General features: G+C 34.9%; 171 protein-coding genes, 2 tRNA genes, 1 rRNA gene, 1 pseudogene, 1 CRISPR repeat array and 1 riboswitch (1 of these 177 running past the window's edge). Of the genes and pseudogenes, 90 read left to right on the top strand and 85 right to left on the bottom strand.

What is annotated here, in order from left to right:
- From BUB25_RS02195 to BUB25_RS02240, 10 genes are all read right to left on the bottom strand, one after another.
- Positions 1–1,115: the 5' portion of a RagB/SusD family nutrient uptake outer membrane protein gene (locus BUB25_RS02195; RefSeq protein WP_072939139.1), read on the bottom strand. It extends 304 nt beyond the left edge of the window; 1,115 of the gene's 1,419 nt are visible here — the first part of the coding sequence; it begins with the start codon at positions 1,113–1,115; the stop codon falls past the left edge of the window.
- A gap of 11 nt (positions 1,116–1,126) precedes the next feature.
- Positions 1,127–4,627 carry a TonB-dependent receptor gene (locus tag BUB25_RS02200; RefSeq protein ID WP_072939142.1) on the bottom strand — a complete coding sequence of 1,167 codons (3,501 nt, stop codon included), beginning with the start codon at positions 4,625–4,627 and terminating at the stop codon, positions 1,127–1,129.
- Positions 4,628–4,725: 98 nt separating this feature from the next.
- Complete coding sequence (locus tag BUB25_RS02205) at positions 4,726–5,934, bottom strand: FecR family protein (RefSeq protein WP_072939145.1); 1,209 nt, start codon at positions 5,932–5,934, stop codon at positions 4,726–4,728.
- Positions 5,935–6,001: 67 nt separating this feature from the next.
- Entirely contained in the window at positions 6,002–6,556 is a 555-nt protein-coding gene (locus tag BUB25_RS02210) for a sigma-70 family RNA polymerase sigma factor (RefSeq protein WP_072939148.1), read from the bottom strand.
- Between the two features lie 338 nt (positions 6,557–6,894).
- Entirely contained in the window at positions 6,895–8,061 is a 1,167-nt protein-coding gene (locus tag BUB25_RS02215) for an MFS transporter (protein ID WP_072939151.1), read from the bottom strand.
- A gap of 158 nt (positions 8,062–8,219) precedes the next feature.
- The gene (locus BUB25_RS02220; RefSeq protein ID WP_072939154.1) at positions 8,220–8,789 is read right to left on the bottom strand and encodes a Crp/Fnr family transcriptional regulator; all 570 of its coding nucleotides are present in this window, start codon (positions 8,787–8,789) and stop codon (positions 8,220–8,222) included.
- 133 nt (positions 8,790–8,922) lie between these two features.
- Positions 8,923–9,456: a DUF4252 domain-containing protein gene (locus BUB25_RS02225; RefSeq protein WP_072939156.1), complete on the bottom strand. Its 534-nt coding sequence runs from the start codon at positions 9,454–9,456 to the stop codon at positions 8,923–8,925.
- Between the two features lie 2 nt (positions 9,457–9,458).
- On the bottom strand, positions 9,459–9,950 hold the full coding sequence (locus tag BUB25_RS02230; protein WP_394336296.1) for a DUF4252 domain-containing protein: 492 nt from the start codon (positions 9,948–9,950) through the stop codon (positions 9,459–9,461).
- Positions 9,951–10,038: 88 nt separating this feature from the next.
- Positions 10,039–10,482: a hypothetical protein gene (locus BUB25_RS02235; RefSeq protein ID WP_072939162.1), complete on the bottom strand. Its 444-nt coding sequence runs from the start codon at positions 10,480–10,482 to the stop codon at positions 10,039–10,041.
- Entirely contained in the window at positions 10,469–10,978 is a 510-nt protein-coding gene (locus BUB25_RS02240) for an RNA polymerase sigma factor (protein WP_072939787.1), read from the bottom strand. Before BUB25_RS02240 ends, BUB25_RS02235 begins: the two co-directional genes overlap by 14 nt.
- Before the next feature lie 125 nt (positions 10,979–11,103).
- Between BUB25_RS02240 and BUB25_RS02245 the strand changes: the two genes are divergently transcribed.
- Positions 11,104–12,546 (top strand): S41 family peptidase, encoded by a 1,443-nt coding sequence (locus tag BUB25_RS02245; protein ID WP_072939790.1) that lies wholly within the window; start codon positions 11,104–11,106, stop codon positions 12,544–12,546.
- A gap of 66 nt (positions 12,547–12,612) precedes the next feature.
- On the top strand, positions 12,613–13,230 hold the full coding sequence (locus BUB25_RS02250) for an N-acetylmuramoyl-L-alanine amidase (protein ID WP_072939165.1): 618 nt from the start codon (positions 12,613–12,615) through the stop codon (positions 13,228–13,230).
- A gap of 91 nt (positions 13,231–13,321) precedes the next feature.
- Here the strand turns inward: BUB25_RS02250 and BUB25_RS02255 are convergent, their stop codons facing one another.
- From BUB25_RS02255 to BUB25_RS02285, 7 genes are all read right to left on the bottom strand, one after another.
- Positions 13,322–14,353 (bottom strand): YncE family protein, encoded by a 1,032-nt coding sequence (locus tag BUB25_RS02255; RefSeq protein ID WP_072939168.1) that lies wholly within the window; start codon positions 14,351–14,353, stop codon positions 13,322–13,324.
- A 3-nt stretch (positions 14,354–14,356) separates the two neighbouring features.
- Positions 14,357–16,192: a TonB-dependent receptor plug domain-containing protein gene (locus BUB25_RS02260; protein WP_072939171.1), complete on the bottom strand. Its 1,836-nt coding sequence runs from the start codon at positions 16,190–16,192 to the stop codon at positions 14,357–14,359.
- A 31-nt stretch (positions 16,193–16,223) separates the two neighbouring features.
- Positions 16,224–16,421, bottom strand: a riboswitch (cobalamin riboswitch).
- Between the two features lie 104 nt (positions 16,422–16,525).
- A complete protein-coding gene (gene cobC / locus BUB25_RS02265; protein ID WP_072939173.1) occupies positions 16,526–17,050 on the bottom strand; it encodes an alpha-ribazole phosphatase in 525 nt (174 codons plus the stop codon).
- Positions 17,035–17,832 (bottom strand): adenosylcobinamide-GDP ribazoletransferase, encoded by a 798-nt coding sequence (locus BUB25_RS02270; RefSeq protein WP_072939176.1) that lies wholly within the window; start codon positions 17,830–17,832, stop codon positions 17,035–17,037. Before BUB25_RS02270 ends, cobC begins: the two co-directional genes overlap by 16 nt.
- Before the next feature lie 37 nt (positions 17,833–17,869).
- Positions 17,870–19,549 (bottom strand): nicotinate-nucleotide--dimethylbenzimidazole phosphoribosyltransferase, encoded by a 1,680-nt coding sequence (cobT, locus tag BUB25_RS02275; RefSeq protein ID WP_072939183.1) that lies wholly within the window; start codon positions 19,547–19,549, stop codon positions 17,870–17,872.
- Between the two features lie 48 nt (positions 19,550–19,597).
- The gene (gene cobU / locus BUB25_RS02280) at positions 19,598–20,110 is read right to left on the bottom strand and encodes a bifunctional adenosylcobinamide kinase/adenosylcobinamide-phosphate guanylyltransferase (protein ID WP_072939187.1); all 513 of its coding nucleotides are present in this window, start codon (positions 20,108–20,110) and stop codon (positions 19,598–19,600) included.
- A gap of 5 nt (positions 20,111–20,115) precedes the next feature.
- On the bottom strand, positions 20,116–20,490 hold the full coding sequence (locus BUB25_RS02285; protein ID WP_072939190.1) for a C1orf53 family protein: 375 nt from the start codon (positions 20,488–20,490) through the stop codon (positions 20,116–20,118).
- A gap of 97 nt (positions 20,491–20,587) precedes the next feature.
- Between BUB25_RS02285 and BUB25_RS02290 the strand changes: the two genes are divergently transcribed.
- From BUB25_RS02290 to BUB25_RS02305, 4 genes are all read left to right on the top strand, one after another.
- Entirely contained in the window at positions 20,588–21,730 is a 1,143-nt protein-coding gene (locus BUB25_RS02290; protein WP_072939193.1) for an ABC transporter substrate-binding protein, read from the top strand.
- 1 nt (position 21,731) lies between these two features.
- Positions 21,732–22,763 carry an iron ABC transporter permease gene (locus BUB25_RS02295; RefSeq protein ID WP_072939196.1) on the top strand — a complete coding sequence of 344 codons (1,032 nt, stop codon included), beginning with the start codon at positions 21,732–21,734 and terminating at the stop codon, positions 22,761–22,763.
- Positions 22,764–22,898: 135 nt separating this feature from the next.
- Entirely contained in the window at positions 22,899–23,678 is a 780-nt protein-coding gene (locus BUB25_RS02300) for an ABC transporter ATP-binding protein (protein WP_072939199.1), read from the top strand.
- 182 nt (positions 23,679–23,860) lie between these two features.
- Positions 23,861–24,712, top strand: coding sequence for a hypothetical protein (locus BUB25_RS02305; RefSeq protein WP_072939201.1), 852 nt, complete (start codon positions 23,861–23,863; stop codon positions 24,710–24,712).
- A 44-nt stretch (positions 24,713–24,756) separates the two neighbouring features.
- Here BUB25_RS02305 and BUB25_RS02310 read toward each other — a convergent pair whose 3' ends face one another.
- The 3 genes from BUB25_RS02310 to BUB25_RS02320 all read right to left on the bottom strand — a co-directional run bounded on the left by BUB25_RS02310 (position 24,757) and on the right by BUB25_RS02320 (position 27,562).
- Positions 24,757–26,364: a class I SAM-dependent methyltransferase gene (locus BUB25_RS02310; protein ID WP_072939204.1), complete on the bottom strand. Its 1,608-nt coding sequence runs from the start codon at positions 26,362–26,364 to the stop codon at positions 24,757–24,759.
- Positions 26,365–26,475: 111 nt separating this feature from the next.
- Entirely contained in the window at positions 26,476–26,928 is a 453-nt protein-coding gene (locus tag BUB25_RS02315) for a tRNA (cytidine(34)-2'-O)-methyltransferase (protein WP_072939207.1), read from the bottom strand.
- A 58-nt stretch (positions 26,929–26,986) separates the two neighbouring features.
- Positions 26,987–27,562 (bottom strand): pseudouridine synthase, encoded by a 576-nt coding sequence (locus BUB25_RS02320; protein WP_072939210.1) that lies wholly within the window; start codon positions 27,560–27,562, stop codon positions 26,987–26,989.
- 162 nt (positions 27,563–27,724) lie between these two features.
- Between BUB25_RS02320 and cas1 the strand changes: the two genes are divergently transcribed.
- Both cas1 and cas2 read left to right on the top strand, forming a co-directional pair.
- Positions 27,725–28,639: a type II CRISPR-associated endonuclease Cas1 gene (cas1, locus tag BUB25_RS02325; protein ID WP_072939213.1), complete on the top strand. Its 915-nt coding sequence runs from the start codon at positions 27,725–27,727 to the stop codon at positions 28,637–28,639.
- Complete coding sequence (gene cas2, locus BUB25_RS02330; RefSeq protein WP_072939216.1) at positions 28,615–28,944, top strand: CRISPR-associated endonuclease Cas2; 330 nt, start codon at positions 28,615–28,617, stop codon at positions 28,942–28,944. Before cas1 ends, cas2 begins: the two co-directional genes overlap by 25 nt.
- Here cas2 and BUB25_RS02335 read toward each other — a convergent pair.
- The 3 genes from BUB25_RS02335 to BUB25_RS02345 form a co-directional block, all read right to left on the bottom strand.
- Positions 28,941–29,672, bottom strand: a complete 732-nt coding sequence (locus BUB25_RS02335; RefSeq protein ID WP_139256883.1) for a transposase — start codon at positions 29,670–29,672, stop codon at positions 28,941–28,943. The genes cas2 and BUB25_RS02335 overlap by 4 nt on opposite strands.
- Before the next feature lie 221 nt (positions 29,673–29,893).
- Positions 29,894–30,853: direct repeats of the CRISPR family, unit length 36 nt; unit sequence AATATCGTGTTTTCTAATCTTTAATCAAACCACAAC.
- Positions 30,854–30,954: 101 nt separating this feature from the next.
- A complete protein-coding gene (cas9, locus tag BUB25_RS02340) occupies positions 30,955–35,265 on the bottom strand; it encodes a type II CRISPR RNA-guided endonuclease Cas9 (protein ID WP_072939222.1) in 4,311 nt (1,436 codons plus the stop codon).
- Positions 35,266–35,566: 301 nt separating this feature from the next.
- On the bottom strand, positions 35,567–36,304 hold the full coding sequence (locus tag BUB25_RS02345; RefSeq protein WP_072939225.1) for a hypothetical protein: 738 nt from the start codon (positions 36,302–36,304) through the stop codon (positions 35,567–35,569).
- A 409-nt stretch (positions 36,305–36,713) separates the two neighbouring features.
- On the opposite strand from BUB25_RS02345, the gene rmuC reads away from it, so the two are divergent.
- The 3 genes from rmuC to BUB25_RS02360 all read left to right on the top strand — a co-directional run bounded on the left by rmuC (position 36,714) and on the right by BUB25_RS02360 (position 39,311).
- Positions 36,714–38,084 carry a DNA recombination protein RmuC gene (rmuC, locus tag BUB25_RS02350; RefSeq protein WP_072939794.1) on the top strand — a complete coding sequence of 457 codons (1,371 nt, stop codon included), beginning with the start codon at positions 36,714–36,716 and terminating at the stop codon, positions 38,082–38,084.
- A 5-nt stretch (positions 38,085–38,089) separates the two neighbouring features.
- Positions 38,090–38,638 (top strand): acyl-CoA thioesterase, encoded by a 549-nt coding sequence (locus tag BUB25_RS02355; RefSeq protein ID WP_072939228.1) that lies wholly within the window; start codon positions 38,090–38,092, stop codon positions 38,636–38,638.
- A 133-nt stretch (positions 38,639–38,771) separates the two neighbouring features.
- Positions 38,772–39,311: a YceI family protein gene (locus tag BUB25_RS02360; RefSeq protein ID WP_072939230.1), complete on the top strand. Its 540-nt coding sequence runs from the start codon at positions 38,772–38,774 to the stop codon at positions 39,309–39,311.
- Positions 39,312–39,314: 3 nt separating this feature from the next.
- Here BUB25_RS02360 and BUB25_RS02365 read toward each other — a convergent pair whose 3' ends face one another.
- Positions 39,315–40,229 (bottom strand): TIGR01777 family oxidoreductase, encoded by a 915-nt coding sequence (locus BUB25_RS02365; protein WP_072939233.1) that lies wholly within the window; start codon positions 40,227–40,229, stop codon positions 39,315–39,317.
- A gap of 119 nt (positions 40,230–40,348) precedes the next feature.
- Between BUB25_RS02365 and BUB25_RS02370 the strand changes: the two genes are divergently transcribed.
- From BUB25_RS02370 to BUB25_RS02395, 6 genes are read left to right on the top strand one after another with little or no spacing between them, the layout of a single operon-like run.
- Positions 40,349–41,008 carry a TetR family transcriptional regulator C-terminal domain-containing protein gene (locus BUB25_RS02370; protein ID WP_072939236.1) on the top strand — a complete coding sequence of 220 codons (660 nt, stop codon included), beginning with the start codon at positions 40,349–40,351 and terminating at the stop codon, positions 41,006–41,008.
- On the top strand, positions 41,008–42,306 hold the full coding sequence (locus tag BUB25_RS02375; RefSeq protein WP_072939239.1) for an ABC1 kinase family protein: 1,299 nt from the start codon (positions 41,008–41,010) through the stop codon (positions 42,304–42,306). Before BUB25_RS02370 ends, BUB25_RS02375 begins: the two co-directional genes overlap by 1 nt.
- Before the next feature lie 2 nt (positions 42,307–42,308).
- On the top strand, positions 42,309–42,593 hold the full coding sequence (locus BUB25_RS02380) for a TIGR03643 family protein (RefSeq protein ID WP_072939241.1): 285 nt from the start codon (positions 42,309–42,311) through the stop codon (positions 42,591–42,593).
- Positions 42,594–42,602: 9 nt separating this feature from the next.
- The gene (locus tag BUB25_RS02385) at positions 42,603–43,286 is read left to right on the top strand and encodes an SDR family NAD(P)-dependent oxidoreductase (protein ID WP_072939245.1); all 684 of its coding nucleotides are present in this window, start codon (positions 42,603–42,605) and stop codon (positions 43,284–43,286) included.
- 20 nt (positions 43,287–43,306) lie between these two features.
- On the top strand, positions 43,307–43,921 hold the full coding sequence (gene folE, locus BUB25_RS02390) for a GTP cyclohydrolase I FolE (protein WP_072939248.1): 615 nt from the start codon (positions 43,307–43,309) through the stop codon (positions 43,919–43,921).
- 16 nt (positions 43,922–43,937) lie between these two features.
- The gene (locus tag BUB25_RS02395; protein ID WP_072939250.1) at positions 43,938–45,356 is read left to right on the top strand and encodes an SDR family oxidoreductase; all 1,419 of its coding nucleotides are present in this window, start codon (positions 43,938–43,940) and stop codon (positions 45,354–45,356) included.
- 56 nt (positions 45,357–45,412) lie between these two features.
- Here BUB25_RS02395 and BUB25_RS02400 read toward each other — a convergent pair whose 3' ends face one another.
- The 6 genes from BUB25_RS02400 to BUB25_RS02430 form a co-directional block, all read right to left on the bottom strand.
- Positions 45,413–46,708 carry a cryptochrome/photolyase family protein gene (locus BUB25_RS02400; RefSeq protein WP_072939253.1) on the bottom strand — a complete coding sequence of 432 codons (1,296 nt, stop codon included), beginning with the start codon at positions 46,706–46,708 and terminating at the stop codon, positions 45,413–45,415.
- A complete protein-coding gene (locus BUB25_RS02405) occupies positions 46,708–47,169 on the bottom strand; it encodes an SRPBCC family protein (protein WP_072939256.1) in 462 nt (153 codons plus the stop codon). Before BUB25_RS02405 ends, BUB25_RS02400 begins: the two co-directional genes overlap by 1 nt.
- A 161-nt stretch (positions 47,170–47,330) precedes the next feature.
- A complete protein-coding gene (locus BUB25_RS02415) occupies positions 47,331–47,771 on the bottom strand; it encodes a sterol desaturase family protein (protein ID WP_072939262.1) in 441 nt (146 codons plus the stop codon).
- Between the two features lie 28 nt (positions 47,772–47,799).
- Positions 47,800–48,639, bottom strand: coding sequence for a phytoene/squalene synthase family protein (locus tag BUB25_RS02420; protein ID WP_072939266.1), 840 nt, complete (start codon positions 48,637–48,639; stop codon positions 47,800–47,802).
- Positions 48,640–48,651: 12 nt separating this feature from the next.
- Positions 48,652–50,112, bottom strand: a complete 1,461-nt coding sequence (locus BUB25_RS02425) for a phytoene desaturase family protein (protein ID WP_072939270.1) — start codon at positions 50,110–50,112, stop codon at positions 48,652–48,654.
- 34 nt (positions 50,113–50,146) lie between these two features.
- Positions 50,147–51,046, bottom strand: coding sequence for a MerR family transcriptional regulator (locus BUB25_RS02430; RefSeq protein ID WP_072939273.1), 900 nt, complete (start codon positions 51,044–51,046; stop codon positions 50,147–50,149).
- Positions 51,047–51,344: 298 nt separating this feature from the next.
- On the opposite strand from BUB25_RS02430, the gene BUB25_RS02435 reads away from it, so the two are divergent.
- The gene (locus BUB25_RS02435; protein WP_084089385.1) at positions 51,345–51,980 is read left to right on the top strand and encodes a phosphoribosyltransferase; all 636 of its coding nucleotides are present in this window, start codon (positions 51,345–51,347) and stop codon (positions 51,978–51,980) included.
- Between the two features lie 42 nt (positions 51,981–52,022).
- Positions 52,023–52,661 (top strand): dienelactone hydrolase family protein, encoded by a 639-nt coding sequence (locus BUB25_RS02440; RefSeq protein ID WP_072939276.1) that lies wholly within the window; start codon positions 52,023–52,025, stop codon positions 52,659–52,661.
- Between the two features lie 432 nt (positions 52,662–53,093).
- On the opposite strand, the gene carB is transcribed toward BUB25_RS02440, so the two are convergent.
- Both carB and rpmH read right to left on the bottom strand, forming a co-directional pair.
- Positions 53,094–55,949 (bottom strand): carbamoyl-phosphate synthase large subunit, encoded by a 2,856-nt coding sequence (gene carB, locus BUB25_RS02445; protein WP_072939280.1) that lies wholly within the window; start codon positions 55,947–55,949, stop codon positions 53,094–53,096.
- 166 nt (positions 55,950–56,115) lie between these two features.
- Positions 56,116–56,277, bottom strand: coding sequence for a 50S ribosomal protein L34 (gene rpmH / locus BUB25_RS02450; protein WP_007136275.1), 162 nt, complete (start codon positions 56,275–56,277; stop codon positions 56,116–56,118).
- 166 nt (positions 56,278–56,443) lie between these two features.
- Here rpmH and BUB25_RS02455 point away from each other — a divergent pair, with 166 nt between their 5' ends.
- On the top strand, positions 56,444–56,959 hold the full coding sequence (locus BUB25_RS02455; RefSeq protein ID WP_072939283.1) for a hypothetical protein: 516 nt from the start codon (positions 56,444–56,446) through the stop codon (positions 56,957–56,959).
- Between the two features lie 53 nt (positions 56,960–57,012).
- Here the strand turns inward: BUB25_RS02455 and BUB25_RS02460 are convergent, their stop codons facing one another.
- Positions 57,013–57,690, bottom strand: coding sequence for an alpha/beta hydrolase (locus BUB25_RS02460; protein WP_072939287.1), 678 nt, complete (start codon positions 57,688–57,690; stop codon positions 57,013–57,015).
- A gap of 566 nt (positions 57,691–58,256) precedes the next feature.
- Between BUB25_RS02460 and BUB25_RS02470 the strand changes: the two genes are divergently transcribed.
- Positions 58,257–58,541, top strand: coding sequence for a GNAT family N-acetyltransferase (locus tag BUB25_RS02470; RefSeq protein WP_072939800.1), 285 nt, complete (start codon positions 58,257–58,259; stop codon positions 58,539–58,541).
- A gap of 89 nt (positions 58,542–58,630) precedes the next feature.
- Here BUB25_RS02470 and BUB25_RS16330 read toward each other — a convergent pair whose 3' ends face one another.
- From BUB25_RS16330 to BUB25_RS02495, 5 genes are all read right to left on the bottom strand, one after another.
- The gene (locus BUB25_RS16330) at positions 58,631–59,863 is read right to left on the bottom strand and encodes a hypothetical protein (protein ID WP_139256884.1); all 1,233 of its coding nucleotides are present in this window, start codon (positions 59,861–59,863) and stop codon (positions 58,631–58,633) included.
- A 193-nt stretch (positions 59,864–60,056) separates the two neighbouring features.
- On the bottom strand, positions 60,057–61,691 hold the full coding sequence (locus tag BUB25_RS02480; RefSeq protein ID WP_072939293.1) for an ABC-F family ATP-binding cassette domain-containing protein: 1,635 nt from the start codon (positions 61,689–61,691) through the stop codon (positions 60,057–60,059).
- A 167-nt stretch (positions 61,692–61,858) separates the two neighbouring features.
- Positions 61,859–63,322 carry an alanine/glycine:cation symporter family protein gene (locus tag BUB25_RS02485; protein WP_072939296.1) on the bottom strand — a complete coding sequence of 488 codons (1,464 nt, stop codon included), beginning with the start codon at positions 63,320–63,322 and terminating at the stop codon, positions 61,859–61,861.
- A gap of 309 nt (positions 63,323–63,631) precedes the next feature.
- Complete coding sequence (locus tag BUB25_RS02490; protein ID WP_072939299.1) at positions 63,632–64,807, bottom strand: GlmU family protein; 1,176 nt, start codon at positions 64,805–64,807, stop codon at positions 63,632–63,634.
- A 143-nt stretch (positions 64,808–64,950) separates the two neighbouring features.
- Positions 64,951–65,202, bottom strand: a complete 252-nt coding sequence (locus BUB25_RS02495) for a type B 50S ribosomal protein L31 (protein WP_072939303.1) — start codon at positions 65,200–65,202, stop codon at positions 64,951–64,953.
- A 233-nt stretch (positions 65,203–65,435) separates the two neighbouring features.
- Between BUB25_RS02495 and BUB25_RS02500 the strand changes: the two genes are divergently transcribed.
- From BUB25_RS02500 to BUB25_RS02520, 5 genes are all read left to right on the top strand, one after another.
- Entirely contained in the window at positions 65,436–65,966 is a 531-nt protein-coding gene (locus BUB25_RS02500) for a DUF4199 domain-containing protein (protein WP_072939308.1), read from the top strand.
- Between the two features lie 7 nt (positions 65,967–65,973).
- The gene (locus BUB25_RS02505; RefSeq protein ID WP_072939311.1) at positions 65,974–66,930 is read left to right on the top strand and encodes a glycosyltransferase family 2 protein; all 957 of its coding nucleotides are present in this window, start codon (positions 65,974–65,976) and stop codon (positions 66,928–66,930) included.
- 126 nt (positions 66,931–67,056) lie between these two features.
- Positions 67,057–68,784, top strand: a complete 1,728-nt coding sequence (locus BUB25_RS02510; protein ID WP_072939314.1) for a phospho-sugar mutase — start codon at positions 67,057–67,059, stop codon at positions 68,782–68,784.
- Positions 68,784–70,616 carry an ABC transporter ATP-binding protein gene (locus BUB25_RS02515; protein ID WP_072939317.1) on the top strand — a complete coding sequence of 611 codons (1,833 nt, stop codon included), beginning with the start codon at positions 68,784–68,786 and terminating at the stop codon, positions 70,614–70,616. Before BUB25_RS02510 ends, BUB25_RS02515 begins: the two co-directional genes overlap by 1 nt.
- A gap of 84 nt (positions 70,617–70,700) precedes the next feature.
- Entirely contained in the window at positions 70,701–71,402 is a 702-nt protein-coding gene (locus tag BUB25_RS02520) for a hypothetical protein (RefSeq protein ID WP_072939320.1), read from the top strand.
- A 16-nt stretch (positions 71,403–71,418) separates the two neighbouring features.
- On the opposite strand, the gene BUB25_RS02525 is transcribed toward BUB25_RS02520, so the two are convergent.
- From BUB25_RS02525 to BUB25_RS02535, 3 genes are all read right to left on the bottom strand, one after another.
- The gene (locus tag BUB25_RS02525) at positions 71,419–72,141 is read right to left on the bottom strand and encodes a hypothetical protein (RefSeq protein ID WP_072939322.1); all 723 of its coding nucleotides are present in this window, start codon (positions 72,139–72,141) and stop codon (positions 71,419–71,421) included.
- A gap of 120 nt (positions 72,142–72,261) precedes the next feature.
- The gene (locus tag BUB25_RS02530) at positions 72,262–74,730 is read right to left on the bottom strand and encodes a TonB-dependent receptor (RefSeq protein WP_072939325.1); all 2,469 of its coding nucleotides are present in this window, start codon (positions 74,728–74,730) and stop codon (positions 72,262–72,264) included.
- 15 nt (positions 74,731–74,745) lie between these two features.
- The gene (locus tag BUB25_RS02535; protein WP_084089389.1) at positions 74,746–76,446 is read right to left on the bottom strand and encodes a M23 family metallopeptidase; all 1,701 of its coding nucleotides are present in this window, start codon (positions 76,444–76,446) and stop codon (positions 74,746–74,748) included.
- Positions 76,447–76,619: 173 nt separating this feature from the next.
- Here BUB25_RS02535 and BUB25_RS02540 point away from each other — a divergent pair, with 173 nt between their 5' ends.
- From BUB25_RS02540 to rny, 3 genes are all read left to right on the top strand, one after another.
- Positions 76,620–76,910: a hypothetical protein gene (locus BUB25_RS02540; protein ID WP_072939331.1), complete on the top strand. Its 291-nt coding sequence runs from the start codon at positions 76,620–76,622 to the stop codon at positions 76,908–76,910.
- A gap of 7 nt (positions 76,911–76,917) precedes the next feature.
- Positions 76,918–77,211 carry a cell division protein ZapA gene (locus tag BUB25_RS02545; RefSeq protein WP_072939334.1) on the top strand — a complete coding sequence of 98 codons (294 nt, stop codon included), beginning with the start codon at positions 76,918–76,920 and terminating at the stop codon, positions 77,209–77,211.
- 209 nt (positions 77,212–77,420) lie between these two features.
- A complete protein-coding gene (gene rny, locus BUB25_RS02550) occupies positions 77,421–78,983 on the top strand; it encodes a ribonuclease Y (RefSeq protein WP_072939338.1) in 1,563 nt (520 codons plus the stop codon).
- Positions 78,984–79,110: 127 nt separating this feature from the next.
- Here rny and xerD read toward each other — a convergent pair whose 3' ends face one another.
- Both xerD and BUB25_RS02560 read right to left on the bottom strand, forming a co-directional pair.
- Positions 79,111–80,016 carry a site-specific tyrosine recombinase XerD gene (gene xerD / locus BUB25_RS02555; RefSeq protein WP_072939341.1) on the bottom strand — a complete coding sequence of 302 codons (906 nt, stop codon included), beginning with the start codon at positions 80,014–80,016 and terminating at the stop codon, positions 79,111–79,113.
- Between the two features lie 73 nt (positions 80,017–80,089).
- Positions 80,090–80,614 (bottom strand): hypothetical protein, encoded by a 525-nt coding sequence (locus tag BUB25_RS02560; protein WP_072939344.1) that lies wholly within the window; start codon positions 80,612–80,614, stop codon positions 80,090–80,092.
- Positions 80,615–80,954: 340 nt separating this feature from the next.
- Between BUB25_RS02560 and BUB25_RS02565 the strand changes: the two genes are divergently transcribed.
- The 3 genes from BUB25_RS02565 to BUB25_RS02575 all read left to right on the top strand — a co-directional run bounded on the left by BUB25_RS02565 (position 80,955) and on the right by BUB25_RS02575 (position 84,587).
- Positions 80,955–81,518 carry a porin family protein gene (locus BUB25_RS02565; RefSeq protein WP_072939347.1) on the top strand — a complete coding sequence of 188 codons (564 nt, stop codon included), beginning with the start codon at positions 80,955–80,957 and terminating at the stop codon, positions 81,516–81,518.
- 74 nt (positions 81,519–81,592) lie between these two features.
- A complete protein-coding gene (aroQ, locus tag BUB25_RS02570) occupies positions 81,593–82,006 on the top strand; it encodes a type II 3-dehydroquinate dehydratase (protein WP_072939350.1) in 414 nt (137 codons plus the stop codon).
- Between the two features lie 97 nt (positions 82,007–82,103).
- Positions 82,104–84,587, top strand: a complete 2,484-nt coding sequence (locus tag BUB25_RS02575; protein ID WP_072939367.1) for a DUF5686 and carboxypeptidase regulatory-like domain-containing protein — start codon at positions 82,104–82,106, stop codon at positions 84,585–84,587.
- A gap of 73 nt (positions 84,588–84,660) precedes the next feature.
- Here BUB25_RS02575 and BUB25_RS02580 read toward each other — a convergent pair whose 3' ends face one another.
- The 4 genes from BUB25_RS02580 to BUB25_RS02595 all read right to left on the bottom strand — a co-directional run bounded on the left by BUB25_RS02580 (position 84,661) and on the right by BUB25_RS02595 (position 88,064).
- Positions 84,661–85,536: a cation diffusion facilitator family transporter gene (locus tag BUB25_RS02580; protein WP_072939370.1), complete on the bottom strand. Its 876-nt coding sequence runs from the start codon at positions 85,534–85,536 to the stop codon at positions 84,661–84,663.
- A gap of 15 nt (positions 85,537–85,551) precedes the next feature.
- A complete protein-coding gene (murA, locus tag BUB25_RS02585; RefSeq protein ID WP_072939374.1) occupies positions 85,552–86,865 on the bottom strand; it encodes a UDP-N-acetylglucosamine 1-carboxyvinyltransferase in 1,314 nt (437 codons plus the stop codon).
- Between the two features lie 100 nt (positions 86,866–86,965).
- Positions 86,966–87,688 carry a DUF4290 domain-containing protein gene (locus tag BUB25_RS02590; protein ID WP_072939377.1) on the bottom strand — a complete coding sequence of 241 codons (723 nt, stop codon included), beginning with the start codon at positions 87,686–87,688 and terminating at the stop codon, positions 86,966–86,968.
- 91 nt (positions 87,689–87,779) lie between these two features.
- Positions 87,780–88,064, bottom strand: a complete 285-nt coding sequence (locus BUB25_RS02595; RefSeq protein WP_106357397.1) for a DUF493 family protein — start codon at positions 88,062–88,064, stop codon at positions 87,780–87,782.
- A gap of 151 nt (positions 88,065–88,215) precedes the next feature.
- Here BUB25_RS02595 and BUB25_RS02600 point away from each other — a divergent pair, with 151 nt between their 5' ends.
- From BUB25_RS02600 to BUB25_RS02620, 5 genes are all read left to right on the top strand, one after another.
- On the top strand, positions 88,216–88,755 hold the full coding sequence (locus tag BUB25_RS02600) for an AAA family ATPase (RefSeq protein ID WP_072939383.1): 540 nt from the start codon (positions 88,216–88,218) through the stop codon (positions 88,753–88,755).
- Between the two features lie 73 nt (positions 88,756–88,828).
- Entirely contained in the window at positions 88,829–90,724 is a 1,896-nt protein-coding gene (locus BUB25_RS02605; protein ID WP_072939386.1) for a RecQ family ATP-dependent DNA helicase, read from the top strand.
- Complete coding sequence (gene fmt, locus BUB25_RS02610; RefSeq protein ID WP_072939390.1) at positions 90,724–91,671, top strand: methionyl-tRNA formyltransferase; 948 nt, start codon at positions 90,724–90,726, stop codon at positions 91,669–91,671. Before BUB25_RS02605 ends, fmt begins: the two co-directional genes overlap by 1 nt.
- Before the next feature lie 178 nt (positions 91,672–91,849).
- A complete protein-coding gene (locus BUB25_RS02615) occupies positions 91,850–92,122 on the top strand; it encodes an HU family DNA-binding protein (RefSeq protein WP_072939393.1) in 273 nt (90 codons plus the stop codon).
- Positions 92,123–92,258: 136 nt separating this feature from the next.
- Complete coding sequence (locus tag BUB25_RS02620) at positions 92,259–92,819, top strand: YqgE/AlgH family protein (protein WP_072939397.1); 561 nt, start codon at positions 92,259–92,261, stop codon at positions 92,817–92,819.
- A 3-nt stretch (positions 92,820–92,822) separates the two neighbouring features.
- Here BUB25_RS02620 and BUB25_RS02625 read toward each other — a convergent pair whose 3' ends face one another.
- Both BUB25_RS02625 and BUB25_RS02630 read right to left on the bottom strand, forming a co-directional pair.
- Positions 92,823–93,656 carry an aminotransferase class IV gene (locus tag BUB25_RS02625; RefSeq protein WP_072939400.1) on the bottom strand — a complete coding sequence of 278 codons (834 nt, stop codon included), beginning with the start codon at positions 93,654–93,656 and terminating at the stop codon, positions 92,823–92,825.
- 54 nt (positions 93,657–93,710) lie between these two features.
- Positions 93,711–94,103, bottom strand: a complete 393-nt coding sequence (locus tag BUB25_RS02630; RefSeq protein ID WP_072939403.1) for an START-like domain-containing protein — start codon at positions 94,101–94,103, stop codon at positions 93,711–93,713.
- A 153-nt stretch (positions 94,104–94,256) separates the two neighbouring features.
- On the opposite strand from BUB25_RS02630, the gene BUB25_RS02635 reads away from it, so the two are divergent.
- A tRNA-Met gene (locus BUB25_RS02635) sits at positions 94,257–94,330 on the top strand.
- 653 nt (positions 94,331–94,983) lie between these two features.
- Here BUB25_RS02635 and BUB25_RS02640 read toward each other — a convergent pair.
- The 6 genes from BUB25_RS02640 to BUB25_RS02665 form a co-directional block, all read right to left on the bottom strand.
- A complete protein-coding gene (locus BUB25_RS02640; protein ID WP_072939407.1) occupies positions 94,984–96,072 on the bottom strand; it encodes an alkaline phosphatase family protein in 1,089 nt (362 codons plus the stop codon).
- Positions 96,073–96,400: 328 nt separating this feature from the next.
- On the bottom strand, positions 96,401–97,906 hold the full coding sequence (locus BUB25_RS02645) for a calcineurin-like phosphoesterase C-terminal domain-containing protein (protein ID WP_072939410.1): 1,506 nt from the start codon (positions 97,904–97,906) through the stop codon (positions 96,401–96,403).
- A 4-nt stretch (positions 97,907–97,910) separates the two neighbouring features.
- A complete protein-coding gene (locus BUB25_RS02650) occupies positions 97,911–99,722 on the bottom strand; it encodes an alkaline phosphatase (protein WP_072939414.1) in 1,812 nt (603 codons plus the stop codon).
- Positions 99,723–99,812: 90 nt separating this feature from the next.
- Positions 99,813–101,399: a RagB/SusD family nutrient uptake outer membrane protein gene (locus BUB25_RS02655; RefSeq protein ID WP_072939417.1), complete on the bottom strand. Its 1,587-nt coding sequence runs from the start codon at positions 101,397–101,399 to the stop codon at positions 99,813–99,815.
- A gap of 19 nt (positions 101,400–101,418) precedes the next feature.
- Positions 101,419–104,484 (bottom strand): SusC/RagA family TonB-linked outer membrane protein, encoded by a 3,066-nt coding sequence (locus BUB25_RS02660; RefSeq protein ID WP_072939420.1) that lies wholly within the window; start codon positions 104,482–104,484, stop codon positions 101,419–101,421.
- A gap of 590 nt (positions 104,485–105,074) precedes the next feature.
- Positions 105,075–108,716, bottom strand: a complete 3,642-nt coding sequence (locus tag BUB25_RS02665) for a two-component regulator propeller domain-containing protein (RefSeq protein ID WP_170066876.1) — start codon at positions 108,714–108,716, stop codon at positions 105,075–105,077.
- A 312-nt stretch (positions 108,717–109,028) separates the two neighbouring features.
- Here BUB25_RS02665 and BUB25_RS16865 point away from each other — a divergent pair.
- Together BUB25_RS16865 and BUB25_RS02675 are read left to right on the top strand one after the other, a co-directional pair.
- A pseudogene (locus tag BUB25_RS16865) lies at positions 109,029–109,160 on the top strand (helix-turn-helix domain-containing protein); the annotation flags it as partial.
- 51 nt (positions 109,161–109,211) lie between these two features.
- On the top strand, positions 109,212–109,475 hold the full coding sequence (locus BUB25_RS02675; RefSeq protein WP_072939806.1) for a hypothetical protein: 264 nt from the start codon (positions 109,212–109,214) through the stop codon (positions 109,473–109,475).
- A gap of 344 nt (positions 109,476–109,819) precedes the next feature.
- Here the strand turns inward: BUB25_RS02675 and BUB25_RS16555 are convergent, their stop codons facing one another.
- The 8 genes from BUB25_RS16555 to BUB25_RS02710 all read right to left on the bottom strand — a co-directional run bounded on the left by BUB25_RS16555 (position 109,820) and on the right by BUB25_RS02710 (position 123,913).
- Positions 109,820–109,990, bottom strand: a complete 171-nt coding sequence (locus BUB25_RS16555; RefSeq protein ID WP_170066877.1) for a hypothetical protein — start codon at positions 109,988–109,990, stop codon at positions 109,820–109,822.
- Positions 109,991–110,475: 485 nt separating this feature from the next.
- Positions 110,476–113,475, bottom strand: coding sequence for a glycoside hydrolase domain-containing protein (locus BUB25_RS02680; protein ID WP_211297009.1), 3,000 nt, complete (start codon positions 113,473–113,475; stop codon positions 110,476–110,478).
- 37 nt (positions 113,476–113,512) lie between these two features.
- Positions 113,513–115,339: a right-handed parallel beta-helix repeat-containing protein gene (locus tag BUB25_RS02685; protein ID WP_170066878.1), complete on the bottom strand. Its 1,827-nt coding sequence runs from the start codon at positions 115,337–115,339 to the stop codon at positions 113,513–113,515.
- Positions 115,340–115,796: 457 nt separating this feature from the next.
- Positions 115,797–116,600, bottom strand: coding sequence for a DUF5018-related domain-containing protein (locus BUB25_RS02690; RefSeq protein WP_072939426.1), 804 nt, complete (start codon positions 116,598–116,600; stop codon positions 115,797–115,799).
- 27 nt (positions 116,601–116,627) lie between these two features.
- A complete protein-coding gene (locus tag BUB25_RS02695) occupies positions 116,628–118,277 on the bottom strand; it encodes a RagB/SusD family nutrient uptake outer membrane protein (protein WP_084089395.1) in 1,650 nt (549 codons plus the stop codon).
- Positions 118,278–118,296: 19 nt separating this feature from the next.
- Positions 118,297–121,602: a TonB-dependent receptor gene (locus tag BUB25_RS02700; protein WP_170066879.1), complete on the bottom strand. Its 3,306-nt coding sequence runs from the start codon at positions 121,600–121,602 to the stop codon at positions 118,297–118,299.
- Positions 121,603–121,821: 219 nt separating this feature from the next.
- A complete protein-coding gene (locus BUB25_RS02705; RefSeq protein ID WP_072939436.1) occupies positions 121,822–123,042 on the bottom strand; it encodes a FecR family protein in 1,221 nt (406 codons plus the stop codon).
- Positions 123,043–123,280: 238 nt separating this feature from the next.
- The gene (locus tag BUB25_RS02710) at positions 123,281–123,913 is read right to left on the bottom strand and encodes an RNA polymerase sigma factor (protein WP_072939439.1); all 633 of its coding nucleotides are present in this window, start codon (positions 123,911–123,913) and stop codon (positions 123,281–123,283) included.
- 853 nt (positions 123,914–124,766) lie between these two features.
- Between BUB25_RS02710 and BUB25_RS02715 the strand changes: the two genes are divergently transcribed.
- The 4 genes from BUB25_RS02715 (at position 124,767) to BUB25_RS02730 (ending at position 135,586) form a co-directional block, all read left to right on the top strand.
- Positions 124,767–125,168 carry a helix-turn-helix domain-containing protein gene (locus BUB25_RS02715; protein ID WP_072939441.1) on the top strand — a complete coding sequence of 134 codons (402 nt, stop codon included), beginning with the start codon at positions 124,767–124,769 and terminating at the stop codon, positions 125,166–125,168.
- 136 nt (positions 125,169–125,304) lie between these two features.
- Positions 125,305–125,523 (top strand): hypothetical protein, encoded by a 219-nt coding sequence (locus BUB25_RS02720; RefSeq protein WP_244533801.1) that lies wholly within the window; start codon positions 125,305–125,307, stop codon positions 125,521–125,523.
- A gap of 1,441 nt (positions 125,524–126,964) precedes the next feature.
- Positions 126,965–135,211, top strand: a complete 8,247-nt coding sequence (locus BUB25_RS02725) for a LamG-like jellyroll fold domain-containing protein (RefSeq protein WP_072939444.1) — start codon at positions 126,965–126,967, stop codon at positions 135,209–135,211.
- Positions 135,212–135,367: 156 nt separating this feature from the next.
- Complete coding sequence (locus tag BUB25_RS02730; RefSeq protein WP_072939448.1) at positions 135,368–135,586, top strand: hypothetical protein; 219 nt, start codon at positions 135,368–135,370, stop codon at positions 135,584–135,586.
- Between the two features lie 146 nt (positions 135,587–135,732).
- Here the strand turns inward: BUB25_RS02730 and BUB25_RS02735 are convergent, their stop codons facing one another.
- On the bottom strand, positions 135,733–136,185 hold the full coding sequence (locus BUB25_RS02735; RefSeq protein ID WP_072939451.1) for a DUF4442 domain-containing protein: 453 nt from the start codon (positions 136,183–136,185) through the stop codon (positions 135,733–135,735).
- A 197-nt stretch (positions 136,186–136,382) separates the two neighbouring features.
- On the opposite strand from BUB25_RS02735, the gene BUB25_RS02740 reads away from it, so the two are divergent.
- The 5 genes from BUB25_RS02740 (at position 136,383) to BUB25_RS02760 (ending at position 140,817) form a co-directional block, all read left to right on the top strand.
- Entirely contained in the window at positions 136,383–136,838 is a 456-nt protein-coding gene (locus BUB25_RS02740; RefSeq protein ID WP_072939454.1) for a DUF4870 domain-containing protein, read from the top strand.
- 123 nt (positions 136,839–136,961) lie between these two features.
- On the top strand, positions 136,962–137,291 hold the full coding sequence (locus BUB25_RS02745; RefSeq protein ID WP_072939470.1) for a PadR family transcriptional regulator: 330 nt from the start codon (positions 136,962–136,964) through the stop codon (positions 137,289–137,291).
- A gap of 5 nt (positions 137,292–137,296) precedes the next feature.
- A complete protein-coding gene (locus tag BUB25_RS02750; protein ID WP_072939474.1) occupies positions 137,297–139,027 on the top strand; it encodes a PspC domain-containing protein in 1,731 nt (576 codons plus the stop codon).
- A gap of 2 nt (positions 139,028–139,029) precedes the next feature.
- Complete coding sequence (locus BUB25_RS02755) at positions 139,030–139,770, top strand: head GIN domain-containing protein (protein ID WP_072939477.1); 741 nt, start codon at positions 139,030–139,032, stop codon at positions 139,768–139,770.
- Positions 139,771–139,983: 213 nt separating this feature from the next.
- The gene (locus tag BUB25_RS02760) at positions 139,984–140,817 is read left to right on the top strand and encodes a GIN domain-containing protein (protein WP_072939480.1); all 834 of its coding nucleotides are present in this window, start codon (positions 139,984–139,986) and stop codon (positions 140,815–140,817) included.
- A 68-nt stretch (positions 140,818–140,885) separates the two neighbouring features.
- Here BUB25_RS02760 and trxB read toward each other — a convergent pair whose 3' ends face one another.
- Positions 140,886–141,833 carry a thioredoxin-disulfide reductase gene (gene trxB, locus BUB25_RS02765; protein WP_072939483.1) on the bottom strand — a complete coding sequence of 316 codons (948 nt, stop codon included), beginning with the start codon at positions 141,831–141,833 and terminating at the stop codon, positions 140,886–140,888.
- A 156-nt stretch (positions 141,834–141,989) separates the two neighbouring features.
- Here trxB and BUB25_RS02770 point away from each other — a divergent pair.
- Positions 141,990–142,064 (top strand) — tRNA-Pro (locus tag BUB25_RS02770).
- A 286-nt stretch (positions 142,065–142,350) separates the two neighbouring features.
- Here the strand turns inward: BUB25_RS02770 and BUB25_RS02775 are convergent.
- Entirely contained in the window at positions 142,351–143,727 is a 1,377-nt protein-coding gene (locus BUB25_RS02775; protein ID WP_072939486.1) for a sensor histidine kinase, read from the bottom strand.
- A gap of 600 nt (positions 143,728–144,327) precedes the next feature.
- Between BUB25_RS02775 and BUB25_RS02780 the strand changes: the two genes are divergently transcribed.
- The 6 genes from BUB25_RS02780 to BUB25_RS02805 all read left to right on the top strand — a co-directional run bounded on the left by BUB25_RS02780 (position 144,328) and on the right by BUB25_RS02805 (position 149,667).
- Complete coding sequence (locus tag BUB25_RS02780) at positions 144,328–145,095, top strand: ParA family protein (RefSeq protein ID WP_072939814.1); 768 nt, start codon at positions 144,328–144,330, stop codon at positions 145,093–145,095.
- Positions 145,096–145,099: 4 nt separating this feature from the next.
- Complete coding sequence (locus BUB25_RS02785; RefSeq protein WP_072939490.1) at positions 145,100–145,999, top strand: ParB/RepB/Spo0J family partition protein; 900 nt, start codon at positions 145,100–145,102, stop codon at positions 145,997–145,999.
- The gene (locus BUB25_RS02790; protein ID WP_072939493.1) at positions 145,999–146,559 is read left to right on the top strand and encodes a DUF5683 domain-containing protein; all 561 of its coding nucleotides are present in this window, start codon (positions 145,999–146,001) and stop codon (positions 146,557–146,559) included. Before BUB25_RS02785 ends, BUB25_RS02790 begins: the two co-directional genes overlap by 1 nt.
- A 51-nt stretch (positions 146,560–146,610) precedes the next feature.
- Positions 146,611–147,312, top strand: a complete 702-nt coding sequence (gene dapB, locus BUB25_RS02795; RefSeq protein ID WP_072939496.1) for a 4-hydroxy-tetrahydrodipicolinate reductase — start codon at positions 146,611–146,613, stop codon at positions 147,310–147,312.
- A gap of 67 nt (positions 147,313–147,379) precedes the next feature.
- Positions 147,380–148,951 carry a signal peptidase I gene (gene lepB / locus BUB25_RS02800; RefSeq protein WP_072939499.1) on the top strand — a complete coding sequence of 524 codons (1,572 nt, stop codon included), beginning with the start codon at positions 147,380–147,382 and terminating at the stop codon, positions 148,949–148,951.
- 89 nt (positions 148,952–149,040) lie between these two features.
- The gene (locus BUB25_RS02805; RefSeq protein WP_072939503.1) at positions 149,041–149,667 is read left to right on the top strand and encodes a WbqC family protein; all 627 of its coding nucleotides are present in this window, start codon (positions 149,041–149,043) and stop codon (positions 149,665–149,667) included.
- Between the two features lie 12 nt (positions 149,668–149,679).
- Here the strand turns inward: BUB25_RS02805 and BUB25_RS02810 are convergent, their stop codons facing one another.
- The 6 genes from BUB25_RS02810 to BUB25_RS02835 form a co-directional block, all read right to left on the bottom strand.
- A complete protein-coding gene (locus BUB25_RS02810) occupies positions 149,680–150,723 on the bottom strand; it encodes an endonuclease/exonuclease/phosphatase family protein (protein WP_072939506.1) in 1,044 nt (347 codons plus the stop codon).
- Positions 150,724–150,802: 79 nt separating this feature from the next.
- Positions 150,803–151,669: a rhomboid family intramembrane serine protease gene (locus BUB25_RS02815; protein ID WP_072939509.1), complete on the bottom strand. Its 867-nt coding sequence runs from the start codon at positions 151,667–151,669 to the stop codon at positions 150,803–150,805.
- Between the two features lie 46 nt (positions 151,670–151,715).
- On the bottom strand, positions 151,716–152,468 hold the full coding sequence (locus BUB25_RS02820; protein WP_072939512.1) for a rhomboid family intramembrane serine protease: 753 nt from the start codon (positions 152,466–152,468) through the stop codon (positions 151,716–151,718).
- Complete coding sequence (gene mutL / locus BUB25_RS02825; RefSeq protein ID WP_072939514.1) at positions 152,465–154,315, bottom strand: DNA mismatch repair endonuclease MutL; 1,851 nt, start codon at positions 154,313–154,315, stop codon at positions 152,465–152,467. The genes BUB25_RS02820 and mutL overlap by 4 nt, the downstream gene beginning before the upstream one ends.
- Positions 154,316–154,479: 164 nt before the next feature.
- Positions 154,480–155,055 (bottom strand): 6,7-dimethyl-8-ribityllumazine synthase, encoded by a 576-nt coding sequence (ribH, locus tag BUB25_RS02830; RefSeq protein ID WP_072939517.1) that lies wholly within the window; start codon positions 155,053–155,055, stop codon positions 154,480–154,482.
- A gap of 107 nt (positions 155,056–155,162) precedes the next feature.
- A complete protein-coding gene (locus BUB25_RS02835) occupies positions 155,163–155,936 on the bottom strand; it encodes a tetratricopeptide repeat protein (RefSeq protein WP_072939520.1) in 774 nt (257 codons plus the stop codon).
- 235 nt (positions 155,937–156,171) lie between these two features.
- On the opposite strand from BUB25_RS02835, the gene recF reads away from it, so the two are divergent.
- The 12 genes from recF (at position 156,172) to BUB25_RS02895 (ending at position 168,715) form a co-directional block, all read left to right on the top strand.
- Positions 156,172–157,251, top strand: coding sequence for a DNA replication/repair protein RecF (recF, locus tag BUB25_RS02840; protein ID WP_072939523.1), 1,080 nt, complete (start codon positions 156,172–156,174; stop codon positions 157,249–157,251).
- A gap of 73 nt (positions 157,252–157,324) precedes the next feature.
- Complete coding sequence (locus BUB25_RS02845; protein ID WP_072939526.1) at positions 157,325–158,020, top strand: thioredoxin domain-containing protein; 696 nt, start codon at positions 157,325–157,327, stop codon at positions 158,018–158,020.
- A 10-nt stretch (positions 158,021–158,030) separates the two neighbouring features.
- Positions 158,031–158,708, top strand: coding sequence for a DUF2461 domain-containing protein (locus BUB25_RS02850; protein WP_072939529.1), 678 nt, complete (start codon positions 158,031–158,033; stop codon positions 158,706–158,708).
- Positions 158,709–158,718: 10 nt separating this feature from the next.
- The gene (locus BUB25_RS02855; RefSeq protein ID WP_072939533.1) at positions 158,719–159,786 is read left to right on the top strand and encodes a glycosyltransferase; all 1,068 of its coding nucleotides are present in this window, start codon (positions 158,719–158,721) and stop codon (positions 159,784–159,786) included.
- A gap of 103 nt (positions 159,787–159,889) precedes the next feature.
- A complete protein-coding gene (murB, locus tag BUB25_RS02860; RefSeq protein ID WP_262496835.1) occupies positions 159,890–160,942 on the top strand; it encodes a UDP-N-acetylmuramate dehydrogenase in 1,053 nt (350 codons plus the stop codon).
- A gap of 68 nt (positions 160,943–161,010) precedes the next feature.
- Entirely contained in the window at positions 161,011–161,625 is a 615-nt protein-coding gene (locus tag BUB25_RS02865) for an FMN-binding negative transcriptional regulator (protein WP_072939540.1), read from the top strand.
- An 87-nt stretch (positions 161,626–161,712) separates the two neighbouring features.
- Entirely contained in the window at positions 161,713–162,819 is a 1,107-nt protein-coding gene (locus tag BUB25_RS02870) for a glycosyltransferase (RefSeq protein ID WP_072939543.1), read from the top strand.
- Positions 162,810–163,361 (top strand): RNA polymerase sigma factor, encoded by a 552-nt coding sequence (locus tag BUB25_RS02875; protein ID WP_072939545.1) that lies wholly within the window; start codon positions 162,810–162,812, stop codon positions 163,359–163,361. Before BUB25_RS02870 ends, BUB25_RS02875 begins: the two co-directional genes overlap by 10 nt.
- A gap of 277 nt (positions 163,362–163,638) precedes the next feature.
- Positions 163,639–164,463, top strand: coding sequence for an energy transducer TonB (locus BUB25_RS02880; RefSeq protein WP_072939547.1), 825 nt, complete (start codon positions 163,639–163,641; stop codon positions 164,461–164,463).
- 136 nt (positions 164,464–164,599) lie between these two features.
- Positions 164,600–165,469 (top strand): lipoyl synthase, encoded by an 870-nt coding sequence (lipA, locus tag BUB25_RS02885; RefSeq protein ID WP_072939549.1) that lies wholly within the window; start codon positions 164,600–164,602, stop codon positions 165,467–165,469.
- 68 nt (positions 165,470–165,537) lie between these two features.
- A complete protein-coding gene (gene gap, locus BUB25_RS02890) occupies positions 165,538–166,551 on the top strand; it encodes a type I glyceraldehyde-3-phosphate dehydrogenase (protein ID WP_072939817.1) in 1,014 nt (337 codons plus the stop codon).
- A 1-nt stretch (position 166,552) separates the two neighbouring features.
- Positions 166,553–168,715: a tetratricopeptide repeat-containing hybrid sensor histidine kinase/response regulator gene (locus BUB25_RS02895; protein ID WP_072939551.1), complete on the top strand. Its 2,163-nt coding sequence runs from the start codon at positions 166,553–166,555 to the stop codon at positions 168,713–168,715.
- Between the two features lie 2 nt (positions 168,716–168,717).
- On the opposite strand, the gene BUB25_RS02900 is transcribed toward BUB25_RS02895, so the two are convergent.
- Positions 168,718–169,530 carry a purine-nucleoside phosphorylase gene (locus tag BUB25_RS02900; RefSeq protein WP_072939554.1) on the bottom strand — a complete coding sequence of 271 codons (813 nt, stop codon included), beginning with the start codon at positions 169,528–169,530 and terminating at the stop codon, positions 168,718–168,720.
- Positions 169,502–170,527, bottom strand: coding sequence for a tetraacyldisaccharide 4'-kinase (lpxK, locus tag BUB25_RS02905; protein ID WP_072939556.1), 1,026 nt, complete (start codon positions 170,525–170,527; stop codon positions 169,502–169,504). Before lpxK ends, BUB25_RS02900 begins: the two co-directional genes overlap by 29 nt.
- 127 nt (positions 170,528–170,654) lie before the next feature.
- Here lpxK and BUB25_RS02910 point away from each other — a divergent pair, with 127 nt between their 5' ends.
- The 4 genes from BUB25_RS02910 to rluF all read left to right on the top strand — a co-directional run bounded on the left by BUB25_RS02910 (position 170,655) and on the right by rluF (position 174,504).
- Positions 170,655–171,752, top strand: coding sequence for a Nif3-like dinuclear metal center hexameric protein (locus tag BUB25_RS02910; RefSeq protein WP_072939558.1), 1,098 nt, complete (start codon positions 170,655–170,657; stop codon positions 171,750–171,752).
- A 3-nt stretch (positions 171,753–171,755) separates the two neighbouring features.
- Complete coding sequence (locus BUB25_RS02915) at positions 171,756–172,535, top strand: zinc ribbon domain-containing protein (protein ID WP_072939560.1); 780 nt, start codon at positions 171,756–171,758, stop codon at positions 172,533–172,535.
- A 129-nt stretch (positions 172,536–172,664) separates the two neighbouring features.
- The gene (locus BUB25_RS02920) at positions 172,665–173,513 is read left to right on the top strand and encodes an alpha/beta fold hydrolase (RefSeq protein ID WP_072939562.1); all 849 of its coding nucleotides are present in this window, start codon (positions 172,665–172,667) and stop codon (positions 173,511–173,513) included.
- 178 nt (positions 173,514–173,691) lie between these two features.
- Positions 173,692–174,504 carry a 23S rRNA pseudouridine(2604) synthase RluF gene (gene rluF, locus BUB25_RS02925; protein WP_072939564.1) on the top strand — a complete coding sequence of 271 codons (813 nt, stop codon included), beginning with the start codon at positions 173,692–173,694 and terminating at the stop codon, positions 174,502–174,504.
- Between the two features lie 43 nt (positions 174,505–174,547).
- Here rluF and BUB25_RS02930 read toward each other — a convergent pair whose 3' ends face one another.
- The 5 genes from BUB25_RS02930 to argS all read right to left on the bottom strand — a co-directional run bounded on the left by BUB25_RS02930 (position 174,548) and on the right by argS (position 180,445).
- Positions 174,548–175,474 (bottom strand): magnesium transporter CorA family protein, encoded by a 927-nt coding sequence (locus tag BUB25_RS02930; RefSeq protein WP_072939566.1) that lies wholly within the window; start codon positions 175,472–175,474, stop codon positions 174,548–174,550.
- Between the two features lie 228 nt (positions 175,475–175,702).
- Positions 175,703–176,110 (bottom strand): DUF1801 domain-containing protein, encoded by a 408-nt coding sequence (locus tag BUB25_RS02935; RefSeq protein ID WP_072939568.1) that lies wholly within the window; start codon positions 176,108–176,110, stop codon positions 175,703–175,705.
- Positions 176,111–176,154: 44 nt separating this feature from the next.
- Complete coding sequence (locus BUB25_RS02940) at positions 176,155–177,045, bottom strand: bifunctional 5,10-methylenetetrahydrofolate dehydrogenase/5,10-methenyltetrahydrofolate cyclohydrolase (RefSeq protein WP_072939570.1); 891 nt, start codon at positions 177,043–177,045, stop codon at positions 176,155–176,157.
- 121 nt (positions 177,046–177,166) lie between these two features.
- Positions 177,167–178,516 (bottom strand): signal recognition particle protein, encoded by a 1,350-nt coding sequence (gene ffh, locus BUB25_RS02945; protein WP_072939572.1) that lies wholly within the window; start codon positions 178,514–178,516, stop codon positions 177,167–177,169.
- 150 nt (positions 178,517–178,666) lie between these two features.
- Positions 178,667–180,445 (bottom strand): arginine--tRNA ligase, encoded by a 1,779-nt coding sequence (argS, locus tag BUB25_RS02950; protein ID WP_072939575.1) that lies wholly within the window; start codon positions 180,443–180,445, stop codon positions 178,667–178,669.
- A 288-nt stretch (positions 180,446–180,733) separates the two neighbouring features.
- On the opposite strand from argS, the gene BUB25_RS02955 reads away from it, so the two are divergent.
- The gene (locus BUB25_RS02955; protein WP_072939578.1) at positions 180,734–183,145 is read left to right on the top strand and encodes a TonB-dependent receptor; all 2,412 of its coding nucleotides are present in this window, start codon (positions 180,734–180,736) and stop codon (positions 183,143–183,145) included.
- Between the two features lie 121 nt (positions 183,146–183,266).
- Here the strand turns inward: BUB25_RS02955 and BUB25_RS02960 are convergent, their stop codons facing one another.
- Complete coding sequence (locus BUB25_RS02960) at positions 183,267–184,274, bottom strand: 3-oxoacyl-ACP synthase III family protein (protein WP_072939581.1); 1,008 nt, start codon at positions 184,272–184,274, stop codon at positions 183,267–183,269.
- Positions 184,275–184,534: 260 nt separating this feature from the next.
- Here BUB25_RS02960 and BUB25_RS02965 point away from each other — a divergent pair, with 260 nt between their 5' ends.
- Positions 184,535–186,946 (top strand): S9 family peptidase, encoded by a 2,412-nt coding sequence (locus BUB25_RS02965; RefSeq protein WP_072939584.1) that lies wholly within the window; start codon positions 184,535–184,537, stop codon positions 186,944–186,946.
- Positions 186,947–187,005: 59 nt separating this feature from the next.
- On the opposite strand, the gene BUB25_RS02970 is transcribed toward BUB25_RS02965, so the two are convergent.
- The 3 genes from BUB25_RS02970 to BUB25_RS02980 form a co-directional block, all read right to left on the bottom strand.
- The gene (locus BUB25_RS02970) at positions 187,006–187,950 is read right to left on the bottom strand and encodes an ABC transporter ATP-binding protein (RefSeq protein ID WP_072939587.1); all 945 of its coding nucleotides are present in this window, start codon (positions 187,948–187,950) and stop codon (positions 187,006–187,008) included.
- A gap of 137 nt (positions 187,951–188,087) precedes the next feature.
- Entirely contained in the window at positions 188,088–188,783 is a 696-nt protein-coding gene (locus BUB25_RS02975; RefSeq protein WP_072939591.1) for a YiaD family glycine zipper/OmpA-like lipoprotein, read from the bottom strand.
- Between the two features lie 21 nt (positions 188,784–188,804).
- A complete protein-coding gene (locus BUB25_RS02980; RefSeq protein ID WP_072939821.1) occupies positions 188,805–189,281 on the bottom strand; it encodes a lipocalin family protein in 477 nt (158 codons plus the stop codon).
- A 180-nt stretch (positions 189,282–189,461) separates the two neighbouring features.
- Between BUB25_RS02980 and htpG the strand changes: the two genes are divergently transcribed.
- The 16 genes from htpG (at position 189,462) to BUB25_RS03060 (ending at position 207,612) form a co-directional block, all read left to right on the top strand.
- Positions 189,462–191,348 carry a molecular chaperone HtpG gene (gene htpG / locus BUB25_RS02985; protein WP_072939594.1) on the top strand — a complete coding sequence of 629 codons (1,887 nt, stop codon included), beginning with the start codon at positions 189,462–189,464 and terminating at the stop codon, positions 191,346–191,348.
- A 440-nt stretch (positions 191,349–191,788) separates the two neighbouring features.
- A complete protein-coding gene (locus tag BUB25_RS02990) occupies positions 191,789–192,022 on the top strand; it encodes a hypothetical protein (RefSeq protein WP_244533802.1) in 234 nt (77 codons plus the stop codon).
- A 220-nt stretch (positions 192,023–192,242) separates the two neighbouring features.
- Complete coding sequence (locus tag BUB25_RS02995; protein ID WP_072939597.1) at positions 192,243–192,506, top strand: GIY-YIG nuclease family protein; 264 nt, start codon at positions 192,243–192,245, stop codon at positions 192,504–192,506.
- Between the two features lie 387 nt (positions 192,507–192,893).
- A complete protein-coding gene (locus tag BUB25_RS03000) occupies positions 192,894–193,598 on the top strand; it encodes a VIT1/CCC1 transporter family protein (protein ID WP_072939598.1) in 705 nt (234 codons plus the stop codon).
- A 214-nt stretch (positions 193,599–193,812) separates the two neighbouring features.
- Positions 193,813–194,712 (top strand): EamA family transporter, encoded by a 900-nt coding sequence (locus BUB25_RS03005; protein ID WP_072939600.1) that lies wholly within the window; start codon positions 193,813–193,815, stop codon positions 194,710–194,712.
- 59 nt (positions 194,713–194,771) lie between these two features.
- Positions 194,772–195,134: a DoxX family protein gene (locus BUB25_RS03010; RefSeq protein WP_072939603.1), complete on the top strand. Its 363-nt coding sequence runs from the start codon at positions 194,772–194,774 to the stop codon at positions 195,132–195,134.
- A 131-nt stretch (positions 195,135–195,265) separates the two neighbouring features.
- The gene (locus BUB25_RS03015; protein WP_072939606.1) at positions 195,266–195,868 is read left to right on the top strand and encodes an alpha-ketoglutarate-dependent dioxygenase AlkB family protein; all 603 of its coding nucleotides are present in this window, start codon (positions 195,266–195,268) and stop codon (positions 195,866–195,868) included.
- Positions 195,869–195,913: 45 nt separating this feature from the next.
- A complete protein-coding gene (locus BUB25_RS03020; RefSeq protein ID WP_072939609.1) occupies positions 195,914–196,747 on the top strand; it encodes a sterol desaturase family protein in 834 nt (277 codons plus the stop codon).
- A gap of 110 nt (positions 196,748–196,857) precedes the next feature.
- Positions 196,858–197,136, top strand: coding sequence for a DUF2805 domain-containing protein (locus tag BUB25_RS03025; protein WP_072939612.1), 279 nt, complete (start codon positions 196,858–196,860; stop codon positions 197,134–197,136).
- A gap of 87 nt (positions 197,137–197,223) precedes the next feature.
- Positions 197,224–198,171, top strand: coding sequence for an alpha/beta hydrolase (locus BUB25_RS03030; protein WP_072939615.1), 948 nt, complete (start codon positions 197,224–197,226; stop codon positions 198,169–198,171).
- Between the two features lie 51 nt (positions 198,172–198,222).
- Positions 198,223–200,085 (top strand): M61 family metallopeptidase, encoded by a 1,863-nt coding sequence (locus tag BUB25_RS03035; protein ID WP_072939618.1) that lies wholly within the window; start codon positions 198,223–198,225, stop codon positions 200,083–200,085.
- 123 nt (positions 200,086–200,208) lie between these two features.
- Positions 200,209–200,919: a DUF4369 domain-containing protein gene (locus BUB25_RS03040; RefSeq protein WP_072939622.1), complete on the top strand. Its 711-nt coding sequence runs from the start codon at positions 200,209–200,211 to the stop codon at positions 200,917–200,919.
- Positions 200,920–201,104: 185 nt separating this feature from the next.
- Positions 201,105–205,163, top strand: coding sequence for a response regulator (locus BUB25_RS03045; protein ID WP_072939625.1), 4,059 nt, complete (start codon positions 201,105–201,107; stop codon positions 205,161–205,163).
- Entirely contained in the window at positions 205,160–205,972 is an 813-nt protein-coding gene (locus tag BUB25_RS03050) for a CheR family methyltransferase (RefSeq protein WP_072939628.1), read from the top strand. The genes BUB25_RS03045 and BUB25_RS03050 overlap by 4 nt, the downstream gene beginning before the upstream one ends.
- Before the next feature lies 1 nt (position 205,973).
- A complete protein-coding gene (locus tag BUB25_RS03055) occupies positions 205,974–206,531 on the top strand; it encodes a chemotaxis protein CheB (protein WP_072939649.1) in 558 nt (185 codons plus the stop codon).
- On the top strand, positions 206,518–207,612 hold the full coding sequence (locus tag BUB25_RS03060; protein ID WP_072939652.1) for a hybrid sensor histidine kinase/response regulator: 1,095 nt from the start codon (positions 206,518–206,520) through the stop codon (positions 207,610–207,612). The genes BUB25_RS03055 and BUB25_RS03060 overlap by 14 nt, the downstream gene beginning before the upstream one ends.
- Positions 207,613–207,682: 70 nt before the next feature.
- On the opposite strand, the gene pafA is transcribed toward BUB25_RS03060, so the two are convergent.
- On the bottom strand, positions 207,683–209,296 hold the full coding sequence (gene pafA / locus BUB25_RS03065; protein ID WP_072939654.1) for an alkaline phosphatase PafA: 1,614 nt from the start codon (positions 209,294–209,296) through the stop codon (positions 207,683–207,685).
- Positions 209,297–209,514: 218 nt separating this feature from the next.
- Positions 209,515–209,606 (bottom strand): 5S ribosomal RNA (rrf, locus tag BUB25_RS03070); the annotation flags it as partial.

The raw sequence follows: 209,606 nt of genomic DNA on the forward strand, positions 1-209,606 counted from the left end.
TTACGCACTTCAGCCTCTGCTTTGATCAGATAGATTTCTCCAAGACGCAAATGATACAAGGTATTTCCTTGGGAAGCTATTTGATCTAGAAATGGATATTTTCCATTTCCATTGGTTTTTTTGGTTGCATCGGCATAAGCATGCAAGAAACGTGGGTCATAACCTGAGCCAGCACCTGATAGAGTACCATCAGTCGAGGTTCCCACTTGAGCATCTGCTAAAGTCTTTAATGCTTGACTATAGGTTGTTCTGCTCACCTGATTCATAGCCGTCTTACCTTCATTATCAGGACCTGTTTTTGGAGCAAAAATAACTTCTGAGGAATTGAAACTATTTTTAAAAATATCAGAATACTGTGATTCTAAAACGTAACCTTCATCATTATTGATCACTTCGTCAGCTAGAGCAGCTGCTTCGGTAAATTTCCCGGTGTATAAATACACTTTAGACAACAAAGCTTTGGCAGCCAGACTTCCTGAATAAAAATGATCAATATAGACAGGACCATTAGCCGATGCGTATACTAAATCATCCTCAATTTGTTGGTACACCTCTGAAACTGAATTTCTTGGCTTTGCTTCAAGCTTAGTTGCAAATGCCGTTCTTACCACTATTCCATAAGTAGAATTTAGATCATAAAATTCTCCAAAATAACGCAACAAATTAAAATGCGCAAAGGCTCTTTGAAACTTTGCCTCAGAAATCATCTCTGCCTTTTTAACATCCGAAATACCTACAGCCTTCGCTGCCTCCAATTCCTGAATTAAAAAATTGCAACCATTAATAATTTTATAGTGACCGCTATACAAGTTAGTCAGGAAAATATTATCAACCGGAACTTCATTTGTATTAAAACCTTTGCTGCCGCTCATAAAGCCTGTAATCAAACCTTCATTACCATAGGCCGCTAAGTGCAGTGGAAAGAAGCTCACATCAAACTCTTTACCTAAATCATAAACGCCATTAAGTACCAGTTGAGCCGAAGCTTCATCTCTTACTGTATTCTCTGTCGTTAATTTATTATAAGGCTTTATATCGTCAATATCACAGCTAACAACCGTTGCTGCCATCGCAAAAAGTAAGACCGTATGGATCTTTTTTATATATAATTTCATTTGTTTTAAATTTAAAATTGAACTTGAATTCCTAAAGAGAATGATTTAGCTAACGGATACGGATCTTCGTTACTGATTTGATCAGTAATCGTTCCTCTTTCAGAGAAAGTTTCAGGATCCATTCCAGGCCATTTTGTCCAAGTCAATAAATTTGTCGCTGTTAATGTAAATGTCGCTCTGTCTAATCCTATTTTATCCAATACTTTTGTATCCAAATTATAACTCAATTGAACGTTCTTTAAACGCAAATAAGAAGTGTCATAAATGTATCTGTCCGAAATTCTTCCATTAGAAGAAGGATCTGTATAGACCGCTTTTGCATAACGGGCATTTGGATTTTCAGGTGTCCAGGTATTTAGCGCATATTCGCTGTATTTATTTTCTCCTAATGGATTAAATGTACTCATAGGAATGGCATTCCAAATTGATTTAGTCCCTACCGAGTATTGAAACAAAGCGCTAAGACTAAAATTTTTGTAAGCAAATGTATTTGAAATCCCACCGAAAAAGTCCGGCTGAATACTTCCTATTACGGTTCTGTCATCAGCAGTGACTTGACCATCCCCATTAACATCTTCCATCATAAAATCACCCACAGTAGTTGACATTTTATCATAAACCCCTGAAGGCGAAGCTGCATTTAGAGCATCTACTTCGTCTTGAGATTGAAAAATTTTAGCCACTTTATAGCCCATAATAGTACCTACAGGCTGTCCTTCGATATAATAATCCAATTGATACGGATTGATATTAGCTCCTTTTAATTTTACCAATTTGTTTCTGTTTAAAGACCAGTTGACATTGGTTGACCAAACAAAATCTTCTCCTCTGATGATATCACCACCCAAACTGATTTCAATTCCTTTATTAGAAACATCCATGAAATTTGAGTAATAAGTGCTAGGCCCTAATTCATAAGGGATAGGTCTTCCTACTAAAGCTCCCGTTGTTTTTCTATCATATACATCAATCCCTCCTTTTAGACGGTTGTTGAAAAAACCAAAATCTAAACCTAAGTTCACCTCATTAGTAGTTTCCCATCCGATATTTGGATTTGGAAAATTATTATCTAAAACAATTCCAGAATTACCATTGTAAACATTAGATGAGCTTGTTTGTAAAAACTGTAAGAAAGCAAAATCGGAAACATTTGTAGAACCAACTCTTCCCACACTCGCTCTAAGCTTTAAAATATTGATCTTTTCACTATCAGCTAAAAACTTTTCATTCGAAATATTCCAGCTTGCAGACAAAGAAGGGAAATAAGCTCTCTTATTATCTGGACCAAACTTTGAAGATGTATCCGTTCTAAAATTCAAAGTCGCATTATACAGATTTTTGTATCCGTAGTTCAAACGAGAAAATAAAGAATACAATGCTGTTTCTGATCTGTTACTGGAATAACCAATCACAGTTCGCGCAGAAGTAGCGTTAATTAAAATTTCGTCATCAGGAAAACCAGAGTAAAAATGGTTGGAGCTATTAAAAGCTGTTTTATCCCAAGCAGCACCTGCCAGTAAGCCAATTTTATGGTTTGAGATTGCAAAATCATAATTAGCCGTCAAATTTGTTGTGATGTTAGAAACCAAACCATCGGCTTCATTCAAATAAGAATCATTTGGAAAAAACACAAAATCAGTTTCTACAATTTTTGGAATAAATGATCTGTTTTTATTGTAAAAAACAGAAGCATTAACATCCGTTTTTATTTTTAAATCTTTTAATGGCTCTACCTCAACATAAGCACTCCCAATAAAATTATAGGCTTTGTTGTTGGTTTTATTGCTCAAACGCATCAATGGATTTGGTTCCAAAGTCATAAACCCATATTGATAATCCGGCTGTCCCAATAATTTACCGTTTTCATCTCTCACAGGCAAATCCGGACGGGCTCTCGCAATAGAAGTATTTATCGTATACTGATTTAACACATCATTTTCTCCTGAATTAGCTTCAGTATGACCAATATTTACAGAACTTCCCATTTTGATATAATCAGTCAAATCTGTGTCTAAGGAAATACCTAAATTGTATTGCTTCATTTTATCATTAACCGTCAAACCTTCTTGGTCTATAAATGAAGAACTGAAATTATAATTGGTTTTATCACTACCTCCGCTCAAGCTTAAATTAGCTTGTTTTGTGACTGCCATACTTCTATAAACTTCCTTATTCCAATCCGTATTAGCAGTTCCAAAATAGTCCTCTCTCATACCGTCATAATTTACCATGAAAGTATCCCAATCTAAGTCTACCTTAGCAATATTGGCTAAATCAAAAGAAAGAAAAGGATCTAACTGACCATTGTTCATCGCATCAACACTATTAGACATCAACAGATTATAGTAATTTTTATATTGAGTCGAATTTAACACTCCTAATTTGTTTATAGGTTGAGCTAAAGTGGTTGCATAGGAAAAATTCACTCTTGGCGATTGACCTTTTTTACCTCTCTTTGTCTTTATAATAATCACCCCGTTAGCTCCACGAGAACCGTAAATAGCAGTAGCTCCAGCATCTTTCAATACGTCAAAACTCTCTATATCATTGGGATTCAAAGTTGATAACGGATTAGCCCCTTGTAAGGCATCAAGATTAAACGGCACCCCATCAATCACAAATAAAGGTTGATTCAATCCTCCTCCTGCTGACGACAACGGAGAAGTTATTCCTCTAATATTGATACGAACCGGAGCTCCGGGACGGCCTGTGTTTTGCGACACCTGTACTCCTTTTACCAATCCTCCAAGCGCTCTGTCAAAACCGATACTTCCCGTTGCGGCTTGCACAATATCTTTGGCATCTATAGAAGAAACTGCTCCTGAAAACTCAGTACGTTTTTGTTTACCATAACCTACAAGTACCACTTCCTGAAGCTCATTAAATTCTTCTTCAAGCACTACTTTCAACAAAGAGGAACCTCCCAAAGGAACACGTTTTGATTGATACCCTAAATGCGAAAACACCAAAAAACTCCCTGAAGCATTGGCACTTAATTTGAAGCGACCATCAAAATCTGTTGATGTAGCCGTCCTAGTCCCTTCGATTAAAACAGTAACTCCAACCAATGGAATTCCTACCGCATCAGTAACCACTCCTTCTATTTGTTTTTGGTCCATAACCGAAGAAATACTCTCTCCTTTTTGCTTCTCTACTTTTTTAAGCACGATTTGATTTCCCAAAATTTGATAGGAAATATTGGTATTATTAAATAGCTTACCTAATACCTCTACTACTTGTTTTTTCTGAACGTTCAAATCAATTTTTTGATTAACATTCAATTCATTGCGATTGTAAAAAAAATGAAAATCAGTTTGGTCTTCAATAATTTTAAAAACATTTGTCAAAGCCAGCCCATTTACATCCATGGTAACTTTGTTATTCTGGCCGTAACTGCTCGTGGCATAGACCTGCAAAAGACTGGTAAATAAAAATAAAAGCGTGAATTTCATCTTTAGGTTAGAGCTATTCAAAATGCGCCTAAACGCACCTGTAATTGGTTGTTTTTTCATAAGTTTACATCGGTTTAATTTTGTTAGTTTAAGATTAAATCATTTTTCAAAATGATTAGGAAGGTGTTGGCGCACCTTCCTTTTTTTTTTTGGTTTAATTAATTTTGCTGCATTTTTTTGGGTTTAGTTATGGTTATTACTCTATTATTAATGGTAAAATCAAAGGCTTTATAAGTTTGAAAGGTCTTCAAAACCTGATAAATGTTTTCCTCTTTAAAAGTCGCTGTAATGACGATGTCATTCAAATCGTCATAATTATTCACAATATCAACATTGTATTTTCGCTCTAACTTATTTGCTATTACTCCGAACGAATCATCAATAAACATCAGCTCTCCAGAAACCCAAGCCACATATTTATCAATATCTACAGCCTCCGTCTTTAATTGTTTATTTTCAAAATAAGCCCGATTCCCTGGTTTTAAAAGAACGTGCTCATTCTCTATAAGCTTGCTATATGCAGCCACACTTCCTTCTACTAAAACAGCGTATGTTTTTTCGTCTTTGTGATAGGAGGTCACATTAAACCTAGTCCCCAAAACTTTAACATCCATATCATTAGAACGCACAACGAAAGGATGTTTAGAATCCTTAGTAACATCAAAATAGGCTTCCCCATCTAAAAAGACCTGACGACTCTCTCCTTTAATGAATCGAACGGGATATTTTAAAGAGGTTCCTGAATTGAGATGAACACTGGTACCATCAGATAATTGGAGTTCAAAGCGTTTCCCATAAGGGACATTTATGGTGTTATATACCAAACTGTCTTTTACCACAGTATTCGAATAGACCAATTGATTCCCTTTTTGAGAACCAACAACATTGCCGTTAGCATCAATAATCTGACTCGATCCATCGTCTTTGATGATTTGAATAGCTCCATTCTCGAGTTGCAGCGTTATTGCTTCGGCAGGTACTTTGAAAGCGGATTTATCCAGAAAATCTTTCTGAAAATAAAAATAACCCATCGTCAAAAAGAAAATGACCACAGCCGCATACTTCATTACAGCAGATGCTTGTTTTATAATTCGGCGTCTATATTTTGGTTTTTCTCGAACATTCGCAGATTCCAAGGGTCTCTCCAGTTGAGACAGAATATTTTGCCAGGCTTTATCTTTATCTGCTGTTTCGGCAAAAGCTATTCTTCTGGATTTTTTATAAAAAAGTAAATATTCCGAAAAAAGTGCTTCATTTTCCGAGCTTTCATCTATCCATTGTTTTAGTACAACAAATTCAACCTCACCTATTTCTTTAGACGTATAGGTGGAAATGATAGCTAAAATATTTGGTGGAATCGTATTCATTTATTGATCTCTTATAGTATACAGATAATGAAAGATCAATAATGGGTGAAAAGAAATTAAACTTTTTTTAAACTAAAAGTAACATTATGATGGTATCAAGCGAATTACGCAATTGCTTTAATGCCCTTGAGTAATGTGTTTTGACCGTATTTACTGATACTCCCAGCTCTAATGCGACTTCCTTATATTTTAAGTTTTCTAATACTATGGCTTTAAAAACTTCTTTACTTTTTAAAGGTAAAGCTTCGATTTCTTGATATAACTTCTTTTTTTCTAATTCAAGAAAATCCATATCAAGGTTATCCTCATCCATTAATACATTTATTTGATCTTCTATTTCTTCAAAAATGTATTTGTTTTGCTTTCTGTCCGCCAGCAAAGTATTATTTTTAACTGACTTAAAAAGATACGGACTGATCGCACCATCTAATTTCATGTATAATTTTTCATCCCAAAATTTTATAAATAAATCTTGAACAATATCTTCGGCTAATTCGAAAGAATCACAATACTTTAAAGAATAAATACACAATGGCATATAATATAAGTCAAATAACTCCTTATAAGCAGATGAATCTCCCAACCTGAGCTTTTCAAGGATTATTATATCTTTTGACTTCATAAAGGAAGAGTGCTAATAGATCAGAAAGTAGTTTAAAAATTGGATGGCAATAGTGTACTATAAAATTTCATTCGCTAAAACAAACAAATAGAAACGAAAATGAAACGCTATTAAATATGGGCCGAATATAGTATATTTTGTTATACTATCAAATTGCAAAATCTTAAAAACTACGACTTCTACGACTAATCATTCTTCTTTTTCAATAAAAAAATAAGTATAAAAACTTACAGATATAAAAAATAATCCGCTGAAAAACAACTAATTAAATTATATCACTAAAAACATAAAATTACTACTTCAATTCATCTTTTTTAATTCTATTCTTAGCGTTCTCCTCACATTTCAGCTTTTCTAAATACCAAATGCACAATCAAAATCAGAGAAGACAACACGATCCCAAGTACCGATACTCCCATCCATCCATAAAGTTCCCAAGCAGCAGCTCCCACCGCAGTTCCAAAAGCGCCACCAATAAAAAAGCCAACCATATAAATGGTATTGACCCGGTTTCTTGCTTCGGGATTTTTAGAAAAAATAATCTTTTGGTTCGTAATATGTAAGGACTGCAATCCCAAATCAACTAATAAAACCCCAAAAACCAATCCTACAATAGAATGCCCGGAAATAAAAAAAATACCCCAAGAAACGATTAACAGCATTGTTGCGGCTAAAATAACAGAACTATTACTAACAGAACTACTTATCTTTCCCACAAAAGCAGCTGCCAAAGCTCCCACAATTCCCAGAATTCCAAAACCTCCACTAACGGCACTTCCATAACCAAAGGAATCTTGCATCAAAAAAACCAAAGTAGTCCAGAAAGCACTTAATCCTGCGAAAGCTAAAGCTCCTCTTAAAGTAGCCAAACGCAAAGAAGAATCCGATTTAAAATAATACAAAAGAGATTTCATTAAACTGGCATAGCTCCCGCTGAATTGCGGATTAATCTTGGGCAATTTATATTTAAGGATTACGTATAAAACAACCATCATTACTGCAGCAGCATAAAACATGAAGCGCCATCCAAATTGCTCACCCACAAAACCGCTGATTACCCGACCTCCTAAAATACCAATCAATAAGCCACTCATAACAATCCCTATCGCTCGCCCCCGATTTGAATCATCTGAAAGTTGAGCTGCCATAGGAACAAACAACTGCGGTATTGCCGAGGTAAAGCCAACAAAAAAACTACTAATAATAAGAATCAAAAGTGAATTTGCAAAACCCGCCGCCACTAAAGCGATAACCATAATTAAAAAGTCAATTCGCAATATTTTTTTATTGGAAACCTTGTCACCTAAAGGAATAATAAACAACAAGCCCAAAGCATAACCCAGCTGTGTGAACAGCGCAACATGGCTCACCTCAGACTCAGAAACCCCAAAACTCACCGCAATTTGATGCAACAAGGGTTGATTGTAATATAAATTAGCGACAACAAGACCTGCTGATATACTCAATAAATACAATACTTGATTAGTAAGCTTAACTTGCTTCATTTTTTTATTGTTTGGAAATGGAATGTAAAAGAAGATTCTTAATAGTGATTACCGTTTCAATTAAACGCAATACACGACTCACCGAAAGCAACTTTCAATTTTTTATCAAAATTAAAAATTAACCTATTGGTGAGCATTGCTCTAAGGCAACGTTTTTATTATAATTTGGATTTTATTCTGCTTAAAGTAGAAGGCGAAATCCCCAAATAGGAAGCTGCCATTTTATTAGATACTCTTAGCAGAAAATGAGGTTGGTGTTTTATGATCCATCTTACTTTTTCAAGCGCATCAAAGCCTTGAAAACCATAAATTCGTTTTTGTGCAGTGATAAAACCCAATTCTAAAATTCTCTTATAAATTTCACCAAATTGAGGCAGTTTTTCAACAAGACTGTAAAAATCTGCTCTGGAAATAACCAATAATTCTGATTTCTCTATAGTCTGTAAATACTCACATGCCGGTTTTTGATCGATAAAACTGGGCAAAGCCGTACAAAGCATGCCTTCAAAAGCAAAATATCGGGAGCTTTCAACTCCTTCTGTGTTGATGGTAAAAAGTCTGATACAGCCTTTGTTTATAAAATAATAACTGTCACATATATCATTAAAATCTACCACAATTTCATTTCTGCTGGTCAGCTTGGGCTTAAAACAGGAACAGATGAACTGTAAATCCTCTTCGTTAATTTCTGTTTGACTTTTAATATAGCTTTTTAAGAGTGAATACATATTCTGATTTTAAATGTTTTCAAAATTACAATTAAATAGCCTTAAAGCCTTTTATTTTCTCTAAATTCAAAAAACAAAAAAGCATCTCTACAATTGCAGAAATGCTTTTCAGTACTAATTCTATTTTTAAAATCTATTGTATTAATTGCTGTAGCGGCTTCAATTGCTCCATGTCTATATTCGACTTTTGAATCAGCTGCAGCATAGTCATAATAGTAGCAGGATTCATATCTTTTCCCAAAACTCGAATTACGGCAAAACCATTTTCTTTTCTATTGGCATACAAAACAAACTCATCAATATGCGCATCAGAGCCCACATAACTTACTGAAGCGCCTTCTTTTCCGGAGCTAAATTTCATCAATTGTTGGTACTTGACATCTTTTAAAATCGCATCTACTTTGGCGCGTTCTATTTCAAACTGCGCTTTATTAGAATCATTCAATTTAAAAGCCAAAACATTCATTTTGTCAAAAGACTCCAAAGCAGCACTCTGATCTGCAGACAACTTTGCTTTATCCACATTAAGAATAGTTGGCGAGATGTCTAAGGCTATAAAATCCTTGTTGTCTGAGTTTTCTACAAAATACTTCTGCAATGTTTGCTCAGAATTACAACTTACCAAGAGCAAGCTTAAAAACAGAATAATACTATTGATTGCTTTCATACTTACTTATTTTTAGCGGCTTTTTTTAGCTCATTGCCACCAGGAATCCTCATCTTATCAGTAAGTACTGAAATTTCATTCAAATCAAAATTACCCGTCAAAGACATTAAAACAGTTTCATTGGCTTTACCACTGCCTTCAATGAACATCAAAAGTTCTTTAATCTGGCTATCACCGGCGCCGGACTTCACCATAATTTTAATATTCTTACCGCTGTCATTGATACGCATTAACTCTTCTAGCCCAGCCGTTTTTATGTATTTATCGGCGGTAGATTTCATCTCATTTGTTACCCTTGTACTGCTGGTGGTAAACACTTTCAAATTGTCCAGTTTCTTGATCAAATTAAAATATTGTTGCGCTTCCTTATCCGAAACATCAACTTTCACCTTACTCATCAGGTCAAACATTTTTCTGTTGACAATAATCGAGGTGACATCATCCTGACCATCGAATTTATCAAAACTACTTTGTGCAAAAATAGGCGCAGCCATTAATATTATAATAAAGGAGATTAGAACCTTTTTGCCCAAACTTAAATTACGCTTTTTTTGAATTGTTGATTTCATTTTACTTTTTTTATTATTGTTTAAAAACTAACTCTTTTGAATTCTGATATTCTTGTACATACTGTACACTTTCTATGCCGGTATTTACATGATTTGACAATAAAGCCAAGGCTTTCTGTGTTTGTCTAAAAGCAACTTGAGGATCGTCATAAGTCCCTAACTCCTGCTTAGCCGCTGTCACATCATGGTATACATAGGTTCCTATACCCAGCAAAACAACCGCCGAAGCCGCAATCGACAACCAACCCCAATATTTTTTTCTAGATTGAGATGGAAATTCTGCTGCAAACTTTTGCTCTTTTGCTTGGGAAAAATAAGCAAATAAAGGCTGATATTCTAGTAGATGCTGCGCAACATCTGCTGAAGAAAAGTAACTTTTAAGCTCTTTTTCTTCGGCAATACTACTTTCTCCCTGAAAATATTTTTCTACTAATATTTCTATTCTACTGGATTCCATAACTATGTGTTTTTGACATCAATTCTCTTATCGTTTTTCTCCCTCTCGAAAGCGCCACCCGAATGGCGGTTTCATTCATATTCAAAATCTTTGCCATTTCTTCAAATTCATATTGTTCAATGTCGCGCATTTGAATAATTATACGCTGCTGGACCGGCAATTGATCAATAATTTTCCCAACCCAATTCAAGCTGTCACGATCTTCAATTTTTTGTTGCAATCCGGCTTCTCTATCTGTAAAATTAGTATGGACAATTTTTAAATTTCCGGCTCTTTTTGATTTCAGCTGATCCAAACAATAATTTTTAGTCATTGTCATTGCAAAAGCCTCCAAATTATTATAATCACTTAAACCTCCGTTTTTATTCCACAATTTCACTAGAACTTCCTGAGTAGCATCCTCTGCCTCCTCGGTACTCACCAACAAACGCTTGGCTAACCGAAAAACTTTGTCCTTAAAAGGATGAATTAACTGGACAAACTCATTTTGGTTCATTGCATTGGTTTTAATCAGTCGGTTATACAATCAAGACGAATCACATTATTATTTGTTACAAAGAAATAGGAAATAAAACTAAAGTTACTATTTTTACGTTAATTATCTATATGAAAACTATACCTATGAAGACCACCTACAAATTGATCTTATTTCTATTCTTGGCTGCTTTTACATTTCAAAGTTGTCAGGACAATGATGATATTGCAAGCCCTATAAATCTGGAAATCCAGGATTTTATCTGGAAAGGAATGAACCAATACTATCTGTGGCAGGAAGATGTTCCTAATTTATCCGACGATCGATTTGCTACCCAAACTGAACTAAACAATTTCTTGAAAGGCTATCCCGTACCTGAGAATTTATTTGACGCTTTGAGAGTGGACAAGTCTATTGACCGATTCAGTTGGATCGTAAAAGACTATTTAGTTTTAGAACAAGCCTTGGGAGGAATTTCAAAAAATAGTGGTGTCGATTTTGGCTTGGTTTACAAAAATGGCAGTAATACTGAAATATTTGGTTATGTACGCTATATCATCCCTGGATCCGATGCAGCTTCAAAAAACATCCATAGAGGAGATATATTTTATGCTGTAAATGGAACTCAACTTACAGTAAATAATTACCAATCTTTACTAGCAAACGATAACTATACTCTGAATCTTGCAGACTACAACGGTGGAGCCATTACAGCTAACGGAAAATCGGTTGCTTTGACAAGCACTGTTTTGGCAGAAAATCCAATTTTATTGAATAAAGTAATTACTTCAGGAAATCACAAAATAGGCTACTTAATGTACAATGGTTTTTACGCCGAATATGATACCCAACTAAATGATGCTTTTGCGTCGCTAAAATCAGCAGGAATTACAGACTTAGTTCTTGATTTGCGTTACAATGGCGGAGGATCTGTACAAACCGCAACCCGTTTAGCCAGTATGATTACCGGCCAATATACCGGTAAGGTATTTGCCAAGCAACAATGGAATTCAAAAATAAATGGTTATTTCGAATCCAATAACCCAGAACAGTTAAAAAATAATTTTACTGATAAAATTGGAAGCACACCAATAAACAGTTTGAATTTAACTAAAATTTACATTCTGACCACAAAAAGTACTGCTTCGGCGAGTGAATTGGTAATAAATGGATTAGCGCCTTACATGGAAGTAGTTCAAATAGGTGACATCACTACAGGTAAGAATGTCGGATCTGTTACTTTATATGATTCCCCTACTTTTGGAAAAGAAAAAAGAAACCCTAATCACCGCTATGCGATGCAACCTATCGTTTTAAAAATTGTTAATTCTGTTGGTTTTGGTGATTATTTCAGTGGACTGAACCCTAAATACTTATTGAAAGAAAGCATAGGCAACTTAGGAGTTCTTGGAGAACCATCAGAACCACTTTTAAGCACAGCAATAGGGAAAATAACGGGTACGGCTAAAATGCTTAAACAAAGTCCTGAAAAAGACTTCAAGAGCTTCAAAGACACAAAAACCATCAATGGTCAAAGCCAAATGTATCTTGAAAACGCTCCCGAAGGTCTTTTGAAATCTTTAAAATAATTGGAATACAACAAAAGGCAAAATACAACGTTATAAACTAGCTATCAACAAACTAACATCTTAAAAATGAAAAATACAAGTTTTTTACTTTTAGTGTTCGCAACGCTAGTTTCTTTTGCCTTTGTGATGCCAAAAGCGACCGTTATAAAACAAATCAACGTGGTCATTGATGCTGGTCACGGCGGAAGTGATACCGGAGTATCCATTGACGGAACTACTGAAAAAAAAATTACAGAACAGCTCATTACAAAAATTCAGGCTTTCAATAAAAACAAAAACATTGTCATTCATTTCACCAGATCGACAGATAAATTTATCCCGCTGGATGACCGAACTACATTTATAAATACAATCAAACCCGATTTAGTTTTATCATTGCATGTTAACTCAAGCTCCAATACAAACAAATCAGGGATTGAATTTTATGTTTCTAAGGAATCAAAGTCTTATGAAAAATCCAATCTGATAGCTGAAAGTTTCCAGTCTAAGTTTGCAAATTCAAATTATAAAGTAGCCGAGATCAAAAATGCTAATTTTTATATTTTAAAAAAATCAGAAGTGCCGGCCATCATAATGGAGCTCGGTTATTTAACCAATAAAGATGATAAAAAAAATCTTGAAAATTCTATGGAGCAAAATCAAATAGCAAAAAAAATTATAGAATGTTTTGAGGAACTGAACTAACAAATGATCTTTAAAAAGAATATTTTTTTATGCGAAAAACAAAAAGCCCGGATTTTCCGGGCTTTTTTGTAATTCAAAACGAAACAATTCACTAATTATTGGAATAGAATCCATTTGGTCCCATACCAACTGCTAATGTTTTCAATTCGGTTCCGGTTGCGCTCAATACCTTAACAATACCCGCTCCTGTAAATCCATTTGCATCAGCCGAATATATTTTACCATCAATCACACCAAATCCATAAAAAGTAGACCAGCTGTTGTCTTTAACTGAGAATAAAGGTGTTTCGCTAAAAGTTGTTGCATTCAAAGCCATAGCATAAACACCGGTACCTTGAGTATAATAAATTTTATCCCCATCAATATCCATGTTTAAAGCTTTCTTTAATGTAGTAGACTCTATTGAAGTTGCTGTATCTGTTTTAGTATCAATCTTAAACAGTTTGCTTTTTGTGGAATTACCGCATAAAACATATACATAACCATTTTTCTCTTCAATTGAATTGACTCCACTCTCCACAGTAATTACACTCATGGCGTTATTGCTTTGCGGATTAACTACCGTTACCGTATTTCCACTTCCATAGGCTCCGTTCATAATGTACAACTTACCGTTAGCAGTCACAATTCGCTCAGCGGTCTTATTAATTGCAATAGTTCCCAAATAAGCATATGTTTTGGCATCATAGATAGTAACTGCCTTAGAAATTGAATTGGTAACATACAATTTACCATCTAGGACGACACTATAACGAGGATTCTTTAGATTTTCAGTGATCGTTGCCAGACTTTTAAAAGTATATCTGTCTACCACTTGTACAACATTTGAAGCATTCAAAACAATAAATGCCTTGTCTTCATAAAAACTCAAAGATTGACCTACATCGCCTAATTCTTTTGCATTATTCTCTGTTCCAAAAACGTCCTCCATGAAAACAGTTAAATCATTAGAGATATATGATACCGAAGCATTTGGCGTACCAAAATTCCCTTCATTCAAAATAAGGACACCATTATCATAAGCGCCTAAGGGAACGTCTTTTTCTACTGCGTCGTCATTACTACAAGAAGCAAGTAATAAGGCACTTGCAAAAATTCCTAAAAAAACATGTTTTAATTTCATTGTTTAATAATTAAGGTTTAAATAAAGAGTTAAATTCCGTCCAGGCATTATACGACTGGGTAAAGCTTCATATTTTTCATTCCACAGATTGGCTATTTTAAAACCGATCTTACAAACGTTCTTTTGGCTAAAATTATAATCCATTCCAAAATTTGAAACAGTATAATCACTCAGAATATATTTTGGATTATTATCCGAAGTCGTAAAAACTTCACCGGTAAACATAAACTGATAATAGGCATTCCATTTCTTGTAAGAATAAGAACTGGAGGCTGTTATTTTATGATAAGGAACATAGAAAAGCTGTTTGTCATTTTTATCGTCCAAAGAAACGGTATAAGCATAAGTCCCATTAAAATCAACAAAATGAGCGGCCCATTTCTTGTTCCATCCCAATAAAGCCTCAGCGCCATAAATAGAGACCTTGTCTGTATTGACAGGAGACCAATTGCCGAAATTATTTGGTAACCAGCGAATCATGTCATCAATTTTAGTGGCATACACGGTAGCATTTAATCTAAAATCGCGGTATCTAAACTGATTCCCTACTTCTGCCTGATACGAATTTTCGGGTTTCAAATCAGGGTTTCCGCTGCCTTGCCAGTACAAATCATTAAAGGTGGGAATTCTATAATTTCTTGAAAAATTAAATTTCAACCTATAAATTTCTGAAAAATCATAAGTAGAACCTGCCGAAAAAACAACGGGACTTTTATAGACATCCGAAACTTCTTTTCGGGCACTAATTTCATAATTCCAATCCTGACTAAGGCTTTGTTGGAATAACATACTTAAACCACCTATTTCTCTGGTATTTTCTCCAATCCCCGAACCAAGTCCTTTGTTTTTAGTATAATCCAAAATCGCATTCAAGTTCATCTTAGGGGACAATTGATAAGCAAAATCATATTTGGCAATAAGACTTTTAACTCCACCGGAACTAAATCCTTTACTTTCTATATCTTCAAAATATTTATAGTGTTCCGTTATGAATGCCAGTTTAACGTTAGAGACCGATTTACCAATAAAACTGGTCCAGGTCAATAAATTGCGGCTGTTGTAATCTTCATATTTTGTCTTGGTAGCATAAAGAGAGGTCAAAGAAAAATGACGTTCGCCATCATAAATCTGACTGTAAAACTTAATACTGTTCTTGGCGTTCAATTTGTATCCAAGCGCCGTATTCAAACTGTTATTATAATACTGACCATTGGTATTCCTACCTTCTTTTCCTATAAATTTAAAATCATTATCCGAACTATTTCTGGTAAAACTGGCATTGGCACTCCACTTATTTGTTGCCGCAGTGAGCCCGTAAATTGCACTTAGGCTGTTAAAATCACCATAATACACTTGCAGACTGTTTTTAAAAGTATCTGCAAACTTTAATTCATTGTTCAAATGAATCGTTCCCCCAATAGCGCCACTGCCATAAACGACACTTCCGCCTCCTGCCTTGACATCAATAGAATTAAACTCTCTGGTAGAAACCGTATTAAAATCCGTTTGACCCAATAACTGAGAATTGATATTAATTCCATTCCAAACCACTACTGTTTGCTGCGAAGTTGTCCCTCTAAACGATGGAGAGGAAACCATTCCCAAACCATTTTCTTTAAAATAAATAGCAGTAGTATAATTTAAAAGAGAAGTTAATGAAGATTGATTTTTACTGATTATGGAATCATTCAATTTTTGAACCGATTGGGAGCTCGAAAAATTTTTAAGTTGATTATCTGATACAACTACCTCGTTCAAAGGAATTGCAACTTTGTTTTGAGCCAAAATAAATTGGCACGATAGCACGATCGAAAGTAAAAGTAGTTTTTTAGCTGTCATAATTTCTGAACTTTTTCTCCCGAAAGTTCGATATTAGTTAAGAAAAAAGGCAGGTCTCCTGGCTTGCGTCCTGTTGTTTACCTTCCCATTCGCCGCGGCGAACAGTGGTTTTGTAGATAACAACAAGCTTGATAGCTTACAGTTGCGGGAACAGCTTAGGTCTTGAACCTAATTCCCTTTTAATGTGATTTGCAAAAAACAAAACACAACCTCAATTCGGCTGCAAAGATAGAGTTAAAATTAGCAGAAAAACAAAACTAAACTGATTTTGAAGTGAAAAATTAAATAAAACAGCTATTATCAGCCATTTAAACCTATTAATAATAAATAAAACTACAGTTCTATTTTTATCACAGCCCCAAAATTGACTTGGTTCTGAAAAGCGTCTTTCAATGGCAAATTCGATATTTTACAGAGAATGCTTCTAATTACGCCAGCATGAGCCACAATTACAACTGGTTTTGAAATAGTATTTTGCAATTCATTTTCTAAAAAATCATCAACCCGATGGTACAAATCAACAAACGATTCGCCATTAGGAACAGCTACGTTGACAAAATCATTCATCCAAGGAGCAAAATCATCCGGAGCAATAGCGTCCCAGCTCTTCATTTCCCAATCGCCAAAATTCATTTCCATCAAACGAGAATCGGTACGTATTGATGAAGAGGAAACATAATGAGCCAGCTCCGTACAGCGAAATAACGGGCTGGAATAAACAACCGCATCGGTCGGAACTTGATTTTTAATGGTTTCAAACAGTTCCAAATACGGTTCTAAAAGCTGAACATCCGATTGTCCGTAACAAATTCCTTTTTCACAAACCGTTTCGGTATGGCGTACTAAATAAACTTCCATAAGGCAATTACTGATAGATAAAATACTACTTCACAAACTTGTTGGGTGGCACCCAGACAATCGCCTGTATAACCGTCAATCCATTTTTGAAAATAACGGGCCAGGAAAAATCGCGTCAGGAAAACGGGCACTAAAACCAATAAAAACAACCATTGAAAATAAGCCAACGCCAGAAGTGGCAATAACCCAAAAAAGAAAGCACCAAGCACTTCTCGCCAACTATAATTTTGTGCAATAGGTTTGCTTTTACTGCTTCTATCCTCTCGAGAATATTCATGCGTAAAAACAATAGAAATCGCCGCCAATCGACTCAGCGAATGTGCAGAAACAAAGAGTAGAAAGATCAGAATTTGCGACTCGAGACTTAGCATTCCCGAAGGAGAAACTAAATAAGACAAGGCTTGAAATTTAAGCAAAAACAATAAAACCACTCCAATTGCCCCATAAGCGCCAATGGCACTGTCTTTCATGATTAAAAGGATCTTCTCTTTGGTCCAGCCACCACCAAAACCATCACAAACATCGGCAAAACCGTCTTCATGAAAAGCACCGGTAACCAAAACAGATGCAATCATGGAAAAAATAACTGCTATTTCTGGAGCCATCAAATAACTAAACAAATAGAACACACCAAAAGCAATACTACCAACAATCCAACCAATCAATGGAAAATAGCGGGAAGCTTTGTTTAGATAATCGGGATTGTGATTAATATTTTTCGGACATGGAATTCGGGTATAAAACATTAAAGCCGTAAAAAATATATCGATTTCTTTTTTCATTTTTTTTTAAAATACCTAATAAATTAGGGGTTATTTGTTAAGCGTTTGAACTGACACCTGCAGATTCAAAACTCGCCATTTCATTTAAAAAAGCCACAGCCGACTGGATAATTGGAAATGCAATAGCACAACCTGTCCCTTCGCCTAAGCGCAAGCCCAATTGCAAAACAGCCTGAACTCCCAGATAATCCAACAATTTCACATGTGCCTGTTCAGCCGAGCAATGACAAAAAATAGCATTCTCAATGATTTTTGGATTTTTTTGATGAGCAATCAAAAATGCCACACTACAAATAAATCCATCAACAAGAATCAGCATGTTATTTTGATAAGCAGCTAACATCCCGGAAGCCATTTGCATGATTTCGAATCCACCAAAATAAGCTAACTGACTATCCAAATCCGTCGAACCCTGATAATTGTCAATGGCTTTTTTTAGAATCATTTGCTTCTGAATTAGTTTGGCATCACTTACCCCCGTTCCCAATCCCACACAATCTTCAAGGGGAATTTTTGTAATGATGCTCATCAAAACCGAAGCTGTCGAAGTATTCCCAATACCCATTTCGCCAAAACCAATACAATTACTGCCTGTTTTCGCAATCGCATCCACAACGGCTGCTCCTTTAGAAAAACACATTTTCAACTCCGTGGCACTCATGGCAGCTTTATCTAAAAAGGATTGGGTTCCTTTGGCAATTTTCGCCGAAATGAGATTGGCATTCGGAGAAAAATCATAATTCACGCCCGCATCCACAATAGATAACTTAATATTATTTTGTTTGCAGAAAACATTAATTGCCGCTCCACCTTCAAGAAAATTCGTCACCATTTGCCGGGTTACATCCTGTGGATAAGCGCTAACTCCATGCTGTGCAATTCCATGATCTGCGGCAAAAACAACCATATTGGGCTGATTTATTTTAGGTTCCAGAGTTTGAAACAGCTCGCCTATTTGTTGGGCTAATTTTTCAAGAATCCCTAACGAACCCGTAGGTTTTGCTTTATTGTCAATTTTAAATTTTAAGTCTTCGGAAATTCCATCTTTAGGATCTCTTTTTTCTTTCAATACAATTGGAGAAAAATCATTCTTGGTAGGCATCCTATTTATTTCTTCTACAAAAGGACTTTCTGATTTTTGTTTCCAATTCAACTGCTGCAACATGGGTTGGTTATCATAATTCGTTGCAGGCTTGCCTACACAAAAGTATCCCAGTGGCTCTATATGCTCCGGTAATCCTAATAATTGCTTGAACTGATAGTAATTCAAAATAGAAATCCATCCCATAGAATACCCCTGCGCTGTCAAAGACAACCAGATGTTTTGGGCGGCACAAACCGAACTAAATTTAATCGCTTCATTACTTCCTACGGTTCCGATGGTGAAATTATTCAAAACCGAACGATCATAACAAATTACTAAACCAAGCGGAGCTTCTTCAATGGCTTCCAACTTTAAAGCTTTATAATCCGCTTTTTGTTGCTTATTATCCGTTTGATTTGCCGCTTTACTATCATAGTCCAAAAATAATTCCTTAACGGCTTTCTTTATTTCGTCCGAGGTAATCAGATAATATTTAGTGGCATCCGTCAAGCCAACCGAAGGTGCCCAATGCCCTGCTTGCAAGGCTTTCTGGATAACGGCATCAGGAACAGCATCACTGGTAAAGTGGCGGGTGTCGCGACGGGATTTTAAAATTTCATCTAATGTTTGCATTGGTTTAATTTTTTTCGGAAATATTCAGAATCTAGACATTAAAACTCATTACTGTCCTTTTATGGTAACAGGAATTCCTGAAACCATTAGTACCACTTTCTCTGCTCTTTGTGCTATATATTGATTCATCCAACCTTGTAACTCGGTAAATTTCCGTCCAATGTGCGTTTCAGCATGAACGCCCATGCCTATTTCATTGGTAACAATAATAATGCTGGTGTTTTCCTGACTTGCCATTTTATCAAACTCCGCTTTGGCTTGTTCTAAACACAAGGCCACATCATTTTTGGTGTCTACAAAAAAGTTAGTCAACCAAAGCGTAACGCAATCCACGATGGCTACCTTGCCGGAAAAATCTATTTCACTCAGGTATTTTTCTTTTTCAATGTTGATCCAGCGCTCATCACGGTCTTTTTGATGACGATCGATTCTTTGTTGAAAATCACCATCCCATTTTCTGGCTGTTGCAACATACATGGGCTTAGCCGATAATTCTTTTGCCAAATTTTCGGCGTAGCTGCTTTTACCCGAGCGTTCCCCGCCCGTAATTAGATATATCATTATAATTATTTTTTAAAATCAAAAGGGCAATGTCTACAGTCATTTTTACAACAATTCCCTCTTTTCAAATGAAAAAATGCTTTAAATACATAATTACCATTCTCTAAATAGTAATCGATTCCTTCGATTAAATGAGTCGATTTGGGCAACAAAGTCGCTTTATTATGAAGCGCAGTTTCCGGAGTCAATGTAGTTACATATTCGTCAATTTTCTGCGAACAGGATTTTTTAAAACAAACAGGACAAAGACAGTCAATAGCTGTCGTGGGAACAAATAACGGCGGAAAATCATTGCACCAACAGCTACTCACTCCAGACGTGTCGCCACAACCAAAATCAATCCCACAGCTTGAACACTGTTTTACTTTTATACGATTCATGTCGTAAAGATAGTATTTGTTGAATTTTTTAGGTTCAAAAATAAACAAGATTTTTTTGTAATTTCTTTTACCTTTGCCTCAAACATAACCTAAACCCATGAAAATTCCTTCCTATAAAATTCTGTTATTCCTTGTACTGGTCACTTTTATCGGCTGTAAGAAAACCGAAAAATCAGAAAGCAAATCAATTTCAAATACAAAAAACGAGATCGAATATGCAAGCAGTCTGGCTCTATACAAATACGACGGTTATACGATGGTAAAGGTAATTTCTCCTTGGCCCAATGCTGAAAAAGATTTTACTTACATTCTAAAAGAAAAAAATAGTATTGTCCCTGATAGCCTGCAAAAATACAGTTCAATTCAAGTTCCCTTACAATCTATTGTGGTTACCTCAACTACAATCATTCCTTATTTGGAAATGCTTGGCGTTGAAAACCGATTGACTGGTTTTCCGCATACTGACTATATTTCTTCCGAAAAAACCAGAAAACGAATCGACAATGGTTCGGTCAAAAATGTAGGTCAAAATGAAAAATTAAACATGGAGCAACTGATCGAAATGACTCCTGAACTTATAGTCACTTTTGGCATCGACAATAATAATCCAATGATGGATAACCTTGAAAAAAGCGGTTTAAAAGTATTGATTCAAGCCGATTGGATGGAGCAGTCGCCCCTTGGAAAAGCAGAATGGATAAAACTCTACGGTGCTCTTTTTGGAAAAGAAAAAGAGGCCAAAACCCTTTTTGACGGCATTGTAAAAAATTACAAAGAAGCCTTGGATTTAGTGGCCACCAAAAAACCAGAAGCAACGGCTTTATATGGTGCCATGTACCAAGATCAATGGTATGTCGCTAAAGCCAATAGTTGGGTTGCCCAATTCCTGACAGATGCCAAAGCCCATTACCTTTGGTCAGATACGGAAGGGACAGGCAGCTTAGGATTGTCATTCGAAAAAGTATTGGAAAAAGCCAAAACGGCCAACTATTGGATTGCCACTGGCCCTTATAAAACGGTAGCCGAGTTGGCAAAGACAAATCCGCATTACAGTCAATTTGATGCTTTTAAAACCAAACAAGTATATACCTTTGAAGGAAAAATAGGAGCAACCGGCGGAACGATTTATTATGAATTGGCTCCCAGCCGACCGGATTTAGTTTTAAAAGATTACATCAAAATCTTCCATCCTGAACTGCTTCCCAATTATACTTTTACCTTTGCACAAAAACTAAACTAAATTGGCCAACAAACAACGCAATATTCTTTTATTTTCCTTACTCGGCTTAGGTCTGCTCGTCTTGTTTTTTGTAAACATCAGTTTTGGCTCGATAACCATCCCTTTCAAGGAAGTTTACAACAGCTTAACCGGCGGACAGGCGAGTAAATCTACATGGGAATACATCATCATCAATTACCGCCTGCCCAAAGCCATTACAGCCGTTTTGGTTGGCATGGGACTTTCTATCAGTGGATTGCTGATGCAAACCTTATTCAGGAATCCGCTTGCGGGACCTTATGTCCTTGGACTGAGTTCTGGAGCAAGCTTGGGTGTGGCTTTTGTCATTTTAGGAGCTGCTTTTATGCCCGCCTTCATAAGCAGCATTTTATTGTCTCCCTACGGAATCGTCCTTGCCTCCACCATGGGAAGTTCTATTGTTTTACTGGCTGTATTACTGGTTTCGCATCGTTTGAGAGATACTATGGCAATCCTAATTGTGGGATTGATGTTTGGTAGTTTTACCAGTGCGGTTGTGGGAACCCTAACCTATTTTAGCACAGCCGAGCAATTGCAAAAATTCACCTTTTGGTCCATGGGAACCTTAGGGAATTTATCCTGGACGTCAATTTCGGTTTTAACAAGCTGTGTTCTAATAGGCCTTCTTTTGAGTCTTTTTAGCATCAAACCTTTGAATGCCTTGCTTCTGGGAGAAAACTATGCCCGAAGTTTGGGAATCAATTTCAAAAAAACGCGACTTATCATTATTCTGGCTACCAGCATTTTGGCGGGAAGCATTACGGCTTATGCGGGCCCAATTGCTTTTATTGGCTTGGCTGTTCCTCATATTGCCAAACTATTGTTTCAAACCAGTAATCACTCCATATTGTTTTGGAGCACTCTTTTGCTGGGCGCCGCAATCATGCTCGTTTGTGATGTAGTTTCTCAAATGCCGGGATTGGATATCACCTTACCTATTAATGCTATAACTTCGTTGCTTGGTGCGCCAATAGTAATTTGGTTATTGGTTCGAAAACGAAAAATGATGGGATAATCTTTTAATTAAAAAAGAAATGATAACACAAACGTTTTTAAACGAATTAATCTATATGAAAAGTAAAACATCTATCTAATTCTTTTAGTATAAAAAAACTATGAATCTATATGGTTAAAAAAAACTCAAAAATAGATGAATAAAAACATCCTGTCCACCTCAAATTTAAGCATTGGTTACAAAACCAAAAATGCTGTGACACCTATTGCCAAAAACCTCAACCTGAATTTACAGCAAGGAAAACTCATTGCTTTAATTGGAGCTAACGGAATAGGAAAATCAACTTTATTACGAACGATTACCGGAATTCAAAAACCCTTAGAAGGCAACGTTTTTTTGAATGATAAAAAAATAGCATCCTATACTGCTTTAGAATTGGCTCAAAACCTGAGTATTGTTTTAACCGAAAAACTACCGCCCAGTAATTTGACCGTTTTCGAATTGGTCGCTTTGGGACGCCAGCCGTATACCAATTGGATTGGAACATTATCAGATGTTGATTCAGCCAAAATCAAGGAAGCGCTGGAACTGACCCAAATCAGTCATTTGGCGACCAAAAAACATTATGAAATCAGTGATGGGCAACTGCAAAAAGTATTGGTGGCACGCGCTTTGGCACAAGACACCGCTTTAATTATTCTTGACGAACCCACCACCCATTTGGATTTATTGCACAAAGTGGCGCTATTCAAACTGCTGAAAAAATTGACAAAGGAAACCAATAAATGCATTTTATTTTCGACACATGATATTGATATGGCAATTCAATTGAGTGACGATATGATCCTGATGACAACAGAAACTGTTATTCAGGACGAACCCTGTAATTTGATTTCTAAAGGGAGTTTCAACACTATTTTCAAAGACGAACACATCTCGTTTGATTCCGAAAAAGGGAAATTTATTATTGTATAATCAATATTTCACAACAAAATTGACAATTCTATTACGAACAGGATAATTATCATAAAACACACCCAAAAAAACCTGTTTATCAGTCAAATACATTTTTGTTTTGTAATTTAGTATTCCTCATTCTGATTTCCCCAAACTCGACTTATCTACATTATTAAAACTAATCTTTAAAAATTTTAATTATGGAAAATTCGTGTACTTTACTTAAAAAAATTATTCTATTGGGGGGCTTATTTTTTCTCTATTCCTGCAGTCAAGATGAAATGATTACAACTGAATTACAAACAAACACATCCAAATCTTTAACTTTAAAAAAGAGTGCTACCCAACTCAATGTATTCAAAGGGCCTCAAGTAGCACTCGGAAACGGAAAAGTACGTTCATGGATTAGTGTTGATGCCAATGGCAATCCAAAGGAAATTGGGATTGAGATGACAAGAGAAGCGCTATTAAATCCCGAAAGAGACAAGAACAACGCCCCCTTGGCAGGCACTACAATTGTTATTCCGTTGCACCTTAAAGCCAGCCAGCTAACCCCCTTTGATCATATTGGAATTAATTGGAATCCCAATGGTCATGAACCAGAACATGTATTTGATGTACCGCATTTTGACATTCACTTTTACATGATATCGGTTGAAGAACAAATGGCTATACCGGAATGGTCCCCGGAAACAAATGATTTATTTAATAATTATCCTCCTCCAGGCTATATGCCGGCAGATTATTTCACCCCTCCTGATGCCGCTACTGCTGAAGCCCAAATGGGAAAACACTGGCTGCCAGTGAACTTAGGCGATTATTTACCTTTTAGCAAAATAATGGTATACGGATCTTACAATGGCAATTTGATATTTATTGAGCCGATGATCACTTTAGATTACTTACTTTCAAATGCCATGTCCAGTATCGATTATTCCCAACCGGAACATTTTGCAAAACCGGGGAATTACCCAACTAAATACAACATTTATCATGATGATGTAACGGGAAACACTTACGTAACATTAAGTGAATTTGTCTCACGAGATTAAATAAAAATGAGGAAGCTGGTACTTCCTCATTTTTATATTATTTATTATTTCCCTTTCAGTAAATTAATACTAACAGTAGCAATAGGAGAATCGGGGAATTTTCTAAAAACAGCAGCCTCAGAAAATAAACCCGCTTCAGCAGCTATTTTATGCATTACCTCAATTTCCACTATGTATTGATCCGAAAACCCATGGGTGGCATCATAGGCAGTTGCAGCAGTTTTTCCCAAATTAGCGGCAGTTAAAGAAGGGGCAATAGTGTGTAATTCAATCATAAGTAATCCAAATTTATGAACATAAGGCGACCATTTGTTGAAATGCTCCAGCAAATTATCTTCCACCAGATTATTACTTATTCGCTTGCCTCTGTGTGCAAAAGCTCCGGTCGATTGGCTGATTCTATCCTTGTTAATCTGTTTCGGTTCTTCCCAAATGCGGTTATGATCCAGAAACGTCCGCACATTCAACAATTCCTTCAAATCGATATTATAATTCTCTTTTAAATCGTCCGATAATAAATCAGGTCGGCCAATATCGCCCCAAATTACTTTGGCCCAAATATCTGCTTTTATCAAGTTGGCACGCGTTACTTTCAACGCTGCCTGATTATAATCGACACCCACAAGAAACAACGGATAATCATCTAGCATTGTACCACGCAACGTTTGTCGGTCAATGACGTCAAAAATATGCTGCAAGAAAGCGCCATTGCCACAACCCATATCCAAAATCCCTTTGGGCTGCTCTGCTATCGGTAAATTGAATAATTTGATGATTATCTCATCTACCACTTTAAAATAAGTATCGTGTGCGCCGCCACTTCCCCACACATTCATCTCGCGGTCTACATGAATTTCGTCTTCCCCTTCTTCCACATTTTTCAATACATTCGGATTGCCAAATAGCAATTCGTCCATTTTACTGAAAGTAGGCAAATAAGAAACCGTTACCCCATAAGCAGAGGCTCTTTTGGCAAAAAACAAACCCGTTTCGGTAAATTGATAATTTCCTTTTTTCTCCCTAAACCAGTTCAGATGAACCAAGAAGTCAAGGATTTTCTTGAAATTGTCTGGGGATTTGTGAAATTCCTCCGGGCGAAAGGAAATTTCCATGAAATATTTATGAAACATTCCGCTCATACCAAGACGTACCAGCGTAGGACCAACCAAAGAACCTTCAATATGTTTTAAAACTTGATGCTGTATTTCATTGACCAAAGGATCCTCCGAAAATACAATACCATAATTCTTTTTATATTTTTCGAAAATGACACTCAGTTTTTCAAAAGGCGCCTCTTCAAATAATCGAGGATCAAATTGCATCGAAAATTGCAATAAGTCTACCACATCTTGATACAGATGAAATAGTGAAAAAGCCATTTCGCTTTTTTCGGTCAAGCCAAATTTAATTTCCTCGGTTTCATTATTGATTTGATAAGTCAGAAACCCTTGGGAACACAACGCACGCAAAGCCACATTTAAATAGCCTTCATTGGCTTTAAACTGCTTGCTAAGTTCGTTAAGCGTCGTCTCTTTTTTATCCAGTATAAAAGCCAGAATCCCTTTTTTATGCAAGGCATAGGCTACAGGCGCAGTGACCAAACCATCCAAATGTCTGAAAATAGTACTTCGGTGAAGAGCTTTATCAATCATAAAAAAGAAATTTTAAAATGAGTTGCAGTCAACCGCAATGGCAAACAGCCTACTCAAATATATAAAATTTCAAACTAACGGAAATCTTTTATAATTCTAAATTTCAGCTTTTTACTTCAACATGATTTGCCTTTTGGCTTCACCAATTACAAAAGCTACGGAATTGGCAATATTAAAACTACGAATCAAATTAGACATCGGAATTTTTAGATGATTCGCAAATTGAGCCAAAACTTCTTCACCCAATCCTTTGCTTTCTTTTCCAAAAACCAACCAGTCTCCATCCTGAAATTCGGTGTCCAAATAGGATTTTTCCGCATGGGAACTCATCAGAAAAACCCTGGACTTATCAGGAATTTGAGCGGTCCATTCCGCTAGGTTTTGATATTCGGTCACATCCAGATGCACCCAATAATCCAATCCGGAACGTTTCAGATTTTTGTCATTGATGACAAATCCAAAAGGATGAACTAAATGCAGCCTGCTTTCGGTTCCCACACACAATCTGCCTATATTCCCTGTATTATTTGGGATTTCGGGCTCTACTAAAACGATGTTTAACATGCTATACTTTATTAAAAGATTGGAAAATTAAAAGATTGAGAAAATCACCTCAATACCTTTAAATTTCTATTTGAAAATCAGACACTTCTTTAACTTCTCCAGCTTGTAAATCATTCAGATGTACATTACCAATTCGCACCCGAACCAATCTTAAGGTAGGAAAACCAACAGCGGCAGTCATTTTTCGCACTTGACGAAACTTGCCTTCATTGACCGTAATCGAAGCCCAGGAAGTGGGACCATGACGTTCATCGCGTATTTTTTTGCCTCTGGCGCCAAAGTCAGGAACCTCAGTAATCAAAGCCGCCTCACAGCGTTTAGTGAGGTATTTAGTCCCATTGAAACCTATTTCGACACCCGCTTTCATTTGGTCTATTGCTTCCTGAGTAATAATACCGTCCACTTGCACATAATATTCTTTGTCCACTTTTTTAGAACGAATGATTTCGCTCATTTTTCCATCGGTGGTCAATAGCAGCAATCCTTCGGAATCTTCGTCCAAGCGGCCTATCGCCATCGTGCCTTTGGGAAAATCATACAACTCCCCCAACAGCTTCTTTTTTCTTTTCAATTCATAAATAAACTGACTCAAATAACCATAGGGTTTGTGAAGGATGAAATGATGGTGAAGCATTTTTTAAAATTTGAAGCAAAAATACAAATATAGAATTCTTCAACTGCAAAAAACTTTTGCAATCATTTGGAGAAAATTTTTACAAAAAAAGTCAAAACACGTGATTTTAATCAGTAAATTACTAGCAATCATTTTATTAAAAACCCCAAAACGAAATAAACCATGATAAAAAGAACTCTTTTGGTCGAAAATAAATCTTCGATAACCACCAAAAATCTCCAGTTAGTCATAAAATCAGAAATACGGGAAAGCGCAATTCCTATTGAAGATATTGGTTTTTTGGTGCTTGATAATCCCGAAATATACCTGAGTCTTCCAGCGATGAATTTGATTATTGAGAACAATACCGCTATTATTATTTGCGGTAACAACCATTTACCAAATGGTATGTTTCTCAATCTGAACAGCCATCATATTCAACAGGAAATTTTCAAAAATCAGATTGAAGCTTCCATGCCGTTAAAAAAACAATTATGGCAACAAACTATTGTTGAAAAAATTAAAAATCAAGGAATCTTACTGGAACGAATAACCGAAACGAAGAATACCTTTGAATTCCTGGCCAGTAAAGTTTTGAGTGGTGACACTTCCAATATGGAAGGGGTAGCAGCCCAATTTTATTGGAAACATTTTCCATTTCCTAATCAGGAAAATGAAGGATTAAAAAGAGAGCGTTTTGGAAATTACCCTAACAATTTTTTAAACTATGGCTATGCCATTTTGAGAGCGGCAACGGCTCGGGCACTTTCGGGCAGTGGATTGCTAAATACTCTGGGCATCCATCATAAAAGTAAATACAATGCTTTTGCCCTTGCCGATGATATTATGGAGCCTTTTCGTCCCATTGTAGATGAAAAAGTGTATCAAATCATGCAAAAATATGAGGAACAAGAACTCAATTCGACGCTGAAAGCAGAAATGCTTCAGATCCTAACACGAACCGTTTATTTTAAAGAGGAAAAGAGCCCATTGATGGTAGGCCTGCAAAAAACAGCCAGCTCGCTGCAGCAATGCTTTACAGGAAACCGAAAAAAAATCAAATATCCCAATTTATGGAACTTAACGGATACCGAATAATGTGGCTGTTTGTCTTCTTCGATTTACCTACCGAAACCAAAAAAGATCGAAGAAATGCTTCCCAATTTCGAGGCAGTCTTTTAAAAGACGGTTTCAGCATGATGCAATTTTCTGTTTATATCAGGCATTGTGCAAGCAGCGAAAGTGCCGATGTGCATGAAAAACGCCTGAACCGGCTTGTCCCGCCCTTAGGGAAAGTCAGTGTTTTGCGGATAACCGACAAACAATTTGGGATGATTATTAATTATCTCGGGAAAGCGAAACTGGAAAATGTGGATGCGCCCACACAACTGGAACTGTTTTAAACTGTTTTTTTATAGAATTTATCTTTGTTCCAACAATTTGGATTATTCGCTATATAATTCACGATATTTTGATATGCCTTTTCATCTCTGATAATATGATCGTGAAAAGAACGATGCCATGCAAATGCACCATAATCTGCCTGATGAATTAATTTGGAACTTGTTGTTTTATAAGCACCCATAATTTCGGAAAGGGATTTTATTTTTATGTCCTCTGAATTCAATTGATCTGTATCGTTCTTGCGAATTGAGTTTAGCTTTAGCGAATCGATTTCAATTATAGCATGGATATGATTCGGCATGACTATATAAGAGTGGAGTTCAATATAAGGATATTGAATTTCCAACCATTGCAATTGATTATTTGCAATAATTCCATATTCATTCAAAATCATTTCTGATTCATTTTTATCGAAATTATTTTCATCTGGATTATTTTCATCTGGATTATTTTCATCTGGATTATTTTCATCTGGATTATTTTCATCTGGATTATTTTCATCTGGATTATTTTCATCTGGATTATTTTCATCTGGATTATTTTCATCTGGATTATTTTCATCTGGATTATTTTCATCTGGATTATGTACGGACAGGTCGCGACCTGTCCCTACCGCAACCACATCACCAAAACAACATTCCATATTTTTGACACATGATGTCACGAAATACAAATTATTCCGCGAATAATCATATCCAACCATTCGATTTCGCTTTCTACTTTTCATAAACAATTGATTTTTTTTTATTGATCATAAACCGTACAGACAGGTCGCGACCTGTCTCTTTAATCAAAATTAAATAATTTAAACATCCCTAAAAATCAATACTTTCAAACATTAGAAACAAAAAAATGCGCCAATATTGGGTTATCAAGCCAAAAAAGGAGCATTTTATCTTACGATACCTACACTTAATCAATTGATATACAGAACACAACAGACCAACTAATATCGTGTTTTCTAATCTTTAATCAAACCACAACCCTATCTCTCTAAGACGCTTGTCAGCCGTTAATATCGTGTTTTCTAATCTTTAATCAAACCACAACCTGAGAACAAATGGGGTAAAAAGTCGATACAATATCGTGTTTTCTAATCTTTAATCAAACCACAACTACTTCAAAACTACACCAGCTGACTTATTTAATATCGTGTTTTCTAATCTTTAATCAAACCACAACTATCATCTCTACCATCTTTCCAAGTGAAATAATATCGTGTTTTCTAATCTTTAATCAAACCACAACTTGTTTGGTAGTTTTCCTTTTTCTGTCAGTAATATCGTGTTTTCTAATCTTTAATCAAACCACAACCTAAGATTGAATATTACGCTGCTGGAGAAAAATATCGTGTTTTCTAATCTTTAATCAAACCACAACCCTTCAAGCTTATTTAGATTTGTTTGCATGAATATCGTGTTTTCTAATCTTTAATCAAACCACAACCCATTGTTTACTAATATAATTTCTAAATATAATATCGTGTTTTCTAATCTTTAATCAAACCACAACTTACAAATTTGATAAGCTGATTTTTTCATTAATATCGTGTTTTCTAATCTTTAATCAAACCACAACTGTTTTTTGTTTTGGATTTTGCCAATCATCAATATCGTGTTTTCTAATCTTTAATCAAACCACAACTCGTATAATGTGATTTTATTTAATGAATTCAATATCGTGTTTTCTAATCTTTAATCAAACCACAACTGGGAAGGCGAAACTGACACCGTAGATCCGAATATCGTGTTTTCTAATCTTTAATCAAACCACAACTTGCAACGCTCCTACCAGGAAATAAATGCAAATATCGTGTTTTCTAATCTTTAATCAAACCACAACCCTAGATAAGTAATTCTAACCTCCGAGAAGAATATCGTGTTTTCTAATCTTTAATCAAACCACAACTGTAAGCTACTGCATCCCTGCTGGGCGGATGCCATACCTTTCAGTTGTGGTTTGAGATGTTTAAGACAATGAAAACTTATGTCAAAGAACTTTTAACTTTTTTAAATAAAAGTTATCTTGCCCGAAGAAGACAATTTAAACTCATATCCTTCAACTAACATATTTAATTTACTTACCTGCAATCTAATTTGTTCAAATGGGGTTTCAAAATCTACATCATAAATTTCTTTTAAATCACTAGCCTGTCTAGCTTCAAAATGAGTTCTAAAAGTTAACCTACCTTGTGCGTCAAATTTAGCTAATTTGTATAATCGATTATGCAAATCGTCAGTAGGTAATTCTAAAATCTCTTGATGATTTTCTTTAAAAAATAAAACCAACAATCCTTTTCTTAGAATATACTTTAATGGTAAGCCTGTCTTATCGTGAGGATTAGTTACGATGTCATAGTTGATTTTATTTTCTGCATTACTCAACTTATAATATGAACCTGCATCAATATTATTAATCATTTCATACGACCTTTTTATTTTTCCTTTTTTATCAAAATCTTCATAGATAGCCATTGCAAAATTCTCATCGTTCTGGGCATATACTTTTTGCTTATGCTCGTGTCGAGATTTTGACAAATCACTATGCATTTTAATTTCAAGAGGATTCTTTACTGAATTGGCATATAATCTGACTTTGTTTATTGGAATTCCTTTTTCTTCGTTCATCCAAACTATTCCATCTAATTTATTTTTTTGCTGTGCATTTGATGAAATTAATAAAACTTTGTTTGTAATAGCTTCTTTGACTTTTGCTTTTACCATTTCATCAACAATATTCTCAACATCAGACGCTTTGATACTTTCTAAATCTTTACGAATTACATAGCGGATTTCTTCTGTATTTAACGGATTTTTAATGGCTCCATAAATACTGTCTTGGTGTAATGAACCTCGAATGGTATCACCCTGTTGCAATCTTGGAATTCGCTTTCCTTCCTTATTAAGCCTGAAAATTATTTTATCATCAACATCTTTTTGGACTATTGCTTTCCCATTTACATCCTTAACAGTTTCTGCAACATATTGCTTCTTCCCTCTAACTCTAACAATCTTTTTAGATTGCTTTTTAACATTATCGGGCGTGTAATGTGAAACTAAAATTTCTTCCTCTATCTTTTTTAAATCCTCTTTAAAAGTTTTCCAAGGTTTAGAATCAGCCAATAATTTTCGTGCTTCACCAAGTTGTCCTTTGTCTTCGTGTGTCCAAGCGTTGGCTAAAGCATCATATTTCTCTTTGGTCATACAAGCAATTGTAATCGCATCGATGGTATGATGTGTGTGTTTGCTTCTGTCTTTTTCGTGAAAATATTTTTTGTCGTTTTCTTGAAAACTCTCTTGAATTCCCCATATTTTTCTGAACTCGGCAACCATTCCGCCTTTTACGGATTCTACTCTTTTGAAATACGATTTTAAATAGGCTTGGGAATACTTTGTAATGATTCCTGTGTCTGGAATTTGACTGTTTTTGAAACCAACTTTGGGCTCTTCCCAAATAAATCGGTCGTATTTTCCTTTTAGATAGTCTCTTTTTAAAGTCAAATAATGTCTTCTCCTTATTTTCTTGTCTTTAAGCTCTTTGGTAGCTGCTGCTTTTATGGAACGAGAAATTATTTCGATTTCTCTGGTCAAATTATCTGATTCTTCTTTCCAATGTGCAATTCTTGGTAATATTTCGAGATAATTATTTAACTCAATAGGCATTTTATTTCCTTTTATCTCTCTATTGAACTTTTGACTGCAAAGTGTCTTGTTCATTTGAGAATTATCTTGTGAACGACTTCTTGGAACAGTGTGCTCAAAATCATATTTGGGATCTTTTCCAATTATATCACAAATACTTATATTTCTTCCCTCTTCATAAATTTCTTGCTTATTTTGCTCTAACCAAAGTTGATACCGTAATAAATCATCTTCTGTTGGTTCAATCTCTTTTTTGCATTCCTCGAAATATAACTTCCTTATATCTTTGGCATATTCTTCTCGATTCTTTTTATTTTCATTTTGATAATCTTGAATTCCTTTTCGTTTATTGGCATCGTTCAATTCACGAGCCATTTCAATATGGATTATCGTTTTTTCGTCAACTTGTCCTTCAAAAATTAATGTATTCAATACTTTACGCAATTGATGCAAAGCTCGCATTGCCATTGGATTTTTAATTGATGAAGTTAATGGACTTCCTAAAACCACCTTCTCATTTCCGAATTCATCTTTAATGATTTTCTTTTTAAAAACTTCTATATCTGATGGATGATACAACTTATTGATTCGCTTTTCATTTGTACAGAATATTTCGCCATCATCATTTTTACCTTTTATAAAGTCTAAAACTTTTTCGTCTAAACGATTGATTTTAATATATTCATACTTTTTCAATTGTTCAATTAGAACAGGAAATAGTTCGTTTAAAATTGCTTCTTTGTCCGATTCAATTTTATGGAATTTAACAAAAGGAATTAATTTTTTATCCAAATCTGATTTGTAGATACTTTCAGCTTCTTTAGAATAAAAAGCACCTACCGTTTTACACTCTTTAATCAAACTATTAATTGCTTCTAATTTTCCGTTTTCAAAAGTGTGGTTTTCAATTATTTCAGCAATTTTATCCTGAATAAATTTTCTTTGATTGCTGTCGTTCCATATCGATTCATCGACAATACCTTCAATATTCGCCATAAAAACGGCGTGAGAATACAACAATCCTTCTCTAACATAAGACAAAATCTTGGTAATTGCATTCAAACTCAAACTTGCAAAATCTTTTTTCAATCGAATTTTACTAAATGCTTTTGCATTTTTATCATCCAATCCTAATTTCTCTTTGCCATATTGAAACAAATAAATATCAGATGTTGAAACGGAAAGTAAATGCCATAAATCTTTATAATCTACACTTCTATTTACTTCAATTCCTTTTGAGTTTTTGGTTTTATATGAAATGGTTTTGGTTTTCCAATCTTCGCCAAAAATATTTTTTAAAGATGCCGAAACTGGACTTGCAGTTACAGTATCATAAGGTTTGTAATTAAACAAATAATTAACCTCGTTAGCTTTGGATGATTTATAAAACCCAAAGGTTGCCCCTTTTGGAATAAGTTCTTTGGCTAAATCTTCAAAATTAAAATTGTCTTTCTTTCTTAAAAATTTCGAAATCAAACCTAGCTTTTCGTCTTGTGATAAAAAACGTAAAGTTTTATCAGATTGAGTTCCCATTTTTATGGTATTCAAATAAGACCACATTCTATATTCTTCAAAATCAGGATGCGAAATGGCGCAACGAGTTTTACTTTTTTCAAACGAACATTTTCCAATTAATCCTTTCTGTGATTTTAATGGTCTTTGGAAAAAAATCGCTTTGTATAAATCTTTAGCTAATCCGCTAAATTTCTTTTCAGCTAATTTTTCATTTTCATCTATATTATCAATTTCTTGAATTTTACATATTTCGATGAACTCATATAGATAATGTTCCTCTCTTGAAGTGTATTGGTTTCTAATTTTGTTTTTATTGTATAAACTAAAAAAATATTGACCTAATGTTTTGAAATTCCCATCAATCATAGCCTGAGAAATATCTTTGATTTTACCTTTTACCTTTCCTAAATCTTCTTTTCGGTTTAATCTTGCAATGATTTCTTCTTTAGCCTCAATAAACTTGTTTTCATTTCGTTTAACTATACTCAAAAGAGCATTATATAGCGTTTTTAATTTGGCTTCGCCTTCATCTAACTCTTTTTTGAAACCTCCTTTATTAGTTTCATCAAGGATTCCAACATTAAAAAAATAATCTTTTAATTCAATTAGAATTTCAGTATTAGAATTACAATCTTCAATCAATGAATTAATTTGGGGACAATGTTCCTCTAATATTCCTTCAGCAGATTGATCCAATCGATTACTCAAAAAACCCCTTCTTTGTGCAATATGATACAAAGCTCTACCCAATTCAAACAAAGAAACTTTTTGTTTACTGGCTCTATCTCTAAAAACATAAGGATTAATATTTTGGTCTTCATCAGTCCGCAACCATTTTAAGAATTCCGGATTTAATGGATATTTTTTGAAACCCGATTTTTTCCATTCTTCTACTTCTTCAAAAGATAAAGGGCACATTCCATTTTCAGAAAGCACTTTTAAGGTTTCATATTTTCTCAACTTTCTTCGGTATTTCAATTTTCGGGCACTTCTAAATGCTGTTCTTTCCGCTGCACGTGAACTTTCAATTCCTTTTTCTGATTTCACACCCTCGGAAAATATCCGAACACCTTTATCAACCAAAGAAAAATCATTATTCTCTTTCTCCACTATAGCCCATCCAATCGAGTTCGTTCCTAGATCTAATCCTAATATTTTTGCCATAATAAATCCTTTTATTTCAATTTTATAAATATAGTAAGAAAAATTCTATAATAATACCCTTTGTTTATAATTTAGTTTTCCCTATATTTGTTTCTGATTAAAATTTCTAATCTTTAATCTTATCACAATAAGGCTATATGTCGTAGATGAAAATCTAGAATCCCGCGTACTCCGTGGGATTCACTTTTTAAAATAATTTCTAATCTTTAATCGTATCACAATAATCCGCCGCGGCGGAGTAGATGAAAATCTTTAGTCTTGCTTCGGTGAGACTTTTTTTTCTTACAACCCAAAAAAACACTTACACCTGCAAATCCACCACACTCAAGACACATCCCTCCAAAGCATAGCGTTCCCCATTGATTTCTTGATAAAAAGACGCAAACACCAAACCCAATAAAGAACCATTTCCTCCAACAGCAGGAGCAACCAACTCACACGAAGCTTCGCTATCCGCTTTCGCAAAATAACAAACCTCGCTCGTTTGCAATTGATAGTCTAGAAGATCAAAATCAAAACGAAGCAACAAAAACTGCAGTCCAATATGCGTAGCGCCCACAGGAAAAGAAAGCGATCCCATTTTAAAAACTGGAACAACAAACTTCCCTTCTGCCAACGAAACAGTGTAAGCAACGGGAAATACTTTTTTAAAAGACAACTCCTTGTTAAAATCAAACCCATTCAACAAAGACCGTCCCTCATCGCTGGCCAAACCTAATGTCAAAGTTTTGCACCCTCGAAGGGATAAAGTGTCAAAATTTACAATTTGTATCAACAACGAAACCACATAATTGTGCATATATGGCTCGCGTATTTTTCGAACAAAAGGAAATAATGCCATACGCAATGCCTTTCCCGCCCTGCTACAATACCCAAATTGAGAGGCATTCTCTCGTGTCCGTACATAATTAGCTTGCGTTTTTATGGCATCCCCTTTAAACCCGCCAGTCTTCCGAACAACAATTTTCCCCCTAAGCTTATAAAACGACAAGCCGTCAAAACTCCCCGTAAAACGAACAATCCCCTCTAATTTTCCCATAGGTAAATAATATTTAGCTATACAATCACTAATTTAATCCCAACTTATGCAAAATGTTTTAAAATGATTTAAAGCATAGATATAGTACTCTTATAGCACTATAATAGTACTAATATACTATAATTAATACTACTAAAACACTAAACCTAAACAACTTATACACAACCCCTAAACAATCTCCCTGTGCATTATTGAGAAGATGCAGCTATCGCATAAGTTTCTTCTGCCTTATCCAATTATAAACAACTACCTTAAATAACCATAGGCTTTGCGAAGGATGAAATAATTATAAGCCATGGCTAAAAGTAAATTTTGTGTAAAAGCACATTTTAAATTGTCTGTTATCAATTTTAACGAACTCTCCTATCTTTTTCATACTTTTACTTTTTATAAAAAAAACAGCCCTTTTATGTCAACTATGCTCCCGTTTTTATTGGTTTTTATCATTGCTCTTGCCCTTGGTATTTTTATTGGAAAGCTCTTATTCTCTGCCCGTTTTCAATCGGAAAAGATTAGTCTCGAAGAGAAATTGATTGCTTTAAATTCCCAATTCAATCAATTAAAAGAACAATTTTCGAATGATAAAATGGCTTTCGAAAAACAATTGGAAACCATAAATTCTGAGAAAGAAATCATCCGAAGCGAAAAAGACAGCCTGGCTATTCAACTTTCAAAAAAAGAAGTCGATTTTGAAAATCTTTGGGAACGCAACAAAGAGCAAAAAGACGAGGTCGAGAAACTACAGGAGAAATTCACCAAAGAATTCGAAAACTTGGCCAATAAAATATTAGACGAAAAATCGAATAAATTCACCGAGCAGAACAAGGAAAACATGAAAAACATCCTGTCCCCTTTGCAGGATAAAATTCAGTTATTCGAAAAAAAGGTCGAAGATACTCACAAAGAAAGCATCGATTATCATGCGGCTTTACGCCAACAGATTTTAGGCTTACGCGAAATGAATATCCAAATGAGCAAAGAAACCATCAACCTGACCAAAGCCTTAAAAGGCGACAGCAAGATGCAGGGAAACTGGGGCGAACTGGTACTAGAGCGCGTGTTAGAAAAATCGGGACTGGAAAAAGACCGTGAATATTATGTACAGCAATCCCACACCAATAGCGAGGGACAGCGCGTGTTCCCGGATGTTGTAATTAACCTGCCTGACGGCAAAAAGATGGTAGTCGATTCAAAAGTATCATTGACCGCTTATGAAAAATACATCAATGAGGAAGACGACAGTTTGAAAAACGGCTACCTGAAAGAACATGTTAACTCGATCAAACGCCATGTGGAACAACTGGGAGACAAAAATTATCAGGATTTGTACCAAATAGAAAGTCCGGATTTTGTATTGCTATTTATCCCAATGGAACCCGCATTTGCGATGGCACTAAACGAAGACACAACCTTATACAACAAAGCCTTCGAGAAAAACATCGTCATTGTGACGCCTTCTACTCTATTGGCTACTTTGCGAACCATAGACAGCATGTGGACCAACCAAAAGCAGCAGGAAAATGCTTTTGAAATTGCGAGACAAGCCGGTGCTTTGTATGATAAATTTGAAGGTTTCGTTGCTGATTTAATCAAAATTGGCAAGAAAATAGACGAAAGTAAAGCCGAATATAGCGGTGCGATGAACAAGCTGGTTGAAGGAAAAGGAAACCTGATTACCAGCGTGGAAAAATTGAAAAAAATGGGCGCCAAGGCTAAGAAATCGCTTCCCGAAAGTATCATCAACCGAGCTGAAAAAGACGAAAACCAATTATTAAACTAAACGCTATGAAATCGACCTATAAAAAAGTAGCTTCGTCTAATATCAGCATTTCGGAATTAATGTTGCCTTCACACGCAAATTTTAGCGGTAAAATTCATGGCGGATACATTCTTTCCTTACTCGATCAGATTGCTTTTGCCTGCGCCTCTAAATTTTCGGGGAATTATTGCGTGACTGCCTCCGTGGATACAGTCGATTTCCTGAATCCTATTGAAGTGGGCGAATTAGTAACAATGAAAGCCAGCGTAAATTATGTAGGCAAAAGTTCAATGATTGTTGGTATCCGCGTCGAATCAGAAAATATCCAAACCGGACTAGTCAAACATTGCAATTCTTCTTATTTTACGATGGTTTCAAAAGACAAAGATGGCGCAAATGCCATGGTTCCGGGTCTTATCCTCTCTACTCTTGAAGAAGTAAGACGTTTTGAAAATTGCCTGAACCAAATTGCCTTAAAAAAGGAAAAAAAACGCGAGAAAGAGATGTATAATTTCTGTTCTGAGGAAACCATCAATCGTTTAGAGAAACACAATGTTCTAATCCAATTAGACTAAAAAACTAACAATCCTTATAAAAGAGCCTGAAAATCCATTTTTATGGCTCTTTTTTTTGTGTTTTATACGCTGCTTTCAAAACCATTTTGGATTATTTTTCGTAACTTTAAGAAACAGCATACAAGCAATCAAAATGAAAACAATTTTACTTCTATTCCTTTTACTTGTTGCCAATTCAATTGATGCACAAGAGAAATTGATCGCCAAAAACAGCAGTATTGTTTTTGAAGCGTCTGTGCCTTTTTTTGAAGCTGTGGAAGCTAAAAACGAAATGGTCAATTCTGTTTTGAATACAAAAAAAAATACTATCGTTTTTGTGGCAATGATAAACCAGTTCCGTTTTGAAAGAAGCCTGATGGAAGAACATTTCAATAAAAATTATATGGATAGCAAGAAATACCCAAAGGCCATATTTAAAGGAATTATTGAAAAATTTGACATTAAAAACTTAAACGAAAAAAAAGAGGAATACCTGATCAAAGGGGAAATAATTATCCGTGGGAAATCCAAAAAAATAAATGTTATTGCCCAAATCCAAAAAATTGCCGAAGGCATGGAACTCATTTCTAATTTCACTTTAAACACCGACGATTTCAATATTGAAGTTCCTTCTATCGTGAGGAGTAAAATAGCTAAAAACGTCAATGTTAGTGTCAAAACTGTTTTTCATTAAGACTTATTTATCCAAACAAACTCGGACTGTCTCCTCTAAATTTTCATGTCGAAAGTGAAATCCTAATTGTTTAATTTTATCTGAAGAAACCCGACGCCCAGTTAAGACTAATAAAGCCATCTCACCCAAAACCATTTTGATCAAAAAAGCGGGCACATGAGGCAACCAAATCTTATAGCCATACACTTTTGCCAATGTTTTAGAAAAACTGGCATTGGTCGTATTATCATCGATGGCTGCATTATAAGCGCCTTGCATTTGGGGATTTTTAATGGCTGCAAGATAGATTCCACACAAATCATTCACATAAATCCAGGGCATGTATTGCTTCCCCGAACCCAGTGCTGAGCCCAATTTCAACTTAAAAATGGGCGTTAATTTATTAAGGAATCCATCATTTTTCCCCAAGACCAAACCGGTACGGACTTTTACCGTGCGTATGCCCAACTCACCGATACGATCAGCAGAAGCTTCCCATTTTTGACAAGTGAGCCCTAAAAAATCATTGGCTGGTTTCATCTCCTCCGTACAGATCTCCTCGCCGTTGATCGCTCCATAAATCCCGATTGCCGAAGCAGAAATAAAAGCGTCTAATTTTTTATCGTATTTTTTTAAAACACTATAAATTAATTGAGCCGAAAGTTCCCTGCTGGATAGTATTTCCTCTTTGCGCGCCTTGGTCCATTTTTTTTCTCCAATATTGGCTCCAGCCAAATGAATGACATAATCAGCTTGGAGTACGGCTTCTTTTTCAATGGTTTGTTTTTGAACATCCCAAGTATAATAAAATACATCTTCGGTATTTGTTCTTTTACTTCTGCTCAAAATAGAGACTGAAAAACCTTGCTCAATCAACAATTGAGTCAAATATTTCCCTACAAATCCAGTACCTCCTGTCAACAAAACATTTTTTTTCATCCGTATTCCAATTTATCATTCTTAAAGTCTATCAAAGATACGAATATATTTTTGTTTAACTTTAACATCATTTTGTTAAACATTTATTATCTTTATACGGTTTTAAAAAACAAAAAAAAATGGCAACTAAAAAATCTAAAATAACAAAGGACTCTATTGTATCCATGTTTATGAATTATACCTTAGAGCAAGGCGAGAAGCCTAAATCAGTATATCAATTTTCAAAATTAAATGAATTCACCGAAGCGGAATTCTACAGTTTCTTTGGAAATCTGGAAAGCATCGAAAAGGAGATCTACAATCTGTTTTTTGAAAAAACCGTTGAATTACTGAATAAAGATACTAATTATGACTCTTATGACATGAAAAGTAAGCTACTGAGCTTCTATTTTACCTTTTTCGAATTACTCGTAGCCAATCGCAGCTATGTTAGTATGAGCCTCAAAGAAGATAAAAATCAGTTAAAAAATTTACTGCAACTTTCGGGTTTAAGAAATCATTTCAAAAAATTCATTGGCGAAATCACGACTGATGAAGTACGCATTCAACAAGAAAAAATTCAAGATTTTCAAGAAAAAGCGATTCAAGAAAGCGCTTGGGTTCAATTTCTATTTACATTAAAATTTTGGTTGGAGGACGGCTCTGCCAATTTTGAAAAAACAGATATTTATATTGAAAAATCCGTAAAACTTAGTTTCGAATTGATGAACGTGGGACCAATTAATAGTTTAATCGATTTTGGGAAGTTTATTTTTAAAGAAAAAATACAAAATAAATAATGAAAACAATAGACTATATTCCAACTTCAAAAATTGAAAGAGCTACAAAACTGGTTCAGACGGGCGCTAAAGTAGGCGTAAACTATCTTAAATATTACGGGGAAAAAATGGTCAATTCAGACTTGACCCGAGATAAATTGAACGAAAATAATGCCGAAGATATTTATGATGGTTTGAAAAGTTTGAAAGGCAGCGCTTTGAAAGTAGCTCAAATGCTAAGTATGGACAAAAATTTTCTGCCACAGGCCTATGTAGAAAAATTTTCCCTGTCCCAATTCTCTGTTCCGCCACTTTCGGCTCCATTGGTGCTAAAAACCTTCAAATCTAATTTTGGCAAAACACCCTATGAGATTTTTGATGAATTTAATGCCAATTCGGTTAATGCCGCGAGTATTGGTCAGGTTCATTTGGCCACCAAAAACGGTAAAAAACTGGCTGTAAAAATCCAATATCCTGGTGTTGCCAACAGTATTTCGTCTGATCTGGCTTTGGTTAAACCCATAGCCATCAGAATGTTTAATCTACAGGGAAAAGATTCCGATAAATATTTTAAGGAAGTAGAAGACAAATTGATTGAAGAAACCAATTATTTATTGGAACTGAAACAAAGCCAAGAAGTGGTTGATGCTTGCAGAAAAATTGACAACCTCGTTTTTCCGGAATATTATCCTGAATATTCTTCCGAAAAAATAATCACCATGGACTGGATGACCGGAGTTCATCTGTCTGAATTTAAAAATTCAAATCCAGAAATTGCCAATACACTCGGTCAAGCTTTATGGGATTTTTATATGTATCAAATTCATATTCTGAAAAAAGTACATGCTGATCCACATCCGGGGAATTTCTTAATCAACAACAAAAATCAATTGGTTGCCTTAGATTTTGGATGTATGAAAACCATTCCTAATGATTTCTACATTCCTTATTTCGAATTAATTAACAAAGAAATCATAGACAATGAAAAACTATTCCAAGAGAAATTATTCGATTTAGAAATCCTTCGAACAGATGATTCAAAAGAAGAAATCGCTTATTTCACTCAAATGTTTTACGATCTATTGTCATTATTCACCAAGCCATTCCAAGGAGAAACTTTTGATTTTTCGGATGAAGTCTTTTTTGAAAGTATTGCACAACTAGGAGAACGCTTTGCTAATGACACTAATCTCAAAAAAATGAATGGCAATCGAGGTTCGAAACATTTTATTTACATGAACAGGACTTTCTTTGGTTTATACAATTTAATGTTTGATTTGAAAGCAACCATCAAGGTCAATGACTATTTAAAATATTAAGAATGGTAGCACAAACTTTATCTGATTTAGAAAAAGATCGAGTGATTGAAATGGCTTGGGAAGACCGTACCACATTTGAAGCAATCCAAATGCAATTTGGTTTAAAAGAACAAGAAGTGATTGACTTAATGCGTACCGAAATGAAACCGTCAAGCTTTAGAATGTGGCGCGAACGGGTGCAGGGTCGAAAAACAAAACATGAAAAATTACGCGAATTCGAAAAAGGACGTTTTAAATGCAACAGACAAAGAAACATTAGTAATAATAAAATTTCTAAAAGACAATAATTACATTTTATGAAAAACATAGTCATCATAGGCGGAAGCAAAGGAATTGGAAATGCGATTTTATTGCAACAATTAGAAAACAATTACATCTATAATATCAGCAGAAATGCTCCTGAAATTTCACATTCCAATCTGAAACATTATACCTTGGATGTAATGAAAAACTCGCTACCAGAAATAGAAAACATTGACACTTTAATTTACTGTCCCGGTTCGATTAATTTGAAACCAATTGGAAGTTTAAGTATTGATGATTTCAGAAATGATTTTGAGATTAATGTGATTGGTGCCGTAAAGGCCATTCAGCAGTATTTGCCTGTTTTAAAAAAAGGAACAAATCCATCGATATTGCTTTTTAGCACCGTTGCCGCAAAACTGGGTATGCCTTTTCATGCCAGCATTGCCACGGCAAAAGCGGGTATCGAAGGGCTGGTAAAATCACTTGGGGCTGAATTAGCATCAACGATACGAATTAATGCTATTGCCCCTACCATTACTGAAACATCACTTTCGGCAGGTATATTACGCAACGATCGAATGAAAGAAAACATGAAAGAACGTCATCCGATGAAAGGCTATTTAGCTCCAAATGAAGTGGCTAATATGGCAGACTTTTTAATTTCTGAAAAAGCAAAATCAATCTCAGGCCAAATATTCGAAATGGATTATGGCATAGTTACCTTTAAAATCTAATCTTCATAAAAAAACAAAAAATGATATTAAATAAAACTAAAAATTACGAAAAAACAGAGCAATACGACAGCGAAACAACGGACATACTAGCCGCTAATTACAGAAATATAATCGAAAACTTAGGCGAAGATGTCAACAGGGAAGGACTGGAAAAAACACCTGAACGAGTTGCCAAAGCCATGCAATTCTTAACTCATGGATATGATTTAGATCCTTTAGAAATTTTAAAATCAGCCTTGTTTACCGAAAACCACAGCCAAATGATTGTGGTAAAAGACATTGAAATTTACTCTATGTGTGAGCATCATATGTTGCCTTTTTTTGGTAAAGCACACGTCGCTTATATTCCTAACGGAAAAATTGTTGGATTGAGTAAAATTCCTAGAATTGTAGATGCATACGCCCGCAGAATGCAGGTTCAAGAGCGATTGACTGACCAAATTAAAAATTGCATCCAAGAAGCATTAGAACCGCTAGGCGTCGCAGTGGTTATAGAGGCCCAACATATGTGCATGCAAATGCGTGGCATTCAAAAACAAAATTCGTTTACCACTACTTCCTCTTTTACGGGTGCATTTGAAAAAAACAAAACCCGAAAAGAATTTATTAGTCTGATTTCGAATAAATTGAGCTAAATTTAAATAAAAAACCATGAAAATTCTCTTAACAGGCGCAACAGGTTATATCGGGAAGCGACTTTTACCCATTTTAGTCCATCAGGGACACGATATAATTTGTTGCGTAAGAGATAAAAACAGGTTTTATATTCCGACTGAATTCAAAGAAAAAATTGAAGTTATTGAAGTTGATTTCCTAAAAAAAGAAACGCTTCATACTATCCCGGAAGATATTGATGCGGCCTATTACCTCATTCATTCTATGTCGAGTTCATCTGATAATTACGATGAATTGGAACAAATCTCAGCGGAGAATTTTGTTTCAAAAATTAATAACACCGAAGCTAAACAAGTGATTTACTTGAGCGGAATTGTGAATGACAAATCACTTTCAAAACACCTATCCTCCCGAAAAAATGTAGAAAACATTCTCAGCTCGGGAGCTTTTGCGCTAACCACTTTGCGAGCGGGAATTATCGTGGGTTCTGGTAGTGCTTCTTTTGAAATTATTCGGGATTTGGTCAACAAACTTCCTGTAATGATCACCCCAAAATGGCTCAATACTAAATGCCAACCTATTGCCATCACTGACGTACTCGATTTTTTATCTAAATCACTTTTAAATCCTATCACTTACAATCAAAGTTTTGATATTGGCGGCCCCGATATTTTAACATACAAAGAAATGCTTTTGGGATTTGCCAAAGCAAAAAAACTAAAACGCTGGATTTTTACAGTTCCTGTAATGACGCCTAAACTCTCCTCCTATTGGCTGTATTTCGTCACCTCAACATCTTATAAGTTGGCCACTGCCTTAGTGAGCAGCATGAAGGTTGAAGTGGTGTGTAGAGATACTAAAATCAACGAACTATTACAGCTACATCCCATGTCTTATGAACAGGCACTTTCGAAAGCATTAATAAAAGTAGATGAAGACAAAGTAGCATCGAGTTGGAAAGATTCCCTGATCAGTGGTCGTTTTACAAGTAATATTTCCGAATATTTACAGGTACCAAAAAAAGACTGTTTCATTGACCGACGCAAAATGGAAATCATAAACCGAGAATATACCATTCACCAAATCTGGTCTATTGGTGGAGAAACAGGCTGGTATTACGGAGACTGGTTGTGGGGTTTGCGTGGTTTTATAGATAAATTGTATGGTGGTGTGGGCTCCAGAAGAGGACGTACCAACAAACACGATATTCATGCCGGTGATGCACTGGATTTTTGGAGGGTTTTGTATGCCAATAAAGAAGAAGGAAAATTGATTCTCTTTGCCGAAATGAAACTACCAGGCGAAGCTTGGCTAGAGTTTAAAATCATTGGAAATACCCTCTATCAATCGGCTACGTTTAGGCCTCGAGGTATTTGGGGAAAACTATACTGGTATGCTGTTTTACCTTTTCATGGTTTTATTTTTAAGGGGATGCTAACTAAGTTGATCAAATAGATTTACATATTTTCGTCATTCCTCCTTCGTCGGAATGAAAAAATTAGGATCAAAAATCACTTCAATATTCCGGCTTTGTAAGTGGCAATCGCTCTATCCCTCGCCATAGCATGATCGACCAATGGTTGCCCATAACCCAAATCAAATTCAGGGATCCATTTGCGAATATAAATCCCTTTTTCATCAAATTTTTTCAATTGGATTTCAGGATTGAAAACCCTGAAATAAGGTGCAGCATCACAACCCGTTCCCGCAGCCCATTGCCAGTTTCCTACATTGGCAGCTAGTTCATAATCCAATAACTTTTCGGCAAAATAGGCTTCGCCCCACTGCCACTGAATCAATAAATGCTTGCATAAAAAACTCGCTACAACCATACGCACGCGGTTGTGCATATAGCCCGTTTCATTGAGTTGACGCATGCCTGCATCAACCATAGGATAACCTGTTGTTCCGGTACACCAGCGCTTAAAATCGTCTTCATTATTGCGCCATTGAATTCCATCATAAGCCGATTTGAAATTATGATCGATCACTTTTGGAAAACTATAAAGAATTTGGATAAAAAATTCTCGCCAAATGAGTTCACTCAGGAAAACATCATTTTTTCGAGCTGCCCAATTGACTAATTTCCGAATGCTGACTGTTCCAAAACGCAAATGTGGTGATAAATAGGAAGTAGTATCCAAAGCCGGAAAATCACGGGTTTCCTGATAATTGCTTATTTGAGTGAGATTATGAGGTTTTACTTTTATGGGATTTGCTGTAAAACCTATTTGTTCCAAAGTAGGAAAATCAAAAATGCTTTTATAAAAATTAGAAAAGTAAACAGAACAATCAAATTCCGTTACTGGAGCGTTGAGCCTGTATTTTTCTAACCATTTGTTTTTATAAGGCGTATAGACGGTATATGGCAAACCATCGTCTTTTGTGATTTCTTTTTCTTCAAAAATCACTTGGTCTTTATCGCAATTTGTAACCACGTTATTTGCCTGCAATAAATCACAAATTACAAGATCTCGCTTTATGGCATAAGGTTCATAGTCTTTATTGAAAAAAACTTCTTTGATATTATATTCTTGAATTAATGATTGCCAAACAGCGGCTGTTGTTCCCTTTTTTATCAAAAGCGAACTTCCTAATTCATCGAGTTGCGCATTAATTTTTGACAATGATTCGTGAATAAAACCAACTCGCGCATCATTTTTTGGCAAACTATCCAGAATGGCATCATCAAAGATGAACAATGGAATTACAGGATAAGGAGATTGTAATGCATGAAACAAACCCACATTATCTTCTAAACGCAAATCCCGACGAAACCAAAAAACAGTTACCGCTTGCTTGTCCATTATTTTGAATTGAAAAGTTGGTTAACCATTTTCTCTCTGTGTTCAAAAATGGCTTTTAGTTTGTTTTTTACAACCAAAGTATTCATAATTCGCCCTAAAAACCCCAATGGTAAAGCATAATGAACCAGATCGGTCATTTTTACTCCGTTTTCTGTAGGTTCAAAGAAATGTTTATGGTGCCATAGAGCATAAGGTCCAAAACGTTGCTCGTCTATAAAATAGCTATTCTCTTCGACAAAAGTAATTTCGGTAACCCATGGCAATTTGATTCCTAAAAGTGGAGATACTTTGTATTGAATGATTTGGCCGGCATACATGTTCTTGCCATCAAAATCAGTGATTTGAAAACCCATGGTTTCGGGCGTAATTTTTTGAAGGTTTCTTGGGCTGGAGAAAAAAGCCCAACATTCCTCTATACTCGCATTGACATATTGGACGGATTCTTTTTTATAGAGTTTCATGGCAGTAATGTTTTATATGCTATTCTTGAAGTATAAATGGGATTGCGTGAGATTTGAAATTAAAAGGAGGACAGCCAGTGGCTGTCAGGTATATTTGAAAAAAGTTTTTAACTTATTATTATATGAGTTTAATCAAAAAAATGTGTCTCGCCCAAATGATATTACATTTTATAATATTTAAAAGGGACAAACAGCATTCCGAAGCATTCTCCGTCCTCTTTTCCCAGGTGTTTATGATGTACTTTGTGGGCTTTACGCAAACCAATGAGGTACTTATTCTTAGTATTTTTGAACCACTTGAAACGTTGATGAATTAAAACATCATGAATCATAAAATAGCAAAAACCATAAGTGGTGATCCCAAGTCCGATGAAGAACAAATAATTGATTCCGCCTTCGACGCCGTAATAAAAAAGCACGATGCTTGGGATGGCAAAAATGACAAAGAAAATATCGTTGCGTTCAAAAGGATGGGCGTATTTTGGCTGGTGATGGTCTTCATGAAAATACCACATCAAGCCATGCATAATGTACTTATGAGTGAGCCAAGTGACACATTCCATGAAGAGAAAAACGCTTATAAAAATTAAAAAAGAGATCATTGTTTTTTTTGTTTAAAAGTACTAATTGCTAGACTAATTTCAATTTATAAGTTACAAATGATTGCGCTAGAAGTCCTGCTTTGGTATAATTAGACACTCGGATTCTGGCATTACCAATTTCGTAATACGGTGTGTTTTCCAGTTTTTTGAGTAGTTTTTTATAATACACAAAGGCCGTGTAGACTCCAAATTTAGCTTCAATTGGCAATTTTACAATGCCTTGGTAGGCGATTTTAAAATCTTCTTCGATTTCTTTGATAATAGCCGTTTTGGCTTTTTCATCAAAAGATTTTAGATCTACCCCAGGAAAATAATTGCGGTTTAAAACCAAATTATCATCTTTTAAATCGCGAAGGAAATTTACTTTTTGAAAAGCAGAACCCAATCGCATGGCTTCGGCTTTTAACTGTTCGTAACGCTTGGCATTTCCTTTGACAAAAACTTTGAGACACATCAAACCCACCACATCGGCTGAACCGTAAATATAGTCTTCGTATTCCCCCTGTGTTTCATAATCTGATTTAATTAAATCTAATTTCATGCTTTTCAGGAAAGCCTGAATCAAATCATCAGTAATATTATATTCTTTTACGGTATGCTGAAAGGAATTCAAAATAGGATTCAAACTGATTCCCGCTTGATAGGCTTTATAATACTCTTTTTCAAAATCATTAATCAAGTTTTCCTTATCAAAACCATGAAAAGAATCTACAATTTCATCAGCAAAACGCACAAAACCATAAATACTGTAAATAGCATCTCTGATACTTGGTGACAGCATATATACCGCCAATGAAAATGAAGTACTATAGTTTTTGGTAACCAGTTTACTGCATTTGAAAGAGACATCATCAAATAGTTGTTTCATAATTATGGTTCTTTAAATTGCTTTATCTATCAATTCTGACACTAATTTTCCAGAAATTAATGCGGGTGGAACTCCAGGTCCTGGAACAGTTAACTGTCCTGTAAAATAGAGATTTTTCACTTTCTTACTTTTCAACTTTGGCCTTAAAAAAGCGGTTTGCAGTAAGGTATTTGCCATTCCATATGCGTTTCCTTTATACGAATTGTATTGAGAAACAAAATCATTTTTACAAAAGGATTCTTTAAATATAATATTTTTCCTAATACTTTGTTGTGTTAAACTCTCAAAACGATCGATAATTTTATCAAAATATTCCTCTCTTAACTCTTGTGAATCCTCAATTCCAGGTGCTAACGGAATTAAGAAAAACCCCGATTCCATTCCCTCAGGCGCAGCCGTTTTATCTGTCACCGAAGGGAAATTAGCATAAAACAAAGGTTCTTTTGGCCATTGCGGCTTATCATAAATATCAGCAGCATGTTGATTGAAATCCACATCAAAAAATAAAGCATGATGTGAAATATTTTGAATCTTTTTATCAAAACCAACATAGAACAATAATGATGAAGGGGCAAAAACACGACTATCCCAATATTTTTCAGAATAGGCCCTATATTCTTTATCCAATAAGGTTTCGGTATGATGATAATCAGCTCCGCTTAAAATTATATCCGAATCAATTCGTTGCCCATTAACCACTATTGCCTTGGCTATTTTATTTTCGACAATAATCTTTTCGATATTCATTTTGGTATGAAAATGAACACCCAGCTCAACCGCTAAACTAACCATTGCCTTAACAACATCAAACATCCCCGTTTTAGGATGCCAAGTCCCAAGACCAAAGTCGGCATAATTCATAAAGCTGTAGAACGAAGGCGTATCTGATGGTTTTGCACCAAGAAATAAAACGGGAAACTCTAAAATTTGTATTAGTTTTTCGTTCTTGAACTTCTTACGGACATCGCGACTTATGTTGCTAAAAAATTGCCCTATTTTTTGGGCAGTTTCTACCGTCACAAGTTCTAAAGGAGAAACTCCCGGACGATAGACTAACTCTTTGATGGCAATATTATAATTGCTTTGTGCTTCCATCATAAAGTCATGTAAAATCTGCCCACTCCCCTTTTCAATATTTTCGAAAGTAGCTTCAATTTCGGCAAGATTATCTGCAATAGCAACAAAATCATCGATTCCAAAATATACCCGGTAGGCTGGAGATAGTTTTATGAGTTCGTAAAAGTCAGTTGTTTTTTTCCCAAAGTCGGCAAAAAAACGATCAAAAACATCGGGCATCCAATACCAGCTTGGCCCCATATCAAAGGTAAAACCTTGTTTTTTTAATTGTCTTGCTCTTCCACCAATGGTTTCATTTTTTTCAAAAACCGCTACTTCATGTCCGCTTTTTGCCAAATAGCAAGCTGCAGATAAAGCGGAAAAACCAGAACCTATTATTGTAATTTTCTTTTTCATTTGTTTAGCAAATATACAAAATGTTTGAACAAAACTAAATGTTTTCTACTAATTCTGAAATAGAATTAAAAACCCTAACATTTTCGGTATGGTATCTCACATCAATCGAAGCTGCCATATGCCCCAGATACCAGAGCTGAGTAGTATCATCAATCAATACTTCTTTCATCTCACTAACATAAGCATCAACAGCATCCCGCACTGGCTGTACAGTACAATAGCTAATATACACTATTGGACTGAAATAATTCTTAAGTTCTTTTAAACTCTCTGTAGGCATGCTTTCGCCAAGATAAACTACCTTATAACCCTTAAGCAAAATTTCATAATGAAGAAACATCAATCCTAATTCGTGAATTTCATTAAGAGGCAATGAAAGTACAAAAACCCTATCGGTTTTAACACACTTTAAAACTTGCAATTTTTCGATGTTGACCAATAATTTTTGCTTAATCAAATAACTGATAAAATGCTCATGAGCAGGACTTATAGTTCCTGTTTGCCACAACAATCCCATCTCTTGCATCAGTGGAATAAAGACCTCATAAAAAACTTCTTTGAAAGATTTATGCGCAACCAACCAATTATAAGTGGCAAAAAATAAATCTTGATCAAAATTCATCATAGCCAATTTAAAATCGCTAATGGCATGATTTTTAGCATTTTTAGACGAAATTATTTCCCTAACCAAAGCAGGAATCTTATCATCTGAATAAGTAGCTATTTTTGAAATTTTATAGCCATACTCATGCAATAAAGTGATATTCAGCAATTTTTGTAAACTGGCCAAATCATACAACCGAATATTAGTATCGGTGCGCATAGGCTGCAAAACATTATATCTTTTTTCCCAAATACGAATCGTATGGGCTTTAATACCGGAAAGATTTTCGAGATCTTTTATACTAAAAACGTTTTTGATATTGTTTATCATTATTTAATATTTGATAAACAAATTTAGCTTTTTTTATAATAAAAATCTAAAATATCTCGTAAAGTTTACAATAGATTAAAATACAAGTCTGCTGAAAAAGACTTCTCACATTCATTTATAAAAAACCTTATTGTTACAACCTATGTAAGTCTAAAAAAAACAGCAAAGTAATATTATTCTTTAAGAATGGATTATATCCCAAGAAAAGAAGCAAAATCAAGCTTAGCATAACGCAAAACAACTGAAAATCAGTACCTTTATGTTAAATATTTTTACTTTTCACATAATATAAGTTACTATGTATAATGAGATGTTAAAAGACAGAACAGAAGCTGCTTTGTTGCTTTCGGAAAAATTGAAAAAGTACCAAAACAGCAACTCTGTAGTACTTGCCGTTCCTAGAGGAGGAGTTCCCATAGGTGCTATAATTGCCCAAAAATTAGGGCTCCCGCTAGACATCATCCTATCCAAAAAAATTGGTCATCCCGACAACAAAGAGTTCGCCATTGGAGCTGTATCAATGGATTCGATGCTTATTGACGAACATCCCGAGGTGCCTAGAGAATATATTGAAAGAGAAATTGTCCGACTGCGAAAACTGCTGCAGGAAAAATACAAGCTTTATATGCATCAGCGCAAACCCATTGATATAAAAGATAAAAACATAATTATTATCGACGATGGGATAGCCACAGGAAACACTCTTTTAGTAAGCATTGCCATGTTAAGAAGAAAAGAGCCCGCAAAAATCATCGTCGCAGTTCCCGTTTTGCCTTATGATACCGTAAAAACATTCGAAGAAAACACAGATGAATTCATCTATCTGATTGCCTCTAAGTATTTTAGAGGTGTTGGTGGATTCTATGAGGAATTCGATCAAGTAGAAGATCATGAAGTAATCCAATTATTGCTTGACACGAACCCAAATCAATAATAGAGCGAAACCTACTAATTATTCATTTTAAATTTTTATAACATGAAGAAATTAGAAATAGACATCCCTTTAACTTATGCAATACTAAAGGGAGATTTGGTGATTCCTGAAAATTCAATAGGAATAGTTATTTTCTCGCACGGAAGCGGCAGCAGCAGATTAAGCTCACGAAACCGAATGGTTGCCGAATTATTACAAAAACAAAATATAGCCACCTTATTGTTTGACTTACTTACTATAGAGGAAGATCAGATTTATGAAAATCGATTTAACATTGATTTATTGACCGCAAGGTTGATTGAGACTACAGAATGGCTTATGACACAAGACAATATAAACAGCCTACCTATAGGCTATTTTGGTGCCAGCACGGGAGCTGCATCAGCATTGAGAGCTGCAGCTTATTTTGACAAAACAATAGAAGCCGTAGTCTCCCGTGGCGGCAGACCCGATATGGCTATAAACGCTCTGCATCAGGTTACCGCTCCTACTTTATTGATTGTTGGCGGTATGGATGTGCCTGTGATCCGGATGAACAAAATGGCTTTTGATGAATTAAAATGTATAAAAGAAATGAAGATCGTTTCAGGTGCAACCCATCTTTTTGAAGAACCAGGAAAATTGAAGGAAGTGGCCGAATTAGCCATTATATGGTACAAAAGATATTTCACTAAAATATAAGCTGGACTTTTATAGCTTTCACTATCCTTCTTAAACTGATGTCTACATTTTCACTATTGAAATCAAAAACGCAAAATAAAACAGAAAAAATATGAATATAAAACTTCGCAAAAAATGCAAAACCAGAACAGCTTAAAAACCAATTGCAGTACTATTTATTACAATTATATTTGACCATAAAAAACCACTACAAACTATAATATATTTACTTGCTTTTTCTAAATCAAAGAGGATTATAGAAACAACTTGCCACGCCAGAGATAATGCCATTCTTTTATAGATCAGCTTAAAATGCGAAATTTACGATGAGCTCTTTGTTAAAGTAGGCATTCAGCTTTTCCACATGAAAATAACCACATAAACAAACCTATTTTCAAATTACAAACAAAAAAAGCCCCAATAAAGGGGCTTTTTTTACTTATAATTTAAAGCTTATTTGCTCAAATACATTTTTCTTCTAGAGTACAATTCGTAGAATTGGTCGTCTTTCAAGTCATCAATAAACAAGATGCTTTCTCCCGTTGATTTCATTTCAGGTCCTAATGCTTTGTTTACATTTTGGAATTTACTGAAAGAGAAAACCGGTTGCTTGATCGCATATCCTTTTAATTGCGGATTGAATTTGAAATCGGTTACTTTATTGTGACCTAACATCACTTTAGTAGCATAATTCACATAAGGCTCTCCGTATGCTTTTGCGATAAACGGCACCGTACGAGAAGCTCTAGGATTGGCCTCGATAATGTAAACCGTATCATCTTTTATAGCAAACTGAATATTGATTAAACCAACTGTTTTCAATGCTCTGGCAATTTTCTCAGTGTGATCTTTTATTTGTTGCATTACAAATTCTCCTAAGTTAAAAGGAGGCAAAGTAGCATTACTATCTCCAGAGTGCACTCCGCAAGGTTCGATATGCTCCATAATTCCAATGATGTACACATTTCCATCAGCATCACAAATTGCATCCGCTTCGGCTTCAATCGCTCCAGCCAAATAATGATCTAAAAGCAATTTATTACCCGGAATTGTTTTCAATAAATTGATTACATGCTCCTCTAATTCTTTTTTGTTGATTACAATTTTCATTCCCTGACCTCCTAATACATAAGAAGGACGAATCAATAATGGAAAATCTAAAGTATCTGCTAAGGCAGAAGCTTCATCTGCTGTTTCAGCTATTCCAAATCTTGGGAAAGGAATATTAAGTTCTGTCAGCAATTCAGAGAAGCGTCCTCTGTCTTCAGCTAAGTCAAGTGCATCAAAACTAGTTCCGATGATTTTTACTCCGTATTTAGACAATTTTTCAGCCAATTTCAAGGCAGTTTGCCCACCCAACTGTACGATAACTCCTTCTGGTTTTTCGTGTTGGATAATATCATAAATATGCTCCCAGAATACCGGCTCGAAATACAATTTATCCGCTGTATCAAAATCAGTCGAAACCGTTTCAGGATTACAGTTGATCATGATCGTTTCATAACCGCATTCTTTCGCTGCCAAAACTCCGTGAACACAAGAATAATCAAATTCGATACCTTGTCCAATACGGTTTGGACCTGATCCAAGAACGATTATTTTCTTTTTATCCGTTACAATACTTTCGTTATCTACATAACGTTCACCATTTGCTTTTTCAATTTCAGCTTCGAAAGTGGAGTAGTAATATGGCGTTTTTGCTTTAAACTCAGCAGCACAAGTATCCACCAATTTAAACACACGGTTGATGTTCTTATCCATACGCAAAGCATGTACTTCACTTTCCAGACAGTTCATCATGTGTGCGATTTGTCTGTCAGCAAAACCTTTTTGTTTCGCTTCAAGCAACAATTCTTTTGGAAGATTCGAAACTTTATAATTCGAAATTTCTTTCTCTAAAGTATAAAGTTCTTCGTATTGTTTCAAGAACCACATATCGATTTTAGTGATTTCATGAATACGGCTTAACGGAATTCCCATCGCAATCGCATCATAAATTACGAAAACACGATCCCAACTTGCAAAAGTCAGTTTCTCAATAATTTGTTCGTAGTTCGTATATCCTTTTCCGTCAGCACCTAAACCATTTCTTTTGATTTCCAATGATTGAGTTGCTTTATGCAAAGCTTCTTGAAACGAACGTCCAATCCCCATTACCTCACCAACGGATTTCATTTGAAGTCCTAAAGTTCTATCAGCACCTTCGAATTTATCAAAGTTCCAACGTGGAATTTTCACGATCACATAATCCAAAGTCGGTTCAAATAAAGCCGAAGTCGATTTGGTGATTTGGTTTTGCAATTCATCTAAATTATATCCTAACGCCAGTTTAGAAGCGATCTTTGCAATAGGATAACCCGTTGCTTTTGATGCCAAAGCTGACGAACGAGACACACGTGGATTGATTTCAATCGCTACAATGTCTTCTTTATCGTCAGGCGAAACAGCAAACTGCACGTTACAACCTCCAGCAAAATTTCCGATGCTGCGCATCATCAGGATTGCCATATCACGCATTTTTTGGAAAGTTGTGTCAGACAAAGTCATCGCTGGCGCAACAGTAATCGAATCTCCGGTATGAATTCCCATTGGATCCATATTTTCGATTGAACAGATAATGACAACATTGTCGTTTTTATCCCTCAACAATTCCAATTCATATTCTTTCCAACCCAACAAAGCTTTATCAATTAAAACCTCGTGAATGGGTGACATTTCTAAACCATAGGTTAGTTTTTCGTCAAATTCTTCTTTGGTATGTACAAAAGCAGCTCCAGTTCCTCCAAGAGTAAATGAAGGACGGATTACTAACGGGAAACCAAATTCCTGTGCAATTTCTTTTCCTTCTAAGAAAGAAGTAGCCGTTTTTGCTGGCGCTGCAGGAATTCCTATTTTTTCTAAAAGTTGTTTGAACTGCTCTCTGTCTTCCGTGATATTGATGGCATTCACATCGACTCCAATCAATTTTACACCGAAATCCTGCCAAATTCCTTTTTCATCTGCTTCCAGACACAAGTTCAAAGCGGTTTGTCCACCCATGGTAGGCAAAACGGCATCAATTTGAGGATGCGCTTTAAGGATTTCAATTATCGACTTGGTCGTTAGCGGTTTCAAATAAACATGATCGGCCATAGATGGATCGGTCATAATCGTAGCCGGATTTGAATTTATCAAGATAACTTCAATTCCTTCTTCGCGAATGGAACGTGCTGATTGTGAACCTGCATAATCAAATTCGCAAGCTTGACCAATAACAATAGGGCCTGAACCTATTATTAAAACTGATTTTATGGATGTGTCTTTTGGCATTGTATTGTAATTATTGTGATGTGTAGTTGCTTTTTTATCTGTGCTTTGAGTTCAAAGTTACTCCACTTTAGACCTTTAGCCCCTAATGTTATTTTTATTTTAACGATTAGGTATAAAAAAAGGCGATACTAAAAAAAGTAACGCCTTTATTATGTTTATAGAAACATTATTTTTTGTGTCTTGGTTCACAAGAAACAGTCAATTTATGTCTTCCTTTAGCTCTTCTACGCGCAAGAACTTTTCTTCCATTTGCAGAAGCCATTCTGTCCATAAATCCGTGCTTATTTCTTCTTTTTCTTTTCGATGGTTGAAACGTTCTTTTGCTCATTGCTTTGTATCTTTAAAATCTTATTTATATGTCTACTTATTTTAGAACAACTGTTGTTCCAAAACCGAGTGCAAATATACAAAGACTTTTTTTTCTAGCAAGTAGTTTTATAAAAATATTTTTAATTCCTTTTACTATCTTTGCAATCTTAAAATATACACATACCATGTTAAACAAGAATATCAAACTTATTATCGCTGGACTTATCGTAATTACAAGTATTTGGCAATTTACGGAAAACAATATTGGTAATGGAATCTTCCTTATATTATTGACTGCAATCCCTATTTTTCTATACTTTAAAAATGAATTTATCTTACTTGCCTTCTTAAAATTAAGAAAACAGGATTTTGAAGGGGCTAAAAAATGGCTTTCCTTCATCAAAAAACCAGAATCTGCTTTAGTAAAAAAACAACAGGGATATTTTAATTATCTGCATGGAATCATGCTTTCGCAAACTAATATCAACCAAGCAGAAAAATATTTCAAAAAAGCCATTGAACTGGGATTGTCTATGGATATGGATTTAGCTGTTGCCAAATTAAACCTTGCCGGTGTTGCCATGTCAAGAAGGCGTAAACTGGAAGCTACCACTCTTTTGAACGAAGCCAAAAGACTCGACAAACAAGGCATGCTGAAAGAACAAATCACGATGATGAAAGATCAGATGAAAAAAATATAATTCAAAAAAACATCCGCAATTGCGGATGTTTTTTTTTGAACCAAATAATAATACTATTTGTCCACTTGAGCCTTTTCCCCTAAAATAATGCTTGGCAAATGAGCATTAAACCACCTGTATTTATTGAGAATCATCACATGGGTTCCGCCTTCGACCACGATACAATCCTTGATGTATTTTATCGGAAAAACATCGTCTAGGCTACCATGGATATGAATTACATCTGGATCAACCTCTGTCCTATCCCACATAATCACTTTTTCTACCGCCCATTCCAGGTAACCAATATCACGAACTGAGAGAAATTTTTCATACAATTTAATTCTGTAATTCATTTTTTCGCCAAAAGAAAATTTAGCCAAATTCTCTAAATTCAAAATTAAATTCATCGGAATCAATTTATAAGCCTTAGTCGCTTTGGCCACTTTCATTCTTCGCGGAAATTCTAAATTACTTTTCACACTTGAAATGATAATCACTTTTCTTGCATTGAGATGCTTTGCCATTTCCTGAACTAAAATCCCACCAAATGACACCCCAATCAAAACGGGATTTTCATGTTTAATTTTTCCGGACATTCTTTTAGCATATTCATCCAAAGACTCTTTGTTCAGGGGAATTTCCCATTCCAATAACTGAATCTCAAAAACGTCTTCAGGAAGCTTAATTCTTTCAAATATCAAAGCACTTGCTGCCAATCCTGGCATAAAATAAACAGGGATTTTACTCATATTCCTTATTAACTTTTATCAACGTTTTTCTGATCAAACAGCATTAATGGATTATAAAATTAATTTTTTTTATCGAAACCCACTTCGATTCCATCATTATATTGACGTTAAATTTGAACCAGCTAATTTCACAAACAAAAACACACTAAAACAACTTCATCATAATGCCATTAAAACTACCAAAAAACAGAAAAATTATAAAACAACAGCTACTTTAAAAAACAGCTTTATGACTACTCCCTGCAAAAACAATAGCAAACCATAAAAACGTTTGATATTGAAAATCAATTCAGTACCTTTGTGAAAAATATTTTTAGCAACACAAAAATGATGAAAATGCTTTTTTGATCTATGAGTATTCAAAAACAAAATGAATTGTTTTTCAGAATTAAACCTAAAAAAAAGCTTGTATTCATTGATACAAAAAATAAGAAACAAACTGCCATAGCAGTCAATTTCAAGTTATTTAAAACTACCTGTATCACTTAAAAACAATTAAATCCTTGGATAATAATTATCCAAATCTTAACTTTTATAAATAAACTATAATGGAGCAGTCTATCGACATGGAAATAAAAGACAATACTTTTGCAAGACAATTCGAAGCAACAACTGAAGAGGGATTAGTTTCAGTTGAATATTCATTTCAGGAAAGAAAAATATTTTTAACAAAAATCAACACTCCAGACCATTTTGACAATGAAGAATTCATTGCCCGATTACTTACCGAAATCTTGGCTATTGCTATCGAAAAAAAACTAAAAGTAGTTCCAATACTTCCTAAAATTGTCTCTTTCTTCAAGAAAAACCCAGAATACAAAGAGCTATTACCTCCAGGAATCCGCCTATAACAAAAGGTCGAATCAAGTATTTATTCGACCTTTTAATAACTTTAAAATTCAACTTAAACAGCAATAGAAAACCAAATACATTTTTTTTTTCATATTCCAGGTGGGTTTGATTTCCTAGCCTCATTTTTCGTTTGTGGCTTATTTTCAGGTCTTATTGTTGGAGGCGCTTGACGTTTAGGCTCCGGTCTATTTTCAGGTCTTCTCATTGGAGCCGTTGGGCGTTTAGACTCCGGTTTATTCTCAGGTCTTGTCACTGGAACCGTTTGGCGTTTAGATTCATGTTTATTTTCAGGTCTTGTCACTGGAGCCATTGGGCGTTTAGACTCCGGTTTATTTGTAGGTCTTGTCGCTGGAGCCGTTGGGCGTTTAGACTCCGGTTTATTTGTAGGTCTAGTCACTGGAACCGTTGGGCGTTTAGGCTCCGGTCTATTTTCAGGTCTTGTCGCTGGAGCCGTTGGGCGTTTAGACTCCGGTTTATTTGTAGGTCTTGTCACTGGAACAATCGGACGGTTAAAAGCACGCCCTTCATAAGTACGATCATATGTACCGCTTTTTCTATAATCCCTCACTAATGGCGAAACATTTCTTATTCGTGTATAATTACGATAATAAACCGGATATCTTATAACTGCTGTTCTACGATAAAGATTGTTTTGATAATAACGGCGATGAAAAGTCCAATAATTGTAATAATAAACCGGACGCCAGGGATTCCAGTAAACAGGATAATGCCCCCAATACCACGGAGAGACATAAACCCTGAACGAAGGCGAGAACAAATTAACAATAATAGGCCAATCATTAATATAAAAACTGATATTCCCGCTTATGGCTCCAATGGAATAGCCATCCGGATATACATAACCCGGATTTGGTGTTCTTGTAGTATAAATAGCTCCAGCCGGTTCAATTATATAATCTTCACCATACAAATCGGCATCTCCAATAATCTGAATAAAAACAGTCCCTCTGCTTGTCTTAGTAACTTCAATTACTGCAACATCCTGAAAACCTCTATCATTTACCAAATCCCGAAGTACTATTAAAGTCGTGTTTCCCTCCTGATGACTAACCACTCCAATATAATCAATAAAATTATCATTATTCAGATCCAGATTATTGATATTGTTCCCCCTGTCATTTATGGCTCTTTCAAATTCTTCCAATGTTTCTGATTTCTGAAAAACATCCAAAACAGCATAAAGATTAAAATTATCCCCAGGAAAACCTAAAGCAACTGGTTCCATTTCTGTTTGGGAAAACAAAGGAAAAATCAAGACACTAGCCATTAACGCCACAAGGGTCAAAATTAACTTTTTCATGATTTCAAATTTTAGTTGTTCATACAAAACTCCATACAAGTTACAAAAAACAAAAAATCAAATTATTGATTAACAAGTATTTAACTTTGTCTTTAATTTAAAATCGCTCGAATTTAACACAATAAAAAAAGCAAAAAAGACATAAACCAATTACGCCTTTTTTGCTTTAAAAATATAGATTCGAAAACTATTTCTATTTTTCTATCTCTCTCATGCTTTCCATTTTTTTATGAGCCAAGAAACCACTAATATCTTCAAAATGTTCTACCACTCTTTTGTTTCCGAATTCAAAAACTTTGGTTGCCAATCCGTCCAAGAAATCACGGTCGTGAGAAACTAAAATTAAGGTTCCGTCAAAATCGCGAAGCGCATCTTTGATAATATCTTTGGTTTTCATGTCTAAGTGATTTGAAGGCTCATCGAGAATTAACAAATTCACCGGCTCCAAAAGTAATTTAATCATTGCCAAACGAGTTTTTTCACCTCCCGAAAGCACTTTTACTTTTTTAGTCACATCATCACCGTGAAACATGAAGGCCCCTAGAATATCTTTGATTTTAGTTCTTACATCGCCCACCGCGATATCATCAATGGTTTCAAAAATAGTGGCGTTTTCATCTAACAAAGCCGCTTGATTTTGGGCAAAATAACCAATTTGCGCATTATGACCAATTTCGACACTGCCGCCATCAATTTCCAATTGCTTCATGATGGCTTTAATCATAGTTGATTTTCCTTCCCCATTTTTACCTACAAAGGCTACCTTTTGTCCTCTTTCGATCACAATATTAGCATCTTTAAAAACAACGTGATCACCATAAGATTTTGATAAATCTTTTACAATTACGGGATATTGACCTGAACGGGCAGCAGGAGGGAATTTTAATTTCAATGCCGATGTATCAACCTCGTCAACTTGCACTATAACCAGTTTTTCTAACATCTTAACACGAGACTGCACTGCATCCGTTTTAGAAAAAGTCCCTTTAAATCGATCAATAAAAGTCCTATTATCCGCAATCATACGTTGTTGCTCATCGTATGCTTTTTGCTGATGCATACGGCGGTCTTTTCTCAGCTCTAAATAATGAGAATACTTAGCTTTATAATCATAAATACGTCCCATCGTCACTTCAATGGTACGATTCGTAATATTATCCACAAACGCTCTATCGTGAGAAATCACCACTACGGCTTTGGCCTGATTGATTAAGAAATCTTCCAGCCATTGAATACTTTCAATATCCATATGATTGGTAGGCTCATCTAATAAAATTAAATCCGGTTTTTGCAAAAGAATTTTAGCCAGCTCAATTCGCATTCTCCATCCTCCTGAAAATTCTGAAGTTTGTCTGGTAAAATCCTCGCGAACAAATCCCAATCCAACTAAAATTTTCTCCACTTCAGCTTCATAATTGATCTCTTCAATAGCATAAAATTTCTCACTTAAATCAGAAACTCTTTCTATCAATTTCATGTAAGCATCACTTTCATAATCGGTACGAACAGTCAATTGCTCATTGATTTCGTCTATTTCGGCTTTCATACTAAAAATTTCACCAAAGGCTTTCGAAGTTTCCTCCATTACCGTAGCGCCATCTGTAGTCAATAAATGTTGCGGCAAATAAGCGACAACAGCGTCTTTTGGCGCAGAAATATTTCCAGTCGAAGGCTTGCTTTGGCCTGCAATTATTTTAAGAAGCGTTGATTTTCCTGCTCCATTTTTCCCCATAAGGGCAATTTTATCATTTTCATTTATAGCAAAAGAAACATCACTAAAAAGCGTAGTACCACCAAACTGTACTGAAATATCGTTAACTGTAATCATTATAAGAAGTTAAAAGTTATGCGCTAGAAGTTATGTGTTATCTTAACTTCTGTTTTTTAAAAGTGCAAAGATAGATTAAATAACTAATTGGTTTATTATAAAATAAAAGCTTCTGAAAACCGAATAAAATTCAGATCACAGAAGCTTTCAAAATAAACTACAACACATTAACCCACTTTGTTTTTATTTATAGTGTTCCAAATATGTGCATTTGTAACTCCGATATCTTCTGGATCAAACACAGGATCTTTTCCTTCTTTTTTTTGTTTTTCATAATCTTTCAATGCCGCCAATGCTGGTCTTTGCAAGAAGATTATAGCCGCAATATTAAACCAAGCCATCAAGCCCACTCCAATATCTCCAATATCCCAAGCTAATTTTGCCTGATTGATAGAGCCATACATAATTACCAGCATCATAACTATTTTTAGTATATAATTAAAAACAGGAGATTCAAATTTACGGGTCAAATAAGAAATATTTGTTTCAGCAATATAGTAATAAGCTAATATTGTAGTAAATGCAAAGAAAAACAAGGCTACAGCCACAAAATAAGAACCAAATCCCGGAAAAACACTATCCATAGCACTTTGAGTATACCCCGGACCAGCTGAGACATTCTGCACACCATTGTACAAAAATTCAGTAGCTGCGCCAGACCCGAAACCTGGATTATGCACATTATACATTCCCGTTACCAATAGCATAAATCCTGTTGCCGAACACACTAACAAAGTATCAATATAAACAGAAAAAGACTGTACTAATCCTTGTTTTACAGGATGCGAAGCATTTGCAGCCGCAGCGATATGCGGAGCCGTACCTTGACCTGCTTCGTTAGAATAAATTCCTCTTTTCACTCCCCATTGAACCGCTAAACCAAAAACAGCTCCAAAACCAGCTTCCATATTAAAAGCACTTTTAAAGATCAGAGAAATAACTCCCGGTAGCTTATCAATATACACTGCAATAATTATCAACGCAATAAAAATATAACCAATTGCCATAAAAGGAACTATGTATTCCGTGAATTTAGCTATCCTTTTAACACCTCCAAAAACAATAGCTGCAAAAATCAAAACAACACCCGCTCCCGTAATCCAAGTATCGAGATTAAAAGCGTTCTTAATCCCTTCGGCAACAGAATTTGCTTGAACTCCAGGCAATAGTAATCCCGCCGAAATAACCGAAACTATTGCAAACAAAACACCAAACCACTTCATCCCCAATCCGCGTTCAATATAAAATGCAGGTCCTCCACGAAACTGTCCTAAATGTTTTTCTTTATAAATTTGAGCCAAAGTAGCTTCGACAAATGCAGTACTCGCTCCTAAGAAAGCCACTAACCACATCCAAAACATAGCTCCCGGACCTCCAAAAGCAATTGCGGTAGCTACTCCAGCAATATTCCCTGTACCTACTCTGCCTGCCAAAGACATCGACAAAGCCTGAAATGAAGAAACCCCGGATTCTGAACTTTCGCCGTCAAATAACAAACGAAACATTTCTTTGATATGACGCAGTTGCAAAAAACGCGTTCTCAAAGAAAAATAAAGCCCTGTTCCTAAACACAAAACAATCAAAGCATTACTCCAAACAATGTCGTTTATCATTCCAACTATTTCTTCCATATATTTACTGTATTTATAATTATCATAAAATTAATAAAATCACATTTTTAGTAATAATACTGGATAAAACTAAAACATACAAACAAAAAAAACTAGACATCATTCATATAAAAAACAAAAAACACATCAATCAACTAAAAATCAAGCTTTAATAAATTCATCTTTTTTTACAATAAAACTATATTATTAACATTTTAACCCAACAACATCAAATTTTACAACAAAAATTAAACACACAAAAAAAAAAAAAAAAAAAACTGCCCCATTAGAACAAATGAGGCAGTTTTTTATTTTAAAATTAGAGTATCTTTACTCTTTTCTCCATTTTTTAGTCTCTTCAAAAACATGTTCTAATATAGCCGCTTCTACTTCATCAAATTCAATACCTCTACGACTCATCACTATTCTAGCAGTTTCAAAAGCTTTCTTAGTCATATAAGTGGTAAAACCAGCAGCTCCTCCCCAAGAAAAACTAGGCACAAAATTGCGAGGAAATCCACTTCCAAAAATATTAGCACTCACCCCTACTACTGTCCCGGTGTTAAACATTGTATTAATTCCGCATTTACTGTGATCTCCCATCATCAATCCACAAAACTGAAGTCCGGTTTTGGCAAAACCTTCGGTTTCATAACTCCACAATCGCACCTCTTCATAGTTGTTTTTTAGATTCGAATTATTAGTATCGGCTCCAATATTACACCATTCACCCAAAACAGAATCACCCAAAAAACCATCATGACCTTTGTTTGAATGCGCAAAAAGAACTGAGTTTTTCACTTCACCTCCAATTCTGGAATAAGGACCTACGGTTGTTGCTCCATAAACTTTGGCAGCTAATTTCACCTGAGCCTCTTCACATAAAGCAAAAGGACCTCTAATAACTGAACCCTCCATAATCTCAGCATTCTTACCTATATATATAGGACCCGCCGATGCATTCAGTGTAACAAACTCTAATTTAGCTCCTTCTTCTATAAAAATATTTTCCGGTGCAATTGCATTGACACTTTTAGGAATTGATTTCGACTTCCTATCTTCGGTCAAAAATGCAAAATCCTCCTTGATTGCTGCCCCGTTCTTAGAAAAAATATCCCAAGTATTCTCAACAGTCAAACAATCGCCTTTATATTCAATTATATCATAGGTTTCAAAATTAACTTCTTCCTGTTCTTCATTAGTATAAAAAGCAATTACTTCGTCTCCTTTAAAAATAGCCTGATTTGATTGTAAATTACTGACCATTTCCACCAAAACAGCATTGGGCAAAAAAGAAGCATTAATCATAACATTCTCTTCCAGCTCCACCATAGGAAACTTATCGGATAAATATTCCTCAGTCAATGTTGTAATCGTGGATCCCAAATACTTTTCCCATTTTTGACGAATGGTCATTATCCCAATAAGAATATCAGCAACCGGGCGGGTAAATGTAAAAGGAAGTAAAGCATTTCGAGCAGGACCGTCAAAAAGTATATAATTCATAAATGTTGTTTTAATTAGAACCAAGTTGCTCCTTGGCTGTACCTTTTTTTGAAATAGGATTCAAAGTTACAAAGTTTTAAAATAGTTGAAACATAAAAGCCCTCCGAAATGGAAGGCTTTGGTATGTAGAAAACAAGTTAAAATTATTTAACGTGTTTAGCGTATTTAGTTTTAAATTTATCGATACGTCCTGCAGTATCAATAAGTTTACTTTTACCTGTGTAAAAAGGATGAGAAGTTCTAGAAATCTCCATTTTCACAACTGGGTATTCAACACCTTCGTGAATAATTGTTTCTTTAGTATCTGCAGTAGATTTAGTGATAAAAACGTCTTCATTTGACATGTCTTTAAATGCAACTAATCTGTAATTTTCTGGGTGCGTACCTTTTTTCATCTTTTTTTATTTGTTTGGTTACAACTCATTTTGAAGCTTTTCTTGCAACAGAAAAGGTGTAAACTTGTTATAACTTTTTGTTTTTACACTATTATTTTGAGTCTGCAAATTTACAATTATTTTTCAATAAACAAACCTTTGCTTCATTTTTTTTTATAATTGTAAAATGCGTTTTTTATTCTTGAATATATCGGGAATTGCTATATTTGTGGATTAATTATAAACCAACTATAATGATAAACGAAATTATTAAAAAGAACGGAATAACCTTTGGTGTGACAATTGGAATAATTTCTGCCTTAATTACTTCAACGATATACGCTATTGACTTAAATTTATTCACTTCTTGGTGGATTGGATCTTTAAGCATTTTAACCTACCTTATATTAGGAGTTGTTTTACTTTCAAAAACTAAAAAAGAAATAAAGACATTTTTTTCTTTCAAAGACGCCTTTACAACCTATTTTATCGCTGCAGTTATCGGTATACTAATATCAACTTTTTTTAATATTCTTTTATTCAATTTTATTGACCCATCAGCCAAGGATACTTTAAATGAATTAATGATTAAATTTAATGTTGAAATGCTGCAAAAATTCGGAACACCGGCATCAGCGATCAACGAAGCTATAGCAAAACTAAAAGAAAACAACCCTTATTCTACAATTGAGCTATTGAAAGGATCTGTTTTCAGTATTGTTTTCAGTTCGATTTTCGGATTAATTTTAGCCGCTTTCTTTAAAAGCAAACCTTCACAAGAATAAACAATAAATGAATTTATCCATACTCATCCCACTTCTCAACGAAGAAGAATCACTAAAAGAATTGTACACTTGGATTATTAAGGTGATGCAATCAAATAATTACTCTTATGAAATTATCTTTTTGGATGATGGTAGTACGGATAATTCCTGGTCGATTATAGAGCAATTTGCTTCCGAAAACCCATCCGTAAAGGGAATTCGTTTCATGAAAAACTTTGGTAAATCCCAAGCTTTACATGCCGGATTTGCTAAAGCTCAAGGCGATGTTATTATCACCATGGATGCTGATTTACAAGACAGTCCCGAAGAAATTCCTGGCTTGTATGAGATGATTACCAAAGAAAAATTTGATTTGGTTTCCGGTTGGAAAAAGAAACGCTATGATTCTGTCGTTGCCAAAAACTTACCTTCCAAATTATTCAATTGGGCGGCCCGAAAAACATCGGGAGTAGCATTGAATGATTTCAATTGTGGTTTGAAGGCCTACAAAAACGTGGTGGTAAAAAACATAGAAGTTTCGGGTGAAATGCACCGTTACATTCCTGTTTTGGCCAAAAATGCCGGTTTTGGTAAAATTGGCGAAAAAGTAGTACAGCATCAAGCCAGAAAATACGGAGAAACTAAATTTGGCATGGAACGTTTTATCAATGGTTTTCTTGATTTAATTACCATCTGGTTTCTTTCCCGATTTGGAAAAAGACCAATGCACTTATTTGGCGCCATAGGATCTCTGATGTTTATTATTGGTTTTTTATTGGCAGGATACATTGGAGTCTCTAAATTATACCATATGTATAATGACATGCGCTACAATTTAGTAACCTCTAATCCTTGGTTTTACATTGCATTGACCACTATGATATTAGGAACACAATTGTTTTTGGCAGGATTTCTTGGAGAAATCATCTTACGTACAAAGAATAATGAGGAACGTTATAAAATTTCCAGCGAAATTAATCTATAACTCAACCACAACAAACTGAACAGCTAATTTTTCTTAACCCGTATTACAAATAGGAAAACTATAACAATACTAATTTAGGAAAAAGAAGCTTGCTTAAATATGCCTATTTTTAAATAAAAACATAAAATGAATATCGCACAAAACATTTTAGACGCAGCAAACGGTTGGCTTACGCCAACATTCGATACTAAAACACAAGAAGAAATCAAAGCGATGATCGCTTCTTCACCTAAAGAACTAGAGGAAAGTTTTTACAAAAATCTTGAATTTGGAACCGGTGGTATGCGTGGTATAATGGGCGTTGGAAACAATCGCATCAATAAATATACGCTAGGAAAAAGCACCCAAGGTCTTTCGGATTATTTGCATACCGTATTCCCAAACCAAACCATAAAAGCAGCTATTGCTTATGATTGCCGCCACAACAGCGACACTCTGGCAAAAACTGTTGCCGATGTTTTCTCCGCCAATGGTATTGAGGTTTATTTGTTTTCAGAGCTAAGACCTACACCGGAACTTTCATTTGCCGTTAGATACTTAGACTGTCATTGCGGAATTGTGTTGACGGCCTCCCATAATCCACCGGAATACAACGGATACAAGGTATACTGGCAAGACGGCGGACAAATTGTACCACCTGAAGATGCTGCCATTATTGACATTATCGAAAATTTGAGCTACGACCAAATTAAGTTTGACGCCAATGAGAATTTAATTCATTATATCGACAAAGACATAGACCAAGCTTTTATAAAATCCTCGGTTGAAAACGCCAGTTTCAATACGCCAATTGAAGCCAAAGAGAATCTAAAGGTTGTTTTTACATCATTACACGGAACATCTATCACTTTAGTACCCGATACTTTATCGCAGGCTGGCTATACTAATGTACACATCGTTGAAGAACAAGCAGTACCTAACGGCGATTTCCCAACGGTAAAATCCCCTAATCCTGAAGAACCGGAAGCCTTGACCATGGCATTAGCTTTGGCAGATAAAACAAATGCAGATATCGTTATTGGTACTGATCCAGATTGTGATCGTCTGGGAATTGCCGTTCGAAACAACGAAGGAAAAATGACCTTGCTGAACGGAAACCAATCGATGATTCTAATGACTGCTTTTTTATTGGAACAATGGAAAAAAGCAGGAAAAATTAACGGAAAACAATTCGTGGGCTCCACTATCGTTTCTACACCCATGGTGATGGAGTTAGCAACGAATTACGGTGTGGAATGCAAAATAGGCCTAACAGGCTTCAAATGGATTGCCAAAATGATCAAAGATTTTCCTAAATTAGAGTTCATTGGCGGAGGCGAAGAAAGCTTTGGTTTTATGGTTGGAGACGCTGTACGTGACAAGGATGCCGTTGCCGCCACTTTATTAATCTGTGAAGTTGCCGCACAAGCAAAAGCCAAAGGAAGTTCTGTTTACAAAGAATTATTACAATTATATGTAGACCACGGCTTTTACAAAGAACACCTTGTTTCCATTACCAAAAAAGGAATGGAAGGATTGCAAGAAATCAACCAAATGATGATTGATTTACGTGAGAATCCATTAAAAGAAATCAACGGACAAAGAGTCATCATGATGGAGGACTATCAATCCTCGACAGCCAAAAACCTGCTTAGCGGAGAAGAAGAAACAATGGCTATTCCTAAATCAAATGTACTGATTTACTATACCGAAGATGGTTCGAAAATTTGCGCCAGACCTAGCGGAACTGAGCCAAAAATAAAATTCTACATCAGCGTAAATGCTGAACTCTATGATGTAGCTGATTTTGAAGAAGCAGATAGCATTCTGAACGAAAAAATAAAAAATATAATCTCTGATTTAGGAATAAAATAATGGATGAAAATATAAAAAAGATTATCCCTTTTGCAAAAAAGTATAAAATTCATGTAATATGGAATATCATTCATAACATATTATATGCGCTTTTTGGCACACTAGGAATGGTAATGATTTTCCCTGTATTAAAAGTTCTTTTTGGTAATGAAGAAAAGGTGACCAAGTTACCTGAATACCACGGAATTTCTAGCATAGACAGTTATTTAAATGACACTCTTTTTTATTATGTGAATTATTTCTCCGAATCACACGGGGCTAATTACGCCTTATTATTAACCGTTTCATTAGTTGTACTCACCTTTTTATTCAAAAATTTATTTGGCTACCTGGGATTGCAACATTTAACCAAAATTAAAACAGGAGTTCTTCGAGATTTGCGTCAAAAAATGTTCAAAAAAATCATCGAACTTCCTATTCCCTATTATTCTGAGAAACGAAAAGGCGATGTAATGGCGCGCATGCTTGGTGATGTTAACGAAGTTCAGAACTCCTTTTTCATGATTTTAGAGCTTATTATTAAAGAGCCATTGACCATCATTTTCTCTTTGATTGCAATGATTAATATTAGCTGGAAGCTAACTTTATTCGTGTTCATTTTTATTCCCATTTCCGGATTTATAATTTCCAAAATAGGAAAATCTTTAAAAGGAAAATCGATAAGAGCACAACAAGAAAACGGACATCTCATTTCTATTGTAGAAGAAACATTGAGTGGTTTGAAAGTGATAAAAGGATATAATGCCGAAAACTTTTTCTCCAAAACCTTTAACAGTTCAATCAATCAATTGTACGTACTTACAAACAGCATTGGAAAGAAAAACAATTTAGCTTCTCCAATGTCAGAGTTTCTAGGTATTGTTGTTATTTCCATTCTTCTTTTCTACGGAGGTAATTTAGTATTGGTCGAAAAATCTCTAGATGGCTCACTATTCATTGCCTATATTGGACTGGCTTACAATATTTTGACACCTGCTAAAGGGATTGCAAAAGCTTCCTATCAAGTAAAAAATGGTTTAGCCGCAGCTGAAAGGGTTTTTGAAGTTTTGGAAGTTGAAAACACAATCAAAGACAAAGAAGATGCAGTCGAGTTGAAGGATTTCAAAAATGAAATTCACCTAAAAAACATCACTTTTTCTTATGAAGAAGAGCCGGTATTAAGAGACTTTTCATTAACGATTCCTAAAGGAAAAACTATAGCCTTAGTTGGACAATCTGGAAGCGGAAAAAGTACGATTGCCAATTTACTGACTCGTTTTTATGATGTAAACATTGGAGAAATTTCGATAGACAATCACAATATAAAAGACATCACGATGGAATCTTTGCGTGATTTAACCGGTTTAGTCACCCAGGACAGTATCATGTTCAACGGAACGATCAAAGACAATATTAGATTGGGTAATTTGGATGCCAGCGATGATGAAATTATCGAAGCCTTAAAAATTGCCAATGCTTATGAATTTGTAAAAGATTTACCAAAAGGAATTCACACTAACATTGGCGACAGCGGAAACAAACTTTCCGGTGGTCAAAAACAACGCTTGAGCATTGCCCGTGCCGTATTAAAAAACCCTCCAATTATGATTTTGGACGAAGCCACTTCGGCATTAGATACTGAGAGCGAGAAATTTGTACAAGTGGCCTTAGAAAACATGATGCAAAACAGGACTTCAATTGTTATTGCACACCGTCTTTCGACCATTCAAAAAGCAGATACTATTGTAGTAATGCAAAAAGGACGAATTGTAGAACAAGGAACCCACGAAGAATTAATTACACTGAACGGAACCTATAATAAATTAGTGACAATGCAATCATTCGAATCATAGCATTGCCACTAATTTTAGATTTTGGATTTCAAAACGAATGAAAGTAGCCAATAATTTATTTTTTAAAATTTAAAATCTAAAAAAATGTACCTCAACAATCCCAACATAAAGCTGCCTGAAAATCCTGACACCATCGTTTGGAAGTACTTAGATTTGTCTAAATTTTTGGATTTATTAATGTCCAAAAAACTATTCATGTCCCGATCTGATAAATTTGAAGATCAATACGAAGGTACTTTTAGCGAACCTACTTATGAGGAAATCAAGAAACTGTCTATAGACAATCCTGATTTTTTGCACTATTACAAAACACACCGGGAAAAAGTAGCCATCAGTAGCTGGCACATCAATGAATACGAATCCTTTGCCATGTGGCAAATTTTCACCCAAAACAGCGAAGGCCTGGCCATTCAATCCACTATCGGAAGATTGCAAAACGCCCTTATTCCTGAGAATTGCTATAAACAATATATAGGAGAAGTAAATTACATTGATTACAAAAAGGAATACATTCCTTTTGACGATATGTTTTTCCCGTTTTTATTCAAACGAAAAAGTTTTCAATACGAGCGAGAAGTTCGCATCATTACTGATGTGGCCGAAAAAAAAATCTCCTTGAATGATGGTTTAAAGATTAATGTAGATATCTGCCAATTGATTGAGAAAATCTATATTCATCCAAAATCAGAAAATTGGTATAAAAATTTAGTTATTGAACTCGTAAAGCAACTTGGCTTTGATTTTACTATTGAAAAATCAGACTTAGAAAGCGATATTTTGATTTAATACTCAGCCTTTATTTCTATATAGGCTCATAACTAATTACTTCCCAGTCTTTGTTTGACAAATCGATGTAATTGTAATGCACTACATCATTTTTATCAAATTGCCCGTTTTTGTTGGTATCCTCAACTGTTCTAAAATACAAACGATTCTTAGATTCAATCAAGCTCCAATCTATTAACTCCTGAAAATTTTTAGAAATTTTGGTAAAACGCTTTCCACTTATTTCACTCAAATAAAGTGCTTTAATATCACTTGCATCAAGTTTGCCGTCTCTATTGCTATCCATATCAAACATGGTGTACACCATTACTTGCTTATTAGCTCGTTGAGCCACTGATTTCAGATAAGTTGCTGTTTGAATTAAAGCGGGTTTATCTGTTAATGCTCTTATCGAATCAGAATCTGTTTTTTGAAATTTGAGATTTTGCAAATAACCCGTAATTTCATTTTCTCCGTAATTGGAAATCGTAAAACTCAAATCAATCACACTCGAAGATCCGTATCTGGCTTTGGTTCCTCTTTCATAAACCCTTAAATCCCCTACCGGATGAATTAAATAATCGGTTCCTTCCATCTGGATTGGCAAATCAGAAATGGATATTTGAGTAGAATCCATTTTAACGATTCCCTTGTCTTTATTTGTGGCATCATAAATTACTTTAGGCTTTTCTACCTCTTCTTTACAGCCCACTAAAAGTAAAACCGAAAAACCCAATAATGCTATATGTAATTTTTTCATAATGATGTAATATTAAAAAATAAATTCAAATGTAATCAATTTTAAAAACGGTTCTGATATTTAGAAGCTTTTTATGTACTAAAAATCAATCCGGAAATTTATCTGCTTAGCCCTATTTTGCTACAGCTTGGCGCTCAACTTCACATTAAACACTCTGGTGGTCATATAATTTGGAATCGCATATTCACTTTTTGAATACACATCGCGAACCCAAGTATTTGTAATTGCATTTTGATTATTAAACAGATTAAAAATCTCCAATCCCACGGAAAGTTCTTTGAAATTCCCTAACCAATTTGTTTTTGATTTTCCTATCGCATTATCAACTAAAACTTTGGAAAACCCAATATCAACCCTGCGATAATCATTCAATCTGTTTTGATATAAATAAGGATCAGAATACGATGGCGAACCACCAGGCAATCCGGTGTTGTAAACCAGATTCAAATACAATTTCATACTTGGAATAGTAGGCATATAATCCTGAAACAAAATTCCAAATTTCAAACGCTGATCTGTTGGTCTGGCGATGTATCCTTTACCTTCGCTATTTTCCTCTGTTTTGAGATAACCAAAGCTAAACCAAGATTCAGTTCCCGGGACAAATTCTCCATTCAAACGAAAATCCAATCCTTGCGCATAAGCCTTGGCAACATTAGAAGCCGCATAACGTATCCGGACATTGTCAATCGTATAGGTATTTACATCTGTTAGTGATTTATAATACAGCTCTGAAATAAGCTTAAAAGGGCGGCTACACATTTCAAAACTATAATCATTACTTGCAACAAAATGAACCGATTGTTGCGCTTTGACATTAGGCCGCACCACTCCATCAGCATTTCTGAGCTCTCTGTAAAACGGTGGCTGATGATACCATCCTCCCGAAATCCTAAAAACCATTTCTTTCTCCCAATTTGGTTTTAATGCCAACTGCGCTCTGGGACTAAAAACAAACTGAGATTTACCTTGCTCTAGCGCACCCAAAACTTCCCAACTGTGCATACGCATTCCGGCATTAATCCAAATTTCGTTATTACCAACATAGCTTTTTCTACTCCATTGCCCATAAGCCGAAAATCTATTGATGGTGTTAAAATTAATCGCGCGCACATTTTGGTAAGGAACTAATGGCCCTGTATAAGGAAAATAAGGCTGATCTTTTTTGGGCAAATCGATAATAGGCGGATTTATCGAAAAACCTGCCGAATCAATTACTTCCCATTCAATCACACGATCTCGAATGGATTCACGGGTATATTTGATTCCCCATTCCAATTGATTTCTTCTCCATTCATGCACTCCTTTTATCTCGGCATTAACAATAAAGGCATCCAAATCATTTCGGGCATGATGCAATTGAGAACCTATTCCTCTAGTAAAAGAAACATCTCCATAAGTATCTGAACCTATAGTAGCATCGACATCTCCCAAACGGTACTGGGCCAAAATATCGAAATATTCTTGTTCTAAAGTATGAAATGCAGAACCTATAAATTTCAATGTAAAATTATCCGAAACCTTATAAGTGGTTTTTATTGCTCCAAAATAAGTATCGTATTTGTCTTTTTCCTGTCCTTCATAATAAACAGAAAGCGCCATTGGTTTGTCAACCGTGCCAAATTTAGTCTGGCGCGTCAAAGGTTCATATTGGTAATTATTTTGAGATATATTCCCCAAAAAACTCCATTGCCATTTTGCCGATGCCTGATAGTTTACATTTGTTTGAACATCTACAAAGCTTGGCTTAAAATTAGTCTGGCTGTCCTGGCTTTTCACCAAAAGGCTATTGTTCCGGTAGCGAATCCCGCTAATAGCATTCCATTTCTTGTCTTTGGAAACGGCATCTACACTCAGGCTTGCGCCAAGTAAACTAGCCTCAAAGCTTGCGCCAAATTTCGTTGGTTTTCTATAAGTTATATCCAAAACTGACGAAAGTTTATCTCCGAATTTAGCCTGAAAACCACCAGCAGAAAAATCAACATTTTGAACCAAATCAGTATTGGTAAAACTCAAACCTTCTTGCTGACCGGAACGAATCAAAAAAGGACGATATACTTCTATTTCGTTGACATAAACCAAATTTTCATCGTAATTCCCTCCTCGCACTGCATATTGCGTACTTAGTTCATTATTAGAATTTACGCCCGGCAAAACTTTAAGAATATTTTCTATTCCGGCATTAGCACCGGGCATTTTTCGGATAACCTCAGGATTGATAACTGTAATTCCCTGAACTTCTCTTCTTTTATTAGCAGTAACTATAATTTCACCTATTTGCTCCTGTTGGTCATTCATAACCAAATTGAACTCATAGTCCTCACTGCTTTCCAAAGTGACAGAAATAGCGGCTTTTTTCAACGCCACATGCGTAAAAACAATGATTACCTTTTTGTCTGCGGGAATTTTTATTTGATAAAAACCATTTGTATCAGATTGGGCGCTACTACCGGAACAAGAGACATTAACATTGTCTATGGGCTGGTTATTATTGTCCAAAATAATTCCTTTAACCCTTGCTGATTGAGCAAAAGAAGAAAACCCCGTCCAGAATACAACAAAAACCAAGATTATTTTACTGATGCTCAAGTCTGTATCGGTTTATTATTTTTGACTTCTAAAGAAACGTGTCTCAAAGACAGTTGAATTCCCTACATTATCGGTTACCACTACTTTTAAATCATTGGCTCCTTCTGCAACAATACCATCACTGAAATTATGAGTTATTTTTCTGGTTTTGTTGTCATATTCGAATAAAATCCAATTCCCGTTCAAATAACCATTATATGTTTTTATACCTGATCTGCTGTCACTAATGGATAATTGAAGCTTCTTCTCTGCGCTCAACCATTTTCCTTCAATCGATTTTGCAATAGAAATAACTGGCGCGATAGTATCTATGGCCAAAGTATATTTACCCAATGTTCTCACTTTGGTCGAAAACACATTGTCTTTTCTATACGTTGAATTATAGCCAATTTTTCCGTTTTTATCAATATCAGCTATAAAAACCTTTTCTTTTTGTGCATCAGTATATTTATTACTTTCGATAGAAATTGTAAAATTAGAATGTGCCGGAACGGTATCATCATGAAGAAACAAGATATCGTTTCTTACGTCGAAATTGATATCAAAATTCTCATAAAAAGTACCTGCCGGAAAAAATACTGACATATTATTCTTAGCAAAACTGTTGTCTTTATTCACTTTTACAAAATAATTGGACACGGCCGCTTCCTTCTCAACAATGGGAGTAGACAAGTCATAACTAATCGGAATTGAAACAGTAGTCGTATTGCCATAAAAATCAGAAACCTCAATACGATACACCGAAGTCAAATTAGGAAGTATTGTTAGAACTCCATTTGTTTCATCGGTTTTTATGATGCTTAATTTAAACGGATTGACCATGAATAATTTCTGAACTCGTTGAGAGGTTTTCTTATACTTTGAATAATCTACCAAAGCGTTTATATAGCGCATTTCATCAAAAGCATAAGTGTCGAATTGGTAACCAAAATTAGTTTTGCCATTCCAATAACTCTGTACTTTATAAGCACCGTTTTTATTAAAAGAAACATTATCATAATCGACTGCTGTGATACCAAAACCAATTTTCCCATTGGCAACCACTTTATTAGCCAAATATGTACCGTCTTTTTGCAAAGAAACATTGAGCAATAAAGGACGCTTGGATTGATTAACCGATGTTTTGGCATCCAAAGGATAAACATAAACTGCCGATACAACCGGTTTTTTAGTATCCGTTATCAACTTATCGAATCCAAATAGCATCGGGTTGATGATTTTTTCGGTTTTGCTGTCTCGAAATTCAAAATGTAGATGGGGTCCTTCTGATGAACCTGTATTCCCAGAAAGAGCAATTACCTGACCTTTTTTCACGACCAAGTCATTCGGTTTTAAAAACAGCTCCATTTCGAATGATTTTTCCTTATAATGCGCTTTCTTGATATAATCCTCAATAGCATCTGTGGTTTGCTGCAAATGACAATAAACCGAGGTATATCCGTTTGGATGTGTGATATAAATAGCCTTTCCGTTGCCAAAAGTAGACACCTTTATTCTGGACACATATCCATCAGCAACAGCATGAACCGAAAGCCCTTCTTTTTGCAAGGTCTTAAAATCCAAACCGGCATGAAAATGATTGGGTCTCAACTCTCCAAAATTCCCCGACAACTGCATCGGTATATCAAGTGGCGATCTAAAATAGTCTTTTGGGTATTCTACCTGTCCAAAGGCAACACCGCAAAACAATAGAAAAATAAGGGTCAATTTCATCATATACATTTTTGCTAAGATAAAAAAGTAATCCGTAAAGCGCACTAAAAAAACACAATTTGTAACCAATTACATTGCAATTATTTGACTTTTTTTAAATAAAAAAACAAATAAAATATTGTAATAATAAAAACTAATACTAAATTTGTAATATTAAGTAATGAATAGGATATATAATGAGTGTAATTGCAGAAATAATTGATACTCTTGAAAATAAGGTTGAAAAACTCATTCTGAAAATACAAAATTTAGAGAAAAATAATCAAGAATTAAAAATCGAATTAGAAAAATCTGCACACATCATAGCAACGCAATCAAATGATTTTGAAGCATTAAAGTTGCAATATGAAACACTCAAGATTGCCAACTCATTACTGGGCAGTGACGATAATAAGAGAGATACAAAGCTTAAAATAAATTCATTAATTCGGGAAATTGATTACTGTATAGCCCAGCTATCAGATTAGTAAAAAAATGGACGAAAAGCTTAAAATTAAAATATCAATTGCAGACAGAGTCTACCCGCTAACGGTAGAACTCTCTCAAGAAGAAGGACTTAGAAGTGCTTCAAAGAAGATTGACGTGATGATAAAGCAGTTTGAAGAAAATTATGCTGTTCGTGACAAGCAAGATGTACTAGCCATGTGTGCTTTGCAATTTGCTTCACAAGTAGAGCAAAAACAAATTGACAATACTATTAATGGTGAAGAAACCATTGACAGAATTAAAAAAATCAATGCGCTTTTAGATCAATATCTCGACAATTAAACGTTCTTTACAAAGACTAAGATACTGCCTACATTAGTTCACATTTGGTAAACTCAACACTAACAAATTAGAATGAGCAAATCATCACTACTAGAGCATGCCACGCCCAGGCGAGGAAACTTGAACAGTGAGTTAGCTCAAAACTTGTCAACTCGAGTTTATTCAATACTCCTAATGTAGGCTTTTTTTATATATAAATTTTAACAAACATGGACATATTAACGATCGTCATTTCAGGTATTATAGGTGTTGCAGCAGGTTTTGGAATAGCCAAAATCATAGAGAAAAGCAACATTTCCAATTTAATCAAAAACGCTAAAAAAGAAGCCGTATCTATTTTAAAAGATGCCAACCTAGAAGCCGAAAACATCAAAAAAGATAAGATTCTTCAAGCAAAAGAGAAATTTATCGAATTGAAATCAGAACACGAACAAGTGATTCTAGCCAGAGATAAAAAAGTGGCAGAAGTGGAAAAAAGAATCAGAGATAAAGAATCACAAGTTTCTAACGAACTTTCTAAAGCCAAGAAAGTAAACGATGATTTTGAAGCAAAAACAGCCGAATACAACGCTAAAATCGAAATTTTAGACAAAAAACAACTTGAAGTTGATAAATTACACAAAAGTCAATTGCAACAACTTGAAGCAATATCTGGTTTATCTGCAGAAGAAGCTAAAAATCAATTAGTAGAAGGACTCAAAGCCGAGGCCAAAACCAAAGCAATGTCGCATATTCAAGACACCATTGAAGAGGCTAAATTAACCGCACAACAAGAAGCCAAAAAAATCATCATCAACACGATCCAGAGAGTAGGAACAGAAGAAGCTGTAGAAAATTGCGTATCTGTATTCAATATCGAATCGGATGATGTAAAAGGTAGAATCATTGGTCGTGAAGGTAGAAATATTCGCGCATTAGAAGCCGCTACAGGTGTTGAAATCATTGTTGATGACACTCCGGAAGCAATTATCCTTTCTTGTTTTGATCCGGTACGCAGAGAAATTGCTCGTTTAGCATTACATAAATTGGTAACTGATGGTCGTATTCACCCGGCGCGTATTGAAGAAGTGGTTGCCAAAACAGCCAAACAAATTGACGACGAAATAATAGAAGTTGGAAAACGCACCGTTATCGATTTAGGAATTCACGGTTTACACCCTGAATTGATAAAAGTAGTAGGTCGCATGAAATACCGTTCTTCTTACGGACAAAATTTATTGCAACACTCCCGTGAAGTTTCTAAACTTTGTGGAATCATGGCAGCCGAATTGGGTCTGAATGTAAAATTGGCCAAAAGAGCCGGTTTGTTACACGATATAGGTAAAGTACCAGATGCCGAAAGCGATTTACCACACGCACTTTTAGGAATGCAATGGGCTGAAAAATATGGTGAAAAAGAAGAAGTTTGTAACGCCATTGGTGCTCACCACGATGAAATTGAAATGAAATCCTTATTATCACCAATTATCCAAGTGTGTGATGCCATTTCAGGTGCAAGACCAGGAGCCAGAAGACAAGTATTGGATTCTTACATTCAACGTCTAAAAGATCTAGAAGAAGTAGCTTATGGATTTACTGGTGTAAAAAATGCTTACGCTATCCAAGCCGGAAGAGAACTTCGCGTTATTGTAGAAAGCGAAAAAGTTTCTGATGACAATGCAGCCTCATTATCATTTGAAATATCTCAAAAAATCCAAACCGAAATGACTTACCCAGGTCAGGTTAAAGTAACAGTTATTAGAGAAACCAGAGCAGTAAATATCGCTAAGTAATTCTTTACTAAGTATTTATACTAGAAACACAATAAATATAAAAAAGCCTTGTTGATCGAGAAATTCAACAAGGCTTTTTTTTTATTAAAAATCTATTTTATTATCAAAAACCACAAACTGAGACTAATCATTTCACACTCTTTCGTGGATGAAAACTATTAACGACTTCCTTCAAAAACTTCCGATCCAGATGCAAATAAATTTCGGTTGTCGTTATGGATTCGTGTCCAAGCATCAACTGAATCGAACGCAGATCAGCACCATTTTCAAGAAGATGTGTTGCGAAAGAATGCCGAAAAGTATGCGGACTTATTTTTTTATTCAAAGCCGTTTTTACTGCTAAATCTTTTATTATAGTAAAAATCATAGCCCTTGTTAGCTGACCTCCTCTTCTATTCAGGAACAAGGTGTCTCCAAATTCTTTCTTTACTTTCATGTGATTCCGTATCGTATCTCTATAGAGTTGAATATACTTTTGAGCCAATTTACCCACAGGAACAAACCGCTGCTTATTCCCTTTTCCTGTAATTTTAATAAAACCTTCTTCGAAAAACAAATCAGAAATTTTTAAAGAAACTAACTCTGAAACCCGAAGACCACAGCCATAAAGTGTTTCTAACATTGCACGATTGCGTTCCCCTTCATTAGAACTTAAATCAATAGCCTGAATCAAGGCATCTATCTCATCGACAGCTAAAGTGTCCGGTAATTTCCTGCCGGTTCTGGGTGCCTCTATAAGTTCCAATGGATTATCCAATCGATAATCTTCGAAAATAAGGTAGCCAAAAAAACTTTTTAGCCCAGATATTATTCTGGCTTGAGAACGCGCATTTACTTGGCTAGAAACAGCATACACAAACTGCTGAATTGTTTCTTCAGTAATTTGAAGTGGCGAAACGTCAATATTATTTTCGGCAAGAAAAACACACAAGCGTTCGATATCAAAAGAATAATTATCGATTGTATTCTTTGACAAACCCCTTTCTATTTTCAGATAAGATTGATAACTTTTTATATAGGAATCCCAATTCATACTTACAAAGTAAAGCCTTTTTTAATCATAAAAAAACCTCTCGAGTCGAGAGGTTCTTTATTAAGAGTATGAATCAAAAATGCAAGGCAAAACCAATTAATCCCTGAAAAGCATTATCGGCTTTATTTTTATCTAGTGTAGCATTATATCTAATTGCGGGTTCTATAGAAACATTATCACTAACAAACCAGGCATAACCTCCTTGAAAACCAACCCAATTGGCATTATTCCCACTTCCGGAAGTACCAGTTAAATCAACACCAACAGGGAATTGACTAACTATATAGTATTTAACACCTATTTTATAATTGAAAGGCGTATAGTCATACCCATCATCCGAATAACCTAAACCCGCTTTTATAGCAAAATCATCCATAACAAAATAACCTACCTCAGCACCTACTGACCAAGCTGTATTAGCACCATCAACAGCCATTAAAGAAAATGCGGTGTTTCCGGTAGCCCATGAACCCGTATTAGCTTCAATCAGCCATTTCCCCATTGAGGTTTGACCACTATTACTGTCCATTTTTTTATCTTGGGCATTTGCAAGCCCAAATACTAAAAGAGCGATAGTTAATAAAGTAATTTTTTTCATGATTTCATTATTTAAAGTTAACTATTCAAATTTAAACAACTTATTTTCATGCATTTAATACAATTTAAATAAATCGTTTATAAACAATATCAATCGATAAAAAACATTACAAAACCACTACATTTAAGCTTTATCTTAATAAACACACTTACAATAACTGCCTGTATTCTATACTCTTAACCAAGAATAAAGGTTAAAAAAAAAAGACAAAATACAATTAGAATCCAAAACAATAATGACTTGTAAAATGACGTAAAAAAAAATATTTTTACAATAAAATCTAAATTAAAGAGTTTTAAATTGCAAGCTCTAATAAAAGAGTATTTAAAAAACACATTATATGAAAAAGACAATCATGGTTGCTATTGTATTTTTTGCTTTATCAAACAACATACAAGCACAATTAGTAAAAATTGGAATAAAAGGAGGACTTAATTACGCCAATCAAACAGGAAATGATATCACGATAAATAGTAGTAATTATAAAACGGATGCAATAACCAGCTATCACGCCGGTTTAGTGGCTGAAATAAAATTGGTGGAAAGTTTCTCCATTCAGCCAGAGCTTTTATATTCTACCCAAGGAGCAACTTATAAAAATGCTTTAGAGGAATTTAAAAATGAATTAGGCTATTTATCCATTCCCCTAATGGCAAAAATTTATCTAAACAAAGTCGTTAGTCTTGAATTAGGTCCACAGGCTTCCTTTCTGTTAAGCGAAAAAAACAATTTTGACATCAAAGACACGAATACTTTTGATTTTGCTGCAGCCGGAGGATTGGGAATTAAAATAACCAAGAATTTCTTCTTACAAGGACGCTACGTTTTAGGACTTACCGAAGCTTCAAAAGATGCTCAGGTAAAAAACTCCGTAGTACAAGTTTCAGCGGGTATTTTATTTTAAGAGGTTAAAAACAAAATTTACACAAACCGTTCTTTAATTGGAACGGTTTTTTTATTTTTACAAAAACACAAACTATGAAAATCAGCATCATCAATGGTCCAAACCTGAATCTTTTAGGAAAAAGAGAACCTGAAGTATATGGCAGCCAAACTTTTGAAGAGTATTTTACTAGCCTTCAAATAAAATATCCCACAATAGAATTCAGCTATTTTCAAAGTAATATAGAAGGTGAACTGATCGATAAAATTCAAGAATTTGGTTTTTCATATGACGGAATCATTCTCAATGCCGGCGCTTATACCCATACTTCTATTGGTATTGGTGATGCTATAAAAGCAATAACTACCCCGGTTGTAGAAGTTCACATTTCCAATACTTTTTCTCGTGAAAGTTTCAGACATCAATCTTATATTTCGGGAAATGCCAAAGGTGTTATTTTAGGTTTCGGCTTAAAAAGTTATGATTTGGCCATTCAGTCGTTTCTATAAAACCTCAAAATTGCCAAGTTCAAGACTATAAAGCTTTAACATATTATTAATAGACTAATTTTAAACTTCTTATACTTTTGTGAAAGAAAAAACTTTCATGAAAATATACTCTTGCATCTTAATTGCCTTAATAGCCACTACGAGCTTTGCCCAAATTAAAGGAACGGTAACCGATGAAAAGGGAAATCCTTTGCCTTTTGTAACGATATTCGAAGAAGACACCTACAATGGAACTACTTCAAACGAGCATGGAAAGTATGAATTGAATCTAAAAACCGGCGGTAAACAAACCGTAGTTTTTCAATATCTGGGGTTTAAAACCCAAAAAATAATTGTCCAAGCAAAAACACAATCCCAATCCTTAGATGTTAAAATGCTTGAAGAAAGCTTTTCTTTGAACGAAGTAGTGATTAACACCAAAATTAATCCTGCCATTGCCATTATAAAAAATGCAATTGCAAGCAAAAAAGAAAACTCAGAAAAAACAGCCCGATTTAAAGCCGATTTCTATTCTAGAGGTATCTTTAAACTTAAAAATGCACCAAAAAAGATCTTCGGTCAAAAAATAGGTGACCTGAATGGCTCTTTAGACTCAACCGGCACCGGAATTATTTCATTATCAGAAACCTTTTCGAAAATCATTTTCGAAAAACCCAATAACTTAAAAGAAACAGTCACTGCCTCAAAAGTAAGCGGAAACAATAATGGCTATAGCTACAATACTGCCAGATCTTCATTTTATGACTTTTATGACAACCATATTAATTTTGGCATTAATATGATTTCTCCCATTGCTGACAATGCTTTCAATTATTACAAATACACCTTAGAAGGCACATTTAACGATGATAATAACCAGATGATCAATAAAATAAAAGTAACTGCAAAACGCGATAAAGAACCCGTTTTTGAAGGCTATCTGTATATCGTTGAAGATTCTTGGGCCATTTATGCAGTAGATTTAGACATCAAAGGATATCGTATGAAAGAAGAGTTTGTCGATGTTATGACACTAAAACAAAACTTTAGTTATAACAAAAACAATCGTTTGTGGGCAAAAAACACCCAAAGTCTCGATATTACAGCAGGCGCTTTTGGAATAAAATTCTTCGGAAAGTACACCTACGTCTATAACAATTATGAATTTGTAGATGCTTTTGACAGAAAAACATTCACAAGCGAAATTACAAATGTAGCAATCAATTCCAATAAAAAAGACAGCACTTTCTGGAACAACAACAGACCCATTCCACTAACAATAGAAGAAAGCACTGATTATATTCGAAAAGACAGTATTTACAAAATGCGCAACTCAACAAAGTACTTAGACTCTATCGATAAAAAAGGAAATAAATTCAAAATAGTAAAAATTCTTAGCGGTTACCAATATAAGAATAGCGAGAAAAAACAGTCCTTTAAATATGATGGCTTACTAAATCTAGGCTCATTAAGTTTTAATAACGTTCAAGGTTATAATTTAGATTCTGGCTTTTCATTTACGGACTCAAATACTGATGAAAAAGGAAAATATACCTCAATAAAAACTAACTTTAATTATGGTTTTTCGGAGGATCGATTGCGCATCACCGGCTTATTCGCACACCGTTTCAACAACCAAAACTATGCAAATTTGACGGTATCAGGAGGAAGTACAGTAAAACAATTCAACGAAAACCAACCCATAAGCAAGATTATAAATACTAGCAGTTCCCTATTTTTCAAGAATAATTACATGAAATTGTATAACCTAGAATTTGTCCAATTCAATTATGGACAAAACATTGCCAATGGAGTGAATCTAAATGGAAAAATAGAATTCCAACAACGAAAACCTTTGTTCAATACCACTGATTTTTCCTATTTCAACAAAGAGGATTTGTATTCTTCCAATAATCCATTAGATCCAAACGACTATGTAAATGCTGGCTTTGAAGAACATCATTTGATGAAAGCCACAATAAATGCCCGAATAAATTTTGGAAACAAATATGCTAGTCGACCTGATGGCAAATTCAATATTAGAAATAAAAAACACCCAACATTATTTGTAGCTTATGAAAAAGCATTTGCAACAACGGATAAGAAATATGCTTTTGACCACATCAGTTCCCGAGTTTTTTATGAATCAACACTTGGAAACAAGGGAGACTTTGCTTTAAACTTAAAAGCAGGGAAATTTTTCAATGCAGACGAAATCTCTTTTATTGACTACAAACATTTTAACGGAAACCAAACGCACATTGGTCAAACAGACCGCTATTTGAATGTTTTTAATTTATTGCCTTATTATTCGAACAGTACAAACGACAGCTATTTTGAAGCACATATGGAGCACAATGACCAAGGCTATATAATGAATAAAATTCCTTTATTGAATAAATTAAAATCGACTATGGTTTTAGGCTTTCACAGCCTTGCGATCCCAAATAGAAAACCTTATACTGAGTTTACCATCGGTCTTGATAACCTGGGATTTGGAAAATTAAAAGTTTTTAGAGTTGATTATGTACGCTCTTACCAAAATGGATACCAAGGTGATGGTATCATTTTTGGTTTGAAAATTTTGAATGTCCTGGAATAATTTCCTCTTTTAAATAAAAAACGAGACTATTTTCTACAAATAGTCTCGTTTTATTATCTTTATTCAAATACAATCAACTGTATGTGTGGGGCTCGACGTGTATCAAAACATGACCTAATTCAGGAATTTCTTTTCTCAAAGTATCTTTCAGTTGATGGGCTAAATCGTGTCCCTCTTTAACTGAAATATCCGCATTCACTATGGCATGAAGATCTACATGATACTTCATTCCTGATTTTCGAATAAAACATTTTTCAGTATCAATAATTCCTTCGACTTGAAAAGCTACTTCTCGGATATGGGCTATCAAATCATCATACAAATGTTCGTCCATAATCTCCCCTAGTGCCGGCCTGAAAATCAGATAACTGTTGTAAAGAATAAAACCGGAAGCAAAAAGCGCAGCCCAATCATCGGCTTCTTCATAGCCTTTCCCCAAAATCAAGGCAATAGAAATCCCTATAAATGCAGCAACCGAAGTGATTGCATCACTTCTATGATGCCAAGCATCTGCTTTTAGCGAAGAACTATTGGTTTCGATACTTCTTTTCATTACCAACCGAAAAGAGAATTCTTTCCAGATAATTATTGACCCCAATACAATAAGCGTCCAAGGTTTAGGCAAATCATGAGGAATACTGATATTTATAATACTCTCATAAGCAATAATGGTAGCTGATGTAATTAAAAAACCCACCACTAAAAAAGTTATCAATGGCTCAGCACGACCATGACCATAAGGATGGTTACTATCAGCGGGTCTATTAGCATATTTGATTCCGAACAGTACTAAAAACGACGCAAAAATATCTGTTGTAGACTCTATTGCATCGGCAATTAAGGCATAAGAATTGCCAAAAAAACCTGCTAAGCCTTTAATAATTGCTAAGCAGGTATTTCCTATTATACTGAAATATGTTGCCTTTACGGCAGTCTGTTCATTATTCATAATGAATGTTGTTGTTTACTCAACGCGAACAATATTGGCTCCAATAGCTCTTAATCGTTCATCAATTCTTTCGTAACCGCGATCGATTTGTTCTATGTTTTGAATGGTACTTGTTCCTTTTGCCGAAAGCGCAGCAATCAACAGGGAAATTCCCGCACGAATATCTGGAGATGACATCGTGGTCGCTTTTAATTGTGACTGAAAATCATGCCCCATCACCACCGCTCTATGCGGGTCACACAACATAATTTTGGCTCCCATATCGATTAGTTTGTCCACAAAAAACAAACGGCTTTCAAACATTTTTTGATGAATCAACACATCGCCTTTGGCTTGCGTTGCCACCACCAAAACGATACTCAATAAATCAGGTGTAAATCCAGGCCAAGGCGCATCTGCAACAGTAAGTATTGAACCGTCTATATCTGTTTTGATTTCATATCCTTCCTCATGAGAAGGAATATAAATATCATCTCCTCTTCGTTCTAATGTAATTCCAATTTTTCTGAAAGTACTCGGAATCACACCTAAGTTATCCCAACTTACATTTTTAATGGTAATTTCACTTCTGGTCATCGCTGCCAATCCAATCCAGCTACCAATCTCGATCATATCTGGAAGAATTCTGTGCTCGCATCCGCCAAGGTATTCGACTCCTTCGATAGTCAATAAATTAGACCCTACTCCGGTAATTTTAGCTCCCATAGAGTTTAGCATCTTGCACAATTGTTGCAAGTAAGGCTCGCAAGCCGCATTATAAACTGTTGTTATTCCTTTGGCCAAAACAGCTGCCATAACAATATTGGCAGTTCCTGTTACGGACGCTTCGTCCAGCAGCATGTGAGCACCGGTCAAACCTTCTGTGGCTTCCACTCCGTAAAAATGATCTTCTCTATTGTAACGGAATTTTGCGCCTAAATTAATAAAGCCTTCAAAATGCGTATCTAATCTTCTTCTTCCTATTTTATCTCCTCCTGGTTTTGGGATATACCCTTTTCCAAAACGAGCCAAAAGTGGACCAACAATCATGATAGAACCTCTTAAAGCTCCACCTTCTTTCTTAAAAGCTTCTGTTTCCAAATAACCAACATTGACTTCATCAGCCTGAAAAGTATAAGAACCTGAACCTATCTTTTGAATTTTAACCCCTAAATTCCCCAAAAGGGTAATTAGTTTGTTAATATCAATAATATCAGGAATATTGTTGATTGTTACTTTTTCAGGAGTTAAAAGAACCGCACACAAAATTTGTAATGCTTCATTTTTTGCTCCCTGTGGAGTGATTTCTCCTTTAAGACGAATGCCGCCTTCTATTTTGAAAATTCCCATATTATTATATTACTTTTTTAAGGTATTCCGTTGTCAAAGTATCCAGATTTATAAAAAAGCATTAACGCTCTTCCTCTCGACAGTTTAACAAATAAACCCCTTATTGCTGATTATTTTGTTTTTTTGAAAAAGTTTTTTGTTTACCCGTTTTTAGATTTTTATTGCTCTGGATTTTTGGTGGTCCAGCTGGTGCAATCTTATTGGATATACGTTTGTTAGTTCTCAATAAATCGGTGGTATTTATAAGCTCCTCCTTACTTTGAAGCAGATCTATTTTACCTTCTGAGAGTTCATACAAATGCTCAAAAATAACATCATCTTTTACAGTGTCTTTGTTCCAACTTAAATAGGATTTTTTCATGTGATTGGCAATCACTTTCACCAAAGCACTTTTCATTTCTCCTTCCTCCCACTTATTGGCAACATCAATCATGTATTTTATGTTATTGCCATAATACCTGTATTTAGGAAAATTTTGAGGGTATTTTAGAACATCCGGTTTCAATTGTAACACTTCACGCGATGGTATTGGATAAGGTGATTCAACATCTAATTTAAAATCAGACATAATAAACAACTGATCCCATAATTTATGTTGAAAATCGGGTACATCACGTAAATGAGGATTCAAGCTCCCCATTACCTGAATGATGTACTTTGCCATTTTATTGCGTTCTTCCGGGTTTTCAATGACAGTTGCCTGATCGATTAATTTTTGTAAATGACGGCCATACTCCGGAATAATCAAATGCGGTCTTTCAGCATTGTATTCCAAATGATGAACAACATCGTTCGCAATTTCTTTCTTGTATTTCGAATTCATAGGTGAATTTTATTTTGATTCTGATTCGTTGCCAAAGTTGAAGACTATCGTTCTTACAAACGCATGTGGACAATAAAAAAGCACAAACTGATTATAGTGAAATAATACCTTCAATAACGGAGACTTCCTGATACTTAGCAATTACTTCTTGAGAATCTTTCATCTGAACATCAACAGATATACTGGTAAATTTACCTGTTCTTGACTTTGTTGTTTTAATTACAGCACCCATACAATCAAAAGCCAACTCAACACGTTCGACATTATCATTTTCCGAAGGAACAATAAACTTAAACAGATATTCTGCCGGCCAAGAAGTACTCATGTCCAGCTCTGTTTTTAATCTATCATAAAATTCTTGAGTATTCTTATCCATTTTTATTTAAAAATTATAGCAAAGATACTGTTTCAATTGTAATTTACGAATTATGGATTATTATTTTTTTTCAAAAACAATAGTTTTAATGACAATCATTTTTTCTAATTCCAATTAGTTTGAGTAAGTTTGCGCCTTATTTTCCAAAAAAGTGCAGAAAGAAATTATCGTAATTATAGGTGGACCGGGAACTGGAAAATCCACAATCATAGATGGACTAACAGCCAGAGGATTTTGTTGCTATCCTGAAATCTCCCGCGAGGTGACTCTGGAGGCAAAAAAACAAGGCATAGAACAACTATTTCTTGAAAAACCTTTATTGTTTAGTGAATTGCTATTAGAAGGAAGAAAAAAACAATATCTAAAAGCGTTAAATGAACCTCATGATGTCGTGTTTATTGACCGTGGGATTCCTGATGTCTTAGCATACATGCACTACATTGGAGACAGTTACCCTACCTCATTTGACACCATTTGTAGAGAACATACCTATTCTAAAATTTTCATATTACCTTCTTGGGAAGAAATTTATGTAAGTGACGAAGCGCGTTATGAAAATTATGAGCAAGCAAAATTAATCCAAAACCACCTTGTAGAAACCTATCAGGGTTACGGATACGATCTCATCGAAGTTCCTAAAGATACCCTTGATAACAGAATTCTTTTTATATTAGACAAAATTTCTAAGTAATTAAGAAATTTTGGATTCTGAATTAGGAAACATCAATTCCTAAGTCACAATTTGTAATTCAAAATCAAAATTGATGTCTGAAGCATTACAAATTCTCCAAAAATACTGGAAACACGACAGTTTTAGATCACTGCAAAATGAAATCATTGATTCTGTTTTAAGCGGTCAGGACACTTTTGCTTTGATGCCAACAGGTGGCGGGAAATCAATCTGTTTTCAAATTCCGGCCATGATGAGCAACGGAATTTGCTTGGTCATTTCGCCTCTGGTTGCCTTAATGAAAGACCAGGTTGCCAATTTGCAACAGCGAAACATCAAGGCCATTGCATTGACCGGCGGAATCAAATCAGATGAAATGATTGATTTGCTGGACAATTGCCAATTTGGAAATTATAAATTTCTCTATCTATCACCGGAACGCCTGCAGTCTGACTGGATTTTAGACCGGATAAAAAACCTTCCCATAAATCTAATAACAATTGACGAGGCGCACTGTGTTTCCCAATGGGGGCATGATTTTCGTCCGGCATATTTAAAAATTTCCACCTTAAAAACGCATTTTCCAAAAACCCCTTTTTTAGCCTTAACAGCCACTGCAACTCCAAAAGTTAAAGAAGACATCATCAACGAATTGGGATTGCAAAAACCGCAATTGTTCCAAAAATCTTTTGCGCGATCCAATATCGCTTATATGGTTTTTGAAGTAGAAGACAAACTTTTCCGGATAGAGCAAATTTTGAAAAAAAATCCTCAATCTTCAATAATATACGTTCGAAATAGAAAATCCTGTCTGGACATGTCGTCCCAGTTACAATCTATGGGTTTTAAATCTACCTATTATCATGGTGGACTTACACCCAAAGAAAAAGACAAAAACATGCAACTCTGGATGCAAAATGAAGCACAGGTAATTGTTGCCACCAATGCTTTTGGAATGGGAATTGACAAACCCGATGTTAAAACCGTTATCCACATTCAACTGCCGGAGAATTTAGAAAATTATTATCAGGAAGCAGGACGTTCCGGAAGAAACGGCGAAAAAGCATTTGCTGTATTATTGACCAGCCCTTCGGATATCATTCAGGCCGAAAATCAGTTTATTCATATTCTTCCCGATAAAAAATTCCTTAATCAAGTCTATCTCAAATTGTCTAATTTCTTCCGGATTGCTTATGGCGAAGGAATAAACGAACAGTTTTCTTTCAACCTGAATCAATTCTGCCTGAAATACAAGTTTCCGGTTTTAAAAACGTATAATGCCATGCAGTTCTTGGACAGACAAGGAATCATTACTTTGTCACAGGAATTCTCTGAAAAGATCACTTTACAGTTTATTATTTCGTCGAAAGAAGTAATGCGCTATATGAGTCTAAATCCAAAAGACGAGGAAATTATTCTAACTATTTTGCGCACTTATCCCGGAATCTACGAGATGCCCATCCCTTTTAATCTGGATTTAATTGCAAGAAAATCAAATCATACAGAAGCGCAAATACAGGGAGTTTTACAGAAATTAAAAGAAAGAGACATTATCGAATACCATTCGAAAAACAATGATTCCAAGTTGACTTTTAACGAAGTACGAGAAGACGAAAGAACCATCAATAGAGTGGCTAAATATTTAGAGAATCAAAATGCATTAAAAAAAGAGCAACTCAAATCTGTACTGAATTATATCAACGAAAAAGAAAGTTGTAAGAGCAAATTAATTTTGGATTATTTTGGAGAAAAAACAAAGGAAGATTGTGGCATTTGTTCCTATTGTATCATTAAAAAAAATAAAAAGACAAATTTTAATCAGCTTTCAAAAGAAATTATTTCAATATTAAAAACAGAAGATTTAAATTCAAGAGAGATTCAAAACAAAATAAATAATCAATCGGCGGATGTTATCTTTGTCATTCAGCAATTAGTAGAAAGAGAAAGCATAACAATTAAACCGAACAATAAATACACCTTAAAAATATAATGGAAAAATTACGAATCGTATTTATGGGAACGCCGGAATTTGCGGTTGGAATCCTAGACACCATAATTCAAAACGACTATGATGTAGTAGGCGTTATCACGGCAGCAGACAAGCCAGCCGGACGCGGGCAAAAATTAAAATACTCAGCCGTCAAAGAATACGCCTTAAAACACAACTTGAGATTACTCCAACCCACGAACCTAAAAGAGGATTCGTTTCTGGAAGAATTAAAATCATTAAACGCCAATTTACAAATTGTTGTTGCCTTCCGAATGTTGCCCAAAGTGGTTTGGGAAATGCCAAAATTAGGAACCTTCAATCTTCACGCATCTCTCCTTCCCAATTATCGTGGCGCGGCGCCTATAAACTGGGCTATAATAAATGGAGAAACAAAAACCGGTGTCACCACTTTCTTTATTGACGATAAGATTGATACCGGCGCGATGATTCTGAGTTCAGAAACCGAAATTGATCCAAACGAAAATGCAGGACAATTACACGATAGATTAATGAATTTAGGCAGTCAGACTGTTGTTGACACCTTAGCACTGATTGAAAAAGGAAATGCAACTCCCATTATTCAAAAAGAAGATGCAACTATTAAGACCGCATACAAGCTCAACAAAGAGAATTGCAAAATCGATTGGACAAAATCAGCCTTAGAAATCAATAACCTGATAAGAGGTTTGAGTCCATATCCCGCGGCTTGGTCTATGTTTTCTGATAAAAATGAAGAATGGAACGTAAAAATATATGAGTCAAAAATAATCCTTGAAGATCACGATCACGAAGTGGGCAGCATTATTAGCTCAAAAAAAGAAATGAAAATTGCAGTGAAAGATGGATTTATACAGATTTTAAGCTTACAATTTCCCGGTAAAAAGAGAATGACTGCGCAGGAACTATTAAACGGAATCTCCTTTTCGGAGGCTGCAAAAGTCTTTTAAAGCCTCTAAAAACAGCCTATAGCTATAAATAATAAGAAATATGTATTGTTTTATGAACAAAAAAAGTAAGTTATCAACAAATCAAGCTAAAATAAAAGAAAACGCTTGCGAGGTAGGTATTTCCTGCTAAATTTGTGTATTGACAATTTTTTTAACCAACATTTAACAACTATTTATTATGAACAAATCAGAATTAATCGATGCTATTGCTGCTGACGCAGGAATCACAAAGGCTGCTGCAAAATTAGCTTTAGAGTCATTTTTAGGAAACGTAGGTGGTACTTTGAAAAAAGGAGGAAGAGTATCTCTAGTAGGTTTCGGATCTTGGTCAGTTTCTCCTAGAGCTGCCAGAGACGGTAGAAATCCTCAAACAGGAAAAACTATTCAAATCGCTGCGAAAAATGTTGTAAAATTCAAAGCTGGTGCTGAATTAGAAGGGGCAGTAAACTAATCAAAAGTTTCAAAACCTAATATAATTAAAACCTTCCTGATGGAGGGTTTTTTTATACACTTAAACGATTATATTTGGATTATTTTCATAGTTTTTCTTAAATTTATTATATATTTATTTAAAAAATTACAGCGCCATGATTTCAGAAAAATTAAAAAAAGGACAACTACTTATAGCAGAGCCTTCTATAATTGGAGATTTATCATTTAATAGATCTGTAATTTTATTAGCCGATCATGACAAGCAAGGCTCCGTAGGGTTTATCATAAATAAACCATTAAAATATACAATAAATGACATCATTCCTGAAATCAATGCTAAATTCAAAGTTTACAACGGTGGTCCTGTAGAACAAGATAATCTTTACTTTATTCACAACATCCCGGATTTAATTCCAAATAGCATCGAAATATCCAATGGAATATATTGGGGAGGTGATTTTGAGTCTGCCAAAATACTTATCAACAGCGGGGCAATAAAAAAAGACAACATTCGTTTTTTCCTAGGCTATACTGGCTGGGACGAAAATCAATTGGAAACTGAAATGCATGATAACTCGTGGATTGTAGCAACCAATAATTATGAAAACAAAATCATAGGCAAATCAGCAACCCACTTTTGGAAAGAACAGATCATGGAATTAGGCGGTGATTATCTTATCTGGTCTAATGCACCCGAAAATCCTTATCTTAACTAAATTTTAGCTTATTAGAGCGTTTAATTTTTGCAATAATTCTGTTGCCAAAACATCTGTAAACTCTTTTTTTCGGTACTTGCTTATAGGTTGTATTCCTTTTATAACATTTGTAATAAATAACTCATCGGCTTTTTGAAGATCAAATGGAGAAATTACATCTTCAACAACTTCAATTCCTTCCGTTTTTCTAGCTAATTCTAAAATTTGCTTTCTCATCACACCATTCAAACAACCTTCTGAAACCGGGGGAGTGATCAGTTTATTCCCCAACAGCATGAAAACATTCCCTTGAATTGCCTCTACCACATTCTTACTGTCATTTAGCAACAAACAATTATCTAATCCATTCTCGTCAGCAAAAATACTCGCGGTAATATTTAAAATTCTATTGGTTGTTTTTATAGAAGACAGCAATTGCTTTGTGACATAAAAATCTTTAAACAAATCCACCTCATATTTCTTTTGGTCAAATGAATACAAAGTGTTTTCAAGAGCTATAGCGTGAACCAAAAAAGAAACCGTATGGGTTTTAGGCAAATAATACCCACCATCATTTCTAAAAACAGTAATTCTGGCACGAGCCGAGTCGGATATTCCATTGTGATGAACCAAAGAAAGCATCTGTTGTTCCAAATACTCCATCGTAAAATTCATGGGAATTTCCATTCTGACCACCCTCATCGATGCCATAAGTCTGAAATAATGATCTTCTAAAAAAAGAATTTTAGAATCGACGATCTTTACCGTCTCAAAAACAGCATCAGCATATAAAAAAGCACGATTTTCTGTCAATATATTAGCATCTTCAGCTACAATAGTCCCATTAAAATTAATCATAAAAAAGCCCTAAATTTGATTTAGGGCAAATGTAAGTCATAAAATACAATTTTACTATACTGATCCAATAAGATGTTTAAGGTCTGAAATTTGATTTTCCCATAACAATGATGCCTCATCAACTTCATCTTTATCGGCAAAATCGACAACCATCAAAGAGACGTCTTTTGTCAACTCATCCACTAAAATATGCAGCTCAAAAAAATATTCGGTATCTTTTCCGTTTCCGTCTACCCATCTAAATTTCACTTTCTCTCCTGATTTTTTAGAAGCAAGCCTGGCTTTCTCCTCAGAATCGTTCCATATAAAGGTATAGAACTCCCCTCGCGAATTTACATTATCAGCAAACCATTCTGACAAACCAGAAGGAGTTGATATATATTGATATAACAATTGTGGAGAAGAATTTATAGGAAATTCGATTTCGTAACGTACTTTTTGATCCATGTGCTACATATATTTTTTTCGAATATATAGATAATAAGCCCGAAAAAAAAATGTTTTCAAAAATATTTTTTTTTCTTCAAAATATGCTTGTGCGCTTTAATATAATTTATATATTTGCACCCGCAATCAAGGCAGTACTATTTGAAAGCATTTGGCGAGGTAGCTCAGTTGGTTAGAGCGCAGGATTCATAACCCTGAGGTCACGGGTTCAACTCCCGTCTTCGCTACAGAAACAAACCCTTAAACATCAACTGTTTAAGGGTTTTTTATTGGGATTCTATTTTGAAAATCCAGACTTCCAATCGGATTAATGCAAAAACCTGTGAAGCTAGAAAAATTAGGCATAACTATTAGTTGGTCTAAAAAGAATAAATTCAACATTCCTCCCCCTCCTTCCTCTGAATTATGATTTAAAAGCTTCTGATTTTCTAATTATTCCTATCAGTCTTAAGTATTTTCGTTGTAGGAATTCGATAAGTGTTTTTTTAGTGCTTAGGTTGACTCCTCTTTAGTGTTTTGTTTTGATACTTCAGTCATATACTATCTATGCTATATCTGTACTATATCTATACTATATCTGTGCTATATCTCTACTATATCTATGCTTCAAAAAGTAGAAATTCATATATTTTCTTGCAATTAAAGGCTTTTTAAAACATTAGTTTATTGTGGCTTAATGAGTTCAATTTGTCCTATAAAAATGGACAATCAAGTGAGGGATACTACAAATCAAAATAAAAACATTAATAGCCATTAAGCAGAAAAGGTACAAATGATATGTAGTTTTCATTTATACCTTTTCGGTTTTTACCCCAATATTTTAATTTCCAAAGCCCCTTTTTCTATCAGCGATGAAAGTTTGGGATCTAAATAACGGTTATTATTTCAATACTTCTGTTATTTCTTTAGCTATAGGATGCTCAGCCTTAAAAGTATAGCCCATTAGTTTAGCAATGGTTTGAGCGAACTGCTGTTGATAGAGCTGTCCTTCCGTTTTTATTTCTCCTTTGGCACTAATTCCAGTACCCATAGCAGCTAACCATATCTCAGATGCGTCCTGAATATCACTGCCGTGATCGGTCCACTCCTCTTTTATTTTATCCCCTCGACCATGATCTGTCGTAAAGAACAGAGCCGTCTTATTCTTATACTTGGGGTCATTTTGCACGAAATCCCAAATTTGTTTAACCCAAGCATCAACCTGATGAGCTGCATCCAAATAAGAACGGTATTGGCCCGAATGTGCCCATTCATCTGTTTCTCCAAAAGCAACATACAATACCTTCGGCTTATTCACTTTCAATTCCTCCATAGCTTCGTATTGTGTAAACACATCAAAACATTCGTCTGTACGCCAAGGTTTATAAGAGTCTGCGAGCATGCTATTGATCAGTTTTTGTTGGACAGTTGGATTATCGCCTCCTACTTTATCAAAAGCCGAAACTACCGGTATGCCGCTTCGTTTTTCATTTAAAATTCTGTCAAATGCTTCCCAAGCACCAAAAGCGGCTACTTTCCCCTTCAGTTTGGGCTGCTGGTTTAAAAACTCCAATAGGGTTACATGGGGATTAGCTTCATACTCATTCGAATTAATGGCCGGATCACCATAACCGGTCATTATTTCGCTATAACCCGGATAACTGAACCAATGTGGATTGGCATTATTTACCTTATTCTCAAAATTTCTGTTCCCGTACAATTGCCCTTTTGAAGCAACTTCTGACCAGATAAAAGGCATCAATTTCTCTCTGCGTTCGTTGACATTCTCACTCCAGAATTTTTTAAAAATATAAGTGCTGTCCCCTTGGTTGAATTTTCGGTCTTTGGCAATCGCCGCATCCATTCCCTCAAAGAGTTCCTGCCATCTCAATCCGTCGGTCGTGATGATAATGATGTTTTCTGCTTGTTGTGCATGGGATAAAATACCCTTAAAAATCAGCAATAATAATAATAATAAGATTTTTTTCATTTTATTTTTTATATAGTTATAGACAATATACTTTTCATTATTTTTTACAAATGCTTACAAAACCAATTATTTTTTTTAAACTAGATTAATATTAAGCCGTTGGGGGTAATTAGTTTTTGATGACAGTTATCCTCAGCTCGAGTAATTTTCGTCGAAAAAAACTACCAATGTCTTTTTTAATTATTAAACCTAACGGGTTAAAATAGTTTAAAGTTATACGCTTGCAAACTTCCCGACAACTTTCACCTAGTATTTTTCGCCAGATTTAAGTTTGAAATTTTTATGATTTAAAAAGTGAATAAAAAGTCCTCTTTTGACATGATCTTCATCATTTAACCCACAAAACTGTGTTTCCAAAAGCTTCAAAATTTAATTTCTTGCTAATCGCTTTAATCTTCACACTGTGTGCACCCGGCAACAAACCAATAGGTTTCATTATTCTCCATAAATGATTACTTATGGTTTCCGGTTTTGAAATTCTTGATATATTTAAACTATCAAACCTACCTAAACTTTGTAAAAAATATAATTTTTGTAACCTAGGAGATATTCCTTCAAACTTAATCATATCAATCCACTCTCCTCCATCAAAACTTATAGATACCTTAGTTGATTCATCTGCTGCAAAAACATTTGCATAAATAAAATTATCATTTAAAAAATTTAATGTTGTATCCCACTCGTTCTCTTGCGGTAAAGTTATATCCATTTGTTTATTCTCTGCCGCTCCAGAAACTTTGTAGTCTAATTTATATGTATTTTCATTCATTCTCAGAAACCAATATCCTTTCGGTGTACCATCATACATTAAAGAAAATGGAATTTGATCTATATCATGTGGTCCTTGCCACCATGCTCCACATACAGCCCCAGCAACTAACTCATGGACTGGAGGCTGCTTTTCTCTTTCAAAATATTTGTGATATTGAGTATGCGTATGTCCCGCACCTATAAATACATTTTTGAATGGTTTCAAAATTGTGATAATCTCATCTCTATCTTCCATTTCCTCTAAAGGGATGTGCATGAATATATTTATCGAATCAAAATTATCCTTTTCTAATTCGATTAAATGTTTGACAAATTCTAATTGCATTTCATCTAGCCTTCCTTTGTAATCTTTTTCATTTATTGGATAAATATTATTAAGTACTAAAAATAATTGTTTCCCATATTCAAAAGCATAATAAGAAGGTCCAAATATTCTTTCAAAGCTTTTGTCTCTATCCATGAAAGCCGTTTGCTTAAAATTCAAATCGTGATTGCCTATGGTGTAAAAAACCGGAGCTCCTATGAGCCCTAAAGTTTCGGATAAAGGTTTGAAAATATTCAAATTATCAAAAGAAAGATCACCTAAGGGAACTATAAAATCAAGGTCTTTATCTATCAATTCTTCGGTAACTAATTTCCCAACATGATAAACATCATCCATAACATCTACCTGAGTATCGCCCAACAAAGCAATTTTTAAGTCCTTTTTTTCTTGATGAGGAATTAACGGAAAGTTATAGGTATCTACCTGTTTCACTTGGTCAAAGGGCACATAAAACAAGACACTATTTTGTTTGTTTACGGGCGAGATATAATCTGCTGGCTTAATCAGAAAAACGGTATTTCCGTCTACCTTTTTTATACTATATCGACCTTCTTTATCTGTCTTGACAAAATCTTTTCCATTAGAAATTAAAACATTTGGCAAGGCCTGTTCCCCTTTGTCTTGAATACTATTTTTATTGCCATCTACAAACACGACTCCCGAGACTTTGCTTTGTGACTGAGAAAAAGTAAAAGTACAACTTAGCAGTAGGGCAAAATTTAAAACTATTTTATACATGCTTTTATTTCTTAATTTTTAATACTTCAAGAATTTTGTAGAACAATTCATTATTTTCATACACGCCGGTGAATTTATTAGATTGCGGTCCGTAAGCAAATAGTGGCACCATAGTTCCAGTATGGTCGTCAGTAATAAAATCGCCTTCAATTTCATGTTTAGCAGCATCGCCTTGAGAAATAGAAAATCCTGAGGTTTCATGATCAGCTGTTACAATAACTAATGTTCTTGGGTTTTGATCTGCAAATTTAACGGCTTCGGTAATGGCTCTGTCAAAATCTACTCCTTCAGAAATAATCCCCGGTACATTATTTTGATGTCCATAACTATCAATTTGCGCACCTTCAACCATTAAAAAAAATGGTTTATTTTTACTCTTTAAATAAGTTAATCCACTTGCTGTTGCTTCTGCTAATTGATTTCCACGACCCGATAAAACAGAAGATACTCCTTTGTCTGAAAGGAAATACAGCACTTTCTCTTCCTTAGTATTCTTTATTTCTTCTAAAGAGGATAATACGGAATAGTTAGTATTTTCTAAACTAGTTCCAAAATCTCTCTTTTCCCCTCCTATCATCAAATTCAAATTACTTTTAAGTAAATCACCGGCAATCTCAGAAGTCATGGCTCGATCTACTTGATGTGCGTAAAAAGCTGCTGGTGTCGCCCCCGTGATATCATCGGTAGTTATACATCCTGTAGCGTAATTTTTTTTATATAAAATTTCAGCAAGATTCTCCAATTCTCTATCGTTTTCATCTACTCCTATAGCTCTATTATGTGTTTTTACCCCAGTAGCCAAAGCTGTTCCTGCTGCAGCTGAGTCAGTTATAAAGTCATCTGCAGATTGTGTTTTTAAAAAACCAATACTCCTTAACTGGGTAAGCGTAAGCTTTCCATTATTGGCTAGAACGGCCGATGATATTTGTGATAAGCCGTTTCCATCTCCAATTAATAATATAATATTATCTATTGCAGTATCTTTTTGATCTGAAACAAAACTAGGTGTATATACCTCTGAAAAAATAGTATTGGTATAGGTTCTCTTGCTTAAAGAATTTAAATATTGCGCACACTGATAGGGCTGGTCTGTATTGATAAAATCTATTCCCAAATCTACAAAGGTTTTCCAAGTGGTCTTTGAATCATGAACTCCCCAAAAACGAACTGGTTTACCCAATGCATGTACTTGATTTACGATTGATTTAATCTTAGTATAATCGTCATTTGTTAAGCGTCCTTTCCCATTCCATGTAGAAAAATTCTTAAAGTCATAACTCACAATAGCAACTTTGCTCCAAGCATCTTTACTAATAGGATTCTTAATATCCTCTTGATAATCAAACTTAATATAAGCTGGGAAATTTTTATAATCGGTTACTTTAGGTCGGTTACCTGATATGACAATAGAAATTGAAGGATCGTTTATAATCGATGGATATTTTTTTAAACTCTTAATTAATGCATTTAATGTACTATAAGCCTCCGACTTTATATCGATTAGCAGTTGTAATGGATAAGATGTCCCTAGATGCAATTGCTTGCTTTGAGTTAAAGGGATTAAATATAAACTTTCAATAGTTCTGTTTTCGATAATGTCATTCTCACTATGGGTAACATACAAGGTATTGTTTTTAAAAAAAATATCCGCTTCAATAGACTGTAATTTATTACTGGTGGCATTCCAGAAAGGAACATCCTGCTCATAATCATTGTGTGAATGAATCTTGTAGTTTTTCGAATTTTGACTTGATACAGAAATAGACGCTAGCAGAAAAAGAAATAAGAAAAAATTAATTTTATATGATTTTAACATGAAATTTTTAATTGTTAAAAGAGAAGATACTTTAAAAAAGCACCTTCTCTTAATTGAAAATAAACTAAACAAAATATTATATAACAACCACTACCATCCTACATTTTGAGGAATACCAGATGATGTAATTACTGAAGTTGGTATTGGCCAAACATTCATATGATTAGGATTGAAATTTCTTGCAGGCCAAACCACTTTAAGATTATATGGCGAATCTGGATTAGATCTGTCTGTATGTATTCTACCATAAAGTGGCTTGCTATACACTTCCTGAGCATCTCCCCAACGCACTAAATCAAAGTGTCTGTTAGCAAATTCTCCCGCAAGTTCCACTCTTCTTTCATGCTTAAGATTTACCATGGTTGCATTAGTAACGGCAGGAAGCCCCGCTCTATCTCTAACCTGATTTAAAGGTGCGTCCCCATTTTTACCTTGCATAATTAATGCTTCTGATTTGATCAAAAGAATCTCGGCATAGCGCATAAGGGGTACATTATACACTGTTGTAGGAGCATCACCATTAGAATTAATATACACCCCTATTGGGTTTTCAAATTGGTATTCATACATATACTTATTGAATTGAAAACCGGATAATGAATTCTCAGATTGGTATTTCTTTTTTGCTCCAAAATAACCAAACTCATCTCCAAAATTTAAAATAGTCACTCCTCTTCTGACATCATTTGCTTCAAATTCTTGGTATAAACTTTCAGTTGGCGTATAATATCCCCAACCATTGTATTTACCCCAACCTTTATTTTCTAACATTACTCCGGGCAATTTACTTCCTCCTTCTACTCCAGAGTCAACTGACCAAATGTATTCACTGGTCCAATTGTTAAGATGACTGTGCAACAATCTATAATCTTGTTGCGGATTATTCGTATCGATCAAAGCTCTTCCAGATCCTGAATTGGTTACAGCATCGCAGTATTTAACAGCTTCTGCATACTTCGTATTATCAAATTGAGCCCAGTATAAGTATGTTTTAGCAATATAAGCCAAGGCAGCATCTTTATGCGCTCTACCTAAATTCGCAGATGAATACTCGGTATACAAGGGCAATAACTCAGCTGCTTTAGTTAAGTCTTCGACAATTTGAGCGTAATTATCTGCTACGCTCTTTGGTCGTTTAAAACTTCCTGCCGGTTCATCCATATTGGCTTCGGTGATAATAGGTACTCCACCATTTGAACCATTATCGCCATAGGTATGAGCTAACCAGAAATAATGAAATGCTCTCATAAAATAAGCCTCTCCTAACAATCTGTTTTTAAGCTTTTGCTCAACATTCATCTTAGGAACATGTCTAAGTACATCATTAGCACGACGAATCACTTTATAACTCTGAGGGTACATCCATGAAGTATATCCTTCGGTACCTTTAATTTTAAAGCTTTTTATATTGTCTGCTTGTGAGTTAATTCTACCGGTAACCATATCATCAGAAGCATTAATGTACCAGAAATATCCTCTTGCGAACATATCTTCATCTTTCATATAGAAATAGATACTGTTTACTGCCTCAACAGCATCTTGCTCAGTTTTCCAGAAATTGACATTAGAAGTACTTCCTTTAGGATCTAAATTTGTAAACTCATTTGAGCAAGAAACTAATCCCATCAATGGAGCAAAACAAACTAGTATAGCGAGTTTTAAAACTTTTTTATTCATTTTTTTTTCTTTTAAATAATTATAGTGATAATGATAATCCCATGGTTATTGTTCTGGAAACTGGATATTTACCTACATCAAGTCCTTTTCCGCCCACTTCTGGGTCAATACCACTGTAAGGTGTAATGGTAAATAAATTCTCAGCAGAAAGATAAACTCTTAAGAATGGATCTTTAACACTTGATCCCATAACACTTTTTGGAAGTGTATAGCCTAATGTTACATTTTTCAGTCTTACATAAGAAGCATCTTCTAAATACCAGCTTGATGTAGTTCCAAAGTTTTGATTATCATCTTTAGTCGAAATCCTTGGCAAATTGGTATTGGTATTTGTAGGAGTCCAAGAATCCAAAACTCTATTATCTAAGTTGTATCCTTGAAGCGATGCATTATAGGTAGTATATTTATACCCATTGAAAGCTTTTACACCAGCTACACCTTGAAAAATCATTCCTAAGTCAAAGCTTTTATAGGCAAAATTTAAATTCAGATTATACGTAACGTCAGGTAAATAACTCGCCATAAATGCACGGTCATTATTATCTATTTTACCATCATTGTTTGTGTCCTGAAATTTAAAATCTCCTGGAACGGCATTAGGCTGAATCAGCTTTCCATCTTTTTTATAAGCCTCAATTTCTGCTTGGGATTGAAATATACCCATATATGGGATTAAGTATGTTGAATATAATTCTTTTCCCACAATTGATCTGTATGGAGTTAAAATACTTCTCACATTATCAGAATGTGCTATGTAATCAATTCCACTACTATTGTATCCATCTAAGTTTATTAACTTGTTATCAAGCAAACTTGCATTAGCATTGATTGAATAAGTAAAATCTCCTGATTTAACTTTATAACCAATACCAAATTCAAAGCCTGTATTTTTCACTTCTCCACCATTTACGTCAGCTGCTATTGTACCTTGGTGTGAATCTTCTAATCCCGGAATAATCATTCCTTTAGTTGTCTTTTCAAAATAATCAGCTGTAAGAGATAATTTATTGTTAAATAAACTTGCATCTAGACCAAAGTCAAGTGATTCTGAAATTTCCCATTTTAAATTCGGGTTTGATTGTCTCCCTGCATAGGTCCCTTTGTAATCTAATTTTCCATTTTCTCCGAGAACTACGGTTGTTGTATTTAAAGGCACATCAAAAGAGTAATATCCTACCGAATTAATATTTCCTATTTGTCCCCATGAAGCTCTCAATTTCAAATCATTGATAACCGGAATTTTAAAGAACTTTTCATCTGAAATTCTCCATCCTAAAGAAGTTGATGGAAAATAATCGGCTTGATTTCCTTTAGCCAAACGAGATGTTTGATCTCTACGCATACTGACAGACAAGAAGTATTTATTACTATAATTATACATTACTCTTCCTATTGTAGAGGCTAAAGCATCTTCATAAACATCGGTTTGAGGAATTCGAATTACTGATGCATTAGATAAATATTGATTAAATGGCTCTTCATTCCCAAAACCTTCTCCTTGTTCAAAAAGATATTCATACTTAGTAAACTGAGCCGATTGAATAGCCGTTACATCTAAATGGTGATCATTAAAACTTTTAGAATAGGTTAACTGATTATCCCAAACCCAACGATTGGTATCTGCACCACTTTGGTATAAAAAATTATTTAAGTTAGTTCTCCCTAATTCAGGTATTCTTGGAGAAAAACGTTTGTATTTATCATTAGTATAGCTGTAGCCAAAATTAGATTTAAAAGAAAGTCCATCAATTATATTATAATTAAAATAAGCATTGGCATTAATAAAGCTTGTAGGGTTAGTCGTTGTTGGTCTCAATAATAACGCCACTGGGTTATAAACATCACCGTAAGCTCCTGCAAACTGAGAAAGATTTTGTGGAGTTACACCACTAAATTTCCCATCAGCATCATAAACAGGAGCTGCAGATGGCATATATAATGCATTAATAATTGCTCCTGAATAACCGCTATTAGTATCGGTACCTACAGCCTCAGTTCTAGAAAAATAGACATTTTGTCCTATTTTAATCTTGTCTGATAATTTAATATCTGTTTTTTCTCTAAAGGAAAAGCGCTCTGAAAAAGTACCTAACAAAGCACCTTCTTTTTTATTGTATCCTACCGAGGTCATGTAGTTTACATTATCTGATGCACCACTAATATTGAAATTGGCATTGTAAACTGCAGCAGTTTTGAAAATTTTGTCAACCCAATTTGTTCTTGTAATTTGTCCCCAAGGATTTTGTTGTGCATTATGTGCTGATTGTCTTGGACTACCCCCATTATCAGCGGCTTGATTGTAAACATCGGCTTGCTGTTGAGCATTTAAAGCTGTTGGCAAATTTGTAACTGATTGCAATCCGCTGTAAAAATCAAAATTGATACTTGGTTTTCCAACTTTCCCGTTTTTAGTTTCAATTACAATAACCCCGGAGGAAGCTTGTGCTCCATAAATTGCAGCCGCAGCGGCATCTTTCAAAATAGAAACCGATTTAATATCGACCGGGTTAATAGGTGGCCCATAATACGGTAAGCCATCCACAACGGTTAAAGGTTTTTCATTAGCAAAGGAACCATATCCACGAATTACGATATTACTCGTTTGCGATGGATCTCCTCCTTGTTGCATCACAGTAACACCAGCCACACTACCTTGCAAAAAGTCATTTAAGGTTGATACCGGTCTACTTGAAATACTTTCAATATTATCAACAGAAGCAATTGCTGAAGTAATATTTCTTTTTTTGGAAGAACCGTATCCTATCAAAACAACTTCGTCTAAGCTATTAACTTCGTCCTCCAAGCTAATATTAATAGTTTGATTTCCACCAAAAGGAATTTCAAGTTTTTTATATCCAATAGAGGTAAATACTAATTTTCCTTGTTTCTCTTTTACTGTAATAGCGTAATTCCCATCAAAATCGGTTGAGATGGCATTTTGTTTTTGTTCATTTACTGTAACAGTAACTCCCGGAATTGGGGATCCATCTGTTTTAGATGTTACTTTCCCTTTTATAGTCGTTTGGGCAAACGACATATAAAAGCAACCAAAACTAAATAATAGTAATAAGTAAGTCTTTTTCATTTCAATTTGTTAATTAGAAGTTCTGTTCAAAAGTATATAAAGACCCTATGTGGGAATTGGACATATCGTTCATCAAGTCGTATTATTGTATCAAATTAGGCTACTATAAAGACCTTTTAAGAGTACAAATATTTCATTTACACTGAGCTAACATTTAACTAATCCTGCTTTAATATTGCTGATGCAAAAAACAATCTGATAAAAGTGCTTTTATAAATTAAACCCAACTAAGAAGGAAGCATTTTCCTGATTATTCCTGAAAATAGAAGCCTAAAACTTGATAACAAAGTGAAGTAAATTCAATATAACACAGCGTGGTAAATACCTGAGTTGTTTTTACCACTGATTCGCTAATTTTAATAAAAAATTCCTGCAAGCAAATAGTTCTTTTTAGTGGAATTACACAAATTAGTATTTTTAAAATCTAAAAAATTAAGTTTAAAAAAAAATCTGCTACCCAAGCTATAGCGCATAGGCGAAGTAATCTGCGGTCTTTTTAAAACTCATGCGTTTGTCCTGTATAACACACTTGAATAGTAATACTAAAAGTCTTTCTTGGCTTAAGCCCAAATTTTAAAAATCTTTTTGCTTTAAACAGATTGAGTAGTATTATTCCTAAAGGTTTTAGGGCTGGTTCCAAAATGTTTTTTGAACATTCTACTAAAGTATTTAGGATCATTGAAACCACATTCAAAACTAATTTCAGAGATGTTCAGATTTTTATTTTTCAACAAAATTTCTGCCTTTTGAAGTCTAAGGCTAATGATAACATCTGAAGGAGATTGTTTTAATACTTCCTTAAAAATACGATAGCATTTTATTCTTGAAATTTCTAATTGTTCAAATAGAGCCTCTACATTAAATGAAGGGTTGTGCAATTCTTCTTTGATGATTTCTAATCCCTTCTTTATCAATTTTTCATTGGGAGATAGCACATTACAATCCTCAATCGTGAAATTGAAAAAGTCAAATTTGGGTTTATCACTACTGCTACTTTCCTTTTTATTATTTAAAAGTTTCAGAATTCTCTTTTGAATATAGGACGCACTAGCGGGCAATTGTATCACCGAATCGATTCCCATCTCGATAGTTTGCTCGTGCAAAGAATAGTCGATACGTTCCGATATGTATATGACCGGAATATTTATTCTACTATTTTCTTCATTAATCGTATTTAAAAAATCAATTAATAAATTTGTGAACGCCATATTATACAAAACCAGAACATCTATATTGACATGACGAATAGCTGAACTTAAAGCAGCCTCGTTACTCTCAAATATTAAATTATTTTCTGAATTATCAAGCAATTGTTTCACCATCGAAAAATCAGTTTCCTGACTCAGAATCAAAATATTATTTTTGTCTGCTGATAAGTGATTCTCTAGTTCTAAATGTTTCCAAAATACAGCCTCAATCCCTGCAATATTGGACTGATCTATGACGTTTATAGGTATCGCTACAACTATTTCAAAATATTCCCCTTCATTATGAGCTTTAAACGAAGCTTCCATATCTGTTATTAAAACCTGAGACGCTTTAAAATAAGGACTATATTGATTTACATTATAAAAATTATTTTTTAAAACTGTACTATTACTTCTAATACTTATTTTCAGTTTCTCCTCTTTAATTACAATATCGATTCCTATATCGCTTCCTGATTCTGAATATTTTATAATATCATTAAACATATATTGAAAGAATAATTTAAATCTAAGAACATCTATTTCTACCCATGAAATAGCATTATCAATCTTATAATTTAAATTAATTTGAACTTTTTCCAGGTTTAATTTTAATCCATTTATTAATCCTTTAATAACTGGAAATAAATAAACTGAAACCATTTTTTGATTCCCAATGTCTTTTGCAAAATCTAAATAGTTCCACTCAGAAATTAAATTAAGTAATCTTCCTGATTGTGCTAATAATTGATTTCTAACAGACTGATTATCTTGTATTTTATTTAAACTTTCTATAAGTTCATATAAAGGATCTTGAAATTCAGAAAGTACAAAAATCTTAAATTTATCAATTTCAAAATCTTGATTTTTAAGATTATGATGTATCTTTAATAATTTCTCTTTTTGAATTAGAATTTCTCTATTCTTTTCATCTAATTCTTTATTATTAACTATCAAATTATTCTTTTGTTGATTGATGATTTCAGTACGTTCTTGAATTTGCTTTTCTAGCTTTTCTTGGTACCTCAGAACACTTCTGTTTTTTTGAATCACTAGGTAAATAATCCCAATTAAAACTAAAAGGACTAAAAAAATAGAGAACCAAAATGTTCCGTAAAAAGGGCTCCTAATAGTGAGTTGTAATTTTACATCTCCTTTAGATTTTTGTTCGTATTGATTTTTTACCAAGAGTTTGTAATCGCCAGGAGGAAGATCTTTGTATTGTATAGGTGTTAGCGATTGTAGTTTTTTCCAGTCATCATCATATCCTACAAGCTTATAGAGTACATTATTATTTGAATAATCAGTAAATGAAATAGGAATGATTCCTAGTTTTAAACTATTTTTTGAATACTCTTTAACTAATCTTGTTCCATAATTTTCATCATCATCGATGGTGATTTTTAGTTTTGGAAAAGTTTTATTAAAACTCATCGAGCTGGGCTGAAAATAATTTAAACCACTAATCCCGCCAAAAAACAACATTCCTTTCTTGTCTTGATAATAAGCCCCTTCAGAGAATTCAGCTCCCTGCCAGCCTTCATGAGGATTAAAACTTGTTACTTTATAATTATTTCTATCTATAGTCGCAATTCCTTTAGTAGTGCTTACCCAGAAACTATTATTATTGAGCATTAAACCATAAACCATATGGCTTGGCAAACCCTCATTTTCTGTAATATTTTTTACAATTTGGTTCTTAGCTAAATCATAAACGCTAATCCCACCCAGTGTAGCGATCCAAAAATAATTTGTCTTACTGTCTTTGTATAAAGAGTAAACACTATTTCCTAAAATTCCATTTGCAGTTGTTATCTTTTTTATTTTACCAGTAGTCAAATCCAGTATTATCAATCCACTGTTCTCAGTACCTATTACTACTTGGTTATTATAGACTTCAACTTTTCTAATATGAATTTTATTAAACAAGGCTTGGCTTACAAAAGGCTCAAAAGCAGCTGTTTTTAAATTAAATTTAGCCAATCCTCCCCAGCAAGCTATCCACAACTGCTCTTTATGATCTTCATAAATAGAATAATTTCTCCCTACAGGAAAATGCTTTAATTTTCCCTGCTCGTATAAAGTGTATTTGCCATTTTTTATTCTAATTAAACCTGCATAAGTTCCCACCCATATTGATCCTTCAGAAGATGTAAACAAACTCCTAACTCGGTCCCAATTTGTATTTAGCTTACTCTCGGCAATAGGATATTTTTGATAACATTTAGCACTATTGCTATAGTAATACAATCCTTGATTGTAATACCCAATCCAGATAGCATTACCAGGATCTAATGTAATTGCTCTAATAGTTTCGTTCGGCAAATGAGGGTTTTTTTCTGGATGAGGAACAACAGTAGTTATTAGTTCAGACCCTTTATAACTCATACTTAACCCACCATCTTTATGGCCTAACCAAACATTTCCAAAATCATCTTGAAATAATTTTTCTATTTCATTACTGTTAAAACTATAAGGAGAATATAGATCATAGGCATAATGCTCAATGTAATTATTGTTTAGATTAGAGGCTGTATTAGGAATTATATATAGGCCATTACGCCTTGTAGCATACCAAATAGAACCGTGTGCGTCTCGTAAAACATCATTAATAATTACATCCGGATATTTTGAATACAATATCTTTTTAAGACTTCCATTAGTGTCTAGTGTTTCTGTTTGCTTTTTTTTAGTGAAATAGAATTTTCCGTCTTTAAATTGATAAAAAGCATTTTTAATTTTAATAGTTAGCTGACCTGACTCTGATAAAAATAAAGCTGATGGAGTTTCTTTAAAGAGATAATTTTTAAATTTATGATTTCCTAAATACGCACAAACGGATCGATCTGTCAGTGCCCAAATAGTGTTTTTTTTATCTTTTAATAGTTTGACAACCATATTCCCTATAATAGAATTGGATTTATCTAACTCTTCTTTATAGACGGTGAATTTATTACCATCATAAAAATTTAAACCATCCCAAGTAGCAATCCATAATCCGCCACTTTTATCACTAACAATATCAGTAACAGAATTGTTTGACAAACCTTCTGATGTCGTTAATTTTTTAAATTTAATATTCTGACTGCAAGTGATAAAATAAATAAAAAAACAAAGAACAGAAAAGCTTAATTTATACATTGATTCAAACAAAATTTAGAGAACAATATTAAAACACACATTTTATTCCATTATGAAGAGTACATTAAGGTTCTGTTATTTCTGTAAAATCTTTATAAACAAAATGCTAATAACAAAAATGGACATGCTAACTTAGCCATCACAGAAAGTTAAGAAATAATCTTAATTTTAGCCTATGAAACAAGTCCGCAAAATTTATGACAAAGCTTTAAAGAAAAAGCCGTTCAATTGAGTTATGATAGAACAAATGTATCAGAACTTGCCAGAGAGTTGGGAGTCACAGCACCACAGTTGTATATATGGCGTAAAGAGTTCGAGCAATTTAGAGAAGGAAGGAAACTACTTTAGACCGAACAAGGAGATTGCCATAGCTTTGTCTTCATACAAGTAATGCAAAAAATGGATATTGTAAAAATTAAAATCACTTCAAAAACGATAAAAGTAGAAGTCCGTAATTCCAATAACTACGTTTTTAATTTTAACACAGCCTTAGAAATTGAAAAACAAGATAAAGATGTATTATTGAAGCTATATAATGCTTTGGATCTTCTTTTTAAAAAAGAAAACACACCAGAAATTAAAAACTATATTTCGCCTAATCAGACAAACATACTTGACAAGATTTTAGCAGTTGACAATTTAGAATTAGAGAAACTAGATTAATTTTTCTCAACTGAGGAACTTCAGTGAGGAAATCGGGAAAACCCTCAAAAATCTTTTTTCTCAAAATAATTAAACAAATATAAAGCTGTATTTTGTAATTTAATAAGCTTTATATTACAAGATTCATAACCCTGAGGTCAGGGGTTCAGCTCGCGTCTTCGCTACAGCAACAAGCCCTTAAACATCAACTGTTTAAGGGCTTGTTATTGGGATCATGTCCCGAAAACATAGGCTTTAAATTTCCGGAGTGAGGTATTTTATAAATTAAGAATAAGAATTATTACCACATATAAGCAAAAAATGGTGTAAACAAAATTTAGTTCTTCGTTTACACCGTTTAAAATTTACCCAAATATTTTAATTTCCAACGCCCCTTTTTCGATTGCTGACAAAACTGTTGGATCCAAATAATACTCTTTTAGAACACCGTCCGCTGAATGGGACGACAAAATTTTAGTATCCTTATTCATTACTTGATTTACCCATGTTAAATAAGTCTTTCTAAGATTACTCAAACTAATATCTTTTTCAATTCCCGCCCTTTTTGATAATGCGTAAATGACTTCGAAAGATAGCCACTTAAAATCCGAAATTTAAGACTTCTTTTTGGGAACAATATATAATCTTCCGTATTTATTTTTTTTTATTATGTCCCATTTCTATTAATAAATCGAATAAATCATTATTTATCGGAGCATATTTATATATTTTTTCTTTCTTCTTTCTAGCTCTTATAACTTTTAAATTCTTGATTCGAAAAAACTTTGTTCCGTTAGTTGATACAAAAATATCACTCCAGCGTAAATTTACAATTTCTTCATGTATACTTTAGCAACAGTCTTATTTGTAAAAATAATCTTTAGAAAACACTCTTGTTTTTTACCGCTAATTATATCTACAAATTCTTTTTTCAGGTTTGGCAGGCAATCGTAGGATACGCACTGCTGTTCCAATCCCCCTCTTTTTTAAAACTCCTTTTCTTTTCAAAAATTGAATTGAACTATTTTGATGGCTCAATAAGAATCAGCCAGCCTTTAGTTGGTTCGACAGTAATGACCTCATTAATTCCATATTTTTTTGAAGTCTGAAATCCTGCAATTTCAGGAGCGCTTAAGGTTACTTTTTCTGGATTAATACCAAGAGCTTTCCAATCAATTACCAATTTAACATCTGTTTTTGATGATGCCCATGATGCTAAAGCAATTAATACCTTCCCATTTTTTACATAAGCTGTAGCTAACACATTTGGATTGTCTGTTTTAACAGGACATAAAGCATCCCAATAGCCCATCATCTTTGCGTCGGCAATGCCAAACGAATCCCAAACTTTCCAGATTTCGCGTGGATCGCAGTTTACTCCTTCAGTATACCAAGGATAACGAACTGTCATCCCATAAACCATACCTCGCCAAGGATTACCGCCACCGTGGAGCATATCTCCCATTAAACCAAAAGGAATTCCCGACACTTCAACCATCCAGTTTTCCGGAGTCATTTTATCATATATGAAACTTTCTCCAAACCAAAGCTTGTTTATAAAAGGAAAATATTCAGCATATTGAATAGCTGGCCCTCTTGAAAAACCTGTATTGGAATGCAAATCGAGGAGACATCCCGGCTTAGCGGCATCCATAACCTTTCGCATGCGTTTCAACATCGAACGATCAAAGGAAACATCGTCCAGATATAATCCATCAATATCCACATTTTTTACCAGCCAATTTAAACCTTCGATATAATAGTTATACCATCTTGATTGTCCACTTGTGATTACTGCTGCATCGCAAGCTTCATAGCCCGCAATAGGTGTAAACCATTGAACATTGTAATTATCAACATAATGTTCTTGAAGCCAAGGATAACCACCCCCCGAGCCTTCTCCCAAAATTTCGTTTCCTAAGCTACGCAAAGCCCAGATTTCAGCAACCTGATTAGTCAACTCTCGAATGGTATAATAAATCTTGACTTTCAGTCCGTTTTCGTGCCACTTTTTCACAAAGTTTTTCATGGTATCAACAGCCACAAATGGATAATTTATATAGGGATTGACGGGATTGGCATGATGCACATTAGTCACTTTAATTCCTGACTTTAAATCTTCCATTTTTGGTGCAGGAAGATTGCCATTATGATAATATCGGTTTGTGAATTGATCATTGGTATTAAGCTCTTTCACCGGAGTTATCAATATAGCAAATTCAAAATTCAATTCTTGATTGGCTGCTAATTGATATTCGCCTGAATAAGAAGTGGTAACTATTTCATTTGCTGATGAGCTGATTTTAAATCCCCCTTTATTCTGGTTATACCAGCTAGCCGGAGGTTCAGGATGATACAAATTCAATAATGGACCACTATAGGATGCTCCTCGCATTTCGCAATGAAATCCAGCATTTACAATACCTATCCAATAACTGTCCTGAGGTCCCTTCCATTTCCAATCATAATTTTCAGGGCAATAACGACCGTCTAATCCCATTCCCATAAAATATTGAGCAATCTTCTTTTTCACAGGCATTTCTAAGCGAACATTTTTGATGTGTATATCTTTCAATGCCTTAACCTTGATTGCATATCCTATATGTCCATCAAATTCCATGGTCCCATTGATCGTTAATGCCACATTTGTACTTGAAGCTTCGGCCAGCCAAGAAACCACACCATCAGATTTTTTTGTAAAATGCATCGACTTTGCCAGAAGTTTTTCGATTCCATTATCAGTTTCTACAATAAATTGCATCGGATTATTCAAAACAGGATTCTCCTTACTAATCATAGTATCGATCAAACCCAAGTCGTTCAAACGAATACTACGCATTAAACAGCTTATTGTTTTGTCCTTTACAGTCAATGGCTTATAGGGAGCCACAACATCATCATTGATTCCCAATGTAGAATTTAACCAACGAAGCCTGGAATGTCTCCAAGGCTCACTATCTCCTCGATCTGCCAAAACATCCTCTTCAATTTGAAGGCTAACTGTAACTTTTTGTGGCTTTTCATTTTCGGGTTGAATGGTTACATCCACTAAAAATTCTCCAGTAGGAGTATCTTCCGGAATATCAATACCAAACCACAATGCTTGCACTTTCCCTTTTGGCACATCTACTCGCTTCGCGAAAGGTTTCCCTTCAGAGTCTATTCCTCCCAGATTAAAACAGATTATTTTATCCTGATAATTACTATATGAAACTTTCAGGTTTTCCAGCTTTTCTTTGGCAGCAAAAACTCCTATTTGAAAAGCGTAATACTCATTACGTTTAGCCGTTCCCTTAAATTGACTGCTTGGCTTATTTTGTATCCAACGTTGAGGCAAATCACCAGTCATACGAATTGGATATTTGCGATCTTCAGGAAACAACAAATAATTCGCATTGCCTGAATTTGTCAATTGATTGACTTCAGAGGATGTAGCGCATACTTCCATTGGATAAAAACTATCAAACTCGGTTCTGGATTGGAACTGAATTAATTTGGCTTCTACTAATTTACTTTTACTTAAATTGAAAGGATGCGAAATATCGTTCTTTGCAACCCAAGTCTGTTCGGGAGCTATTTCGGGTTTTAAATAATCGCCTTCAAAAGAGCCATTTCCTTTTTTGCCTTTAAAAGGCATATAATAAACAAAATAAGTCCCTGCACCACTTTCTGGTTCAAAAACGAACTCTCCTGACTCCCTATTGATATCAATTCGGTAAATATTTTTCATTTCATTACCCTGCTTATCTGTAACTATCAATCGTTTTTGATCAGAATTAACATCCCTTCTTCTCCATGGCAATAATACATGGACAGCTTTTCCTACGGAATTTACGGCAATTTCTGCCCTGTGGTTTCCCAAATCCTGATTCCAAAGGGAATTAGCGACATTATAGGGAATATTTTGAACTTTTTTTACTTGTTTTATTTTGCCATTCAATTGCTTCGGATTCTGTGCTGAAGCAGCGGAACAGAATACAAAAAGTACCAAAACTAAACTTATGATTTTAAAATTTTTCATCGTTTATATTAATAATTTTTATGCAGCTATTATTTACTTATTTTATTTTTTTAGTGTCTGACTTCAGTTCCTTTTTTGACATTTGGTCTAAGGTGATTTTTGGTTCCCAAGTTGTATTGAACTTGTTTTTTTGAACGACCACGTTTTTGCAGGCAGTTAATCTAAGTGTCGATTCATTTGTCCCGGCATTCAGAAAACTGGATTGATTTATGGTATTATTGCTAAATACCAGTCCATTAGTAGAACGCGCCGACAAAATGGGGCGATCGTAGACTTTAAAAGTGTTATTCTCTATGCGAATATTTCTATGCACATAATACCCATTTACCAATTGATGGTTTTCTGGAGCAATCGCTATTACATAATTATCAGGTGCCGAATTATAGGCACATTCTTCAAACATATTGTTTCGAATGCTTACGTCCTGCACAGCTCCGGATTCGTACCAACTTGATGCGTCATTTGCTATCAGAATGGCATGCATGCCCGTGCGGTAAAAAATATTGTTCTCAACTAAAATTTTTCGGCGGGTTGTCAATAGTAACCCTCTGGTGTTGGTTCTTTCAAAGCGGGAATTCCGTATGGTCACTTCAGGAGTCCAGGTGATATTTTCGATGCAATCCCCCACTTTCAGGTTTTCTGGCAATTCCCCATCCAATTCCAATTCCATTTCGCGTTTGTTTACCAATTTTGCATCCTTAAGTTTGGCATAAGCTATCGGCATAAGCGTTTGCGGATTTACAAAAGCAATACTGTCTTTTGCAAAAAAAGCTTCAAATCCATAGGTCTGATGGTGCATAAAACGAACTGTTATTTTTTTGTCCTTAGTAACAGCCATGATCTTCATATGAGTTCCATGAACATTGATTGGGTCATCGTGCGAGCCCGAAGTAAAACAACTGTCAATCATTATTTTGCCTTTACACCCAGAAAAATGGAAGCAATCTGCAAATGAACCGATGATCCGTCTGGAATTTTTCTGGGGGGCAGCCACCACTTTTAGCAGCGAAATATTTTCGGTAAATTGAGAAACGATTCCCAACCCATGCATAAAGTGCATTTTCACATTCTCGAGCTGAATATCTTTACTCAAGCTAATGAAACCTCCGCAGTTATCGCGATACGGATCGCGTACGGTTAAAATATCTCCGGGATGAAAACTAGATTTTGAAAAATCTCCTTGAAAAGTTACATGCAAAGAACTGGTTTGTACCGCCCTACCTTTGCTAAATGGTTCAAAGGAATTATACTTCATCAGGCTTTTATCGGCCTCAAAAAGGATGGCATGATAGGATTTGCTTTTCCACCCTTCCCCATAAAAACCAATCTGACCATTATCAATAAAATATCTTGAATCAGGATGAATTATTGTTTCAATTGAATCAGGAGATACTGAACTAATGGTTAATTCCGAAATTGTTGGGCGTTCATAATCGAATCTGATATTTTTTAAACAAACATTTTCGCTGTTCAAAATAGCAAATGAGACCATTTTGCCGTGGAGAACCACCAAAGTATTGTTGCCTTCTATGGTTAGGTTTTTAAAGTTTTCGAATAAAAATCCGATATTTTTCACCTTTGATAAAGTGTCATCCTCGGTTGAGTTGGAAATATAAAGTTCGCGTTTATTTGCGCCTTCCGGCCATAAGTCGATACGACCTCCCGGCAATAATAAAGTAGCATTTGTCTTGCCTTTACAAAATTCAATAGCTTTTTTAACGCCTTCACTTGCATTTTCAAAACTATTTGATTTAACTCCAAAATCGGATAATCGGACAATATTAGTCTGTTGTGCATATATTCCTGATTGGATTGCAAACAACGTTAATAAAGCAATAAAAATTGATTTAAATGTCTGAAACATGGTGGTTTTCATTTTATATTTTGGTTTATTTACTTATCTGAATTTGTTTTCTTTTTTTTTTGGTTTTAATCTCTTTAGGTTTAATTCCTCGAAGTAGAGCTTCGAATAAAAAAATCGCATACTATTATACTTAAAAATCAACCCATAACAATTATTTTCACATTCTAAAAAAAAAATAAAATTTAAAAACAGACTAGTTGTTAAAAAAAACTAGTCCTATTGATTTTAAAAACCACATCGAGATTAATATTCATTTAAACGTTTAGTTCTAAATTTATTAAAAAAAGGCATCGTAAGAACTAAATCTCACGACACCTTTCTCTACCAAAAACCAAACTTAAATTTAAATGCGAACTTGTTATGAATATCCTAACAAATTCAATTCGTTATAAGAGTTTAAATTATCCCATCCTATTTTAGGTAAAATAATATGATGGGACTTTATTTGATTATTCTATTACTTTAAAACCAGTTGAGTATCGAACTTCCTTAAAGCAGAAGTAGTGTATTGATAATGCAAATCAAATGTTTTTGTTGCAGGATTGTATGTTGATGGTACACCAGCCTGCGGTGTAATGACAACCGAGGCAGTAGGCTCGCTCATAATCGTTACTGTATTGTCTGCATTAACTTTAATTTGATACAAAATTGCCGGGTTATTGAAAACCGATGTTCCGGCCTGAGCAAGAAGGGTGTTTGTATTAACAGATGAAAGATAAATTTCTCCAGTAAGTATATCCGCTGGACCTGCACCTCGAATCAAGGTACCTGATTCTTTATAAGTTCCTTCATACTCGTTAATAATAGGAAGAGGATTCACCTTAATTGTCCATATTTTTGATGTTTTGCCATCTGCTGCCGTTACCATATATCTGCGCTCTTTCGTAAAGTCACCTGGTGCACCAAAAGCAGATGCCCCTTCCAAAGGCACTATTTTAGCGGCTGGAGATAATTTAGTATAAGCTACAATCTTTTCAAGACTTACATTCCTACGCTCATTTTGTGTAAAAGTAGAAGTTGGAGCCGGAATTGTAGGAGTAGCTGTGATAGTAGCTGTTGCAGCATCAATATTTACAGTTGCCCCAAGTGTTACAACTTCCATATGCTGAACTCCGTTTGCATTTGTTACCAAAAACCTATGCTCTAAGTTAAAGTTTGTAATTTCGGCCTCATTATAAACTGGAAGTTCATCTAATCCTGAACTTACGCATGACGTCAAAGCCAGCAATAAAACAGAACATATATATAGTATTTTTTTCATATTCTTAAATTTTAAAATGGTTATAAATTATTCCCAACCTGGATTTTGTTTCAGTTTGTCATTCTCTCTAATTTGACTGTTAGGTATAGGAAAGAATAATCTTTTTGGAAACTCAAACTTCATTGTTTCTGCATAAATACTCTCAACCACGTTGACAGTGCCATCTGCTAACATATCCATGGCATGAGGTTTATATCCATTAAGTTGAGGTATAGAAGTAGCATTTTCAGCTCTTGCCCAACGAATCAATGACCAATAACGATCGTCTTCTTGTGTCATTTCTACATGGCGCTCAATTTTGTAAAACTTCCAAAAATCAGCATCATCCGAGTTCGCAGCTAATGCAGGTAATCCACCATGAACAGTACGTGTCTTGTTCATGTATTCGATGGCTTTTGCTATATTTCCTTTACGACCATAAGCTTCCGCCTTGTTTAGATACACCTCTCCGAGTCTGAAAATAGGTTCAGCCCATGATACTGGATAATCAAAAAAGAAAAATTGGTCTTCATACATCCATTTACGAAACATATATCCTGATTTTGGCACTCCCCAATCACTAACCGGGTTTGATGTCCAGTGTGCATTCCCTCCTTGACGGAATGTAAAGATTGATTTAGAATATTTGGCTCCGTCTCTTACAATTGATTGCTCAAAACGATCGTCACGGTTTTGCCAAATAGCTCCCGATTTGTCTCCCTGAAATTCAATTCCATTCTTTTTTACTGCAGTTCCGCCAACTTTAAACAGATAATCATCTACTAACTCTTGTGAGGGCCAACGCAAAGGCCAAGCTTCAAATAAGTCTGTTGGGTCAAATTGAGGAATAGCAGTAGGTTTTAATTTTGGGCCATTACCTCCATTAAGCAGGTTTCTAAACATGCGAGTATCAATAAAATTCATATGGTCTTTATCTGCATAATAAACAAATATAACCTCTGGGGAAGAAGTTGTACCGGCAAAACTGTTAAACATGTTTTTATAAACAGGATCTAATGAAAAACCCATATTTTCAACCGCATCTGCTGCTGCAATTACCTTGTCATAGTCTCCAATTTGTAATGCGGCCATACTCAAGAAAGCTTGAGCCGCAGCTTTAGTTAGTCTCCCTTTCGCTGCAGTAGCAGGAAGATCCGGTATAGCTGCTTCTATATCGCCAATTATAAAGTCATAAGTTGCGCGCTCTGTAGCTCTGGGTAATTTTAAATCTTCATCCGGTTTTAAAACTCTATCAACCAACATTACACCACCAAAACGTCTTGCCATCCAGTAGTAGGTCATTCCACGCAACATTTTTGCTTCGGCTATTAATTGTTTTTTTACACCTGCGTCAATAACTGTTGACTCCTCCAATTTGCTAATGGCCAAACAACACTTGCGAATGGTGCCATATTGATTCCACCCAAAATCTGCTGTGTTTTCAAAAGCACCGCGTTGAATGCTGCGCTCTCCGTCATTGTTGGGTATAATTTCATCAGTCCAGTCATCGGTATTCTGATTTGCATATAATCTTCTAACTACATCCCCATAAATATTAAAAACAAAACCTTCGGCCAAAGAACCATCAGACCAAACATTAGCTTCTGAAAATTTATCAAGAGGAAGTTTGTCTAAAACCTCATCTTCACAACTTGCAAACATTGCGCAAATGACTGCTATAATATATATTTTTTTCATCTTTTTAGTTTATATGTTATTAAAAGGTTGTTCTTAAACCTATGTTAAATGTTTTGCCTATCGGATATCCGTAATTATTGTCGCTACTGGTCTCTGGATCCAAATAAAATTTGTTTAATGGTGAAATGGTAAACAAGTTGGTTCCACTAAACGATAGTGCGCAATTTGATATCCCTTTGTAGTCTTTCAAAAAGAAGTTTTTTAGATCATAACTCAGAGACAAACTTTTTAAACGCAAATACCAAGCATCTTTTAACCAAAAATCAGATCCGGCAATGTTATTGCTACCATTTACACTGTCAAAAGAACTGGCACGAGGAAACAAAGCGTCAGTATTATCTGGAGTCCAACTATCTGTTTGAATCACATAATTTTTCTGATTAATACCATTTCTATAAATATCTCCTAAATACATTTGACGGTTACTCGTTCCTTGAAACAAAACTGCAAGACTAAATCCTTTATATTCAGCATTCAAATTTGCCCCATAAGTAATATGCGGAAAACTACTTTTCCCGATATGCACCTGATCATCACCATCTAAACGACCATCACCATTAAAATCCTGGTATACAATATCTCCCAAATACATTTGTGTTGCGCCTAAACGACGTGGACTATTAATCATTTGATCATAACTTTGATATAATCCTTGACTGATATAACCATTTGTGTAATAATCTACTTGATGTGTGCTTCGTTTATATGGGTTTTTTAAATCTGTAAGACTTTCGTTTGCATTTTTCTCCCATAATTGATCATAATACGAAACGTTACCCCCAATATTCAATTTTACGTCATCGATATTGGTTTTATAGTTCAACCCCAATTCAACTCCACCACGACGAAAAGCAGAGTCTGTATTTATTTGCGGCAACCCTTGCCCTAACGGAGTAGTATAAATAGATGCCGGGCTTCCTAAATACCCTGTAGTCCGGTAATAAAACGCATCAAATGATCCTGTCAATTTATTATTCATAAACCCAAAATCTACCCCAACATTCTTAGATTCGGTTGTGGTCCATGTGGCAGCATCATTACTAGGGGTCAAGCCTCCTTCACTAAATCCGGTAACATATTCCCCTCCGATATAGTAATTGTTATTTTGTAAATTATACACTGATAAATAACTAAAACGACCGAATGCTGATCCTATTTTACCTATTGAAGCACGGAATTTCAAAGAGCTCAAACCTACGACCTCCATTAAAGGTTTAATAAATTCCTCACGGTCAACATTCCAACCCAGTGATACAGAAGGGAACAAAGCAAATTTAGCTCCTGGAGCAAAACCATCATATCCGTCATAACGAAAATTAGCTTCAAGAACATATTTAGAATTAAAATCATATTTTAAACGCCCAATATAGCCTATAGATCCACTTTCATAGCCGTTCCCGTTATTGTCTTTTCCTACACTTGAACCAGCAAAAAGTTGATCTACTGCAGGTGATGAAAAATCCCTTCTTGAGGCACTAAAATTATCCCCGTTCGCTTCATTTTGTACATACACCCCTGTTAATTCAACTGTATGCTTATCAAAAAAAGTGTTTTTGTAATCAATCTGTGCTTCCAAATTGTAGCTAAGAGATCTAGCTGTTGATTGATTAATATTAGCTTTTCCAGAATTTTCCAGAAGATTTGCCCACGTATAGGAAGGTGCAGCATTACGTTGATTAGCACTAAAATATTTGTAAAAGCTGCTATCATAAACATAATTCCCTCTTGTAGACAATTTCAATCCTTTAACTCCTTTTACATCCCATCCCAAAGACAAACCTCCTTTGACAAAATTGACTTCATCATTTTGATATCCCGCCCTATCATCAGCTTCAGATAATGGATTTTCTTGCCCGTAATAATTTCCTTCAGGATTGTAAAAAGGATCTCCAGGGTTCCAGTTTCTTACATGACTTAATATATTAGAAGAACCTCTTGGCGGGGTTACTTTCAAACTATGTTGCAATGTCATATTCCCTTCTACCAACAATCCGATATCCTCAAATTTATGAGAAATATTTGAACGATAGGCATACCTTTTGAATCCCAAATCAGATCCTGTTTTAAAGATACCATCTTGACTAAAATAATCCAGTGACATGAAAATACGTGTATTATTTACGGTTCCGTTCATAGATAAATTATGCGCCAATTGAGCTGATGATGGTTTGATCAGCTCCTTATAAGCGTTCGTATTTGGATGTGCAATTGGATCAAGATTATTTTTAAGAATATTAAGCATCTCAGCATCATATACAGCCGGTAAGCCATCATTAAAATAAACTTTATTTTTATAAATTGCTTTTTCATAAGCCGTTAAATACTTTGGTTCTAAACTTGGCGTTACAAAAGCATAATTCCCACTATATGAAAATTTTATCTTCTGATTATCTCCTCTTTTTGTGGTGACAAGTACAACTCCATTAGCAGCATCAAAACCGTAAAGAGCCGTGGCGGCCGCATCCTTAAGAATAGAAACATTCTCTATATCACTTGCTGCAATTCTTGAAAACTCTCCTTTTGAAGCCTTCATCCCATCTACATAATAGGCAGGCTCACCACCTCCACGAATTGAAATTGAAGCAAGAGATCCATATTCTCCACCACTTTCCTGAACAAATAAACCAGCTGCACGACCAGCTAATCCATTAACGACCGATGTATAAGGCGCATTTGCTATTTCTTTGGTATCAATGGTTGCTATAGCACTCACCAATTTCTTTTTGGATGATTTACCATAAGCCACATTAATTACCACGTCTTCCAAATTTTGTCCTTCTTCTTTCAAAACAATGATAAGGGGATTCTTTCCAATTATCACTTCTTGTGATTCCATACCAACAAAAGAAACCACTAACTTGGTAACATTATTAGATACATTAATAGAGAAATTACCGTCTGCATCCGTCTGCACCGCAACAGTACTTCCTTTGGCAAGTACATTAGCTCCAGGAATGGGTTCCCCCTTTTCATTGGTGACTGTACCTTTAATAATTATCTGTAGCACTTCCAATTTTACAGCAGGAAGCTCTTTTTTTGTAGCCAAAAAAACTGTTTTATCAACAATATTCCAGCTAATAGCTTCGTTTGCAAAAGCACTTTTTAATGCGGTTTCTATAGAGGCATTTTGAAGGTTAAGATTCACGGGTTGAAAATCATTAAGAATTTCCCTTTCGTAAAAAAACACATAATCGGTTTGTGCTTTAAGTACAGATAGTACTTTTCGGGCACTTAAATTGCTTCCCTTGAAAGTAACATTCTGCGAACTGACAGATGCCGACATTTGAAATGCCAAACTAATAAATAGTACGGATGTTAGTCTCATAATTTGTTTTGTTTTTGAACTAAGCCGTGGTTTCGTGGGCTTGTTACTTTGTAAAAATAATTTCATACTTTTGTAATGGTTTTGGTTAATAATAAATTTGTGTACTCTGCGTGTATCTGTTTATCTTCCAATGCTGTTCTTTTTTAGAACCTACCAGCAATGTTGTCGCATTGCTGGTTTTTTGAATTACAAACATTTTTTTGTCAATAAAATGTACTTTTAATGCAATACTTTTATTGTTTTTCCTTCAATTTCAAAATGAATATCATTGCTTTTTTCTAATGTTTTCAATAGGACAGAAAGTTGCAAATCTCTTTGAATTTCTCCTTCAAAAAATCGTCTAGGTATCCCTTTTTCATAAATTACGGTTACATCATACCAACGACTAATCTCTTTTAATACCATTTGAATGCTTGCATTTTGAAAATAAAAAGTACCATTCTTCCAAGCCATAATCGCTTGCAAATTTACATCTGAAACAATTTTCAAAGTACCGGTATTGGATGCCTGACCTTGTTCGCCAGGTTTTAGGAATACCTTTTTGCCGTTTTTGCTAAGCTGTACACTTCCTTCTAACAAGGTTGTTTTTATATTGTCTTCGTCTTGATAAGCATTTATATTGAAATGGGTTCCTAGTACTTTTACTTCAATGTCATTGGCAAATACTCTAAACGGGCGCTTAGGATCTTTACTAACTTCAAAGTAAGCTTCGCCTGTAATCACAACTTTTCGTTCTTTGCTAATGAAGGCAGTTGGAAAAGTAATGGATGAAGCAGCATTAAGCCATACTTTGGTTCCATCTGCAAGAATTAAATTATAGCGATGGGCTCTAGGTGTAGTCAATGTATTTAGTTCTTCTTGAGCATTGCTACCTTGGGTGTAAACTAGTTCATCTTTTTTCTTAATTACTACCGTGTTTTTTTGGTTTGCCAATTTCCCACTACTTAGGTTATCCAGCACTACCTTAGAGCCGTTGCCCAAGGTTAAAATGGCTCCTGTTACTCCCGGTTTTACATCGCTTTTGATAGCTATGGTTTTTGGTATCAATGGAGTGATAGTCTTGTCGTTTAAAAAATAAAATAATGAACTGGCACTTATTACAATTATAACCGATGCCGCTATTGCTTTCCATTGCGGAAATAATAAATAAACGCTTTTCTTTTTTTTAGGTGCAGGAAAAGAGTTCTGGTGGGCAATTTTTAAATTCTTCCAAATTTTTTCTATATCCTTTGGCTTCGCGGTTTTTGTAGTTGTTTTTAAGTTCAAAATAGCAAATCGAGCCTCAGCTGCTGTATTTTGAAGTGTGGGGTTAGTCTCTAATTCTGCCATCCAATAGGCATCAGAATTTGCTGTTGGATTTTGTACCCAAGAAACAAAATTTTCGTCCAAAACGAAATCTATGACAGTATAAGTTATGTATTTATTTTTGGCTTGTTCCATAATGAGTTTAAATTCCTTTTTATAGATAAAGACAGAAGTAGGTGATTTTATCCCTACGTATTTTATTTTTTTTGTAAAAAAAATAAAATACTCTTATAGGGATGCAGTATTTTAAAAAATTGTCTTTTATTTTCGTTGTTAAACATTTGATTTTAAGAATATTAAAAATAAATTGTTTTTTTTTAGAACGAAAATAAAAATTTCATCAAGTACTACTTGTGTGCTTTTAAAATAAGACTTATTTTGGATTCAATAGAAAGAGAAGGTTAATAATGCCTGCTTGAAGAATAGGATTTTTGGCATTTAAGTTCACTTTTTGATGTAAATTATCGATAGCCTTATATAAAATTTTATATACAGAGTTAACTTCGATATTCATGATTTCACTTATTTCGTCAAAAGAAAGATTATCATAGAATCGTAAAGTAATGGCTTCTTTTTGTCTTGGAGATAAATTTTCTAAAGCTTGTTTCAATTTTGCTATTTGTTCCTCCCGGATACTATTATCGAAATTTTCATCAAAGTAAAAAGAAACATCAAAGGCAGCCTTGTTTTCTTTGTTTTTTCTCTTTTTTTGTTTTTCAAGTGTTCGAATTAGAGTTGTTTTTAGCGATTTTAACAAGTAAAATTTAATAGAATCGGTTTCGGATAATCGAGTACTTTTTTCTAGTAAAGTAATGAAAAGTTCCTGAATACTGTCTAAAACAAGGCTTTCTTCTTGACATATTTTACATCCGTAATTGTATAAGATTGGCAGGTATGTTCTATAAATATGTTCATATGCAACGATGTCACCTTGCAAGAATTCTTTCCAAAGTAGGGAATCACTTTTGAGTGTATAATTTTCGATATTATCTACATAACTACGCATTGATGCTTTTTTAAAAATCTAGATTCGAATTTGAAAATATGTAAATATTAAGCGTATTTCAAGCATCTTATTAAACACACGACAAGCTTTTTTTGCTAAATTTATACAAATTTACAAATGTAAAGATATAATAACTAAAGTATATGTATTAATTCAATATTATCTTTGTTTAATTATCAATTATCTTAAGAAAGAGAAAAATTAAAGAGCAATACTTTATCATTCAAACTGTTTTATTTTAATAAACAATACGAATTAAGAGTTGAAAAACAAGAAGAAAAAAAAGGAGAGGGGGGATTTGAGAAATTAAAGCACCAACTCTTTCACAAACACTAAAAAATTATACCGCATCAAACAACTTCTGGTAAAAATATAATTGATGTAGTGTCAGATAATGACCCGATTTAACTTTATACATTAACAGCGTTACTGTATAACGACTTTCTGTTTTTGTTTTTATAATATCGCTAATATCGGCAACGACATTAATTATATATTCATCTGTCAAAACCATTAAATAGAAATGAGTATGTTCTTTTTGTACAGAAGCAGATTCTCTAAATGGGTTCCGGACTACTAGAATCTGTTTTTTTCTCCAAAGCAGTAAATACCACTTGTGCTAATACTTTCAACAATAATGGTGCTAAGTATTTCTAATCCTGAGTTGTCAATTGCATTCATAATTTTAATTTTTACATATTAAACATTATTTTTAATTTGTATTTTTGTTTATTATACAGCAAGTAAAGAAGATTTAGTACCGTACCGAACTATCCGGAATTGTATCGAACCAAAACTGACTTGTTTTTTACCAATGCATTTTTTTCGACAGAATTTTAAATATCTTTGAACTATGAACACAGCAACAAAACCGAAACATATAGGCAGAAATATCAGCCGAATCAGAGAGCTTAAGGGTATAAAACAAGAAGCCTTGGCTATTGCTATTGGAGTAAGCCAACAATCTGTTTCTAACATTGAAGCAAGTGAAAATATTAATGAAGAAAAACTTTTAGAGGTTGCAAAGGCGCTTGGTGTAACTGCAGAAGCAATTAAAAACTTTTCAGAAGAAGCAATGATTAACTATTTCAATACCTTTAATGATACTGATTTTAGCAATAGTCAAGGTGCTTTTGGTCATAATCATCAATGTACATTCAATCCCCTAGATAAAGTTGTAGAACTTTACGAACGGTTGGTTCAAGCAGAAAAAGAAAAAGTTGAGTATTTAGAGAAGTTATTGAAAGGTAAATAAACCTTTTATAAAAGATATAATTAATTCCAAAGAGAGACTTTCACAAGTGTCTCTTTTTTGCTTGATAAGATATAAGTAAATCTAAAAATTACGGAACATATTATTATTGCGCATAAATAAAAATCCAAACAACCCGATGGATAAAACTATTAAGCTAAGAGTTAAAAAAGAAATTGATAATAGCAGCGTGCTAAAAGTTTTGAAATTAAAAGGTACTTTAATTTCAAAAGGCTACACTGAAATTATTTATATTGCTGATGAAAATACAGAGTACTATCTTAACTCTTTTTCCACTTCACCCGAGAATAAAAAAGAGGTAGAATATTTTGTTTTTGGACTATATCACAAACCATAATCTTGTCGACACAATTACCTTACTTCAAGAAAAAAATTAAATGATTCTTGATTACTAGTTTTTTTCAAATCATGTGCAAAAACCTTCCTGGAAACAGTCAGAATTTTGCACATTAATTAAAATAAATTCATTTGAAAAAGTACATTCCCTTATTCTTATAACAAAGTTCGTCCACAGTTTTCTTTACAAGGTAATACCCTTGAAGAAACTTTCACTGGCAAGCCAATAGCTGTCAACAATTATAAAACTAACTTTGCAAAGCAAAAAAGTCAAAAAATAGCAGTGAACCAACAAAATACATGCAGAACCTGTGACTCCCAAAAGAAAAAGCCTTTCAGTAGATTTAATCCTGTTGAAAGGCTTTTTTATGAAGACAATCTAATCCCACTCCTAACTTACTAATAATCAAAGGAATTAATTATAAGGTACTGTTTTTTATAAAAGCATTGTGCGAAAAGCAGTGGTCAATTTGACTGGTTTTTCCAACAATAAACTAATGTTTTAAAAAGCTTTTAATTGCAAGAAAACATATGAATTTCGACTTTTTGAAGCATAGATATAGTACTGATATAGCACAAATAGTGTATGACTGAACCATCAAAGCTAGCAACCAGCAATAAAACACTAAGGAAGAGCCAACCTAAGCACTAAAAAAACACTTATCGAATTCCTGCAAAAAAACACTTAAGACTGATAGGAATAATTAGAAAAAAAGAAGCTTTTTAATCATAATTCAGAGGAAGGAGGAATGTTGAATTTTTTCTTCTTAGACTAACTAATAGTTATGCCTAATTGTTCTGGCTCCACATGTTTTTGCATTGATCCGATCTGAAGTTTGCTTTTTCAAAATAGATTCCCAATAAAAAACCCTTAAACAGTTGCTGTTTAATGGTTTATTTCTGTAGCCTTATCGGGAGAATTTTCGAACCATTTTATAGATGATTTGAAGAAGTTGATAGGAGCGAATATTAATTATCAGTTTTAATTTTAAATTAATTTGTGAGTTGTGGGTTGTCGGTTGCCTCGTCCATCTTAGCTAAAAATAAAAAACAACCGAAGTTACAAAAGCAGTTTTTCTTTAAAATAAGCAAACTCAAAAAAAATAAAGCTTTTAAATTAGTCAAACCATGTCATTTGTCGGTGTATAAAATCTCTTTATCGAAAAAAAGACTCCGATGAACCTCAAGCCAACATAATTCACTAATTTTAAGACACATAACATTAAAAAAGTTGGTAAAAAACGGACTAACTAAGCTCTATAAACATTTATCCTGATTATTCCCAAACACAATTTGGCATAAAATAGAGATCAATGGAAGGTTTTTATTGAAAATAATACCTATCCTAATTGCCCTTTTGTAATTCAAGAATTGTTGCAAAGATTCTTAAAATGTTTCCTTTTTATAACAACTAACTGTTTGATTCTAAAATGTAGGCTATCATGAAAGAAAAATACTTTTTCATAATTTTATTGTTATTAAGTTCTCTTTATAGTTTTGGGCAAGTCATTGGTGATTATCAATCCAAAGCAACTGGAAATTGGAATTCGGCTTTATCCTGGCAAACTTGGAATGGAACTTGGACAGATGCCACTAGCTATCCTGGTCAATTTCCGGGCTCTTATAGTGTAACAATCAAAGTTGGAGATACAATTACAATATCATCTAATCTATCTACAGCCTTGATGGGTTCTGTAATCATAAACGGACAATTAAATCTAAATCCGCCAAACCCTTATAATATTACTTTATCTACTTTAAATTTAATTATTGATGGGGGATTATTGAATTTTAATGGTCCCCAAATAAGTTTAAATTTACCATTAAGACCATCACCTAGCCCTAGTCCATTTATTGAATTAAAAAACAGCGGAAGTATTGGTGGCAGCTGTACACATAATGATGAAATATTAATTGGGAACCAAATATACGCTGTATGTAAATCAACAGGTTCTAGTGACTATGTTACTTTTGGTAAAATAACTACCTCTGGCGGGACAATTAATGCTGTAATAACTTTACCAACAACTAATTCTTCAAGTTGTAAAGACCAACTTGTGACATTAGAAGGTCATTATGGAGGTGCAGCAGGAAATATTGTTAATTATAATTGGATTATAACAGATCCAAATGGAAAAATTATTCCAATTTCTTCTGGGATATTATCAAGCAATTCAGATATAACCACTTCTTCATTTAGCCCAAACATTTTTGGAAATTATTTAATTTCATTTACGGTTACAACCGATATTAGCGGCATAAACTTCTCTAACACCTTAACGACAGCCATCGTAATAGAAGATATTGAAAGTCCAACACTGACTCCTATTGTCGATAAAAACGAAAATGTTGGTGCTTCCTGCAGTTTTAACATTCCTGATTATACTAGTTTTACCACTGCAGCTGACAATTGTACTGCCGTAGGAAGTATCATAAAAACACAATCTCCTGTTTCGGGAACGATAATCAACGGACACAATACAACACAACTTATAACAATTACTGCCAATGACGGCAATGGAAACACTAATACTACCAGTTTTACAATAACATTAAAAGATACTACGAATCCTGTTTTAACAGCCGAAGCCAGTCAAAATGCTACTTTAAACGCTAGTTGTATCGTTAGCATTCCAAATTTGGTTGATGGTTCTTCTGCAACTGATAATTGTGCCGGAACAATCATTACTCAAAGTCCTGCGGCGGGAACAACACAGGCTGCTGTTCACAACGGAACCATAGATGTCACGGTAACGGCTACCGATGCCGCCGGAAATATGGATTCTGAAATTGTGGTCATTACTGCCAAAGATTTAACTGATCCTGTTTTAACAGCCGAAGCCAGTCAAAATACTACTTTAAACGCTAGTTGTATAGTCACCATTCCAAATTTGGTTGATGGTTCTTCTGCAACTGATAATTGTGCCGGAACAATCATTACTCAAAGTCCTGCGGCGGGAACAACACAGGCTGCTGTTCACAACGGAACCATAGATGTCACGGTAACGGCTACCGATGCCGCCGGAAATATGGATTCTGAAATTGTGGTCATTACTGCCAAAGATTTAACTGATCCTGTTTTAACAGCCGAAGCCAGTCAAAATGCTACTTTAAACGCTAGTTGTATAGTCACCATTCCAAATATGATTGATGGTTCTTCTGCAACTGATAATTGTACCGGAACAACCATTACTCAAAGTCCTGCGGCGGGAACAACACAGGCTGCCGTTCACAACGGAACCATAGATGTCACGGTAACAGCTACCGATGCCGCCGGAAATATAAATTCTGAAATTGTGGTCATTACTGCCAAAGATTTAACTGATCCTGTTTTAACAGCCGAAGCCAGTCAAAATGCTACTTTAAACGCTAGTTGTATAGTCACCATTCCAAATTTGGTTGATGGTTCTTCTGCAACTGATAATTGTACCGGAACAACCATTACTCAAAGTCCTGCGGCGGGAACAACACAGGCTGCCGTTCACAACGGAACCATAAATGTCACGGTAACGGCTACCGATGCCGCCGGAAATATGAATTCTGAAATTGTGGTCATTACTGCCAAAGATTTAACTGATCCTGTTTTAACAGCCGAAGCCAGTCAAAATGCTACTTTAAACGCTAGTTGTATCGTTAGCATTCCAAATTTGGTTGATGGTTCTTCTGCAACTGATAATTGTACCGGAACAACCATTACTCAAAGTCCTGCGGCGGGAACAACACAGGCTGCCGTTCACAACGGAACCATAAATGTCACGGTAACGGCTACCGATGCCGCCGGAAATATGGATTCTGAAATTGTGGTCATTACTGCCAAAGATTTAACTGCTCCTGTTTTAACTGTTGGTGCAAACCAAACTGCAAATACAAATGCTGGACTTTGTACGGCTTCGATTGCAGTAACTAACGCAACATTTTCAGACAATTGTAGTGGAGCAACTATTTCATATAGCCTTAGCGGAGCTACAACCAAAACAACAACTGCTGGGCAAGTAGGAACTTATATCTTTAACAGAGGAACAACCGCCATTCTTTATACCGTAACTGATGCTGCGGGAACAACAACCATTGGAACAAAAACAATAACTGTAACCGACAACATCAAACCTACAATAACAGCACCTCCTGCTATTACTACTACTACCAATACCGCTTGTACAGCAACTGGTGTGGTTTTAGGAAGTCCTACAACTGCAGATAATTGTGCTGTCGCATCGGTAACAAACAATCACCCATCAACCTCTTATCCATTAGGAAATACTACCGTAATATGGACGGTGACTGATACTTCAGGAAACACTGCAACAGCGAATCAGATAGTAAGCGTAACAGATAACCTACCGCCAACAATTACCTGCCCCGGAAACAAAACTGCCAATACCAGTGCAAACGGAACCGGAGACTGTTCTACAACAGTAACACTTGGAACACCAACAACCAGTGACAACTGTGGAATTTCCTCAGTAGTTAGCAAAGTAGCCGGCAATACTATAAATCCTGCCACTTACCAATTCCCAATTGGTGTTACAACCGTAACTTGGACCGTAACAGACAATGCCGGATTGACCGCTACTTGCAATCAAACCGTTACCGTAATTGACGATGAAAATCCATCCATAAGTTGTCCAGGGGATCAAAATGTCACTTACAACACTAATTGTCAATTCATTTTACAAGATTATACTTCATTGGCTACTACTTCAGACAATTGTGATAGTAACTTAAGCATTACTCAAAGTCCTGCTCCAGGATCATTAGTTTCTGCCGCAATTACAACGGTGACATTGACAGCAAAAGATGGCGCCAATAGAACCCGTTCCTGTACTTTCAAAGTTATTGCCATAGACGATATTGCGCCTACAGCAGTCTGTAAAAGTTATGTTACCGCTTTCTTAAGTTCGAATGGAACAATAAATATTGCCGCATTAAATTTAGACAACGGTTCTTCTGATAATTGTGGAATTGTCAATATGACGGTTTTTCCAAACTCATTTAACTGTAGTAATGTTGGAGAAAACAGCGTTACATTCACGGTATTTGATAATGCCGGAAATAGTGATAGCTGCACAGCAACAATAAATATTGTTGACAACACTCCTCCAACCATGCTATGTAAAAACTATGTTGTAGTGGTTGATGCCATTACCAGAGTAGCTACTATAAAAGCTTCAAATGTTGACAATGGATCAAATGACGCTTGTGGTATTGCCTCTTTAAGCGTTTCTCCCAGTGTATTCCCAGATTCCCCCAATGTTTATACCACTACTACTACTTTAACGGCTATCGACGTCAATGGAAATTCAAACAGCTGTGTAGCGACAATTACTGTAGAGCCTCCAAAAAATCTATTTACATATTTAACCGGAGAAATTGTAAATCCGATTCCAGACAATCCTCAACCACCAAGTGCACTGGTGGAAGTAACGGCTTGTCCTGGTGGAATTACAGTACCCAAAGACATTAAATTCACTATACAGGCTATTGGCACTTATGATTTACAAGCTTCTAATATACTCAATTGGGAATATTCCAATGATAACGGGGAAACCTGGATTTTAATACCTAATACTGCCGGTTTATTGACTTACACACTAACCGGATTGACCAGTGATACTTTTGTACGACTAAAAATCCAAGAATTAAATGATTTAGGTGAATTTATAACCAAAACATCAGCAGAAGCCTATGCCAGATTCTTACCTCCGGGGGAGCCGCCAATTATTGTAAGCCACACGGCTTTGGACATTTGTTTAAATGACTCGGTAACCGTAAGTGCGGAAAGTTTTTATGATCAAGCTGCGGGACAATTTGGTAAAGGCGGTAAATTTAATTACGCACAACCTGATGGCTGGCGTGTTAACGGAATAGATGGATTCTTCCCTGCAAGCGGTAATAACACTACCGAGACTACATGGAAAGAATCTAATGGAGGAACCAACAGAACTTTTAGTGGTATATTTTATGACACTTCTGACAATACCAAATTCGCTATGTCTAACGGTATTGGCAATATAACAACATTGGAAACCCCTGTTTTTAGTACGATTGGAATGACCTCAAGTGAAGCAATAATGCAATTTTATACCGCATATTATTTTTGTAATGGCGGTTCAGGAAAGATTGAATTGTCTTTTAATGCAGGAGACACCTATACGGTAACTCTTAATACAATGGAGGGCGATAATTTAACATCCGGAAACACAACAGGTGTTCATGTGGTTGACCCCAATGGGCAATGTCAAAATAATAAACGATATCCAGCAGCAGATCCATTTCGATTAACGAGATTAGATTTGGGTCAATATGCCGGACTATCCGGATTACGTGTTAAATTTACTTTTACCGGAAGCAGCTCACAATGCGGCAATGTATCTTTCCCTAATCATCCTTCCAGTAAATGCAAAAACAATACCACCTACAATGTAGCCAGTGGCTGGGCAATTGATGATGTAGGTTTTGCATTTGCCCAAGTTGATGATGAACTGGAATGGACCGATGAAGATGGTACTGTCATTGCAACAGGGACAACAGCGACCGTTACGCCGGTTACTCCCGGTATAAGAGAGTACGGAGTGACCACATTAGTAAATGGCTGTAGAACATACAATAGTTCAGGTACTAATTATATAAACATAAACACCAGTTTGGCCTATGCCGGAGAAGATTATTCACCGCTCGCGAGCAATTGTGGGGAATCAGAATTACAATTAAATGCTTATGACAACAGTAAAACCGCTGTAAGCAATTTTACTAAAGGAGCTTGGAAAAACAATCTTTATGTTGTGCCCAATACTGCTGCCGGTGACACTGACTATCCCGGTACAGGAGTAACGGGGATTTGGTCCATTGTAAGCTCCAGTTTTTCGTCATGCGGTAACTCTGCAAGCTTTTCAAGTGCAACAGATCCAGATGCTATTTTCACAGCAGACCCTGGCAGTTACACCTTAAGGTGGACGCTTACAAACGGTTGTTATGACGAATTAAATGTTACACTTATAGATTGTAAAACTGTCGATTTTGACGGTACTAATGACTATGTTTCTTTCAAAAACAATTATAATTCAAACAGCAATTTTAGTATCGAAGTATGGGTTAAACCGAACTCCGTAAGCAATACCAGAACCGTTTTCTCCAGAAAAGATGCCGGAAATAATACTAAAGGTTATGATTTAAGCATTGTTAACGGACAAGTTAGATTTAATTGGTATAATAGTTTTGGATCTGGAACTGTTAGTACTGGATCTCATTCCATTGGAACTGATCGTTGGTATCATTTAGCCGTTACTTTTAACGGTTCTATCTATAAACTTTATATAGATGGAATAGAATTAGGATCCACAAACGGCACAGCAGCGGATCAAACAGCGGATACTATAGAAGCTCTTTTGGGCGCTATGGATCAAACTTCGCCAAGCAAGCCTACCAATTATTTCCATGGCTGGATTGATGAATTAAAAATTTGGAATAAAGCCTTATCTATACAACATATACGACAAATGATGAATCAAGAAATTGATGTCTTAGGTTCCGATGTTGGCGGGGTGGTTATTCCATTAAAAATTTATGGATCGGACTATGACAATAATGGTTCTGAAGACGATTCATTGCTATGGAGCGACCTTCTTGGCTATTATCGAATGACCGTTACATGTGGTAGTTTAGATGCATTTAAAGGCATAAGTGGCAGACTGCACAATATAAATTCCAGTGAGCAACAAACAGCTCCTATCCCATACACCACAAGAGTTTCTAACCAAAATTGGGATACCGATAACACATGGACTAATTTTAGTGTTTGGAACGTTCCGAATAGTAAGGGAATCAATAACGAATCCATAGATTGGAATATTGTTAAGACAAATCACAAAGTCATTTCAAACGCGCAAGATCTTACACTTCTTGGTCTTATCGTGCAATCAAATTCTTTAATAATCACCAATGCGGGGGTTCAAGATGAAACAAATCAAGGTCATGGCTTATGGATTACTCATTATTTAAAATTAGATGGCTTCATGGATCTAGTGGGAGAATCCCAACTGGTACAAAAAAGATATACTTCAACCCAATACAGCGAAAGTATTTTTGATGAAGCAAGCTCAGGATACATCGAACGTGACCAACAAGGCCAAAGAAATAGTTTCAATTATAATTATTGGTCCTCTCCGGTAAGTGCCAACAATAGTACCTATACAGTTGCTGGAGTTTTAAGAGATGGAACTGATGCTGCAAATCCAAAAACCATCACTTTTGGAGATGGAGCCTACTTTGCTGACGGCGCTCTTTCTTCACCTATAAAAATAAGCAACCGATGGATATTAACCTATAATGCTACCACGCCAGATTCTAATTCCGAATGGGCCAATTTTTATCAGTGGAAACGTGTTGGTAGTGCCGCTCCAATAAAAGTAGGAGATGGATTTAGCATGAAAGGAACTGACGGAACTGCAGCAATTGATGCTACTCAAAATTACGTTTTTGTAGGAAAGCCAAATTCTGGCGATATCACAACCTCTTTTTTAACTAAGGATCAAACCTATTTGATAGGAAACCCCTATCCTAGTGCGCTTGATGCTGACGCATTTATTCGAAGCAACTTGAATGGATGTGACGGTTGTACAGGAGCCACAAGCACGTTTAATGGCGTTCTCTATTTTTGGGATCATTTTGGTTTATCAAACAACCATTTATTAGCGCAATACGAGGGTGGCTATGCTATTTATTCTTTGGCAGGAGGATTGCCAGCCGTTGATGACTCTTCTCTAACTTCGGGTACGAGCAATCCAGGTTCAAGAACACCTGGCCGTTATATCCCTGTAGGGCAAGCCTTCTTTGTGGATGCCACTCCTAATCCTTCACTTCAGGGCTCCATTTCGACAGCAACTACTCCAGGATATATCTATTTTAAAAATAGCCAACGAGCATTTATGAGAGAAACTTCAGGAAGTTCTATATTTATGAAAACTGCTGCAACTAAAAATTCAAAAGAGCAAAATTCACTTGAAGATAAAAGACTAAAAATAAGATTAGGATTCCTATCTCCTACTGGTTCACACCGACAAATATTACTTACAGCAGATGCTAATACGACGAATCAATTTGATATTGGTTATGATGCACAAATGATTGACATGACTAAAAATGATATCTATTGGGAAATGAATGACCGCCCTTTTGCGATTCAGGCCATTCCTGACATTAATAAAGAACAAACAATACCTCTAGGCATTAGCTTAGCTGCCGAAGGTACTGTCACCATCAAAATTGATGCTTTAGAAAACATCCCCACTACTCTTGAAATATACTTGTACGATAAGCTAACTCAAATTTATCACGATATCCGTAATAAAGATTTTAGTATTTCGTTGCCTATAGGGGAATACAACAAGCGTTTCTCGTTACAATTTAAGAACGAAACCCTTATTTCAGACGTGGTCAACAGCAATGAAGAATTCACCGTCTTTTATTCTAATAATAACAAAATGTTGAATATTATAAATAAGCTGATTGATACTAAAGTAACCAAAGTTTATGTTTTCAATATATTAGGCCAAAACTTAGGGAATTGGGAAATCAAAGATCAGAAGCAAAACTACATTCAAATTCCAATTAAAAACATCAACAAGGCCATTTATATCGTAAAAATCATAACTGACAAAGGAGATTTCAGTAAAAAAATTAATATAGAATAAAAACAAATTCAAAATAAAAAACTATTTTCCAGATAGTTACACAAAATAAAACACTGAAAAAATGCCAAAATCTTAAGAAAACATTAACCAACCCTTTTTAATTCAAGCAGTTTATTATTCTTATATTTGAGGTTATTAACAACAAAACTCGTGATAATGAAAAAAATAGTTACCCTTTTAGCAATTGCGCTATTTACAATTAATGCAAGTGCGCAAGAAACAAAGGCTACAAAAAAAGAAGTAGCAAAAAAAGAAAGTTGTTGTGCTAAAAAAATGACAGCAGAAGAAAAAGCAAAATGCAAAGGCGATGACAAAAAATGTGATGTTGCCATGAAAGACAAAAAAAGCAAAAGCTGTTGTTCTAAAAAAGCATAATTTCCTTTACATAAAAAAACGCCTCATTCTAGAGGCGTTTTTTTTATCACATTAAGCTTTCCCGAGATAAAATCTTATCTTTAGAAGAACAGTTCTTTCAGTTAAATTTATTCCAAATTTGCTTGAGCCGCTAAAATAGGTTTTACTTATTTTAGCCTAACGCTCCATTCAAAATCCATTTCAGATACCTGATTCCCTTTTTCGTCAGTTCCAATAGATTTCATCCAAAAGGTTTGTCCTTCTCCAGTTGCTATAGTTTGCTGAATAGCCCTTTCTATCAAATACCCGTCTTTACAAACAAAAGAAATTCTTCCCGTTGCTTTTTTGGTAAAATTCCCTTTATTATTAGCAACCAACATCGATATTTTCTTACCGCTTTTTTGAATCTGATACATTACTAAAGCTCCCGTTGTCAATTCGGCCGCCATAGCCTGCACTGCAAAATACATCGAATTAAATGGGTTTTGATTGATCCAGCGGTGTTTTACCGAAACGGTACATTGGGTTTCATCAATCTCCTTAACCCTCACTCCGCATATAAATGCCGAAGGTAATTTGAAGAACAAAAACTGGTTAAGTTTTGAGGCGGTAAGTTTCATTATCACTGGTTTTTTGGCTAATATACGAAATAATACTATGCGTACATATAAAAATATTTTGTTAATATTATGTTAATATATACTACTATGCGATACACAATACTGTCTTTTGTACATATATTTGCATAAGAAATTACTAGGTACTCGAATGGGAGCTTCCTTAAGTTCTAATCATCATCAAAAAAAATCAACTAAAAATGGAAACAACAACTGAAAAAAACATCGCAACATTTACTCATCTGAGTGCATTAACCCAATATTTTATTCCTTTTGGGAATTATATATTTCCAATACTCATTTGGTCCTCAAAAAAAGACAAATCAGAATTTGTTGATCATAACGGAAAACAGGTTCTTAATTTTCAACTGAGTTTGTTGCTTTACTCTTTGATTCTAATCATTATAGCAGTGCCCATTTTCATCGTCACACTATTCAAAAATATTCCATTCAGCGCCATTATAAATGACAATGATGTCATAATTAACCATTTCGATTTCGAAAATAGCATCGGGTTAATCACCGTTGGTATAATAGCTGCTCTTGTTTTTTTCGCATTAAAAGTAGCCGAGTTTTTCCTAATCATTTATGCCTCCATAAAGACATCTAATGGAGAAAAATACAAATACCCTTTAAGCATCCCTTTTATCAAATAATATCAAAAAAAACTCTCATAAAAAATCAATCGCAGTTTCAATCATCACAAAATCAATCCTCCCCGATAGCTATCGGTACAAAAATGAATAGTTTAATCAACAAAAAAATCAAAAAAACGAATTATGAACATTGAAAACACAAAAGCACAGATGCGTAAAGGTGTTCTCGAATTTTGCATCTTATCTGTATTAAAAGAAAAAGATGCATACACCTCGGAGATATTAGACACTTTGAAAAACGCAAAATTATTAGTCGTGGAAGGCACTATTTATCCACTATTGACCAGACTGAAAAATGACGGTTTGCTAAACTACCGTTGGGAAGAATCAACATCAGGACCACCACGAAAATATTATGGCCTAACCGAAATAGGACAAAGCTTTTTAAATGAACTCAATGGCACCTGGACTGAACTGTCAGATGCTGTAAACCTAATAACCAACCAAAAATAATAGTCATGAACAAAACTGTAAATATAAACTTAGGCGGAATGTTCTTTCATATAGATGAAGATGCATACCAAAAATTAACCCGTTATTTTGACGCTATCAAACGTTCTTTATCGAATGCATCCGGACAGGAAGAAATCATAAAGGATATCGAAATGCGCGTTTCGGAATTACTAAACGAGAAGCAAAAAAGCGAAAAGCATGTAGTGGGTCTAAAAGACGTAGACGAGGTTATTGCCGTGATGGGACAACCGGAAGACTATATCATTGAAGAAGACAAGCAGACCAGTCAAACTTTTAGCGGAAATTCAAACCGAAGAACAAAAAAACTGTACAGAGACAAAGAAAAAGGAATGCTAGGCGGTGTTGCTGCAGGTCTTGGACATTATTTTGGAGTTGATGCCGTTTGGATCAGAATTGTCCTGATACTATTAGTTTTTGCCGGATTTGGAACAGGAATTCTTGCTTACATCATTCTTTGGATTGTAACTCCAGAAGCTGTTACAACATCTGAAAAACTGGAAATGACTGGTGAACCGGTTAATATTTCGAATATCGAAAAAAAAGTTAGAGAAGAATTTGAAAATGTTTCTGACAAAATAAAGAATGTTGATTACGATAAATATGGCAACCAAATAAAATCAGGTGCTGGGAAAATTGGCAATTCATTTGGGGATTTTATCATGACGGTTTTTAAGATTTTTGCCAAATTTTTGGGGGTAATCTTGATCATGACTGGTCTATCAGTACTTGTCGCACTATTAATTGGGGTTTTTACATTGGGATCTAATGTGATCGATTTGCCTTGGCAAGGATTTATAGAAGCGGGCAATTTTACTGATTATCCTATTTGGTCTTTCGGTTTACTAATGTTCTTTGCTGTAGGAATTCCGTTCTTTTTCTTAGTATTGTTAGGATTTAAATTATTAGCTCCAAACATGAAATCCATAGGAAGCATTGCCAAATATACCTTATTAGCACTTTGGTTGATTGCCGTTTCATTGGCGATTTCAATTGGAATAAAACAAGCTTCCGCTTATGCAGCTGATGGAAGAGTCGTAAAAAAAGAAAACATAATCTTAAAGGCCAACGACACCCTTTTCATCCGATTTAAACACAATGATTATTATTCAAAAAGCATCAACAATCATAATGACTTCCTGATAGCTCAGGATTCAACCAACACAGATGTAATCTACTCCAATGATGTTCGATTAAGAATAGTAAAAACAGATGAGAAGTTGCCTTACATTCAAATTGAAAAAGAAGCTAAAGGAAAATCCCTGTCAGAAGCAAGACAAAGAGCAGAACAAATAAAGTACAACTACACCATTGAAGGAAATCAATTAATTTTAGACAATTATCTACTAACAGATCTAAAAAATAAATTTCGTGACCAACAAATAGAAATTACTTTATACCTGCCTGAAGGAACTTTATTCAAAGCTGATTCAAGTGTACAGGATTACGATAGATCAGATGATGATTTTTTCAATTTGAATGACAACTCTGATAAATACCTTTATAAAGTAATGGACTTAAAGGTACAATGCTTGGATTGTCCATGGGACGATAATGAATACAATGACGAACAAGTTGATGCTGACAACAATTCTAATACCTCGGTAACCATCAATAAAAATGGGATTTCGATTACTAAGGACACCATAATCCATTCTAACAATGATGTTAAAGAGTTAAAAATAAACAAAGACGGTATAATCATTAAAACGAAATAGTCATGCTTAAAATCATCACCATCATCACAAAGTTCATTCTGGTTGCCTTAACAGCCTTACTGTTTGCTTCCTGCAACCATTCGATAAACCTAAAATCCATAAAAGGAAGCGGAACTGTGACTACCGAAAAAAGAGCCGTAGATGGCGAATTTAAAAGTGTAGAAGTAAGCAATGCGATCGACCTTGTTATTGAACAATCAGACAAAACGGAAGTTATTGTGGAGGCTGATGATAATTTACAACAAAGCATTAGCACAAAAGTAGAAAATGGTGTACTCGTTATAGGATGTGATTACAATTCTTTCGTCAATATTGAATCCAAAAAAGTGACCGTTAGAATGCCTGTTATTGAAGAACTAAGTGCTTCAAGCGCTTCCTCTGTAAGCAGTATCAATACGCTAAAAGGGGAAAACATCAACCTGAGAGCATCAAGCGCATCAAGTATGAATCTCAACATAAAATCAGATTACATCAGCTCAAAATCCAGCAGCGGAAGTACAATTACGATTTCTGGTTTGGCACTGAATCTTAAAGCCACCGCTTCAAGCGGAAGTGAAATCAATGCCGCAGATTTATTAGTAAACGATGTAGAAGCAAAATCGTCCAGTGGAGCTTCCATTCGATTGCATCCTATTGTAAGCTTAAACGCCAGAGCCTCTAGCGGAAGTAGTATTTCCTATAACACAATTCCTAAATCAATCGAAAAAAGATCGAGTTCAGGAGGAAGCATTTCACATAATTAAGCCGATAGACTCCTGCCAATAAAACTATCATCGGAGATTTCAAAACCGATTCAGAAAATCCTTACTCCTTTCAAAGAAGTAAGGATTCTTTTTTATCATTATCTTTAAACTAAAAACGAATAAAAGTCCTAAGCTTCACGGCATCAAATTAGCAAACAAAACTCTCACCATAAGAAAATGTTTTAATTATATTTGTAGAAACACCTATTGAAGATGCAGAAATATCCTATCCTACTCCTGTTTATTTTGTCAACTACTTTTGCTTTGGCACAAAAAAAAGAAAAAATAAAAGGGTCAAAAACCGTCACTACTGAGCAAAGCAAAATTGGAAATTTTCAGACCCTTGAAGTAGAAGACAACTTAGAAGTTTATCTGGAAAAATCGGAAGAAACTGCGCTAAAAATTGAGGCCGATGACAATCTCCATGATATTATCAAAATTGATTTAAGAGACAATACACTGCATCTTTACACTTCAAAAAAAGCAACTCAATACAAGAAACTAATTGTAAAACTGAGTTATAGCAATGATTTGAATTTGGTAATTGCCCATAAAAAATCACAAATAAATGCCATTCAAGAAATTCAACTGGATGACATTACGATGAAAGCTTTTGACAATTCCCGATTATTTTTGAATATAAATTCAACAAATTTTCTATTACAAGCAGACGATGACACAAAAATGGAAATCAATCTAAAATCTGAAAAAGCAAAAATTGAATTAAGCAAAAATGCCAACCTAAAAGCATTAATTACCACTGTCGATTTAGCTTTTGATCTGTATCAAAAATCGGAAGCAAACATAGAAGGCGATGCCACAAATGCCATTATCCGAATGGAGAACAGCTCCGGTTTTAACGGCAAAAAGCTCAGTATTAAAAATGTAGATCTAACTGCCGAAAGCAATTCCAGCTGTAGTATTAATGCCCTAACATCCATTATTATAAATGCTGGAGACAAGTCGTCAATTCAGCTTTATGGAAATCCTAAAATTGAACTAACCAAGTTTAGCGAAGAAGCAAAATTATTCAAGAAAATAAAATAATAAGGTTTCATAAAAAAAGCCCCATTCTATAATGAATGGAGCCTTCTTAATCCTGTCTTTGAATATCATTATTCCTTTGAAGCCAAATATCTTTCGGCATCAAGTGCAGCCATACAGCCTGTTCCTGCAGCAGTAATTGCCTGACGATACACATGATCGGCAGCATCTCCTGCAACAAAAACTCCCGGAACATTAGTCTTAGATGTACCCGGAGTATTGACAATATAACCCGTCTCATCCAGAGTAATGTAATCCTTAAAAATATCCGTATTAGGCTTGTGCCCAATAGCTACAAAAAATCCGGTAGCTTCAATTTCAAAGGTTTCACCTGTACTTTTATTCAACACTTTAACACCAGTCACCACTTGTTCGTCACCTAAAACTTCGATAGTATCATGATTCATCAAAATAGAGATGTTCTCCGTTTTTCTAACGCGTTCTTCCATGATTTTAGAAGCTCTAAATTTCTCGCTTCTAACCAGCATGGTTACTTTTTTACAAAGTTTAGATAAATAATGTGCTTCCTCACAAGCCGAATCTCCAGCTCCTACAATAACCACTTCCTGATTTCTGTAGAAAAAACCATCGCAAACAGCGCAGGCAGAAACACCTCCACCCATTTTTAAATAATGCTGTTCTGATGGCAATCCTAAATATTTAGCCGAAGCTCCAGTAGATATAATCACTGTCTCGCAATGCAATTCTTTACTGCCATTAATCCAAACTTTATGCACATCCCCCGAAAAATAAACCTCTGTAGCCCAACCATCGCGAATATCTGCACCAAAACGTTGTGCTTGTGCTTGCAATTGAACCATCATCTCAGGTCCAGTAACACCATCAACATAACCCGGAAAATTCTCCACTTCGTTAGTTGTCGTTAGCTGTCCACCTGGTTGCATTCCTTGGTATAAAACGGGATTCATATTTGCTCTGGCAGCGTAAATAGCTGCAGTATAACCTGCAGGTCCAGAACCTATAATAAGGCATTTAATTTTTTCGATAGTATCAGACATAGTACGTTATATTTATTTTTCAAGATACAAATGTAGTTTTTTAATAAAAAATACCATCAAAAAAATATTGATTTTGACTATCCAAAAATAATATTCTGCTATTTTTAATTTTGTCTTGTTTGAATAAAAAATATTTCTATCTTTGCAGCAGCATTACGGGGTGTAGCGTAGCTCGGTTATCGCGCCTGCTTTGGGAGCAGGAGGCCGCAGGTTCGAATCCTGCCACCCCGACAACCTAGTTGTCAATTCATATCAAAAGGCTGTAAATCGTAGGATTTACAGCCTTTTTTATTTTTTGTATTTTAAACTGATTTAAGTTGTTTCGAATAAAATCCCTAACACGCAAATTCCCAAAAAGAACAGGCGGTAAAAATTATCTTCCATAGTTTCGTTTTCACACAAAAGAATTGAAGTCCATCCTCTTTATTACAGATTTACAGTTCCCAAAAGTTATTGAATCCCTTCTGACAGATTTTTTTTAGTTCCAAATCAGACCAGACTTAGCCTGAATCTTAATCTAATTCTTCATCGTTTCTAACGGCAAGGTAAACTTAAAGGTAGTGCCTTTTCCTGGTTCACTCTCTGCCCAAATTTCACCTTGATGTTTTTTTATAAATTCACTGCAAAGTAACAATCCCAGCCCGGTTCCGCTTTCGTTTTCCGTTCCCCTTTGGCTGACTTTTCCGTTGATTTTAAATAATTTGTCTTTTATTTTATCCGGAATTCCAATACCACTATCTGTAATGGATATCTCTGCTTTTTGAGGATGTTTTTGCATATTCACTGTTATTTTTCCGTGTTTGTCGGTAAATTTAATCGCATTAGTCAGCAAATTACGTACAATGGTATCAATCATATTCTTGTCAGCCTCAACTTCAATAAGTTCAGTCGACTCAAATGAAAGAGCTATATTTTTGTTTAATGCCGCATTTTTATTGAGTTCAACATTTTCTTTAATCAATGCATTCAACACCAATTTTTTCGGACTGTATTCAATCATTCCGGTTTGTACCTGTGACCATTCCAATAGATTTTCCAGCAATTTATAACTGTTTTTGTTCGATTGATGCAACATTTCAGCAATTTCCTTGATTTCTTCACAGCTGTGTTCCTCAATGTTTTCGGCCAATATTTCCGACAATCCTAAGGAGGATCCTAATGGTCCTCTGAGGTCATGAGCTATAATCGAAAAAAACTGATTCTTGTCCTTTAAAAGTTTCTGGATTTTAATGTCTTGCTTTTCTTTTACCAGCAATAAAAATCCAACTGTACCAATGAGGGTAAGCAGAAATAAACCAATATTATATAAACTGTCAAAAAAACTGGAGGGAAAAAAATCCTCCTGTGGATTCAGATAATTATTAATCATTCGCATAGCCATCAGAATTTCAAATCCGGCGTAGCAAAACCCATAGAAAGTTCGGAAAAAATTATGGCTTTTTTCGGTAAAATAACTGATTGTTGGCGGCAAATAAATGGAAAACATTCCAAAAGACACAATTAAAATACGAGTATTGATTGTGCATTCCAACAATGTCGCAAGGTTGAAAATCATTGCTACAAAAATAGTTATCCCTATTTGTAATCGATAACGCTTCTTTGACTTTGCCTTAAGCATCGATAACATCGCTATCGTTTCATAACAGCAGGCCGAAAAAATGATCATGTTGGCAATATTGACAGAGATAAAATCTGGCACTATACCTCTTAAAAGAATCAGCATCCAACCTAGGGTCATCAATAATTTCCCGTAGCCAAACCATTTTAATATTTTCCTGCTCTCGCCGTTAGCATACGAAAGCGAATAACTGAAAATAAGTATACAGACAAATAAGTTTGCCCAAAAATAAAGTTGGAAAACGGTTTTCGGATCTAACGATAGAGGTTGAAACATTATAAACTTTAGTTTATTAAAGAAAAAACTGATGAGCCAAATATACAAATTAAGACAATAATCAAGTTTACTATTATACTCAAAGTCCTTGATAAAGAAAATTATCACTCAATCAGAATAGATTTTTTAAGCTAAGCACGAGCCATCAAGGAGTCCCTTTTTTACGGTCGGGCCGGGAGTTTCTCGCCAGTATAAAATTTTAATTGCTCCTCTCCTTTCTGCGGTCCTCTTCTCAGCATATTAGTAATTTTCCCCTGTTCATTCCCCTTTTCAAAAAAAAAAATAAATCCCGCGAGAATCTCGTTTAAAAACCTTTATTCCATAAATTACTAAAATAAGTAGTCAAAAGCTTTTCTTGATTACAATTATTTTTTTTTCAACAATATAAGCTCCAAGAAAACATTATTCAAAACCGCAAAAAAGGAATTGAAATTCAACAACTTGAAAAGAGCTTTCGGGATCACTTTCCGAAACAACCCAAACAACGAAAAGAAAAAAAGAGCCAATCAACAACAAATCAGTCATTAACAAATGTTAACAAAATAGATTTTCAGAAACCATATTTAATTGTATTTTTACGGTTCAAAATTTAGAAAACAAATGGGCAAAATCATTGCGATTGCTAATCAAAAAGGAGGAGTTGGAAAGACTACAACATCTGTAAATCTTGCCGCTTCACTTGGAGTTTTAGAAAAAAAAGTATTACTTATTGACGCTGACCCTCAGGCAAATGCCAGTTCAGGATTAGGAATAGACGTAGAGAGTGTAGAAATTGGAACATACCAAATTCTGGAACACAGCCACACTCCTATGGAAGCTGTTATTAAATGTTCTGCTCCAAACGTAGACTTAATTCCAGCTCATATTGACCTTGTTGCCATCGAAATTGAATTGGTTGACAAGGAAAATAGGGAATATATGCTAAAAAAAGCCTTAGAAAGTGTAAAAGATCAATATGATTATATATTAATTGACTGTGCTCCTTCACTTGGCCTACTTACTTTGAATGCTTTGACCGCTTCTGACTCCGTAATTATCCCTATTCAATGCGAATATTTTGCGCTTGAAGGTTTAGGGAAATTATTGAACACCATAAAAAGCATCCAAAAAATACACAATCCCGAATTAGATATCGAAGGATTATTATTGACAATGTTTGACTCGAGATTACGTCTTTCAAACCAAGTGGTAGAAGAGGTTCAAAAACATTTCAACGACATGGTTTTTGATACTATTATCCAAAGAAATGTAAAATTGAGCGAAGCGCCTAGTTTTGGAGAAAGCATCATCAACTATGATGCAACCAGCAAAGGAGCTACTAACTACTTACATTTAGCTCAGGAAATTATAAAGAAAAACAGCAAATAATTTTATGGCAAAAGCAATAAAAAAACAAGCCTTAGGAAGAGGCCTATCTGCACTGTTAAAAGATCCGGAAAACGATATAAAATCAGCGTCTGATAAAAACGCTGACAAAGTTGTTGGAAACATAATAGAACTCGAAATTGATGCCATAGAAATCAATCCGTTTCAACCCAGAAGTAATTTTAATGAAGAATCATTAAAAGAACTGGCTATTTCCATCAAAGAGTTAGGAGTTATTCAACCGATTACAGTACGAAAACTAGACTTCAACAAATACCAGTTGATTTCGGGTGAACGTCGTCTTCGCGCCTCTACTTTAGTGGGACTGACTACCGTACCTGCTTACATTCGTATTGCAAATGACAACGAATCTCTGGTTATGGCTTTGGTGGAGAACATCCAACGTCATGATTTAGATCCTATTGAGATTGCGCTTTCATACCAAAGATTGATGGATGAAATTCAGCTAACTCAAGAACAAATGAGCGAAAGAGTAGGAAAAAAGCGTTCTACTATTGCTAACTACCTGCGTCTTTTAAAACTGGATCCGATTATCCAAACAGGAATTCGCGATGGTTTTATCAGTATGGGACACGGTCGAGCCATCATTAATATCGAAGACTTAGACATCCAAGCTAATATATATCAAAAGATTGTCAGCCAAAATCTTTCAGTTCGTGATACAGAAACCTTAGTAAAAAATTACCAAGAAAGCTTAAAACCAAAACCAGCAGCCAAAGCTAAATCGGCTTCTTTCGAAATTGACGAGGACCGCAAAAAGGTTTTTACAAATTATTTCGGCAACAAAGTAGAAGTAAAAGTAGCAGGCAATGGAAAAGGAAAAATCACAATCCCATTCCAGTCTGAAGAAGATTTCAACAGAATAATAGAACTAATAAAAGGATAGTGAATAAAATTATTTCGATAGGAATATTTCTTTTTATTCTAGGAAACGCAGCCGTTTTTGCACAAGTAAAAACTCCTGCTGTTCCAGCTGCTAAAGACAGCCTGAAATCAAACGATATAGACCCATTGACTCCGGCAAAAGCAGCTTTTTATTCGGCCGTATTACCCGGATTAGGTCAGGCCTACAATAAAAAATACTGGAAAATCCCGCTTGTCTATGGAGCCATGGGAACCAGTCTTTATTTTTATTTGGACAATAACAAAAAATACCATCAATATCGAGACGCTTACAAAAGAAGATTAGAAGGTTATACGGATGACGATTATAGCTACCTAGACAATAGCAGATTGATTGCCGGACAAAAATTCTACCAACGCAACCGAGATTTATCTGCATTGGTCACGCTTGGTTTTTATGTCTTAAACATCATCGATGCCAATGTTGACGCAGCCTTAATCCAATTCAACGTGGATGAAAATCTATCGGTAAAACCGGTTATTTATCCCAATGATGTAACATTTAAAACTAATGTTGGACTAACTCTTAATTACAGTTTCTAGTTCTTCAGAGAAACATTCGCTTACTTAAATTCAAAAAAAAATAAACACAAAATGAAAATTGCTCTTTTAGGATACGGAAAAATGGGACAGGTAATTGAACGAATTGCACTGGAAAGAGGTCATGAAATCGTTTTAAAAAAAGACGAACACAATACTTATGAAGGACTTTCAAATGCTGATGTAGCCATAGATTTCAGTATTCCAACCGCAGCAGTAAGCAACATTTCAAATTGTTTCCATAACAATGTACCTGTTATCTCAGGAACAACAGGATGGCTGGAGCATTATGATGAAATGACAGCCCTTTGTGCCGAAAAAAACGGGGCCTTTATATCCAGCTCTAATTTTAGTCTAGGAGTAAATATTTTCTTTGAACTCAATGAATATCTAGCCAAAATGATGTCTAAACTGGACAGCTACCGTGTTGAAATGGAAGAAATTCACCACACTCAAAAATTAGATGCACCAAGCGGAACAGCCATTTCGCTGGCAAAAGGTGTTATCGAAAACAGCAATTATAACGACTGGACATTAGAAAGCCCAGAAAAAAACCAGATTCATATAGAAGCCAAGAGAATAGGAACTGTTCCCGGAACTCATACCGTAACTTATAATTCTGCTGTTGATTCCATCGAAATCAAACATACGGCGCACAACCGCGAAGGATTTGCATTAGGCGCTGTAATTGCTGCTGAATGGATTATAGGAAAACAAGGGGTTTTTACAATGAAAGATGTTTTGGATTTGAAATAAACCTATTATACTCTGTTTAAGGTTCGAGTGAAACAACCTTAAACCCTAAACCTTAAACAAAAAAATTATGACACTATACCAATGGTTTGTATTTTTCTTATTCATCCAAATTGTTCACTTTTTAGGAACATGTAAATTATATGAAGCTGCAGGAAGAAAACGTTGGGAAGCAGCAATTCCTGTATACAATTCAATTGTTTTAATGAAAATAATTGGTCGTCCTACATGGTGGACATTATTGCTTTTCATTCCAATAATCAACTTAATTATGTTTCCCGTTATTTGGATCGAAACATTAAGAAGCTTTGGTAAAAAATCCGGGCTGGATACTTTTTTAGGTATAATCACTTTTGGTCTGTACATTTATTACATTAATTACACTCAAAAACTAGATTATATCGCTGACAGAAGCTTACATCCTGAAAACAAAACCGCTGACACCATCAGCTCCCTGCTTTTTGCCGTTATTGTAGCGACCTTTGTCCACACCTATTTTATACAACCTTATACCATTCCAACTTCTTCATTGGAAAAATCACTGTTAATTGGCGATTTTCTATTTGTAAGTAAAGTCAATTACGGAGCCCGAGTTCCTATGACTACGGTTGCATTACCAATGGTTCATGATTCTATTCCTTTTACCAAAAGGAAATCCTATCTAAATTGGCCACAATTGCCTTATCTAAGACTACCGGGAATTGAAGACATAAAACGCACCGATATTGTAGTTTTCAATTGGCCTGTAGATACCGTTCGTTATTTTTTCGAACCTAAAGGAAGACCGGGCGTAATCAAACCTATTGATAAAAAGTCCAATTACGTAAAGAGATGTGTAGGAGTTCCTGGTGACAGTCTGTCCATCAAAGACGGAATCGTATACATCAACGGCAAAGTTCTCGAACTGCCTGAACGTGCTAAACCTCAATTTTCTTATGCTGTCGCTTTAGATGGAAAAACACCTATCGATTTTGAATATCTATTAAAAGATATGGATGTGACTGATGGCGTGGGTTACAAGAGCGAATCAAAAGACACTTTGATATTCCGTGCGTTAACTGCAGCCGGAGCAGAAAGATTAAAAAATGTTCCTGGAATAACGGCCGTAACAAGAATCATTGCGAAAGGTACTGAAGACGGCATTTTCCCTCATATCAATGAATGGAACCAAGACAATATGGGGCCAATTTATATTCCTCAAAAAGGAAAAAAAGTGGCTTTAACAACCCAAACTTTGCCTTTCTACAAGAGAATCATTACTGATTACGAAAAGAATGACAATGGCGAAAAGAATGATTTGAAAGTTACTGGAGATGAAATCAGGTTGAATGGTAAAATTGTCACTGATTACACCTTTAAACAAAATTACTATTGGATGATGGGCGACAACCGTCACAACTCAGAAGACAGCCGCTATTGGGGTTACGTTCCTGAAAATCATATTGTAGGAAAGCCTATTTTCATCTGGATGAGCTGGGATACTAACGGAAAAGGATTAAACAAAGTACGTTGGGATCGTGTGTTCACAACCGTAAATGGTGAAGGACAGTCTCAATCTTATTTCAAATATTTCCTTATCCTCTTAGCTGCTTTCTTTGTGGGTGAATATTTTTGGAAAAAAAGAAAAGAGAATAAAAATTAGTCAAAAGTTTCAAAGTCGAAAGTCATAAAGTACTCTTTTAAGAACTACTTTATGACTTTAGACTTTAGACTTTATAACTTTAGATAAATATGTACAGCTTACTTCACCCGACCTATTTCCCGTCCATAAGCCATTTCACAGCTTTAATTCAAGCTGAAAAACTGATATTTGAAATAGAAGACAATTTTCAAAAACAGACTAATCGCAATCGCACTTATATCTATAGTCCTAATGGGATACAGCTTTTGAATATTCCCATCAAACATTCAAAACTGAACCGTCAGAAAACAAAGGAAATCAAAATCGAAAATGATTTTGATTGGCAGAAACAGCATTTTAAATCCTTAGAATCAGCTTATCGAAGCTCTCCTTTTTTTGAATATTTCGAAGATGATATTCGCCCTGTTTTTGAAAAAAAACAACACTTTCTCTTAGACTTGAACTTTGAAACTTTAGAAGTAATCTCTAAGTGCCTGAGAATGAAATTTAATTTCGAAACTACTACAGAATTTTTTCACGAAACTGATCCTAGTAAGTTTCTGGATTTTAGGTTTTTAACCAACGGAAAAAAAGACAATTCACAATTTGAACCTTATCCGCAGGTTTTTGATGATAAACATGGTTTTATCAATAATTTAAGCGTACTTGATTTACTTTTTAATGAAGGAAAATTCACAGTCGATTATTTGAAAAACCAAAAGTTGATTCTGAAATAATTTTTCGCATTATTACAAAGCCATCTTTGCCATGATAGGATAATGATCTGAATTTTCGAATTCTGGAAAGGTTTCAAATTTTTTAACTTTCATTTTCTCATCCGCAAAAATATAATCAATTCTAGCCGGATAATATCTAAACTTGTAGGTTTGTCCAAAACCAGTTCCGGCTTCCTCAAAGCTGTCTTTTAAAGAACCTTTTATACTTCTATAAACATAGGAAAAGGCACTGTTATTCATGTCGCCACAAATGATTATAGGATAGGCGCATTTTCTTTTATGCTCTTTAAAAATTTCGGCTTGTTGCTGTTGTTGCTTGAAAGCTTTACTGATTCTAATAAGTAATAATTGCGATTTGTCTTTATTGATAACGTCAATATTGTCTGAAATTTCATTTACATCCGGAGAGATTTTTATCGACTGCAAATGCATATTGTAAACCCTGATAATATCCTTTCCTTTCTTGATATCAGCATAAACCACATTGTTATTAGAATTCGGAAAAACAATATTTCCCTGATCGATAATAGGAAATTTAGAAAAAATAGCTTGACCTGTCTTGATTTTATTCCCTTCCATAAAAATATATTTATGACGATAGACTTTCAAATCAATATTAGCCGAAGAAGAATATTCCTGAATACACAAAATATCGGGGTTTTTATCGTTTATAAAGGCTAAAATCTCCTCAGGAACATTATCCTTGTCTTGCCACTTAAAAAGATTAAACAAACGCACATTATAGCTCATTACGATGAAATCTTTCTCGTCTTCCGGATACTCTTCTGCCGAAAATTTATAGAATTTATTGATAAATGTAATTCCCATCAAAAGAACCAAACCAGACAGAATCATTCGTTTTTTAAACTGAATAGCCCAATACACAAAAAACAAACCATTGAGTATAAAAAACGCTGGCATGAAAAGTGTCAACACTGATAATATGGGAAATATTTTGGGCGCCAAAAAAGGCAAAACATAAGCAATAAAAGTTACTATTGTCAGAATAATGTTTAAAACAAACATTATTCTATTGAACCATGAAAGGTTTTTCATATTATGCTTATTCAGTTAATTCTTTAATTAATTATAACGGTTTTCTTTCTTTTTTATTTCAGTCAGCCCACTTAAAAGCTTATTTCCCCACTTTAAACAAAAACTCTTTCTCTTCTTTTGTCAAGCTATCATAACCGGATTGACTGATTTTGTCTAAAATCTCATCAATCTGCTGTTGCAGTTTATCTTTGGTGACGATTCTCGAAACTGGCTTTTCTATGGGTCTGTTATTATAATTTTTATGTACTTTCTTAAAAGGTGTCTTTGGCGACTTCGTAAATAAATTAGTAAAAAAATCGATAACAGCCGTTACCATTTTGCTCATATCAGTCCCATTTTGCAGTAATTTAATATATAAAAAACCAAAAAAAGCACCCGATAAATGAGAAATATGACCACCGGTATTATCCAATCGGAACTGCATTAAGTCCAGTATAAGAATTACTGCCGTAATATGCCACAACTTGACATTTCCGATTAGCAACAAACGCACATTCATTAAAGGCTGATAAGTGGTAACCGCCACTAAAATTCCCATAATTGCAGCCGATGCACCCACTATGGAAGCGCTTAAATCTAAAATATAATAACCCAATACAAAACAAACACCCGCAAATATGGCACTTAAAACATACAGTCCCAGAAACTGTTTTTGAGTAAAAAAGGTTAAAAAAAACGAACTGGCAAAGTTCAAAATTATCATATTAAACAACAGATGCATAAAACCGCTATGAAAAAAAGCATAGCTCAAAAACGTCCAAGGCTTTAAGAGAAAATCAGCAGGTTCAGACGAAAGCGCAACCCAACTAGGAAAATTAAACGCACCATTCTTAAATTGATAGAAAAAAATCAATGAAACTAAAAAAAAGGCCACATTCCAATAGATAAGCTTATGCGCTATGCCTCCCAGCTTGTATTGCAATTTTAAGTCGTCTACTATATTCATTTTCTATATGGTTATGTCATTTAATTAATTCACTATGCTAGCTATTTTAATTCCATCTGTTATTATTAAACTGTGTTTTCTTCCAATACCACATGATCAAAAAACCAAATAAAGCTCCACCCACGTGAGCAAAATGAGCAATCCCGGTTCCACCACTTCCAAAAATAGATTGTCCGGAAACCCCTAAATACAAATCTACTAAAACCAAACCAGGTACAAAATACTTGGCTTTAATTGGCACAGGAATAAACATCAAAGCCAATTCGGCATTAGGAAACATAAAAGCAAAGGCCACGATAACACCATAAATAGCTCCCGAAGCCCCTACCATGGTTCCCATAAAAGCGCTAGTGAAATTTTGAAATTCAGAAACAGTCAACAACTCTTGCCATTGGGTATTAATTTTACCTTCGTTCAAAATTTGTACAACATCGGCCTTTGAAAAACCACTGGCTTCCAGCGTAGTCAGGGCATCATTAAAATAATAATAATTAATCCCAGTATGCAGTAAAGCAGCTCCTAAACCGCAAGAAATATAAAAAAACAAGAATTTCTTGCTTCCCCAAAAATGCTCTAAAGCAGAACCAAATGAATATAAGGCAAACATATTAAAGAAAATATGCATAAAGCCTCCATGCATAAACATATGGGTAATGAGTTGCCAAAATTGAAAATCTTGGTTTTCCGGAAAAAACATCGCCAGTATCTTATAGGCCGGATCTCCAACTATTAAAGTTCCAATAAAAAAAAGAACATTAATTATAATTAACTGCTTTACCGTTTCGGTTACATTTATCATAGTGCAAATTTTTTATCTATATCTTCCACACGCATAGTGATGAAAGTTGGTTTTTGAAAAGGGGAAACATTGGGATCTTTACAGGCAAAAAGTCCGTTCACCAGGTTTTCTTGTTCTTTTACTGTCAAAGAGGTTCCTGTTTTTACAGCCAAACTTTTGGCCATAGATTTAGCAATAGTATCATTTTGGCTAAAACTACTCTCCGGAATACCGTCTTGCAAATCGCTCAACAATTGTTCTAAAACCATCGAGACTTCGCTTTCCGTAACATTCACAGGAATTCCAGAAATAACAACATGATCTGAACTGGTTTCTTCAAAAACAAAACCGGTATTCATTAACGAAAGTTTCAATTCTTCGATTAATTCCATTTCTACAGACGAAAAGAACAAATCCAAAGGAAACAACAATTGCTGACTGGAGGCTTGATGAACCGTCATATTAGTCAAAAACTGCTCGTACAACACCCGTTGATGCGCACGCTGCTGGTCTACAATAACCATTCCCGATTTTATAGGTGAAACGATGTATTTTTTGTGAATTTGGTACGCATTATTAACCGTTTGCTCTACTTCCTCTTCGTTGAATAAAGATCCTGTTACTTCTTCACTTTCAAACGAGATCTCATGATTGCTTGCAATAAATTCGGTTTCTTGTTTTAGTCCCACATACAAACTTTCCCAATTTGCTGTTGGCTCCGTTTTCTTATGGCTCGAATAATGTTTATTTACCTTGTCGTCTGAAAACGGATTGAAACTGCGATCCACCTGGATCGTAGGCGTCTCCCCTTCCAGATCTTTATAATGATAAGGCGTGTCTAAATTAGAATCGCGATCAAAATCTAAAACCGGCGCCACATTAAACTGGCCTAAACTATGTTTAATAGAAGCTCTCAGAATAGCATACAGTGCATGCTCGTCATCAAACTTTATCTCCGTTTTTGTAGGATGTATGTTGATATCAATGGTATTAGGCGGCACCGTTAGATATAAAAAATAACTGGGCTGTGCGCCATCTTTCAAAATACCGTCGTAAGCAGCCATTACGGCATGATGCAAATAACCGCTTTTTATAAATCGGTCATTGACAAAGAAAAACTGCTCTCCGCGGCTCTTCTTGGCAAATTCAGCTTTACTCACAAAACCCTGAATCGTGATAATATCTGTTTCTTCCTGTACCGGCACCAGCTTTTCATTCATTTTACCCGAAAAAACATTCACTATTCGCTGTCTCAAACTCGAAGCAGGCAAATTGAACATTTCACTTCCATTGTGATAAAAAGTAAAATGAATATTGGCATGCGCCAAAGCCACGCGTTGAAACTCGTCAATAATATGACGGTACTCTACCGTATCGGACTTTAAAAAATTGCGTCTTGCCGGAATGTTAAAAAATAGATTTTTGACCGCAAATGAAGTCCCTTTGGGCAAAACTGCCACTTCCTGAGAAACAAACTTACTGCCTTCTATGATAATCTGGGTTCCAAACTCTTCTTGATCTTGTTTGGTTTTCATCTCTACGTGTGCAATCGCGGCAATTGAAGCCAATGCTTCACCACGAAAACCTTTGGTGCCCAAAGAAAACAAATCTTCGGCTAGACGAATTTTAGAAGTGGCATGGCGTTCAAAACACAAACGCGCATCAGTAACACTCATTCCCAAACCATTATCGATAACCTGTACCAATGCCTTTCCCGCATCTTTTATAATCAATTTAATATCTGTTGCTTTGGCATCAACCGCATTTTCAAGTAATTCTTTAACAACTGAAGCGGGTCTTTGTACGACTTCTCCAGCAGCAATTTGATTGGCGACATGATCAGGAAGTAATTGAATAATACTCGACATTAAAAATAATTTTATTTAAAGTTTAAGTTTTAATTTTAAAACCAACGGTGTACAAATTTAATGATTTTCTATTGGGTTTTGCAGCTTATCCAATCATAAATAAAACAAAAAAACCTACACTATTTAAAGAATAGTATAGGCTTCATAAATATTTATGTACTCTTTTATTCCTTTAGTTCCAAAGGCGAACCTTCCTCAATTTGCAAAGCACCGCTAGACAACAAATGTTGATTATCGATATGATGACTCATTGACGCCTGCTGACGAATATAAGCCATTTTTATTGCTGCAATAGCCGCTTCAGTTCCTTTATTTCCGTGAATTCCCCCACTTCTATCGATAGACTGCTGGATGTTATTATCTGTCAATACGCAAAAAATAACAGGAACATCGGTTTGAACATTCAAGTCTTTAATGCCTTGAGTTACCCCTTCGCATACAAAATCAAAATGTTTGGTTTGTCCTTGAATTACACATCCAATGACAATCACAGCATCAACCTTTTGAGTTTGTAACATTTTCTTGGCGCCATAAATAAGCTCAAAACTTCCAGGAACATTCCAGCGAATGATCTGCTGTGGTGGAACCTGATTCTCTAATAACGCTTCAAAAGCACCATTATAAAGCCCTTCGGTTATGGATTCATTCCACTCAGAAACAACAATCCCAAAGCGAAAATCTTTCGCATTTGGGATTGAGTTTTTATCGTATTCGGATAAATTTTTATTTTCAGTAGCCATTTGATTGTAGATTTTTGATTTTACACTTTATGATTTCAGATGTTAAAGATAGATTTTTGAAACCAAAAAACCTGAATCTTAAATCAGTAATCTCAAATCATTTTTTTCTATTGTGCCAATCCGATCAAGACATCAACTGAAGCAGCTTCAGGAGTCGTATCGTAATTGTCTTTAATATCTGTAAAAAACTTCAATGCTTCTTCTTTGTTTCCTAGTGCCAAAGCCGTTTTTCCAGCTTTTAACAAGAAACGAGGTGTTGTGAAATCATTTTTATTAGCCTCTGCCGCTTTGATATAATATTCTAAAGCTTCTTTTTGTTGATTTTTTTGAGAATAAGCATCTCCAATTGCTCCTTTGGCCAAAGCTCCCAAAACCATATCATCTGATTTAAATTTCCCTAAATAATCGATTGCTTCAGCATATTTACCTGTATTTAGGTAAGCTAATCCTGCATAATAGTTTGCTAAGTTTCCTGCATCAGTTCCTGAATATTCCTCTGCTATTTTAATAAATCCAAATTTACCTTCAGATCCGTTCAAAGACAATTTATATAAGGAGTCACTGGCAATGCCATCTGTAGCCTGTTGAAAATTTTGTTGCGCAACAAACATTTCGTTAGCCGCTTCCATTTGTTTTGGTTCAGCAATAAATTTTTGGTAAACCAAATAGCCCACAGTAAACAAAGCAACCGCCCCTACTACTCCAAAAATAATTTTTTGATTTTTAGCAACCCAGTCTTCTGTTTTTGATGCCGTTTTATCCAATGTTGAAAAAACGCCAGCAGTAGTGCTGTTTTTTTCATCAACTATTACTTCTTCAACTGTATCTTTAACTTCCTTCTCTTTTGGTGCTTTATATCCTCTTTTATTGTAAGTAGCCATTTAATTTTTAATTTAGTGAGTCGCAAAAATAAAATTTTTATTCAAACTCACACAAAAAAAACGACTATAAATTCACTTTTAATTGATTTTAACGAAAGTACTTTCTCACTTAGCCAAATTAACACCTAAAGAAAAACTCTAAAAGCCTTATATATCGATATTTTTCAATAATTTGCACCCTCTTAAAAAACGGTTCAAAAAACAGCAAACTTCTCAGTACCAGCAAGACTTACAGATGTATTTAAAAAAGATTACTTTATTCAATTATAAGAATTTTTCGGAAGCAAGTTTCGAGTTCGACAACAAAATAGTTTGCTTCGTAGGCAAAAACGGTATTGGAAAAACCAATGTACTGGATGCCATATACCATTTATCATACGGGAAAAGCTATTTTAACCCAATAGCAGCCCAAAACATCAGGCATGGTGAAGATTTTTTTGTAATTGATGCTGAATTCATAAAAAACGAAAGAACCGAACAAATTGTTTGCAGCCTAAAAAAAGGGCAAAAAAAAGTATTGAAACGCAACGGCAAAAACTACGATAAATTCTCGGATCACATTGGTTTTATTCCTCTGGTAATTATTTCGCCTGCCGACAGAGATCTGATTGTTGAAGGCAGTGAAACCCGACGAAAATTCATGGACAGCGTCATTTCGCAGTTGGATTCCCATTATCTGCAACAGCTTATTCAGTACCAAAAAGTAATGAGCCAGCGCAATGCCTTATTGAAATACTTTGCGTTGAATCATGTTTTTGACAATGATACTCTTTCCATTTACAACGAACAACTGGATGGTTTTGGGAAATATATTTTCGAAAAAAGAAAGGAATTCATCGAAGCATTTATCCCTATTTTCAAACACCACCATCATGCGATAACAGATTCGCAAGAAACAGTTCAACTCGTCTATGAAAGTCATTTGTTCGAAAATGATCTATTGTCTTTATTACAGGAAAACATCAACAAGGACCGAGCTTTGCACTACACCAGTGTTGGCACACACAAAGATGATTTGTCTTTTGAAATTGATGGTCATCCTATCAAGAAATTTGGTTCTCAAGGTCAGCAAAAATCGTTTTTGATTGCCTTAAAATTAGCCCAATTCGAATTCCTAAAAAAACAAAGCGGTGTAAAACCTCTTCTTTTATTTGATGACATCTTTGACAAACTGGACGAACAGCGCGTGGCAAAAATCATCGAAATGGTCAACAGCGATACTTTTGGCCAGCTTTTTATCTCTGATACACATCCGGAGCGTACGGAGTCAATTGTTAAATCTACACATCAATCTTACAAAATTTTCAATTTGTAATTTAACGGTTTAAAAACCTCAAATAGTGATAAATTAATTAATTTAGCCTTTCCACATTTTAACTCTATTTTCAATGAAATTTAATTCCATTTTTTACCTGTTACTGTCATTTGTGATTTTATCCTGCAATGGGCAAACATCAACAAACATAAAAACTATAGAAGCCAAAGATTTTGCCGATAAAATAAACACAACAGAAAAGCCACAAATCCTAGACGTTCGTACTCCTGAAGAATTCACCTCTGGACATATCGACAAAGCCACAAATGTAGACTGGCTTGGCGACAGCTTTGTTGTTGATGCAGAAAAATTTGACAAAACAAAACCCGTTTTTGTCTATTGCAAAAGTGGCGGAAGAAGCAAAAAAGCAGCCGAAAAACTGCAGGAATTAGGCTTCAAGAACATCTATGAACTCAACGGAGGCTTCTTAAAATGGGACTCTGCAGGACTCAGCAAACCTACGGGCAAAGTCGTAGGAATGTCAAGCCAAGAATACAAAGCCTTATTAAATACCGATAAAAAAGTATTGATTAGTTTTTATGCTGAATGGTGTGCTCCTTGCAAAAAAATGACACCCTACCTTACAAAAATGCAGACGGAATTGAGCGACAAAGTAACGATTATCCGCTTGGATGCCGATAAAAACAAAACTTTAATGGCTGAAATGAAAATTGACGAACTGCCTACTTTATTGCTGTATCAAAATAAAGAACTGCAATGGAAACACTCCGGTTTCATTAGTGAAGAAGACTTAAAAAAACAATTGTAATAGTCCTGAAATGCTATCAAAAAACAGTCTAGAATTTCTCGAAGATTTAAAAGCCAACAATAACAGGGATTGGTTTTTAGAAAATAAAAAAAGATACGAAGCTTTCAAGAAAGATTATCACCAAATGGTCGCTGATTTTCTTGACGCCATGAAACCTTTGGATCCCTCATTAGAAATGCTCGAAGTAAAAAACTGCACCTTCAGAATCAATCGGGACATTCGTTTTTCTAAAGATAAATCACCATACAAAGCCCATTTAGGTGTCTGGCTTTCTTCGGGAGCAAAAGGACAAAATCGCTCCGGTTATTATGTTCATATCGAAAAAGGCGCCAGTTTCATTGCCGGAGGATTTTATGCGCCAGAAGCAGATGATTTAAAAAAAGTGCGCAAAGAAATTGCCTTTTTCTATGAGGACTTAGAAGAAATTCTAAATGACAAAAATTTCAAAAAAGAGTTTGGCGATTTTAATCGAAATGAAAAAAATACACTTAAAAATCCGCCGAGAGGTTACGAAAAAGAGCATCCTGCTATTGAACTATTAAAACTTAAAAGTTTTGAAACCATACAAAAATTTGACATTTCAGAAGTGAGTCAAAAAGATTTTGTTTCAAAAATGAGCAAAAAGCTAATCCTTTTGAAACCGCTAAACGACTTCATCAACAGAGCCTTAACTGCTGACGAACTTTAAATCTGCTCCAATGACCAAAAGAAAAATACTTTTTCTTGGAGAATCCTACAGGCCTGACGCCACCACTTGGATGAATGGTCTAAAGGAATTTGGTCATTTTGAAATTATCAATTGGGAACTAAAAACACCCAATAACAGCGTTTACAATCGGATTATTCGGATTTTAGAATTCAAATTAGCCTATTTTAAAATTAAAAAAATAATCCGTCAGCAACAGCCAGACATGGTCATTGCCGAAAGATCCACAAGCTACGGCTTCCTTGCTGCAATATCCGGTATAAAACCGATCGCTATAGCCCAACAGGGACGAACCGACTTATGGCCAGAAAACTCAATACTGCTGCCTTTTAAAAAAATTATTCAAAAATACGCCTTTAAAAAAGCAACTCTAATTCATGCTTGGGGTCCTGTAATGACCGTTTCAATGCTCAAAGCCAATGTAAACATGAACCAAGTTTTGGTCTTACCCAAGGGAATTGACTTAGACAAATTTAAGAACCAAAATACCGCCAATCCTGAAAAAATCTGCGCCATTGTCAGCCGCTCTTTATTGCCAGAATACCGTCATGACATTATTCTGCAAGCATTTGCACTTTTGCATCAAAAAGGAATCGATTTTTCGTTAACGATTGTCGGCAACGGCACACGATTGCAATTCTTGAAAGATTTAACCAAAGCGTTACAAATTGAAAAAAAAGTAATTTTCACAGGAAAAATTCCGAATACTGAACTACCCAAATTATTACAACAATCAAATATTTACATCAGCATGCCCATTACCGAAGGTGTTTCGGCCTCCTTATTTGAAGCTATGGCCTGCAATTGTTATCCCATTGTAACTGACATCCCGGGAAATCAGAGTTGGATCAGCCATCGAGAAAACGGTTCATTAATCCCTGTTGACGATGTAGAAATGCTCGCAAAAGAACTCATTTGGTCTTTTGAAAACAGCACACAGCGAAACAAAGCTGTTTCAGATAATCGGAAATTTATCGAAGAAAATGCTGATTACAAAATCAATATGAAAATCATTTCTGATAAATACCACGAATTAATTGAGTCCGCTCAAAATCAATAGCACTTTACCAAAATAAAAAAGCAACAAAGTGCACTAAGCTATTACTGATTTATAAAGTTTATCTAATTGAAAAATGATTCGGAGTAAATTTTAATCCTTACTTTTGAATCACGAATTCAATTTAAAAAAAGCACTTTCTTTTATGGAAATACAAAATGATTTTTCTTTAAAAAACTACAATACTTTTGGCATCGAAGCCAAAGCAAAACGTTTTATTGCCGTTCATACCATCGCTGAATTGACCGCTGTTTTAGAACAAAACAAATCCGATAAAAAATTCATCCTTGGCGGCGGAAGCAACATGCTTTTGACCAAAGACATTGACGCTATGGTGATTCATATTGATTTGAAAGGAAAAAAAATCATCTCCGAAAATGAAGATCATGTATGGGTTGAAAGCCAGGCGGGCGAAAATTGGCATGAATTTGTACTCTGGACTATCGATCAGGATTTTGGCGGACTGGAAAACATGTCGCTAATTCCCGGCAACGTAGGCACAACGCCGGTGCAAAACATTGGCGCTTATGGAACTGAAATCAAAGATACTTTTGACTCCTGTAACGCCATTGGAATTGAAAATTTAAAATCCAGAAAGTTCACCAAAGAAGATTGCCGTTTTGGATATCGCGAAAGCATTTTTAAAAATGAAGTAAAAAATCAATACATTATAACTTCTGTAGTTTTTAAACTGACGAAACGCAATCATAAAATCAATACCTCATACGGGGATATTTTGGCCGAATTAGAAAAAAACAAAATTAAAGAACCTAGCTTAAAAGACGTCAGCAATGCGGTGATTGCCATTAGACAAAGTAAATTACCAGATCCTAAAGAACTGGGAAACAGCGGCAGTTTCTTCAAAAATCCAATTCTGCTGAAAACGGATTTCGAAAAAATTCATCATCAATTTCCTGAAATGAAATATTATGAAGTTTCTGAAACCGAGGTAAAAGTTCCTGCGGGATGGCTGATTGAACAGGCTGGATTTAAGGGAAAACGTTTTGGAGACGCCGGAATTCATAAAAACCAAGCCTTGGTTCTGGTGAATTACGGCCATGCAACAGGACAAGAAATACTGGAAGTTTCAAAGAATATTCAGAAAACAATATTCGATACTTTTGGCATTCATATCGAAGCCGAAGTAAATGTAATTTAAGGAATCTGTAGCTGTTTGACACAGAAAAAAGAAAAGTTTTGCACTTATTTAAATTCTAAAAATCAATTATGTACATCCCGGATCTTTACAAAAACGAAAACCAAGAAGAAATAAATGCTTTTTTAAGAGAAAACAGCTTTGGCATTCTTATCAATCAAACCGAAGGTAAATTATGGGCCACCCATATTCCGCTAGAACTAGATACTGACAAAGACGGAAAAGCAGTTTTACAAGGGCATCTTTCCAAAGAAAACCCCCAATGGAAAGGTTTTACGGATAACGACAATGTTTTGGCCGTTTTTTCAGGACCGCACAGCTATATTTCACCCTCTTGGTACGATCACGAGAATGTTCCAACCTGGAATTATATTGCCGTTCACGTTTATGGAAAAATCAAAATAATTGAAGGTGAAGCCGTGATGGAATCTTTAAAAAAACTGGTGGATAAATACGAGAAAAATTCTGAAAATCCAGTTCGAATAGAAGATCTGTCGGAAGAAACCATGAAGCAAGCTTGTGGAATAGTCGCCTTCGAAATTGAAATAAAAGAAATTCAAGCGACTAAAAAAATGTCGCAAAACCGGGATGATAAAAATTACAAAAATATTATTTCAGAATTAGAAAAAACCGAGAACAATCAGTCAATTGCCGTTGCAAATGAGATGAAAAAATGTCCCCGATAAATTCTTTTAAAATTCACAATTTATAATTTATAATTACATAATTCAATTCATACCTTTGCAGCCGATTTAACAACACATAAAACTCAAATGCTTATACTGATTCTTTACTTTTTCATTGCTATCGTTGCCATTCAACTCGCTTATTATTTAGGTGTTTTCGGGAAGTTTGCTTTTGCGAAAGCACAAAAAATAACACCCAAAAGAATTCCGATTTCTGTTATTGTCTGTGCCAAAAATGAAGAAGAAAACGTGGCAAAATTTATCCCGTTACTTGCCGAACAAAACTATCCTGATTTTGAAATAGTTTTGATTGACGATGCTTCGAGTGATAGTACCTTGGAAATTTTTGAAGCTTTTGAAAAACAATATTCCAACATTCGCTTGGTTAAAGTTCAAAATAACGAAGCTTTTTGGGGAAACAAGAAATATGCGTTGACTCTGGGTATAAAAGCGGCCAAAAAAGAGTACCTACTATTTACTGATGCCGATTGCTACCCTACTTCTAAAGAATGGATTACAGCCATGAGTTCCCAGTTTACGATGCAAAAAACGATTGTTTTAGGCTATGGTGGCTATGAAAAAATTGCCAATTCTTTTCTAAACAAACTCATCCGTTTTGAAACAGTACTTACCGCAGTTCAGTATTTTTCTTGGGCAAAAATCGGACATCCTTATATGGGAGTGGGCAGAAACATGGCTTACAAAAAGGAAGAGTTTTTCAAGGTAAATGGTTTTATAAATCACATACAGGTGCGTTCCGGAGACGATGATTTATTCATCAATGAGGCCGCCAGAGGAAAAAACACAACGATTTCATTTACTCCTGAAAGTTTTACCTATTCTAAACCTAAAACCACATACAAGGATTGGCTTACACAAAAAAGAAGACATGTCGCCACGGCTAGTCATTATAAAAAGTTTGACCAATTCCAATTGGGTACTTTTTATTGCTCTCAATTCTTATTCCTATTACTTCCCATTCTATTATTGTCTTTTCAATTTCAATGGATATTAGTACTAAGTTTAATTGCTACCCGTTATCTATTTGCTTGGATTGTTATAGGATTTTCTGCCGGAAAACTTAAAGAAAATGATTTAAAATATTGGTTTCCTGTAGTAGAATTACTGCTTATATTGATTCAAATCAATATCTTTATAAAAAATATATTCTCAAAACCGGTCAATTGGAAATAAACACTCAAATAGAAAAAGCAAAAGAAGGTGATCAGGCCGCCTTTACGTTTCTATTAAATTTATATTGGAATGAAGTTTATGGTTTCATGCTCAAACGCACTGAAAACGAAACTAATGCTGAAGATATCACTATTGAAACATTCTCAAAAGCCTTTGATAAAATCAGCACTTACAATCCTGAATTTCAATTCAACACTTGGCTAATCAGCATTGCCAAAAATGTCCATATTGATTTATTGCGAAAAAAGAAGTCTAGCCTTTTTGTAGAAATCACAGACAAGGAAGATCAAAAAGCGTATAACATTGCTGATACCACTCCGTCTGCAGAAGATGAGTTGATTACAGAGCAAAACCTTTCGCAATTATTGCAGTACATTAAGGAATTAAAGCCACACTATCAGGAAGTGATTCAGTTGCGGTATTTTCAGGAAATGAGTTATCAGGAAATCGCCAACAAAATTGACGAACCCTTGAGTAATGTAAAAATCAAATTGCTTCGCGCCAAAAAACTGCTGGCAGAAATTATACGCAATAGACTTTAACATTCTTTTTTTTTTAGACAAAAAAAAACCGCCATACAGTTTCTAAAACAAAAGCGCATTCATTCACTTGAATGCGCTTTATTGCATTAAATCAATTCAAAATTAAGATTAATGCCAAACATTTAACAATATAAAAGTTAAATAAATAAACATAATTTTAAAAATATCAAAAATAAACATTAAATTTATATACAAACTTTCTCCTTTTTTAAATTATAAAAACAAAAACACGCTTGCTTATGATTTAATCATTACCTAACCATTAAATCCATTTACCATGTCAAAACCAAATCTTTACGAAACCAACTGGATTGATCTAGTTTTCGAAAACAGAAACAAAGAATATGGGGCGTATCAATTGCGCAAGGAAAGCACAAGAACGTCTGTGTTTGCACTTTTTATAGGCATACTATTATGTGCCTCATTAATGAGTGTTCCAAGGGTTCTGAGCTATTTTAATGTCGGAAAAGAGATTTCGGTCACAATTCCGAAATTAGACCAAATCATCCACATCACTAATATTGTACCTAACATAATTAAAAAAAAGCAAAACCCGATTCCACCAAAAGCCTCTCAACAAAAAGCAATAGCCATCATCGACAAAAAACAATTAACTAACCCTACAATCGTTAAAGCAGATCTAGCAACACCCGATATCGCAAAAAACATTGAAAATAATGCGGTAGCGAATAAAAACAATGAAGGCATGGCAACCATAGGGATGAGCTCAACAAATTCGCAAGGATCTGGAACAGAAACTTCAAAAGACATGGATTCCGGCAATGATGTTGTAACCAGCAACGCTCTCGACAAACAACCAGAATTCCCGGGCGGCATCAGTAAATTCTATGCCTACATCAGTCGAAAATTCGAAAGCCCCGAAATAGACGAAGCTAAAAACATTCGCATTTTTGTATATTTTGTTGTGGAGAAAGATGGCAGCATGAGTGACATTCAAGTAAAAAACAATCCTGGCTATGGACTAGAAAAAGAAGCTATTCGTGTTTTAAAATCCTTAAAAACCAAATGGACTCCCGGAATAATCGATTCAAAACCGGTAAGAACAGCCTACAGCCTTCCTATTACGATTCAAATGAATTAATCCTAGAAAGACACATTTTTAAAAAGCAGTACTCACAATACTGCTTTTTTTATAACAATTCTCTACTGAACCTTCGGCAGCTAAACAGCTAATTTTAAATCAACATTCCTTATCTTTGCGCTTTGAATATTGATTTATGGAAACTGTTTTAGAAAATACTTTAGCTACCGGAAAACCAAAATGGTTAAAGGTAAAACTCCCGATAGGGCAAAAATACACTGAACTGCGCGGTTTAGTAGATAAATATAGCCTGAACACCATTTGTACTTCAGGAAGCTGTCCTAATATGGGCGAATGCTGGGGCGAAGGAACAGCTACATTTATGATTTTAGGAAACACCTGTACGCGTTCTTGCGGTTTTTGTGGGGTAAAAACCGGCAGACCCGAAACGGTAGACTGGGACGAACCAGAGAAAGTAGCACGTTCTATTAAAATCATGAATATCAAGCATGCCGTAATTACGAGTGTAGATAGAGATGATTTGAAAGATGGCGGTTCTATTATTTGGATCGAAACCGTAAAAGCTATTCGCAGAATGAACCCTAACACGACCTTAGAAACCCTGATCCCAGATTTTCAAGGAATCGAAAGAAACATAGACCGTATTGTAGAGGCTAACCCAGAAGTCGTTTCACACAATATGGAAACAGTACGCAGATTGACCCGTGAAGTACGTATCCAAGCAAAATACGACCGAAGCTTAGAAGTCTTACGTTATCTTAAAGAAAAAGGGATTAATAGAACCAAGTCAGGAATCATGTTAGGTCTCGGTGAAGAAGAGGAAGAAGTATTCCAAACCATGAGAGATTTGCGTGATGCCAATGTAGACGTGGTAACCATAGGACAATATCTACAACCTAGTAAAAAACACTTGCCTGTAAAGGAATTCATCACTCCGGATCAATTTGCAAAATATGAAAAATATGGGCTGGAATTAGGATTCCGTCATGTAGAAAGCGGTCCACTAGTACGTTCTTCATACAAAGCACAGAAACATATTCTTTAAAAAAAAACGTTTCAAGTTTCAAGTTGAGTATCTTTAAACCTGAAACTTGAAACTTGAAACAAAATATATTGAAAACAAGAATTGCCATAAACGGTTTTGGAAGAATTGGTCGAAATGTATTCCGACTACTCCTAAACCACCCCTCTATTGAAGTTATAGCCATAAATGACATTGCCGATAAAAAGACAATGGCTCATTTGTTGAAATACGACAGCATTCACGGAGTTTTACCCTACACCGTAAGTGCTGATGAACAAGGAATTCTTGTCGATGGGAAACAGTATCTTTTTTTCCATCAAAAGAATATTTCAAACTTGGATTGGAAAAGCTTAAACATTGATTATGTAATTGAATCTACAGGCAAACACAAAACTTTTGAAGAGTTGAATGCCCATATTCTTTCTGGTGCCAAAAAAGTAATCCTCTCTGCTCCTTCTGAAGTAGATAGTATTAAAACGGTAGTTTTAGGAGTCAATGAACACATTCTTGACGGAACCGAAACCATCATTTCAAACGCCAGTTGTACAACAAACAATGCTGCGCCTATGATGAAAATAATAAACGAACTTTGCGGTATTCAACAAGCCTATATAACAACCGTTCATTCTTTTACCACTGATCAGAGTTTGCACGACCAACCTCACAAAGATTTACGCAGAGCCAGAGGTGCCAGTCAGTCTATTGTACCCACAACAACCGGAGCTGCCAAAGCATTGACTAAAATTTTCCCTTCACTAGATGGAAAAATAGGCGGTTGTGGCATTCGGGTACCAGTTCCAAACGGCTCTTTGACAGACATCACTTTTAATGTAAAACGAGATGTGAGCATTGAGGAAATAAACGAAGCCTTTAAACTGGCTTCACAAACAACCTTAAAAGGAATTTTAGATTATACTGAGGATCCTATTGTTTCAGTAGACATAATAGGCAATAGAAACTCCTGTGTTTTTGATGCACAATTGACTTCTGTTATTGACAGAATGGTAAAGGTTGTTGGCTGGTATGATAATGAAATAGGCTACTCTTCCAGAATAATTGACTTGATATTACTAACAAAGAAAACAAACCAATACCAAGCTTAAAATGAAATATCTTTTCATTTTTATATTCTTCACTTCATTACTGCATTCCCAAAAAATGGAGAAAACAGATAGCCTAAGCTATTATGACAACCTCTCTAATTACAATATTAAAATAAACAAATACAAAGACGCCCTTTCTTTCATACAAAAAGCCATCAATTATTCCGAAATTAATAACAAAACTAAAGAACAAGCCGATCGAACATTCAACTTAGGCAGCATTTATTTTGAACTGGCAAAATACAATGATGCCATTGAGAGTTTTTCAGAAAGCATCACTTTATACGAAAGCTTACCGCCATCATCCAGATACGCTCAAACCTATTATTATCTGGGCGTTTGCCATATCAAAAAAGAAAATTACACCTCGGCCGAAATTTGTTTAAACAAAGCCCAATCCATTTTTAAAGAATTGAATATTAGCGATTTTAACGAGTCAATAAAACTTCAAAAAGGAATAATTTATAAATCGGCTGGAAAATACGATCTCGCATCTAGAATGTTCAGTACCATCATTTCGAATCAAGAAATTGTATCCCAATTGGATTTAAAAGCGGAAGCTTTGTATCAAATTGGACTTATCGAAAAAATAAAAAACCGAAATAATCTGGCTTTAAATTACCTCAACAAAGCTTACGAATTAAATGCTAAAACCAAAAACTTAGAGCAAAAGTCAAATATTCTGCTTGCACTAAGCGACATTCATGAAAGATTATTAGACAGAAGTAGTGCTTACTCTTATTTGAAATCACACTTAAATCTGAAGGAAAACATTTCTATTGCAAATAACGAAAAGCTAGGAATAGACGATTATGAAAAGTTCAAAGAAACACAGCAAGCCAAAAAAATAGAGCAAATAAAGAAACAGAAAAAAGAGAAAGAAAAAGAAAATAAATTTGCCAAGCTTATCAACATTCTATCCATAGCTTTAATTTCGATCTTGTCTTTATTGAGCTTATCACTTTACAAAAACAACATTATTAGAAACAAATCGAACCTATTATTGACCGAAAAAAATAATGAGTTAATTGTAGCAAAAGAAAAAGCCGAGAAAGCTTCACAAGCCAGATCTGAGTTTCTCTCCACCGTTAGTCATGAGCTCAGAACACCTCTAAATGCAATCAATGGAATTACCCACCTGCTACTGGAAGAAAAACCAAAAAAATCACAATTACATTATTTATCTTCCTTGCAATTTTCAGGGAATTATCTCACGACCTTCATTAATGACATTCTTGAAATCAATAAGATTGAATCTGACAAAGCCGAAATTGAAAACATCAATTTTAATCTTAAAAAACTACTAAAAGACATCAAAAAGTCCCTAAAAGAAGTTGCATTAAAAAATGAAAACCAATTTCATTTAATCATAGATGATGCCATACCCGATATTCTGATTGGAGACCCCACAAAGTTGTCACAAATTGTCATGAATTTGATTAACAATGCACTAAAATTTACCAAAAACGGAAAAGTAACCATTACAGCTAAACTTCTTTCGACCGAGAATAACACAGCTGCTATCCGTTTCCAAATAATCGATACCGGCATCGGGATTCCGCAGGACAAATTAGAAAGTGTTTTCGAAAGTTTCTCCCAAGGCTCCATTGAAATCAACCGAAAATATGGCGGAACTGGGCTAGGTCTAACCATTGTAAACAAATTAATCAATCTACTTGGCGGACAAATAAAACTAGAAAGTATCGAAGGAAAAGGCGCTAGTTTTTCATTCGACCTAGACTTCAAAGTAAATGAACTTCAATTACCTGAAGAGAAAAAGACTAAAACTTATGACGAATCCGTTTTTAAAAATATAAAAGTATTAGCCGTCGAAGACAATCAAATCAATCAAATGATCACCAAAAAAATGCTTGAAAACAAAGGCATGCTTTGCGAGATCATTGGAAGCGGAGAAGAAGCTATTGAAATTGTCAAAAACAATAAATTTGATTTAATTCTAATGGACGTTCATTTGCCTGGAATCAATGGAACCGTAGCCACAAAAAAAATCAGGGAATTTGACACCACAACCCCAATTATTGCAATTACAGCTATTTCGCTAAATGAAAACAGAGAAATGCTCTTGTCATTTGGAATGAATGACGTGATTACAAAACCATTTGCTCCCGCAGATTTCTATGACACTATTGCCCAAAACATTTAGCCTTAGTAATTCAAAATTAATTCTTTGATCAAATGCCTCACCCTAGGCTCTGCCTTCTGAGCGGCATCTAAGACCTCATCGTGAGAAATAGAATCAATATTTTCTTCATCTCCAATATCTGTGATTACAGAAACGCCAAAAGTTTCTAAATCCATGTGACGCGCTACAATAACTTCGGCCACAGTAGACATTCCTACACAATCAGCCCCCAATATTCGGACCATCCTGTATTCTGCCAAAGTCTCAAAACTAGGCCCTTGCAAACCAAAGTAAATACCATCTTTGACTTCGATATGTAATGATTGCGCCAACTCTTTTGCCTTAGCGATCATTTTTCTCGAATAAGGCTCGCTCATATTGACAAAACGAGGACCAAATCGATCATCATTTTTTCCGCGTAAAGGATGTTCGGGCGAAAAATTGATATGATCTTTGATAATTACGATTTCGCCCAGCTTATAATCAGGATTCACACCACCGGAAGCATTAGAAACAATTAACTTCCCGATTCCCAAATATTTCAAAACCCGTATCGGAAAAGTAACTTCCTTCATAGAATAGCCTTCATAATAATGAAAACGCCCTTGCATGGCAACCACTTTCTTGTTTCCAATTGTCCCAAAAACCAAAGCTCCTTTATGCCCTTGCACCGTTGAAACGGGAAAATTTGGAATTTCATCATAAGGCAAAGTAAATTCTATTTGGATATCATCCGTAAAACTACCCAATCCCGAGCCTAAAACAATGCCATATTCAGGAGTAAAATTGGTTTTACTTTTAATATAATTAACCGTTTCTTGTACTTGTTCCCACATAATTTGTAATGGTTTTATCAAAATTTTCCCCTCCAGAGAGGAAGGCACTTTGTATTGGTAAATAGAAAAGCTGCTCGCTTGGCAAACTCCCTTTTAATCGAACATAATCTTTTTCGGTCGTGATAATAATGTTATTTTGAGCCACATTCTTAATTTCTAAAATATCTTTTTCAGTAAAATTATGATGATCCGGAAATGACAAACACACATCATTTGTATCTTGCAAATAGGCGAAAAATGGCGCTGGCTTTGCAATTCCTGCAACAAGTAATTTAGAAGCCGCTTGAATTTCATTTACATTTATCTTTTGGTTTTCACCATAGATAAAATTGTCATAAGCTATAAAAGTAAAATATAATTGTTGACTTCCTGCAAGTTTTAACTTCTTTCTAATTTCATTTTGCTTTTCAAGCGAAAGATTAAAAGGACATTTAGTCACAATGACCAAGTTGGCTCTTTTAGCACCATTCTTATTTTCGCGAAGATTTCCGGTAGGCAACATCAAATCATCACAAAACAAATCATCATAAGAAGTCAAAAGGATATAAAAGCCTGCTTTGACTTTTCGGTGTTGATAAGCATCGTCCAATAAAATCACTTCCGGCTTATCCGGTTGTGCCAATAATTGCTCGATTCCGTTCTTTCTGTCAGCATCGACAGCGACTTTTATGCCAGCGAACTTTTGAAAATATTGAAAAGGTTCATCACCTAAAATTTGCGCATTCGCATTGGAATCAGCCAAAACAAATCCCTCAGATTGTCTTTTATAACCACGGCTTAAAGTCGCCACTTTGTATTTATCAGACAGCAGTCGGATTAAATATTCAATTTGAGGTGTTTTACCAGTACCACCTACACTAAGATTCCCCACAGCAATAACAGGCAAATCAAAAGTGTAGAATTTTAGAACGCCTTTGTCGAAAAGAAAATTACGAATAGCCGCTATTAAACCATACAAAAGCGCAAAAGGAAAGAGTATTTTTCTAAGTAAATCCATAATACGAAAGTAGAATAAATTATCTTTGAAAATAAATTTTATCCCTTTTGTTTGCTGTTTGCCACGACAAATTACAAACTACGGAAAATGAAATCGAAGATTCACGAATACCAAAAAAAACTAAACGATGAGCAAAATAAAAGAAATTCTTTTCGTACTGGAAGAAATGGCACCACTGGCCTATGCCGAGGATTTTGACAATGTAGGTTTATTGGTGGGAGACCAAAATGCAGAGGCCACAGGAGTTTTAGTCTGTCATGATGCTTTAGAAAATGTAATTGATGAAGCGATAACCAAGAAATGCAATTTGGTGGTTTGTTTTCATCCTATTTTATTTTCTGGTTTAAAAAAAATAACAGGCAAAAATTATGTGGAACGCGCTATAATCAAGGCCATCAAAAATGACATTGCCATTTATGCCGTACATACCGCTTTAGACAATCATCAGGACGGAGTCAATAAAATATTTTGTGATGCCCTTGGACTGACCAAAACCAAAATTCTTATCCCAAAACAAAATTTCATCAGGAAACTGGTTACTTATACTATTGCCGAAAATGCTGAAAAAGTTCGAAATGCCTTATTTGACGCCGGAGCTGGAAACATAGGCAATTATGAAGATTGCAGTTTCAATTCTAAGGGCATCGGAACTTATATGGGCAATGAGCACAGCAATCCCCAATTAGGAGAACGCTTCGAATTTGTAGAAAGTGAAGAGATCAAAATCGAAGTGACTTTCGAAAAACATTTGGAACCCAAAATCCTAAAAGCCCTTTTCAGCCATCATGCCTATGAAGAAGTCGCTTATGAAATTTATGATTTGCAAAACCAGCACCAAAATATAGGCTTGGGAATGATTGGGGAATTTGAAACTCCATTGAGTGAAACTGATTTTCTGGCAGTCGTTAAAAACAAAATGCAGGCAGACGGGATTCGACATTCTGCTTTCATAGGAAAACCTATAAAAAAAGTGGCTGTTCTTGGCGGATCGGGAAGTTATGCCATAAAAAATGCGATTAGAGCGGGAGCCGATGCTTTTTTGACCGCTGATTTGAAGTATCATCAGTTTTATGAAGCCGAAAACCAAGTTCTTTTGGCCGATATTGGACATTTTGAAAGCGAACGCTATACAAAAAATTATATTGTTGATTATCTTCGGAAAAAAATCCTTAATTTTGCAATCATTTTATCTGAAGAAAATACAAATCCAGTTAAGTACTTATAGAATATGGCGAATACGAAAGAATTAAGTGTTGAGGACAAGTTAAGAGCAATTTACGATTTACAATTGATTGACTCTAGAATTGACGAAATTAGAAATGTAAGAGGTGAACTTCCTCTTGAAGTGGAAGATCTTGAAGATGAAGTTGCTGGTCTAAGCACCCGTTCTGAAAAATTGAAAAGTGAACTTGAAGTTATCGAGGATCTTATCAAAGCAAAAAAGAATGCAATTGATGAGCACAAAGAGGCTATCAAAAAATACACAAAACAACAGGAAACGGTTCGTAATAACCGCGAATTCAACTCTTTGACCAAAGAAGTTGAGTTCCAAGAGCTTGAAATTCAATTAGCTGAAAAGCAAATGAAAGAAATGAAAGCTTCTATTGAACATAAGAAAGAGGTTATTGCTCAATCTAAAGAGAGATTAGAAGTAAAATCAAATCACTTAAAACATAAAAAATTAGAATTGGACGCTATCATGTCTGAAACTGCCAAAGAAGAAGAATTCCTAACAGAGAAATCTGCTGAATTCCAAGGTCAGATTGAAGAAAGATTATTAGCTGCTTACACTAGAATCAGATCAAGTGTTCGTAATGGCTTAGCTGTTGTATCTATCGAAAGAGGTGCTTCTGCAGGATCATTCTTTACGATTCCACCTCAAACACAGGTTGAGATTGCTTCGAGAAAGAAAATCATTATTGACGAGCATTCAGGAAGAATATTAGTTGACAGCGTACTTGCCGATGAAGAAAGAGAAAAAATGGAAAATTTATTTTCTAAATTTTAATTATATTTAAGTCCCGATACATATCGGGACTTTTTTTTTATGACATGAGCATGACCGTAATTTCTTCGCAAGCACCAATAATCGAACGCATATTACACATGACCGATAAAAATCAATAAATATCTACATGTGAAAAAATCAATCTATTTCTTTTTCACCAAGTCTATCGGATTGTACATTAACCTCCTGAGTTTTGTATCTCCGGGCAAGGCAACCCAACTCGCCTATTCCCTTTTTAGCAAACCTAGAAAAGGAAAACTATCCAAAATCAATCTGCCAAAAGTATTAGAGGCAGCCGAAAAAGAAACCTTTCAACACAAGGAACATTCGTTTCAATCCTACACTTGGAAAGGAAATGAAAAAACCATTTTATTAGTTCATGGCTGGGAGAGCAATGCCTCTCGTTGGGAAAATATCCTGCCTTATCTTCAAAAATCCGGCAGCACCATTATTGCCATAGACGGTCCTGCTCATGGTTTGTCAAGCGGCACTGAATTCAATATTCCGCAGTATGCAGAATTTATAGACATTGTAGTGCAAAAGTTCAAACCACAATCCCTAATCGGGCATTCTCTGGGTGGAAAAACTTGTTTGTACTACCAATCCGTTTATCAAAACAACAGTCTCGAAAAAATGGTCGTTCTAGGGTCTCCAAGTGATTTTAAAATCATCCTCAACAACTACATCTCCTTATTGAGCCTGAACACTACAATCTCCAAAGGCCTGGAAAGACATTATTTGAAACATTTCCAACTTCAACTGGACTATTTCTCCGGACAACTATTTGCCTCCAAAATAAAAATCAAAGGATTTATTGCCCACGATATGGATGACGAGGTTGTATTATTCGAAGAAGGAAAAAAAATCGCCCGTACTTGGGAAGGCGCAATTTTTATAGAAACCAAAGGCCTGGGACACAGCATGCATGATGACGAATTGTACCAAAAAGTATCCCGCTTTTTATTTGAAGCCGAATAAACGGGCTTCTATGCCAGCATTGTTTCCTGTTTTCCGCTATATCCACTCGTTATCACGAGCGGGATGCCGCTTCAACCAGGGCTAAAAGAAAACAGTTTTACTTTTTGCTAACAAGTCCAAAACCACTTTTCCACTTAGCCATAGCAAAGAGACAATCAAAATTGCTTACTTTTGCAGTATGGAAGAAAATCTAAAACGCCTCAACAAATTCATAGGAGAAACAGGCTATTGTTCCCGCCGTGAAGCCGATAAACTAATCGAAGAAGGACGCGTAACCATTAACGGAATTGTTCCGGAAATGGGCACCAAAGTAACTCCTGATGACGAAGTACGTATTGACGGTAAATTAATTCGAGAAAAAACAGAAAAACCGGTTTATCTTGCTTTCAATAAACCTGTAGGAATTGAATGTACCACCAATCTTGAAGTTCGCAACAATATTGTAGATTACATCAATTACCCCAAACGTATTTTCCCTATTGGTCGTTTAGATAAAGCCAGTGAGGGATTGATTTTCATGACTAATGACGGCGATATTGTCAACAAAATATTACGCGCCAGAAACAATCACGAAAAAGAATATACCGTTACAGTAAACAGACCCATTACCGATCGTTTTATAGAACGAATGGGAAATGGAGTTCCTATTCTGGACACCGTGACTAAAAAATGTAAAGTAGAGCAAATCAGCAAATACATTTTCAAAATCATATTGACACAAGGACTAAATCGTCAGATTCGTAGAATGACAGAATATTTAGGTTATGAGGTAACAGCGTTAAAACGCATCCGAATCATCAATATTTCTCTGGACATTCCCGTAGGTCGGTACCGTGATTTGACTGATGCCGAAATCAAAGAATTAAACGAATTGATTGAACCATCAATCAAAACCGAGGAAGCCAGTTTACCCAAACCGGAAGCCACTAAAAGAAGAACCGAATTCATCAAAAAAAACGATCCCAGATTTAAGAAAAGAGGAGATTACTAAATAAAAAAGCGTTTCAAAAACTTGAAACGCTTTTTTATTTTATTTAAAACCATCTTTTCCTTTTGAATAAAAACACCCCAAAAGCAGACAACAAAACAGAGACTGCAACTATTATCCCTATTCCATACGGATTATTCTGTAAGTCATTAGGAACATTCATTCCATACAAACTGGCAATCAAAGTAGGAATCATCAAAATGATTGAAATGGACGTCATCTGTTTCATAATATTATTCATATTATTTGAAATTACAGAAGCATAAGCATCCATCGTTCCCGTTAAAATATCACTGTAAATATTTGTCGTTTCTTGCGCCTGACGCAATTCAATCTCTACATCTTCCAATAAATCAAAGTCAAAATAGACTCTTTGCGACTTAATATTCTTAATTCTATGCAATAGAATATCGTTCCCTTTCAAAGAAGTAATAAAGAACACCAAGCACTTCTCTATTTGAAGCAAAGCTTGCAACTCTTCATTTTTGATTGATTTCTCCAAATTATCCTCAGCCAGCTTAATCTTTTGATTGACTTGCTTTAAATATTTCAAATACCAAACACTGGAAGACAACAGTAGTCGCAATACCAAATCGAAATTATCCTTAATATCGATTCTCTTTCTTTGTGTATACGTCACAAAGTCCGTCAGCATTTCGGTTTTATGAAAACTCAGACTCACACAAACTTCGTCTTTAAAAACAATTCCCACCGGAATCGTATGAAAAGGAAGTTTTACGTCATTGCTTTTCACAGGAATGCGCATAATGATTAAGCTCCAGCCGTTTTCTATCTCAATACGGGGTCTTTCGTCAATATCTTCAATGTCGTTATAAAATGCTTCTGGAATTTGAAGCTCTTCGAGTAAATATTTTTTTTCGGCTTCTGTTGGACATTCTATATTTATCCAGCAATTAGGAAACCATTCTTGCACTGCAATTAATCCGTTATTGTTTTTGTAAAAAGCTTTCATTTCAAAAATTCCATAGGTTTTAGGTATAGCATTCTGAAATTACTTCGATTGCTATAACAAGTTCAACATTTCCGAATAATAATCGTCCATTTTAAGATTCTCTTTTTTTTAGTGCTGCAAAAGTATTCTTTATTTCTGATTTCTTGTCTTTTTGGCTTTATTTTTAGAAATACTAAACCATAATTGACCCCAACCTTAGATACAAACCCATGCTGAATTGCCACAAATTTACTGTATCCTTCTTCGTCTTAGCTTTACAATTTGCTCATCTATTACAATAGCTTCATTGATTTTTTGCTTCAAAAAAGAAACGTCAATCTCTTTTACAGAAGTGAATATTTGCCTTGAATTAAATTGCTCTTTTTCAAAAGTCACATCCAAAAAAGAGGCTGTTTTACAAAAACCTATCGCAACACCTCGACTAACATTTCCCATAGAACCCGAAGCAGGCCAGATATAACAAATTCGGGAATGTCGGTAATAAAAAGGCACATTATAAGCTAACTTTTCCTTGCAGTCCGGCATACACTCCAGAATGATTTTGCGCAGAAAAAGAACGATATCCAACTCTTCTTTAGGCAAATTCTTCAAAAAATTATCAACAGCTTCAAACTGTATTCCTTGTGGATTTTCCATAAATAAAAAAAGCCCATTCAGTTGAACAGGCTTTGTCTTTTTAATTATTCTTTTATTTTCAAGATTTTCATTTCTCTTGCCAAAAGTGTGTTTTTCATCAACATGGCAATAGTCATAGGTCCTACTCCTCCAGGAACTGGGGTAATAAAACTTGCTTTCTTACTCACATTGTCAAAATCTACATCTCCAGTTATCACATAACCTTTTTCGTTAGAATCATCAGCAACTCTAGTAATACCCACGTCAATTACAACAACGCCATCCTTAACCATTTCAGCTTTCAAATAATTAGGAACACCAAGAGCCGTAATAATAATATCAGCCTGGGTTGTTATTTGAGCAATGTTTTTAGTGTAACTATGTGTTAATGTAACCGTTGAGTTTCCAGGAAAACCTTTTCTTCCCATCAAGATACTCATTGGTCTTCCCACGATATGACTACGCCCAATAACAACGGTATGCTTTCCTTTGGTCTCTACATTGTATCTTTCTAATAATTCCAAAATCCCAAAAGGTGTTGCAGGAATAAAAGTACTCATATCTAAAGCCATTTTTCCAAAGTTCTCCGGATGAAATCCATCTACGTCTTTACTAGGATCAACAGCCATCAATACTTTTTGCTCATCGATTTGTTCCGGAAGAGGCAATTGAACGATGAATCCATCAATATTATCATCTTCATTCAATTCTTTTATTTTTTTCAACAATTCCGTTTCAGACGTGGTACTTGGCATTTTTACCAAAGTAGATTCAAAACCTACTCTTTCGCAAGCCTTTACCTTACTTCCTACATAAGTTAAACTGGCGCCATCATTACCTACAATGATTGCTGCTAAATGAGGTACTTTCTCCCCATTGTTTTTCATCTTTTGTACTTCGGCTGCGATTTCCCTTTTAATGTCTTCCGCTGTTTTTTTTCCGTCTAGTAGTTGCATTTTATATTTAGTTTCAAGTTTTAGAAATCTCAGACCCAAAATCTTAAGTCTTGCAGTAGTTATATAAAAGAATAAGATTTAAAAACCCAAAATTTCTGGTCTTTAAATCTTATACTATTTTTTAATGCATTCCGCCTGGCATCCCTTTCATTCCGCCCATCATTTTCATCAGGTTTTTTCCTCCTGGACCCTGCATCATTTTCATCATCTTGCTCATTTGCTCAAACTGTTTCATCAATTGGTTGACTTGTTCAATTTTTGTACCGGAGCCTTTAGCTATTCTTGCTTTTCTTTTGACGTCTATAATTGCTGGCTTAGATCGCTCTATAGGAGTCATGGAGTGAATGATTGCCTCAATATGTTTGAAAGCATCATCTTCTATTTCCACATTTTTCATTGCTTTGGAAGCACCTGGGATCATTCCAACCAAATCCTTCATATTACCCATTTTCTTCACTTGTTGAATTTGGGAAAGGAAATCGTCAAAACCGAATTCGTTTTTAGCAATTTTCTTTTGAATTTTTCTGGCCTCGTCTTCATCAAACTGCTCTTGCGCTCTTTCCACCAAAGACACAACATCTCCCATTCCAAGGATACGCTCTGCCATACGAACGGGATAGAACACATCGATCGCTTCCATTTTCTCCCCTGTTCCGACAAATTTAATTGGTTTGTTTACCACCGATTTTATCGAAAGTGCCGCTCCTCCGCGGGTATCTCCATCTAATTTAGTCAGGATTACACCGTCAAAATTCAAAATATCGTTGAATGCTTTTGCCGTATTCACAGCATCTTGACCTGTCATGGCATCCACAACAAACAAAGTTTCCTGTGGCTGAATCGCTTTATGAACACGGGAAATCTCATCCATCATTTCCTGATCCACAGCCAAGCGACCCGCTGTATCGACAATAACCACATTAAAGCCATTGGCTTTGGCATGTTTAATCGCGTTTTGAGCAATTTCAACTGGGTTTTTATTCTCCGGTTCTGAGTAAACCTCAACACCAATTGAATCTCCCACAACATATAATTGCTGGATTGCCGCCGGACGATAGATATCACAAGCAACCAAAAGCGGTTTTTTGTTCTTTTTTGTCAAAAGATAATTTGCTAATTTTCCGGAGAAAGTTGTTTTCCCTGAACCTTGCAAACCTGACATCAAAATAACTGTTGGCGCACCAGAAAGATTAATTCCTGCTACATCTCCACCCATCAATTCCGTAAGTTCGTCTTTGACTAACTTTACCAATAATTGTCCCGGCTGAAGTGTCGTTAATACGTCTTGTCCAATTGCTTTTTCTTTGACTCTTGCGGTAAAATCTTTGGCAATTTTAAAATTCACATCGGCATCCAGTAAAGCTCTTCGTACCTCTTTTAAAGTATCAGCTACGTTTACTTCGGTGATTTTTCCGTGACCTTTTAATATATGGAAGGCTTTATCTAGTTTATCGCTTAAATTATCGAACATGGCTTATTTTTTTATTGAGATGCAAAGATAAACTAATTAGATAATTAGGCAATTAGATAATTAGATAATTGACACCTCTTTTATAGATTTTTAAAACCAAAAAAACGACTCCATCAGGAAGTCGTTTTTAAGACTTTAAACTTGATTATTTTACATGCGTTCAGGAACATCAATTCCTAACAAGCTAAAAGAAGCTGCTATGGTATCGGCTACTTTTTTAGAAAGCTGCACTCTGAATATTTTCTTATCCAAATCCTCTTCTCCAAGAATAGGAACAGCCTGATAGAATGAATTGTACTCACGAACCAAATCATAAGTATAGTTTGCCAACAAAGCGGGACTATGATTATGAGCCGCATTTTGAATCACTTCCGGAAACAATTCAAGTTGTTTTACCAATTCTTTCTCTTTTTCATGAAGTGCTGTCATTCCAGACTTAACCGAAAAATCAAAATTAGCTTTGCGAATGATCGATTGAATTCTGGCATAAGTATATTGTATGAACGGCCCGGTATTTCCGGCAAAATCAACAGATTCTTCAGGATTAAACAAGATACGTTTTTTAGGATCTACTTTCAAAATATAATATTTCAAGGCACCAAGACCTATCGTATTGTACAGCTTCGCTTTTTCCTCTGCAGAATAACTTTCTAATTTCCCTAAATCTTCGGCTATATTTTGAGCTGTATCCGCCATTTCTTTCATTAAATCATCGGCATCAACAACCGTTCCTTCACGGCTTTTCATTTTTCCGGAAGGTAAATCCACCATTCCGTATGATAAATGAAATAAATTTTCAGACCATTCGAAACCTAATTTTTTCAAAATCAAAAACAAGACTTTGAAGTGATAATCCTGTTCGTTACCCACCGTATAAACCATTCCGCCTACATCTGGCATATCTTTTACACGCTGAATTGCAGTTCCTATATCTTGCGTCATATAAACTGCAGTTCCATCAGAACGCAGTACAATTTTACGATCTAAACCTTCATCAGTTAAATCAATCCAAACCGAACCGTCAGGATCTTTTTCGAAAACTCCTTTTTCAAGCCCAATTTGAACAACATCTTTTCCTAATAAATAGGTATTACTTTCATAATAATAGCAATCAAAATCAACTCCTAAATTTTTATAGGTAATAGCAAAACCATCATAAACCCATTGGTTCATCATTTTCCAAAGAGCCTTTACTTGCTCATCGCCAGCCTCCCATTTCAAAAGCATTTCCTGAGCTTCTAAAATAATTGGCGCTTGTTTTTTGGCTTCTTCTTCGGTTTTTCCTTGACTTATTAATTGGTTAATTTCTTCTTTATAGGCTTTATCAAAAGCCACATAATAATTACCAACTAACTTATCGCCTTTTTGACCAGTCGATTCCGGAGTTTCTCCTTTTCCAAATTTCTGCCAAGCCAACATTGATTTACAAATATGAATTCCTCTATCGTTGATGATTTGAGTTTTGTATACTTTTTTACCCGAAGCCTTAATAATTTCAGCTACAGAATATCCCAATAGATTATTACGAACGTGACCTAAATGAAGTGGTTTATTGGTATTTGGAGAAGAATATTCTACCATTACTGCCTTGTCGTCAGGATTTGGCGTTACGAAACCAAATTTAGCTTCATCTTTGATTTCATTAAAGAAATTCAAATAATAAGCATCTGAAATAACAATATTCAAGAAACCGGAAACAACGTTAAAACGACTAACCTCATCCAGATTTTCGACTAAATAATTCCCGATTTTATTTCCTAATTCTACTGGATTGCTTTTGACCAATTTCAATAAAGGAAAAATAACCATCGTGATATCACCTTCAAATTCTTTCCGTGTCGCCTGAAATTCAACTTTGTCAATTGCAATGTCAAATAAAGCTTGGACAGCTTTTTCAATAGAGGGTGTAAGAATTTGTGATAATGTCATTTTATGTATTTTTTAAGACGGCAAAGATAGGCATAATGCAGCAAATTGAAAATTAGAAAACAAGATAATTTCCTACTCATAATAAACACTTTAACGAAGCCACAATTAGATTTCTTCATTTTTTATAAAAATTTTGTAACATTTTTTTCGTTTGGAAGTCTACTATAACAACTTTAGGAATTGCAAATAATCAAAACGACACTGTGCAAAAAAAAGTACCATGTATTACATAATATTAGATTTAATATCCTAACTTTGCATCATCAATCATCTTTTAAATCAAAAATCATGAAACTTAAATCAATCTTAATCTGCTTTTTCGGAACCTTGTTTTCGATGCAGGCACAAACCTCAGTCAAACCAAGCTTACCGGAAAATTCAGGAAGCGTTAGCGGTAAAGTAATCGACAAAAAAAGTAACGAAGCACTTTCGTATGTAAACATTGTCCTAAAAGAAGAAAACAAAGTAATTACCGGTGGAATCACTTCTGATAAAGGAACTTTTTCATTAAAAAACTTAGCCTTAAAAAAATACACCTTAGAAGTACAGTTTATAGGTTACAAAACGGTTTCAAAAATCATCTCTCTAACATCAGAAGAAAAAAACATTAACCTCAACACGATTTCGCTGGAAGAAGATGCCATTCAATTAAAGGGCTTGGAAATAGTAGCAGAACGCTCTACTATTGAGCAAAAAATTGACAGAAAAGTAATCAACGTAGGAAAAGATTTGACTACTGCCGGCGCAACCGCGTCCGAAATCATGAATAATATTCCGTCTGTAAATGTAGATCAGGACGGAAAAATATCTTTGCGTGGCAATGAAAACGTACGCGTTCTGGTTGATGGGCGTCCGAGTAACATTGATGCAGCCCAATTGTTGAAACAAATCCCATCCGCTTCGATTAAAAAAATTGAATTAATCACCAACCCGAGCGCTAAATACAATCCAGAAGGAATGTCCGGAATCATCAACATCGTTTTGCATAAAAATGCTAACGACGGATTTAATGCCAGTGTCAATACTGGTTTAACTTTTGCAAAAACGCCAAAAATCAGCAACTCAATCAACATGAACTACAGAACCGGTAAGGTGAACTTTTTTTCAACTTACGGAAATAATTTTGGTAAAAAATTCAACGAAGGACACATTGCAAGGTTAGACGACAACTCCAATCAATTGTTTGACATTGTCAATGACAACAAATCGCATTTATTCAAAATTGGTATGGATTACTATATCAATGACAAAAATACCCTTTCTGTCTATACCAATCAAAACAAGCTTGTTGGAGATGGCATCGTGGATGTAAGTATCCTTTATCCTAATTCATCTCAAAATTTACTGCAAAATTCCAAATACTTTACAAACAATACGGACGGAACCTATAATTTAGCTTTCAAACATTTAACCAAAAAAGAGGGTGAAACTCTGGACTTAGAAATAAACAACAGCATCTATTCTCAAGGCCAGAATGCTTACTTTCAAACTATTTTTAACAATCCAAGTATTCCTACCAGCTCTTATATGGACAATCTTGGACAAAAAAGAAAAAATTACACCGTCAATTTAGACTATGTAAATCCGCTGAACAAAAACTCAAAACTGGAATTGGGTGCCGAATCCAGAATTGTAAGAACCGAAAACAATTACATTACCAGCAACAGTTCTTTATCAAATTCTAATTACACCTATGATTTAGACATTTATTCGGCCTATGCTACTTTTGGACAAAAATTCAAAAAAATAGGATATCAATTGGGTTCCCGTTTTGAAAGCTACAGGGTAAACGCGAAGTTAAACGGCGCCACGGCTTACAAAGATGATTACATCACCATGTATCCTTCGGCTTCGATAACCTATTCTCCTACCGATAAAAATCAATTTCAAATCAGTTACAGCCGTCGCGTGGACCGACCTAGTTTAGAGCAAACCATGCCTATTAGAAAATTTAGCACGCCTAGAGTTACCTCAATTGGAAATCCGGAATTACAGCCACAATTTACTAATTCTGTCGAATTAAATTACACCAAAACCATTGCCAAAGGTACTTTCTCTACAGGTGTTTTTGTGAGAAGCATCCACAGCGAAATCAACCAAATTCTCTATCCTGATCCGCAAAATCAGGATAAACAAATCATGAGTTTTGGCAATTTCAGCTCTAACACAGCCTATGGCTTTGAAGGTTCTTTGAATTACAGAATCAACAACTGGTGGGATATCCAACCAGCAATAGATTTCTCAAATATCAGACAAAAAGGATTGGTTTCTGTCCTTAACCCATCAACTAATTCCTTTGACTTTGTTTCCAAAGAAGTCAATGCAGCTGCTTTCAATGCCCGTTTCAATAGTAATTTTAAGGCAACTAAAAGTCTTCGTTTCCTTTTATTCGGATTCTACAGATCCGGTGTAGACGGTGTACAATTCAACGGTAAGGAAATGTATAAAATTGATGCCGGCGGACGTTATTCATTCCTAAAAGACAAAGCCACATTGAGCGTTCGTGTCAATGATATTTTCGACACCATGAAAGCCGGTTTTGACGGTTTGAATCCTTATCCGCAAGTAGGTCAATTTACATGGGAAAGCCAATCGGTTTTTGTAGGTTTCAACTATATGTTTGGGGCAGGCAAAAACAGAAGTTTACAACGCAAACAAAGAGACAACAACACCAAACAAGACGGCGGCGGATTGTTTTAGACGAAAAATACAATTCCTTTTAGACCCATTTTAATAGTTTCTAAGAAAAGAAAAGCCCGGAGTTTGCCAACTCCGGGTTTTTTGATTTAAACCATAATTAAACTAACCTTAAAAGGCTTTATTACCATTTAATAATAGCACTTCCCCAAGTAAAACCACTGCCAAAAGCCGCTAAAACTACCGTATCTCCAGTCTTTATTTTTCCTTGCTCCCATGCTTCTGTCAATGCAATAGGAATAGAGGCCGCCGTGGTATTTCCGTATTTTTGAATATTATTGAAGACCTGATCGTCTGTCAATTTGAATTTATTCTGAATAAATTGAGAAATTCTCAAATTGGCCTGATGTGGTATCAACATATCGATATCCGAAACTTGCAAATTATTAGCCAGCAAACCTTCATTTATTACTTCACTGAAACGAACTACGGCATTCTTGAAAACAAATTGCCCGTTCATATACGGGAAATAACTTTCGTCATCAGGATCATTATCTGCAAGGATATCAGTAATCCATCTTCCGCCCATTCCGGGGGCTTTTACCACTAATTCCTCGGCATGCTGTCCTTCTGAATGCAAATGAGTAGAAAGAATTCCCTTAGTTAAATCTTCTTCTCTGCTCAAAACAGCGGCTCCTGCCCCATCACCAAAGATGACCGAAACGCCTCTTCCGCGCGTAGTCATATCCAAACCTGTTGATTGCACCTCTGACCCAATCACCAAAATGTTTTTGTACATTCCTGTCTTGATATACTGATCTGCAACAGACAAAGCATAAACAAAACCGGAACATTGATTTCTGACATCCAATGCACCTACTGTTCTCAATCCTAAATCTCTTTGTACCAAAACTCCAGGGCCAGGAAAATAATAATCCGGACTTAAGGTAGCAAAAACTACAAAGTCAATATCCTCTTTAGCCACACCAGAACGTTCAATTGCAATTTTAGCAGCCTTAACACCCATCGAAGTCGTCGTATCTTCTCCTCTTATAATGTGCCTTCTTTCTTGGATTCCCGTTCTTTCCTGAATCCACTCATCATTAGTGTCTATAATTTTTGACAAATCGTCATTGGTTACTATGTTATCAGGAACATAATATCCCAATCCTGTTATTTTAGAATGGTACATATTATCATTTTTTAATTAAAATAAGACTACAAGTTTAATTATACTTTAAATTTTCAGCTCACAAATTACTATTTTTTTAATAACTATCCATTTATATCTATTCCTGAGATCAACTTTCTTTCAAAATCGTATTATTTATGTTAGCCTCAAAGAAGTTTATCGCTCATTCAGCAAAGGAATCTCCATTTGAAATGTAACAAGCTTGGACTTCAATAGACAAATAGCTAAATTTACCCTCATATAACCCAAAAAAATCAACTATGAAATTAAAAGCAAGCTTTATTTTATTTCTATGCCTTGGTCTATCTGCGTTTGCGCAAGAAAACCTAACATACCAAAAACCATCCAAATCCATCTTAGATTTGGCCGATTTCGAAAGAGCGCCTTCGGTATCTATGGATACCAAAAAAGAATACATGCTATTGTCCTACAGAAACACCTATAAAACTTTAGACGATCTGAACCAAGAAGAAATGCGTTTAGGAGGTTTAAGAATTAATCCCGTTACCAATATTTCCAGTACGGTTACTTATATCAATAATTTAAAAATCAGAAAAATAACCGCCAAAAACGAAACTCAGGTTTCTGGTTTACCTGAAAATCCACGCATCAGCAATTTATCTTGGTCACCTAATGAAAAGAAAATTGCTTTTTCGCACACCACAGCTACAGGAGTAGAATTATGGGTTATTGATGTTGCTACCGCAAAAGCTACAAAATTGACAGCTGCAAATGTAAATGCGAATCTTGGAAATCCATTCAGCTGGTTCAAGGACAATGAAACTATTTTAGTTAAAATGTTGCCGAAAAACAGAGCTGCCTTATTGGATGCCAAAAAAGATTTGCCTTTAGGGCCAATTGTTTCCAATGCCGACGGTTCAAAATCGCAAAACAGAACCTATCAGGATCTTTTGAAAAACAAAAATGACGAAGCTAATTTTGAAAACATCATTACTTCCGAATTGTACAAAGTAAATACCAACGGGGAAACCACTTTATTCAAAAGCGCTGATATGTACGCCGGAGAAGATTTCTCTCCTGATGGAAACTACCTGATGATATCTACAATTGAAAAACCGTTTTCATACATTGTTCCTTTAAACCGTTTTCCGTCAAAAACAGTAGTTTATGACAAAGAGGGGAAAATGATAAAAACAGTCAATGAAGTTCCATTATTCGAAATTATGCCAAAAGGTTTTATGGCGACACGAACTGGAAAAAGAAGCATGAACTGGAGAAGTGATAAACCGGCTACTTTGTATTTTGTAGAAGCTTTAGACAAAGGAAATCCAGAAAACAAGGTTGATTTTAGAGACGAAGTTTCTGAATGGAATGCTCCTTTTGACGCTGCTCCTACTTCAATCGTAAAGACAAAACAACGTTATGCGGGCATAACTTGGGGAAATGAAACAACTGCTGTTGTTGTTGACCAATGGTATGATACCCGAAATACCAAAACTTATTTAATCAACCCATCGGATGCTAATCAAGCGCCAAAAGTAATTTCGGACCGAAATTCTCAAGACATTTATTCTGATCCTGGAAATTTTGAAACGATCAAAAACCAATACGGAAAACGCGTATTAGCCATTGAAAACAATAATTTATTTTTAATAGGAGATGGTTTTACTAAAAATGGTCAATTTCCATTCATCGATGAATTTAATTTAAAAACATTAAAAACCAAAAGACTTTATACCTCAACTTACAAAGACAAGAAAGAGGATTTATTGTCTATTGAAGATTTCAAAAAAGGAACCGTATTAGTTCAAATACAGTCTAAAAATGATTATCCGAATTATTATTTCAGAAACATCAAACAAAACAATAAACTAACACCAATCACCAACTTCCAAAACCCATTTGAAAGCATCAAAAATGTGAGTAAAGAGGTGATTAAATACAAAAGAAAAGACGGAGTAGAATTATCCGGAACCTTGTATTTACCTGCTGGTTATGACAAAGTGAAAAAAGAAAAATTGCCTTTATTGATTTGGGCTTATCCAGCCGAATACAAAGACAAAAATTCAGCAGGACAAAGCAGCCAAAACCCAAATGAATTTACCTTTCCTTATTATGGTTCATTCGTGTATTGGGTAACCAAAGGTTATGTGGTTTTAGACGATGCTGCCTTCCCAATTATTGGTGAAGGAACTACAGAACCAAACGACAATTTCATTTCGCAGCTAGTAGACAATGCTGAAGCGGCTATTAATGCAGTTGACGCTTTGGGTTATATCAACAAGAAAAAAGTGGCCATTGGAGGACATTCTTACGGAGCCTTTATGACAGCCAACTTGTTGACACATTCTAATCTTTTTGCCTGTGGAATTGCCCGTAGTGGAGCATACAACAGAACGCTTACTCCTTTTGGATTCCAGTCAGAACAGCGTAATTATTGGGAAGCACCACAAGTTTACAATGCCATGTCTCCATTTATGAATGCGGATAAAATGAAAACACCTCTATTGCTGGTTCACGGTGAAGCCGACAACAATCCTGGAACTTTTACCCTTCAAACAGAGCGTTACTTTCAAGCATTAAAAGGACTTGGAGCGCCAGCGAGAATGGTAATCTTACCTAAAGAATCACACGGATATGTGGCAAAAGAGAACATCTTACACCTACTTTGGGAGCAAGATCAATTTTTAGAAAAATACTTGAAAAATTAAGTTCTTCATTCTATAAAAAAGCAAAACCCGAAATGGAATCCATTTCGGGTTTTGCTTTTTTAGGATATCATCAAGGTTACTTCCTGGTTTAGTTCCAAAGGTTTGTCGTGTTCAAAGAAAATCACCTTTCGATCAAAAACCGCTTTGATCAAATAATGGCTTCCTTTAAAATAAGATTGTTTTGCAACCGCCTTCATTAAGCCATTGTCTACCACCTTAAGCTGATGCGGATAGAGCAAAACCATTTCGTCCTCTCCATCAACAGGAACCAGCTGTGACAGACGCAACTCATTGACTTCTCCAAAAAGGGAAGCCACATATTTATTTATGGGATTATTGTACAAACTATGAGAATCTGCCTTATCAACTATAAATCCGTTTTGCAATACAATGGTTTCATCGGCAAAAGAAAGCGCATCTGTACTGTCATGGGTAGCAACTATACAGGTAATTCCTCTGGATTTCAAATAGGCAAACAAGTTTCTCCTAAGTGCATTTTTTCTAAAATTATCAATATGACTAAAAGGCTCGTCTAATAATAGTATTTCCGGTTCTAAAGCCAAAACTCTTGCCAAAGCCACTCTTTGTTGCTGACCACCACTTAAATATTTTGCTTTTACATTTGCAAATTCAGTCATTTCAACAATTTCCAGCAATTCCTCAATTCGATCATTTTTCTGTTCCGGAAACGCATTCGAAAGATACTTGCCTACATTTTCCGCCACAGTAATATAAGGCATCAAATCAAAGTCTTGCGACAAATATTTGATAAATGGCATTCCGGGAACCAAATTGAATTTTGGCCCCAACACTTCGGTTTCATTCCAAAAAATCTGTCCTTCATCCAGATCATACAAGCCGTAAATCAGTTTTAAAAGCGTGCTCTTTCCGCATCCGCTTTCGCCAATTACCGCTATATTCTGCCCTTTTTCTATTGTAAAATTAATAGTATGAACTACCTTTTTATCGGTATAACCAAAAGAAATATTTTGAACTTGAAGCATGTTGTACTAATGAAATTTTGAGTCTGCAAAGATAGATTTCTTTGGCAAAGATAAATTGACGAAATCTGATTTTGTGATAAAAAAAATCGCCTCAATTTTAAAATGAGGCGATTTCTTATAACTAAAAAAAGTTTGTTTTAGTTTCCGGCTTCTTTTTCAGCATCTTGACGCATTTTGTCATTTGCAGTAATAGCAAACTCAACACGACGATTTTGACTTCTACCTTCAACGGTTTCATTTGATGCAATTGGATCGGCAATTCCCATTCCAGTTACGTGAAATCTAGCCGAAGAAATCCCTTTGCTCACTAAATAACTTCTCACTGAAGCTGCTCTTTCACCTGAAAGTTTCAAATTATAATCAGCAGGTCCTGTACTATCTGTATAACCAAATATCGTAATATCAGTATCGGCATATTCTTGAAAAACAGGAACTAACTTATTCAAATTGGCTTTTGCTGAAGCAGTCAAAGTAGATTTGTTAGTATCGAAACGCACTGCGTTCTCGTTTAAAACCAATTGAATTCCTTCACCCACACGTTTCACTTCGGCACCTGGAAGCGCTTCGTCAATTTGTCTGGCTTGTTTGTCCATTTTGTTACCAATAACTCCACCGGCAACACCACCAACAACGCCTCCAAGAACAGCACCCATGGCTCCTTTTCCGCCTTTCCCAAGATTATTACCTAGAATAGCGCCTATTACAGCCCCACTCGCAGCTCCTATTCCGGCTCCTCTTTGCGTGTTATTCGTGTTTTTCAACGCTTCACAACTGGTAAACATTGATCCAATAACCATTACTAATGCTATTGTAACTACTGAAATCTTTTTCATATCTCTATCTTTTTATCTTAATTAATTTGCTCTTTGAAACTGGTACACCACATCGGTTGCTTTTCCGCCCACATTGATTTTATCGATCAACTGAAAAGAACTCTCGGTTTGATTAGCGATGTGTAACACATAACCGTCTCTTACTTTTCTAGCTTTTTCACCAGCATCCAAAATCTTCAAAATAAATTCTCCATTAGCATTGATAAACCAAGTTATTGGTGAGCTAAAGGCTGGACAATCATATTTTGTCAAAGCCATATTTCCTTTGTTATTGTTAGAAACAAATTTCCAGGTACTTCCTTCGAAACATTTGGAATCAGCCAATTGAAAGCTATTTACTTTTATGTACTCTGACCCAGGATAAGTCACTGAGCTAATTACCCAGTTCCCTTTTAAAGCAACTTGTGAATTTCTGTCTAATTTCTTCTCAGTAATTGAAGACGTTTTGCACGAAAATAACATTAAGGTTATTGCCGCTAAAAAAATTATTTTTTTCATTGTCATATAGTTTTATAGTTAAACTAGTACAAAGATACAATCCTACAGGCTGAAATTGTTTTAAAATTTATTTTTTTTGTTTCAAAATTAGCAGTTACGACAATTTGTCACTTGCCCGTTAATTGGTATTCTATTTGAAAGTATTCGAAGAGATTGTAAAACCCTATAAAAAATTTAAATATGACAACTGGAAAAATTAATGTTTCGGTAGAAAACATCTTCCCATTAATCAAAAAGTTCCTATACAGTGATCACGAGATTTTTTTACGTGAATTAATTTCGAATGGGACTGATGCAACATTAAAACTAAAACATCTTACGAATATTGGCGAAGCCAAAGTAGAATATGGCAACCCAATTCTTGAAGTAAAAATTGATAAAGAAGGCAAAAAACTACACATTATCGATCAGGGAATCGGTATGACAGCTGATGAAGTAGAAAAATACATCAACCAATTGGCTTTTTCTGGTGCCGAAGAATTTTTGGAAAAATACAAAGACACGGCTAAAGATTCCGGAATCATAGGACATTTTGGTCTTGGTTTCTACTCTGCTTTTATGGTGGCTTCCAAAGTGGAAATCATCACCAAATCCTACAAAGACGAACCAGCTGCCCATTGGACTTGCGACGGAAGTCCTGAGTTTACCTTGGAACCAGCAGATAAAACCTCTCGTGGTACTGAAATTATTTTGCACATTGCCGAAGATTCTTTAGAATTCTTAGAAGATTCTAAAATCAGCGGTTTATTGAATAAATACAATAAATTCATGCCTATTCCAATTAAATTTGGAACCAAAAAGGAAACACTTCCAAAACCGGAAGACGCTCCCGAAGATTACGTTAATGAAACGGTTGAAACAGACAATATCATCAACAACCCAAATCCGGCTTGGACTAAACAACCAACCGAATTATCGGATGAAGACTACAAAACTTTCTACCATGAATTGTATCCAATGCAATTTGAAGAACCTTTATTCCACATTCATTTAAATGTAGATTATCCGTTCAACCTTACCGGAATTTTATATTTCCCAAAACTGGGTGCTGACTTGCAAATCCAAAAAGACAAAATCCAATTGTACCAAAATCAGGTATATGTAACGGATAATGTAGAAGGAATTGTTCCTGAATTCTTAACAATGCTAAAAGGAGTGATTGATTCACCGGATATTCCTTTGAATGTTTCTCGTTCTGGCTTGCAAGCCGATGCGGCGGTTAAGAAAATCTCGAACTACATTACCCGTAAAGTGGCTGACAAATTGAAATCATTATTCAATGAAAACCGTGAAGATTTTGAAGCCAAATGGAACGATATTAAAATTGTTTTAGAGTACGGAATGTTATCCGAAGACAAATTCTATGAAAAAGCAGGCGCTTTTGTTTTGTACCCAACTGTAGAAAACAAATATTATACGCTTGAGGAATTAAAAGAAAACTTAAAGGAAAAACAAACCGACAAAGACGGAAAACTGGTTGTTTTATATGCCGGAAACAAAGAAACCCAGCATTCTTATATCGAAATTGCACAGGAAAAAGGATACGAAGTATTGCTTCTTGATTCTCCGATTATCTCGCATTTAATCCAAAAACTGGAGTCAGACAATAAGGATTTGGTTTTCGTTCGTGTCGATTCAGACCACATCGACAACTTGATCAAAAAAGAAGAAACAGCAATTTCAAAATTGTCAGATGAAGAAAAAGAAAGCCTGAAAACTGTTTTAGAAACCATCGTTCCAAAACAAACTTATAGTGTGCAAATGGAAGCCATGGACAGCCAGGCAGCCCCTTTCATCATCACCCAACCGGAATTCATGCGAAGAATGAAAGAAATGAGCCAATCAGGTGGTGGCGGAATGTTCGGGATGGGCAACATGCCAGAAATGTACAATTTAGTGGTAAACACTAATTCTCCATTGGCAACCACCATTCTAAACACAGCCGATAAGGCTGACCAAGAGCACTTGGTAAAACAAGCTTTAGACTTGGCTAAACTGTCACAAAACCTATTAAAAGGAGAAGCTTTGACTGCTTTTGTAAAAAGAAGTTTTGAAATGATTAAATAGTATATTCGGTTATTTGATTATTCGTTTAACCGTTTAAAAATAAGACCTGCTAGTGAAAACTTGTGGGTCTTTTTTTTTTTGGAGCAAATCGATTGATTTTCATAAGAACTCCCCTCCCGCTATTCGTTGCAATCTTTTACTTTTAAAAGAAAAAGTAAAAGGATTTCCACTGCTATCGGGGCTAATAATTTCGTTTCCTCTCGAGATATATTTTGTAGGAATATTTCAATATATTTGAAAAACTAAAAATAAAACTCAGTTGGGCTTATCCAGATTTTAATATGAGTAAAAACTGAGTATATCAATGATTTATAGCTAATTACAAATAAATAAGACCAAAATAGTATCCAAAATAATTTAAAAAATATATGAAAACTTGTCCGAACTGCGAATCAGAAATTGAAGATAATTGGGATTTATGCTGAAATTGTAATTATAGCATGACTGAGAACAAAGTCATTGAAAACAAAGAAACGATAAAAGGAAGCAGAGAAATCGAATGTTTAAGATGTAATATTCCTTTAGTATTTGCAGGGGATTACAAATTTCACGAAGGCGCAAGAATCGGTTTTTTTGGAAATTTATTTGAGGCTTTTGTTAACCGAGAAAAATTCGATTTATACGTTTGTCCAAAATGTGAGAAAGTAGAATTTTACATGCCACAGAAAGTATAAGGACATTTATATAGAAAAACCCGAAAGCATGGATTTGCAATCCATGTCCACAAAAAAAGCAACTTTGTAGAGTTACTAAATGAGATTGCTCCGTTCCTCGCAATGACAAACTTGGTGGCTTAAGTCATTGCGAGCGATAGCGAAGCAATCTCACTATAAGGAGCAAATCTAGTATGTAAAATGCAACTACATTACTAGCCTCTCCATAAAACTAAAAAAGATGAAACCAGGATTTGTCTATATCATTACTAATAAATATCAAACAGTAGTGTATGTGGGTGTCACATCAAATCTTCCGCAAAGAATTATAGAACATAAAAACAAGAAATATCCAAAATCATTTTCAGCCAGATACGATGTAAACCTATTAGTTTACTATGAGCAATTTAAATGGATTGGAGATGCTATAGCCCGTGAAAAACAAATAAAAGCGGGTTCAAGAGCTGCCAAAAATAAATTGATTCAATCTATCAATCCAACATAGAAAGATTTATTTGACGAAATTAGAGATATAATGACTGAATAATACCTATTTTTCAATTTAAAACCATGGTCAAAACAATGCGCAAATTTGTCGAATTACTCAATGAGATTACTTCGTTCCTCGCAATGACAATCATGCGGATATAAAAAACACCTCTCCACAAAGTGTAGCTGCTGCGCAAACGTCGCTGACTTTGGAAGCGGGTTCCTAAGAGTCTTTATTATAGAATATTTTGTGGCAAAAATCAGTATAATTATCCTTTTAATTCGTATTTTCGGTTAGTCAAAAAAGCTGTTTTAGCAACTTGAAAGTAGCTAAAGAGAACAAAACTGTGACATCGCTCACAAAATACTGTACTGAATTTAAAACATTTACACCAAAACAAAAATGGAAAATCAAGCAGATAATTATTTAGACAATCACTATATCCATAGAAGCAACTGGCTTAGAGCAGCCGTTCTGGGAGCCAATGATGGAATCCTTTCTACAGCCAGTTTGGCAATAGGGGTTGCGGCAGCGAGTGACAACAGAGAATTAATTGTTTTTACAACTTTGGCAGGCTTAGTTGCCGGTGCCTTATCAATGGCTGCAGGTGAATACGTTTCTGTAAGTTCTCAAACAGATATTGAAAAATCGGATATTGAAAGGGAAAAACAGGAACTAATAGAAACCCCTGAATTAGAATTACAGCGATTGGCAGAGATTTATGAGAAAAGAGGTTTGAAAAAAGAAACCGCACTAACCGTTGCAACTGAATTAACACAGCACGATGCATTAGGGGCGCACATTAGAGACGAATTAGGTCTTAATGAAATCAGTCAGGCCCAGCCCATTCAAGCCGCTTTTGCCTCAGGCGCCGCTTTTACCTTAGGCGGAGTGCTTCCGCTTTTAGTCGCTCTCTTTATGCCATTAAAAAACATGGAATATTCTCTTTATGGATTTGCTCTTTTCTTCCTAATTATTTTGGGATCATTGGCAGCAAAAACTGGCGGTTCAAGTATGACCAAAGCAATTATTAGAATTACTTTTTGGGGAACCATCGCAATGGGACTGACTGCTTTAGTTGGTTATTTATTTGGTGTAAATCTATAGCACAACATCCCCGAAATGCACTTTTATTGATTCTGCTCACAAAAAACCAAGAATAGTTTCATTCGTATATCCAAAACCTGCAAACCCTTCTTTGCAGGTTTTTTTTATTAAATTGACAAGAATAGCAATCTCGATTTACTGGATTATATAAAAAAGCAAAACAGCCAATTCAAAACTTAAAGCGCTATCTTTGCCGGAATTTTGAAATAAAAAAATGATTAAAAACAGTGTATTAAAGGGCGTTTTTTTAGTGGGTTTTGGTGCCACCAGTTATGGAATGCTGGCTACTTTTGTAAAAATGGCTTATGGCGAAGGTTTTACTACAGCCGAAGTCACCACTTCTCAATTTATATATGGAATTATAGGACTATTGTTTTTGAATCTGTTTCAAAAGATAAAAAACAAAAATACAGCTCCAAAAGCTTCAAAACAAAACATCTTCCATTTGATGCTCGCTGGAACTTCCTTAGGAATGACGAGTCTTTTCTACTATTTGGCCGTAAAATACATTCCGGTTTCTATTGGAATTGTCCTATTGATGCAAACGGTCTGGATGGGTGTTTTACTTGAAATGATCTTAGAGAAAAAAATCCCTTCGACCCAAAAAATCATTTCGGTGGTGATTGTTTTAATAGGAACCGTCTTGGCTACTAATCTAATTAACGCCACCATAGAACTGGACTGGCGAGGTATTCTTTGGGGAGTTTTGGCAGCAGCTTCTTTCACCACAACAATGTTTACCGCAAATCGTGTTGCTGTTGGGATTTCTTCGGCTCAACGCAGTTTGTATATGCTCCTTGGCGGCGCCGTGATTGTGTTTTCATTTGCCTTAGTCACACAAACCGCCGCATTTAACTTTGCTATTTTTCTCAAATGGGGAATTGTTTTAGCCCTTTTTGGAACCATAATTCCACCGATGCTCTTGAATGCCGGCTTCCCTCTTACAGGAATCGGATTAGGGAGTATTGTCTCGGCTATAGAACTCCCAGTTTCAGTGATGATGGCCTATATGCTTTTGAATGAAGAGGTAAATGGAATCCAATGGTTTGGAATTCTTTTAATTATTCTGGCAATTATAATTATGAATATCAATTTCAAAAAACAACTTAATTAACAGCTCTTCGCGTTTTATCGTTAATTTTTTATTAAATTCGTAATGAATAACTTCTCATTATGACTTTACCTTGGCATCTCTATATAATGGCTTTAGTGTACTTGCTCGCAGGAATAAACCATTTCAGATCTCCTCGTATTTATTTAAAAATCATCCCGCCTTATTTCCCCAACCCCAAATTATTGAATGTAATAAGTGGTTTGTCCGAAATTATTTTGGCAGTATTGCTGTGTATTCCTTTTTTTTCTAAATATGCTGCCTGGGGAATAATAGCCTTATTGATTGCTGTTTTTCCAACGCATGTCTATATGTACAACAATGAAAAAGCAAGAATGGGACTACCTAAATGGATCTTGTTTTTACGCATGCCTTTACAACTAGTCTTGATTTACTGGGCTTTTCAATATACTTTTTTCCAATAATTACCTTTGATATTTTTAGTTGAGCTAATGCAAAAAAATAGATAAAATTCAATAAAACTTAAAAATCTTAAATTATTTCTAAAGAGAAAAACAAAATCTAGTCCCTTCATTTTTCTCTTTATTTTTGTACCATGAAATCACTTTTTCAATTAGATCCTATTCCGCTCCATCTGCCAGATGCAGAAATCATATATTATCCCGCTTTTTTCAACAAAAAAGAAGCCGATGAAATTTATGAGGAATTGATGAATTGCATTCCTTGGCAACAGGACGAAATCACCGTTTATGGCAAGAAACATTTACAACCCAGATTGACTGCTTTGTATGGAAATGAGGGAAAGACCTATTCCTATTCTAATATAAAAATGGAACCGCATCCTTGGAATTTACTTTTGCAAAAAATAAAATTAAGAGTTGAAAGCACAACCGGTACCAAATTTACGACCGTCTTGCTCAATCAATACCGCGATGGAAAAGATAGCAACGGCTGGCATGCAGACAATGAAAAAGAATTAGGAATAAACCCATCGATTGCTTCTTTGAGTTTTGGAGCTGAACGAAATTTTCAACTCAAACACAATTCCAACAAAGAACTCAGGAAAAGTATGACTCTGGAACATGGCAGCCTATTGTTGATGAAAGGCAGTACGCAACATTTCTGGAAACATCAAATTCCCAAAACAGCAAAACCTATTGGCCCCAGAATAAATTTGACTTTCCGGCTTATCAAATAATTTTCAACCTGAAAAATCATTAAATTTGAAACAAACACTTGCCTTATGACTGAAATCATCTCCTATTTTTCTAGCATTCCATCATCGCATCGAAGTTTGATTTTAGTGGGTGGCATTACTCTTTTTTGGCTAATTGAAAATGCCTTTCCTCTTTTTAACTTCAATTATAAAAAATGGCATCATGCGGGAATCAATATTTTCCTCACCTTGACAACTATAGTAATTAATTTTCTTTTGGCTTTTATTTTATTGCAAACGGCCAATTGGACTATTACGAATCAATTTGGCATTCTGCAATGGCTTCCGCAAATGCCTTTATGGCTTTACACCTTAGTTGGTTTACTTCTGCTGGACCTGATTGGCGCCTACCTCGTTCATCTTATCGAACATAAAACAAAAATATTATGGCGTTTTCATTTGATTCATCACACTGACACTTGGATTGACACCACTTCGGCCAACAGGCATCATCCCGGAGAAAGTGTCATCCGGTTTGCATTTACAACCTTAGGCGTTTTAATTGTAGGCAGTCCCATGTGGATGGTTTTCTTATACCAAACCCTTTCGGTCATTGCAAGTCAGTTCAATCATGCCAATATTTCTATACCTGAAAAATGGGATACCGTCTTGAGTTATTTTATCGTTTCCCCAAATATGCATAAAGTACACCATCATTATAAACTTCCTTATACCGACAGTAATTATGGAAATATTTTCTCTATTTGGGACCGCCTTTTCGGAACTTTTATGGCGCTACCAAAAGAAAAAATTATTTATGGAGTAGACACACACATGAAGATCGAAGAGCACAACCAATTAAAAAATTTATTAAAAATACCGTTTCAAAAACGGTACGATAAAAAAATTATTAAACTCTAAAAAAAAATCCTTTTTTGACAAGAAGTAATTATTTTTTTTATTAATATTGGTATCTAATTTAGGATCAATTATATTAATCATTTAAAACTATTAGAATTAATTTTCACGTGATGAAAAAGAGTAACCGCAAAGAATTAAACTGGGAACAAACAGAAAAACTTGTTACATTGGCCTTAGAGGAAAAAAATCCTTTTGAAATCATTAAAAAGGAATTTGGCTTGGTCGAGAAAGAGGTTCTTGAGATTATGAAAAAGAAGATGCCGGCAGAAAAATTTGAAATGTGGAAAAAGAAAGCTGCAGCAAATAAACCGAAACCAAAACCAGTTAAAATTGATGATTTTGACGAAGATTTGGATGGAAAATATTACATAAAAAACAAATTAGACTAAAAAATGAAACTCCCGCTTAAGGGAGTTTTTTTATGCAAAAACTGTAACATTCTCATCCTTAGAAGGACTTATAACTAAAACCAAATAATGAAAAAACCAATATTATTACTCTTAATTTTACTTTCAACAATTTGTTTTTCACAGGAAAACAAAGATCTTATTTCTTTTAACAAAAAGGAAATAACGATCAATCCACTACTACAAGGGGCTTTGTATTCCCCTTTAAAGGAAAATAAAAAAACAAATCTTGTCATTCTAATTGCGGGTTCCGGACCCACGGACAGAGATGGGAATCAAAAAGGAATGACTAACAATTCTTTGAAATATTTAGCAGAAGATTTGGCAAAAAACGATATTGCCACTTTCAGCTATGACAAAAGAATTATTGCTCAAATGGCTGCCGGAACCATGGATGAAAAGACGCTTCTTTTTGATGATTTTATAAAAGATTCTAAGGACATATTGACCTTCTTTAAAAACCAAAAGAAATACAACAAAATTATCATTGCCGGCCATAGCGAAGGGGCATTAATAGGAATGATTACCGCAAACGGGAATGCCGATGCCTACATTTCATTGGCTGGAGCCGGCCGAACAATTGATGCAATTATAGTGGAACAAATAGAAAAAAAGGCTCCTTTTCTAAAAGAAGAGGTTCAAAAAAATCTCGAAACGCTAAAAACCGGAAAAACATTCGAATTAAAAAATCAAATGTTAGCTTCACTTTTCAGAGAAAGCGTTCAACCTTATATGATCTCTTGGATAAAATACAATCCACAAAACGAAATAAAGAAACTACAAATTCCTGTGCTCATCCTTAACGGAACTAAGGATTTGCAAGTGACAGTTTCCGAAGCTGAATTATTAAAAAAAGCCAAACCCGAAGCGAAACTTGCTATTATTGAAGACATGAATCATATTTTTAAAGAAATTAAGGGAGATAATTCCGAAAATATGAAATCCTACACTGATCCAAATTTGCCCGTAACCGTAAAATTGGTCACTACTATTACTCTTTTTATTAAATCATTATAAATTGTAACATTTAAAAATTTAAAAGACTTATAGCTAAAATAAAAACACATAATGAAAAAAATACTTTTTGCTTTTGCTTTTACAACTGTTCTCTGGAGTTGTAAAACGGCTTCAACATCAGCTGTTACAAAAAAAGAAGAACTGGTTCAGGTTAACATTAATCTGAATGAAATAAATGATGACAAAGTTCTGGTTACAGTCAATCCTCCATCTATTTTGACTGATGAAATTAGCTATCATATCCCTAAAACAGTTCCCGGAACCTATTCAGAGGACAATTACGGAAGATATATTGATGATTTAAAAGCCTACGACAAAAAAGGAAATCTACTCAATGTAAAAAAAACAGATAGCAATTCCTGGTCTATTGCCAATGCCAAAACTTTGGACAAAATCACTTACTTAGTCAATGATTCTTTTGATACCGAAACTGGGAAAAAATTTGGTGGTGATGAAATCTTTTCACCTGCAGGTTCTAATATTGATGCCGGCAAGAATATCATGTTAAACACCCATTGTTTTGTAGGTTATTTTACAAATCAAATGGCTACACCTTATCAAGTCACTGTTTCGCATCCGGCAACACTTTGGGGCGCTACTTCGATGACAGATTTGGATCCAAGCGATACAGCTGATAAATTTATAACGGCTCGCTATGCTGAATTAGTCGAAAACCCGGTTATGTATTCTAAACCGGATTACACCACTTTTACAGTTGATGGAATGGAAATACAAATTGCAGTTTATTCCCCATCTGGCAAATACACTGCTGAAAGTATCACTCCTGAAATGAAAACAATGATGACGGCTCAAAAGACTTTTTTAGGCAAAATAAACGCCACTAAAAAGTATACCGTTTTACTCTATCTGTCCACGATGCAAGAGAATGATGCCAAAGGTTTTGGCGCCTTAGAACATCCTACTGCAACTACGGTAGTTATGCCGGAATTGATACCAAAAGAAGAATTGGTAAAATCGATGATGGATGTGGTTTCTCATGAATTTTTTCACATCTTAACACCTTTGACAATTCACTCCAAAGAGATTCAAAATTTTGATTATAATGACCCAAAAATGTCTGAGCATTTATGGATGTATGAAGGAGTTACGGAATATTTTGCCAATCTTTTTCAAATCAACCAAGGTCTAATTACCGAAGACGATTTTATTAATCGTATCGCTGATAAGATCACTCATGCTGCTGCTATGAATGACACTATGCCTTTCACAACCATGAGCGCCAATGTATTGAAACAACCTTACAAAGACCAATACTTAAACGTCTATGAAAAAGGAGCACTTATCGGAATGTGTATAGACATCATCATTAGAGAAAAAAGCAATGGGGAGAGAGGAATCCTCGATTTGATGCAAAAATTATCCGCAGAATATGGTGTTTCAAAACCTTTTGATGACGCAGAACTTTTTGCAAAAATCACTTCATTGACCTATCCTGAAGTAGGCGATTTTTTGAAAACCCATGTGGCTGGTACAACTCCTATTCCTTACGCTACTTATTTAGCCAAAGTGGGATTAACAAAAACAACCGAAAAAGTAGCTACTAATGTTTTCTTAAAAGGTCAATCTCCATACATAACCGTAAACCCGCAAAACAAAGAAATCCTTGTTATTCCTGAAATCGAACTAAACGATTTTTATAGCAGTTTAGGTCTCAAAGGAAATGACATTTTGATGTCTATAAATGACAAGGCCTATTCACTTGACAATATTTATGATATGATTTCGGCTAGCCAAAGCTGGAAAGAAAATGACTCTATCAGCATAAAAATAAAACGCGACGGTAAGGAGCAGCTTATCAAAGGAAAAGTAAAACTCCCTTATGAAGAAAAAGCAAGTTTTAAATCGACTGACAGCTCTAAAAACCAACTAAAAGAAGCTTGGCTTAAAGCCTAAATTTTAAAAAAAAATCAAAAAAATTCCAATTTAGAAATAGATTGGGATTTTTTTATGAATTTTTAATCAGCACTAAAATCATTCCAACAATTTTCTTTATTTTGCGCCAAAATATAAACACCAATGAAAAAATCAATTCTTGCATTAGTTACACTGATTTTAGTATCATCATGTAACAAAAATGAACCAAAAAACAATTTACATCTTACCGGAAATATCAAAGGATTAAAAAAAGGAACTTTATACATCCAAAGAGTCCAAGACACTACTCTTGTTGCTATTGATTCGATTATTATCGATGGCAATTCTACCTTTGAAAGAAACATTGCATTAGAGTCTCCTGAAATGTTATACTTATACCTAGACCGAGGCATGACTAATTCATTAGACAATAATATATCCTTTTTTGCTGAACCGGGAAATATAAACATCGAAACCAATCTGGATTCTTACATTGCTGGAGCTAAAATATCGGGTTCAAAAAATCAAGAATTGTTTGAAGAATACCGAAAAATAAACTCCCGCTTTCAAGACGAAAGCCTAAATTTGATCGAAGCAAAATTCAAAGCGATAAAAAGTAATAACGCTAAGGCAGTAGATAGTTTGACCGCAAAACAAGAATCTAACCTAAAACGAAAGTATTTATTTGCAACTAACTTTGCGATCAACAATAAAGAATATGAAGTAGCGCCTTATATTGCTTTATCAGAAATTTACGATATTAACATCAAATATTTGGATACCATTCACAAATCAATGACTCCAAAAGTAGCAGAATCACTCTACGGAAAAAAACTAACTGACTACATAAAGTCAATCAAAAATCAAAAATAGAATCCTATTTTTTAAAAAAATTAAAAGCCATCCTATTGTTAAAACAGGATGGCTTTTTTTGAATAAAACCGGTACCGTTTAAACCGCAACAGGCATAATCCTAGACCTTAAAAAAGCGTATAAAAAACACTCTAATTTATTTAAAATTATTTCGCTATTTTTACCCACCAAAGCCCCAAAAACCTATGTGGAAAAACCTATCTATTAAAACACAGTTAATCTTAATTCTTTTGATTCCCGTTTCGGGATTAGTGTATCTAACCTTTACTAACAGTCAAAATTCCTACAACAAATACACTAAAATTGATCATAGTTTACAAAACATAAACAACATTGCTAATTTCTCTAAAGTAATTAATTTAATAAGTGATGAAAGAGGCCTCCACCTACTTTCTACATTTGATTCAAGCAGAAAAGGAGAATATGATAATAAAGTTAAGGAAACAAACGAATGGTTTTTGAATTTTAAGACATCCGATTCGGCAATAATAAAAAATCTAACTATTGCCAAAGCTCTTTTAAAAAAGGTACGATCTGATGCTGAAAAGAATCAAATTTCTCCTGAAAAAATATTCAATCAATATGTCTCTATCAATTTCTTTTTCAACAACATAATTGAAAGCCAAATTATAGATTGTCAAATTCCTGAATTTACGAAACTGGCTAATAATTTCAATTGTTATAACGATTTAGAAAATGCAACTACACTAATCAGGGGAATCATTCTTAATAAAGTAACCAATAAAACAACTAGTACGGTATTAGAAGCTCTATATCAAGAAGCAATGATAATCAATAATAGTATCCAATTTAGATTGACTAATTTCGATAAAAATGGAATAAACAATGGAATTATTGAATATAAAAAATCAGATGAATTTAAATCTTTTTTGGCCAATTCAGAATCAGTCATCAATAATAATCAAAATAATATAACTACCGAAAAATGGTGGAATACATCCGCTCTTATAGTTTCTAAAATCAGCAAATTAGAAAAAGACAATCTCAATTATATCATTGATTATGCCGCCCAAAAAAAGCGAGAAGCTTTCACTTCAGTCGCTTTAACAATCACATTATTGATTGTATTATTGCTAACTAATTTTCTTTTATTTTTCAAACTAATAAACAATACTTCAAGTACCCTTAAAAACGTTTCTAGTTCGATAAGGAGAATTGCATTGGGCAAAATTGACTTTAAGCACAACCTTTCCGGCAATGCCGAATTCTATTCCATCAACAATTCCTTGAAAGACTTAATTAAGGCAATAAAAGAACAAATTGATTTGTCTGCCAAAATCAGTTCGGGAAATTATGGCGACACCATTGAACTAAGAAGTACATCAGACACGCTAAACGACTCTTTGAACAACATGTCTTTAGAGCTCAAAAAATTCAATGATGAATCCAATAAAAATAGTTTATTAGAGAAAAATATCATTCAAGTAAACAAGTCAATAATTGATTCTAAAGATTTAACTGAATTTGGAAGTAATTTGTGCAGCATCCTGATTAATCAAACTAACGGTTGTCAAGCCGTGTTTTATATAACGGACTATATTGATCACAAAGACGATTTAATCAAAATAGGAAGTTATGCCGAGAATCAGGATACTCCAAAAACAATACAAATTGGAGAAGGTTTAGTAGGTGAGGTTTTCAAAAGCAACCAACAAAAATGTTTGAATAATTTACAAAGCGGCTACTCATCTATCACTTCCTCTCTTGGAAAATCACCTGTATACAATGTTTTAATAACACCTGTATCGTTTAAAAATTCTGTGATTGGCGTAATCGAAATCGGATCATTCGAAAACTTTAATGATACCGATAAAAAATTATTAAATATCTTGGCCGATTCTGTAGGAAGTGCCATAGAAGTATTCATCAGAAATGAAGAATTGAGACTTTCGGTTGCTGAAATTAATCGAAAAAACAATATTCTACAAGTTCAGGAAGAAGAACTCAGACAGAACAATGAAGAACTCAACAAACAAACCTTGTTGTTGCAACAATCGGAGGAAGAGCTAAAAAACCAAGCCGCCGAATTAGAGCAAACAAATGCTTATCTAGAAGAAAAAGGAAGAGAACTGGAGAATAAAAACTACGAAATAGAAATTAAAAATAGTGACTTAACAATCGCTCAGGAAGAACTCAATATCAAATCAGAAGAAATTGCACAAGCAAGTAAATACAAATCTGAATTTCTGGCTAATATGTCCCATGAGTTGAGAACTCCTTTGAACAGTATCCTTATCCTTTCGGACCTGTTGAAAGAAAATGTGAACGGAAATCTATCCAATTCTCAAATCGACAATTTATCTGTGATTAACTCCTCGGGGAAAGATTTATTGAATTTGATTACTGATATCTTAGACATTTCTAAAATAGAATCCGGTAAAGTAGAAGTATATCCTGAAGAGACCGTTATTGAGCGAATCTTCTCCGATATGGACAGTTTATTTAGAGCCCAGATGGAAAAAAAGGAGATTAATTTCAAAACCATTATTAAGAATGATTGTCCAAGAACTATCAATACTGATGTTGGAAAGATTGAACAAATCCTCAAAAATTTCTTATCTAATGCGCTCAAATTCACTCCAAATAAAGGAGAAGTAAGCCTAACCTTTGATTCCGGAATAGAGAAACAGGAATACCTAACACCATCATTGGCATTACTACCTGCAAATGAAATTCTGTCCATTCATATTAAAGACAACGGAATTGGAATCTCAGAAGAAAACAAGAAAAAACTATTCCAAACCTTTCAGCAAGCCGACAGTTCAACCAGCCGAAAATACGGTGGCACAGGTTTAGGCTTATTCATATCCAAAGAATTGGCAATTTTGCTAGGAGGAGAAGTTTCCTTTAAAAGTAAATTAAACAACGGCAGCACCTTCAGTGTTTTTGTCCCAATCACTTATAAAAACACCAATTCAAATCCAACTGAAGCGAAGGAAAACAACATCCAAGAAGAGGTATCGATAGAAACTGAATATCCAAATCCGGAAAAAGAATTTGTTGATTTGGCCGCAAATATTAAAGATGACAGAAACAAAGCTGACATTGATGACAAAACCATTCTGATTATAGAAGACGATACTTCATTTGCCGAAGTTTTGCTCCAAGTGGCACATGATAACGGATTTAAAGCAATTATAGCGCATCAAGGCGAAACCGGATTTCAATATGCCAAAAAATACAGCCCTAAAGCTATAATTCTCGATATGAAATTACCTGGAATAGATGGATGGACGGTATTGAAATGGCTAAAAGAAGATCCTGAATTACAACACATTCCTGTTCATGTTATGTCAGGAATGAAAAGAGAGAAACTGGCAAAAGAAATGGGCGCCTTTGACTTCTTAGTGAAACCAATTACGTCACAAAAATTAAAGAATGCTTTTCAATCAATAGAAAATCAGATCAACAAGGTATACAAAAAAGTACTCATTGTAGAGGATGACGTAAAACTCAATTATTCCATAAAAGAGTTAGTACATTCCAGTGATAAAAACGTAATTTGTATGCAAGCCCATTCGCGTTTAGAAGCGGAAAACATTTTAAAAAATGACGAAATAGACTGTGCAATAATTGATTTGAGCTTACCTGATTCGAATAATATCAAAGCCGTTTCGGAATTAAAAAAAATATCTAAAAATCCAAACATCAAAATCATTGTCAATACCGGAAAAAACCTTTCTGATGAAGACCAACTTGAACTTGAAAAAAATGCAGACAGCATTGTCATCAAAACAAATGATGTTACGGAGAGATTAAAAGACGAACTTTTACTTTTTATCAATAAAATTGAATCCACAGAAGAAAGAGAATATAAAAATGCTCCTAATCTATCCGGTGGCGAGATTCTAAAGAATAAAAACATCTTAATTGTAGATGATGACATTAGAAACATCTATGCTTTATCGGCTGCATTGACGAGCAAAGGAGCCGTAATACTAACTGCCTTTAACGGAATCGAAGCCTTGAAAGTTTTAGATGACAATTCAAATATTGACATTGTACTGATGGACATCATGATGCCGGAAATGGATGGATTTGAAGCTACCCGAAAAATTAGAGAAAACATCAAATGGAGAGATTTACCTATCATTGCCCTAACGGCTAAAGCGATGAAAGGAGATCGCGATGAAATCTTAAAAGCAGGAGCTTCTGATTATCAGTCTAAACCAATAGACATACAAAAGCTTATTTCATTAATTAGCATCTGGATATACAAATGATAGATTTTAATGACCTAGATGAATTGCTTTTTACGATACAAAAACAATTCGATTACGATTTTTCCGAGTATTCTAAAGCTTCAATGCTACGACGAATTAACCGTTTTATGGAGATTAATTCCATGACAACGGCGGTCGATTTACAATTTGAATTAATCAATAACCCGAAAATTTTCAAGGAATTTATAAATGAAATTGTGGTCAATGTCAGTGAGTTTTTTAGAGACCCCAGTTTCTATCAGTCGCTAACTAAAAATATTTTTCCCTATCTGGACAGTTATCCAAAAATAAACATTTGGAGCGCAGGATGTTCATTTGGAGAAGAAACCTATTCTTTAGCCATATTGCTAAAAGAAACGGGGATGTATGACAAAACAAGATTGTATGCAACTGATATCAGTTCTAATGCGATAGAAAAATCAAAAAAAGGAATTTATCCCAATATCAATTTTAAGGATTATTCCAAAAATTATTTTGAATGTGGCGGACAAGCTTCCCTTAATAATTATTTTATTTCGGACGAAAAAAACTCAATAATCAATTCTGATTTCAAAAAAAACATCTTGTTTTCAAATCATAATTTGGTTACTGACGGAGTTTTTAAAGAATGCCAATTAATCCTTTGCAGAAACGTACTCATTTATTTTAATGATGAATTGCAAAATAAGGTTTTAAAATTATTTTACGACAGCTTACCTATTCATGGATTCTTAGCTTTGGGAAAGAAAGAATCGCTACGATTTAGCAGTGTCTATGAAAATTTTAAGGAAATTGATCGAAATGAAAAAATATACCAAAAAATAAAATAATATGAATATGATAATCATTGGTGGATCAGCAGGTTCCTTTAATACAATACTATCTATTCTAAATGGACTGGACAAAAATTTTTCGGTCCCAATTGTAATTGTTTTACATCGATTAAAAAACTACGAATCTTCATTTGAGGACATTTTGAGACACCATACACATTATATTGTAAAAGAAGTAGAAGACAAAGAAATTATAAAAAACGGAATCGTATACACAGCTCCATCAAACTATCATCTATTATTAGAAGAAAACAACACATTTTCATTAGACGTTTCAGAGCTTGTCAATTATAGCAGACCCTCAATAGATGTAACCTTTGAATCTGCTTCCGCCATATTAAAAGAAAAATGTTGTGGAATATTATTGTCCGGAGCAAATAACGATGGCGCCAAAGGCCTAAAACGAATTGCAGAAAATAATGGGACGACAATTATTCAAGATTGCCAAGAAGCAGAATATAAAAATATGCCAAATGCGGCCAAATTAATATACAAATACCATCAAGAATTAAATACCAAAAATATCATAAATAAATTGAATAATGAATACTGCTAAAACGCATACCCTGTTATTGATTGATGACAAACCTGCCAATTTAATCGCTTTAAAAAGCATGCTTGAGCATCCCAATAGAGAAATAATATGCTGTCAATCTGCCAATGAAGGATTGCAAATACTGTTGAAAGAAAAAATCTCACTCATTTTAGTAGATGTGCAAATGCCTGAAATGGATGGTTATGAGTTTGTTGAAATAATAAAACAGCATCCTGATACGGCCAACATACCTACTATTTTTGTCACAGCAATAAGCGATGAACCTAAATATATTAACAAGGCTTATGATCTGGGGGCCATCGATTTTCTTTTTAAACCCCTAATTACAGAAGTTACAAGAAAAAAAGTGGACTCCTTTTTAAAAATATGGGATTATGATCAACAATTAAAATCATTGAATGAGAAGCTTCAGGTAAAAAACAGCGAGTTAGAACAATTTGCAAATATTATTGCTCATGATTTGAAAACACCATTAAACAATATAAAGTCTCTAATTGATTTTATAGAAGAAGAACATGTGCTAGACCTTAAAGAAGAAGCTACCGGACTGTTTGAAATGGTGAAGACCTCTGCTATGGATATGTCTAAATTAATCGATGATTTATTACATTATTCTAAGAATGTAGAAAACAACGAAGGCAAAGAAAGTATTCATATCTTAACCGAAATTAACGGAATCATCAAACTTATCGATACCGATAATAATATTAAGATTAATAAAGAGAATTTAAATCATAATATTTTATTCCAGCCTGTAGCATTTAAACAAATAATTCAAAATTTATTATCAAATGCTATCAAATATAACGACAAAGATGTTACAGAAATAAACATCCTATACTCCGAACTTGATAAAAAAATATCCATTAGTGATAATGGCCCAGGAATACCGGAAAATCAACATGAAAAGGTTTTTGATATGTTTTACACCCTTGGCAAAACATCCAGAGGAGATTCAGGTACTGGTATAGGTTTAAATTTGGTAAAAAAATTAGCAGAAAGAAACGATGTTACTGTTCATTTCAACAACAATTACACCGAAGGAACCGAAGTAATCATTTCAAACTTAATTACTTCATAAAAATAGTAACAAACCTAATAGTATTAAAAAAGGCTGTATTAATAAAAATACAGCCTTTTTTAATTATAAGTTAATCTTTCAAAACTTCTTCTAAAACATTAGCCTCTGTTCCATTAGGAAATGGAATTTTTAACTTTTGAGCTAATGTTGGTGCAATTTCTGTGATATTTTTTTTATCATAGGATTCGCCTTTTTTAACATGCCAACCATAAAAGATAGCCGGTACATGTGTATCATAGCTGTACGGAGTTCCATGAGAAGTTCCTTTTCCTTGATACTCAATATAACCTGGTTTATCTAAAATAACAAGGTCTCCATTCTGGGTAACATCATATCCTTTGACAATAAAATTCAAAAAATAATCATTTCCAGAAGCATTCAAAATTTCTTCCTCAGTATACACTCTTTTGACATAATCCTGAGACATTAAGTAAGTTTTAAAAGAAGCTTTAACAACATCCAAATCTAGATTCTTATTCTTAATCGTCTCTTTATTAAAAAACAAATTGAAACTAGAATAATTCAAAATTAGATCAGCTCCAAAAGTTTTCATAGAGAAATCTTTAAGATTTGTTCTAATATCTTTTGGACTCACACTTCTTACGTTATACTTATTATCTCTTAAAAAATTAACATTTTCAGCACCTGCATGATCTGCAGTCAAGAAAAGCAAATAATTATCCTTACCTACTTTCTTATCTAGATAAACTAAAAAATCAGCTATAGTTTGATCCAATCTTAAATAAGTATCCTGTAATTCCATTGAACGTGGTCCTAGCAAATGTCCTACATAATCAGTAGAGGAAAAACTAACCGCTAAAAAATCAGTAGCATCATCTTTACCTAATTCTTCCATTTCGATTGTTCTCATGGCAAATTCAGCTACAAGATCATTCCCAAAAGGGGTTGACCTTAATACGCCTGCATCATTTTTTTCATACATCTCTTTCAAGTTATATGGAAAAACTGGAGCTGGACTATTATACAATAATCCTTCATACGGATTGTCATCTACTAAACTCTCATTGTAAGTAGTCTTAGGTTTATACAAATCCCAGCCTTTATTAATATAGGCCATATATCTTTTCTCATCATTAAATTTGGTTACCCAATCCGGTAATTTTTCTCCGTAGAAAGTACTCGAAACAAAAGCACCAGTTTTGCTATACCAAAACGCCCAGTTTGCAAAATGTCCTGCCGGCAATATCGCACCGCGATCTTTAATGCTCAATCCTATGACCTTACCTTTAAAATTGGTAGCCATACGCAATTCATCCGTAATTGTAGTACTTTGCAAATTTTTAGGTGACATCTCCCCTTCTTCTTTAGTTCCATTCCCAATGGTACTCACTGAAGCATCATCTGTACAATACATTTCTTTACCCAAAGTTCTACTGAACCATTCGTTCCCAACAATACCATGAACTGATGGAGTTGCGCCAGTATAAATAGAAGCATGCCCAGGAGCAGTATAAGTAGGCATATAATTATAATGCATATTTTGAAAGGTATATCCATTATTCATTAACCTTTTAAAACCATTCGCAGAAAAATCATCTGAAAAACGATACAAATACTCTGTCTTCATTTGATCTACAACAATTCCAATCACTAATTTAGGACGCTGTTGGGCATAAACATTTACAATCCCTAAAAATGCAAAAAATAAAATCAATTTTCTCATAATATACTTTATATAGCTTGTAAAAATACAAATTAAACTTTTAAAATAGTTCATTAGAAACCTAAGAATTACCATATGTTAATCACCATTTAACATACTGAAATACTATAAAATCATTAAATTTTAGTCCAAAAGAAATCCTATTCATTTTTAATGAATAGGATTTAGGATTTGCTTTAAATAAAAAACCCTGTTTCGTTAGAAACAGGGTTTTCAAAGAAAGGCGACGACATACTCTCCCACATAACTGCAGTACCATCTGCGCAGGCGGGCTTAACTACTCTGTTCGGGATGGGAAGAGGTGAGCCCC

It is taken from the genome of Flavobacterium granuli (assembly GCF_900129705.1).
Lineage (GTDB): Bacteria > Bacteroidota > Bacteroidia > Flavobacteriales > Flavobacteriaceae > Flavobacterium > Flavobacterium granuli.

What these genes read in the sequence shown, in the direction of transcription:
- cobT (WP_072939183.1), bottom strand. Translation starts at nt 19,549, where the DNA reads ATGCAAACATTAGATGAAATTTTAAAATCCCGTCGCGACACCCGCCAC.
- BUB25_RS02685 (WP_170066878.1), bottom strand. Translation starts at nt 115,339, where the DNA reads ATGTTTCAGACATTTAAATCAATTTTTATTGCTTTATTAACGTTGTTT.
- BUB25_RS02855 (WP_072939533.1), top strand. Translation starts at nt 158,719, where the DNA reads ATGACCAAAAGAAAAATACTTTTTCTTGGAGAATCCTACAGGCCTGAC.
- BUB25_RS02320 (WP_072939210.1), bottom strand. Translation starts at nt 27,562, where the DNA reads ATGCTTCACCATCATTTCATCCTTCACAAACCCTATGGTTATTTGAGT.
- BUB25_RS02880 (WP_072939547.1), top strand. Translation starts at nt 163,639, where the DNA reads ATGTCAAAACCAAATCTTTACGAAACCAACTGGATTGATCTAGTTTTC.
- BUB25_RS03030 (WP_072939615.1), top strand. Translation starts at nt 197,224, where the DNA reads ATGAAAAAACCAATATTATTACTCTTAATTTTACTTTCAACAATTTGT.
- BUB25_RS02965 (WP_072939584.1), top strand. Translation starts at nt 184,535, where the DNA reads ATGAAATTAAAAGCAAGCTTTATTTTATTTCTATGCCTTGGTCTATCT.
- BUB25_RS02940 (WP_072939570.1), bottom strand. Translation starts at nt 177,045, where the DNA reads ATGCAACTACTAGACGGAAAAAAAACAGCGGAAGACATTAAAAGGGAA.
- BUB25_RS02535 (WP_084089389.1), bottom strand. Translation starts at nt 76,446, where the DNA reads ATGATGAAATTGACCCTTATTTTTCTATTGTTTTGCGGTGTTGCCTTT.
- BUB25_RS02560 (WP_072939344.1), bottom strand. Translation starts at nt 80,614, where the DNA reads ATGAAAAAAATTACTTTATTAACTATCGCTCTTTTAGTATTTGGGCTT.
- BUB25_RS02375 (WP_072939239.1), top strand. Translation starts at nt 41,008, where the DNA reads ATGAAAACAATAGACTATATTCCAACTTCAAAAATTGAAAGAGCTACA.
- BUB25_RS02870 (WP_072939543.1), top strand. Translation starts at nt 161,713, where the DNA reads ATGCTTATACTGATTCTTTACTTTTTCATTGCTATCGTTGCCATTCAA.
- dapB (WP_072939496.1), top strand. Translation starts at nt 146,611, where the DNA reads ATGAAAATTGCTCTTTTAGGATACGGAAAAATGGGACAGGTAATTGAA.
- BUB25_RS02700 (WP_170066879.1), bottom strand. Translation starts at nt 121,602, where the DNA reads ATGAGACTAACATCCGTACTATTTATTAGTTTGGCATTTCAAATGTCG.
- BUB25_RS02440 (WP_072939276.1), top strand. Translation starts at nt 52,023, where the DNA reads ATGAAGAAATTAGAAATAGACATCCCTTTAACTTATGCAATACTAAAG.
- BUB25_RS02230 (WP_394336296.1), bottom strand. Translation starts at nt 9,950, where the DNA reads ATGGCTGCGCCTATTTTTGCACAAAGTAGTTTTGATAAATTCGATGGT.
- BUB25_RS02725 (WP_072939444.1), top strand. Translation starts at nt 126,965, where the DNA reads ATGAAAGAAAAATACTTTTTCATAATTTTATTGTTATTAAGTTCTCTT.
- BUB25_RS03025 (WP_072939612.1), top strand. Translation starts at nt 196,858, where the DNA reads ATGAAAAAGAGTAACCGCAAAGAATTAAACTGGGAACAAACAGAAAAA.
- rpmH (WP_007136275.1), bottom strand. Translation starts at nt 56,277, where the DNA reads ATGAGCAAAAGAACGTTTCAACCATCGAAAAGAAAAAGAAGAAATAAG.
- BUB25_RS02215 (WP_072939151.1), bottom strand. Translation starts at nt 8,061, where the DNA reads ATGAAGCAAGTTAAGCTTACTAATCAAGTATTGTATTTATTGAGTATA.
- BUB25_RS02435 (WP_084089385.1), top strand. Translation starts at nt 51,345, where the DNA reads ATGTATAATGAGATGTTAAAAGACAGAACAGAAGCTGCTTTGTTGCTT.
- BUB25_RS02895 (WP_072939551.1), top strand. Translation starts at nt 166,553, where the DNA reads ATGAAATATCTTTTCATTTTTATATTCTTCACTTCATTACTGCATTCC.
- BUB25_RS02695 (WP_084089395.1), bottom strand. Translation starts at nt 118,277, where the DNA reads ATGAAAAAAATATATATTATAGCAGTCATTTGCGCAATGTTTGCAAGT.
- BUB25_RS02245 (WP_072939790.1), top strand. Translation starts at nt 11,104, where the DNA reads ATGAAGACCACCTACAAATTGATCTTATTTCTATTCTTGGCTGCTTTT.
- BUB25_RS02365 (WP_072939233.1), bottom strand. Translation starts at nt 40,229, where the DNA reads ATGAAAAAAAATGTTTTGTTGACAGGAGGTACTGGATTTGTAGGGAAA.
- BUB25_RS02590 (WP_072939377.1), bottom strand. Translation starts at nt 87,688, where the DNA reads ATGAATTCGAAATACAAGAAAGAAATTGCGAACGATGTTGTTCATCAT.
- BUB25_RS02430 (WP_072939273.1), bottom strand. Translation starts at nt 51,046, where the DNA reads ATGATAAACAATATCAAAAACGTTTTTAGTATAAAAGATCTCGAAAAT.
- BUB25_RS02990 (WP_244533802.1), top strand. Translation starts at nt 191,789, where the DNA reads ATGACTGAGAACAAAGTCATTGAAAACAAAGAAACGATAAAAGGAAGC.
- BUB25_RS02285 (WP_072939190.1), bottom strand. Translation starts at nt 20,490, where the DNA reads ATGAATCGTATAAAAGTAAAACAGTGTTCAAGCTGTGGGATTGATTTT.
- BUB25_RS02785 (WP_072939490.1), top strand. Translation starts at nt 145,100, where the DNA reads ATGGCAAAAGCAATAAAAAAACAAGCCTTAGGAAGAGGCCTATCTGCA.
- BUB25_RS02595 (WP_106357397.1), bottom strand. Translation starts at nt 88,064, where the DNA reads ATGGATAAGAATACTCAAGAATTTTATGATAGATTAAAAACAGAGCTG.
- BUB25_RS02835 (WP_072939520.1), bottom strand. Translation starts at nt 155,936, where the DNA reads ATGGCTACTTACAATAAAAGAGGATATAAAGCACCAAAAGAGAAGGAA.
- BUB25_RS02500 (WP_072939308.1), top strand. Translation starts at nt 65,436, where the DNA reads ATGATAAACGAAATTATTAAAAAGAACGGAATAACCTTTGGTGTGACA.
- BUB25_RS02780 (WP_072939814.1), top strand. Translation starts at nt 144,328, where the DNA reads ATGGGCAAAATCATTGCGATTGCTAATCAAAAAGGAGGAGTTGGAAAG.
- BUB25_RS02715 (WP_072939441.1), top strand. Translation starts at nt 124,767, where the DNA reads ATGAACACAGCAACAAAACCGAAACATATAGGCAGAAATATCAGCCGA.
- BUB25_RS02675 (WP_072939806.1), top strand. Translation starts at nt 109,212, where the DNA reads ATGGATATTGTAAAAATTAAAATCACTTCAAAAACGATAAAAGTAGAA.
- lepB (WP_072939499.1), top strand. Translation starts at nt 147,380, where the DNA reads ATGACACTATACCAATGGTTTGTATTTTTCTTATTCATCCAAATTGTT.
- BUB25_RS02935 (WP_072939568.1), bottom strand. Translation starts at nt 176,110, where the DNA reads ATGGAAAATCCACAAGGAATACAGTTTGAAGCTGTTGATAATTTTTTG.
- BUB25_RS02820 (WP_072939512.1), bottom strand. Translation starts at nt 152,468, where the DNA reads ATGATAAATGTAACCGAAACGGTAAAGCAGTTAATTATAATTAATGTT.
- BUB25_RS02220 (WP_072939154.1), bottom strand. Translation starts at nt 8,789, where the DNA reads ATGTATTCACTCTTAAAAAGCTATATTAAAAGTCAAACAGAAATTAAC.
- BUB25_RS03050 (WP_072939628.1), top strand. Translation starts at nt 205,160, where the DNA reads ATGATAGATTTTAATGACCTAGATGAATTGCTTTTTACGATACAAAAA.
- murA (WP_072939374.1), bottom strand. Translation starts at nt 86,865, where the DNA reads ATGGGAATTTTCAAAATAGAAGGCGGCATTCGTCTTAAAGGAGAAATC.
- BUB25_RS02470 (WP_072939800.1), top strand. Translation starts at nt 58,257, where the DNA reads ATGGAAATAAAAGACAATACTTTTGCAAGACAATTCGAAGCAACAACT.
- BUB25_RS02255 (WP_072939168.1), bottom strand. Translation starts at nt 14,353, where the DNA reads ATGAAATTAAAACATGTTTTTTTAGGAATTTTTGCAAGTGCCTTATTA.
- rluF (WP_072939564.1), top strand. Translation starts at nt 173,692, where the DNA reads ATGGAAGAAAATCTAAAACGCCTCAACAAATTCATAGGAGAAACAGGC.
- BUB25_RS02625 (WP_072939400.1), bottom strand. Translation starts at nt 93,656, where the DNA reads ATGATTAATTTTAATGGGACTATTGTAGCTGAAGATGCTAATATATTG.
- BUB25_RS02360 (WP_072939230.1), top strand. Translation starts at nt 38,772, where the DNA reads ATGAAAACAATTTTACTTCTATTCCTTTTACTTGTTGCCAATTCAATT.
- BUB25_RS02345 (WP_072939225.1), bottom strand. Translation starts at nt 36,304, where the DNA reads ATGGGAAAATTAGAGGGGATTGTTCGTTTTACGGGGAGTTTTGACGGC.
- BUB25_RS02300 (WP_072939199.1), top strand. Translation starts at nt 22,899, where the DNA reads ATGAATAAAAACATCCTGTCCACCTCAAATTTAAGCATTGGTTACAAA.
- BUB25_RS02370 (WP_072939236.1), top strand. Translation starts at nt 40,349, where the DNA reads ATGGCAACTAAAAAATCTAAAATAACAAAGGACTCTATTGTATCCATG.
- BUB25_RS02270 (WP_072939176.1), bottom strand. Translation starts at nt 17,832, where the DNA reads ATGAAAAAAGAAATCGATATATTTTTTACGGCTTTAATGTTTTATACC.
- folE (WP_072939248.1), top strand. Translation starts at nt 43,307, where the DNA reads ATGATATTAAATAAAACTAAAAATTACGAAAAAACAGAGCAATACGAC.
- BUB25_RS02980 (WP_072939821.1), bottom strand. Translation starts at nt 189,281, where the DNA reads ATGAAAAAAATAATTTTTTTAGCGGCAATAACCTTAATGTTATTTTCG.
- aroQ (WP_072939350.1), top strand. Translation starts at nt 81,593, where the DNA reads ATGAAAATCAGCATCATCAATGGTCCAAACCTGAATCTTTTAGGAAAA.
- BUB25_RS03005 (WP_072939600.1), top strand. Translation starts at nt 193,813, where the DNA reads ATGATTAAAAACAGTGTATTAAAGGGCGTTTTTTTAGTGGGTTTTGGT.
- BUB25_RS03020 (WP_072939609.1), top strand. Translation starts at nt 195,914, where the DNA reads ATGACTGAAATCATCTCCTATTTTTCTAGCATTCCATCATCGCATCGA.
- BUB25_RS02520 (WP_072939320.1), top strand. Translation starts at nt 70,701, where the DNA reads ATGTACCTCAACAATCCCAACATAAAGCTGCCTGAAAATCCTGACACC.
- BUB25_RS02900 (WP_072939554.1), bottom strand. Translation starts at nt 169,530, where the DNA reads ATGTGGGAACAAGTACAAGAAACGGTTAATTATATTAAAAGTAAAACC.
- BUB25_RS02620 (WP_072939397.1), top strand. Translation starts at nt 92,259, where the DNA reads ATGATTTCAGAAAAATTAAAAAAAGGACAACTACTTATAGCAGAGCCT.
- htpG (WP_072939594.1), top strand. Translation starts at nt 189,462, where the DNA reads ATGACAACTGGAAAAATTAATGTTTCGGTAGAAAACATCTTCCCATTA.
- BUB25_RS02490 (WP_072939299.1), bottom strand. Translation starts at nt 64,807, where the DNA reads ATGAATTATATACTTTTTGACGGTCCTGCTCGAAATGCTTTACTTCCT.
- lpxK (WP_072939556.1), bottom strand. Translation starts at nt 170,527, where the DNA reads ATGGATTTACTTAGAAAAATACTCTTTCCTTTTGCGCTTTTGTATGGT.
- BUB25_RS02845 (WP_072939526.1), top strand. Translation starts at nt 157,325, where the DNA reads ATGAAATTTAATTCCATTTTTTACCTGTTACTGTCATTTGTGATTTTA.
- BUB25_RS02640 (WP_072939407.1), bottom strand. Translation starts at nt 96,072, where the DNA reads ATGAAAAAAATCTTATTATTATTATTATTGCTGATTTTTAAGGGTATT.
- BUB25_RS02910 (WP_072939558.1), top strand. Translation starts at nt 170,655, where the DNA reads ATGAGCAAAATAAAAGAAATTCTTTTCGTACTGGAAGAAATGGCACCA.
- ffh (WP_072939572.1), bottom strand. Translation starts at nt 178,516, where the DNA reads ATGTTCGATAATTTAAGCGATAAACTAGATAAAGCCTTCCATATATTA.
- trxB (WP_072939483.1), bottom strand. Translation starts at nt 141,833, where the DNA reads ATGTCTGATACTATCGAAAAAATTAAATGCCTTATTATAGGTTCTGGA.
- BUB25_RS02775 (WP_072939486.1), bottom strand. Translation starts at nt 143,727, where the DNA reads ATGTTTCAACCTCTATCGTTAGATCCGAAAACCGTTTTCCAACTTTAT.
- BUB25_RS02960 (WP_072939581.1), bottom strand. Translation starts at nt 184,274, where the DNA reads ATGTACCATTCTAAAATAACAGGATTGGGATATTATGTTCCTGATAAC.
- BUB25_RS02240 (WP_072939787.1), bottom strand. Translation starts at nt 10,978, where the DNA reads ATGAACCAAAATGAGTTTGTCCAGTTAATTCATCCTTTTAAGGACAAA.
- BUB25_RS02495 (WP_072939303.1), bottom strand. Translation starts at nt 65,202, where the DNA reads ATGAAAAAAGGTACGCACCCAGAAAATTACAGATTAGTTGCATTTAAA.
- BUB25_RS02405 (WP_072939256.1), bottom strand. Translation starts at nt 47,169, where the DNA reads ATGAAACTCTATAAAAAAGAATCCGTCCAATATGTCAATGCGAGTATA.
- BUB25_RS02260 (WP_072939171.1), bottom strand. Translation starts at nt 16,192, where the DNA reads ATGACAGCTAAAAAACTACTTTTACTTTCGATCGTGCTATCGTGCCAA.
- BUB25_RS02975 (WP_072939591.1), bottom strand. Translation starts at nt 188,783, where the DNA reads ATGAAAAAGATTTCAGTAGTTACAATAGCATTAGTAATGGTTATTGGA.
- BUB25_RS02710 (WP_072939439.1), bottom strand. Translation starts at nt 123,913, where the DNA reads ATGCGTAGTTATGTAGATAATATCGAAAATTATACACTCAAAAGTGAT.
- BUB25_RS02355 (WP_072939228.1), top strand. Translation starts at nt 38,090, where the DNA reads ATGAAATCGACCTATAAAAAAGTAGCTTCGTCTAATATCAGCATTTCG.
- BUB25_RS02805 (WP_072939503.1), top strand. Translation starts at nt 149,041, where the DNA reads ATGTACAGCTTACTTCACCCGACCTATTTCCCGTCCATAAGCCATTTC.
- BUB25_RS02850 (WP_072939529.1), top strand. Translation starts at nt 158,031, where the DNA reads ATGCTATCAAAAAACAGTCTAGAATTTCTCGAAGATTTAAAAGCCAAC.
- BUB25_RS02755 (WP_072939477.1), top strand. Translation starts at nt 139,030, where the DNA reads ATGCTTAAAATCATCACCATCATCACAAAGTTCATTCTGGTTGCCTTA.
- BUB25_RS02505 (WP_072939311.1), top strand. Translation starts at nt 65,974, where the DNA reads ATGAATTTATCCATACTCATCCCACTTCTCAACGAAGAAGAATCACTA.
- BUB25_RS03040 (WP_072939622.1), top strand. Translation starts at nt 200,209, where the DNA reads ATGAAAAAATCAATTCTTGCATTAGTTACACTGATTTTAGTATCATCA.
- BUB25_RS02305 (WP_072939201.1), top strand. Translation starts at nt 23,861, where the DNA reads ATGGAAAATTCGTGTACTTTACTTAAAAAAATTATTCTATTGGGGGGC.
- BUB25_RS02580 (WP_072939370.1), bottom strand. Translation starts at nt 85,536, where the DNA reads ATGAATAATGAACAGACTGCCGTAAAGGCAACATATTTCAGTATAATA.
- BUB25_RS03015 (WP_072939606.1), top strand. Translation starts at nt 195,266, where the DNA reads ATGAAATCACTTTTTCAATTAGATCCTATTCCGCTCCATCTGCCAGAT.
- BUB25_RS02810 (WP_072939506.1), bottom strand. Translation starts at nt 150,723, where the DNA reads ATGAAAAACCTTTCATGGTTCAATAGAATAATGTTTGTTTTAAACATT.
- BUB25_RS02335 (WP_139256883.1), bottom strand. Translation starts at nt 29,672, where the DNA reads ATGAAAAGTAGAAAGCGAAATCGAATGGTTGGATATGATTATTCGCGG.
- BUB25_RS02915 (WP_072939560.1), top strand. Translation starts at nt 171,756, where the DNA reads ATGGCGAATACGAAAGAATTAAGTGTTGAGGACAAGTTAAGAGCAATT.
- cas9 (WP_072939222.1), bottom strand. Translation starts at nt 35,265, where the DNA reads ATGGCAAAAATATTAGGATTAGATCTAGGAACGAACTCGATTGGATGG.
- BUB25_RS02720 (WP_244533801.1), top strand. Translation starts at nt 125,305, where the DNA reads ATGGATAAAACTATTAAGCTAAGAGTTAAAAAAGAAATTGATAATAGC.
- BUB25_RS03000 (WP_072939598.1), top strand. Translation starts at nt 192,894, where the DNA reads ATGGAAAATCAAGCAGATAATTATTTAGACAATCACTATATCCATAGA.
- BUB25_RS02235 (WP_072939162.1), bottom strand. Translation starts at nt 10,482, where the DNA reads ATGGAATCCAGTAGAATAGAAATATTAGTAGAAAAATATTTTCAGGGA.
- xerD (WP_072939341.1), bottom strand. Translation starts at nt 80,016, where the DNA reads ATGAATTGGGATTCCTATATAAAAAGTTATCAATCTTATCTGAAAATA.
- BUB25_RS02660 (WP_072939420.1), bottom strand. Translation starts at nt 104,484, where the DNA reads ATGAAAAAGACTTACTTATTACTATTATTTAGTTTTGGTTGCTTTTAT.
- BUB25_RS03035 (WP_072939618.1), top strand. Translation starts at nt 198,223, where the DNA reads ATGAAAAAAATACTTTTTGCTTTTGCTTTTACAACTGTTCTCTGGAGT.
- BUB25_RS02815 (WP_072939509.1), bottom strand. Translation starts at nt 151,669, where the DNA reads ATGAATATAGTAGACGACTTAAAATTGCAATACAAGCTGGGAGGCATA.
- BUB25_RS02200 (WP_072939142.1), bottom strand. Translation starts at nt 4,627, where the DNA reads ATGAAAAAACAACCAATTACAGGTGCGTTTAGGCGCATTTTGAATAGC.
- BUB25_RS02930 (WP_072939566.1), bottom strand. Translation starts at nt 175,474, where the DNA reads ATGAAAGCTTTTTACAAAAACAATAACGGATTAATTGCAGTGCAAGAA.
- fmt (WP_072939390.1), top strand. Translation starts at nt 90,724, where the DNA reads ATGGAAAAATTACGAATCGTATTTATGGGAACGCCGGAATTTGCGGTT.
- BUB25_RS02970 (WP_072939587.1), bottom strand. Translation starts at nt 187,950, where the DNA reads ATGCTTCAAGTTCAAAATATTTCTTTTGGTTATACCGATAAAAAGGTA.
- rmuC (WP_072939794.1), top strand. Translation starts at nt 36,714, where the DNA reads ATGTCAACTATGCTCCCGTTTTTATTGGTTTTTATCATTGCTCTTGCC.
- BUB25_RS02680 (WP_211297009.1), bottom strand. Translation starts at nt 113,475, where the DNA reads ATGAAAAATTTTAAAATCATAAGTTTAGTTTTGGTACTTTTTGTATTC.
- cobC (WP_072939173.1), bottom strand. Translation starts at nt 17,050, where the DNA reads ATGGAAGTTTATTTAGTACGCCATACCGAAACGGTTTGTGAAAAAGGA.
- BUB25_RS02690 (WP_072939426.1), bottom strand. Translation starts at nt 116,600, where the DNA reads ATGAAAAAAATACTATATATATGTTCTGTTTTATTGCTGGCTTTGACG.
- BUB25_RS02385 (WP_072939245.1), top strand. Translation starts at nt 42,603, where the DNA reads ATGAAAAACATAGTCATCATAGGCGGAAGCAAAGGAATTGGAAATGCG.
- BUB25_RS02650 (WP_072939414.1), bottom strand. Translation starts at nt 99,722, where the DNA reads ATGTTAAAATCATATAAAATTAATTTTTTCTTATTTCTTTTTCTGCTA.
- BUB25_RS02380 (WP_072939241.1), top strand. Translation starts at nt 42,309, where the DNA reads ATGGTAGCACAAACTTTATCTGATTTAGAAAAAGATCGAGTGATTGAA.
- BUB25_RS02250 (WP_072939165.1), top strand. Translation starts at nt 12,613, where the DNA reads ATGAAAAATACAAGTTTTTTACTTTTAGTGTTCGCAACGCTAGTTTCT.
- BUB25_RS02740 (WP_072939454.1), top strand. Translation starts at nt 136,383, where the DNA reads ATGGAAACAACAACTGAAAAAAACATCGCAACATTTACTCATCTGAGT.
- recF (WP_072939523.1), top strand. Translation starts at nt 156,172, where the DNA reads ATGTATTTAAAAAAGATTACTTTATTCAATTATAAGAATTTTTCGGAA.
- BUB25_RS02525 (WP_072939322.1), bottom strand. Translation starts at nt 72,141, where the DNA reads ATGAAAAAATTACATATAGCATTATTGGGTTTTTCGGTTTTACTTTTA.
- BUB25_RS02615 (WP_072939393.1), top strand. Translation starts at nt 91,850, where the DNA reads ATGAACAAATCAGAATTAATCGATGCTATTGCTGCTGACGCAGGAATC.
- BUB25_RS03060 (WP_072939652.1), top strand. Translation starts at nt 206,518, where the DNA reads ATGAATACTGCTAAAACGCATACCCTGTTATTGATTGATGACAAACCT.
- BUB25_RS02730 (WP_072939448.1), top strand. Translation starts at nt 135,368, where the DNA reads ATGAAAAAAATAGTTACCCTTTTAGCAATTGCGCTATTTACAATTAAT.
- BUB25_RS02630 (WP_072939403.1), bottom strand. Translation starts at nt 94,103, where the DNA reads ATGGATCAAAAAGTACGTTACGAAATCGAATTTCCTATAAATTCTTCT.
- BUB25_RS02750 (WP_072939474.1), top strand. Translation starts at nt 137,297, where the DNA reads ATGAACAAAACTGTAAATATAAACTTAGGCGGAATGTTCTTTCATATA.
- BUB25_RS02400 (WP_072939253.1), bottom strand. Translation starts at nt 46,708, where the DNA reads ATGGACAAGCAAGCGGTAACTGTTTTTTGGTTTCGTCGGGATTTGCGT.
- BUB25_RS02655 (WP_072939417.1), bottom strand. Translation starts at nt 101,399, where the DNA reads ATGAATAAAAAAGTTTTAAAACTCGCTATACTAGTTTGTTTTGCTCCA.
- BUB25_RS02955 (WP_072939578.1), top strand. Translation starts at nt 180,734, where the DNA reads ATGAAACTTAAATCAATCTTAATCTGCTTTTTCGGAACCTTGTTTTCG.
- cas2 (WP_072939216.1), top strand. Translation starts at nt 28,615, where the DNA reads ATGGAACTTAACGGATACCGAATAATGTGGCTGTTTGTCTTCTTCGAT.
- BUB25_RS16330 (WP_139256884.1), bottom strand. Translation starts at nt 59,863, where the DNA reads ATGAAAAAGTTAATTTTGACCCTTGTGGCGTTAATGGCTAGTGTCTTG.
- mutL (WP_072939514.1), bottom strand. Translation starts at nt 154,315, where the DNA reads ATGTCGAGTATTATTCAATTACTTCCTGATCATGTCGCCAATCAAATT.
- BUB25_RS02210 (WP_072939148.1), bottom strand. Translation starts at nt 6,556, where the DNA reads ATGAAGTCAAAAGATATAATAATCCTTGAAAAGCTCAGGTTGGGAGAT.
- BUB25_RS02705 (WP_072939436.1), bottom strand. Translation starts at nt 123,042, where the DNA reads ATGGAACAAGCCAAAAATAAATACATAACTTATACTGTCATAGATTTC.
- BUB25_RS02395 (WP_072939250.1), top strand. Translation starts at nt 43,938, where the DNA reads ATGAAAATTCTCTTAACAGGCGCAACAGGTTATATCGGGAAGCGACTT.
- BUB25_RS02515 (WP_072939317.1), top strand. Translation starts at nt 68,784, where the DNA reads ATGGATGAAAATATAAAAAAGATTATCCCTTTTGCAAAAAAGTATAAA.
- BUB25_RS02480 (WP_072939293.1), bottom strand. Translation starts at nt 61,691, where the DNA reads ATGATTACAGTTAACGATATTTCAGTACAGTTTGGTGGTACTACGCTT.
- BUB25_RS02565 (WP_072939347.1), top strand. Translation starts at nt 80,955, where the DNA reads ATGAAAAAGACAATCATGGTTGCTATTGTATTTTTTGCTTTATCAAAC.
- BUB25_RS02425 (WP_072939270.1), bottom strand. Translation starts at nt 50,112, where the DNA reads ATGAAAAAGAAAATTACAATAATAGGTTCTGGTTTTTCCGCTTTATCT.
- BUB25_RS02420 (WP_072939266.1), bottom strand. Translation starts at nt 48,639, where the DNA reads ATGAAACAACTATTTGATGATGTCTCTTTCAAATGCAGTAAACTGGTT.
- BUB25_RS02645 (WP_072939410.1), bottom strand. Translation starts at nt 97,906, where the DNA reads ATGTATAAAATAGTTTTAAATTTTGCCCTACTGCTAAGTTGTACTTTT.
- BUB25_RS03055 (WP_072939649.1), top strand. Translation starts at nt 205,974, where the DNA reads ATGAATATGATAATCATTGGTGGATCAGCAGGTTCCTTTAATACAATA.
- BUB25_RS03010 (WP_072939603.1), top strand. Translation starts at nt 194,772, where the DNA reads ATGACTTTACCTTGGCATCTCTATATAATGGCTTTAGTGTACTTGCTC.
- cobU (WP_072939187.1), bottom strand. Translation starts at nt 20,110, where the DNA reads ATGATATATCTAATTACGGGCGGGGAACGCTCGGGTAAAAGCAGCTAC.
- pafA (WP_072939654.1), bottom strand. Translation starts at nt 209,296, where the DNA reads ATGAGAAAATTGATTTTATTTTTTGCATTTTTAGGGATTGTAAATGTT.
- BUB25_RS02545 (WP_072939334.1), top strand. Translation starts at nt 76,918, where the DNA reads ATGGACGAAAAGCTTAAAATTAAAATATCAATTGCAGACAGAGTCTAC.
- BUB25_RS02225 (WP_072939156.1), bottom strand. Translation starts at nt 9,456, where the DNA reads ATGAAAGCAATCAATAGTATTATTCTGTTTTTAAGCTTGCTCTTGGTA.
- BUB25_RS02415 (WP_072939262.1), bottom strand. Translation starts at nt 47,771, where the DNA reads ATGATCTCTTTTTTAATTTTTATAAGCGTTTTTCTCTTCATGGAATGT.
- rny (WP_072939338.1), top strand. Translation starts at nt 77,421, where the DNA reads ATGGACATATTAACGATCGTCATTTCAGGTATTATAGGTGTTGCAGCA.
- BUB25_RS02455 (WP_072939283.1), top strand. Translation starts at nt 56,444, where the DNA reads ATGTTAAACAAGAATATCAAACTTATTATCGCTGGACTTATCGTAATT.
- carB (WP_072939280.1), bottom strand. Translation starts at nt 55,949, where the DNA reads ATGCCAAAAGACACATCCATAAAATCAGTTTTAATAATAGGTTCAGGC.
- BUB25_RS02485 (WP_072939296.1), bottom strand. Translation starts at nt 63,322, where the DNA reads ATGGAAGAAATAGTTGGAATGATAAACGACATTGTTTGGAGTAATGCT.
- BUB25_RS02865 (WP_072939540.1), top strand. Translation starts at nt 161,011, where the DNA reads ATGTACATCCCGGATCTTTACAAAAACGAAAACCAAGAAGAAATAAAT.
- BUB25_RS02735 (WP_072939451.1), bottom strand. Translation starts at nt 136,185, where the DNA reads ATGAAACTTACCGCCTCAAAACTTAACCAGTTTTTGTTCTTCAAATTA.
- BUB25_RS02290 (WP_072939193.1), top strand. Translation starts at nt 20,588, where the DNA reads ATGAAAATTCCTTCCTATAAAATTCTGTTATTCCTTGTACTGGTCACT.
- BUB25_RS02540 (WP_072939331.1), top strand. Translation starts at nt 76,620, where the DNA reads ATGAGTGTAATTGCAGAAATAATTGATACTCTTGAAAATAAGGTTGAA.
- BUB25_RS03045 (WP_072939625.1), top strand. Translation starts at nt 201,105, where the DNA reads ATGTGGAAAAACCTATCTATTAAAACACAGTTAATCTTAATTCTTTTG.
- BUB25_RS02995 (WP_072939597.1), top strand. Translation starts at nt 192,243, where the DNA reads ATGAAACCAGGATTTGTCTATATCATTACTAATAAATATCAAACAGTA.
- BUB25_RS02315 (WP_072939207.1), bottom strand. Translation starts at nt 26,928, where the DNA reads ATGTTAAACATCGTTTTAGTAGAGCCCGAAATCCCAAATAATACAGGG.
- BUB25_RS02745 (WP_072939470.1), top strand. Translation starts at nt 136,962, where the DNA reads ATGAACATTGAAAACACAAAAGCACAGATGCGTAAAGGTGTTCTCGAA.
- lipA (WP_072939549.1), top strand. Translation starts at nt 164,600, where the DNA reads ATGGAAACTGTTTTAGAAAATACTTTAGCTACCGGAAAACCAAAATGG.
- BUB25_RS02760 (WP_072939480.1), top strand. Translation starts at nt 139,984, where the DNA reads ATGCAGAAATATCCTATCCTACTCCTGTTTATTTTGTCAACTACTTTT.
- BUB25_RS02575 (WP_072939367.1), top strand. Translation starts at nt 82,104, where the DNA reads ATGAAAATATACTCTTGCATCTTAATTGCCTTAATAGCCACTACGAGC.
- ribH (WP_072939517.1), bottom strand. Translation starts at nt 155,055, where the DNA reads ATGGCTACTGAAAATAAAAATTTATCCGAATACGATAAAAACTCAATC.
- BUB25_RS02310 (WP_072939204.1), bottom strand. Translation starts at nt 26,364, where the DNA reads ATGATTGATAAAGCTCTTCACCGAAGTACTATTTTCAGACATTTGGAT.
- BUB25_RS02605 (WP_072939386.1), top strand. Translation starts at nt 88,829, where the DNA reads ATGTCTGAAGCATTACAAATTCTCCAAAAATACTGGAAACACGACAGT.
- BUB25_RS02460 (WP_072939287.1), bottom strand. Translation starts at nt 57,690, where the DNA reads ATGAGTAAAATCCCTGTTTATTTTATGCCAGGATTGGCAGCAAGTGCT.
- argS (WP_072939575.1), bottom strand. Translation starts at nt 180,445, where the DNA reads ATGACATTATCACAAATTCTTACACCCTCTATTGAAAAAGCTGTCCAA.
- BUB25_RS02510 (WP_072939314.1), top strand. Translation starts at nt 67,057, where the DNA reads ATGAATATCGCACAAAACATTTTAGACGCAGCAAACGGTTGGCTTACG.
- cas1 (WP_072939213.1), top strand. Translation starts at nt 27,725, where the DNA reads ATGATAAAAAGAACTCTTTTGGTCGAAAATAAATCTTCGATAACCACC.
- BUB25_RS02205 (WP_072939145.1), bottom strand. Translation starts at nt 5,934, where the DNA reads ATGAATACGATTCCACCAAATATTTTAGCTATCATTTCCACCTATACG.